The sequence below is a fragment of the Frankia sp. CpI1-P genome, assembly GCF_001421075.1.
Lineage (GTDB): Bacteria > Actinomycetota > Actinomycetes > Frankiales > Frankiaceae > Frankia > Frankia torreyi.
On sequence record NZ_LJJX01000005.1, the window covers coordinates 1 to 225,506 of the forward strand.

Here is a 225,506-nt window from a genome sequence, read left to right on the forward strand (position 1 = left end):
ACCCGGCTGACCGCACGCACCTTCGCATACGACAACGTTCCCGCCGCGAACGCCGCCCGGATCGCCGGAAGCCCCTCCAACGCATGCGCGACCGCCAGATACTGCCGGGCCGTCCGCGACCCGATCCCGCACCGCCACGACAACCAGTGCGCACACGACCGCATCCCCACCCCCGACCAGCCCTCCCGCCGATCAAACGCTGCCAGCAACATCAACCAGCCACACGTCGCCGCCGCGAGCCGCCCCGCCCACCGGCAGATCGACACCTCCAACTCCGCCACCGAACCCCCCTCCACATCCCCCCGAACAGATCCCCCTCCCAGCCCGCAACCGGCCCGCGCACCGGCACCTCCCCGACAACCGCCTCCCCCCCCGGCACCCGAATCCGCTCCGGCACCCGAGTCCGCTCCGGGAACCGCCTCTTCCCCAGAAACCGGATCCTTCTCGGGGACCAGGTCCGCAACCAGCGCGGATACAGCCGTCGGAGTTGCTACAGAACCCACCATCATGATCACCAGGCCAGGGGTGTCGAGGACCATCGGACACCGACACACTCCCACCCACCACCGACACTTTTCCGACCCCACCCATGCACCACCCGACATCAACCACACCCAGACCTGGCCTCAGCCCCACACTGAGCCGCCCACCCTGCGCCGCCCACTCCGAGCCGACCCACCCCAACCCGACCCACCCGACCCGACCCGACCAGCCTCGACCCGGCCGACCCGACCCCAGCCGTCACGGCGTTCCGCAAAACCGGAAGCCACATCCACCCCTGTCCGACGATCAGGAGGTTCCGCGGAACCAGCCCCGCCCCGACCGCAGCCCCGACCCCGACCCACGCCCCGACTCCGACAAGACAGCGCGGTCATCTCGTCCCCGCCGTTATCCCATCGCCCTGATCCGTCACCGGGGCCGCCGTGNCGCCCGCTGCGACCCCAGTACTGCTTCGGTGAGAGCGACCAGTCACTGCCTGCATCCCGACCATGCACAACTGGCACGGCCAACCCCCGGGCCCCAGCCGCCCGTCCTCGGCAGCCAGAGGCCAGCCACCATCGACCCGCCCCACCCTGCGCGCTGAAGATTGGCTCAGCCCGGCGCGACGCAGGAGTGGACGACGTGACCCGGACCGCTCATGACACGCTCCTGACCAGGGAAAATTCCGTTGGCGTCCGGCGGTGCGGTGCGGCACTCTTGACCTGTTATGACCGACCCGCCCCCGATGTACCCCGTCCCCGCCAGCGGTTCCGAGGCCCCCGCGCCCGGCGCGGTCGGAAGCGTCTACCGGCGGACCCTCGCAACCCCCGGCGCGACCCGGTTCATNGGGCCGGCGTTCGTGGGACGGCTGCCGATCGCGATGCACGCGCTCGGCACGGTGCTGTTCGTGCAGGACCGGTCCGGCTCGTACGCCGTGGGCGGGGCGGTCGCCGCCGCCGGTGCGCTCAGCGAGGCGGTGTGCGTGCCGCGGGTAGGCCGCGCCCTGGACCGTTTCGGCCAGGCCAGGGTGCTGCTCGCCGGGCTCGCCGGGCATCTGCTCGGGGTGGCGGCGCTGCTGGCGACGGTGTGGGCCGGCACCCCCCGGCCGCTGTGGTTCCTCGCCGCGATGGTCGCCGGCGGCTGCCTGCCACCCGTCGGGACCTGTGTACGGGCCCGATGGAGCGCACTGCTGGGTGGTGGCGCGCTGCTGCCCGCCGCGCTCGCGCTGGAGGCGGCGATCGACGAGCTGGTGTTCATCCTGGGGCCCACCCTGGTGACGGCGCTGGTCGCCCTCGTCGACCCCGCCGCCGGCCTGCTGGCCTCGGCGGTCCTGCTCGGCGTCGGCGCCATGGGGCTCGCGCTGCAGCACGGCACCGATCCGGGGCCCCGGCCGGCGTCGGCCGCGCCACCGGAACGGATCATGCGGCGGCCGGACACCCGCACCCTGGTCGCGATCGTGTTTGCGATCGGGATCGGCTTCGGCGGGATCGATGTGGCCATGGTCGCCTTCGCCCGCGAGCAGGGCCTGGCGGCCATCGGCGGGCTGCTGCTGGGCATGTTCGCGGCCGGCTCGGGAATCTCCGGCCTGATCACCGGCGCCCGCACGCACGACCGCCCGCTCCGGGCCCGGCTGCTGCGCTCAATCGCGCTGTTGACGGTCGGCCTCGCACTCCCCCTGGCTGGGGTCGGCGTGGCCGCGATGATCCCGCTATCCGTCCTCGCCGGCGCCACGGTGGCCCCCACGATGATCGACGCGAACGCGATGATGGAGCGGATCGTTCCGCCACACGCCCGCACCGAGGGTTTCGCCTGGCTCACGATGGCGGTGGTCGGCGGCCTCGCCGTGGGTTCCCCGCTGGCCGGCCGCCTGATCGACACCGGGGGCGCACGGCTGGGCTACCTCGTGCCGGCGGGCGCGGGTCTGCTCGCCGGCCTGACGGCCCTGCTCGGGCGCCGGTACCTGCCGGACGTCGACGCCCGTGGCCCCGCCCCGGCCGGCGTCCAGCGCCCCGCCTCCGCAGTCGATACCACCGGCGCGGCCGCCCCCGCCGACTGACCGGCCCGGTCCACGGCTTCCGGCCCCCGGCCCCCGAGACGGGGCGCGCAGCGACCCGCTCGCCCGACAACCTCTCGCCGGGCGGCGGTTCGCTGAGGACACTCAGGAGGCGGTGTCGTCGCCCGCCTTGCCTGCGGTCCCCTCCCCGGTCTCGGCGTCAGCGGGGCCGATCGTCTCGGCAGTGGGAGCCGGCGCTCCGGACGCGGCCGGCGCAGCAGTCACGGCCGGAGCAGCAGTCACGGCCGGAGCAGCAGTCGCGGCGGCCGTGGCGACAACCTCGGCGGGTCGACGACGGAGCAGTCCGCGCCGGGCCCCGCAACGGGCCGCCTCGGCGTCACCGCGCCGTTTGCGGCCCTTGCGACCCGCCGCGGCGACCACGGTCGCGTCGTCGCTCGTGCCCTCCGCTGCCTTCTCCGTGGGATCGGCGGCCTCGGCCTTCTCAGCAGGCTCGGCCTTCTCAGCAGCCCCGGCCGCATCGACAGGCTCGGCCCCGTCTGCGGCCGCAGTCCCATCGGCAGCCGCAGTCCCATCGGCAGCCGCAGTCCCATCGGCAGCCTCCGCTGCGCCGGTGGCCTGCGCTGCGTCGGCCGCCACAGTCCCGTCATCAGGCTCCGCCGCACCGGCGGGCTCGGCGGCACCGGCGTCGGCGGCCGTCTCGGCGGTGGGCGTCGAGGGCAGCACCTCGGTGGCACCGGTTTCCGTCGAGGTTGCCGGGATGGATCCCTCGATGCCGGCGGATCCCTCTATGCCGGCGGATCCCTCGGTGCCGGCGGCGTTGACGACGCTCTCGCCGGCCGCGTCTCTGCTCGTCGCCGAGCCAGCCTCCGGCTGGGCCGTGGTCGGCTCGGGCGGGGCCTCGGCCGACGGCGCGGCGACCGGCTCGACCGGCTCGGCCGCGGGCGGCGTGGCGACGACCGGGTGGGGCGTGACCGGGTCGGCGGCGGCCTTGCGACCCCTGGAGGTGGGGGCTGCGGCCGCAGCGGCCGGCGTCACGTCGAGGGCGACCGTCCGCCACCCCTCGAAGACCTCGGTGACGGTGTAGCCGTCGGCGCTCAGCGCGTCGCGGAAGCGGACGAGCTGCTGGTAGGACAGCGTCAGATCCGCTGCGGCGACGGCGGTCTCCGCGCGCTGCGCACCGTCCGGGCCGTCGGCCGGATCCGCGTCCGGGAACGTCGCGACCGTCGCCGACACCCGATAGGTGGTCGAGGCGGCGGGGTTCACCGTCCCGGTCACGGTCCACGACCGACTGGCGACCCGGCCGACGGGCGGCTCGAGTGGCGCGCTCTCGGTCTGAGCGGCCAGNAGCGTGACAATCTTCGCCCCGGCCGTCATGGGCACCGTGTCGTCACTCTTACCCCATCGCACGCGCGCACGTCCTTTCCTCACGAAGTCGGCATCGTCCGCACGCCCGTTCGGCAGCGCCGGCGTCCCCCGGCCCCGGGAACGGCCCGGCCAACAGGCCGTCGGCGTGGGCGAGACCCGCATTCTGACGGACAGACCGGATGCGCTCCGCATCGGGGTGTGTTCCGACACAGCGGCGACATATCGGCGCAAACTAGCGGGAGGTCGGACATGATTGACGCACGCCAAGGAGCGAACGATCGGTGCGGCGCAGACATCGGCACGGATCACCGCGTGCGCGGGGCCCGCCGCCCCGCCCCAGAAAGCGCCGGAGGCGTGGCGCGGATTTCCGCCGCGACAACCAGGTCATGATCACATACGGAAACTACACATAGCAGTTAAATGATTACCTAGCTGTTCCACGTCGGTGGCGACCTCACGGGCCACCCCGTTCGGGATGGCTCCGCAGACGGCGTTCCCGGCCCCCACCGAGGCGCCCGCGGCGCGGCTCGCCGCCCCGTCCGTTCCGCCAAGCCAGCCCGGGCGTTGGACCATGAGCGTTATATTCTGCTTGCCGCACGTGACATACAGCGACGGTCTTCTACGACAGCGAGGTCGGGCGGAGTCAACGGTGTCAGACGAAGTGGCGGTCGGGTCCGGTGTCGGTGACGCCGCGTCCCCACCGTCGACCACCGGAATCATCAGGGTGTTCCTTCTTGACGACCACGAGGTAGTACGGCGCGGGCTGCGGGATCTCCTCACCGAGGAACCCGACGTGGAGGTGGTCGGCGAGGCCGGCCGGGCCGACGAGGCGCTCGGCCAGATCATCGCGCTGCGACCGCAGGTCGCGGTGCTCGACGCGCGGCTGGAGGATGGCAGCGGCATCGAGGTCTGCCGCCAGGTGCGCTCGGCGGACCCCGGAATCGCCTGCCTCATCCTCACCTCCTTCGACGACGAGGAGGCGCTCTTCACCGCGATCATGGCCGGCGCCGCCGGCTACGTCCTCAAACAGATCCGGGGCACGGCTCTGGTGGACGCGGTTCGCCAGGTGGCCGCGGGCAAGTCCCTGCTCGACCCGGCGGTCACGCCGCGGGTGCTGGTACGTCTGCGGGAGGGGCCGGCCGAGGATGAGCGGCTCGCCGGTCTGACCGACCAGGAACGGCGCATCCTGCGGCTGATCGCGGAGGGGCTCACGAACCGTCAGATCGCCAGCCGGATGTTCCTCGCCGAGAAGACGGTGAAGAACTACGTGTCCAGCATGCTGGCCAAGCTCGGCCTGGAGAGCCGAACCCAGGCCGCCGTCTTCGCCACCCGCCTGAACACCTGACGCGGCTGGCCGCCGGGCGCTAGCGGGCGGTCGAGTGGTCCGCCGGCGAGTACGCGTGCAGCGCTCCCGGCGGGGTGATGAGCGGGACCAGCCAGGTCACGGTCGTGCCGATGCCGTTCTCGCCGGGGCCGAACCCCATTCGGCCGCCCAGATCCAGCGCCCGGCGGCGCAGATTCGCCAGCCCGCTGCTGCGGGAGGCCCCGCCGGGACCGCAGCCGTCGTCGCGGACCTCGACGAGGACGTCCACACTGGTCACCCGCAGCAGCACGTCGATGCGGGTGGCCCGGGCATGCCGGGCGATGTTGGACAGCGCCTCCCGCAGCGCGGCGAGCATGTGCGGGCGGATCGCCGCGGGCACCCGGCGGTCGATCGGCCCGTCCACCCGGATCGTGGGGCTGATGCCGAGCGCGCGCTCGGTCTGGGCGACGATCGACCGGATCTCGGTGCCCAGGTCGGCACCGTCGAGGTCGGCGACCGTCAGCGAGAAGATGGTCTGGCGGATGTCGGCGATGGTCTGGTCGAGCTCGTCGGCGGCGACGTGCAGCCGCCCCGCCGCCGGGCCGTCCAGGACGCGGGCGAGGCTCTGCATCTGCAGGCCCGTCGCGAACAGCCGCTGGATCACGACGTCGTGCAGGTCGCGGGCGATCCGATCGCGTTCCTCGAACACCGCGAGGCGCTCCCGGTCGCGGTGGATGCGGGCGAGTTCGAGCGACAGGGCCGCCTGACCGGCGAAGGCGGCGGCCATCTCCAGGTCGAGGCCGCTGAAGGTCTCGAACGGACCGCTCGTGCCGAGGACGAGGATGCCCAGCGCTCGGCCGCCCGCCATGAGCGGCACCACCATCCCGACCATGGCCGTCGCGTCGGGGGTCTCCGGGCCGAGCAACGGGCCGCCGGGCGCGCCGGCGCCGACGAGCACGGCCCGCCCGGTGCGCATCGCCTCGGTCATCCGCTCGTTGCCGGTGAAGACCCGGCCGCGCAGGTGCTCCTGCCCCGGCCCGTCCACCACCCCGACGACCAGACCGGCGGCGTCGGGGACGAGGATCGCCGCGAGGCGCGCGGCGGTCGCCTGCCGGGCGCGGCGCGCCACCAGCTCGAGAGCCTCCTCGGGATCGGCCACCGACAGCAGCGCCGTGGTGATCTCCGCGCTGGCGGACAGCCAGGCCTGGCGGCGCCGCGTCGCCTCGTACAGGCGGGCGTTCTCGATCGCGAAGCCGACCGCGGCGGCCAGGGCGCAGGCCAGGCTCTCGTCCTCCCGGCTGAACTCGCCGCCGCCCCGCTTGGCCCCGAGGAACAGGGTGCCGAACGCCTCTCCGCGCACCATGATCGGGACGTTGAGGAAGGTGTCGAAGCGGGGATGACCCGGGGGGAAACCGACGGCGGCCGGATGGCCCGCCACGTCGGCGACGCGCAGCGGGCGGGGATAGCGCAGGCTCTCGCCGATCAGACCGCGGCCCAGCGGCAGCCGGCCGATCGTCCCGGGCACGCCCTCGGCGAAACCGACGTGGATGAGCTCGGTGATCTCGCCGGCCTCGCCGATGACCCCGAGGGCGCCGTATTCGGCGTCGACGAGCTGGCTGGCGGCCTGCGCGATGCGGCGCAGCGTGACCGGCAGGCTCAGTTCGCGGGCGACGTCGACCACCGCGTCGAGCAGGCCCTGCATCCGCGACTGCATCGAGGCCACCTCGTCGACCTGCGCGGACAGGCGGGTGCGCAGCTCGTCGAGAGGCGAGGGATCGCCCGCGGCCGGCACCGCCCACGGGCGTCCATCGGAGGGCACAACAGTCATCGCGGGTGATTCCTCCTCGCTCCGCGCGGCTCCCAGCCGGGCCCCTCGGCGAAGAGCGGCCGCCCGAAGGTGGGATCACTCTGGCGTGCAGGATATCCACCGGGGCGATTGCGGGGAATACCCTCGGCGGCGGCCCGGGTCCCTTCCGCCGCCGGCGCCCGGGTCCGCCGCCTCCGCGCCGCCCGACGCGGCGCAACGTGGAGTGCGGACCGCAAGCAGAAGTACAGTGTGCTGCATGGCAGTGCTGCGTCCTCTCCTGCACCGCGACCGCGTGACGGACCTGGGTCGGGCCGTCAGCGCGGCGTGTACCGGGCGGGTCTGAGGCGCCTCGTCGTCGCCGGCGGATCGGCGCGCGTCCAGCCCCGTCCGCCGCCTTCCGGTCCCGCACCGCGCCGGGCCCGACCGAACGCCCCCACGCGCTCCTGCGAGCGCGCCCCGCCGCCCGGCTCGCCGCGGCCCTGCGGGGTGGACGGTCGCCCGCGCCGATCCCCGCCCCCGCCGGCCGCCCTTCTCCCGGCCGACGCGGTGGCACTCGTTCGCCTCCACCGCCCTGGGAGTTCCCCGTGCCTCTTCTGCACCCGGCGCTCGGCGCCGACCCGGCCCGTCACGCCGCGCCCTTCCTGCCGGCCCCCTTTCTGCCGGCCGCGTGCCTCAGCGACGAGCCGGGCATCATCGACCTGGCGACACTGCGGGACCTGACTGCGGCCTTCGCCGGCGTGCCGGAGATCTGGCGCCCGGTGATCCACCACCGTCCCGACCGTCGCTGGTACACGCGGCTGCTGCTTTCCGCGACGGTCGAGGTGTGGTTGATCGGGTGGTATCCGGGGCAGCAGACCGAGGTGCACGACCACGGGGGCGCGCTGGGGGCGATGACGGTCGCCGAGGGCCGCGTCGAGGAGGACCGGTACGATCGGAACTGGACGATCACGCGGGTCCGCCAGCACCTGACCGGCTCGTCTGTCGGGTTCGGCGCGGAGCACGTGCACCGGGTCGCCAACCGCGGGCAGGAGGTCGCCACGACCATCCACGCGTACTCCCCGCCGGAGCTGCCGATGCGCTTCGCGCCGACGCAGGACGGCGCCGACGTGCGCGCGGCGGCGGTCCCGGCACCGGCGCTCGCGACCCCGGCCGGGCGGGACGTCGCGGCCGTGGGCGCCGCGCGGTGACCGCCGGCGGGAGCAGGATCGACGCGATGCTCGCCGCGGCCCGCTCCCGCCTGCGGCGCCTCGAGCCCGCCGAGGCGGCGCAGGCGTTGGCCGAGGGCTCGGGCAGCGTCCTCGTCGACATCCGGCCCGCCGCCCAACGGGCCGCGGAGGGGGAGATCCCCGACGCCGTGGTCGTCGAACNCAACGTGCTCGAATGGCGCTTTGACCCGACCAGCGACGCCCGGTTGCCGATCGCGACCGGCGACGACCTTCAGATCATCGTGATCTGCTCCGAGGGCTACACCTCCAGCCTCGCCGCCGACGCGCTGCGCCAGCTCGGCCTGCGGCGGGCCACCGACGTAATCGGCGGATACCACGCCTGGGCCGCCGCGGGCCTGCCGATCCGCGGCGGTGCGTGACCGGTCCGACGCCGATCGCCCCACTCGGCGGTACGCCACCGGAACTTTCCGCGTACCCCGAACCCCACCTGCGGCGCTTGCATCAGCAAAGGCGTCGAATGTGGTTCTGCGCACATTTCACGGCCGAATCCGGCCCGGTGACGCCCCCCGGACGGGGTTCCCCCGTTCGTCACCTGCTCGCAACGCGGCCGCGCGCGGCGCCGGGTGGGCGATCGTAGTCCTCTCCGTGAGGGCTTCGGTGTCCCGTGTCGGCCACTGGACAGCGATCTCCTGGGTGCCCGTTTCCGCTGCCCACCAGCAATTCTCCCCTGACGAGCAGCCTCGTCCCGCACCCGGCCGCCACTGCCATCAAGATCATCAAGGTTGGCTCGCGCCGTTGCGGATCACCCGCACGGCGTCCCNGCGCGCGCCCTGACGGCCCGCGGAAGCACTCCGGACGTCCGCGTTCCGGAACCCTTGCTATCCGGTCGAGAGGCGTCTACGTTCCTCGGTTAACGAGACGAGACGGGATCGTTTCCGAGTGGAGCCCACCCCNGGTATGCCAGGCGAATGGCACCGTCGGTGGATTCCTCCCGGAACCCCAGGGGGCCTCTCGCCGCAACAAGGTTGACCTGCCTGTCTGGGGTGTCGCGCTACGCCGGATTTGGCGGTCTGCAAAAGCATGTGTCCGCCTTTGCAACGTCAGCAGGAGACGGTATGCCCAGTCAGCTCAGCGTGCTATCTGCCAGAAGCTCCGCCGCACCCAGCTTCCTGTTCGCCGCGTGCCACTGCGTCTGCGGTGATGCCCGATGAGCGCCGGGGTACCTGTTCTTCCCGGTCGTGACCTGCCGCCGCAGCCGTTCGGCGCCGGCTGGCCCGCCTACTGGCGCCAGGACGCGGCCTGCCGCGACGGCGATCCGGACGCGTTCTTCCCNCCGGACGGCCGTAACACCAAGGCCCGCGCCGCCGCCGAGACCCGCGCCCGCAAGATCTGCTCGGACTGCCCGGTGCAGCGTCCCTGCCTGGCCACCGCGATCTTCCGGCAGGAGGAGCACGGCGTGTGGGGTGGGCTGACCTCGGACGAGCGCGCCACCGTCGTTCCCCGCGGCCGCCTGAGCGCTGACGACGCGCTGGTGTTCGCCGACCGCCTGCTGCTGTCGGCCTCGGTCGCGAGCTGACCTCCAGTACCTGCAGACCCCCCTGGTACTGCTGACCCCCTGGCACTACAACCGCCCCAGAGACGGTACGGCGAACGGCCCGACCCCCACGCGGGGCCGGGCCGTTCGCCGTCAAGTTCCCCGGCTGGTACATTTCCGCATTCCAGAACAGCTCGACACGGCCATGCACGGGAATGCGGGTGAAGTCATGTTCTCCACGCGCGGTATCAGATCACTCGGCGGTGTCGAGTGAGGCCGCCCCGCCGGCTGCTGCTGCTGCGTCACGCCAAGTCCGACTGGGCCGACGGTTCCATCCCGGACATCGACCGGCCGCTGTCCGACGCCGGGCGCCGCGGATGCCGGCTCATCGCCCGCCATCTCGCCGACAACGGGCTGGCCCCGGACCTCATCCTGTGCTCGGCCGCCCTGCGGACCAGACAGACCGTCGAGGGCATCGCCGAGGCGCTGCCGGCGAGCGTGCCGGTGCTGGTCGAGGACCGCCTCTACCTGGCGGAGGCNCAGGCCCTGCTGGAACGGCTGCACGAGGTCGACGACGGGGTGCCGAGCGTCCTGCTCGTGGCACACAACCNCGGCATCCACACGCTCGCCGTGGCCCTGCTCGCCCCCGACGAACGCTTCCGGATCCCCACCTTCCCGACCGCCGCGCTCGCGGTCGAGGACCTTGCCGTGTCGCGGTGGGCCGAGCTCGGCCAGGATTCGACCCGGCTCGTCTCCTACGTCACTCCCCGCGCGCTGCGTGCGGCAGCCGACCCCCCGGCCGCCTCGAGCTGAGCGCGGGGCGCCGCCCGACTCGCCAGGCTCAGTACGCCTGCTCCATGATCCGGGAGGCCAGGGCGACGATGCCGCCGCCGACCAGCAGCACGGCGGTGACGATCCACAGCGGCACCGAGGCGAAGATGAGCGCGAAACTCCCGATCACGAAGCCCGCGATCAGCAGTAGCACCGCCAGCCACGAACCCGTGTTGGCCTTGTGGTGACCGGTCTCACTCGCCACGTCCACTCCTGTCCCTCTCATCCCACCGCCTGCCGGCAGCGGGATGCGCCTCGTTCCCGCTGCGAGACTACCTGCGAACACCGATGGCGGATGCCCGGGGCCGATGTGCGTTCGCCCCTTCTTCCGACCCGTCCGCGCAGGCAGGTCGGCAGGGTGGTACCCGGACCGCACCGGGCCCTTCGGCCCGCCGTCCGGGGTCCGGTCGGCTCCGTCCGGGCTCCGTCCGGGCTCCATCCGGGTTCCTCCGGGCTCAGATGAATCCGGCGATCCGGCGCAGATCGACGAGCTGGTCGTCGAGCCAGCGCCGGACGTCATGGGTGCGGACCTGTTCGGCGGCGGCGGCGAGCCGGCGGTGGCGCTCCTCCATCGGCATCGTCAGCGCCGTGTACAGGGCGTCGGCCATCTGCTGGACGTCGAACNGCTGGAGGGTCACCGCGAACTCGCCGAGCTCCTCATGGGCGCCGGCCATCTCGGACAGGGCCAGCACACCGCCGCGACGGTTGACGACCGCCACCTCCTTCGCGACGAGGTTCATCCCGTCGGCGATCGCGTTGACGATCAGCACATCGCAGATCGAGTAGGCCGCCACGGCCAGCGGGAAGTCCTCCACCATCCGCAGGTCGATCGGCTGGCGGCCCTCCTTGGTGTGCCGGGCGTTGATCTCGGCGACGACGGCGCCGATGAGCGCGATGTAGTCGGCGTACTCCGGGACGTCGGTGCGGCTGGGCTGCAGCAGGGCGAGGAAGCTGACCTTGCCGACCAGCTCGGGATGCTGGTCGAGCAGCGTGCCGAAGGCGAGGAAGCCCCGCACGACGTTCTTGCTCGGGTCGGTGCGGTCGACACGCAGGATGAGCTGACGATCGTCGTCGAGGAAGATGTAGCGCAGCATCGCGATGTGCGCCGCGACCTCCTCCGACGCCTGGGTGGCGTCGAGCGCGGCCGCGTCGACCGAGATCGGGTAGTAGCGGGCGCGGACCACCCGGTCCCCGACCGTGACGGTGAGCTGCTCCAGGTCGACGGGCAGGCCGAGGAGTTCCTGGGCGCACAGGACGAAGTTGCGGGCGTAGCGGCGGGTGTGGAAGCCGACGACATCGCTGCCGAGCAGCCCGCGCAGCAGCCGCTCGCGGATGTCGCCGGGCANAATGCGCCACTCGTCCGGGCCCGGCCAGGGGATGTGCACGAAGTGGGTGAGCACGACGTCGGGGCACTGCTCGCGCACCCAGTCGGCGACCAGGTAGAAGTGGTAGTCCTGCAGCAGGACGAGGGCCTTGCCCCCGCGGGCACGCACCTCGTCGACGACCGCGTCGGCGTAGGCGCGGTTGACCGCCGCGTAGCCGTTCTCGAAGGCGTCGTGCTCGGCCCGGGTCAGCACCGGCGCGAGCGACCGGCCGTAGAGGCCGTGCTGGATGAACCAGAGGATCGGGTTGGACCACACGCTGTAGAAGTCGGCGTAGGCGGTCGGGTCGGTGACGACGAGGCGGACCCGGATCGCCGGGCCGTCCGGCTCGCCGTCCACCACGTGGGGCTGGGGAGCGGTCTGGACGAGGATGGAGCTGCCCGCGCTCTCCGCCGCGACGGCGGCGTCCTCCTCGCCGGCGGCGCCACAGACCCAGACGGCGTCGTCGAGGTGTTCGGCGAGTCCGGACAGGGCCGACACGAGGCCCCCCGCGCCCCGGTTCACGGTGCGACCGGAGGCATCCCGGTCGAAGCTAACAGGACCGCGGTTGGACAGGAGTACGAGAGGCAGGTCGAGGGGGATGAAGTCCGACACGGCGGATGCAGCCTCCTGGTCACGGGCGGTACTCGGCGTCCGGTGCCGCTGATCGCTCGGGCGCCCGGGCGCACGGGGACAATCCGGACTGTAGTGAGCCCCGCTTTCGGATGCACCGCGTTGCAGGGCGCCTGAAGCGTTGTTACCCAGACCTTCATCTGGTCACTGTTGCCACCGGCGCGATATCCGTNCGTGACCCGCACTCCCCCCTATTGTGGGGATTCGGCCGCCCCCCGCGACATCGGGTGTGCCGACGATCACGGCAGGTGGGCTACAGGCCGTCCCGGTAGTCCCGGACCTCCTGCACGGCCGAGCCCAGGGAGGCAAGCGACATCTGCAATGTGTCACGCGTCTCGACGAGCGCGCTCGTGAGCTGCTCGACGGCACGATGCTCGCTGCCGTCGGTCGCCGCGATCACCATCGCCTGCGCCTCTTCGATCATGCTCAGCGCGCCCTCGAGCTGGCCGGCCACCTCCTCGGTGCGCCGGAACGCCTCGTCGAGCTGCGCCTTGACGTCGGCGATCGTGCCTGACACCCGTCCTCATCCCTTCCTGGAACCGCCGGCCCGCGAGCCGGACGGCGGCGCCTGCTCGGTGCCCGAGCCGAGCCCGAGGCCGAACCGGGCCGCGGCCGCGAGCGCGAGCAGCGCGGCGGCCACGTCGACCGGCGCCATCGGTGCGAGCCGGAACGTGGCGAGCACCGCCACCGCGGCGGCGCCCGCTCCCAGCATGCCTGCCCGGAACACGGCCATCACCCCACCATCGGAGCCGGCCGCCACGGCCACCAACGCCGCCGCGAGCACCGCCGCACCGATGATGCAGGGCAGCCCGGGCGCCTCGGTGAACGCCCGCAACACCCCCACGACCACGAGGCTGAGCAGGCAGGCGAGCGCGGTCATCAGCCCGGCGGAGGCCGAACCGGCCGCCTTGGAGACCGCCCGCAGCTCCGCGGCCTTGCTCATCGCCTCCAGGCAGAGGTCGTAGGCCTGGCGGGGGGCGGTGCGCGGATCGACCGGGGCAGCCGCCGTCGGCTGCCCGACGACGCCGAGCTCCCCGCGTCCCGACCGGCCCGCACGCCCCGACCGGCCCGCACGCCCCGACCCGCCCTGGCGGCCGGCAGCATGGCCGGCGTCCGACCCACCGCGCAGGTCCCGCCCGGAACTCGCCAGCGGCCGACCGGGCCGCCGCTGGGCCGGCGCGTCGGCGCCGCGGCGCGGGGCGGACTTCTTCGTGAGCGCGACCGCGGCGGCGGGCTCGGCGGCGGCCGGCCTGAGCTGATCGAGCTCGGTGAGCCCGTACTGGGCCAGCGGCTCGGCGACCTGCGCCCACACGCTCTCGACCCGGGCCCGGATGTCGGCGGCGGCCTCACGGTGCCGCCGCGCCTGCGCGCGGCCACCCTGGCGCCGCTGGTAGGCGTCCCGATCCGCGCGGGCGCGGGCGGCGTCGGAGGCGCCGAGCAGCCTCCGGTACTGCATCGCCGCCTTCAGCGGATCGTCGGGGCCGGGATCGGGATCGGCGCCCGCCGGACCGCCCGCCGGACCGCCCGGCTGACGTCCCAGCGCACCGGCGTAGGCGGCGGCCGCGCCACCGCCTGGTTCGCCCGGCACGACGACGCGATCCCCGGCGGGCGGCCCACCCGGAGCGGGGACGGCCGTGATCGCAGCCGCGTCCGGCGTCGCCGTCGCGCCCCGCTGCCACGACCCGGCGATAGACCAGGCCTCGGGGGTGTCCAACGACTCAGCTCCCGCCATCATCCCGCTCCGTCCTCCCCCGGGGCCGGCCGGCCGGGCGGGCCCCGCCTCGCGGCGGGTACCCACCCATCCGGCGCCGTCTGGATCTTCCTGCCCGATCGCCACCGCCCTACCCCCGCACCATCGGCGCGAACGGCACCACCGTGCGCGGCTCGGACTGGATGTGCCGGTCGAACAGCACCGCCCGGTTCGGCATCGTCCCGCCGGCCACCGGGCGATGGCCGGCCAGGGCGAACAGGTCGCTGCCGGGCACGCCCGCGGCCGCCCACGCCGCGATGTCGTCCCTGTTCACCGGCCCGAGGTCCTCCGCCATCCGGGACACCCCGCGCCACCAGCCGACCAGGTGGACACGGGTCGCCGGGCCGCGGCGGGTGACCGTGCGCAGATCGTCGAGGCCGGTCCGGCGCGACGCCGGATCACGCACCTCCAGGGCGGCCCGCCCGGCGTCCATCGCGAACACCACCACCAGCCGCAGGGGCGGTTCCGGGCCGCCGGCGCCGGCGAGCGCCGCCTCCTCCCGCGCCCGGGTCTCGTCCGCGGCGGCGGCGAGCACCGCGCGCAGCCCGGTGACGTCGGCGACCCGGACGGGGTGACCGGAGCGCCGCATCCGCTGGGCGAGGATCTCCGCCGCGCCGAGCGCGGTCGGCTCCGCGGCGACGATCTCCGCCACGAGGCCGCCGGCCGGTAGCTGGGCGGCGACGCTGGCCGCCGCCGCCTGCACCATGCCGACCGCCTCCCGGCGCAGCGGGCCGAGCACGGCGAGATGGCGCCCGGGCGAGGCGGCGAGGCGAATCCCGACCGCCGCCGGGGCGAGGTCGACGGGCACCCCGACCAGCGCGAGCGGGTCGCCGCCGGGCATCGCGACGGCAGGCATCGCGACGGCAGGCATCGCGGACCGGTCGGGAGCCACGGCGAGGGGCTCCGACTCGGCGGGTGCGTCCGCGCCGATCGGGGCCGGCGGTTCGTCCCCGATCGGCGCTGCGGCGGACTCGATCGCCGGCGGCGCCGGACGCCCGTCCAACGCGCGGTAGACCGGGTTGTCGTCGAGGATCGCCGGGGCGTGCCCGACGAAGACTCGCGGTCGGGGCGCCGACGGCAGGCTGCGCGCCGTGGCGGTCGCCAGCCGGTCCCGCAACTGGGCGATCACGACCGGGTCGGGGAAGGCGACCCGGACGAGCTCGTTGCCGGCCGGATGGCCGTTGCGCCGGTTCACGATCGCCTCGCCGACGCCGGACAGCGCGCCCGCGGCCTCGTTCGACGTGGACAGCAGGACCCGCGACTCCGAGATCGAGGTGCGCAGCGCCACCCTCAGCGCGAACTGGCCGAAGATCGACCCGCGCTTGCCGGCGGTGGAGTCGAGGGCGTCGATGCCGGACAGCGTCTGGCTGGCCAGCAGCAGGTGAACGCCGTAGGCGCGGCCCTGGCGGGCCAGGACCTCCAGGTGGGCGACGCCCTCGCGGGCGATGGCGTCCATCGGGGTGAGCATCACCTGGAACTCGTCCACGACGACGATGACCCGCGGCCAGGCGGAGCTGCGGTCGGCGGCCCGCAGACCGCGCAGGTCCCGCGCGCCGACGGCCCGCATCGCCACCGAGCGGCGGCGCATGTCCTCGCGGACCGCGCGCAGGACGGCGACGCCGAACTCACGGTCGCTCTCGATGCCGACGGTGTCGGCGTGCGGCAGGAAGAACGGGTCGGCGACCCCGGCGGCGAACTGGGCGAACTCCAGGCCCTCCTTGAAGTCCAGCAGGTGGAAGCGGACCTGGTCGGGGGCGTAGCGGGCGGCGATGCCGTAGACCATGTCGAGTAGCAGGGTCGACTTGCCGGCGCCGGCCTGACCGCCGACGAGGGCGTGGACGGTGTCGTCGTCGAAGGTGAGCCGCACCGGCCCGTCGGGGCCCTGAGCGACGGGCACGGTGATCCCGGCGGCGCTGTCGGACTCCCACAGGGCGCCGGGCAGCAGCTCGGCGATGCCGGGGGGGCGGGACGCCTCGCGGGCGGCCGCGTCGGCGACCTGTTTCGTGACGGCGGTGACGAGATCCGGCGGCGGCGGCGGGTCGAGCTGGACGGCCAGCAGGCCGGTCAGCGAGGTGCGCCAAAGGCCGGGCTGCGCGCCGCGCCAGTCCGGGCGATCGGCGAGCAGCTCGACGGCGGTGAACACCACCGAGTTCGGCAGCGCCTCGGCGACCGAGTCGGCCGCCTCGTCCAGACGGAGATCGTCGGAGTNGGGGTCGGGCGGGGTCACGTCGTCGAGCTCGTCTCCCCCGTCCAGGCCGCCCTGGTGGGGCTGCGGGACGAGCTGGACGATGGAGAGGACATGGACGCCGCAGGCGGGCCCCTGCGCGGCGACGGCCGCCAGCGACCGGGCACCCTCCTCGTACAGGCGCGGATCGCCGAGCAGCACCAGCAGCAGCCACGGTTCCGGCCGGCCGTGGCCGGCGTCCTCGCGTTCCCGTAGCGAGTCGAACCGGCCGGCGAGCCGCTCGACGGTGATCCGGCCCACCTCCGCGGACAGCTCGGCGAGGCGCTCCTCCAGCNGGGCCCGGGTGGTGATGGTGGCCGACGCGACGCCGGCGGCCCGCAGCGGCGCGAAGCCCGCGAGGCCGGCGCCGAGCTCGTGCGGGTCGTAGACGACGAGGTGGACCCGGCCGGCGGGCACCGCGGCCAGGATCCGGGTGAGCAGCCCGCGGACGAGATCGACCGCGGCGGCACGCCGCGCCGGGGTGGTCTCGATCCGCAGGTTGCGGCCATCGAGCAGCGGCACCGCCAGCGGCACCGTGCTGTGCGGCGTGCCTGGCTCATCCGGCGGGATGACGACCTGCCCGACCTGCCACAGGCCCGGGCGGAAGCGGCTGCGCACGCCACCCCCCGCGGCGGGGACGGCACCGAACGGGCCGTGCCGCCAGTCGGGGGCGGCCCAGGAGGCACCAGCGAAGCCACGGGCCCCGCTACGAGCGATCATCCGGGCCTGCGCCAGCTCGGCGTCGACGCCGTGCGACCCGGGCGCCGCGCCCGGCCGGCCCGGGGCGCTCGGCGCCGCCGTGGACGCGGTCGACGCTCCGCCACGTTCGAGCTCGGCCGCCTGCTCCTCCAGCCGGTCGGCGAGGGCCAGCGCCGCTCCCAGCGAGGACTGAATACCGGCCACGAGCGTGCGNGCCCGCCGGGTACCCGACATCGTCGACCTCCCCACACCATCTCCGCACCACACCGGGACCTCGGCACCACACCGAAGACCTCGGCACCACACCGGCACCTCGGCACCACACCGGCACCTCGGCACCGCACCGGGCGACCGCCGCCGCGTCGGGCACCCGGCGACGAAATTCCCCCGACGACCATGACACGTCCGAGGGAGCAAACATCCCAGAACCCGCCGACCGACCGAACCGGTGTACCCACCGGAGGGCCGCACGGGCGACGCCGTCACCGAGTGACATCGGATGCTGACCTTGGCCACGCTAACGACGGCCCGGCGCCGACGTGGCCGTTCGGACCCGGATCACACCCGCCGCCACCGCACGGACGACGCCGGGACCACCCCCGACAGCCTGCGCGGATCCGGCCGGCCGGCGGTCCACGCGCCGCGGCATGTGGGCCACCCGACACCGCGTCGAGGCGTCGAACCGGTTTCGGCGATCCATGACCATGACAGGGCCGCCGGGGCCCATGACGAGTGGGGCCCATGAGGGGATGGCGCCCACGACAGGATGACGCCCACGACGGGGTGAAAGGTGCGATGTTCGAGGCGATCCGGCAGGCAGTGCACGACCGGGACCGATATGCGGCACCGAGCGCGTGTTCAATGGCCGGGCGAGGGCAGCGTTCCCGGCGCGTCGTCGATGAGCCGGCCGGTGGGGGCGCGCAGCGTCGATGGCCACGCGGGAAGGGGATCCAGGTGACGGACGCGGCTGAAGCGGCGGGTATCGCCGGCACGGCCGACCGGACCGGCGGCACGGTGGGCGGCTCGCCGCCCGGCAGCCCGGCCGATCCCGCCGCGATGAGCGCCGGGGGTCGGGGGGGGCCGATGGTGCCGGAACAGCGGCCGCTCGCTGTCATCGACGTGGACGGGGTGGTGGCCGACGTCCGTCACCGGCTGCGGTTCCTGCGGGCCAGACCGGGCGACTGGGAGGCGTTCTTCGCCGCAGCGCCGGCGGACCCGCCGTTGGCCGAGGGGGTGGAGCTGGTCCACCGGCTCGCCCGCGACCACGAGGTGGTGTGGCTGACCGGCCGGCCCGAACGGTCGCGGGCGGCGACCTGGCGCTGGTTGGGCGAGCAGGGCCTGCCCCTGGGGGAGCTGCGGATGCGCCCCGACGACGACCGCCGCCCGGCCCGGGTGTTCAAGCGCGCCGAGCTGCGCCAGCTCGGCGCGCGACGGCAGGTCGCCGTCGTGGTCGACGACGACCCCGCCGTGGTGGACCTGCTGCGCGCCGACGGCTGGCCGGTGCTGCGGGCCGAGTGGCTCGCCTACGAGGCCACCCTGGGCAACGCCCAGGAGTCCGAGGGTCGCACCTGAACCTCGCGCCTGAACCTCAGGCCGCGGGCTCGCGCCCGACGTCGACCCTGAGCACCCGGGCTCGGCCCCTGCCAGACTCCGGCCAAGAAGCGGCGCCCCGGCCGGCCCTCGATGGCAATCCGCTAAGAACCCGCCGAAATACCGACAGAATCGGCGGCCCGGAAATCCCGGAAGCCATTCATCCAGGAAAACACGAATTCGGGCAGTGATCCGGGCCCGGAATCCTGNGGAGAACCGAGTCGCGGCGTTCCGGGGCGCTCTGCGGACCTGCGCGGCTCAGGCAGACCTGCGCGGCTCAGGCAGACCTGCGCGGCTCAGGCAGACCTGCGCGGCTCAGGCAGACCTGCGCGGCTCAGGCAGACCTGCGCGGCTCAGGCGCTGCTGCGCCGGGTGCGGCGGCTGGCGAGCTCGTCGCCCGGGTGGGTGGCGGGCGGCTGGCCGGGGCGCTCGCAGGGCAGCTCGGCGAGCTGGCCGCGCATGTCGCGCAGGGCCCGGCCGACCGCGATCGCGAACACCCCCTGGCCGCCGCGGACCAGATCGATCACCTGGTCGTCCGAGGTGCACTCATAGACGGTCGAGCCGTCGCTGATCAGGGTGAGCTGGGCCAGGTCGTCCACTCCCCGAGTGCGCAGGTGCTCCACGGCGACCCGGATGTTCTGCAGCGAGACGCCCGCTTCCAGCAGCTTGCGGACGACCCGTAGGACGAGGACGTCCCGGAAGGAGTACAGCCGCTGGCTGCCCGAACCGGACGCGCCGCGGACGCTGGGGACGACCAGGCCGGTCCGCGCCCAGTAATCGAGCTGGCGGTAGGTGATGCCCGCCGCGGCACATGCTGTCGGCCCGCGGTATCCGACGTCGTCCCCAGGAGCTTCGGGGATCTCGTCCGGAAAGAGCTGGCCCTGTTCGATCATCGTCGTACGCACTTCGCCGCCATGCCAGCCCCATCCTCCGGATCGATCCGGGTCGGTCCCGGCGGCCGGTCACCCGGTCCCGCCATCCCGGACACCCAGCCCGGTCGAGTCACTTCCACGGCCACGTCCGGATCGTCCCGACCGGACGCCACCGGACGCCACCGGCCTTCGCCCGCACACCGCCGGCCCGCGACCGCCGGCCCGTGGCTGCCGGCCGGCAGGGTCACGCCGACACCGGCAGGTCCACCGGTCGGTGCTGTCCGACCGGCACGAGACGCGCGCAGCCTACGCGCCCTGACCACCCGCGACGCGGGTCCACAGGTCCGGGCACGGCCCGCCGCCACCACCTCCCCGGCAAGGGTCAGAGCCGGAGCACGTTCGTCCGCTGACGCGTCCGCCACGGGCACGGGCGGCCACGAGCTCCGGGATCGGGTTCCTCCGACCGTAGGAGTNACGCGCGGTTCCTTCAATGATCTAAGCCGGCGTGTCTGTAGTCCAGCGGACATGGCCGGCCAGATCGGACAAAAAGGAATCGCATCGGAGCGGTCATGGCGGGACTCGTCCCACGGCGGGCCCGTCCGCCCTGAGAAGAGAGCCGCCGAAGCCCGCCAGGCCAGGGAAAGGGGCCCGCCGGCCGGGCCGGGCCGGACCACACCCGCTCCTGGGCGTGTGGGCCCGCGAACGGGGTGCGATGGGCCCGCGAACGGGGTGCGGCGCGCGCCCCCATCCCCACGACGGGGCACCCGGTTCGGGCCACGCGGGCCGCCGTGAACTCGCCGAAAGAGCAGGTAAAGGGCGTGCGGCCGAGCGGGCACCGCCGAGGACGACCGGTCGCGCGCCGACGCCGCCCCGCGACGGCTGGTCGCCGCGGGGCGGAGGCAGGCTCAGGAGCCGGGAGTGTTGAAGTCCTCGGGAGAGATCGTGTCCAGGAACTCCCGGAACTTCTCCAGCTCGCTCTCCTGTTCCTGCTCCTGCTCCTCGGGGACCGTGATCCCGGCCTCCGCCAGGACGGCCTCGACGCCGTAGACCGGCGCCCCCATCCGCATCGCCAGTGCGATCGCATCGGACGGACGGGCGGAGACCTCCACCCCGTTGCCGAACACGAGGGTGGCGAAGAAGACGCCGTCCTGCAGGTCCGTGATCGTCACCCGGGTCAGGTCCGTCTGCAGCGCCCGCAGCACGTCCCGCATCAGGTCATGGGTCATGGGTCGAGCCGTCGTGATGCCCTCCTGGGCGAAGGCGATCGCGGTCGCCTCGACGGCGCCGATCCAGATGGGCAGATACCGCTCACCGCCCACCTCCTTGAGCAGGACGATCGGCTGCTTCGACGGAAGCTCGACTCGCACGCCGACGATGTCCAGCCGATGCACCGATCTACCTCCTCGCGCAGGTGGGGCAGGGCGGGATGTTGTGACCGGAGCCAGAAAACCCCACAGGGGAGACAGTATCCCCNCATCCGCCCGGCGTCAGCGCGCCCACCGGTTCCGCTGCCCGGCAGGGCACTTCCGCCTCGGCCTCGACCACCCGGTCAGCTCGACCGACCGGCCGCCAGCCGGGACCGCAGCAGGGCCGCATGCAGCCGGACCAGCAAGGCCGCCAGCTCATCGGCGGTCTCCGCCTGCCGCCCGGCGTTGTCCGAGCCGCGCTGGCCCCGCAACGGGGCGGTGGCGGCCTCGATGAGACCAGCCTCACGATCGGCGACCGTTCGGGCGGCCCGCAGATGCCTGGCCTGGACGCCGTGCCCGGCGAGCAGCGCGACCGTGCGCGCGACGAGCAGGGCGTCGGAGTCGTAGTACCCGCCGCCCGCGATCGGGGCGACCAGGCCGTGCCGCTCCAGGTCCGCCAGTTCCTCCTCGTCGAGCCCCACGGCCGCCAGGAGCTCCCGGCGGGACATCCTGACCCTTTCCACCCCCAGGATGGCGTCCAGGCCGGTAGGAGCCGGATGCGGGGGCACCGCGCGGGGACCGGGTCGGTGTACCGGCGTCTCCTCGCGGTCGAGGGAGGCCAGCTCCTCCTTGATCACGCGAAGCGGGAGGAACCGCTCCCGCTGCGCNTGCAGGACGTAACGGAGCCGGGCCACGTCGTCGGCCGAGTACTTGCGGTAGTTCGCGCTCGTGCGAGCCGGCTCGACGAGTCCCTCCGCCTCCAGATAGCGGATCTTCGACAGCGTGATGTCGGCGAAGTCGGCCCGCAGCCGCTCCAGGACCTGGCCGATGTTGAGCACCTTCGCGCCCGAACCGGCCCGGTCCCGACCGGGCCCGTTCGGGCGCGGGGCCGGCGACGCCGCAGCGAAGCCGCTCACCGTGGGTCCCTCCCGCTCACCGCGCCGCTGACCCCCCGTAGCTCGCCCCGGTCAGGAACACCAGTCGGAACTTCCCGATCTGCACCTCGTCGCCGCTGGTCAGCTCGGCGGAGTCGATGCGCTCCCGGTTGAGGTACGTGCCGTTGAGGCTGCCGACGTCACGCACCGAGAAGCCCTTGGTGTAAGGCGAGCGGTGGAACTCCGCGTGCCGGCGCGAGACGGTGACGTCGTCGAGGAAGATGTCGCTTTCGGGATGGCGCCCGACGGTGGTCATGTCGGCGTCCAGCAGGAACCGGCTGCCGGCGTTCGGCCCGCGCTTGACGACCAGCAGCGCCGAACCCGGCGGCAGCGCGTCGACGGCGGCGACGGCGTCGCGCTCCGTCGACTCGTCGACGTGATCGCCCTCGATTCCGGAGAGCGCGGCGGCCAGATTCAACGTCGATGTCTGTTCGGCGGGCCGCTCCGGCGCCACGGGCTCACCCGGACGTACCAGAGGGGACCCGCACCGCGCGCAATACAGCGCGTCGGACGGGTTCTGCTGTCCGCACCTCGTGCAGAACACAGTCGCGTCCGCTTCCTGCCGGGACCCCGCGCGAGCGAGGTTCGCCAGCCGCCTCGGNCGCCGCCGGACAGGCGGCGGGAACGTCTCTACCAGCACTTGCGATGGTGGTAGCCAGACGTCCTCAGCCCACCCCCACCACCGGGATGATCACATGCCGACGGCTGGGCCGTCCACGACCGTGCCCCGGTGCACCCCGAGGCTAGTGCATCGGGGGCACGCTCGTGAAAAGGGTGCGACCCGTGTTGTTCGGCGTGGCGTCACCCACCGCCCGCCATCGGGACACAGCCAGTACCGTCAGTACTCCTTCACGTGCTCTGCGTACTCGCCGGCGTCCAGTAGGCCCTCGATGGAGTCCGTGTCCGTGAACGTGAACTCGACCAGCCAGCCATCCCCGTACGGATCAGAGTTGATCAGCTCGGGTGCGCTCACCAACGCCTCATTACAGGCGGTGATCTCACCGGCGGCCGGGGCGTAGATCTCCGAGACGCTCTTGGTCGACTCGACCTCGCCGAAGGGCTCCCCCGCCGCGGTGGTGGTGCCGACCTCGGGCAGCGTCACGAACACGATGTCGCCCAGCGCCTCCTGCGCGTAGGACGTGATGCCCACCCGGGCCGTGCTCCCGGTGAGCCGGATCCNCTCGTGCTCACGGGTGTACTTCAGGTCGTCCGGGTACACCGGAGATCGCCTCCCCTTGATCCGCATCGCTCCGACCAGCGCCGGCGGGAGCCGTCGTTCCAACCCCGTCGCCAGGCAACCCGCGCGGCGGCGGAGCTATCCGGCCGGGCGAGCGTAGCGGGGGCTGGGAGCGGGTCGCAGCGCACGGATCTCGAGATGCCCGAGGGTCCGGACGCTGGCCTGCGCCCCGTCCCGCGCCGCTACCGTATCGAGCACCCCACCCGGGATCCGCAGCGCCTGGTCGAGGGTGTGGGCATCACCGACCACCCGAAGGACGTAGGGCGCAGCGACCGACCTCCCGTCCACGATCAGCCCGTGCCCCGGCTCGTCGGCGACGTAGGTCGACACGACCGCCCGCACGCCGGCGATCTCGATGGCCTCCGCGCCCGCGTCGCGCAGTTCCTGCAGCGCGTCGACGAGCACCGAGGCGTCGACCGCCCGGTGCGGGTCCCGGATGGTCAGCTCCAGCCCGGGCCCGTCGACCGGCACCGTCCCGGCGAGGATCGCCAGCTCGTCGGCCCGGGCGCGCTCGGCGTCCGCCCCGCCGCCCGACTCGGCGCCCCGCCCGCCGGCCGGCCCCGACGCCCCGCCCGGTGCCGGCGACGCCCCCGGCGATCCCGCCCCGGCTGTCCCGGCCGCCTCTCGGCGCAGGCGCCCCTCCTGCGACGCGAGCGCCCGGTTCTCGGCACCGATCGCGCCGAGGCTGGCAGCGAGCTCGTCCGGGCGGGCCGTGGCCAGGGAGAACGACGGGTCCGCCGAACGCGCCGCGACGACCCCGCCGAATCCGAGCGCGGCCAGCAGGACGAGGGTCACCGCCCGGCTCAGCCGCATCCTCGGCGGCCCCGATCCCGCCCCGGGCTGCGCGGGAGTCGTCGCCCCGGCCACGTCGCCGGTGCCTGGCTCACCCGCAACGGCCTGCGCGGCTCGGGCGACCGCACCGCCGACGGCTGGCTCCCCGTCACCCTCGACCTGCTGGACGCCATCCCCCCCGTCCTCAGCGGATTGCGGATGAGCGGGCTCCGGAACAGCGGGCTCCGCTACGGCGGCCTCCGGGACGGCGGGCTCCGGGACGGCGGGCTCCGGGGGGACGAGGGGCTCCGGGACGGCGGGTTGTGGGACGTCCGGCTCGCCAGCCGTCGACGGCGCCGGGTCCGTGCCAGCGCCGGCAACCGGCTCGGCCGGGGATTCGCCGGCGGGCTCGGGCCGGGAGGGCCGCGCCGCGCTCGCCGTCATCGTCAGAGCCTGATCAGCGCGCGGCGCAGGACCGTCGCGGTCGTGAAGATCCGGATGCCCAGCACGACGACGACCGCCGTCGACAGCGCACCGCCGAGGCCGATCAGGTCGCCGAGCAGCACGAGCAGGACGGCGATCACCACGTTGGAGGCGAACGAGACGATGAACTCACGGTCGTCGAACGTCCGCTCGACGAGCGACCGCGCGGCGCCGAGGGCAGCGTCGACCGCCGCCACGACCGCGACCGGCAGGTAGGGGTCCAACCAGTCCGGAGCGCTCGGTCCCAGCAGCAGTCCGGCCACCACACCCAGCACGAGGGCCAGCAGGGGAATCATGATCCGCTCCGTCGGGCATGACGCAGCACCGGTGACGGCGCCGCGGGCAGGGTCAGGGACGCGGCGATGGACGCCGTCAGTGAGGTCACGGGGGAACCGGGACGGTGGCGCAGCCGGTCGACCACCGCCGACTGTTCCACCCGCCGCACCAGCCGAAGCGGATCACCGACAGCCTCGACCGAGTACGGCGCAAGCACGGGAACGAAATTGATCAGCACGATGTCCCCCGCCGCCCGGATCGCACTGAGCGCCGTCAGCCGCACCCCGTTGATCGCGATCGCCTCGGCCCCGGAGATCCACAGCACGTTCACCAGGTCGGCGAGGTCGTGATCCTGGATGCGCCCCGGGGCGGGTGCGCCCGAGGCGGCCGTCGGCCCGGTCTGGTGCGGGCGGGGGGTACCGGACGCCGACACCCGGGGATCCGCGGCGCCGGAGCCGCCGGCCAGCCGGTCGTTGACGATGATCCGCACGCCGGGGCCCGTCACCGCGGCCGAACCCGTCATGGGACCGAGCGCCGCGACGTCCGCGACGGCGCGAGCCTGGTCGCGCTGGGCGCGGCGGCGCTGTTCGCGGGTCACCGCGAGCTGCGACCGCAGCCGCCCGACCCGGTCCTCGGTGCCCGTCAGGGCCGTGGAGCGCTCGCCGACCTGCGCGCGCAGGATCACCGCGAGCCGGTCTCGGGCGTCGGCGGTCACTGCGGCACGCCGCGCCCCGAGCGCGATCACACCACCGAGCACGGCCAACACCAGGGCCAGGGCCAGGGCTCGCCGCCACCCCCAGCACCCCGCCACCCGGCGCACGCGAGCCGACACGTCGCGAGCCGGCACGTCGCGAGCCGGCACGTCGGTGGATCGCGGGAGTGGGCGATCGAGGAGTGCGGCGAGCTCGGCGGGCAGGGGCTCCAGTGCTCCGGGCAGGCCTCGGGCTGCGGACGTCCCGGGTCGGCCGGCGGGGCAATTCGCCCCTCGCCATGGCCATCCGGTCCGATCCCGCACATTCGGCATTCTGACCGACCGGGAGCTCACCGCCGCCGACCGCGGTGCCACCGCGCGCGCCGTGGCCGGCCGAGAAACCCGTCGACTCGCCGAGTCAGCCTCCAGTAACGGATCGATTACGCAGACGTGCCGAGGGCTGTGTACGATTTTCCAGCCGAAAACCGCGCACAGCCCTCGGCACCATTGCGTCGAATTACCCTGGGCAAGGGTACAGCAGCGCACCGTGCATGGCGGACGGGTGGGATGAGGCGCCGCCGGCACGCAGACGCGGACGGCCCGCGTGGGACGGCCGCGGGAGGCGGCCGCGTGGGAGTCGCGGGGATGGCGGGCACGGGACGACCCGCGGGAGGCGGCCGGTGTGGGAGCCGCGGGAGGCGGCCGGTGTGGAGCCGCGGGGCGGTTCTACGGTGCCTCGACCACTTCGGCCCAGTGGCGCAGGAGCTGGTGGGCCTCGTTCAGGTCGGCCCCCTCGGCCCACAGGTGCGTGACGGCCTCGCTGGGATCGGGCAGCACCAGCACCCAGGAGCCGTCGGGGGAGACGATGCGCACCCCGTCGGTGGTGTCGAGGGTCTGGTCGGCGTCCGGATCGACGGACTCCACGATGCGGCGCATGACCGTGCCCTTCGCCGCCCACGGGGTGGGCACGGAGCGGCGCAGGATGGCGATGGACGGGATCCGGGCGTCGATGGCGGACAGCGTCAGCCGGGTCCGCGCGACGAGGGTCAGCAGCTTCACGAACGCCGCGAGCCCGTCAATGGCGGGGGCGAACTCGCCGACGACGAAGCCGCCCCGGCCGTCGGCGGCAAAGACGACGCCCTCCTCGCGGGCGACGCGGGTCAGCGCCGCCGCCGACAGGGAGGTCCGGCGCACGGTCAGCCCGTGGAAGTGGGTCACCTGGTCGGCCACCCGGGTGGTGGTGACCGGCAGGGCGACCTCGGCGCCCCGGTTCTCGGCGGCCACGAGGTCGAGGAAGACCAGCAGCGCCCGGTCGTCGTCGATGAGGTCGCCGCGCTCGTCGACGATGGCGATGCGCTCGCCGACGTGGTCGAAGCGCACCCCGAAGGCCGCGCCGGAGCTGGCGACCAGGGCGCCGAGCCGGTCGGTCGCCCGCAGGTCGTCGGCGGCGCTGTGGGCCGGGATGATCTCGTCGACCCGCCCGTTGACGGTCAGCACGTCGACGCCGAGCCGGCCGAGCAGGGTGGGCAGCACGAGCGAGGCGGAGCCGCCGGAGGGATCAACGACGATCTTCAGGTCCGCCTCGGCGAGGCCGGCGGTGTCGACCCGGTCGAGCAGGTCCTGGATGTAGAGGTCCAGGGTGCGGGCGGGGAAGCGCAGGTCGCCGATCTCGCCGGGGAAGGCGCGGCGGAAGTCCTGCCGGGAGAAGACCCGGTCGAGCTTGCGCTGGGCGGCCGGGGACAGGTCGTCGCCGTCGGCGTCGAGGAAGAGGATGTCGATGCGTTCCGGGTCGCCGGGGGCGGTGCGCACCATGATCCCGCCGGCCGCGTTGGAGGAACGGACGTCGAACCGGGTGACCGGCATCGGCGACACCTCGAGGTCGCGGATGTTGATGGCCCCGGCGGTCAGCGCGCTGATGACGGCCCGCTTGAGGGCGCGGGCGGCCCGGGAACCGTCGCGCGCCGTGGTGACGGTGGCACCCTTCTTCAGGGTGGTGGCGTAGGCGCCGGCGATGCGGACGACGAGCTCGGGGGTGATCTCGGCGTTGATCAGCCCGGACACGCCGCGCGGGCCGAACAGGGAGCGCTGGCCGCGGGACTCCCAGATGACCGAGGTGTTGACGACCGCGCCGGCCTCGATCGTCTTGAACGGGTAGATCTTCACGTCGTGGGAGACGAACGCCTCCTCCCGCACGACGCACTCGTCGCCGATGACGGCGCCCTCCTCGATCCGGGCCGCNCGCAGCACGTCGGTGCTCTTGCCGATGACGCAGCCGCGCAGGTTGGTCTGCGGGCCGATCAGCGCGTTGTCCTGGACGATCGCCCGGTGCAGGAAGGCACCGCTCTTGACCAGGACGTTGCTGCCGAGCACGGTGAACTCCCGCAGCTCGGCGCCGGCCTCCACCTTGCTGTAGTCGCCGACGACGAGCGGGCCCTTGAGGATGGCGTCGGGATGGACCTCGGCGTCCTCGCCGACCCACACGCCGGGCGAGACCTCGAACCCGTCGATCTCCACGTCGACCTGCCGGTTGAGCACGTCGGCCTGGGCGCGCAGAAAGCTCGCGATGGTGCCGACGTCCTCCCAGTAGCCGGCCGCGACGTAGCCGAACACCGGCGCGCCGGCCTCGACGAGGCGGGGGAAGACGTCGCCGGACCAGTCGACCGCCTCGCCGGGCGGCACGTGCGCGAGGACCTCGGGTTCCATCACGTAGATCCCGGTGTTGACCGTGTCGGAGAAGACCTGCCCCCAGGTCGGCTTCTCCAGGAAACGCTGGATGCGCCCGTCCTCGCCGGTGATGACGATGCCGAACTCCAGCGGGTCGGGCACCGACTTGAGCGCCACGGTGACCAGGGCGCCCTGGCGACGGTGGAAGGCGACGAGGTCGGTGAGGTCGATGTCGGTCAGCGCGTCCCCGCTGATGACGAGGAACGCCTCGTCACGCAGGGCGTCCTCGGCGTTCTTCACGCTGCCGGCGGTGCCCAGCGGGGTCGTCTCCGTCGCGTACGACAGGTGCATGCCGAGCTCGTCGCCGGCGCCGAAGTAGGTGCGGATCATCGAGGCCAGGAACTGGACCGTCACGACCGTCTCATCGAAGCCGTGCCGCTTGAGCAGCCGCAGCACATGCTCCATGATCGGCCGGTTGACGACGGGCAGCAGCGGCTTGGGCAGGTTGGCGGTCAGGGGACGCAGCCGGGTGCCCTCGCCACCCGCCATGACGACGGCTCTCACCGCTTACCTCCCGCTCTCGCCGGCCCCGGGGTGGGCGCCGGTCGGGTCGTGGGCGCCGGTCGGGGGCTGGCCGCCGGTCCGGGTGTGGGCCCGGTAGCGCCGGGCGAGCTGGCCGGCCTGCACGAAGTAGAGCAGGCCGGACCACCAGTACAGGGCAGTACCCCAGATCGCGAACGCCCAGCCGAGCGGGCGGGCCGCGGTCGCCAGCCACGAGTCCCCGGCGGAGAGCAGCAACAACGGGAAGGCGTAGAGCAGGTTGAACGTCGCCGCCTTACCGAGGTAGTGCACGGGCAGGGCGACACCCACGCCGATGCGGCGCAGCAGCGGTGGCAGGGCGAGCAGCGCCACGTCCCGGGCCAGCAGCAGGACGGCGAGCCAGATCGGCACGATGTCGCGCACGGTCAGCGCGATGATCGTGGAGAGGATGTAGAGGCGGTCGGCGAGCGGGTCGAGCAGCACCCCGAGGCGGCTGGTCTGGTTGAGCGCGCGGGCGAGCTTGCCGTCGAGGTAGTCGCTGACCCCGGCGAACGCGAGGATCCCCAGCGCCGCGCCGTCCGCCTCCGGCCCGAGCACCAGCCAGAGAAACACCGGCACTCCGAGCAGCCGCAGCGCCGACAGCGCGTTGGGGATCGTCCACACCCGGTCCGGCGGCGCCGGCTCGGACGCCGTGGGCTGCGGGGTGGGCGCGGTCATGCGACGTCCCTCCTCCACCGGCGCTTCGACCGGCTCGGCGGCAGGTGCCGCGAGGTGCGGTGAGCGGCCGCCCACCGCGCCCGGTGCGCCCGCGGGTCCCGCCGCGGGCACGGCGCCGCCCGGGGCCGCCCGGTCGCGCGCGGGCGCCCGATCGGCAGTCCGGACAGGGCTGACGCTAGCGGATGGCCGTCGCCACCGGACCGTCGGACCCGGCGGCGCCGCCCGGCGCCGTCAGTGGATGCGGCCGACCTTGTAGGTGGAGCTGTAGATGGGACGCAGCGAGACGACGCCGCCGGTCTGCGGCGCGGCCCACATGTAGCCGTTCCCGGCGTAGATGCCGACATGGTAGATGTTGCCCGGGGTGCCGTAGAAGATCAGATCGCCGGGCTGCTTGCCGGACTGCGGCACCTTGGTCGAGACGTTGTACTGCCCCTGCGCGGTGCGCGGCAGGGACCGGCCGAGCTGCTTGAACACGTACTGGACCAGGCCCGAGCAGTCGAAGGAGTAGGGCCCCTCGGCGCCCCACACGTACGGCTTGCCCTTGTTCAGCGAGGCCAGGTAGACGGCCTTCTCGCCGATCGAGCTGCCCGGGATGACCGTGGGGATGGCCTGGTCGATGACCGACCCGGAGCCGGATCCACCGAGGCCGGCCGCGCCGCGCAACGGGCTGGTGATCGTCACGGTGGCGGCGCCGGCGAGAGAGGGCCGCAGCGCGTTCGATCCGTCGAAGACGGCGGTGATGGTCGTGGTGGACAGCAGCCGGGCGGTGATCTGGGCGGTCCCGTTGGCGTCGGTGTGCAGGCGCGTCGAAGTCTGCCACTGCGGCCCGTTCACGACCACGATGCGAACGTCCTGACCCGACAGGGGGGCGCCGCTGTCGGCCTCGGTGGCGCGCACCGTCAGCACGACGGGGGTGTTCGGCGCGACGGCCGACTTGTCCGCGGTGATGGAGACGTTGGTGAAGACCGGGTCGTGGTCGGCGATCGCGGTGGCCAGCGGCGCGAGGGTGCGCGCCCTGGTCAGGTCGCCGACGGCCCCGTGCCCGCCGACCATCGCGGCCTCGTGGATCGGCGTCGCGCCCGCGTCCAGGGAGGCCGCACCGTCGGTCCCGCCGGGCACGGTCGCGGCGAAGGCGGCCGTCGACGCGGCGAGCGTCCCGGTCGTGAACGCGGCGATGGTGGCGGCCCGCCGGGGCGGGGGGGTGGTACGGCGGCGGACCGCGCCGGAGCCTGAGGAGGTATGGGGCGCCGGCGGCCGCTGGCGGCTGCGGACGAACTGTTCCCAGTCCTCCGGCAGCCAGGCCATACCACGACGGGGCAAGGCGTGTCCTTCCCGTGCGCCTACGAGGTGAGCTGCCGGGATTCGGGCCGGGGAGCCCGGTGCCGGCCGCGCGGACCTATCGGCTCCACCCCTGGGAGCGGCGCCGCCTGCGGCAACCGCCTCCAGGACCATGGGTCCCCCGCGCCTGCCCCGACATACTCGGAGGGGTCGCCGAACCGGGGGCAGGACTAGGCGCATCGGTCCGACGGGTATCGCTGTTCGCATGGCACGTAACCAGCACCGCCTATTCCAGGCATCGATGAACGGCCGGAACAGAAGTGCTGTCGATGACCATAATGGACATACCAGCAGGGTCGGCAACCACCCTGAACCCAACGCTCGGACACGCCATCGGAAAGCGCCCGCCCCTCAGCAAGTCGTGCCCCCACGCTCACTTCTCGTGACGACGACCGGGTGGCGGCACCCCTCGACCCGCGCCTTCGTGACAGTCGGCTCGCCACACACAACCCTCCGCCTACCGTTCCGCGCCTCGAGTGACGCTGCGCAGGTGATCCAGCGAGCCACCCCGGGGCAGCCGGAATCGGGGTCCCCACCGGTTCCGCGAACCGCGGGAAAGGCGTCGTTCCGGGACCGGACGGGCGGCACGCCACCCCCTTGCCGGACGCCGTGCGCACAACGAAGGACGGACGTCGCCGCGCGCCGCGCGGCGCGCGGTGAAAAGCGGAACGGTCAGCCGCCGGATCGACCCGGGGGAATTCCCTGACCTACCCGCACAGCCACCACGGGGACGGCCGGCGCCGCCGGATCAGGGAATTCCCTGACCCACGCCCACACCCGCCGCGGGGACGGCCGGCGCCGCCGGGACCGCACCGCGGGTACCCGTCGGGACGGGTACCCCCGCCGCCGGCGGGGCGGCACCCGAACTCGCGCCCGGCGGCACCAACGTGCCAGCGCGCACCGTCGACGGGGGAACGGTCGAAGGGGGAACCGCGGCGGCGCGGGCGGGTGNAACGGCAGCCTGAGCAGGCGGGACGGCGGGCGCACCGGGAGCGGGACCGGCGAAGGTGTCCGCGTGCGCGTAGACCACGACGTTGTTGAGGTAGTGCTTGGTCTTGTGGTCGAAGGCGCCGCCGCAGGTGATCAGGCGCAGCTCCGGACGGGTTACCGGCCCGTAGACCCGCTGGCTCGGGAACGCCGCTTTCGACACGTCCTCCTTGCGGTCGACGATGAACGCCTGGGCGGCTCCGGTCCGCCCGGCGACCTCGATTCGGTCGCCGGGGACGAGCTGGGGCAGGCGGTAGAAGACCGCCGGCCCCGTGGTGGAGTCGTAGTGGCCGACGAGGACAGCCGGCCCGATGCCACCCGGCGCGGGACCGCGGTCGAACCAGCCGACGTCGCCCCACGCCTTCGGCACCGCGATCGAGCCGTCCGGGCTCAGACCGAGATGGGTGATCGGCGCGTCGATCCCGATCCGCCGGATACGCAGCCGGGCGGGATCGTTGATGACAATCACCGGCTGCTCGACCAGCACGGGCGGCAGGCCCGTCGTGGGGCCCGCGGGAGCCGGTGGGGGCGGCGGCGGGACGTCTGGCAGGTCGGCCACCACATCCGTCCCGGAACCGCCGCGGACGGCGTCGAGTGCCGGTTCCGCCAGGCGGAATCCGCTGCCGACAATGAGCACCAGGCCCACGAGGAGCAGCCCGCGCCACAGCAGGGGACGCCGCGCGGCGGCGGCGACGGGGACCGGTCCGATGGCAGGCTTCCGGTGGCCGTCGTTGGTCTCGCCTTCCACAGTCCCTCCCGCCCGGTCCGCGCGCCGCTGGCCGTCTACCGCTCGCGCCGCCGGTTCCGCCTGCACCCCGGCCACAACCCCTTCACTGACCGTTACTGTAGCGAGCAAGCCGACCACAATCGGTGATCCTGCATCGACAACCCGGAGGCCGGCCGCCGGCAGCGCCCGCCATCCCGGTCGAGGGCGGGACAGACCGTGAAATCCAGCCGGCCAGGCGGTTCTCGCGCCGGCCGGACCGGTCGCACCACGCCCGGCCCGCTTGACGCGCATCTCCACACGCAGTCGCTATGGTGTCACTCGCAGTGACATTTTGATCACCGTAAGTGAGAGAGGGGACCAGATGAAGAAGGGTATGGGCCGGAGCGCCGCCGTTCTCGCGATGTCGAGTGCAGCGAGCGTCGCCCTCACCTTCGGGCCCGGCCTGGCCGCCGCCCACGCCGTCGACGACAGGAACAACAACAACCGTTGCGACGACAAGAAGGACGACGGTTGGGACATCTTCGGCGACAAGGGCGGCAAGGACGGCAAGGACGGCCGCGACCACAAAGACGGCATCGACAACAAGGACGGCATCGACAACAAGGACGGCGGTAACAGGCTCGACGGCGACAGGCTGGGCCGCGCCGACAACCTCGACGGCAACCGGGACAACGGCAACCGGGACGGCCTGGACGACGGCAAGGACGGCCGGGACCAGGACAAGGACGGCCGGGACCAGGGCAAGGACGGCCGGGACGGCGACTGGTTCAACTGGGATGACAAGGACAAGGACAAGAACCGCGACTGCCCGGTCGGCGTCGGCGCCGGCGTCGTCGCCGGCGTGGGTGTCGGCGGTGTCGGCGGTGTCGGCGGCGCGGGTGTCGGCGGCGTCGGCGGCGGCCCGGGCGGTGTGGCCGCCGGTGGCGGCGGCATGGCCGACCGCGGATCCTCGCCCCTGCTCCCGCTGGCCGGTGCCACCGTCGGCGCCCTGCTGATCGGCGCGGGGGTGGCTCGGCGGCGCGCCCAGGGCGCGGCCTGACCCTTCCCTGTCGCGGCCGACAGCCGCACGGACACCCTCGTGGGTGACGGCCTCGGCCTGGTCCCACGCGGGGCCCGCACACGAGGGTCGGGGGTCGGGGGTCGGGTCGACGCTGACGCGGCCCCCGGTCACCACACCGGGTCGCCGATACGGTAATGTTGCCGTTGTACGGGACGTGGCGCAGCTTGGTAGCGCACCAGACTGGGGGTCTGGGGGTCGCAGGTTCAAATCCTGTCGTCCCGACACGGGTGAGGGGTGAGGTGTGTCTGCGGAGAGCGCAGACCGGGGCCTCACCCTTTATTCATTGCTCGGCTTCGCCTCGCGGGGCTAGGGGGAGCTTCGCTCCACCCTCGCGCTCCCCCTCCCCTGGCGGGATCGGCCGCAGACGATGGTCGGTGGCTTTGGGGGGCGCTCTGCTTCGGCTGATTCTCGGGCCGGCATGTGCGGCAGCCTCGGGGCCGCTCCGTCCCACGGCGACACAAGGCCGCTGAACATCGCCGAAAACGACAGCCCGACCCCCAGCCTGCCAGGCGTGGCACCCTCCTGTAGTCGTCCTGCGTACGACAGGTTTGCGATCAAAGTGGCTGTTTCAGGTGCGGAGTGCGTCGCGAAGGTGCGCCGCGAGGGTCTGGGCGCTGTGTCGCAGACGCGATGGGTCCGGCCCGACGGCGAGCAGCGACCGGGACGCGGAGGCGAGAACGCGATCGGGACAATCGGCGAAGCACGCCGCGACTGTCGCGGGTGTGGCGCCCTGGGCGCCGACTCCCGGTGCGAGGAACAACCCGTTCATCGCGCGGAGATCGAAGTCCGTCGGAGGTCCGTGCGTGGGGCCGAACACCGATCCGATCGGGCCGACGCGGCCAGGCGCGAGGCGGTTGTTCTCGGCGGCGATGTTGGCGACCAGGTGCTGTTCGACCGTCACGGTGTCCGCGTGGCGGGCGCTCTGGAGGGCGCGGCCCTCAGCGTTGGATGACCGGGTGACGACGAACACGCCGGCATCACTGGCCACGGCTCGATCCAGGATCGGTTGCATCGCCGCGAAACCGAGATATGGGGTGACGGTGATCGCATCCACCGGAATCCCCGCGTCAGGTCCAAGGTAGGCCTCGGCGTAGGCCTGACTGGTCGAACCGATATCTCCCCGTTTCGCGTCGAGGAGAACCAGCAGACCCGCGCCGCGGCACGACTCGACGAGGCGGGCCAGGCTACGAATTCCTCGCCAGCCATGCCGTTCGTAGAAGGCGGCCTGGGGCTTCACGACGCCCACCGCCCCCACCGAGGCATCGAGGACGATGTCGACGAAACGCTCCAGACCATCCGGAGTGTCCGGCAGACTCCACCCGGTCAACAGATCACCCGACGGGTCAAGCCCGAAGACGAGCGGTCCATACCTACCCACTGCCGTACGGACCCGATCAGCGAAAGGCGCACTGGACGACCCCGGCAGCCCGAACCCGACCGATCCCGCCTTGGACACCAACGACATGGGCACGATCGTGACCCATTCCGTCCGCACGCGCCAGAGCCGGTCCGCCGCCGTTGGGAGAAGCCCAAGCGGGTAGCCAAGCCGGCGGACAAGTGCGGGCGCCAGCGGAGCCCACGTCCAGGCCGGGCCGACGGGGCGGATGGGGCTGGACATGGGCGGACGGACCGGGCCGACCTTGCAAGGCGTTCACGGACGGCGGCGGACGAACGGTCCGGCTTTGGAGGAGAAGGCGGCCCCAGGACGGACTCTCGGCCTGCCGAGCTGGGACCAGACTGGGACCAGACTGGGACCNCACGCTCTACGCATCGGCTCACGAGGGGCTACATCACGCACGCCTGAGGGTGCACGTGCCCGCGCATATCGTGCAATACATCCGCAGACCGGGGCCTCACCCTTTATTCATTGCTCGGCTTCGCCTCGCGGGGCGAGGGGGAGCTTCGCTCCATCCTCGCGCTCCCCCTTCCCCGGGCGAGATCGGTGGGGACCCGTGGTCGGGGGCCTTCTGGTGGTCCTCGCTTCATCCCCACGGTCTCCCTCCCTGGCGGGATCGGTGGGGATAAGGACGGATGTGATCGAGTAGGTTCGGGACTTTTGGGATCTCTGCATCTGTTACTTGCGGGCCGCTGGGACTGGCGTGTGTCCGGGGTTGGGTTTCGGGACACACAGGGGGGTTCCCGTGACCGGGTCGTCGATGATCACCGACTGGATTCCGAAGACTTTCTGGACCACGTCGACTGTCACGATCTCCTGTGGCGGGCCGGCGGCGACGATCTGGCCTTCTCGCATGGCGATGAGGTGATGGGAGTAGCGGGCTGCTTGGTTCANGTCGTGGAGGACCAGGATGACCGTCCGGTTCTGCCGGTCGTTGAGCTCGCGGAGCAGGCCGAGGACCTCGAGCTGGTGCGCGATGTCCAGGAATGTGGTCGGCTCGTCGAGCAGCAGGATCGAGGTGTCCTGCGCGAGCACGAGTGCGATCCATACCCGTTGGCGTTGGCCGCCNGAGAGCTCGTCCACCGGTCGGTCGCGTAGATCGGAGGTGCGGGTGAGTCTCAGCGCCTCCTCGACCGCCTGCTCGTCGGTGACGCTCCATTGCCGACGGAACGTCTGGTGGGGATACCGGCCTCGCGAGACGAGTTCTTCGACGGTGAGGCCTTCGGGAACCGTCGGGCCCTGCGGGAGCAGTCCGAGTCGCTTGGCGATCTCTTTGGAGCGCTGCGCGTGGATCGACTTCCCGTCGAGGAGAACGGTGCCGCTCAGGGGCATCAGCAGCCTGGCGAGTCCGCGGAGCAACGTCGACTTACCGCAACCGTTGGCGCCGACGATCGAGGTGATGAGTCCCGGGGGAAACGTGGTCTGGAGGTCCGTCACGACAGGTGAGCGGCCATACCCCAACGACACATGGTCGACGCCCAGTGCGTGCTCGTTCATCATCATCCCATCCTGGATTCGCCCCTGACCAGCAGGTACAGCAGGTACGGAGCTCCCAGGACGATCGTCACGTAGCCCACGGGAAGCTGCGAGGGCTCGAGGACGCGCTGGGCTGCGTAGTCGGCNAGCAGGAGCAGTAGACCTCCGACACCCATCGCGGTCGGGATGGACGCGACGCTCGCGGTGCCGGTTATCCGACGGGCGATGTGCGGGCTCACGAAGGCCACGAAACCGATCGGACCGGTGACCGACACAGCCACCGCGGCGAGTAACGCGGCGAGGCTGACAGTGGTCAGCTGCAGCCGGCGGATCGGGACACCGAGCGCGGCACCGAGGTCCTCTCCGAGCTGGAGGGTGTTCAACTGGCGGCCGCAGGCGAGGATCGCCGGGGTCAGTAGGGCGAGTGTGCCCGCGGCGATGGCGACTTTGGGCCAGGTGGTCGCGCTCGTGCTTCCAACGAGCCACTGCTCGGCCAGGGCGAGCCGGTCCCGCTCGACNGCGTTCGCCGTCGTGATCAGGTAAGTCACGACCGCGTCGATGAGCGTGTTCAGGCCGATGCCGATGAGGATGAGCCGATACATCGAAAGATCACGCCGCACGCCGAGCACGGCGATGACGAGCAGCGCAGCCATGGCCCCTGCGAACGCCCCGACGGGCAGCATTGCCGTCGGAAGCCCGCGCAGGATCATCCACACGGCGACCACCGCCGACCCCTGGGTGACGCCGATGATGTCGGGTGCGGCCAGGGGATTGCGCGTCAGGGTCTGGAACACCGCGCCGGACAGGGCCAACGCGGCTCCGACGAGCACGCACATCAGCACGCGCGGCAGGCGATGGTCGCGGATGACCAGGATGTCGATGGAGTCGCCGCGGCCGGCAATCGCCTCCACCGTGCGGTTCAGCGGCACCATGTACTCCCCGTACGCGGTGGTGAGAATGACTGCCGCCGTGGTGGCTGCCAGCACCACGAGAAAAAGGATCACCGCACGGGTGCCGACCTGCCGGGAGAACTCCGGCCGGGTGATGCGGACCGGGACCCGCCGCATCACAGGGTCCGTATTCTGCGCCGGCTGACAAGGTAGAGAAACAGGGGGGCGCCGATGGCCGAGATCACCAGTCCGGTCTGGAACTCGGTCGGGCGCTCGATGACCCGTCCGATCACGTCGGTTCCCAGGACGAAGGCCGCTCCGGTGAGCGCGGACAGCGGCAGCAGCCATCGATAGTCGTCGCCGACGATGGTCCGCAGCGCGTTCGGCACCGCAAGGCCCACGAAGGCGATCGGCCCCGCTGCGGCCACCGACGCACCGGCCAGCAGGACAACCGCCACGATGGCCGCCACCTTCGTCACGCCGACCCGTTGTCCCAGGGTTCGCGCGACATCCTCCCCGAGCGACAGGGCATTCAGGGACCGCCCGAGCGTCAGGGCGACGGCCAACCCCAGCGCGACCATGGGCGCGGTTGNGGCGACGACCTTGATACCGCGGCCACCGACGTTCCCGATCACCCAGAACTGAAAGCCTTCCGCCACCTCGGGATTCAGGAACGTGATGATGCCCGTCACCGCGCTGCAGAGCATCGCGGTGATGACGCCGGCCAGCGTGAGGGTGACCNGAGTCGGCCGGCCGCGGGCCAGGACAGATATCACGAACGCCGTGACCGACGCGGCCAGCGCACCGGGAAACGCGAACCACACATACTCCCCGGGCCGCACCGCCCCGAACACACTGATACCGATCACGACGCTCAGCGCGGCACCGGCGTTGATGCCGAAGATACCCGGGTCGGCGAGCGGGTTGCGGGTGAGTCCCTGCACGAGGGTGNCGGCGACCGCGAAGCCGATCCCCACTTCCATGGCCACAAGTACCCGCGGCCCACGGAGGTCGCGGACGATCATGTCCTGTTGCGTGCCCGTGTAGTGAAAGAGGGCGTGGACGAACTGGTCCCAGCCGACCGGAGCGGCGCCCACCCGCAGGCTCACCACGACGGTGAACACGAGCAACACGACGCTTACGACCGCCGTGAGACGACGTCGTAGAGCGAGGTGCGTCGTCGTCACGCCGCTGCCGGTCGACCGAGGTCCAGCGACTGTCGTCATTGTGCAGCGGCTATCGTCATCGATCGATGGTGGCGGAGCCCGCGGTGGCGAGNACGTCCCGGCAGCCCCGCACCGTCGCTCGCCGCCAGCTCCGCCGAATCCCGTCCTCGCCCGGCGGCCGCTGGTGCGCGGACTCCTCGAGATGGTCCAGGCAGGCGAGCTGGGATCGGATCATGCCGGCCAGATCGGCCGAGCCGCCACGCGCGAGGGCGAGGCGCAACGGGACGACCGTCATCAGCTCGGCGACGAGCCGGGTCGGGGTGGCGAGCCATTCCTCGGCGGCCTGCCGGCCTGCTTCGGTGAGGAAGTAGCTGTGCAGGCCCGCGCCGTCGTACCGGGCGGCCCGGTCGGTCCTGGTGATCGCGCCCCGGGCCATCAGGATGTCGACCGCCTGACTGAGGACGTCGGACCGGCTCAGCTGCCCGGGGGACGGCAGCGGAAGATACCGTCCGACCATTCCGGCCGGTGCGAACGCGAACATCAGTTCCCGATACGTCCAGCCGTCGTCCGGTCTGGTCGCCAGCAGGGCCAGAACGCACGACTCGGTGGTGCTCATCGCCTGCGTCCGGTCCCAGGACATTCCCGCTGCCGGCGGCAGCGGGAGGTCCGCGGCCTGCCCCCGGAAGACCACCGCGATCCGCAGATCCGGACCGGTGTTCACCGCGGAGGAATGAACAATGTCCGGTCGGAACAGGACGGCGTCGCCCACCGCGTAGCCCGCCACGTCCCAGCCCTCGTCCGCCACCTGAACGGGTCCGACACCGTGACTGGTCCGGGGATACCGATCCGCGCGTTCCCGGTGTGAACCGGTGTGGAAGGCGAGTGATCCCTCACAGGGCCCGATGTCCGTCAGCGGCACCCAGAGATCGAAGTGATCGCCCGGCCCCCCGATTCCGGCGTCCTGCCAGCCGTCCGCATGACCGATCCATTCCGACCGGTCGGGCGAACTGGCGTCCGGGACCTTCAGGAACGCCGCGGTGTTGGCCCAGAGCAGGCTGGGGCGACCCCACAGGTCCTCGACCACCCGCCGGATATGACCGTCCTGGACCAGGGGCAGGAACACCAGCTCGTCCCGGTACCAGGTGGTCACCCCGGAACCGTTGCGATGGCGCCGGGCGTCCTCGACCCCGCCGGTCCAGCGGACCCGGTCGGCCCCCGCCGGCGACGGCTCGACCAGGCCTTCCGCCTGCAGCGCGGCCACCAGCGGCTGGCGGACCCGCCGGACCAGCTCCGCCGGGAGCACCTGCCGGCCGATCAGCCAGCCGTCGCGCTCCAGCGAACCGTCGCGATCCGGCGAGCCCATCCGCGCCGAGAAGCCGGCCTCGACGCCCGGCGCCTCGATGTTCATCCCACGACCACGGACGCCGCACCCGGTACCAGGGAGCCGGAACCGCCGACCGCGGTCAGCTTCGCGTCGGCGGGCGAGGCCATCAGCGCCTGCGCCAGCTTGGGCGCGACAGGGGCGCAGCCCGTGCTGAAGACCGTGGGCGGAGTCGTCTGGTACTCGGTCTCGGCGGGCGCGAACGTCGCCTTGTCCGCGAGCTTCACGGTGGTTCCGCCCGCGGCTATCTTGATCGTCCCATCCGGCTTGCTGGTTCCAGGGGTCGGGGACACCGACCAGCAGAGCTTGTTCGCCGCCGGATCCACCGCGAGATGGGCGCGACCGCCGCTCCCCAGCGCGGCGTGGAACTCCTTGACGTGGAACGCGTCGGCGATCTCGTCCAGGAGGAACGAGACGCCGATGGGCCCGGTGTCCGTGAACGACTTCGCGACTGACACATGCCCGCTCTTGACGGCGGGGAGGTTCGCGAACAGCGGATTCGCCTTGAACACATCCAGATCCGAGGAGCTCATGCCCGCCGACTGGACCAGCACACCGTCGACGCCGCTAAGCGCCGGCAGCGTCTCCATGCTCAGATCCGTGCTGTAGCACGGCTTCGGCTTCTTGTCGTCGAGACAGCCCGCGTCATAGTCCGNCGCGGTCGCCTGGTAGTTCTCGATGCCGAGGTCCCGGACGTAGGTCCAGGCCAACGGCAGGTACTTGTTGACCACCTCGTAGGCGCTGGTCGATTCCGTTTCCACCACCGCGAGCGACTTGCCGCGCAGCAGGCCTTTCAGGGCACCTTCCTGCAGGTCGACGGTCGCGGTGATGGCGTGCGCCTTCTCCGTCGCCCCGACCGGACTCGCGGCCGCGTGCAGCCAGTTGCGCCAGGTCGATCCCGCCGATCCGTCCGCACTGATCGGTGGATTCGGCTGAACGAACNCCACCACCTTGCCGACCTTCCCGATCGTCGTCATGACGTCGGGGTCCTCCGCGCCCATGAGGATCACGTCAGGTCGACACTTGGCCAGCGCGTCGATGTTGAAGACCGTGCCGTCGACGCGCTGTCCCAGGTCGATGATCCCGTCCAGGTACTTGGCAAGGAGCGGAACGTATTTCGGACTCGCCCACAGCGAGCAGGCCGGCTTCTCACCGACGGCGATCAGGGTTTCCATGGCGATGGGATTGTCGGTGGCGACACGCTGCTTCGGCGCGGCGGGACTGGCCGAGGCGGAGGTTGCCGGAGACCCGCCGGAACCGGAACTGCCGCACGCGGCCAGGCCGACCGCCATGCCAACGGCGAGAATCGACCATCCACGTCTCCTGAAACTGCCCACTACACGACCCTTCCTGGTGTCGACAGACATCACCTCGGCAGCGCGATGACACGGCCGGCTGTCTGCGGCCGCCGTTGAAAGCGCCACCCGCCCGGGATCCTGAACCTCACGGAAATGCTCNGGCGGCGCGCACTCCCTCCAGAGTGGCCTGATCTTTGATTTCGGGCACGGCGGTAGCCCGCGCGAACTTTGCGACGTGNCCACGGGACGAGGCGAGGCTGAACCCACCAGGATCTCCCGTGATCCTGGGTCGNCACCTGTCCGGGCAACGGAACTGTACTCCCAGCAGAGACGCGGATGCGACGGTTATCAGCAGAATTTTCCGTATCTGCGGCAGCAGTCGACAGATACGACCGTATGGAGTAGGTCTCTCACTTCAGGTCGCCGGGCAGCCAGCCATGCGTCGGACGCCGCGATCCACTACTGGGAATCGCGTCGTTACTCCACGCTCCCGGCAACCGCACTACGCACACTGGCCAGTTACCAGTCCGGCACAGAACTCGGATATGAACTCCGGTGTCCGCCGGAGGCGGAGATTCCCAGCTACACGTGGTGGACGCCCGGCCCACCGCGGTCTCTCTACGACTTTCCGTAATGCCTCGTTCACGTCCGACGCGGTGGTGTCCCGTCGCACCGGTACCGTCCGCACGAGCACGAGGTGGACGACGGGTCGACGCACGGGAGGCCGGCATGCGGTACGGGTGCCCACGGCGCGCAACCAGCCGAGGCGCGGACTCGTGGCGCGGGAACGGCTGGACGGCCAGCTCGGCGACGGCGCCCGGGCCGACAGCCAGGACATCGTGGCCAGTGGCTACGCGGCATACGCGATCGTCCAGCCCTCCTGAACCATCGGCAGCAATGGGCAGCAATGGCAGCGATGGCCGAGACGCCTGTAGAAGAGACAGGTAGCGCCGCTGCCCCGCACGCTCGGCACCGGACCCGGACCCGCTACAGGAGCCGTACCCGCCACAGGAGACAGACCTTGACCACCGGCCCCACCATCGGACTCGGGACCCGCCTCGCCGCCCGCGTCATGCGCGCGGGTTTCACCCTCGTCGGCAGCCCGTCGAAGTCCCTGCGGTTCGCCACCCAGGCGGTCGCCGACCCCGAGACCGTCACGGTGCCGACCCGGCACGGCCCCGTCCGCTGCCTGCTCTACCGGCCGCCCACGGGCACCGGGCCTCGCCCACCCGTGCACGTGCAGCTACACGGCGGCGCGTTCATCGTCCGCAGCCCCGAGCAGGACGACCATGTCTGCCGCTACCTCGCCTCCGACGTCGGCGCCGCGGTCCTCGTCCCCGACTACGACACCGCCCCCAAGGTCGCCTACCCCGTCGCCGAGCACCAGGCGTACGACGTCGCCGCCTGGGCCCACGCCCACGGTGCCGAGCAGGGCTGGGACGGCGGACGGCTGTCCGTCGGTGGCTACAGCGCCGGCGCGAAGCTCGCGATCAACGTCGTCCAGCAGGCCCGCGACGCCGGGGCGTTCCTGCCGGTCGCCCTGGCCGTCGGCTACGGCGTCACCGACGTCGGCCTCGACCCGCACGCCCGCACCTCGCCGAAGAGGCGCCCCGCCATCGGCCCGCGGCTGCTGCGGCTCGTGCAGCACGTCTACTTCCCCGACCCGGCCACCCGCGCCGAACCCCTCGCCTCGCCCGCGCTCGCCCCGGACCTCGCCGGTTTCCCGCCAACCCTGGTCACCACCGGCGGGCTCGACTCCCTCGAAGCTGACGGCCGGATCTTCGCCGAGAAGCTTCGCGCCACCGGGGCCGACGTCACCTATCACTGCTTCCCCGACGTCGACCACGGCTATACCCACAAGCGGCCGGTCGAGACGGCCCGCGAGGCGATCACCGGACTCGGCGACCACCTCGCCCGCGCCTACGCCGCAGCCAACCCGGAAAAGCCTGGCTGAGGCGCCCCGCCGAGCGGCCGACGCGTGCACCGGGCGCCTGTGCCCGCCGGATCAGCCGGATCAGCCGGATCAGCCGGCGGTGGGGCTGCGGCGGTCGCCGCGTTCGCGGACGCGGACGGAGATGGCGATGGGCGAGCCGGCGAAGCCGAAGTCCTCGCGCAGGCGGCGTTCCAGGAAACGGCGGTAGGCCGGCTCCAGGAAGCCGGTGGTGAACACCACGAAGCGCGGGGGACGCACGCCTGCCTGGGTGGCGAACAGGATCTTCGGCACCCGCCCACCGCGCGGGGGCGGCGGGGTGGCGCCGACGACCTCGCCGAGCCAGGCGTTGAGCCGGCCGGTCGGGATCCGGGTGCCCCAGGATTCCAGCGCGGTGCGCAGCGCCGGGGCCAGCCGGTCGGTGGCCCGCCCCGTGCGGGCCGAGACGTTCACCCGCGGGGCCCAGGCGATCCGGCCGAGGTCGCGGTCGATCTCCCGTTCGAGGGTGAGCCGGCGGTCCTCGTCGACGAGGTCCCACTTGTTGAAGGCGAGGACGAGCGCCCGGCCGGCCTCGATCACCATGGTGATGATCCGCTGGTCCTGCTCGGTGAGCGGCTCGTCCGCGGCGAGCAGGACGATGGCGACCTCCGCGGCCTCCAGCGCCCCCGCGGTGCGCAGCGACGAGTAGTACTCGGCGCCGGACGCCTCGCGGATCCGCCGGCGCAGCCCGGCGGTGTCGATGAACATCCACTCCTCGCCGCCGACGGTGACCAGCTCGTCCACCGGATCGCGGGTGGTGCCGGCCACGTCGTGCACGAGCGAGCGGCGGCTGCCGGCGATCTTGTTGAGCAGGCTGGACTTGCCGACGTTGGGCCGGCCGATCAGCGCGACCCGGCGTGGGCCGTCGGTCTCGGTGAAGACCTCGCGCGGTGCCTCGGGCAGCACGGCGAGCACGGCGTCGAGCAGGTCGCCGCTGCCGCGGCCGTGCAGCGCCGAGACGGGGTGGGGCTCGCCGAGCCCGAGCCCCCACAGGGCGGCGGCGTCGGCCTCGAACCGGTTGTCGTCGACCTTGTTCGCGACGAGGATCACCGGCAGGCCGCTGCGGTGCAGCACCCGGGCGACGGCCTCGTCGGCGTCGGTGGCCCCGGTGACCACGTCGACAATGAACAGCACGGCGTCGGCGGTGTCGAGCGCCGCGGCCGCCTGCTCGGAAACCTGCGCGGCGAGCCCGGAGGCGTCGGGCTCCCAACCGCCGGTGTCGACGAGGGTGAACCGGCGCCCGTTCCACACCGCGTCGTAGGCGATGCGGTCGCGGGTCACCCCGGGCACGTCCTCGACCACGGCGGCGCGGCGGCCCAGGATCCGGTTGACCAGCGTCGACTTGCCCACGTTGGGCCGCCCGACGACGGCCACGACCGGCTGGCCGGCGACCGGGCCCAGCTCGCCGGCTCCAAGATCGTCGATTCCAAGGTCGTCGGCTCGAAGGTCGTCGCCGGATGCCGCCTCGGCGCCGTCCATCGCTGCGTCCTGTCTGCTCATCACTGCCATCACTGCCACACCTGTCGTCGGGACCGGTGATCTACGATGATCACGCGGCGGATTCGCCCGGGGAGGCACGGGCGGTCTCGAGATGATCGAGCAGCCGCACCCGGATGTCCTCGGCGACGGCGGCGAGCGCCCGCCGCGAGCGCGGGTTGGCCGGCACGTCGACCTCGAACGGCTTGCCGAAGACCACCCTGACCTGCACCGAGCGACGCGGCCAGCGCGCGCCCTTGGGCAGGGCGTCGCCGGTGTTGATACAGGCTACGGGGAGCACCCGGCAGCGGCCGTGGACGGCGAGGTAGGCGATGCCGTGCTGGACCGCGGCCATCTCCCCGCTGCCCCGGGTGCCCTCCGGGAAGACGCCGATCGCGCCGCCGCGGGACAGCTCGTCGAGCGCGGTGTGCAGCGCCTCGCGGTCGGGGCGCCCCCGGTCGATCGGGATCTGCCCGCTGATCAGTAGCAGGCGGCCGACGATCCGGGTGTACATCTCCGACTTGACCAGGCAGCGCACGGTGCGCNGCGACTCGATCACCACCAGCGGGCCGTCCAGCCAGCTACTGTGGTTGCCCGCGAAGATCAGCGGCTCGTCCACGGGGACGTGCTCGAGCCCCTCCAGGGTCACCCGCATGATCAGTCGGTTGATGATCTGCCGCACCCCGGGCTTGAGCACGCGGTGCGGCAGGTCGTTGTAGACCGGCGAGGCGGCGCCCCGGTGCAGCAGCCCCGTCCCGGAGGCCGGCCGGATGGTCTCCGGCGCCGGCCGGGTGATCTCCGGGGCCGACCGGGTGGTCATCTCGTCCGCGGCCTGTTCGGGGCCCGTCACGTCGTCACGTTCGACGACTGCCCGCAGCGCCGCAGGACCTCGTCGACCACCTCGGGGACGGACAGGGCCGTCGAGTCCAGCACGATCGCCCCCTCGGGGACGGCCAGCGGGTCGGCGGCGCGGCTCGAGTCGAGCGCGTCACGCCGGTCCAGCTCGGCCAGCGTCCGCGCGACGTCGTCGACGCCCTTCTCGCCGAGCTGGCGCGACCGGCGCAGCGCCCGCACCTCCGTCGACGCGGTGAGGAACACCTTGATCTGGGCGTCCGGCGCGACGACGGAACCGATGTCGCGGCCCTCGACGACGATGCCGCCGGGCCGGGTGGCGGCGATCACCTGGCGCTGCTGGGCGACGAGGCGCGCCCGCACCGCGGGCACCGCGGCGATGGCGCTGACCGCGTTGGTGACCGCCCTGGTGCGGATCTCGGCGTCCACGCCGACCCCGTCGACGGCGATCGACGGCTCGTCCGGGTCGGTGCCGACGGAGAGCACGGCCCGCTCGGCGAGTTCCGCGACCGCCTGCGGATCCTCGATGTCGATGCGCCGCTCCAGCGCGAGCTGGGTGACGGCGCGGTACATCGCCCCGGTGTCGAGATAGCGAAGCCCGAGGCGCCGCGCGAGCTCGCGGGCCACCGTGCTCTTTCCCGATCCACCGGGGCCGTCGACCGCCACGATCAGCCCCTCGACCGGGCCGTCGGCAAGCGCGGACGCGCTCCCCTCGGACCCGAGCGGCGCGGACGTTACCTTCACCCCGTCGGCGGCACTCCCGCCCACCGACAGCGCAGACCCGTGCTCGGGCTTCACCCGATTCCTCCGTCCCGGACACCTGAGAATCGTCGGGTCGCGCCCCGCGGACCCCTTCCCGCGCCGCGTCCGCCCCGACCCTCGCCCACCGCGAGGGCGGTAGCCGGCCCGCCGGCCGCGGTCACCGGACGATGAACGTCAGACGACTCCCGGCACGCGAACCGGGCCGAAGGGCGGGCCGGTGGCGTCAACCCGTCGGTCGCACCGCGGCGGGAACCGTCGCGGGCAACCCGGATCAGGCTACTCGGTACCGCATCAGGATCGTCGGTATGCCGTCCATCCGGTGCTTGTGAGCCGGTCGACGAGACTGTCCGCGACCGCCGGATCGACGGCCAGTTCGACGATGCCGGCCGGCGCATCCAGACTGTGCTCGAACGGACCGACATCCTCGATGTTGACGTCCCACGCGCTGATGAGGCCGACGATCGCGGCGAGCTGCCCGGGCCGGTCGTCGAGCACGACGCCGACCCAGCCCCAGGACCGCGCCGTGGCGCCGGCCTTACGCGGCAGCAGCGCGCGGCCCGTGTGCCCGTCCCGCATGAGCCGGGTGACCGCCGCGGTGACCTCGTCGGCGCCGGCCGCGTCGAGGACGTCGGCCAGCGCGGTCAGCCGGGAGCCGAGGTCGCGCACCCGCCGGGCGATCGGCCCCCGGTTGCCCTCGACGATCCCCGCCCACAGCTCGGCGTCGCTGTCGGCGAGCCGGGTGGTGTCCCGGAACCCCTGACCGGCGAGCGGCACCTCCCCCGGCGAGAGCCCCACCAGCACCCCGGCGAGCGCGCTGGCGACGAGCTGGGGCACGTGCGAGACGGTCGCCATCGCCTCGTCGTGACGCTGCGGCGTGGTCCGCACGGGGGTGGCGCCGCAGGCCAGGGCCAGCGCCACGGTGGCATGCAGGGCGGCGGCGCCGGTGTGCGGGACCGGGCAGATGGCCCACACCCGCTCGGCGAACAGGTCGGCGCGCGCCGAGACCGCGCCGTGCCGCTCCCGCCCGGCGATGGGATGCGCCGGGCACCACGTCGACAGGTCGCAGCCGAGCTGGACGCCCTCGACCAGCGGGCGGACCTTGACGCTGCCGGCGTCGCTGACCGTGTCGGCGAGCCCGGCGCGGGCCAGCGCCCGGACCTCGCCCGGGATCGTCGGCAGCGGGGTGGCGACGATGGCGTGCTCGACCCGCTCCCCCGCCCAGGGGTGCCCCGCGCCCATCTTCGCGGCGATGGCGACCTGAGCCTCGTCGGCGTCGCGGAGCAGGACCTCCACGCCCTGCGCGGACAGCGCCAGCCCGATGCTGGTGCCGATGAGACCCGTGNCGACCACACCGACCCGGCGCAGCCGCGGCAACTGGGCATCGTCCCAGCCCGATCCGACCATGACCGACAGCCTATGGCGACATCTTTNGACACACTCGCCGTGCTCGGGCCTGTGGCGCTCCTTGTCGACAGCCGGCGCCGAGGTGTGTCGCTGCGAGCAGGCCCTCGGTCGGTGGCCGTGAAGATCTGGTCAGACGACCGGGGTCGCCTCGGCTCCCGGCGTGGTGCCCACTGGCCGCCCTACACGTCTGTGGCTTTCCGTAACTATCCATGCACACAATCATGCCGAGGCTTCGGTACGGTTTTTCGGAAAAACGTACCCAAGCCTCGGCACGATCTGGCCGCAATCTGGCCGGAGCCGGGCAGCCGGTAACTCTGCGGCGCCACAGGGTTGATAGAGGAGCGACCCGAGGTGACTGAGGCGGATTCCGTTACTCGGCTACAGGCCGACGTTGCGGTAGAGGGCGCCGATCTCGCCGCGGGTGAGATGGCGGGCTCGGCCGGAGCGCAGGGTGCCGAGGTAGACCGCGCCGAGCCGGGTGCGGACGAGCCGGTGCACCGGGTAACCGACGGTCTCCATCATCCGGCGGACGATGCGATTGCGACCCTCGTGCACGACGATCTCCAGCATCACCCGACCGTTCGCCTGATCGACGATCTGCACCGAGTCCGCCCGCGCCAGCCCGTCGTCGAGCTCGACGCCGGCGCGCAGCGTGCGCGGTACCTCGCGGCGCAGCGGCCCGGAGACCTCGACCAGGTAGGACTTGGGCACCTCGTAGGAGGGATGGGTCAGGCGGTGGGCGAGCTCGCCGTCGTTGGTGACCAGCAGCAGCCCCTCGCTGTCGCCGTCGAGGCGGCCGACGTGGAACAGCCCGCCGCCGAACTCGGTGAGCAGGTCGGCGATGGTGGGCCGGCCGCGGTCGTCGGACATGGCCGACAGCACCCCGCGCGGCTTGTTCAGCGCCAGGTGGACCAGGCCGGTGCGCGTGACGATCCGGTCGCCGTCGACCTCGATGATCGCGGTCTCCGGGTTGACGCGGCGGCCCTGCTCGCGCACGACGACACCGTCCACGCTGACCCGGCCGTCGGCGATGAGCTCCTCGCCACGCCGGCGGGAACCGATGCCGGCCGCGGCGAGCACCTTCTGCAGCCGAATGCCCTCGTCCGCGGCGGAAGCCGGGTCCCGCGGCGCCCGCACGGGACGCTCCTCCCGAGCCGGCCCCGCTTCCCGGGCCGGCCGAGCCTCCCCGCGGGCAGGACGCGCCTCCCCACGGACGGGGCGAGCGTCCCCACGAGCCGAACGGCCCTCCCCACGAACGGGACGGCCCTCCCCACTAACGGGCCGAGCGTCTCCCCGGACAGGCCGAGCGTCCCCACGAGCCGGACGGCCCTCCCCACGAGCCGGACGGCCCTCCCCACGAACGGGACGGCCCTCCCCACGGGCCGTCGGACGGCCCTCCCCACGAACGGGCCGAGCGTCTCCCCGGACAGGCCGAGCGTCCCCACGAGCCGGACGGCCCTCCCCACGTGCGGGACGGCCCTCCCCACGAGCCGGCCGAGCCTCCCATGTTGGCCGAGCCTCCCCACGAACGGGACGGCCCTCTCCGCGGGCGGGTCGAGCCTCCCCGCTGCTGGGCCGAACCTCCCCACGGGCAGGACGCGCCTCCCCACGGGCAGGGCGAACCTCCCCACGGGCAGGCCGAGCCTCTCGGGAGGGGCGGGCTTCCCCTCGGGCGAGGCGGGGCTCCCGGGTGGGGCGGCCGTCCGCGGGTGGGCGGCCGTCCCGGCGGGCGCGGGCGTCGCGCGGCGCGCGGGGGCGGTCAGCAGCAGCGTTCATGGGGCAACGATGTCATCCAGATCGTCGAGTCCGGGCAGCAGGGGGGCCAGAGGCGGCAGCTNGTCGAGCCCGCGCAGGCCCATCCGTTCCAGGAAGTAGTCGGTCGTTCCATACAGGATGGCACCGGTTTCGGGATCGTGCCCGATCTCCTCGACGAGCCGCCGTGCGGTCAGGGTGCGGATGACGCCATCGGCAGAGACGCCGCGCACCGCGGCGATCCGTCCGCGGCTGACGGGCTGCTGGTAGGCGACGACGGCGAGGGTCTCCAGCGCCGCCTGGGACAGCCGGGCGGACTGGCCGGCGAGCACGAAGCCCTCCACCCAGGGGGCACACTCGTCGGCGGTGTAGAACCGCCAGCCGGCGCCGACGTGACGCAGCCGGAAACCGCGGCCGTCGCGGACGTATCCCTCGGCGAGCTCGGGAAGCAGCCGTTCGATCTCACGGGCCGGGGCGCCGAGCCCGGTGGCGAGCTCCGCGACGCCGACCGGCCGCTCCGCAACCATGAGCACCGCCTCCAGCAGCGCCGCCAGCGGCGGCCGGTCCGCACCGGGCGACGCGACCGCCGCCTCACCGCCTACGCCGGCGTCCGGCTGTTCGCTCACGATGCCGCCTCCCGCGGTTCGTCGGCCGGATCCTCGTCGTACAGCCCCCGGCCGATGGACAGCAGGTCGCCGTCCGCGGCCGGGTCGACGGCGATCCAGCGCACCGTCAGCTCCCCGAGGGGAATCTCCTGGTCGAAGGAGATCCGGCCCTCGCGGAACAGCTCCAGCAGGGCCAGGAAGCGGGCGACCACCTCGATCGTCTGCTGGCAGCCCGCGCACAGCGTGCGGAAGTCCGCGGCGCCGAGCTCCCGCAGCAGCAAGATGATCGCGAGCATGTGCTCCCGGACGCTGATCCGGGGCAGGTGCACGTGGTCGGTGGCGACCAGCGGCGGCAGCGGCGGCTCACGCAGCTTCGCGGCCAGCGCCGCGAGCTCCGTAGGGCCGATGCCGATCTGCACCTCGGGCAGGGCGGCGGCGTAGCGGGGCTCCAGCGGCACGGCGCGGGGCACATGGCGGGCCTCCAGCGCCATCAGCCCGGCGAACAGCGCCGACGCCTCCTTGTACGCCCGGTACTGCAGCAGTCGGGCGAACAGCAGGTCGCGGGCCTCAAGCAGGGCGAGGTCCTCGGACTCGTCGTCGGACAGCGCGCCGGGCAGCAGCCGGGCGGCCTTGAGGTCGAGCAGGGTCGCGGCGATCACCAGGAACTCGGTCGCCTGGCCGAGGTCGAACCGGTCCCCCAGCCGGCGGATGTGCGCGACGAACTCGTCGGTGACCTGGGACAGCGCGACCTCGGTCACGTCGAGGCGGTGCTTGGCGATGAGCGAGAGCAGCAGGTCGAACGGACCGGTGAAGTTGGCCAGCTCGACGACGAAGGGCTCGGTCCGCCCCCCTCGGGCGGTCGGTGTCGCCGGCTCGGCCCCGGCGGCATCGGCTCTGGCCCGGGTCATGACGCCACGCTACGCCCCAGGCCAGCGGTCATGATCGTGCTCAAGCCAGGTGGAGACCGATCAGAGCGGCGAGCCCGCGCAGCAGCGGGCCGATGAGCTGGCCGACGACCGACGGGAACCCGACGAACAGCACCGGCAGCAACAGCAGCGCCAGCAGGATGACCAGGCCGATGTTGCCGTCGGTGAGCCGGTGGTAGGTGCTGCGCCAGCCCGACGACGTCCCGCCGAGCAGGAACACCAGCCGCCCGGCGTCCGTCGGCGGGACCGGGATGAGGCTGACGATGAACATCGAACCGAAGGTGATCGCCAGCCACAGGGTGAACTCGGCGGCGANGCTGTCCGGCACGGTCACCTCGGTCACCCGGTCACCGAGGAAGATCCTGGCCGGGTCGCCGACCACCTGGAACAGCGCGAGCGAACCGAGCGCCAGCAGCAGGTAGGCCAGCGGGCCCGCGAGCACCGCGGCCGCGANGTGGAAGCGCCGCNGCCGCCACACGTCGTTCATCGGCACCGACTCGGCCCAGCCGTGGCCGACGATNAACACGGCGAGCCCGCTGAAGGGGCTGAGCCGGTCCTTGACGCCGGTGGTGAGCCGACCGCTGCGCAGCGGGGTGGGGTCCCGGACCACCCGCGCGGTGAGGACCTGGGCGGCGTCGTGCGCGAACACCCCGATCAGGAACGCGACGACGATCCCGAGCAGCGCCGCCGGCTCGGCGAGATGGAAAAGCACGTTGCTACCTTTTCGCCCCGATCATGCAAAAGCCCGGATTCAGCCGACGAGCGGGGGCGTGTTGTGCCGGACCATCAGCNCGCGGGCCAGCCGCCGGTAGCCGGCGGCGCCGACCGAGGTGGGCGCGTACGTCGTGATCGGCTCACCGGCCACGGTCGTCTCCGGGAAACGGACCGTGCGGTTGATCACCGTGTGGAACACCTCGTCGGGGAAGCGCTCCACGACCCGGGCCAGCACCTCGCGGGCATGCAGCGTGCGGGCGTCGTACATGGTGGCGAGGATGCCGGCGAGCTCGAGGCGCGAGTTGAGCCGCTCGCGCACCTTGTCGATCGTCTGCAGCAGCAGCGCGACGCCGCGCAACGCGAAGTACTCGCATTCCAGCGGGACGATGACGGCGTCCGCCGCGGTCAGCGCGTTCACGGTCAGCAGACCGAGCGAGGGCTGGCAGTCGACGAGGATGACGTCGTAGTCGTCGAGGATGGGGGCAAGCGCGCGGGCGAGGCTGTGCTCGCGGCCGACCTCGGTGACCAGCAGCACCTCGGCGGCGGACAGGTCGATGTTGCTCGGCAGCAGGTCCAGATTGTCGACCTGGGTCTCGACGATGACGTCGCGGACGTGGGCGTCCCCGCCGAGCAGCAGGTCATGCACGGTCAGGTCGAACTGCATCGGGTTGATGCCGAGGCCGACCGACAGCGCGCCCTGCGGGTCGAAGTCGACCAGCAGCACGCGGCGGCCGTACTCGGCGAGGGCGGCGCCGAGGTTGATCGTGCTGGTGGTCTTGCCGACGCCGCCCTTCTGGTTGCACATGGCCACGATCCAGGCGGGACCGTGGGAGGTCAGCGAGGCGGGGACGGGGAACGACGGCAGCGGCCGGCCGGTGGGGCCGGGCTGGCCCACCCCTTCGTCGACGCTCTCGCCGCCGGCTTCGAGCCGCCCATCCTCGGACAACCGAGGGTCACCGACGGTCACCTCACCGTAGGTGCGGCGTTTCGGGGAATCGACGGAGGGAGCGTCGGCAAATCGGACCACGGAGGGGTTGCTCCTTCNACAAAGAGCAGAAACGGACCGGTAGGAGCGTACCGACACTCACCCGTTCCCGGCGGCGCTGGGTGGCCGTAAAGCGGCGTGTCGCGCCATCGGGGGCGGTGTGCGTTGGACGGGTCACGCCCACAGGGGTACGAAATCATGCACCAGGGGTCACCGATGCGGTTCGGTCAGGCTTGCACCGCAACGGATACGGTCCGCGAGCGTGCTCGGCGGGGTGGCCGGTGATACGGGCCGAGCCGTGCGGCGGGCCGGGCGACGACGAGGCGTTTTCCGAGTGAAGGGAGCTCTCCTATGGGCGCACAGACGGTGGAAGCGGTGGTGGCCCGACACAAGGGCGCGCCGGTCGGTCTGGAGCGGATCATCGTCCCGGACCCGGGGCCGGGCGAGGCCCGCGTGCGCGTGCGCGCCTGCGGCGTGTGCCACACCGATCTGCATTACCGCGAGGGCGCGATCAACGACGACTACCCGTTCCTGCTCGGCCACGAGGCCGCCGGCACGGTCGAGTCGGTCGGCGAGGGCGTGACGGGCCTGGCCCCCGGCGACTACGTGGTGCTGGCCTGGCGGGCGCCGTGCGGGACGTGTCGGGCCTGTCGGCGCGGGATGGCCTGGTACTGCTTCGACTCCCGCAACGCCGCCCAGCCGATGACGCTCGAGGACGGCACGCCGCTGGCGCCGGCGCTGGGCATCGGGGCGTTCACGCCGCTCACCCTGGTCGCCGCCGGCCAGTGCGTGCCCGTGGACCCGGCGGCGCGACCGGAGGCGGCCGGCCTGATCGGCTGCGGGGTGATGGCCGGCTTCGGCGCGGCGGTGAACACCGGGCGGGTCACCCGCGGGGAGACGGTGGCGGTCATCGGCTGCGGGGGCGTCGGGAACGCGGCGATCGCCGGCGCCGCCATCGCCGGCGCCCGGAAGATCATCGCGGTGGATGTCGACGAGCGCAAGCTGACCTGGGCCCGCCACTTCGGGGCCACCGACACCGTGGACGCCCGCTCGGCCGACCCCGTGCAGGCGGTCCGCGACCTCACCGACGGCTTCGGCGCCGACGTCATCATCGAGGCGGTGGGCCGCCCCGAGACGTACCGGCAGGCGTTCGACGCCCGCGACCTGGCCGGGCGGCTGGTCCTGGTGGGGGTGCCGGACCCGACGATGACCGTCGAGCTGCCACTCGCGGAGGTCTTCGGCCGCGGCGGCCACCTGTCGTCGTCCTGGTACGGGGACTGCCTGCCCAGCCGCGACTTCCCGATCCTCATCGACCTGTACCGTCGGGGCCGCCTCGACCTCGACGCCTTCGTCACCGAGACGGTCGGGATCAGCGACGTGGAGGAGGCGTTCGCCCGGATGCGCCGCGGCGACGTGCTGCGCAGCGTCGTCGTCCTCTAGAGCCCGTCGAGATCCAGAGCCCGTCAAGATCCAGGGCCCGTCAAGATCCAGGGCCCGTCGAGTGTCCCCGCGGGCGGGGACGCCGGCACCCGGACGGGGTGCCGGCGAGGGCCGCGTGCGTCGGCGGTGTCGCGCGGGCGGTGGGTCGATCCGAACCCGCGAAGCGCCCGATACGGTCGACGTGTCGGGGACCGCCGCCACCGGCGGCGCCCCGGTGCACGGCGGGCGGATCCTCCGGGTCTCCGACCCGATCGGGAATTCGGGAACAGAGGAGCGGGCGCCATGACCGGCAATGCGGGGCTTCGGGTGGACCGCGTGATCACCCGCGGCGACTTCACCCTGGACGGCCAGACGTTCACCGTCGACAACAACGTCTGGCTCGTCGGCAACGACCAGGAGGTCCTGGTCATTGATGCCGCGCACGACCCGTCGGTGATCGCGGCGGCGGTCGGCACCCGCGTCGTGACCTCGATCATCGCCACCCACGGGCACAACGACCACATCAACGCGGCGGCGGAGCTCGCCGACCTGGTGCGGGCGCCGATCGCGCTGCACCCGGCCGACGTGATGCTGTGGCGGACGATCTACCCGCACCGCGCGCCCGACCGATCGCTCGCCGACGGTCAGCTCGTCGGCCTGCCCGGCGGCGGATCGCTGCGGGTGCTGCACACCCCGGGCCACTCCCCCGGCGGGATCTGCCTGTTCGGCGAGCTGACCGGCGAACCGGTGCTGTTCAGCGGGGACACGCTGTTCCGCGGCGGGCCGGGGGCCACCGGGCGGTCCTACTCGGACTTCCCGACGATCCTCGCCTCGATCCGCACGCAACTGCTCACCCTGCCGGCGAACACCGTTGTGCACACCGGGCACGGCGACGACACGACCATCGGCGAGGAGGGCGTCGACTACGACGACTGGGTCCGCCGGGGCCGCTGACGGCCAGTCACAGCCGGCCCGCCGTATGCCGCTGATGGCGGTCGCTGCCATGGGTGTGCCGCGTCGCCCACAACGGCGCGACGACGGCGACCAGCCCGACCGCGACACCGACCTGCAGGATGTGCCGAATCCAGTCGACGCCGCCGGTATGNNGCACCCCGATTGNGCTGGCGATCACGTTGCCGACCAGCGCGCCCACGATGCCGAGAGCGACCGTCAGCCAGATCGGAATGTCCTGCCTACCCCGGAGGATCAGTCGGGCCAGCAGGCCGATCACCAGGCCGGCGAGAATAATCCAGATGATTTGAAACACCGCACACCCCCAAGAGAGAGCCTGCCCTGGTTTTCTCCGTCACCGGCCGGCCACAAACCCGTCCGACACGGCCGGACAATAGAGATAAAAAGCCCAGCTCGCCGCCGAGGCCGGGTCGCAAATACGGTCAGCGCGGCAGAATCCGGGCGTCGACCGCGTGCAGATTGACGGTCTGCAGGCCCTGCTGCATCCCGGGGACCACATCGACGAGGAAGTATCCGTGCAGCCGGTAGAAGCCCTGCGCGAAGTCGAAACTGGCCCCGCCGCCGGTCAACCCGGCCAGCCGATAGGTGGTGCCGGTGCAGCCCCGGTCGGGACCGAAGCCCGGCGTCTGCCCACCGCCCGGGGCGTCGCACGACGCGACCAGGGTGAAGTTCGGCAGCGGGTCGCCTCCGAGGTCCGGGCCGGGGAAGAAGGCCCGGGCGTTGTCCTGGCCCGGCGCGAGGACCTCCAGGAAGACGACGCCGGTGTTGTGGGCGGTGACGAAGTCGCCGAACTGCCGGCCCTGCGAGAGCTGCCCGATCACCCCACGGAACGCGGGGACCGCCGACAGGGGCACCATCTGCGCCGCGCTCAGGACGGTGACGACCGGGGACTGATCGGCCCGGGACTGAGCACCCGGGGACGGCGGGCCGCCGGGCACGTTGGCAGGTCGGCCCACGCCCGAGCGGGGTCGCAGGCCCAGTCCGGAGCCGGGGCCGGGAACACCGGAGGGAACAACCTGGATCACGCGCGGCGCCGCGGGTTGCCGGGACGGGGAGTGGTCGGACTCGTCCGCGGCGTGGGCGGCGCCCAGTGCGGCCAGGCCGGCGACCGCCNCAGCCAGCGCGGCCAGGGCCGCCGTCCGCCTGGGGTACCGGGCTGCCTGGCCGGCCCGGCCGCGCGACTCGCCGGTCCCGCCCGGCCCCTCGACGACATCCGGCCCCCCGACGTCCGCCCGCCCCCCGACGTCCGGCTCCCCCGGGCCCATCGGGGCCGCCGAGCTCGGCCCGCTCTGATCGCCGCCCGCCGCCGGCCCGGCCTGCGGCGCGGCCCACGCCTGCTCCGCAGTCCGCCCCGCCGCGCGCGCGCCAGACCGGGCCCCATTAGCCCCATTAGCCCCATCAGCCCCGGCACCGCTCGCCGGCGACCCACCTGCCTGCGTCCCGGCTCCCGCGGTCCCCGTCGCCACGACGGTCCCGTCCGGGCCGGGCAGGGCCGCCGCGTCAACCGGACAGGGCCCTGCGGTCGAGGTGCCCTCGCCCGGGCGGCCCGTCGGGCCTGGCGCCGGCTCCGCCCCGCCGGGGTGATCCCGGCCGGCCGTGAGCTCTGGACCGGCCGAACCCTCCCAACCGGCCGGGCCTCGCCAGACGAAGGAACCGTCCGAACCGGGCGGGGCAGGCGTCTGCGCGGGGAAACCGGCCCTGTTCGTCGCCGGCAGGTGACCCACGGCCCCGGCGGCGACGCCCGCCGGCGAGGACGCCGCGCCCGCGGGCGTCGGTGGGCTGGACCTCGCTCGGCGCCCCGCGCCCAACCGCGCCGGCCGGCCCGCGCGGCCAGACCTCCCGGAACCGGGGAGCTCGCCCGCACCGCCGGGCCCGCCCGAGCCGGCCGGGCGAGCCACCGGTCCCGATCCCTCCCACGCCTCGGCGCCCATCAGGTTCTCGGCGCCGGCGGTCCGCGCGCCGGCCGGCACCGGCGCCCCCGGCGACGACTCCCCCGCTTCCGTCGTGCAGCGCGGCGGCATCGGCATCGGCATCGGCGCACGTGGGTCGGCATGGTCCGGCCCACGCCCGAGCGCGGCGGCAGCCGGCGGCGCGGCGTCGCCGGACGCCGCCGCGGTCCGGTCCGGGACGCCCGGATCCGGCACCCGCCACCAGGGGACGGCCACGGCTGCGGCAGCCGCATCGGCGGGGGCCCCGCCGGATGAGTTCGGGTCGAGTCCGGTGCCGGCCGCCGCCGGATCCAGCTCCTTACGGTCCGCCGGTGCGCCGATGGGCGCCCAGGGGGTCATCGCGTTGGCCGACCCGGGATCCCGGCCCGGGGTCGGCTCGGCGGCCGCGGCCTGACGCTGACCGCCGGGCGCCGGCCCGGAGCCGTCCGCGGCGCGGGCCGCCGCCGCACGCTCGTCGGCGCCCACCCGCCGGCCGACCCCGGCGCGCCGGCCGGCCGGCGATGCCGACGTTCCCGGGGTAACCGGCACCGGCGGCCGCGTGACCTCACCGAAGACATCGGACCGCGGGGAGCCGTCCGGCCGCAGGGAGCCGTCCGGCGGCGAGGCGGGGTCAGCTGGTGTGGGAGGGCCGTCGGGCACCGACGGGAGGGCGTCCCGGGACGGCCCGCGCGGGGCAGGCGGGACCGGCGCGGACGTTCCGGTCGGCGCGGCGAAGACACCCGGCGCCCAGCCACGCAACCGGCGCACCGCACGCGCCGTGGGGCGGCTGGGCTCGGGGGTGCGCTGGGCCGGAGCGATGAAGCTGACCGAAGGCCGCGGCGAGGGCAGCCCGGCCAGCGTCTGGCTGTCGTGGAAGTCGCCGTCGCGCAGCCGGTCACCGGCGCGCGACGAGGTGGGCGACGGGGTGAGCGTGGGCACGTGGACGAACGCCGCGGGGTCGATGGGCGGCGGGTTCCAGGCCTCGCGCAGCAGCCGGCGGGTACCCGTGGCCGGATCGTCGGTGGGCCCGATCAGTCCCCGCAGCAGATCGTCGGCGCTGGGCCGCCCGGCGGGCTCCTTCACCAGCGCCGCGGTCACCGCCGGCCGCAGCTCGGCGGGGACGTCGCCGGTGTCGGCCTCGCTGTGCACGACCCGGTAGAGCAGCGCGTCGGCGCGGCCGGTGCCGAACGGGGGCCGGCCGGTCGCCGCGTAGAGCACGGTCAGGCCCCAGGCGAAGACGTCGGCCGCGGGACCGACCTCGCCGTGCCCGGTGACCTGCTCGGGCGCCATGTAGCCGGGGCTGCCGAGCAGGACCCCGGTGCGGGTGGCGACCGTGGCGTCGACCGCCGCCGCGATGCCGAAGTCGATCACCTTGGGGCCNTCGCCGCCGAGGATGACGTTGCCGGGTTTGAGGTCACGGTGGACGATCCCGGCGCCGTGGATGGCGGTCAGCGCCTCCGCGAGGCCGGCGGCGAGCGCGACGACCTCCCGCGTGTCCATGGCGCCCCGGGTGGCGATCGTCTCGGCGAGGCTCTGCCCGGGGATGAGCTCGGTGGCCATCCACGGGTCCTCGGCGTCGGGGTCGGCGTCGACCAGCCGGGCCGTGCAGGCCCCGCCGACCGCCCTGGCCGCCTCGATCTCGCGGCGGAANCGCGAGCGGAACTCCGGCTCGGCGGCGAAATCCGACCGGATCACCTTCAGCGCGACCAACTGGCCGGTGTCGTCGTCCGCGCCGAGATACACGATGCCCATCCCGCCGGAGCCGAGCCGCGCGGTCAGCGCGAACCGGGCGACCCGCTCGGGGTCACCCGAGCGCAGCGGCCTCGGCGGCACCACGCCCTCCTTACGTCGTTCTTTCCACCATCGGCGATCGTCGGCCCACCCGCCGGACGGCTAAGGTGCCGCCCGGCGCCGGCCCGCTCCCGGCGGGGCCGAAGGTCCGGTCGCCGGCATCACCCCACCGTGCCCGCGGAACCTGTGACGCACATGTGCGCCGGTCGGGCCACGCCTCCCACGCCCTCATCAGACGACTCCGGGGGCCGGGGAAGTTCCGTCGCCGGACGCGGCGCGACCAGACGTGGCACGAATCTCCGCCGGGTGACGGGACCCTCGACGCCGCCGTTAGCGCAGCTCCGCTCCGCTGTCGGTGAAGGCGCGGGCCGGAAGTCCGACTGCTCACCACCGCCAAAGCAATGGACAAAGCGCGCCGGCAGGGGGTACCGGGCCTCGGTACCTTCGCCNGAAGCGGCGCGAGGTATGCCCCCGGAGGCGGGACGGTGCGCTGCGGTGTCACAAATCGGACTGTACCGATGGAACCGCAGCTACCCGGCCATTCGACTCCCTGGACACCCACCTATCGGTTACCCCAACCGGCCACCTCTGCCGGCGGCCCCCCCGCCCTTCGGCCGAAAACACCCCCAAACCGCGACGGAGAAGCCGGTGACGCCGCCCCGGAGGCTTCTCCGCCGCGGGATCGATCAGCTTTCGGGGATGTCCCGCCGAGCCCTCACGAGAATGACTCGATCAACGAGTTCGACCCGTTCCTCGGAGACGGCGGCCACACTCGGCGACAGGTCGCGACCGTCCTCGCCGCCGGCACCGCCGCGCACGACGATGATCCTTGCATTCCGGCCGGTGGCGGCGCCCGGGACGCCCGAACCGGTGATTCCCGCACATGCGGTCCGACCCAGTCGGCGAATGGCCCTCGTTTCTGCCATGAAACCTCCCAGATCAAAGTTGCTCGAAACATTACCCGACAACAGGAGAACGATGAACGCCCACCCGGTCGACTCCGGTGAATGTGAGGAAAACAATGATCCTCCGGCGCCGACCGCGTCCCCGCTTCCCGCCGGCAGAATTCCGCTGCCACGCTCGTGCCGGCGGTAAAACGCGAGGTCCAGGGGTGCTACGACGGGCCGGGCACCCGGCCCGCACCAGGGGTCGCAACCCGGCCGGGCAGGGCACCGACAGCACCGCGGGAGCCGTTCGGGCCCCCACCGCGGTGCGGCGCACACGCAGAGCCGTTCACAAGGGTCACCCACGAAACGGGCTTGTCCACCCCACCAGAACGCCCCAGGGCTACACCTACACCCCGCCCGCCCTAGCAGGGAACATCTTGTGCCGACGAGGCGGGTGGGCCTCCGGCATCCTGCACCGATGGCCCGTAAGGGTGATCCGTGGCCGGTCCCGCCGCCCGGCCCGGCGCCTCGCGGGCCGTTAGTCCTGCCGGGTCGGAGCCGGACGACCCGGGTCACCCCGGCCGGGGGGAGGGGCAGTGGCCGCGCTCTCCGGCGCGAACGCTCCCCGGCGCGGCCGGGCGGGGCGGGCATGGGCGACGGGACCGCGCGGAAAGTCGCCGGCCTGGATTGCCACTCGATGGTCGTGCACATGCGCGTGCCGCTGCCGAAACACGGCACGTCGATGACTCATCTGCAACAGGTGCGGCCGCGTTTCGTCGGCGGACAGGAGCGGGATCTTCATCGGGTTCTCACGCTCCGCCCGGGCCCCGGTTATGCAACCTCGCGGCCGGTTGGGCGGCGGCGAGGAGACGGCAGCCGACCGGATGCCGACCGGAAGTCGACCGGAAGGAAGCCCCGTTCTTCGGCCGCGGCGGGACGGACGGCTGAGCGAGATCGGTAACCTCGGCCGGTAAGCCGGCCATCGACCCGTCGTCCCGCACGCTGGTACTGCCGCCGACAGCGGGCTCGGAGCGAAGACGGATATACCAGCGCCGACGACGCGCGGAGTGCGCGTTTTCACCCCGTCGGAGTGCCGGAGAACTCCGCGGCGAACGCGACCCTGACGATCGGCGGCGCGCGCCGCCGATCGTCAGGAATACCCGCGCGACGCCCACCGCAGCACCGACCGCCGCGCGGGAGTTCGTTTCCCTTGTTCGGCGTCCTACCGGCCGCGAGCCGCCTTGCGTAGCTGACGCAGCTCGCGGCGCAGCCGGATCTGCGGAATCACCCCGATGAGCAGGCCGATGACGAGCCCCGCGGCGGCCGCGGCGGCAAGCGCCGCGGCAACCGACATCTGCTGGGTGGAGCCGAAGAGCCAGATGCTCACCCGCGCGTCGTTCTTGACCACAAACACGACGACGGCAATCGCGATGACCAGTACCAGCACCGTGATCGCGTAGGTGGTGTAGGCGACCCCACGCCGCCGCGGCGGCCCCTCGGCCGGCGCGCCGGGCGCCGGCGGCGTCCCCGGCGCCGCCGGACCGCCTGCTGTCCCCGCCACCCCGGGAGCCCCGGCAGCCCCGGTCGGGTAGGCGGTGCCCGCCGGGTAGGGCGCAGGCACCGTGCCCGGCGAGGTGCCGCCGACCGGCGCCGCGCCCAGCGCCGGGACCGCGGGGCCGCCGGGGGGCGGCGGCGGGCTCGTGGGGCGGGTGTGGTCGATCCTCTTGCCCGGCTCGTCGGATCCCGCCATCGTCGCCCCATCCATCATGATCGCCTGCACGGCCGTGCCCCGCGCCGTCCAGTTCCGTCCCCTGTGCCCAGGGATTCTAGGCGGGCGCGTGCCCTATGCTGAAGACGCGGACGAGGTGGCCGGGCGGCCGCGTCGGCACCGGTTCACGCCGGTGCCGCCGAGGAAAGTCCGGGCTCCACAGGGCAGGGCGGTGGGTAACACCCACCCGGGGCGACCCGCGGGACAGTGCCACAGAAAACAGACCGCCGGTGCCGGTCACGGCGCCGGTAAGGGTGAAACGGTGCGGTAAGAGCGCACCAGCGCCCAGGGTGACCTGGGCGGCTCGGTAAACCCCGCCCGGAGCAAGGTCAGAAGGCCCGCGGCCGTAACCGGTCGCGAGCCGCGCAGGCGTTCGAGGGCTGCCCGCCCGAGCCTGCGGGTAGACCGCTGGAGGCTGCCGGCAACGGCAGCCCGAGAGAGATGGCCGCCACCGGCGAGCCGCAAGGCGACCCGGCCACAGGACCCGGCTTACAGGCCACCTCGTCCGCACTACCAGCACGTTCTCGCGGATCACGCGATCTACCAGGAACTTTGGTCTTTCGCGATCTCCCCCCTGTCTCCCGGCTGCGCGGGTTCGGCCCTGCGAGGCCGTGGGACGCCGCGCCCGAGGTCAGTGAGTCTCCCGCCACCGGGAGCACGCCGCCGGGAGCACGCCGCCGGGAGCACGCCGCCGGCCGGATGACCTGCTACTGGCCGCCCTCGCTCCGACACCGGTGACACCCGAGGTTGCTTCCACCTCGGCGCACTTCAGCCGCGTAGCTGTCGGTCCACCACGAAGACCACGAAGCGGTAACCCGGAGCGAACTACCGTGGTGTAGTTCGCCACCAATCCAAGTGCCAGCGACGATGCCCGGGTAGGTTCGAGTGGAGGTCGATGGATGCCACGACCGCGGCACCCGATCAAGGAGCTGGAGGCACTCCTCCGAAACGGGGAAGCCCAAGGTTGGAAAGTCACCAAGGGTAGCGGGTACTTCCGGATGTTCTGTACGTGCGGCGATGGTCACTACAAGTGGGTGCACCTAACACCGTCGAACCCGCGATACGAACGGAACCTACGGAGCTACCTGAGGAGCAGGACCTGCTGGAAGGAGGGCGGACTATGAAGTATGAAGGCCTCGTCGAGCTCACGGTGACCGGTCCCATCGGCGACTTCGAGACTCGCACCGACCAGCTCATGGATGCCCTGCTCACTCTGGAAGACCTCATCGACCCCGACATCGGCGGCAACCTCACCGAGGGCCGGATGGACATCACCATGACCATCGAGGCTGACANCATCCCTGATGCGGCCTACAAGAGCCTCTGCGCAGTGCGGACCGCGATTCACGCCGTTGGCGGGGCCACTCCGGGCTGGGAACGCCTGATCCAGAAGATGACCGCAGAGGCTCGACAGCCCGCCGACGCCTAGAGACCCGCGGCCCTTCACTGCACGCAGGCGGCGGCCATCACGCAACTCCAGGAGATGCTCGACCGGGTACGCGGCGAGCCGGTGTCCCGGACTCGGGCGCAGGTGATCGCCCGACCTGAAGGGCGTCCCGGACCCGCTGATCAGCCGTCCGTCCGCCGAGGACCCGCGGCGGCGCCCGTGGGCCGACGTCGAGGAGTGGCTGGACGGGCATCGTGGCGATGCCCTACACGGGCAGGTCGCGATCCGACAGCTCATCGATGGCGGTGGGCCACGAGCGGAGGGGTCCGATGCCGGTGAGGCCGTTGCGCGCCATCGATCCCCGGGCGGTGGGGCCGTACCGGCTGCCCGCGCGCCTGGGCAGCGGCGGCCTGGGAATGGTCTACCTCGGCGAGGACGCCGACCCGGAGGCGGAGACTCCGTGGCTTGCGACCGAGTACATCGAGGGCCCGACCCTGACGGCCGAGGTGGCGCGCAGCGGCCCGCTGTCGACCGCGGCGCTGCAGACGCTCGCGGTGGAGCTGGCGACGACCCTGGTCGCCATCCACGGCGCCGGCGTGGTGCATCGCGACCTCAAGCCCGGCAACGTGATGCTGGCCGACGACGGCGCCAAAGTGATCGACTTCGGGATCGCCACCGGGGTGCCGGGACCGTCACGGTCACCGGCGTGGTCCTCGGCAGCGTCGGCTACATGGCGCCCGAACTGCTCACCACGACCGGTTCGCCCGGACCGGCCNCCGACATCTCCTGGCCCCTGACCCTGTCGGAGGTCACTGGCACCGGCGACGGCGGCAAAGTCGGTGGGAGCCGGAGCATCCTTTCCGCCCCGCCTTCGAACAGCAATGTCGACGGCCGCGATGGCGAGCCAAGACTGCCATCTCCGCACGCAAGGCCACAAAAGAGCTACACACAGTGAACTACAGTCGTGTAGTTGCCCATGTAGCGCTGCGGCCGGCCCGGGAACCTAGGTAAGTTCATGCGGAGGTGGCGGGATGCCACGATCGAGGCACCCGATCAAGGAGCTGGAGGCGTTCCTCCGACAGGCGGAGAGTCAGAGCTGGAGAGTCGAGAAGGNCAAAAAGTACTTCAAGATCTACTGCCCGTGTGGAGAGCACAAGCACACCGTGCATCTCACTCCATCCGACCCGCGCTACGAGAAGAACCTCCGCGGACACCTGAAGAGCCGAACATGCTGGGAGGAGGCCCCGTGATGAAGTACCAGATGCTGATCGAGCTGCAGGTAGTCGNCCCGCTGGACGACCTTGACGAGGTTTCTGACCGGCTGGCCGACGCGCTGTACGAACTTCATGACGTGATCGACCCCGATCTCAGCACCAACCTGAAGACGGGCCGTCTCGACGTCACGATGATCGTGGATGTCGCGACTCTCGAAGAAGCCCTACGCAAGACGCTCGCGGCGACACGCGCGGCCGTCCACGCGACCGGTGGCTCGACCCCGGACTGGGACCAGATGTTCCGCGAGGTTGGAACGCAGGCCCGCGAACTCACCGACGCCTAGCCGGCCGGGGATCGTCGACCGGCCGGGGCTCCGCCCTCCCCGGCCAGCCAGCCGCCCGGGCCGAGATCCACGGGTCAGGGTCGGTGGATATCAAGTGGTCTACCACCCCGACGACGACTGAATATGGCCCGAAGCCCCTCGCACGCCGTCGAGTAGACGGCCAAGGCGGCAGCCTCGGCGGTCGGTCCGCCGCAGCGGGACTACTGCGTACCGCAAAGGGGACGCCCCGTAAGCTTGCATGCACGATGCGGCGAAGGGGGCGTTCGGTCGGATGAGCGGAAAGCCTGGTAAGGCGATTCCCGGGGCCGTCATCGCGGTCCAGTCCGCNCTGACCCGCGAGTTCGAGGGGCTCATCGACACAGCCGACGTCACCCACCCGGACCCAGGCGAGCGCCGCCGGAAATTCCTGTCCCGGGCGCTCGCCGCGCTGGTCGCCCGGGACCGGGCCGCGTGCGACACGGCCGACGCCGCCGAGCTGGTCATCGACGGGCGGGATGATTTCGGTATCGACGCCATCGCCGTGGCCGCGGGTGAGCCGAGGCTCTGGTTGATCCAGTCGAAGTGGAGCGACCGCGGCGAGGCCGGCCTGAACTCCGGCGAGGCCCTCAAGACCCTCGAAGGGCTCCGCCTGATCGACCAGCACGAGTTCGACCGCTTCAACGAGCGGCTCCAGGTGCTGGCCGAGCGCATACGTGCCGTGCTCAGCGACGCCAACCGGCGCATCACCTTGAGCGTGGTCCTGATGGGCAGTCAACAGCCCTCCCAGGAAGTGCGGCGGAAGTTCGACGACGCCGTGAAGAGCTTCAACGAGTAGGCCGGGGAGATCGCCCACTGGCACGCCGAGCACGGCAGCCTCCTGTTCAGCAAGAACATCCGCACCAGTCTCGGCATCACAAAGATCAACAGTGGAATCATCGAGACGCTGCTCAAGACCCCCGAGAACTTCTGGTACTACAACAACGGCGTCACCGTGCTCTGCGACGGCCTCACCTTCAACCGTTGCATGTGAGCGTCATATAGCGCTCTCATGCCGCCTCGCCTCTCGGCGAGGCACCCCCGGTCTGATCCGCTCGCGCGGTGCCGGGTTCCCGCTTCGCGGCCACCTGCCGTCGCGCCGGTACTGCTAGCGCACTGGTCTTACGGTCGGCTCCACGAGCAGTTTTAACGTCGCCGATGTACTCGCGGTCGACGAGCCGCCTGAGATTGATCGCCGCGTTCTCATCACGGTCGATCACCAGTCCGCAGCGTTTGCAGGTGAAGGTGCGGTCCGACAGGGTCAGGCTTGGGTTTCGCCAGCCACAGCCGGAACAGGTCTTGCTCGACGGGTACCATCGGTCGGCGACGTGCAGGTGCGCGCCGTGCCAGCCGGGCACGTACACATCGGTCCCGGTCTTCGGGTTGCGGACGGTCCGGCCGCACTTGTACTCCAGCTGGCGGCGCAGCTCGCCCATGCCGACGTCGAAGACCGCCTTGGCCAGATGCCGGTTGCGGACCATGCCGGTGACGTTCAGGTCCTCGATGACCACCGTGCGATGGGTTCTGGCCAGTTCGGTGGTGAGCTTGTGCAGCCCGTCGCGCCGCTGGTTGGCGGTGTGCGCGTGCTGCTTCGCGAGTTCGGCAGCGAGCTTCGCCCGGCCGTTGCTGCCCGGCTGCGACCGTGCGTAGGCCCGGGATGTCCGGCGCAGTTCCTTCTCCGCGCGGGCGGCATGCTTCGGGTTCGGGACCTTCTCGCCGGTCGAGAGCACCGCGAGGTGCTTCACGCCCAGATCGATCCCGACAACGCCGCCCCTGACCTGCCGCGCCGACGGGGTGTCCGGAATCTCCCGCTCGGTCTCGACCGTGAACGACACGAACCAGCGGCCGGCGGTCCGGGACACGGTCGCACCCCCCAGCCGTGCCCGGCCGTCCACGAGCCGGCTGGTCAGCGCCCCCATCGGCTCGTGGACCTTCACCGGGCCGATCCGGGGCAGCTTGACGTGCAGCTCCCCGCACGGTCCGTAGGACCCGGTGGTGTAGCGGAACGAGTCGCGGGCCTTGCCACGCTTCTTGAAACGCGGGAAGCCGACCTTCCCGCCTTTGCACTTGCCCTTCTTCGAGTCGGTGAAGTTCTTCAGCGCGTTGGCCAGATCCGCCAGCCCGGCGGAGAACGCCTCCTTGGAGCAGCCGGCCCACCAGGGGGCGATACCGTTCTTGATCTGGTTCCAGCGCAGACGTAGCGCGGGCAGCGTCCACGGCACCGGAGTCAGATCATCACCGGACAGCCCGTAGGACTTCTCCGCCTCCCGCTGCCCCAGCGCGGCCTTCACGAACGCCAGGCCCCAGTTGAAGGCATAGCGCCGGGCACCGGCATGCCGGTTGAGGTTCGCGGCCTGGACGTTGTTCGGGTCGAGCGCGAACCGGTACGCCTGCAGGACCCGACTCACGAGGGATCCTCGGTGGCCGCCGCGACCGCGCGGGCGGCCCGGTTCGCCGCGGCGCGCCGGCCGTAGAGCCGGGCACACATCGACGTCAGGACCTCGGNGATGTCGCGGACGAGGTCGTCGTCGACCTCGGACGGGTCGACGACCAGCAGGCGGCGTCCCTGCGCGGACATCGCGGCCTCGACGTACTCGGCGCCGAACCGAGCGAACCGGTCCCGGTGCTCGACGACGATCGTCGCCACCGTCGGGTCGCGTAGCAGCGCGAGGAACTCGCGGCGATGGCTGTCCAACGCGGAGCCGACCTCGGTCACCACTCTGCCGACGGGCAGGTTCTGTCCGGCCGCCCACGTGGTGACCCGGGCGACCTGCCGGTCAAGGTCCGGCCGCTGATCGGCGGACGACACCCGGGCGTACACCGCCGTCACACCGGACGGTGCCGGCCGCGCCTCGACGTCGCCGACGAGGATCAGCCGACCGACCCGGCGGGTCGGGACGGGGAGTGTGCCTTCGCGGTGCCAGCGGCGCGCGGACGTGTATGACACGCCCTGCGACTCGGCCCACTCCTTTAGGTTCACCTGGCCACTATACGACGCCAAAAGACGCTAGATGACGCTCGACAGACAGCAGCTTTCAACCCCCTTCAGTCTGAGTGCGCCGAACGGCGCGGCCAGGCTGACGATCGACGGGGCGAGCGTGGTCAACGGAGCGCAGACCGTCGTCGCCATCAGCGAGGNGGTGAAGAAGAACCCGGCGGCCGCCGCAGCGCGTGTCGGCGTCCGCGTCATCGTCGTGCGGGAGGAGNCCACCGGCCTCGCCACCACCATCACCCAGACGACGAACACGCAGAACGACGTCGAGCTGCGCGACTTCGTCGTCCTGGACCCGGTGCAGACCGACATCCGGGACGACTTCGCCCTCACCCTCGACAAGACCTATGTCATCAAGCGAGGGGAGATCGACCCGCCGCCCGAGGGCGGCTGTTCCGTCGTGCACGCCTCCATCGCCCTCGCCTGCGCATATCCCGATGTCGAACTGGNGGTGCGGGCGAAGAAGGACACCGCCCTGCTGTGGGAGCGCGACCCGAAGGGCGCCTACACCCTGCTGTTCGGCGGCCGCCGCCCGTCGGCACTGCGGATCTGGCGATGCGTCCAGACCCTGCGCGCGGTGCAGCAAAGCCTCCTCGACAGCCGCGACGACCGCCGCGGCCGTGCGCAGGCGGTCGCGGAGCACGGTGACCTGCTGATCGCGCACATCGTCTTCGCCAAGATCACCCTGGACGGGGTCGATGATCCTGACGTCGACTGGTCCGCCCGGCTCGCCGACGTGCCGGAGCTGGTCCGGCAGACGATCGGTTGGCTCGTCCTGCACATCGACGTCCACTTCAGCCAGACCGCCTTCATCGGCAGCACGCTGACTAGCACCGAGCGGTGCAAGACCCTGGTCGAGCTGGTGCTTCGCAACATCGCAAGCCCCCAGCCGGAGCCGACTCTGCCCGACGCCTACAGCCCGCCGAAGGCGGAACGGCGTAGCCGCCGGCCGAACTCGGTGGGGGTCCTGGTCGACGCGAACAGGATCGGAAACGGCGCACGGCTGGTGTTCTCCACCGCGAGTAAGGCCGAGGAGCGCGCGATCGGAAGCTGGTTGGCGGCCAATCCGCGGCGGGCCGAGGCGACGTGGACACCCAGTCGCTCGAGGNCGTTGGTCTGGGCGGCGGACGGCCACCAATACGCGCCGTCCGGCCTGGTCATGGAAATGTGGCGGCAGGCGGGATGGAAGCGCTCCCCCGTCTCCGTGCAGGGGCCGGCGCGGTGGTCGCTGCCGGGTGAGGGCTCGCTCGCCGAGCTGGCCGAGGCGGTGCTGCGCGCGAACGAACCCGACTGACGCATCGCCGCGCCGAGCGCACCCGCGAACGCATGACGTCGCTGCGCGGGTGCGCCGGACTCGTCAGAGGGGAAGTTCCCCGACCGCGGGTGCGTCGTCGGCCGACGCGGAGCCGTCGGGTTCCGCGGAACCGTCGCTGCGCGGACCGGCGGCGAGGGACTCGGCGATGGCGGCGAACTCGGCCAGCGCGGCTTCGAGATCCTCGACGATCTCCCGGGCGATGACGTCGGGAGGCAGCAGGCTGTCAGCGTCGTCGAGGCTCGGGTCGCGTAGCCAGGTGATGTCGAGGTTCGCCTTGTCCCGGGCGACCAGCTCGTCGTAGGTGAACGGACGGAACCGCTCGGACTCGACCCGGGTCTTCCGCGGTTCCCCAGGCCGGTAGCAGGCGACGAAGTCGTCAAGGTGCTCTCGGCGCAGCGGGTTCTGCTTGAGTGTGAAATGCTGGCCGACCCGCAGGTCGTAGACCCACATCGTCGTCGTCCACGGCGTGCCCGNCCGGGCTCGGCGCTTGTCGAAGAACAGCACGTTCGCTTTGACCCCGCCGGCGTAGAAGATGCCAGTGGGCAGGCGCAACAGGGTGTGGACGTCGTAGTCAAGCAGCAGCCGGCGGCGGACAGTCTCCCCCGCGCCGCCTTCGAACAGGACATTGTCGGGGACGACGACGGCCGCCCGACCGTTCACGTCCAGCGACGTCGCGATGTGCTGCACGAAGTTGAGCTGCTTGTTCGTCGTCGTCGTCCAGAAATCCGTTCGACTGTAGGCAATGTCGTCCCGGCCGGCGCGGCCATCTTCCCCGATCACCGTGATCGACGACTTTTTCCCGAACGGCGGGTTGGCGAGGATGACCGTCGGGTTGCCCCCGTACCGCCCGGCAAGCGCGTCCCCGACGTCGATGAGCGTGTTGCCGTTGGGCTGGCCGATGCCATGCAGGATCATGTTCATCGCGGCGAGCCGGGCGGTACCGTCGACCAGCTCCGTGCCCTTGATCGCCCCCCGGCTGAAGGCGCTGCGCTGCTCCGGCGTCATGTCGGCGCCGTGATGGCGCTGGATGTAGTCGGCGGCGGCCAGGAGGAAGCCGCCGGTGCCACACGCCGGGTCGTAGACGGTGTCGCCGGGCAGTGGCTGGAGGCAGTCGACCATGGCCGCGGTCAGCGCCCGCGGGGTGAAGTACTGCCCCGCGCCGGACTTGATGTCCTCGGCGCTTTTAGCCAGCAGCTCCTCGTAGGCATCACCCTTGACGTCGACACCGGTCGAAGACCACTGCTCCTTTTCGATCAGATCCACGATGAGCCGCTTCAGCTTGGCCGGATCCTGAATGCGGTTCTGCGCCTTCCGGAAGATCACCCCGAGCATGCCCGATTCCTTGGCAAGCTCCTCCAGTGTATGCCGGTACTCGACCTCCAGATCGTCGCCGTCGTAGTCGAGCAGCTTCTGCCACCGCGCCGCAACCGNCCTCAGAGCGATGTCCGGATTCAGCTTGCGTTCGGCCCGCTCGTGCGCCATCTTCAGAAACAACAGGTAAGTAAGCTGCTCGACGTAGTCGATCGTGGAGACACCGTCATCCCGCAGCACATCGCAGTATTTCCACAGCTTCGCAACCAACCGCCGTGCGTCCGCGCTCACCCCAGCACGTCCTTATCTTGATCTATGCCCATGTCGCCAAGNGGCAGCATCGGCACGGATGCGGCAGCGACGGAGTCCCAACCTCTGGCCGGTCGGACTGTAGCCGGNCCGGCCCCAGCCGACTTTGGAGTCCGCCGCCTTGGTGGCACCTTCNCCATACCGGCGCGCTCTCCTTGGATCTGCGCCAATAGCATCGATGCCGGCTCATCCCCCGGATCCTGCGTCACCAACCGCCCCGCAAATGCCTCCGCCAGTAATGCGCCTCGCAAGCGTCGAGACCGAGCATCAACTATAGCAGTCGAATTTTTCCAGATTTCCACCACCGACAGACAACGCTCTACTTCTCGAACAATCTCCCGTTGCACTACAATCGGCGGTATCACTACTGGAAGTGCTCTTATCGCCGAAATATTTACCCCTTTAACCGCAACCCCTCTCGCGTGGNGCGCGAAATACTGGCGGCTAAAGCGGCCCTGCAGATAGAGATGCAGATAATCGGAAGCCAGGTCGGGCAGCGGAGAAATTCGAGCAACATCGCGACTAATATTTACGCCGGTCAAATCGGAAGATATAACCGCGGAGCGTTCATATGAGCCTCTGATAGCCATCACAACATCACCGGCTCGCAACCTTGAACCCGGGAATTGGGTGNCCATCTCCTTCGACGTTCGCTTCAAAGATTCGCGAACCAAAGACCCCGCAGACAAATCCCGAACTTCGACGTATGGAACTTCTCGCACGCCGGGAGAATTTGGCTTTAGGATACCATAACGAATAGTTCTGATGGGGTCAGTTGCCGCCTCAAGACTGACAAGAGCCCATCCGCGCGGGATCGACGGGGGCGGCTCTATATTCGGAGCTACGGGAGAATTATAATTTGATCTTCGCGCCGCAGCCCAAGAAACCTCGCGTTGCCTAGCCAGCTTAGCGGCAATTTCCTCACTGGAAGATATACATGAGGTGGAGTGCTTCACGAGCCGCCCCTCCACGGCGCTTGAGATTATCGAAAGCGCAAGATCTCGGCTGCGGATGTTGACACGACCAAGCGAGTCNGCAGCCTTCGCAAGTCGCGGCAAATATTCATCGAGGACGGTAACGATGCGGCGCTGTTCGGCCAACGGTGGGACCGGTAGGGGCATACGCCGCAACTCTCCGAGACCCAGACGAGGCCGACCAACCCCTCTAATCCTGGAAGCCGCGTAGCTTCGAGACTGTGGCGCACTCAAAAAGTAGAGCAGCCAATGCGGATCGATGGAGTGGTGAGGACGAACACGAATGCAATCAGCCTTCACGATCGCCGATACATCGAACTTCGGCATAATACAAACGCGAGGAAGATTGTCGCCCAGCGAAGCGACTATGAGATCTCCTGCACACACCTCATGNGCGCGCAGAGATTCAAAATGATCATCGGCGATATAGGCTCGATCTTCGTCATTGAAGATTCCATCACCGATGTTCTGCAGTCGAATTACCCTGACACCCGAGGCAGTGTAATGGCGAGAGGCTAGATTCGAGCCAAAAGGTCCGTCAGTGATAGCCCTCGACTCCACCGCAAGAAGATCTTCGAGGCAAGCCCATTCCCAGCCGAGGGGGAGGTTGGTCATGCGGTGAGGGCGGTGCGGAGGGTGGTGAGGACGGTCTCGGCACGGTCGTTGCCGAAGGCGGCGAGGAAGCCGTCGGTGCCACCGTTCTGGGTGAAGGGCGACTCGTCGAGGTCGCTGTCGTTGAAGGTCGCCGAACTCACCACGATGTCCTTGATCCTCTCCAGCCACCATTCCTGGTCGGCCGTGAACGTCACGCCGGCCTGCCGCTGGGCGGCGAGCCAGGAGGCAAACCGCTCGTCAACCACCGCCCGATGTGGCCGCGGCTGCTCCTCGATGCCCAGCTCGTAGCGGATCAGGCCGATCAGATCCAACGTTCCGTAACTTACCCCCGGTGCCTCGGGCGCGAGCCCGAGGACCTGGTACGAGTGCCACAGGCTGAGCGGAGACCACAGGTGCGGTGGCCGGGCGATCCGCGCGGCCAGTTCTTTGAGCCGGATGTACACCGACCGCGGGTCGCCGCCGTGCTCGTAGGCCGCCTCGATCAGGGCGATCTCGTCATGGTTAGCCTTCAGGTACGCCCGCCAGGAGGTCACCTGGTCGCGGGCCAGCTCGGACCGGTCGACGCCACCCGCGGAGAGCAGGACGTCGGTGTTCACCTCGTCGATGGTGATCTCGTGGGCGCGGCGGATCTCCAGCAGCCGGGCGCGCAGATCCGGGTTCGCAGCGAGCGGGCGGACCGCGGCAACGACCAGCTTCCGTACCTCCGTCGGGCCCTTCCTCTCCGCGTCGGCGAGCAGGTCCGGATCGGCGGCCCGAACCAGGCTGCCGACCACCTCTGCGAGCGGCATTTTCGCGAGAGTCTCCAACTCCGTGCGTTCCTCCGCGGTGAGCCGCTGATCGAGACGGGCGAGACGGGAGGCGAGCGTCGCCGTCTCGTCGGCGGTGATCTCCAGGCTGCCGGCCTTGCGCAGCAGCGCCTCCAGGCTGATCTGCCGTTCGGTGTGCCGGGCCAGCGGGGCCGCGTCGACCCGTTTCGTGTCGACGACGCCGATCGCGTCGACGAGCACGAAACGATCCTTGGTTCGCGCATCCGGCGTGACACTCTGAAACTCCGCCGGGTCGATGGTCCGCGCCCCGCGACCCTTCATCTGTTCGAAGGCGACCGGGCTTTTCGGGTTGCGCAGGAACAGCAGGCATTCCAGCGGGCGCACATCCGTACCGGTGGAGATCATGTCGACGGTGACAGCGACACGCAACTCCGCCGAGTTACGGAACGATGCCAGCAGCTCGTCGGTGTTGCGCACCGAATAGGTGATCTTCACGGCGAACTCGTTGCCGCGGTTGAAGACCTCGCGGATCCGGCGGACGATCTCGTCGGCGTGGTTGTCATCGCGGGCGAACACCAGCGTCTTCGGCACCTCGGTACGCCCCGGGAAAATCTCGGTGAACAGCCGGTCCCGGAACGTCGCGAGCACCAGGTCGAGGTTCCCCTCGCTGATGACGGTCCGGCCGAGCTGGTCCGGGCTGTAGCTGAAGTCGTCGTCGAGCTCCTCGTAGCGCTGCTCCCGGGTCCGCCGGTCGCGGCGCGGCACGGTGATGCCGGCCTCGATGGTGTCGCCCTGCTCGCCGTGCTTCGTGCGGATGCGGTAGACGTCGAAGTCGACGTTCACGCCGTCCGCGACCGCCTGTTGATTGGAGTACTCGCTGACCACGTTCCGCTGGAAGTAGCCCAGGGTCTGCTTCGTCGGGGTGGCGGTCAGCCCGGTCTGGAAGGCGTCGAAGTACTCCAGCACCGCCCGCCACTTCCCGTAGATGGAGCGGTGGCACTCNTCGATGATGATGAGGTCGAACGTCTCCGGCGGTAGCGCGGCACTGTAGGTGACGGCGGCCGGCTCGACATCCTCGTCGCCCGACGCCTCCATCCCGTCGTCGAGGTCCGGGTCGTCGGTGTCGGCATCCGGCACGCTGCGGCCCGACAGCACCGCGTACAGCCGCTGCACCGTCGAGATGACGACCTGCCAGGAGTCGGCCACCCCGGAGCCGGCCAGGATCTCGGNGTTGTAGAGGTCGGTGAAGCGGCGACCATCGTCCGGGACCATGTAGCCGCCGAACTCGGTGCGCGCCTGACGGCCCAGGTTGTTGCGGTCGACGAGGAACAGCACGCGCCGGGCCCGCGCATGGCGCAGCAGGCGGGCGCTCGTCGTCACCGCCGCGTACGTCTTGCCCGCGCCGGTCGCCATCTGGATGAGCGCCCGTGGCCGACCGGTGGCCAGCGAACGCTCCAATCCGGTGACGGCGTCGACCTGAGCCGGCCGCAGGGACGCAGTGGCCAGNGGAAACGTCGCCGGCAGCGCGGCGAGCCGGGCCCGCAGGGTCGGGTGGTCCGGGTCCTCGTCAGCCTCCCGCATCCAGCGAGCCAGCGTCGCCGGCTGGTGAAAGGAAAATACGCGCCGGGATCTCGGCACGGGATCAAGGACGTTGGTGAACTGCGTCTCGATCGCCGTCGACTCGTACCGGAAGGGCAACGGGGAGCGCCAGGTAGCCATCTGCTGTTCCTTGGTCAGCGTGCCGGCGTACCGGGCGGACTGGCCCTCGACCTGTGTCAGCGTGGTGCCTTCCCGCTTCGCCTCGATCACGCCGACGAGTGCCTGATCGACGTACAGCAGGTAGTCGGCCGGGCCGGAGGCAGTGCGTCCCTCCCGGACCGCGACACCTCCACCCCCCACGAACAAGTTCAGCGCGGACACGTTCTGGACGACCCAGCCGGCGGCCTGCAGCATCCGATCGATCTCGGCCCGGACCTGCACCTCCGTACGCGGTTCGCGGGCGGCCACCCGGGCCCGCTCGATAAGCGCCTCACGCTGGTCCGCATTCGTCGACCGCGGCTGCATCCCGGGTAGCCCGATGCCCGCCTCGACGGACAGCACCTCGCGGACCGCCATCGCGTCGGCGTCGGCCGACTCGGTCGCTACGGTTGCCGGCGTCAGGGTCGTCTGCCGCGGGGAGTCCGCCACCAGCGCTGAGATGCGCCGGTGCAGCTCGGCGACGGTCTCGTGCAGCGCCTGTGCCTCCGATCGGGCGCGCTCGGCGGCCTGCTCGGCCTCGGTTCGCGCCGCCTGCTCGGCCGCCAGTTCATCCAGGCGTCCGTCGAGGCGGACCTTCGTCTGGGCGAGCCGGTCCCGATAGGCCGCCAGCTCCTCCCGCAGCTGGCGCAGCTCGTCGGCGTCGACAGCGGACGACGCCGCGGTGCCCGATTCCGGCGGGGCGGGCGGGACGAAGGCGATGACGCTGCGGTCCTCGGTGAGGAAGCGGTGGAACCACACGCCGAGCTCGAAGCAGTGGCCCACCATGGCGAGCGCTACCCGAACCTCGCCGAAGTAGCCGTGCACTGCTTCGTTGCCGGCGCGGCGAACGGCGTCGAACGCGCGCTTGATCCGACTGTCCAACAGACCGGACCTGGCCAGCGCGGCGAGGCGGTCCACCTGCCGGTCCCCGCGCACCCGCGTCTCGGTCTCTGNGACCATGCGCGCGGCCAGCGTCTCTGCGAACTGACGCGCCTTCATCAGGGACGTGTTCGGATCGGGATAGATGTAGGACTCCGCGCTCACCCCGAACAGGACGAGCAGCGGCTCGTGCTCGAGCAGGAACCCGAAGTTCTGGGACGCCTGAGCCAGCTTCACGATCTGTGCGTGCAACGCGCCGTCCACCACGCCCCCACGTGTTCAAGCCGCGAAACCGGTCCCGGAACGAGACCAGCCGCCTACCATAANGTATATCCGTCCCATCAGCAGACAAGCCCGCTCACGGACGGTTCGCGACATGCATGTGGCAGCACTGCTACTTTGGGTGGCGATGTCTATCGAGCGGCCGGCGGCGACTCCCGAGCGGTCGCCGGTACCAGACCAGTCCGGAGAGCCGCGCGTCGACCGTCCCTCGGGGCCTACCGAGCGGTCGAGAATCGAGTCGAAGCTGGATGCGCTGGAACGTCGCGCACTGTCGGATGATCGGCCGCAGCCGGCCGATCGCCGGACGGCGGTCGAGCCCGAGACCCGCCTTTCACCGCTGGAACGCAAGCTGGCACTGCTTGACGACGCTACCCGTGATGATCCGGCCGGGGACGTGGGCCGGGACGCGACAGCCAGAAAGCGGGATGGGTCGGACGGACCGGAAAGGCTCGGCTGGAAGCTGACCCGGATCTGGCGGGACAGCCTGCCGACCACCGACGGACGGGCCTTCTACGAGAAGTCCGACGTGGAGATGCGCACAACCGCTGCGGAANCTAGACCGGCCCCGGGTCAGTACACCGCCGACCTGCACGGTACCCCCTCGGAATTCCGGGTCGGCCGGACACGACTCGACGCCCGGCAGCTCAGCGCGCTCATCCGCGCGGACGAGAACTGGCGCGGCCGACCGGTGCGGCTGGTGTCCTGCGAGACTGGACAGGGCGACGACCCCGTCGCCCAGAAGGTCGCCGACGAACTCGGCGTCACCGTGACCGCACCGACCGAACTCGCCTTTAACGACGAGAGAGGTAATGTCGTCACGACGTCAAGGCGACGGAACGAGTTCGGAATCCTGGTGGCAACCCGACCACACGACGGCCATTGGATCGATTTCCACCCGACAACCAAAGGTGATGGCAATGCCCCAGATTATCGGTGATCTGAAGATGGCCAAGGTCTTCGATGGCACAGCGGACGGCACCCCCTTCATAACCGACCGCCCAGAGCTGCCCCCCGGTCGCGAACGCAGCGAGGTTCTGGCCTACCTGCGACACGCGGCAGTCATCCTACGGGCCGCCGGCCTCGACGTCGACCAGCTCGACCCGGCCCGACCGAAGCAGGTGCCCATGGCACTCCTGACGGATGGATTCTGGATCTGGGACGCCTCCGTCGCCTACTACCTGGAAGCGCACGATCTTCCACCCGAACCGGAGTTCCTCGAGTACCTCCGCGGCCGAGACTTCACGTATGTGGCGCCCACGAGAGAACAGATTACGGCAGCGGCGGACGCACTCCGATCGCAATAATCACGGGCTGGAAGCGGGACGGTGATGGGGTGGGCGCAGGGAGACGTCTGGAGGCGTCGATCGACCCGCCGCCGTGGTTCGTGACCTGGTCGTTCACCGCAGCCGACGGCGGACCGGCGCCGATCCGGGCAGAGGCGTTTCTCATCTCCGCTCAGATTCCTCCGGCCACCAGCTTCGTGTTCGACGAAGACGCGGCCGACTCCTCCTCCTGGGCCGCCTGGCCGGTCGCACTCGACCAGGACAAGCACGATCAGCCCACCGGGCCGGCACTTCTCACAGCACGCCCGCAGATAGCCGATCAGTTCCGCCCGGGACGGGTCTTCGACCATCTCCCCTCGCCCAACGAAGATCCCACCATCCGCCAGCCGGGCGNCACGCTCCTCGAGCCGGCCATCGCACCGGAATGGCTCATCCGGCGTCTCCTCGCGCGNCTCGCCACCCTCCCGTGCGACCCGACCGCCTTTCAACCCTGGGAGACTACCGTCGACCGCGCACGGGTCAGTCACGACGGACGTGAACTCCGGTTGTGCGTCGCCACGAACCGCGGCGAGATCCCGGCCGGCGTCGACGTCGCGGAATTCGGCGACCGGATCGAGGTGCGCGTCCGCGTCGGCATCGACCGGCAACAGCCACCACGACCGATCCGCATCAGGAAGGTGCCTGGTACGGCTCATGGCCGGAGCGCCCGCCACGGTGGAGTTCAACGGCGATGGTGGATCGGCGTCGCCCTCGCCCGGCCCCTCGCCGACCGCCCCGTCTTTGACGTCGGCACCCGCGATCGGGCTGCCTGGTGGGCTGCCCGCCTGGCCTGGCAGGCAGCCCACCAGCAGACCTGCGGTGACTACTCGCCGTAGGTGGTCAGGTTCACGGAGTGGTGGGTGTCGTTGAAGCCGCGCAGCACGGCGGGGCCGTCGGAGTACCAGTCGATCGTGGTCAGCGAGACCAGGTCCAGGTGCAGGCGGTACAGGACGGTCGGCTCGGCGGCCAGTGCGAGCTGGGTCAATCCCTTGATCGGCGTGACGTGCGAGACGACGAGGATCCGCTTGCCGGGCTGCTCGGCGAGCAGCCGGTCGCGGGCCCGGGTCACCCGGGTCACCGTCGAGATCAGGCTCTCCCCGCCGGGCGGCGGCACGTTCGGGTCGGCGAGCCAGGCGTTGAGCTCGTCAGGGAAGCGCTCGCGCACCTCGCCGAAGGTCATCCCCTCCCAGGCGCCGAAGCTGGTCTCCCGCAGGTCGTCGTCGACGACATAGTCGCGGCCCAGCGCCTCGGCGGTCTGCCGGGCCCGCTTCAGCGGCGAGCTGACGATCAGGTCGAACGGTTCGTCGCGCAGCCGGTCGGCGACCGCGGCGGCCTGGCTCATCCCCAGGTCGGTCAGCGACGCCTCCACCGTCCCGCTGAACCGCTTGTCCACCGACAGCGGGGTCTGGCCGTGGCGCAGCAGCACCGTCGTCGTCGGTGGGGCGGGCGGAGCCATCCAGCCGGAAAGCCGGTGGGTGGTGGGGGCGCGGTGCGGCGCCGGATCCGGTGACTGTGGGACCGACGGCTCCCAGCTCCGCCCGGCCGCGGCGGCGTCCATCGCCTCGTTGGCGAGGCGATCGGCGTCGGCGTTGCGGGCGCGGGGCACCCACTGGTAGCGCACGGCGGGGAAGGTGCGGGCGAGCGCGGTCGCCTCGTCGGCCAGGGGGCGCATCGCCGGGTGCTTGATCTTCCAGCGGCCGCTCATCTGCTCGACGACGAGCTTGGAGTCCAGCCGGGCTTCCACCTCGGCGTCCGGGGCNATCTCGGCGGCGGCCCGCAGCCCGGCGATGAGGCCCGAGTACTCGGCGACGTTGTTCGTGGCATGCCCGATCGACGCGGCCCGCTCGGCGAGCACCGTCCCGTCCGCGGCGTCACGGACCACGGCGCCGTAGCCGGCCGGGCCCGGATTGCCCCGGGATCCGCCGTCGGCCTCGACGACCAGCCTGCGCACCGTGCTCATCTGCCACTCCCCTCGCCCTGCCCGAACCGACCTGCCGCTACAGCCCCGACTCGGGGGTACGGACCAGGATGCGCCGACATTCCTCGCACCGCACGACCTCGTCGACGGGGGCCGCGGCGACCGCCCGCAGGTCGCCGCCGGAGAGTTCAAGATGGCAGCCCTGGCAGCGCCGACGCAGCAACGGCGCCGCGCCGACCCCGCCGGAGGACGCCCGGATCCGCTCGTACAACGTCACCAGCGCCTCGGGCAGCCGGGGCGCGAGGGCCTCCCGGTCCTGCCGCAGCCGGGCGGTCTCGGTGTCGATCTCGGCGTACGCCTTGTCGCGGGCGATGGTCGCGGCGTCGATTTCCGCCTGCAGGTCGGCGCGGCGCTGGCTGAGGGCCGCGAGCTGTCCCTCCAGGCCCTCGACGGCCTCCATCTTCTCCAGCGCGTCATCCTCGAGCACGCCCTGGCGGCGGGCCAGGGAGGCGAGCTCCGCCTGAAGGTTCTCCAGCTCCCGGGAGTTCGTCACCGCCCCGGACTCCAGCCGCTGGGAATCGCGGGCGGAGCGGGTCCGGACGAGCTCGATCTCNGTCTCCAGCTTGCGCTGGGCGCGGGTGACGTCCCCCAGCTCGGTGCGCACCCCGACGACCTCGTCGTCGAGGGTGCCCAGGGCCGCGGTGCGTTCGGTGATGACGGCGAGTTCGGGCAGCCCGCGGCGGCGGGCGGCCAGCCGGTCGAGGCCGGCGTCGAGGGCCTGCAGGTCGAGCAGGCGGAGCTGGATTGCTGGGTCGGCCTTCATGGACTCCTCACCGGTATGTCCTTCATCGGCGTCGGCCGCGATCGACGACGCCCTTGCCGGTACCGCGCCGCCCGGCCCGCGAGCCGGAGCGGTCGGCGGGACCGTGACGAACCCGGCCCGGCGAGCCGGGCATCCGCCTGCGACGCCGACTACCGGGACGGAACGTGCAACCGCCAGGGATCGGTCACGATAGCGGACACCGATGTGCTCACCGTACGTCCCCGGGTCCGCAGACCGGCCTCCAGACGCGCGGCGGCCTGCGTGAGCCACGGCCATTCGCTCGCCCAGTGGGCGACGTCGACGACGGCGATCGGATGCTCCCCCACCGTGTCGAGCACGTGGTGATGCCGCCCGTCCGCGGTGACCAGGACGTCCGCGCCCGCGGCCCGCGCCGCGCCGGCCAGTTCCCCGCCGGAGCCGCCGCAGACCGCGACCCGGCGCACGAGNCGATCCGCGGCCCCGGTCGCCCGAACCCCACCGGCCGTCGCGGGCAGCGCCCGGGCGACGCGGGCGCAGAAGCGGTCCAGCGGCTCGGGCTCGGGCAGCTCGCCGATGCGCCCCAGCCCCCGACACACCGTCGGCCCCGCCCCCGCGCCATCCCCGGCCGGCTGCGCGTCAGCCGGGTGCACGTCAGCCGAGTGCCCCGGGTCCAGCGGGCCGACCCGGCGCAGCCCGAGGGCTGCGGCCAGCGCGTCGCTGACCCCCGGGTCGGCGACGTCGGCGTTGGTGTGCGCCGTGTACAGCGCGACCCCGGCGCGGATGAGGGTGGCGACGACCCGCCCGCCGGGTCCGGTCTCGGCCACCCCGTGGGTCCCGCGCAGGAACAGGGGATGGTGGGTGACGAGCAACTGGGCGCCGCCCGCCGCCTCGACGGNCACCTCGACGGTGGGATCGACGGCGAACAGCACCGCGGAGACGGGAGCCTCGGGGTCACCGACCGCCAGGCCCACCGCGTCCCATGACTGCGCCCAGGCCGGCGGGAACGCCTGCTCCANCACGGCCACGCAGTCACTGACCGTCGCCACCCTAGTGCTCACCACGGTGACCCTACCCGCACGGTCGCGGGCGTCCACCAGCCGGTCACGGCGGCCGCCGAGGTACCGAGGTCCCGCACGCGACGCACCGTTCGCCCCGTAACGTCACCTCTGGCAACGCGCCTGCGCAGGGGTGGCGAGCCACGAGGAAGGGGAACTCGGCATGGCGGACGTTTCGGTGCGATTCCAGGTCGCGGGGGATTCGGAGATCGTGCTGAACCTCNCGACCCCCCAGGCCGTCCGCCTCGTTGAGGCCATCATGCGCAAGGTCGCCGATGCGATGGCCGCCTCCCCGGCGGGTGGTGCCGGGTTGGGCGGTCCCGGGACCGGCGGCGCCGGGCTGGGCGGTCCGGCGATGGGCGCGCCGGACCGATCGGCCGTCGGTTCCGGCTGGCCGGACATCAATCCCGGGCAGAACTCCTTCCCGCCCGAGCGGTGACCCCACCCGGGCGGTGACCCCACCCGGGCGGTGGACCCGGCGGACCCGCCGAAGCGTCTGACCGCACCCGAGCGGTGAACCCGCCGGTGGTCGGCCGCTCTGCCGGACACCGGCGACGCCGCAGCCACGGCCGGCTCCGGCCGTCCGCGCACGGTGGCAAGCACCCGAACCGGAACTCCGTGCGGCCGCTATGCGGATAAAACGGGTCGTATATGACGGACCGGCACTCCCGGCACTTGCTTCCGTAAAAGCCGACACAACAAAGCCGCAACACGATACAACTCCGCACAGCCATTCCTCACCGAAGGGAAAACGATCACGCATGGCGGGGGACNTACCGGTCGACGAACGCGCCCTGATCACCCCGGCCGACGCGGCGGCCAGCCGTTCGCTGTGGGCCGCTCCCGCGAGGGCTGACGCGACCGATCCGGCCACGGGCGGCAACGCGGCGACCGACGACGGCACGCCCGCCCCGCCCGCCGCCGCCGGCGCCGGTGGCGAACGGACCCTGCACCGCTACGGCCGGGTCCAGGTGCTCGGCCGGCCGCGGGACGACGCGCCCGGCGGGCCGGGGCTGCTCGCGGCCCGCGCCGGCGCGGGCCTGCTGCCCCCGGCCGACGGCAGCGTCGTGTCGACCACGGGCGTCTCCCCCGGCCTGAACCGGGCCGAGACGCTGGGTCTGGATGCCTTCCGGCTGCGCGCCAGCGCCGCCTACCGCCGGCTGAAGCAGGATCGCCCGCGCGACGGCCATCCGTGGGACATGGACCGGCCCTGCACCGACGTTCCGCCCCCGCGGGGGTCCTTCGGGCCGGACCCGGACCGCCCGACACCACGCGCCTTCGCCAACGGTCAGTCGCTCCTGCAGAGCCCGCTGATGACGCTGACCGCCACAGGCGCCGCCGCCGACAGCGGCCCCGCCACGGGCCCCGCGGCCGGCGCCGCCGGCTCTCCGACCAGCTCGAAGCTGGAGGGCTCCGTCGCCATCGGCCTGATCCTCGTCGAGGGGCCCACCGCGGACCTGCAGTTCGCGGCGGCCGAGCGGACCAAGGTCGTGGCCGAGGTGCAGAACGGGCTGTCCTGGTACGCCACCACGAACCCGGCGGCCGGTCTCACGTTCTCCTACGACATCCAGCTCGTACGCCTGTCCGTGCCGGCGGACCCGAAGGCGGCCGATCTGGAGGCCCTGTGGCGGGATCCGGCGATGAGCCGGCTTGGCCACGCGGCCACCTTCGACGGCGTCTACGACTACGTCGACGCGCTGCGCGCCCGGCTCGGCACCCGGTGGGCCTACTGCGCCTTCTTCACCAAGTACCCGCTGGGCTACTTCGCCTACTCGTCGGTCGGCGGCCCCCGGATCGTCATGTCGTACGCCAACGACGGCTGGGGCCCCGACAACATCGACCGCGTCTTCACCCACGAGACCGGGCACATCTTCGGCGCCCCGGACGAGTACGGCGGCGNGGGCTGCGACTGCGGCGGTGCGTGGGGGGCGTTCGGCGTCCCGAACGGCAACTGCGACGCCTGCGCGCCGGCGCCGGCGGACTGCCTGATGCGTTCCAACAGCTTCGCGCTGTGCCGCTACACCCCCGGCCAGATCGGGTGGGGCCACGGCGTCGGCGGCAACCCGGCGATGGTCCAGTCGAAGGGGCTCGGCCGCGCCGGCAACTTCGACGTCGTCGTGCCGTCGGCGTTCGCGGGGATCACCCACGTGTGGCGGGACAACGACGCCGCCGGCTTCCCCTGGCGCGATCCGTGGCAGACCGCGCAGTCCCTCGGCCGCGTCGACGCACTCACCATGGTCCAGAGCACCCTGGCCAACCCCGGGCCGCTGGAGGTCGCCGTCCGGGTCGGCTCGACACTGTACTTCCTGTGGCGCGACAGCACCGGGGCGTTCGCCTGGCACGACCCCAAGCAGCTCACCCAGGGCGTCGGCGGGGTACCGTCGCTCGTCCAGAGCCGACTGGGGACGAAGGGCAACTTCGAGCTGCTCATCCCGGCCGCGGACGTCGGGATCCTGCACCTGTGGCGCAACCACGACGTCTACGGCTACCCCTGGAGCGCGCCGCGGCTGTTCGGCGCGAACCTGGGCCGGGTCGACGCGGTCAGCCTCATCCACGGCACCCTCGGNGGCGGCGCGGGCATGCTCGAGGCCGTCGCCCGGGTCGGCAGCCGGCTGGTGCACCTGACCCGGGACAACTCGGCGGTGTGGCGGACCGGCCCCGTCTTCGGCGAGGGGGTCGCGGGCAACCCGTCGCTGATCCAGAGCTCCTTCGCCGACGGGGCGCGCAACTTCGAGGTGGTCGTCCCCGCCGCCGGCGGCGGGCTCATCCACTACTACCGCAACAACGGCGCGCCCACGCCGTTCTGGAGCGGGCCGCGCCCGTTCGCCGCCACCCTGGGCAACGTCGACGCCGTCTCGATGATCCAGAGCAACTTCGACGGCCACCTGGAGGTCCTCGCCCGCGTCGGCGACGAGCTGCACATGGTGTGGCGCACATCCGGAGCCGGGGCGACCTGGTCGACCCCGCGCCGCGTGTTCTAGCCGACCACGGAACCGGGCGGCGGGTCGGGGGGTGAGGCGCCGGGGGCGTCCCAGGGAAGTCCCTCGGCGGGTCGGTCCTTGGCGCTGCGGCGCGCCAGCCAACCGTCGACGAACAGGGCCTCCGCGGGGCTGAGGGTCTCCCGCAGCGCCGGGGGCACCCCGTCGACGAAGACGCCGCGCACGCCGGCGCAGGCCCCCAGCTCCGCCGCTCGCGACGCCGGCACCGCCAGCAGTGCCAGTCGCGGCGGCAGCTGCGAGGTCACCGGTCCGAACTCGGCGAGCGTGGCCAGCGGACCATCGGCGCGGCCCGCTCCTTCGAGGACGACCAGGAGCTCAGGTTCGGTTCCCCACACCGGTCCATTCTCGCCCGAATGGCGACCGAAGGAGGACCCCGGGCCCGGTGGCGCCACCCCGGGCGGACCACCCGCGGCGCCGACACGCCCTCGTTCGGCGAGAATCACAGGGGTCGGCCGATGGACACCGCGGCCGGCGCGGGACAAGGTTGGATCGAACGGCCGGCTTCGGCACGCGGATCCGCCGCGGTGCGTCACCCCGGCGGCGAAGGCCGACCGGCCGCGGCCGACCGGCGGCGGCCGGCTCGGGCGTGGGCAGGATCCGGGTGGGCCAGAAGGGGAGGGCACCGGCGATGAGCGCGCGACTCCCGCTGTTCCCGCTCGGGACCGTCCTGCTTCCCGGGCTCGTGCTGCCCCTGGAGATCTTCGAGGAACGCTACCGGGCGCTGGTCCGGGAGCTGCTCGCCCAGCCCGCCGACGAGGCGCGCAGTTTCGGGGTCGTGGCCATCCGGCGGGGCCGCGAGACGGGGCCGGCGCTGCCGGCGATCCACGAGGTCGGCTGCACGGCCGTGCTGCGCCGGGTGCAGGAGCATCCGGACGGCCGGTTCTCCCTGATCACCGTCGGCGGGCAGCGGTTCCGCATCGGCGCGGTGGATCAGCGCAGCGCGCCGTATCTGGTGGGGGACGTGGAGTTCCTGCCCGACGAGGTCGGTGACGCCGAGTCCGCCCGCGAGTCCGTCGCGCCGGTGCAGCGGCTGATGCGCGCCTACGCCGAGCGGCTGGCCGCCACCGGCACGGTGCAGATCTCCCTGCCGGACCTGCCCGACGATCCCGTCGCCCTGTCCTACGTGATCGCCGCGGCGGCCGTCACCGATCTCACCGAGCGCCAGGGCCTGCTCGCGGNGGCCGACGCAGCCACCCGACTGCGCGTCGAGCGGGCGCTGCTACACCGGGAGGTCGGCCTGCTCCAGAAGATCACCACGATCGGCTCCAGCGAGCTGCGCCGGGTGGATCCGAGCCCCAACTGAGACAGGCCCGGCCAGGGTCAGCCGGATACCCGGGGGGCGTCGGGTCCGCTAGGGGCCGGCTCGCCCGCGGCGTCCGCCGGACGCTGCGGGCCCTCCGCGCCCTTGGTGCTGGCGGCCCCGGACTCGGTGCCAGGACCGGAGAAGGGCGCGGGCGGACGCGCGCCGCGTGGGCTCCGACGGGGGCGGGAGGTCGCCCACAGGCCGATCGCGAAGACGCCCAGGGCGACCACCGGCATGACCAGGTAGAGCCCGTGCGCGCGGACCCGCAGGTCGACCAGGTCCACCAGGATCGGCGAGGCGTTGCTCGGCAGGCTGTGCAGCAGGTCCGGAGAGCGGCGAAGATGACCGATCCAGCCGACGATCAGCGCGCCGCCGAGGCCCCCCACGGCAAGCCCCAGCGGCACCAGGAAGCCGGCGTCCCGGGCCCGCCAGAACGCCACCAGGCCGCCGACGAGCCCGGCGACCCCGCAGATCAGCGCGAAGCGGGCGTCGATGTCGCTCTGGACCGCGAACGCCGACTCGTTGCCGTGCAGCGCGCCGGGGACGTCGAGATGCGGCGCGACGGCGGCCCACAGCAGGCCGAGAGGGAACCCGGCGACCGCCATCGCCGCCGCGCAGATCAGGCCGGCGATCAGGTCCGGGCGGACACCGAACGGCAGTGGCCGCCGCGAGCGGGCCGGCAGCGGGGAGGTCTCAGACGGCTCGGCTCCCGGGCTGTCCGTCGGGACCCCCCGGAACTCCGCTGAACTCTCCGTCACGTCGCCCGTCCCGCCAAGAGGTGTCCGTCTCCTCGTCCACATCACCTACGGCGGCGTCGTCGGCCACCGCGGACGGTTGACACTATCGTGCTGGGCGGTCGTCCCGGCCACACTGGTGTGACAGTGGTCCCGGGCGACGCGATCCTGGACGGTTACGCTCTGGTCAGGAGGTTCCGACGCGGCGCAGCGTCACCGCCGCGACGGCCAGCGCCGCGATCCCCACGGCGGCGCAGACGGCGAGGTCGAGGACCACCTTCGACCAGTCCACGCCCGGTTGGAAGGCGGCCGCGAGGGCGTCCACGGCGTAGCTGCTGGGCAGCACGTCCCGCGCGACCCGGCCGATCTCGGGCAGCCGGTCGGCCGGGATGACCCCGAGAAACAGCACGATGCTCATCCCGAGCTGACCGGCGATGGTCGCCAGCTCCGGGCGCGGGGCGAGCAGACCGACCACGGCCCCCAGGCCCGCCAGGCACACCCCGGAGAGCACGACGACGGGCAGGAGCAGCCACAGTCCCGTGATCGGCAGGTTGTAGAGCAGGGCGCCGAGTACGGCCGTGATGACCGTGNCGGGCGCGGCGAACGTCGCGTAGGAGGCGGCCGTGCCCAGCACGACCGCCGCCGGCGGGATCGGCAGGGNCAGGTAGTAGTCGAGCGCGCCGGCCGCCCGCAGGGCACCGAAGCGCTGGGCGAGCAGGTTCAGCGCGACGAACGCGACCACCAGCACGGTGGAACCCGCGACGACCTGGCCGGCGGCGGTGGTGTTGTCGACGTCGAGGATGCCGCGCAGCAGGACCAGGATCCCGATCGACTGGAACGACGCCACGAACAGCAACGGGATGCGGCCGACCTTCGACCGGGCGAGCTGCCCGCGGTAGACCGCGCCGAACGCCGTGNCGAACCGGGTGGCCAGCGGCATCTTCGGCGGCCCGAGCCGCGCCGGCATCGGGATCGGCAACGGCAGCGGCACCGTGGACGGCCCCGACGTCGACTCCAGAGACGACTCCAGGGACAGCCCCGACGTCGACTCCAGAGACGGCTCCAGGGACGGCTCCGACGACGGTTCCAGGGACGGCGCCGGCTGCAGTGCCGCGAGAATCGCCGGCGCGTCGCGCGCGTCCGGGACGATGGTCATCGGGGCCACGCCTGCTGGCCCGGACGACGCACGTGCACAGTCATGTCCGCTCCAGGTCTCGGGACGCCCCGCCGAGGGTGAGGTAGACGTCCTCCAGGGATGGGGTGGCGAGGCTGAAATCGTCCAGCGCGGCGAGGGCCGCGCCGGTGGTCAGCCGGCCGAGGGCCTCGCGGGCGGTCGCCGGGTCCAGGCGGACCGTCCAGCGCCGGCCGTTGGTCGTCGCGAGGCCGGCCAGCATGGCGACGGTGGGGTCGTCGGCGGGGGGTTCGTGGCGCCAGGCGAGGTCGAGCCGGACGTCGCCGGACACCGACGCCTTGAGCTGGCCGGGTGTGTCGCAGGCGATCACCCGCCCGGACTCCAGAACGGCGACCCGGTCGAGCACCGACTCCGCCTCCAGCACGTTGTGCGTGATCAGCACGACGGTGGTGCCGGCCGCGTCACGGCGGCGCTGTAACGCCCCCCACACCGCGCGCCGGGCGACCGGGTCGAGCCCGGTGGTCGGCTCGTCGAGGACGAGGACCGGCCGATCGCCGACCAGCGCCGTGGCCACGCAGGCCAGCCGCCGCTGCCCGCCGGACAGCCGGGCCAGCGGCCGGTCCGCCACCGCGGTGAGGCCGAGCTCGTCGAGGATGGCGTCGCGGACCTCCCGCACGGCCGCGCGGGGAACGCCGCGCATCCGCGCGGTGGTGGCCACCGCGGTGGCGACGGGCAGCTCCGCCAGCGCAAGATCGTCCTGACCGAGATAGCCGGCCAGCCGGGCGGGCAGGTCCGGGGCTGCGCGGACATCGCGGCCGAACATCGTGATCGTGCCGGCGTCGGGGCGCAGCAGCCCCATCAGTTGGCGGACCAGCGTGGTCTTCCCGGCGCCGTTCGGGCCGAGCACCCCGAACACCTCGCCCTGCCGGACGTCGAGATCGATCCGGTCGTTGGCGAGGACGGAGTGCCCGCCCACCCCGTGTCGTCGGGTGAGCCCGCGGACGGCGTAGCTCAGCACGTCACCCATTCTCGCAGCCGGCTGCGGGCGATGGCCCCGGGCCGTCGTCGGGACGAGTCACACTGCGCTGCTCATCCACACCACGACGTCAAGCATGCGCAGCGGGGTGACCGGCGGGCCGCTCGACGGCACCAGTGCGGCGAGCCGGCGGAACTCCTCGGCGTTCTCCCGAAGGTCGTACTGCATGGCCCGGACGAGCAACCCCATGTACTGCCGCCAGCTTCGACCGTCGCGCGGGGACGGNGGGACGCAGTCCTCGTGCTGGTAGAAGATCCGAACCTTGGAGTCGAACAGGGGGACGAGCGCGGGCCGCTTGCGGTGCAGCACCTTGGCGATCAGCGAGCCCTTGACGTCCCGATCGGAGACGTCGGGGTCGTCGAGCGGGTCGTAGAGAGCGGCGACCAGGTCGAGGGTCACCTCGTCGGCNTCGATCAGCTCGATGCCGGGCGGCAGCTTGTCCAGCGCCCGTTGCAACAGCGGCGTGAGCGCGGTCAGGGTGTGCATCCGGTCGACGTCGACGTGCACGCCGAGCAGGCTGGGCGCCAGCAGGTCGCCCGTGCACAGCAGATCCGGGTCGTCGTTGGTGACCAGTCCGTCGTAGTAGGGGTAGGCGTAACGCAGCCCGCGCTTGCGGGGACCCAGGTACTCCTCCACCAGGCTCTCCGCGTCGAAAACCTCCCGGGTGCCTTTCGCCAACTTCACCCNTGGGCTCCTTATCGTCCTGTAGTCGTCGCTGTCNTCGTCATCGTCACTGCAGTCGTCATCGTCACTGTCGTTGCCATCGTCGCCGTGGTTGCCATCGTCGCCGTGTCGTCCGGGGTGCTTGCCCGCGACACCGCGACCGGCGTCGTCCGAGCCCGGCAACCCGCGCTGACGAGGGCGTTGTGCCTCATCCTCCCTTGTGGCCGCCGCGACCGGTACGGGGGTCGACGCCGGCGGCGGCCGGCAGGCCCGCGCCTCGTCCACCGGATGGCAGTGACCCGGCCAGATGATGAGGGACGGCGCGCCCCAGGTCAGCGGCGATCCGGCGACAATGGGAGGAATCTCACGCTGGGCGGCCCGGCGCCGGGTGGCGCGGGATCGACGACCCGGACCCGGGGATCGGCCGCGAGCTGCGACAATCGCCCGGCCGGCGCCCGGACCACGGCGGCGAACAGGCACGCGCACCCGGCCCGTAGCTGCGCCTCGGCCTGGCGGTCCCGCTCCTCCGCGCCGGCCTCGCCGGCTCCCGCCTCGGCCGCGGCCCGCGTCTGCGCCTGCGTCGCCGCCGAGGCGAAGGCGGCGTGGACGTCGGCGACCGGGTCGCGCACGGTGGCCTGCTCGACCTCCCCGCCGGTCCCGGCAGTGAAGAACACCTGCACGGCCCGGTACGCGCCGAGAACCCCGAGCATCTCGTCGGGGGTGACCGGGGCGGCGAGGCTCGCGACGGCGTAGAGGTCCGCGGCGGGGGCTGCGGCGGTCAGGGACGCGAGGTTCTGCCGGCTCGCCCCGAGGTACTCGGCGACCGAGTCGTGCGCACCTGGGCCGATCGTGACCGTCGGCGTCAGGGGCTGCGCCGCCGGCGGGGAGCCGGTCGGCGCGTCGGCGGGCGCCGTCGCGTTGGACGGCCGATCCCGGTCGACGCTCTGCAGCATCGCCGCCGCCGCGCTCACCACGATCAGCACGACGAGCCCGAGAACGAGCACCCGCGCCCCCCGGTCCACCACGCCACCGGGCGCGACGCCGACCACGTCGAGCAGGGCCGGCGAGCCCTCGGCCCCGGCGTCGGCCGGCCCGTCCCGGCCCACCCGCCCGCGCCGGGCCCGTTCGGCCAGCCGGCGGGCCCGGCAGGCCTCGCGATCGGCGGTGCCGGCGAGGCGGGACCGGGCGGTGTCGAGGATGCGGAACACGGGCGGCAGCGCGGCGTCGTCGAGCCGGTCGAGCGGGTTCACCGCGGGCCGGGCCGTCACCGGCCGTGCCTCGACGGTCGCGTGGAGGACCGCCGTGGTCAGCCCGCCTGAGGCCGGCCCTCCTGAGGCCGGCATGGCGACAGGCTCGGCCTCGGCGGGCACGAGCGGCGGAACCTCGGGGGTCGGCGGAACCTCGGGGGTCGGCAGTACGTCGGGGGTCGGCAGGGACGGCTTGCCGATCGCCACCGGTTCGGTCATGCCTGCTCCCGCAGCCGTTCCACCGCCTCCGCCAGGTCGGCCGGGTCCGGGCTGGTGAACTCGACGGGGCCGCCGTGACCGGGATGGTCGAACGACAGGCGGGCCGCGTGCAGCCATTGCCGGGTCAGGCCGAGACGCTCGGCGAGGGTGGGATCGGCGCCGTAGGCGAGGTCGCCGACGCAGGGATGGCGCAGGGCCGACATGTGCACCCGGATCTGGTGGGTCCGGCCGGTCTCCAGGCGTATCGACAGCAGCGAGGCCGAGCGGAACGCCTCCACCAGGTCGTAGTGGGTCACGCTGGGTTTGCCGTCCGCGACGACGGCGAACAGGCCCGGCCGGCGCGGATGGCGGTCGGTCGGTGCGTCGACGGTGCCGCTGAGCGGGTCGGGATGGCCCTGCACGACGGCGCGGTAGCGCTTGTCCACCTGGCGCTCCCGGAAGGCCCGCTTCAACAGCGTGTAGGCACGCTCGCTCTTGGCGACGACCATGGCCCCGGAGGTGCCGACGTCGAGGCGGTGCACGACCCCCTGCCGCTCCGCGGCGCCCGAGGTGGAGATGCGGTAGCCGGCCGCGGCCAACGCCCCGATCACGGTCGGCCCGGTGAAACCGGGGGCCGGATGGGCGGCCACGCCGGGCGGCTTGTCGACCACCACGATGTCGTCGTCATCGTGCAGGATGCCGAGACCTGCCACCGGGGTGGGCTCCACGGTGACCGGGCGCGGTGGCGCGGGCAGCCGCACCTCCAGCCAGGCGCCGCCGCGGACCCGGTCGGATCGGCCGCGGACCCGACCGTCGAGGCTGGCCTGGCCGTCGTCGACGAGGGTGGCGGCCGCGGTCCGCGACAGCCCGAACATCCGCGCGATCGCGGCGTCCAGGCGGATGCCGTCGAGCCCGTCCGGGACCGGCAGCGAACGCAGGTCTCCTCCGGCACCCAGGTCTTCCCCGGCGCTCACGTCTCCCCCGGCGCGGGTCACTGGCCGCCCGGCCCGGTGCCGCCTCGGCCGGCGGCATCGGCGGGCGGGTCGGCCCGCAGCGCGCCGCCGTCCCCGACGACCGGGTCGGGATCGCCGTAGTGGGTGCCGTCCAGCCCGATGCCCCGCAGCGACAGCACGACGGCGAGGATGCCGCCGCAGACGATCGCCGAGTCGGCGGCGTTGAAGATCGGCCAGTGGTGCAGGTAGACGAAGTCGACAACGTGGCCGCGCAGCGGGCCGGGGGCACGGAAGATCCGGTCGGTCAGGTTGCCCAGCGCGCCGCCGAGCAGTGCGCCGAGCACGATCGCCCAGCCCACCGACCGCAGCCGGCGGGCGGTGAAGACCACCACCGAGATCACGGCCAGGGCGACGAGGCTGAGCACGACCGTCGCCCCGCCCGCGAGGCTGAACGCGGCCCCGGAGTTGCGGGTGAGCCGCAGGTCGAGGACGCCGGGAATGATGTTGACCGGACCACGGTCGGACAGCGTGGCCACCGCGATGTGCTTGGTCACGATGTCGAGCAGCAGGATCACCGCGGCCGCCGCCGTCAGCGTGGCCACCGGACGCCGGGCTGGGCCCCCGGCGCCGCCCGCGGCGGCCGACCCACGGTCGGCGGGATCTTCGGACACACTGCTCCCGATGGTCGTCTCCGCCCCCACCCGATCCACTCTACGGGCCAGCCCACACGGGGCGCCCCGATGGATCCCCACTGGGCACCGGCCGAGCGCCCGAGCGGTCGACTAGACTCCATCTGGTAGCGGCACGGCATCGACGGGGACGAGTAGCGGCGGGCGCAGCCCGAGCGAGCCGGGGTTGGTGGAAGCCCGGTGGCCAGCGCGTTGCGAAGATCACCCCCGAGCCGCCGGCAGAACGGGACCCCGCGGGCGCGAGCCGGCGGAGCCCCCAGTAGACCCGGCCGCCGCGAGCTTTGACGAGAGGCCGTCCCACGGCCCGCTCCGCCTCCGGCGGAGCGGTCGAGCGGGGCGCGCAAGGAGGGTGGTACCGCGGTACCCCCGGTCCCGGGCGGGACGCGGCGGCGGGCAGGCCCGCCGGCCGTCGCCACGCGCGGCCGGTGAGGCGTCGTCCCTCCGTTGGTCCGACGCCAGCCACGACCGAGGAAGACCGGGTCCGCCACGATGACCACCGCCCCGCGTACCCCCACCTTCGCCCCGCTGCCCGCGCAGGTGGACCTACCCGCCTTCGAACGCGAGACGCTCGCCCGCTGGCGCGACGCGAAGGTCTTCCACCGCTCGCTGGAGTCCACGGCGGACCGCCCGCTGTGGGTCTTCTACGAGGGGCCGCCGACCGCGAACGGCAAACCGGGCGCCCACCACGTCGAGGCGCGGGTCTTCAAGGACCTGTTCCCCCGCTACCGGACGATGAAGGGCTTCCACGTCCCCCGCCGCGCCGGCTGGGACTGCCACGGGCTGCCCGTCGAGCTCGCGGTGGAGAAGGAGCTCGGCTTCACCAGCAAGAACGACATCGAGGCCTACGGCATCGCCGAGTTCAACGCCCGCTGCCGCGAGTCGGTGCTGCGCCACGTCGCCGACTTCTCCGCGATGACGGAGCGGATGGGCTACTGGGTCGACCTCGACAGCGCCTACCGCACGATGGACACCAGCTACATCGAGAGCGTCTGGTGGTCGCTGAAACAGATCTTCGACAAGGGTCTGCTTGTCGAGGACTTCCGCGTCACCCCGTACTGCCCGCGCGACGAGACGCCGCTGAGCGACCACGAGGTCTCCCAGGGCTACGCCGACGTGGACGACCCCTCGGTCTACGTCCGTTTCCCCCTGGTCGCCGACGACCTCGGGCTCGCCGAGCGCGGCGCGGAGCTGCTGGTCTGGACGACGACGCCGTGGACACTGGTGTCGAACACCGCCGTCGCCGCCCACCCGGACGTCGACTACGCCCTGGTCCGCGCCGCCGGCGGGGAGCTGTTCGTCGTCGCCGAGCCGCTGGTCGCCGCCGCCGTCGGCGAGGACGCCGAGGTCGTCGAGCGCTTCCGCGGCACGGCGCTCGCCGGCGCCCGCTACGCCCGCCCGTTCGAGCTGCTGGCCGCCGAGCGGTTCGCCGCCGGCACCGGCACGCCGCACTCGGTCGTGCTCGCCGAGTACGTCACCACCACCGACGGCACCGGCCTGGTGCACCAGTCGCCGGCGTTCGGCGCGGAGGACCTCGCGGTCTGCCGGGCCGCCGGCCTGCCCGTGGTCAACCCGATCGGCACCGACGGCCGGTTCCTCGCCGACACCCCGCTGGTCGGCGGCGTGTTCTTCAAGGACGCCGACGCGGCGCTGACCGCCGACCTGCGCGAGCGGGGCCGGCTGTGGCGGGCCCAGACGTACACCCACAGCTACCCGCACTGCTGGCGCTGCCACACCCCGCTGATCTACTACCCGCTGCCGTCCTGGTACATCCGCACCACGGCGATCCGCGACCAGCTCCTGGCCCAGAACGCGGCGACGGACTGGCACCCGGAGCGGATCAAGAACGGCCGCTACGGCGAGTGGCTACGCGGCAACGTCGACTGGGCGCTGTCCCGCAACCGCTACTGGGGCACGCCGCTGCCGGTCTGGCGCTGCGACGACGACCCGGACCACCTGGTGTGCGTCGGTTCGATCGCGGAGCTGTCCGAGCTCGCCGGGCGCGATCTCGCCGCTCTCGACCCGCACCGGCCGTTCGTCGACGAGGTCACCATCGCCTGCCCGACCTGCGGCGCGACCGCGCACCGGGTGCCCGAGGTGATCGACGTCTGGTACGACAGCGGCGCGATGCCGTTCGCCCAGTGGGGCGCGCCGCACCAGGGCGCCGAGCAGTTCGCCCGCCAGTACCCGGCGCAGTACATCTGCGAGGCGATCGACCAGACCCGGGGCTGGTTCTACACCCTGATGGCGATCGGGACCCTGGTGTTCGACCGCTCCTCCTACGAGACGGTGCTGTGCCTCGGGCTGCTGCTCGACNCCGAGGGCCNCAAGATGAGCAAGCACGTGGGCAACGTCCTCGACCCGTTCGAGCTGTTCGAGCGGCACGGCGCGGACGCGGTCCGCTGGCTGATGCTCGCCGGCGGCTCCCCGTGGGCGGACCGCCGGGTCGGCCACGAGGCGATCGAGGACATCGTCCGCAAGGTCCTGCTGACCTACTGGAACACCGCCTCCTTCTTCGCGCTGTACGCGGGCGCGGCCGACTGGCGTCCCGGTGAGGGCCCGGCCGCGGCGGCGCCGGCCGAGCGGCACGTGCTGGACCGCTGGGCGCTGTCCGAGCTCGCGGCCACGGTGGACGAGGTGGACGAGGCGCTCGCCGGCTTCGACTCACTGCGCGCCGGGCGGCGGATCGCCCGGTTCATCGACGACCTGTCCAACTGGTACGTCCGCCGCTCCCGCCGACGGTTCTGGGCCGGCGACCCGGATGCCCTGGACACCCTGTACACCTGCCTGGACGCGCTGACCCGGGTGATGNCCCCGTTCACGCCGTTCCTGACCGACTGGCTGTGGGTCCGGCTGTTCGCCGACGCGTCGGCGAAAGCGCCCGACTCGGTGCACCTGGCCGCCTGGCCCGAGCTGCCGGCCGGCCTGCACTCCCCGCGGCTGTCCACGCAGATGGACCTCGTGCGGCGCATCGTCGAACTCGGCCGCGCCGCGCGGGCCGGCAGCGGGGTGCGCACCCGCCAGCCGCTGCCGCGAGCCGTCGTCGGCGCCGCCGCCTTCGGCGAGCTGTCCGCCGAGCTGCGCGCCCAGATCGCCGAGGAGCTCAACGTCACCGTCGTCGAGGCGGCGACCTCGGACGTCGTGGACATCACCGTGAAGCCGAACTTCCGCGCCCTGGGCCGGCGTTTCGGCAAGAACACCAAGGCGGTCGCGGCCGCCATCGCCGCCGCCGGAACGCCGGTGGACGGCCGGCTGACCGTCACCGTCGACGGCGAACCCGTCGAGCTGTCGGGCGACGAACTGATCATCACGGAGACGCCGCGGCAGGGCTGGGCCGTCACCGCCGAGTCCGGCCTGTCGGTCGCGCTCGACCTGGAGATCACCCCGGAGCTGGCCCGGGCCGGGCTCGCCCGCGACGTGGTGCGGGTGCTGCAGGACGCGCGCAAGGCCGCCGGCCTGGAGATCACCGACCGGGTGGATGTGCGCTGGTCGGCGACCCGCGAGGACACCGCGCTCGCCCTGCGCGCCCACCGCGCCACCGTGGCCGAGGAGGTGCTCGCGGTCTCCTTCACCGAGGTCACGGGTGGTGAGGCGGGTCTGCGATCGGCGGCGGAGCTGGGACTGGTGTTCAGCCTGGCGCGCCACGCTCCCGCGGCCGTTTAGGCACGCGGCCGGTCAGGCACGCGGCCGGTCGAACATGGGCGGGTGGCCGGCGTCGATCCCCGGCGCCGGCGGGCGCCGCGGCGCTCAGGAAGGCGTTCGGCGCAGCGCGCCGAGCGGAAGCAGCGCCGCGGCGATGAGTGTCAGGATCAGGGAGGCGTAGACGAAGCCGCTGCCGGCGACGATGCCGGCGATCGCCAGAACCGCACAGAGTGCGAGCAGCACACCACAGAGCGTTAGCATGGCGCGTCCCGACGAGGCGGGGATACCGGCGGCAGGCCAGGGCACCGGGCGTCACCGCGGCCGAAGGCCGGGTCGCTCTCGGCGCTGGCGGGGCGGGCCGGCGGGTCTGGCGGCACCGCGGCGGCCACGGCGGTGCTCGCCGACACCGGACTGACAGGCCAGGCCGCACGCGGCGTGGTCACGGACGACGCGGCCATGGCAGAGACGATCTCGACGGGGCGCGGTGCCGCGACGCGACGGATCAGAACTCCTGCATGCCGGGCGCGTCGCGCCGGCTGGGGTCCAGATCCGGGCGGCCGCCGTGGCCGTTGTCCCGGGCGATGGCACCGGCGGGCATGGGCGGACCGGGCGGGAACGTCGGCTGGTGGCCGGGGCTCTGCTGGCCGCCGTTCGGGCCCATTCCCACCGCCGGGGGCGGCGTCGGACCACCGGGGTTCAGGCCGGGACGAGGGGTGTTGCCCGCGCCGACTGCCGGCGGCTGGGTCGGCATGCCGTCCAGGTCCCGCAACTGCATCTCCAGGTAGGCGCGCAGCCGGGTGCGGTACTCGCGCTCGAATGCCCGCAACTGCTCGACCTGGCCCTCCAGGCGGCGCTTGTCGTCCTCCAGGCCGCCGAGCTGCTCGGCGACGTGGGCGCGGGCCTCGCCGATGATGCGGTCGGCGTCGGAGCGGGCCTCGCGGCGAGCCCGCTCGGACTCGGCGCGCGCCTCGCGCAGCGCCTCGTCGGCGGTGCGCTGGGCCAGCACGAGCGTGCGGGCAACCCGCTGCTCGATCTCGGCCTCCGAGGCCTGGCCGGAACCGGTGCGAGCCGGCACGCCGCCGCCGCCCGAGCCGACGGCGGGGATCACCGTGGTCGGTGCGCCACCCTGCGGGGCGCCAGGCGGGGGCACCTGCTGCTGTTGCTGCTGTGCGCGTTCCCGGGCGGCCTGAGCAGCCTGCGCGGCCTGCGCCTGGACCTGGGCGAGCTGGCGGCGGGTCTCCTCGACCTGGCGACGCAGCCCCTGGTTCTCCTCGAGGATCTGCGCGGGGACCCCAGGGCCGCCGCCACCGGAGCGGCGGGCCTCGTCGAGCTGCCGGCGCAGATCGCTGTTCTCGTCGAGCAGCCGGGTCAGCTCCGCCTCGACCTCGTCGAGGAAGGTGTCGACCTCATCCTCGTTGTAGCCGGTGCGGAACCTCGTCGGACTGAAGACCTTGTTCTGTACGTCCTGTGGTGTCAGAGCCACGTCNCCTCCTCGTGCGGCATCGCCGCTCCCCGAAGAGAGGGCGGTCTGCGGGCAGTCTGCCGCGCCCGCGTTCGCGGTGTGCACACAACCCCGTCACAGCCTCTGGGCATAGCTCCGCAGCACCAAGATCACCAAGAAGAGCACCAGATACCCGAGGTCAAGCGATACGCTACCCACCCTCAATGGGGGCAGGACACGCCGGATGAACCGCAACGGGGGGTCAGTCACCGTGTACACGGATTCGAAGATCAACAACAGTGGGCCGGTCGGACGGAACGATCGACCGAGGACGAGAACGAGGTCGGTGATCCACCGCGCTATCAGGAACAGGAAGTAGACCAGCAGCACCCATGAGATCAAGTCGCCTAGTGTGCTGATGGTGCTCTCTCCTGGGAACCTTGGGGACCTGGGGACGCGTCAGTGGTCCGCGTTCCCCGTCATGACTGGTTGTAGAACCCACCCTCACGGATGCGTCGCTTGTCCGTCTCGGTGACCTCGACGTTGTGCGGCGAGAGCAGGAAGACCTTGTTGGTCACCTTCTCGATGTCGCCACGCAGCCCGAAGATCAGCCCGGCGGCGAAGTCGACCAGCCGCTTGGCGTCGACATCGTCCATGTCGGTGAGGTTCATGATAACGGGGGTACCGTCCCTGAACTCCTCGCCGATCTGCCGCGCCTCATTGTAGCTACGTGGCTGAAGCGTCGTGATCCGGTAGGGGTGTGCCTCCTCGACGGGCATCACCCGCCGCATCGGCACAGGTCCGGCAGGGCGCAGTGGTTCGACCGGTGGACGTCGCGGCATGGCGACCGGCTCCTCCCGTGCGTCGATCCGACGGACCGTGCGATCCATCGGGACCGGTTCGTGCATGGCACGCCGATCGTCATGACCGACCGCACGACCGTCGTCGTAGTCGTCGTCGTCGAGATAGTCCTCGTCCTCCTCGGCCAGACCGAGGTAGACCATCGCCCTGCGCCCGAGCCCCATGGGCGCGACTCTAAGGGACACCAGGCCGTTCACCGAACAAAGCGGTCCCGATCCGAAGGTGTGTCGCGCCCTCGGCCACCGCGGCCTCAAGATCGCCCGACATGCCGGCGCTGATGACGGTGGCCTGAGGGTGGTCCACGACCAGCCGTTCGGCAACGGCCCGCAGCCGCTCAAATGCGGGACGTGCTGGTTCGCCACGAGGAGCAACCGCCATGACGCCACGCAGTGTCAGCCCGGGCGCCCCGTCGACGAGATCAGCCAGCGCCGGGAGCTCCGCCGGATCGGCGCCGCCCCGGCCCGAATCGGCGACCACGGACCCCACCCGCCTCCCGAAATCACTCCGCAAGTCCAACGATACCTGCAGACAGATCGACAGCGGGCGGCCTCGCTCAACCGCGAGCCGGGACAGGACGCCGACCAGGCCCGATCGGTCCACCGACTGAACCCAGTCCGCCCAACGCAGGACGGATCGGGCCTTGTTGCGCTGGAGTTGGCCGACGAAGTGCCAGGTGAGATCCGATCCTCCCGGCGTCCCGCCCGACGCCACGCCCGCCCCGCCGGGCCCGCCTCCGCCGCCGACCGTCGGATCGCCACGCGACTGTTCGAGCTGACGCGTGACCATAGTCACCTTCGGGCCAGCCTCCTGCTCGCGGTTCTCGGCGAACTGGCGCGCCCCGAGTGTGCGCAGCATCACGACATCCTCGGCCGGATAGGTCTTACTCACCGCGATGAGGGTTAACCCGGCCGGATCGCGGCCGGCCGCGCGGGCCGCGGCGGCGATCCGCTCCTCGATCACGGCCAGCCGGCGGGCCAGCTCCGCCCGGCGCACCGGGTCGACGCCCGCCGCCGCGGCCGGATCGGCCCCGGTGAACGGATCCGGACGCCCGATCACGCGGCCGGCCCGAGCCACGCCACCCCGGCGAACCGACCGGTACGGCCGTCCCGGCGGTAGGAGTAGAGCTCCGGGTCCTCCGCGGTGCAGCGGGCGGCGACGGCGATGTCGGTCACACCCGCCGCGACGAGCTGATGGTGGATGCCGGCCCGCAGGTCGATCGCGGCGGTCCCCCGCCGCGTCGCCGCCGCGCTGCCCGGCACCCGCCGCTCGACCTCCCGGCGCAGCTCCGCCGGCACCTCGTAGCAGCCCGCGCAGACACACGGGCCGACGGTGACCATGAGCCGATCCGCCGGGACACCGAGCCGGTCGAACGCCGCCAGCGTCGCGTCGATCACACCGTCGGCCATGCCGACCCGCCCGGCGTGCGCGACCCCCACCGCCGTCGGGGACTCGAACAGCACCGGCGCGCAGTCGGCAACCATCACCGCCAGCGCGAGGCCCGGCACATCGGTCACGAGGGCGTCCGCCTCTGGTGGCGGAGCCGGCTCGCGCGCGACGACGACCCGCGTGCCGTGCACCTGGCGCATGTACTGCACCGGCATCCGCAGCCGCTCGGCCAGCCGGCGTCGGTTGGCGGCGACGGCATCCTCGGCGTCGCCGACATGATCACCGAGATTGAGCCCGCCGAACGGCGGCGCACTGACCCCGCCCGCGCGGGAGGTGACGAGAACCGGCATGGCCGGAAGTCTGCCCGGCGCGGGTTATTTGAGGAAGTCCGGCACGTCCAGCTCGTCGTCGTCGACCACCGGCCGGACGGGGCGGCGCGGCGGCGGGTAGGNCGGCCGCGGCCCCGTCGCCCGCGGCGGATCGACCCGGTGCGGCTGGGCGTAGCCGGGGTCGGCCGCCGGCTCCACGGATTCCCGCGCGGGCGGAGCGATGCGCGACTCCACCGTCGGGATCACGGTCGACTCGCCGGGAGAGACGCGCTCGTGGGCGGCCGGCGCCCCCGGCAGCGGCTCGGGGTGGTAGTGCCCGACGTTGGACTGGCCGATCGGCGACGGCGGCGTCTGCAGGTAGCTCGGCGTCGGCGGGGCCGGCTGGACGGGCGCGGGGGTGGGCGGCGGCGGAGGGGGCGGCGGGGGCGGCGGCGCGGCCTGGGCCACGCGAGCCGAGGCACTCGGGATCGTCGGCAGCGGCGGCAGGATCGTCGTGGCCGGCGAGGCGGCCGGAGCCGGAGGCGCGCTCCCGGTGCCGCCACCGGCGGTCCCACCCTGGCCGGGGGACCGCCGCGGCTGCTGCGCATGGGACGGCCTGATCCGCCGGTCCTGCACCGTGTCGAACCCGGCGGCGATGACTGTCACCCGCACCTCGTCGCCGAGGGCGTCGTCGATCACCGCACCGAAGATGATGTTCGCCTCGGGATGGGCCGCGTCCGCGACGAGCTCCGCGGCCGCGTTGATCTCGAACAGACCGAGGTCCGAGCCGCCGGAGATGTTGAGCAGGACGCCCTGGGCGCCGTCCATGCTCGCCTCCAGCAGCGGGGAGGCGATGGCCTGTTCGGCGGCCACCGTGGCCCGGTCGTCGCCGCGGGCCCGACCGATGCCCATCAACGCGCTGCCGGCGTGCGACATGACCGTCTTCACGTCGGCGAAGTCGAGGTTGATCAGACCGGGGGTGGTGATCAGGTCGGTGATGCCCTGGACACCGGAGAGCAGGACCTGGTCGGCGCTGCGGAAGGCGTCCAGGACGCTGATGTCGCGGTCGGTCATCGCCAGCAGGCGGTCATTCGGGATGACGATGAGCGTGTCGACCTCGTTGCGCAAGGTGTCGATGCCCGTGTCCGCCTGGGTCGCGCGGCGCCTGCCCTCGAAGGTGAACGGCCGGGTCACGACACCGATGGTGAGCGCGCCGAGCGAACGGGCCACGTTCGCCACGACGGGGGCGCCACCCGTACCGGTGCCACCGCCCTCACCGGCGGTGACGAAGACCATGTCGGCCCCCTTGAGGACCTCCTCGATCTCCTCGCGGTGGTCCTCGGCGGCCTGCCGGCCCACCTCGGGATCGGCCCCGGCGCCGAGGCCCCGGGTCAGCTCGCGGCCGACGTCGAGCTTCACGTCGGCGTCGCTCATGAGCAAGGCCTGGGCATCGGTGTTGATGGCGATGAACTCGACGCCCTTGAGACCGACTTCGATCATCCGGTTGACGGCGTTGACGCCACCACCACCGATCCCGACGACCTTGATGACCGCGAGATAGTTCTGTGGGGCAGCCATGCGGTGTCGGTCCTCCAGCGGCGTCGGTGGTCGGACGGGGGGTTACCCCGCCCCTGCGGCGCCGCGGGATGGCGGATTCACGCGGCGAGCGGGGGAAACAGTCACAGTCTCAACCTTCACCGTCAGCTAGACGGTTACAGTTATGTCAACTTCCGACTGTGAATCGGACAGTNGGCACGGCTACGTCGGTGGTCAAGGAAGCTGTCGGCGCGTCACACCCCTTCCTGGCACGTCCGCTTCGTCACAGCCTTCCCCACGCATCGCCTTCGGCAATGCGCGGGGCCCCCTGGCCTACTGTGGCAGCCTCCTTCCGTCAGATCACCTCCGGCGATCTTCCTGGAACGACAGCGCCGCCTTCGGCAATGCGCGGGAACCCCTGACCTACTATGGCAGCCAACTTCCGTCAGATCACCTCCGGCGATCTTCCAGGCACGCCAGCGCTCCCCTCGGCGATTCGCGGGGGGGCCTGGACGGTTCGGGGGGCGCGATCAAGGGGGAGCGTGGTGGGGCGGGGGCGTGATGGTGTACTGCCTGCGTGACCCGTCAGNGCACCCAGCACGTCCATTTCCTCGGCATCGGCGGCGCCGGCCTGTCGCCGCTGGCCCAGATCCACCTCGCCGGCGGCGGGGGGGTCAGCGGCAGCGACGCCGAGGACTCCCCCCGCGTGGCGACCCTGCGTGCCCGCGGAGTGCCCGTCCGCGTCGGACCCGCGCCGACAGCGGAGGCGATCGCCGCCGAACTCGCCGGGGTGGATGTCGTGGTCGCCTCCAGCGCCCTCGCCGACGATCACCCGGAGATCGTCACCGCCCGGTCGCTGGGCCTGCCGGTCCGCCGCCGGTCCGAGTGGCTACCGGAGCTGACCGCGGGTTACCGGCTGGTCGCCGTGGCGGGCTCGCACGGCAAGTCGACCACCTCGGCGATGTTGACCCTGGTGCTGCGCGCGGCCGGGCTCGATCCCACCGCCGTCATCGGCGCGGAGGTCTCCCAGCTCGGCGGCAACGCCCTCGCCGGCTCCGGCGACGTGTTCGTGCTGGAATCCGACGAGTACGGCGGCGCGTTCGCCGGCCTCGAACCCGCCATCGCCGTGATCACCAACGTCGAATGGGAGCACCCGGACATCTTCCCGGACGAGGCGTCGGTCCGGGCCGCCTTCACCGCGTTCGCCCGGCGAGTGCGCCCCGACGGCCGGCTGGTGGTCTGCGGGGACGATCCGGGGGTGGCCGCCGTGCTCGCCGAGCTGCGCCGGCAGGCGCCGTCCGCGTCCGCGCCCGTGCTCGACTACGGCTTCGGCCCCGATCGTCGGTGGCGCGCCGTGGACGTCGCCACCGCGGTCGGGGACGACACGGCCCGCGCCGTCATCCTGCACGCCGGCCAGGAGATCGGCACCCTGACGCTGGCGGTCCCCGGCCGGCACTCGCTCCTCAACGCACTGGCGGTCCTCGCGGTCGCCACCGAGCTGGGTGTCGCGCCGGCGCAGACCCTCGCGACGCTCGCGACCTACACCGGCGCGGCCCGCCGCTTCGAGTTCGTCGGCTTCTGGCGCGCCGGCACGCCCGATCCCGTCACCATCCCGGCCGCCCCGAGGCCACCCGACACGACGCCAACGGCGGCCGCCGGCACAGCAGCCGGGGCCACACCGCCCGACTCCGCCCTCCCCCGGGCCGTACCCTCGGCCGCGGGCGCGCCGGCGGCGGCGACCGCGCTGGCCCCCGCGCCCGGCCTCGGCCGGTCGGCTGCCACACCGGCCCAGACCGGCACGCCCGCTGCGCGATCGCAGCTCCGGCCGGCGGCCGCCGTCGCCGACCCGGTGGGCGGTCGGAGCCTGGAGATCATCGATGACTACGCGCACCATCCGACCGAGATCCGGCTGACGCTCGCCGCGGCCCGCTCCCGGGCCCGCGGCCGGGCGGTGTGGGCGGTGCTCCAGCCGCACACCTACAGCCGGTTCGCCGCGCTGCTCGACGGCTTCGCCACCGCCTTCGCCGACGCCGATCGGGTCTACGTCACCGACATCTACGCCGCCCGGGAGACCGATGACCTCGGCCGNCACCCGACGGATCTGGTCGAGCGGCTGGCCGGGCCCGCGGCGGTCGGCTACGTGCCCTGGCCGGAGCTGGTCGACCGGCTCGCCGCGGACGTCCGTGACGCGCTCGACGGCCCCGTCCCCGCCGCCCCGGCCGGCGGCATCCTGCTGCTCACCCTGGGCGCCGGGACGATCACCACGGTCGGCCCGCGGCTGCTGGCGGCACTGGACGAGCCGCCGGCGGGCTGACGCCGACGCGGCGGCACCCGGCCTGATCCTCCCGGCCGTGACGCTGCGTCGATGGTTGACTGCCGCAACACGCCCACCGCCGGCACGGCCGGCGGCGACCGGTGAGGATCAGGTAGATGTCCGACACTCAGGACCCGCGCAGNCCCGGCTTCGACATCCGGGCGGTCAACCAGACCGTGATCGCCGAATACCGGGCCACCGGCGGAGCACTGGAGAAGACGCTGCCCGGGTCCCGACTCGTGCTGCTGACGACGACCGGCCGGCACAGTGGGCGGGAACACACCACGCCGCTCGGCTACGTCACCGACGGCGCCCCCGGCACCGCGGCGGGCGAGAACCCGGCTGGCGACGAGAACCGGGCTGGCGACGCGGGCGACGAGGACCGGGCTGGCCGAGCGGCCCAGGTGGACGGTGCGGACCAGGCCGGCGGGCGCGGGCAGGCCGGCGGGCGCGGCCGCATCATCGTGTTCGCGTCCAACATGGCGGCCTCCCGGCATCCGGATTGGTATCGGAACCTCACAGCCAACCCCAAGGTCACCGTGGAGCTCGGCACCGCCCGGTTCGCCGCGGAGGCGTCCACCGCCACCGGGGCCGAGCGGGAGCGGCTCTACCAGGCACTGGTGGAGACGATGNCGGGCATCCGCGGCCACCAGGAGCAGGTCGAACGCGAGATCCCCGTCGTCGTCCTGGCCGCCCTGCGCTGACGGATCCCCACCGCCGACGGCGGCCCTCCGCGGGAGTCGCCCCGGGGTGGTGTTCCGCGCAGCCGCGTCACGCCTCCGTCAGGAGGCGGCGTGGCGGGGCCGGGACCGGCGCCGGGTCGCCGCCGCGTCGCGGACCATGGCGACGATCGCCGCGGCGGCCTGCGGGTAACCGCTGCCCGCGCACGCCGCCGACATCTTCGCCAGCCGCTCCGCCGAGGTGAGCACCGGCAGCACGTTCGCCAGCAGCCAGTCCGCGTCGAGTTCGGCGTCGTCGACGAGCAGGCCGCCGCCGGCCTCCACCGTCGGCAGGGCGTTGCGGCGCTGCTCGCCGTTGCCGTGCGGGAGCGGCACGTAGGCCGCCGGCAGGCCCACCGCGGCGAGTTCGGCGCAGGTCATCGCACCGGAGCGGCACAGCGTCATGTCGGCGGCGGCGTACGCGGACATGATGTCGTCCAGGTAGGGCCGCAGCTCGTAGGGAGCCGGCAGGCCGTGGGGCAGCGCCGCCGCGACCTCCTCGAAGTTCTTCGGTCCGGCCGCGTGCAGCACCTGGACGCCCGCGGTGGTCAGCGGGTGCGCCGCCGCGGTCATGACCTGGTTGAGGCTGCGGGCCCCCTGGGAGCCGCCGAAGACGAGCAGGGTCGGGCGGTGCGGGTCAAGCCCGTAGCGGGCCCGCGCGGCGCGGGCGGCGGCCGGCGAGCGGTCGAGGGTGAGGATCTCCGCGCGCAGCGGGATCCCGGTGAGGGTCGCGCCGCGCAGCGGGGTGCTCGGGTACGAGGTGGCGACGAACGGGGTGAACCGGGCACCGAGCCGGTTGGCCATCCCGGGCAGCGGGTTCGCCTCGTGGACCACGATCGGGATGCCGCGGCGCCGGGCGGCGAGGTAGGCCGGCACCGACACGTATCCGCCGAAGCCGATGACGACGTCCGCCCGGACCCGGTCCAGCGTCGCGCCTGCCTGGCGCACCGCGTCGACCAGGCGGACGGGCAGCTTCAGCAGCGCCGGCGTGGGCCGGCGCGGCATCGGTACCTTCGGCACCGTCGCCAGCTCGTAGCCCCGGGCCGGCACCAGGCGCGCCTCCAGGCCGGTGGCCGTGCCCAGCAGGGTCAGCCGCGCCCGCGGCTCGGCGGCGCGCAGGGCGTCCGCCACGGCGAGCGCGGGTTCGACATGGCCGGCTGTCCCGCCGCCGGCGAGCACTACGCTTCGCAACATCGCTCAAGACGATGACACATCGGGCCGGCCCACGGACAGCCCGGTACCGGTCGCTCGCCCACCGGTGCCGGGTGCTATGTCGGGACCGTCGACGGGCACGAGCTCCAGGTCGGGTCGGCGGGCGCGGCGGGCGCGGCGGCCGGGCAGCCGCGGCCGCCGGCGCACACCGGCGCGCTCGGCCCGGGCCGCGCGGCGCTCCTCGGCCCGTCGGGCCAGGTACTTCGCCGCCGCCGGCTCCGAGCGGGCGAAGGACAGCAGCATCCCCAGGGCGGCGAGGGTGGGCAGCAGCGCGGACCCGCCGAAGGACACCAGCGGCAGGGTGACGCCGGTGATCGGCAGCAGGCCGACGACCGCCCCCATGTTCACCACCGCCTGGACGATGATCCAGGCGGTGACGCCGGCGGCGGCCAGCCGGACGAACAGGTCGTCGGAGCGGTGGGCGATGCGCAGGCCCGCGTAGCCGAGCACGCCGAACAGCCCGACCACCACGAGGCTGCCGACCAGCCCCAGCTCCTCGCCGATGATCGCGAGGATGAAGTCGGTGTGCACCGCGGGCAGCAGCTCCGGCCACTTCGCCCGGGAGGCGCCGAGCCCGTCCCCCCACCAGCCGCCCGTGGACAGCGCGTAGATGCCCTGGACGGCCTGGAAGCCGTCACCGTTGGCGTCGGCGAAGGGGTCGGTGAACGACAGCAGCCGCCGGATCCGGTAGGGCTCGACGACGGCGAGCACCGTCGCCGCGATGATCATCGAACCCATCACGGCGCCGTAGAAGCGCTTCGGGGTGCCGATCACCCACAGGATGGTCAGCGGGACGACCGTCACGCAGATCGCGCCGCCGAGATCCGGTTCGAGCAGCATCAGCAGGTCGATGAACAGGAACACCGGCACGAGCGGGACGAACAGGTGCTTCGGGTCGGACAGCCGCCGCCGCTTGCGCACCAGCAGGTCCGAGCACCACAGCACCAGCGCGATCTTCGCCAGCTCGCTGGGCTGGATGGTGATCGGGCCGACAACGATCCACTGCCGGGCACCCCCGCGCACGCTGCCGATGCCGGGGACGAGCACGGCCATGAGCAGCAGCACCGTGCCGGCCAGCAACGGGTAGGCCAGGGCGCGGAAGGCCCGCACCGGCAACCGGCTGGCCGCGACGACGATCGGCAGGCCGATGCCCACCNAGATCGCCTGCCGGATGAACAGCGTGTACGCCGAGCCGAACAGGGCGTAGGAGCGCACACTCGACGCCGAGAGCACCATGACCAGCCCGAGCAACAGCAGCAGGCCGGCCGAGGACAGCAGCAGGTAGTAGGAGGCCAACGGCCGGTCGAGCAGCGGCACCCGCAGTTCGGCGGTTTCTCTGTCCACCGGGCCGTCGTCATCGCCGGCCGGCGCCTCGCCGCGGGCGCGGCCCGGGCCGCGGGCCGACGCCCTGCCCGAGCCCCGCCCCTGCCCCCCGTCACGGCCGTCTCGAGCGTCTCGAGCGTCTCGGCCGGACCGGACGGATCGGCCGGCGATCGGCCGCACCGACAGCCCGGTAGAGGGCGACACCGGCCTTGAACCAGCCACGGCTACCCCTCTCGTGCGCGCACCGCCTCGGCGAACAGGTCTCCGCGGGCCGCATAGTCGCGGAACATGTCCATCGAGGCCGCGGCCGGCGCGAGCAGCACCGTGTCACCGGCGCGCGCGAGCGCCGCCGCGGCCTTCACCGCATCGTCCATGCCGGCGGCCCGTTCGACGGGGACATCGGGGGCGTGTCGGGCGAGCGCGACGGCTATCTCGTCGGCGCAGCGGCCGATGAGCACCGCGCCGCGCAGCACGCCGCGGGCGTCGCGGACGAGCTCGTCGAACTCGAGGCCCTTGTTCAGGCCGCCGGCGATCCACACGACCGACGGGTAGCCGGCCAGCGAGGCGGCGGCGGCGTGCGGATTGGTCGCCTTGCTGTCGTCCACCCAGCGGACGCCGTCGATCACGGCGACCTCGGCGTTGCGGTGGGCACCGGCGCGGAACTCGGCGAGCGCGGCGCCGATCGCCGCGGGGTCGACGCCCTCGGCGCGGGCGAGCGCCGCCGCGGCCAGCGCGTTGGAGATCAGGTGGGGGCCGGCGATGCGCAGGTCGCGCACGGCGACGAGCCGGCCGCCGCCGAAGGCGCGGTCGACGAGGTGACCGGCCTCGACGGTCAGCCCCGGGGNGGGGCGGGCCGCAGGGTCCCGGCCGAACAGCACGCGGCGCCCCGGCGCCTGCGCGAGCAGCCGGGTACTCGCCGCGTCGTCGGCGTTGCCGATCGCGATCGTCGCGGGATGGCGCCAGATCCGCGCCTTGGCCTCGGCGTAGGCGTCCGCGCCGCCGTGCCAGTCGAGGTGGTCCGGCGCGACGTTGAGCACGGCCGCGGCCAGCGGGGCCGCGGTGTGGGTGTAATGGAGCTGGAAGCTGGACAGCTCGACGGCGAGCGTGTCGTAGGGCGGCTCGGCGGCGACGGCCTCCACGATCGGCGTGCCGATGTTGCCGGCGGTGGTCGCGCGCCGACCCCCCGCGGCGAGCATCGCCCCGAGCATCTCGGTGGTCGTGGTCTTGCCGTTCGTGCCCGTCACGGCGAGCCAGCGGGTGGCGCCGCGCCAGCGCCAGGCGAGCTCGACCTCCCCCCACACCGGCACCCCCGCCGCCGCCGATCCGATGATCAGCGGCGCGGTCGGCGGGACGCCGGGCGACGTCACGACGAGCCCCGCCCCACCGGGATCCGCCGGCAGGCCGCCGAGCTCCACCGTCGCCCCGAGCGCCCGCAGGTCGGCGGCGGCCGCTCGGTGCCGCTCGGTGTCGCCGGCGTCGACGACCCGCACCCGGGCGCCGCGGCCGAGCAGCGCCCGGGCCGCGGCGAGCCCCGACACCCCCACCCCGACGACCAGCACGGGCAGCCCCGTCCAGGTGCGCGGCTCCGCTGCGGTCACGGGGTCAACCGCCTCCGTGGGGCCAACCGCCGTCATGGGGCTAGCCACCTCCGTGGGAGAGGAACTCGGCGTAGAACAGGCCGAGCCCGAAGGCCACCGCGAGGCCGGAGACGATCCAGAACCGGATGATCACCGTTGTCTCGGGCCATTCGGCGAGTTCGAAGTGATGGTGGATCGGCGCCATGTTGAACACGCGTTTCTTCGTCGCCTTGAAGAACGCCACCTGGATCATCACCGACAGGGTCTCGATGACGAACAGGCCGCCGAGGACGACGAGCAGCAGCTCGGTCCGGCTGACGATGGCGATGCTGGCGAACGCGCCACCGAGCGCGAGCGAGCCGGTGTCCCCCATGAAGATCTTCGCCGGGCTGGCGTTCCACCACAGGAAGCCGAAGCAGGCCCCCATCGCCGCCGCCGCGACCAGCGCCACGTCCAACGGGTCGCGCACCGCGTAGCAGCCGGCCGGCGAGTCCCCCGGCTCGCACAGGTTGCCGAACTGCCAGAACGAGATGACCACGTAGGCGCCGAAGACCATCGCCGACGTGCCGGCGGCGAGGCCGTCGAGGCCGTCGGTGAGGTTCACCGCGTTCGACGTCGCGGCGATGATGATCCACGCCAGCAGCGGGAAGGCGATGATGCCGACTGACAGGGACGTGTCGCGCACGATCGAGATGTACGTCGACCCCGGCAGCAGCCCGGCATGGTTCTTGAACCGGACCGCGAGCAGGCCGAACGCGATCGCGACCGCGGCCTGGCCGGCGAACTTCATCCGGGCGGTGAGCCCGAGGCTGCGCTGCTTGCGGATTTTGATGTAGTCGTCGAGGAAGCCCACGACGCCGAGTCCGGTCATCACCAGCAGGACGAGCAGACCGGAGGCGGTGAAGCCGATCCCGGTGACCAGGTGGGCGAGGAAGTAGCCGACCAGCGTCGCCACGATGATCACGGTGCCGCCCATGGTGGGCGTGCCGCGCTTGGTCAGGTGGCTCGACGGNCCGTCCTCGCGGATCTCCTGCCCGTACCCCTGCCGGCGGAAGAACCGGATCACCCAGGGCGTACCGAGCAACGACACGACCAACGCGACCATGGCCGCGATAAGAACGCCTCTCACGCGTGTGTCACCCGCGCGTGTCCGCCCCGGTGCACNCAGCGGTCCGTTCTCATGCCCCCTCGATCCCGGCGCCGACCACGCCGAACCTCGTCACCACGTCCTCGGCGACGCGCTCCAGTCCGTAGGACCGGCTGGCCTTGACCAGCACGACGTCGTCCGGCCGGGCGAGCGCGACCACCATCGCCACCGCCTCGTCGGCGTCCGCCACCCACCGCGACTCGCCGTCCCAGGAACCCTCCAGCGACGCCGCCAGGTGGATGCGCCGGGCCGCCGGCCCCACCGCGATCACCTGGTCGATCCCGAGCCGGACGGCGAGCCGGCCGAGCGCGTCGTGCGCGTCGTCGGCGGCGTCGCCGAGCTCTCCCATGCCCCCGAGCACCGCGATCGCCCGGCCCACCCCGCGCATGTCGACCAGGGTCGCCAGGGCGGCGCGCATCGACTCGGGGTTGGCGTTGTAGGCGTCGTTGACGACGACGACCCCGGCGGCGGTCCGGGTGACCTCCATCCGCCAGCGGCTGCGCGCCCGCGCCGCGCCGAGCGCCGCCGCGGTCCGCGTGGGGCTCAGGCCGAGGCGCAGGGCGACGGCCGCCGCGGCGAGGGCGTTGGGCACCTGGTGCGTGCCGACGAGGCCGAGGGTGACCCGGTGGCGCTCGCCGCCGGCGAGCAGGTCGAACGAGGCGTGCCCCAGCGGGTCGACGCGGACGTCGGCGCCGCGCACGTCCGCCGCGGCGTCCTCGCCGAAGGTGATGACCTCGCCACGCGCCCGCGGCGCCATCGCCGCCACCAGCNGGTCGTCGGCGTTGAGGACGACGGCGTCGCGGGCGGCCTCGGCGAGCTCACCCTTGGCCGCGGCGATGCCGAGCCGGCCGTCGGCGTACTCGCCGACGTGCGCGCTGCCGACGTTGAGCACCGCCCCGACGGACGGGCGGGCCACCGCGCACAGGGTGGCGATGTGCCCGAGGCCGCGCGCGCCCATCTCCAGCACGACGAACGCGGTGTCCGGTTCGGTGCGCAGCAGGGTCAGCGGCAGGCCGATCTCGTTGTTGAACGACCCGGGCGCGGCCACGGTCGGGCCGAGCTCGGCGAGCAGGTCCGCGAGCAGATCCTTGGTCGTGGTCTTGCCCGCCGAGCCGGTGACGGCGACGATGGTGGCGCGGGCGATGTCGCGCACGTGCGCCGCGAGGGCGGCGAGGGCGGCGGACGGGTCGGCCACGACGACCGCCGGCACGCCGAGCGGCCGGGCGGCGAGCACCGCCGGCGCCCCCGCGGCCACCGCCGCGGCGGCGAAGTCGTGCCCGTCGGAGCGGGCGCCGACCAGGGCGACGAACAGCGTGCCGGGGCCGACCTGGCGGGAGTCCACGGCAACGGCGCCGACCACGGCGGCCGGGTCGGGGACCGCGTCGAGGCGTCCGCCGGTCGCCGCGGCGACCTCGGCGAGGGTCAGCGGGATCATCCGCGCGCCGCCGCGTCCAGCGCCGCCCGCAGCACCGCCCGGTCGTCGAACGGGGTCACCAGCCCGGCCTGCTCCTGCCCGGACTCGTGCCCCTTGCCGGCGACGACGACGGCGTCCTGCGGGCCGGCGGCGGCGACGGCCGCGGCGATCGCGGCGGCCCGGTCCGGCTCGACCAGCACCCGGCCCGCCGCGCGCGCGGTGGCCGGCACCCCGGCGAGCATCGCGGCGATGATGTCCGCCGGGTCCTCCGAGCGCGGGTTGTCGTTGGTGAGGATCGCGAGGTCGGCGAGCGTGGCGGCGGCGGCGCCCATGAGCGGGCGCTTGCCGCGGTCACGATCCCCGCCGCAGCCGAGCACGATGATGATCCTGCCCTTCACCAGGGGACGGACGGTCGCCAGCAGCGTCGTGACCGCGTCCGGGGTGTGCGCGAAGTCGACCAGGGCCAGGAACGGCTGGCCGGCATCGACCCGCTCCATCCGTCCCGGCACGCCGGGCAGCGAACCGATCCCGGCGGCCGCGACGGCCGGATCCACCCCGACCGCCACGAGCAGCGCCAGCGCGCCCAGCGCGTTGGCGATGTTGAACAGCCCGGGCAGCGGGACGGACAGCTCCACCCGCTCGCCGCCCGGCCCGGCGGCCAGCAGTTCGCTGCCGGTGGGGCCGGCGGTGATGTCGCGGGCCGTCCAGTCGGCGGGGCCGTCGACGGCGAAGGTGACCGCGTCCGGGCGGCGGGCCGCCAGCCGCCGGCCCCACTCGTCGCCCACGCCGATCACCGCGGCCGCCGCCCGGCCGGGCGTGAACAGCGACGCCTTCGCCTCGAAGTAGTCCGCCATCGTGGGGTGGAAGTCGAGATGGTCCTGGCTGAGATTGGTGAACAGCGCCCCGGCGAAGTGCAGCGCGTCCGCCCGGTGCTGGGCCAGCGCGTGGCTGGAGACCTCCATGGTGGCGGCGTCCACGCCCCGTTCGACCATGGTCGCCAGCAGCGCCTGCAGGTCGCTGGCCTCCGGGGTGGTGTGGACGCTGGCCAGGCGGTCCCCGGCGATGCGGGTCTCCACCGTGCCGACCAGCCCGGTGGTGTGGCCCGCCGCGCGCAGCCCGGCGTCGAGGAGGAACGCGGTCGTCGTCTTGCCGTTGGTCCCGGTGACGCCGAGCAGGCGCAGCGCCGCCGACGGGTCGCCGTGGACGCGGGCCGCCACCGGGGCGAGGTCGCGGCGCGGGTCCGCGCTGACGAGCACCGGCAGCGCGGCCGCCGGCCCGCCCGCGGCGGCGATCCGCCGCGCGCCCTCGGCGTCGGTGAGCACCGCCACCGCGCCGCGGGCGATCGCGGCGGCGGCGAAGTCGGCCCCGTGCACGTGCGCGCCCGGCAGCGCCGCGTAGAGGTCGCCGGGCGCCACCCGGCGGGAGTCGTGGGTGACGCCGCGCACCACCGCGTCCAGGCCGGGTCCGGCGGGCGCCGCGGCGTCCGGACCAGGGCCGACGGGCGGCGGGGCCGGCGGGAGTGGGAGTTCCGCGGCCGTGAGCACCGCGCGCAGATCAGCCAGGCCGCACGCCGTCGGGGCGGCCGGTCGGGGTGCCGGTGGGGTCACGCTGACGACCTTAGTGGGAGCAAGCTCGGCCATCGGCAGGGGCGCCCGGGCTTGGCGGTGGTCCACCGAATGCCGCAGGTGGACCGGTCCCGCGCGGCTTGTCCAGCTCTCCGAGTTCCTTGTTGCGATTCCAGTGCTACTTGTCCAGATCGAGGACGAGCGGCGANGGCTTCGTCGTCGGCTGCGGCACGCCGAGGGTGGTCAGGGCGAAGCTCATCACACCCTGGAACACCGGCGCGGCGACCTGCCCGCCGAAATACCCCTTCTTCGGGTTGTCCAGGACGACCTCGACGACGACCTTCGGGTCGTCGGCCGGCGCGAAGCCGATGAACGACGAGGTGTAGCCCTCGTATCCGCCGTGCACCGGGTCCGGCCGGTACGCCGTGCCGGTCTTGCCGGCCACCCGGTAGCCGGGGACCTCGGCGAGCGGCGCGGTGCCCTCGTTCGTCGCGACCGTCTCCAGCATCCGGCTCAGCGTCGCCGCGGTCTGCGCGCTGATCACCCGCTGGCCGGGGGGATGGGGGGTGACCTGGACGGTCCCGTCCGGGCCGGTGACGGCGTCGACAAGCCGGGGGGTGACCCGCACGCCGCCGTTGGCGACGGTGGCGTAGACCGACGCCATCTGCAGCGCCGTCGCCGACATGCCCTGCCCGTAGGAGATGGTCGCGGCCTGGCTGCCNGACCAGTCCTTCGCCGGTGGCAGCAGGCCGGTGCCCTCGCCGGGAAAGCCCAGCCCCGTCTTCGCGCCGAGACCGAAGGCGCGAAGCGCCTGCTCCAACGCCGGCCGGCCGACCCGCTCGGCGATCTCCACGGTGCCGATGTTGCTGGAGCGGGCCAGGACCCCGGCGGTGGTCAGATGCTCGACGCCATGCTCCTCGGAGTCCTTGATGCGCACCCCGCCGCGGATGATGGATGGCGGGATGGTCAGCGGCGTCTCCGAGGTGATGAGCCCGCGGTCGAGCGCGGCGGCCATCGTGATCACCTTGTTGACGCTGCCGGGCTCGTAGGCGTCCCNGGTCGAGCGGTTACCCAACGCCGGCTGGTCCCGCGGAGTGATGTTGCGCGGGTCGAACTCGGGCGCGTCGGCCATCGCGAGGACGTCCCCGGTGCGGGGGTCCATCACCACGACCGTGCCGCCGTCGGCCTCGGAGGATCGCACCGCGTTGGCGATGGCCTGCTGGGCGTTCCACTGGATGTCACGGTCGAGGGTGAGCCGCAGCGCCGAGCCGGGGACGGAATCGCGTTGCCGGCCGTGTCCGGAGGGGATCTCGATGCCCTCCGGGTTGGCCTCCAGCACGCGCTGGCCGTCGGTTCCCCGCAGCACCTTGTCGTACTCGAGCTCGAGGCCGCCGGCGCCTTCCAGCACGTCCCCGTCGCCGCGCCGCATGAACCCGACGACGTTGGCCGCCAGCGGACCGGCCGGGTAGGTGCGGCCGCGTTCCTCGGTGATACCGATGCCGTGCAGCTCCAGGGCGCTGACCTTCTTCGCGACGTCGGGGTTCAGTCCGCGGGCGAGGTAGACGAACTTGATGTGCCTGGTCGGGTCCGTCAGCAGCTTCGTCAGCCTGGCCGCGCTGTCGTCGAGCACGGGGGCGAGCTTCGCGGCGGTCGCGCCGATGTCCCTGACGTTCGTCGGGTTCGCGTAGACCGCGCGCAGCTCGACGTGCTGGGCGAGGGTGTGGCCGGACCGGTCGGTGATGGCGCCGCGCACCGCGGGCAGCACGATCGTGCGCAGCCGCTCCTTCTCGGCCTGCGCCGCGTAGGTCGACGCGGAGAAGCCCTGGAGCTGGGTCAGTCGCAGCGCGAGAATGCCGAGCAGCGCGCACATGAACACGATCGTCACCCGCAGCCGCCGCCGCGGGCTGCTCAGCCGGTAGTTGCGCCGGACCGGGGGACGCGGTGGCCGGCGGCCACCGCCGGCCCGCCCGCTGCGGCCCCGGCCGGGCGCAACGGCACCGTCGTAGTCGTAGGCACCGTCGTAGTCGTAGGCACCGTCGTAGTCGACGGCCTCGTCATAGCCAGCGGCGTCGGCGTAGTCGCCAGCACCGTGGTCGCGGTAGCGGCCGTCGTGCCCGCGGGCGCCACCCGCCCGGCCTCGTCCCCGGGTGCCCCCCCGGGCCGTGCCGCTCCCGCCCCGACGCGCCCGCGGATGCTCCTGCGCACCGCGGGGCCGGGCGGCCCGCTGGCCCGACCTGCTGGGCGGGCGACCCGGATCGTCGTGATCCCGGTCGTCCGCCGGGCCCCGAGCCGTGTCATCATCGCGGCGCAACCGGCCGCCGTGCACGGAGGCCGGCGGCGGTGTCACCAGCCGTAGCCGTCCGCGCCCGCGCCGGGGTGAGCCGGAGAGGGCGGAGCTCACTGCGCGGGCCCACCCCGGTCAGCGCCGGCCGTGCCGGTCGAGGTCGCCGTGCCCGACTGCGCCCCGGCGCCCAGCCCGCTGCCGCCCGTGCCCGGGACCGGCGCGGTCCCCGAAGCCGGCTGCTGCGATCCCACTGCGGCGCCGGCCGCCGCGCCGCTCGTGCCGGCCGCGGTGGCGCCCGCGGCGCCGGGCACGGTCGTCTCCGCGCCGATGGCAGCGCCCGCGGTCCCGGTGGTGCTGGCGGCGGTGCCCGCGGCACCGGCGGTAGCCGCGCCGGTGCCGGCAACCGCCGTCGTGCCCGTCCCGGACCCGGCTGCGCCCGTCCCGGACCGGGCTGTGCCCGCGCCGGCCGGAGGCTGCTGGCCCGCCGGTGCGGGCACGATCACCAGGACCGAACCGCTGCCCGGCTCCCGGGACAGCACCCGCGCGCCCGGCGGCAGTGGGGTACCCGGCGCGAGGTACTCGGGCACCCCGCCGGGCACCATGCCGAAGCGGCTCGCCTGGGCGGCCAGCGCTGCCGGGTCGGAGAGCTGGTCGGCCCGCACCGCGAGCGACTGTTCTTCGTCCGCCAGGGCGGAAGCCCGGTTACGCAAGGTGTTCTCCTGGAACGAGTTCTCCATCAGCGCGAGGTTGAGCCCCAGCAGACCCAGCAGGCCGGCGCCGAGCATGACCAGCAGCAGGACGACGAACGGCCCCTTGCGAGCCCCCGTCGGGGCCGGGCGAACCACCGTGAGCCGCGTCCGGGCGGGGGCCCGCCGCAGCGGGGGGTCGAGGATCGGAGCCGTCGCCGCGGCGGTGCGCACCGCCGCGGCACCCGGCACCCGGGCCGCGCGGGCGCCGGGGGGCGGGCCACCGGCGCGGCCGGCGCCGCCCCGCCCCGCCCGGGAAAGCGGCTGCGCGGGAGCGGTCACGATGCACCTCCGGTGGTGGGCTGGGCACGGTCCNGGTTCGGAGCCGTGCGTTCGGCGGCCCGCAACCGCACGGACGCCGCCCGCGGGTTGTCGGCCTTCTCGACCTCGCTCGCCGGTTCCGCGCCACGGGTAAGCCAGCGCAACCGCGGCTCGGCGCCGGCCGGCACCACGGGCATGTCCGGCGGCACCAGCGTCTCCGCGTAGCCGCGCAGCTCCCGCTTGACCAGCCGGTCCTCGAGGGAGTGGTAGGACAGCACGACGAGCCGGCCGCCGACGGCCAGCGCGTCGAAGGCGGCGGGCAACGCCCGGGCGAGCACGTCCAGCTCGGAGTTGACCTCGATGCGCAGTGCCTGGAAGGTGCGCTTGGCCGGATTGCCGCCGGTGCGTCGCGCCGGCGCCGGGATGGCGTCGCGGACGAGGTCGACCAGCCGCGCCGAGGTGGTGAACGGCTCGACGGCGCGGGCCCGGACGACCGACTCCGCGATGCGGCGGGCGAACCGCTCCTCGCCGTAGTCCCGCAGGATCCGCGCCAGCTCGGCGGCGTCATAGGTGTTGAGGACCTCGGCGGCCGTCCGGCCGCGGGTGGCGTCCATCCGCATGTCCAGCGGCGCGTCCCGCGAGTAGGCGAACCCGCGCGCGTCGGTGTCGAGCTGCAGCGACGAGACCCCGAGGTCGAACAGGACCCCCTGGACCCGCGCGGATCCGAACCCGGCGAGGACCGTGCCGATCTCGTCGTAGACGGCATGGACGAGCCGCACCCGCTCGGGTGCGAGTGCTCGCAACCGCTCACCGCTGTGCGTCAGGGCGTCGAGATCGCGGTCGAGACCGACGACCCGGACCTCGGGGAAGGCGACGAGCAGGGCCGCGGCGTGCCCGCCGAGCCCCACCGTGGCGTCCACCACCACGGCTCCCGGCCTGCTCAGGGCCGGGGCCAACAGTTCCAGTACGCGGTCGGTCAGCACAGGCGTGTGCATGGCGTTCAGCGCTGAGCCTCCCTCGACCGCTCGTGGACCTCGTCTTCAGATGTGCTGACGGGCTAGTCCGGTACGGCGGCATCCCGAGCAGGACGNACGGGCACCGCCGGTGCGGCGGAATCCGCACGCGGGACCGCCGGGTGTGGCCAACCCCGTACGCTCCCCGCCGTGCCGGCCGCCGGGGAAGGGGCGGCCGGAGAGGCGGGTGCGGGCGTGGGCCGGAACACATGTTCCGGGCATCCGGATCGTGAGATCCCAGGGCAGCTCAGATAACTCCGGGCAGGACCTCCTCGGACAGCTCGGCGAAGCTCTCCTCCTGGCTTTCCAGGTAGGCCTGCCAGCGCTGGGCGTCCCAGATCTCGACCCGGGTGTTCNCCCCGTTGACGACGCAGTCGCGCGTCAGCCCCGCGTAGGTGCGCAACGGGGTGGGAATGGTGATCCGCCCCTGCCGGTCCGGCGCGTCGTCAGCAGCCGAGGAGAAGAACACCCGGCTGTAGTCACGCAGCGCCTTCGCCGTGACCGGGGCGGTGCGCAGGGACTCGCTGATCCGGGTGAACTCCGCCATCGGGAAGACGTACAGGCATCGTTCCTGCCCTTTCGTGATCACAAGCCCCCCCTCCAACTCGTCGCGGAACTTCGCGGGCAGAGTCAGNCGCCCTTTGTCATCCAGCCGTGGTGTGTGGCTGCCGAGAAACACCGGCAACCTCCCTGCCGCTGCGGGGAAGACAGCGCCAGATCACCCCGCGACGGTCAACCGTTAGCTCCTGCCCCCCACTGCGCGCCACTCTACTCCACTGCCCCCCACCCGACACCCCCTCAACACCCCGCGCCACCCCACCGAAACCACTCCGACATCAGGCGCGCGTGATGCCCAGACAAGGACTGGTATAAACCCGCAGAAATTGGTAGGAAAGTCCCCTAACTGCGAGGGTCGAACGGCTCCCCCCCCACGCGCCGACCGGGGCTCGGCGGGTGGGGGGCCCGCTACCTGGTNCCCCCNCCCGCCGGCCCGGTCTCGCGCAGGTTTCCTTGACCACGGTGGCCTGCACGGCCGCTGTGGATGTCACACTCGGGAGGGGGACGGGTTTCGTCGGGGCCGGCTCCGCGCAGCCCGAAAGCCCGACGCCCGGAGGGGGGCCAACTAGTGGTGACCGACCCAGGTCTGCTCCACTGGCGTGACCCGGTGGCCGACATCGGCCACCTTGCCGAGATCGCCGACCGGGTCCGGGCGCGCGTCGAGACGGTCATCGACGGCAAGTCCGAGGCGATCACCACGGCGCTGGTGGTCCTCCTCTCCGAGGGTCACCTGCTCATCGAGGACGTCCCCGGGGTGGGCAAGACCATGCTCGCCAAGGCCCTCGCCCGTTCCATCGACGCCCGGGTGCGGCGCATCCAGTTCACTCCCGACCTGCTGCCCAGCGACGTCACCGGCGTCAGCGTCTACAACCAGGGCACGCGGGACTTCGAGTTCCGCCCCGGCCCGGTGTTCGCCAACATCGTCGTCGGCGACGAGATCAACCGGGCCGAACCCAAGGCGCAGTCCGCCCTGCTGGAATGTATGGAGGAGCATCAGGTCACCGTCGACGNGGTCACCTATCGGCTGGAGTCGCCGTTCATGGTCATCGCGACCCAGAACCCGGTGGAGATGGAGGGCACCCGGGCGCTGCCCGAGGCGCAGCGGGACCGCTTCACCGCGCGCATCTCCATGGGCTATCCCTCCCCCGCCGCCGAGATGGCGATGCTCGACAACCACGGCAACGCCAACCCTCTGACGGGCATCACCCCGGTCACCGACGCCGCCGAGATCGCTCGACTGATCTCCCTGGTGCGCACCGTGCACGTGTCTCCCGAGGTGCGGCACTACATCGTCGACCTCGTCGGCGGGACCCGGGTGCATCCGGAGATCGCGCTCGGAGCGTCTCCCCGGGCGGCGCTGCACCTCATCCGGGCCGCGCGCGCCCGCGCCGCGCTGGACCAGCGCGCCTTCGTCCTGCCCGACGACGTGCAGGAGATGGCCATCCCGGTGATGGCGCACCGCCTGCTGCTACACCCGGAGATCATGCTCTCCGGCGAGCCCGGCACCGAGGTCGCCGCCCGGATTCTGACCGAGGTCCTGCACCGGATCCCCATTCCCCGGCCCGGCACGGCACGCCCGGCCCGGCACGGCCGTTAGAGATCCGTGTGCGGGACTTCGTCGCGGCGCTGCGCGGCCTGACGGTCCGCGGCCGGTCCTTTCTCGCCGCGGGGGCGGCCTGCGCCGTGTCCGCGATCATCCTCGGCGAGCAGGACCTGCTGCGCATCGGGCTGCTCGTCGCGAGCCTGCCGGTGCTCGCGGCGGCGGTCGTCTGCCGCACCCGCTACCGGCTGTCCTGCACGCGCCGGCTCGAACCGCGCCGGGTCACCGCGGGCGACCGGGTCAGCGTGCGCATCCAGTTGGAGAACGTCAGCCGCTCGCCGTCGTCGGTGCTGCTGGTGGAGGACACGACCGGCTCCGGTCTGGGCGGCGGCGCCCGCTTCGTGCTCGACCGGATCGAGCCCGGCGGCAGCCGTGACCTCTCCTATGCCCTGCGCGCGTCGGTCCGCGGCCGCTACCAGATCGGGCCGATGGCGATCCGGCTCGGCGATCCGTTCGGGCTCTGCGAGCTGTCCCGCAGCTTCCGCAGCATCGACGAGCTGATCGTCGCGCCCGCCGTCGAGCGGCTCCCGCCGGCCCGGCCGGGCGCCTCGGCCAGTGTGAGCGCCGAGCTGCGCCGGGCCACCGGCCTCGTCGGCGAGGACGAGACGACCACCCGGCCGTACCGGTCCGGCGACGACCTGCGCAAGGTGCACTGGAAGACGACGGCCCGCAGCGGCGAGCTGATGGTTCGACGCGAGGAGCACCCGCAGATCGGCGCCGCGGCGATCCTGCTCGACACCCGGATGCGGGCCTGGCCGGACTCCGGCCCCTCATCGGCGTTCGAATGGGCGGTCAGCGCCGTCGGCGGGATCGGGCTCCACCTGGTCCGCGGCGGCTACCGGGTCCGGCTGCTCACCGACCGGGGGCAGGTCACGACCGCGGCCGGCGCGACCGTCTCCGGACTGCTCGACGAGCTGGCCACGCTCGCCCCGGTCGACGCCGAGTCACTGCACCCGGCCCTCGCCGCGCTGCGCCGCCCCGGCGGCGACCGGGGCGGCCTGCTTGTCGCCGTGCTCGGCCACACGGAGCCTGCCCAGCTCACGACGCTGGCCGCCGCGCGCTCACACCGTGCCCCCGCCATCGCCGTCCTCGTCGACGTGACGAGCTGGCACCCCCACCCGGCGGCCACCGCCGACCTCGCGACGGCGCGGACGGCGCTGACCCGCGCCGGCTGGGCGGTCCTCGTCGCACGGCAGGGCATGAGTCTCGCCTCGGTGTGGCCGCGGGTGACGGCGCTGGCGGGCCAGCGGGGATTCGCCGGCGCCCGCCCCGCGGACGATCGTGGGGGCGGCGGGCCGGCCTCGGCGACCCGGGCCGCGGGCCAGCCCCCGCGCCGGGCGGCCCGGTGACCGTCCGCCCGGTTTCCACCGTCGTCGCCGCAGCCGCCTGCCTGCTGTCCACCAGCGCGCTGTCCCGGCTGTTCGACGGGACGCTGTGGTGGATGCGGCCCGTCGTGATCGCGGTCGTCGTCGCGGTGGCGACCGCGACGCTCGGCAGGTTGCTGCGGCTGCCGGTCGCGGCCGCCATCCTGCTCAGCCTCGCCGGGCTCGTCGGCACCGTGACCGTGCTGTGNGCCCGGGGGACGGCGCTGCTCGGGGTGGTGCCGACCGCCGGGACGGTGCGGACGCTGCGCGCGCTCATCGCCGACGGCAGTTCGGACATCTCCCGGCTGGCGGCGCCGGTGCCGCACCGGCCGGGGCTGGTGGTCCTGACCGTCGTCGGCATCTACCTCGTCGTCATGGTCGTCGATCTGATCGTGGTGACGTTGGACCGCCCGGCCCTCGGCGGGCTGCCCCTGCTGGCCCTGTACGCGGTGTCCGCGGCGATCCTGCCCGGCGGCGTCGGCACCGTTCCGTTCCTGCTGGGGGCGGCGAGCTTCGTCGCGCTGTTGCTGCTGGACGGTCGGTTGGCGTTCGGCCGGTGGGGCCGGACGGTGTCCGACGCCGGCCGGGGGCGCGGCGAGCGCGAGGCGTTCGGCGGCCGGCTCACCGTGAACGCGCTCGGGGTGGCGCTCGCCGCGCTGCTCGTCGCCGTCGCGGTGCCGCTCGGCCTGCCGTCGCTGGACGGCGAGGGGCTGGTGTCGCGCAAGGGCGGCTACGGCGCCGGAGACGGGCCGAGCTCGGCCAGCGTCGTACAGCCGATCGTCTCGGTGAGCCAGCAGTTGCACGCCAGCAAGCAGGTGCCCCTGTTCAGCGTGCGCTCGCAGACCCCGCGGTATCTGCGGCTGACGGCGTTGGAGAACTTCGACGGGCAGTTGTTCACCCTGCGGGCGCTCAACGCCACCCGGGACAACCGGGTCAGCGAGGGTCTACCGAAGCCGCGCCTCGGCGGCACCACGGCGCAGGTCAGCGCGGACATCGCCGTCACCACCCGGTTCAAGGAGCTCTACCTGCCGGTCCCGGGCATCCCCACCAAGATCAAGGGGCTTACCGGCGACTGGCGGCTGGCGGCCCCGACCGGCACGATCTTCTCCACCCGGACCTCGACCGCGGGCGTGCGCTACCAGGTCGACGCGACCGTGCCGAACCCGACCCGGGCCGAGCTGGCGGCCGCGACCGGGCCGGCCCCCGCCGAGCTGGCCGTGGACACCGCGCTGCCGGACAACCTCGACCCCCGCCTGCGCCAGCTCGTCGAATCGATCACCCACAACGCGCGCACCCCCTACGAGAAGGTGTACGCGATCCAGCAGCACCTGCGCGGGCCGCTGTTCACCTACGACCTGGCAGGCGCGCCGACCACCCAGGAAGGCGCCCTCGCCGAGTTCCTCTTCGAGTCGCACCGGGGGTACTGCGAGCAGTTCGCCTCCGCGATGACCGTCCTGGTGCGGATGCTCGGCCTCCCCGCCCGGGTCGCCATCGGTTTCGTGCCCGGCGAGCAGCAGGCGGATGGCAGCTACCTGATCACGAACCGGCAGGCGCACGCCTGGCCCGAGGTGTGGTTCCCCTCGGTCGGCTGGGTGAGCTTCGAGCCGACCCGCCGCTCGGACGGGGCGACGGCGGCGCCCTCGTACGCGCCCGCCGGCATCGACGATCCGGACGGGGCGGCCGCGCCGCCCGGCGAACAGAGCGCGTCCGGTGCCCAGCCGCTGCCCGCACCGGTGCAGGTTCCGATGCCCAGCGCCGGGGCGAACCCCGACGACCCGACCGCGACGCACCCCCCGACCGCGGGCGAGGACACCNACACCTCCCCCGGCATCCCTGCCTGGGTGATCTGGCTGTGCGCGACCGTTCCGCCCGTGGCGGCCCTGCTGGCCACCCCGGCGATCATCCGGTTCCGGCGGCGGCGGGCCCGGCTACGACACGGCCGACCCGACGACACCGCCGGCGCCGGCGCCGGCGGCGGTCCGGCCGGCCGGACCGGCGCGCAGGGCGTCGACCAGGTGCACGATGCCTGGGCGGAGCTGCTCGACGTCGCCTCCGACCTCGGCATCACGATCCGGGTCAGCGACTCGCCGCGGGCCGGGGTCGCCCGGCTGACCGCCTACCTCGACGCCGANCCCGCGTCCGCGTCCGCGCGGCAGGCCGAGCCGGCGGCCGACCGGCAGGCCGATGCCACCGCGGCGGCGCAGGCTAATTCCCAAACCGACCCGACGCCGGCCGTCCCGTCGTACCCCCAGGCCCGCGAGGCGCTGGCCCGGCTGGCGGCCGCGGAGGAGCGGGCCCGATACGCGCCCCCGGAACTCGCCGCCCCGCCGCCGCACGCCGAGGTGAGGCGGGACGTCGCCACCGCCTCCGGGACGCTCTGGTCGGTCGCCCCGCGAACCCGCCGGATCATGGCGCGCCTTGCGCCGCCGTCGGTGTTCCGCCGCCGTGAGCCGGACGAACCGGGCCGCGATCGCGCCGGCCGGATCCGCCGGTACCTGCGGCGGCACCCCACGGACACCGGACCAGGCCGCTCCGGCGGCGGGCCGCAGCCCGCGGCGGTGAACGATGCCGAGGCCCGTGTCCCGGAGCCGGCGCACAGCGGCGGATCAGCGCCGCCGGACGGCCCCTGAGATCGCCCGGACGACGGGGAGATTCCGCGCCTGCTAGGACCGGTCTTCCCAGCGGCGCCGCCAGCGTTCCTCGACCCGTTCCATGAAGGGCGCCTTCGTCCGGGATCGTCCCTTCGACCGGCCTCGGCCGCCGGGCCGGCGGCCGCCCGTGTCGCGCCCGCTGATGCGACGCAGGTCGGCGGCCCCGCGCAGCGCGGCGAACAGCATCATCAGGAACCCGAGGATGCCGAGGATGACGGTGAGCGGCACCCGGTTGAGCACCACGCCGACCACCAGGACGGCGAGCCNCAGCAGGAAGACCACCGCACTGCGGCGCACCCGGCGCAGCAGGTACGTGCGGGGGTCTGTCGACCGCACGGTGCTGGCGAACTTCGGGTCATCCTCAACGAGAGCGCGCTCGATCTGCTCCAGAAGGCGCTGCTCGTTCTCCGAGAGCGGCATCGACGCTCCTCCCACGACCTACAGGCCCGGCAGACGGAACCTGACAACCAAGAATAGGCATGCGCGGGCGGGTGCGGTAGGCAACCCGTCATGCCGGTTGGAACCGAGCCAATCACCTCACGTGTCCCGTGCCCGAAGCAGCACCGTTCATGCCGGGACACGCTGTCGTCACGGTGGGCCCGGTGAGGGCCCCTCGGGCCGGTCGAGCAGGGCCGCCGGACCCACCGCACCCGCGCCGAACCGGTCACGCGCCCGGTCGGCGACCCGGTCCAGCTCCGCCCAGCCGTCGGGCCGCTCCCCGAGCAGTAGCTGCCTGCTGCCGCCGCCCGCGTCGACGAGGTTGCCGGCCCGCACCCCCAGCAGGCGCACGGCCATGACCTCGGCGCCGGCAACCCGGCCGCCCCCGAGCAGGCCCAGATCCGTCACCAGGTCCGTCGCGGTGGAGTAGATCGCCTGGGACACGTCGGTGCCATCACGCAGCGTGCGGGCGCGGGTCACGGTCCGGAAGTCGCCGTAGCGCACCTTGACCGAGATGGTCCGGGCGCGCCGGTCCCGGTGCCGGAGCTGGCCGGCCACCCGTCCGGACAGGCGCAGCAGCTCCCGAGCGAGCGCCGCCGGCTCGGTGATGTCGGTGGCGAAGGTGCGTTCGGCGCCGACGGTGACCTCCGTGGTGGCGGGATCCACCCGCCGCTCGTCGATCCCCCACGACAGCCGGTGCAGGTGGGCTCCGGCGGTGTCCCCGAGCGCCCGGCGCAGCGTGTCCACCGGGGTGTTCGCAATGTCCCCGATCGTGCGCAGCCCCAGCCGGGTCAGGGTGGCCTCCGCCCGCGGGCCGACGCCCCACAGTGCCCCGGTCGGCAGCGGATGCAGGAAGGCGAGTACCTCGTCGGGGGCGATGACCGCCAGCCCGTCCGGCTTGCACCGGGTCGAGGCGATCTTGGCGACGAACATCGACGGCGCGACGCCGACAGAGCAGGTGAGGTCCTGCTCGGTCGCCACCCGCCGGCGGATGTCCGCGGCGATCCGCGGCGCCGACCCGAACAGCGCCCGCGCGCCGGCGACGTCGAGGAACGCCTCGTCGACCGACAGCGGCGCGACCAGCGGGGTGACGTCCCGGAAGATCTTCATGATCTCGATCGAGGCCGCCCGGTACGCGGCATGGTCGGGCGCAACCACCGCCGCGGTGGGGCACAGGCGCAGCGCCCGCGCCATCGGCATCGCGCTGCGGAGCCCGTACGCCCGGGCCTCGTAGGTCGCCGACAGCNCCNCCCCGCGCTCNCCCCCCGCCACGATCAGGGGCCGGCCACGGAGCTCGGGCCGGCGGCGCAGCTCCACCGAGGCGAAGAAGGCGTCCATGTCGACGTGCAGGATCGTGCTCTCAGCGCGCATGGGGACCCGTGCCGCCCGGGCTGCGGGCAAGGACGTGGAGCTGCGCCGCCAACGCCCGGAACGGCTCGCGCCCGGCGGCCGCAAGCTCCAGACGCAGCAGCCGCCGCGTCGCCAGGGCGTCGGGCAGGCGCTCCCCCGGCACCAGATCCGCGAAGATCCGCACCCCGTGGACGTCGAGCACCTCCGCCCCCGCGGCCTGGACCAGCGCGACGGCCTCCGCGGTGGTGAACCGCCGAGGCACCCGACCAACCGCCGGCTCCCTGGCCGCCGACGAGCTGTGATCAGCCCCGGACGGCCGGTGCGCGGGGGGCATGTCCTCGACGAGTGCCGCGAGGGCCGCTTCGAACTGCCCGGCCAGCGCACGGGCGAGGACCGCGGCGGCGAGACCGGCCACGACGACGCTGAGCGCACCACCCGGCCGCAGCACCCCCAGCGCCTGCGCGAGTGCGCTCTGCGGGTCGTCCACGATCTCCAGCACCGAATGGCACAGCAGCAGGTCGGCCTGCCCGGCGCCGACGATGCCGGTCAGGTCACGCAGGTCTCCCTGGATCGAGGTGACCCGCCCGCCGAGCCCCTGCTCGGCGACGCGCCGGCGCAGGGCGGCCAGCGCGTCGGGCGAGGGGTCCACCACGACGACCGGATAGCCGGCGGCCGCGATCGGCACGGCGAAACCGCCGCTGCCGCCGCCGGCGTCGACGACGAGCGGCCGGCGCGCCCCCACCATCGGCTCACCCGGTGCCCCCGTCCCGGCCCCCGTCCCAGCCGCCGTTGCCTGGTCGACCGGGGCCAGGGGGGCCGGGCGGGGCAGGACGGCCCACAGACCGTGCCAGATCGCGGCCTGCCGCAGATCGCCGCCGGTGACATGGTCGACCATCGACATCGCCTCCTCCTCCCGGCCGCCCGCCCTGGTTGCCCCGGTCGGGCGCGGGCGGGTCAGCGGCCCACGACGAGGCCGATGGCGACGCCGACCGCGAGCCCGCCGACCGACAGTCCCAGGATCCGTAGCACCCAGGCGTTGCGGCGGGCCACGGCGGACGGCACGACCCGGCGCGCCCCCCGGTGCGCGCCGTGGTGCCGGAGCCCGGAACCGGTGAGAGCCATCGATGATCACCTGCTTCGTCACGCGCAGCACCCCAAGAGATAACCGATAGTGAACGACGGCTACGCTGCGCGCAACAGCGGGCCGGCGGATCATCGGAAGTCCCGAGAGCGGGAGGCGACGGCGACCGGCAGCGGCCACATCCGCTCGGCGATCACGTTGGTCACCCCTTCGGCCCGTTCGAGGCGACCGTGGACGACGAGGGCCACCGCCGTGCGGGCCACCACCCGATGACGCGTCCAGACGCCGGGCGAGCAGATCACGTTCACCAGGCCCGTCTCGTCCTCCAGGTTGACGAAGGTCGTGCCGCCTGCCGTCGCAGGCCGTTGACGATGGGTGACGATCCCGGCGACCAGGACCCGCCGGCCCGCCTCGGCGTCGCGCAGACCCGATGCCGCCGTCACCCCCCGGGCGGCGAGCCGCTCCCGGAGGAACCGGGTGGGGTAGCCCTCGGTCGTGATCCCCGTCGCCCAGAGGTCGGCCACGGACTCCTCGAGATCGGCCATGTCGGCGTAAGGGCCGCCCGCCGCCCGCGTCTCGACGATGCGGCGGGCCAGGCTCTCCCCCACCCGCCGGACCCCGGACAGGCCGAGTCGGACCCGCGGTTGCGCGCCGACCAGGCTGGCCCCGACCGCGGAGGCGTTGACGTCCGGCCGCAGCACCTCGACGCCGTGGCGGCGGGCGCCGGCGACCAGGCTCTGCGGCGATTGACTTCCTCCCCCTCGTGAACGANGGGGATTCCCGGTGGCGGTCATGCCGCCTCCCCGGATGGTTGACGCTTCACCGTCCCCGGCAACCCGGAGATCTCCACGTCCATGGACGACAGTCCAGCCGCCCTGATGTTCAGACTTGCATTGATATCCGCGTTCCCCGACCAGCCACACGACGTGCACAGGAATGTTGCCTGGTCGGGGCGGGACGCCCGGTCGACGACCCCGCAGACGTGGCAGCGCTGCGACGTGTACGGCGCCGGTACCTTCACCAGCACCCCACCCTCCCAGGCCGTCTTATAGGCGAGATGCGCGCCGATGCGTCCCCATGCGGCGTTCAGAACCGACCGGTTCAGCCCGGCTTTCTGCCGCACCTGCCGCCCGGGGTTCTCGACGGCGCCCCGGGNCGAGCGGGTCATGTTCCCGACCCGTAGATCCTCGATCACGACCAGCCCGAACTCCCGACTGATCCCGGTTGTCACCTTGTGTGCCCAGTCGTCGCGGCGGCGTTTGGTTCTCGCGCGCACCCTGGCGATCTGGTCGTACGTCCTGGTCAGCCGGTTCGACGTCGCCGCGCCACGAGCCCGGGCCCGGCGCTGCCGGGCTGCTTTCCGCTCCAGGCGAAGCAGACGGCCCGCCTCACCCACGGACAGCAGCACCGGCAGATCCCGAAACGACCCATCCGACAGGGCCAGGGTCCGCGTCACCCCCCGGTCCACCCCGACCACCGGGCCGCCATGCGGCTCCGGCCGCACATCAGGGGTTTCGATCCGGAACACCACATGCCAGCCGTTCACCTCGCGGACCAGCCGGGCACCCGTCAACCGGCCCGGCACCCCACGAGACACCCCGGGAAGCGGCCGCGTCCACCGAAACCGCACCCGACCAACCCCGGGAACAGACAACACACCCCACCGGCGACTGCGTCGGATCACCTGCAGCCCACTCGCCTGCGGCACATCCACCGCCAGGCGGGCACGACGCCGAAACCTGAAACGCGGCGGACGAGCCAACCCCGCATAGCAACGCTTCCACGCAGCCTGATACTGCTTCAACACCTGCTGACACGCCTGCGCGGGCAGAAGCGAAAGCCACTCGAACCCCTCCGGCGGGCTCTTCCGCGCTTCCCGCATCTGCCGGTCGACCGCAGCCAACGGCAACGCCGAACGGCGATGCTCCCGACACATAATGTGCCATTCATGTAACAGATTCCACAGCCCCCGCGCCGCATGACCCTGCCCGTCCAGCTTCCCCACCTGACCCACCTCCGGGTATAAGCGGGCGACATGAACAAGTCGGGCCATGGCTCATTCTACCCGAATTCACGGCGATTCATCTTCCGCCTGAAGGCGGAAGCCCTCTTGCCGCCCCTGGTAGCCGGGGAAGCGGCCATCGCCGCCGCCAACCGGGCCGCGCCGGGCGCAGCGTAGTGGACGTTGCCGGTCGCCACCAGGGGCAGCCGCGCGGCGCGGGCCAGCTCGGCCAGAGCATCGTTGCGGGCCGAGTCCAGCGGATGGGCATGATCGGCGAGCTCCACCGCCACGTTCCCCCGGCCGAACAGCTCCGCCAGCTCCGCGAGGGCGGCCCCGGCGTCGGCGGGACCGGAGCGGGCCAGGGCCCGGGGAACCGTGCCCTTGCGGCATCCGGTGAGCACCTGCCAGTGCCCGCCGGCCGCCCGGGCGCAGGCCTCGGGCTCGGCCACCAGCCGGCCCTTCTCCCCGCTGGCCAGGTGGGCATCGGACAGCAGCCGGGCCAGCCGCCGGTAGCCCTCCGGATCGCGGGCGAGAACGAGCAGATGGTCGCCGCCGGGATCGGTCTCCCCCGCGCGGGGCGCCCGCGCCCCGAGCGAGATCTCCGCTCCGAACACGGTCCGCAGTCCCACCTCCCGGGCCGCCTCCGCGAAGCGGACGACGCCGTAGAGCCCGTCGTGGTCGGTGAACGCGAGCGCCGACAGCCCCAGCCGCACCGCCTCCTCCACGAGGTCCTCCGGCTGGCTCGCGCCGTCGAGAAAGCTGAACGCGGAATGACAGTGCAGCTCGGCGTAGGGGACCGTCGAGGCCGGGGCATCCCGTCCCCGGCTGCCTCCCGCCGGGCCGGCCACGGCCGGCTAACCCCGCCGCGGCGGGACGGCCGCGACTGCCACGACATCGGCGGGACCGGTGCCGGCGAGCACCGGCTGGGACGGCAGCCCCAGCGCACCCTCGACGACGCCGATGAACTGGTCGACCTGACGGATCAGATCGTCGGCCTCCCGCCGCCCCACCACGTTCAGGCCGGCCTCGGCGGCCGCCCGCCGACCGGCGCCCGCCGCGAAGAAGTCCGCCCAGTCGACGAGCTCGGGGGCCACCCGCACGAGCAGGCACCAGGCGCTGACCGGCCGGCCCCGCCGGCCCGGCCGGGGCCGCGCCCGGTCCGCCAGCACGGCGGCGGCGGCCCGCAGGGCGGCGAGATGGGCCAGGGCATACCGCTCCCCGGCCCGGGGGGCGTACTCCGCTTCTCCGAGACCGCGCCGGGCGGCGGCGAGCAGCTCGTCCCGGGAGCGGTGGGGCAGCCCCGCCGCGGGCAGGAGGGCCCGTCCGGGTGGGCTGCTGGATGCTCCGTGCCCGGCGGACGCACCCTCCACCCCGACGGCTCCGCCCGCGGGGCCCGCGCCGCTGACAGGTCGACTCACGACGGCCATGACACCCTCCCGGTGTCGAACACAGGTTCGAATACCTGGAAGGTAGCCCCCCGCCGGCCGGCCCGTCAAACACCCAGCTCTCGAACACGCGAGCGAGCCGGCACGACGGTGCTGGTCTCGAGCAGCCGCAGGAACCAGGCCAGCACGAGCAGCGCCACCACGTCGGGCACCCAGCCCAGGCGCGGGTCCGGGACATCCCCCCGATGGGTATCCCCCGGACCCGCGTCCGACGCCCGGACCACCCGGGTGACCTCCGGGGCGAGCAGGTCGGGGTGGGCCACGACGAGCGCCGTCCCGTCCAGCGCGAACCGGATGATGTTGACCTCGCGGTGCCCCACCAGGCCGCTGGCGAACGCGCCGCGGGTCGGCGTGAGCCACCGCAGCACGCAGCCGTCCGCCAGGCGCACCCGGCCGCCCGCCCGGTCGGCCGCGAAGGACGCGACCGGCACCCGCCCCATCGGCTCGACGAGCCGCACGCCCTGGCCGTCGAGATCCAGCTCCAGGACGAACGGGCGCCGGGCGGCCATCAGCTCGACCCGCCCCCGCGACGCCCAGTCGGCGAGCACCGCCTGCTCGTCGGTCTCGACCCACACCTGCCGGACCGCGCTGCACCGGCTCGCCGCGGTGACCTGGAAGACCACCTCGTGCGGCAGACCGCCGGCGCGCCGGGGAAGGGCCTCCGCCCCGGCGCCGACCTCCGGCAACGGCCGCGTGCAGGTCACGGGCTGTCCCGGCCGTCCCGACCGTCCCGCGACCGCCTCGGCCCGCGTCCCCGACGCCGCCGCCGGGGACGGCGCCCGCCCCGGCGCCCCGGGCCGTCGCGACAGGATCCTCGTCACCGCGATCGCCATGATCCCGACACCTCCTACCGTCGGCCGACTGCCGACGGTCCGTCATCCTCGGTTCTCGTCGATCCGGAGTGCACACCTGCGGTGTCAATGAGAGGTGCACGCACGGTCACCGCAGACGTTGAGCGGTCGTTGACAGATCCCGTGNGCCGCGCCGGGATCACCGCGGGTGCGGTCCTGACGCGGAACCGACAGCGCCCGCGGGGGTCCGATGGTTGCCGCCGGCTCCCCCTCGGGCGCACGCTGCGATAAACAGACATCACCCCGGGGCCATGACGAGAGGACCTGATGCCCGACCGCGACAGCCTGCAGTTCGCCATCCTGGGTCCGCTGGAGGTCACCGCGGCCGGGACACCCGTCTCGCTGGGCGGCGCCCAGCGCAAGGTCCTGATGACCGTCCTGCTGCTCGAGGCCGGCAAGGCCGTGCCGATCCCCCGGCTGATGGAGGTGATCTGGGGCGACTCGCCGCCGGAGGGGGCGCTGCGCACGCTGCGCACCCACATCAGCGAGCTGCGGCGGGTGATGGGGGACGACAAGCCGCCGCGGATGCTGCCGCGCAAGGGCGCGGGCTACCTGCTCGACGTGCGGGCGGAGCAGATCGACGTCGAGCGGGCGCGGCGGCTGCTGGCGCAGGGCCGGCGAGCGGTGGACGACGGCGACCCGGTGAGCGCGATCGCCCCGCTGCAGGAGGCCCAGTCGCTGTGGCGGGGGCCGCCGCTGGTCGACGTCGCGGACCATCCGTTCGCGCACGGCTACGCGGAGGCGCTCACCGAGCTCCAGCTCGACGTGGCCAAGACGCGGATCGCCGCCGACCTGTCCCTGGGCCGGCACCGAGAGGTCATCGGCGACCTGCGGATGCTGGTCGCCCGCCATCCGCACGACGACGGCCTGCGCCGGGAGCTGGTCGTCGCCTTCTACCGGGACGGCCGGACCGAGGACGCCGCCCGAGCCTGCCGGGACGGTCTGGAGGCCCTGCACGAGCTCGGGCTGGACTCCCCGATGCTGCGCCGGCTNCAGGAGGACGTGCTGCGCGGGGCGCCGGATCTCGCCTGGGCGCCGCCGCGCTCGCTGGGTCGCCCCGCCCAGGTCGCGCCCACCGGCTCCGGCGGCCACCAGCTCCCGCCGGACACTCCGGAGTACACCGGGCGGGACACCATCCAGGCCCGGGCGCACGCCGTGCTCACCGATCAGGTGGCCCTGGCCCGGGGCACCGTCACTGCGGCCTTCGCCGGCAAGGCGGGCGCCGGCAAGACGGCACTGGCCGTGCACATCGCGCACCGCATCCGCGCCGGGTTCACCGACGCGCTGTACGTGGACCTGCGCGGCACCAGCGAGCCGCTGGAGNCGACGCGGGTGCTCGCCCGGTTCGTCCAGGCGCTCGGGGTCAGCCGGGCCGCGGTCCCCACCGACCCGGACGACCTGGCGGAGATGTACCGGGAGCTGCTCGCCACCCGCAAGGTGCTGATCATCCTGGACAACGCGGCGGGTGAGGCACAGCTACGTCCGCTGATGCCGACGAGCCCGGGCTGCGCCGTGCTCATCACCAGCCGGTCGCGGCTGCACGGGCTCACCGTGCCGTACTGGATGGTCGACGTCCTCATCCCCAGCGACGCGGTGGAGCTGCTGGCCAAGGTGGTCGGGGCGGCGCGGATCGAGGCCGAGCCCGAGGCGGCGCGCGACATCGTCGGCCTGTGCGGGTACCTGCCGCTGGCGATCCAGATCGCCGGGCGCAAGCTGGCCGCGCACCCGCACTGGCGGCTGGCGCGCCTGGCCGGNCGGCTCGCCAACGAGCGGGACCGGTTGTCCTGGCTGGAGGTCGGCGACCTGGAGATCCGGGCCAGCTTCTCGCTGAGCTACGAAGGTCGGCCGGCCGACGAGCAGCGTGCCTTCCGGCTGCTGTCGCTGCCCGCGGTCAACGACTTCGCGCCGTGGGCCGCGGCGGCCGTGCTCGACGTCGATCTGGACGAGGCCGAGGACGTCGTCGACCGCCTCGCCGACGCGCAACTGCTGGAGCGGCGCGGCGTCGACGCGACCGGCACGGAGCGCTACCGGTTCCACGACCTGCTGCGGGTGTTCGCCCGGGAGCGGGAGACCGGCGTCGGGACGGCGATCGGCCAGCCCGCGTCGACGGCGCCGAGCGCCCACCCGGGGTCCGCGGACGGGGAGCGGGCGGGGGACGGCCACGACGCGCGGTCCCCGGCGGCCGCGCCCGAAGGTGGCGCCGCCGCCGGCGGCGGCGACGGGCACGGCGCCCTCGACGCTGCGAAACCCGATGATCCGCCGATGTTGTCCGGTGAACACCGAGCGGCGCTGAGCCGACTGTTGTACGCCTATCAGGTGATGCTGCGTGAGGCGGTCGACACCTTCAGCCCCGGGCGCGTCCGGACCCTGTCCGCCGACGGGCCGGACGCCGGCTTCGCCGCGCAGGCCGCCGCCCGGTTCGCCCGCGCGGACCTCGCCGAGGTCGTCCGCCAGCCGCTGGTCTGGTTCGGCGGGGAACGCTCGAACCTGCTGGCCCTGGTCGAGCAGGCGCAGGCGGCCGGGCTCGACCAGCCGACCTGGCTGCTCGCCGTCGAGGCGGCGGAGTTCTACGCGTTCGCTGCGCACTGGAGCGACTGGGCGCGCACCCATGTCCTGGGCCTGGCCGCCGCCCGCCGCACGGGGCACCGCCTCGCCGAGGCCGAGCTGCTCACCAGCCTCGGGGAGCGGGAGATCGTCCTGACGTTCGAGGAGGCGTTCTGGCGGTTGGACGCCGCCGGAGCCGACCCCGACGGCGAGCCCGCGGTGGCGGTCACCCAGGGTGCGCTCGAGCGCCTGGCGCTGGCCACGGAACGTTTCGCCCGGGCTCGGGAGATCTTCGCCGGCTTCGGTGCGGAGCTGGGCGAGGCGCGGGCCGTGCGCGGGCTCGCCGACGCCTGCCGCGGCCGCGGCGAGTTCGCCGCGGCACTGGCCCACTTCGAGACCTGCCTGGGGACGATGCGGCGGACCGGGGCCCGCCGCCTCGAGGCGGAGACGCTGGTCGCCCTCGCCATGACCCACGGCGACCGCAGGGAACTCGCCGACGGCATCACCTGCCTGACGATGAGCCTGTCGATCGCCCGGGAGCTCGCCAACCTGCCGCTGGAGGCGCAGGCCCAGCGGCGGCTGGGCGATCTCTACCGCTACCGGGAGCGCCCCGAACAGGCGCTGGCGGCCTACAACGAGAGCCTGCCGCTGCTGGCCGAGCTGCCCGATCCGCTGTGGGAGCCGCGCGTGCTGGTCCGCCGCGGTGACATCCTCGCTCAGCTCGACGACCATCCCGCGGCCCGGCGTTCCTGNCAGCAGGGCATCACGCTGCTACGCCAGCAGGGCTCCCCGGAGCTGGCCGCCGCCGAGGATCGGCTGACCGCACCGGTGACCACCGAGCCGACCCAGTTCACCGGCGGCCGGCTGCTCGGCGCCTTCGAACCGGCCTACTTCATCGCCCGGGTCGCCGCCTCGCGGCGCAGCGTGCGGTTACTGAACACGTGGACGGACCTGGTCGCCGCGCCGCACCGGGACGCCTTCACCGACGCGGTGCTGGCGGCGATCGACGCCGGGGCGATCGTCCAGATCCTGCTGCTCGACCCGGACTCGCCGGCCGCGGCGGCGCGGACGGCCGACCTGTCGCACCGCATCGACGTACCCGCCGAGATCCGGGCGAACCTGCTGGTCCTGGACGGGCTGCGGGAACGGCTCACCCCGGTCCTGCGTCCCCGCCTCGCCGTGCGGCTCTACGCAGAGCAGCCGCTGACGACCTACCACCGCTGGGACTCCGGCGCGCTCGTGTCGAGCTTCCCCGTCGGCTACTCCTCGGCCGCCGCGACCCAGCACGAGGCGACGATCTCCTCGACCCTCGTCCAGTTCGTCGAGCAGCACTTCGAACGGCTGTGGAGCCCGGCGGGCAGCGCCGCCCTGGACGACTACCTGCGCGTGCCGTTGCAGGTCCTCCGGTCGGACGCCGACCCGGTCGACGTGCGCGCCGAGTTCGTCCGGCTCGACGGGGCGGTGTACATCGCCTCCCCGGAGCTGGCCGCCCTGCTGCGCCGCAGCGGCCCGGACGGCCTGGTCGCGGCGGTGGCGGGCAACGGCCGGCACGCGCTGTCCGGCATCGGCCGCGGCCGGGTGGTTCCGCTGCGCGACGACGTCGGCGCCGGAGTTGTGGCGACGGCCTTCACGCAGAAGTACGGGGCCGCGCGCGACGGCCTGCTGCGACTGTCCTCGGTGCGGAGTTGAACGCGATGAGAACTGCGGTCCCGATGAACCCGGCCAACCCTGCCGCCCTGCTGGTGACCGTCGACTTCTGGCGGGTCCCCCGCCGCCGGATAGGCCACGCCCTGGCCCGGGTCGCCGCCGACCGCTCCGCGCTGCGGCACGTCCCCGGGCTGACGTTCGTCAAGCTGCTCGGCACCGGCTCGGCGAGCAGCCTCGGCCTGCGTGGCGCCGACCCCTGCCAGTGGGCGATGGTCGCCGTCTGGGAGACGCCGTCGGCGGCGCGGTCGTTCGAGCGGTCCGCACAGGTGCGGGCCTGGTCGGTGCTGGCCGAGGAACGGTGGCGCATCGACCTGCACCCGCTGTCCTCGCGCGGGCGGTGGTCGCGGCAGGAGCCGTTCGGCGACCCCACGGCCACGGCCGCGCCGACCGCCACCGCCACGGGCACGAAGGTGGCGGTGATCACCCGGGCCCGGGTCGCCCCCCGGCACACGCTCACCTTCCGCCGGGCGGTCCCACCGGTGGTCGCGGACCTCGCTCAGGCCGAGGGGCTGCTGTTCGCGGCCGGGATCGGCGAGGCACCGATCGGGCTGAAGGGGACGTTCAGCCTCTGGCAGGACGCGGCGTCGCTGCGCCGGTTCGCCTACGGCCGGCCGGCGCACAGCGAGGTCGTCCGCCGCACCCCCGAGGTCGGCTGGTACAGCGAGGAGCTGTTCGCGCGGTTCGCGGTGCTCGGCTCCCGCGGCACGCTCGGCGGACGCGATCCGCTGCTGGCCCTGCTCCCCGATCCGACGTTGGCAGGCCCCCCGACGTTGACGACTCGTTGAAGGTCCCGTGCCGGCCTGGCGCCCCGGGCCGGCAACGGATTCGGCGGTTTGACAACCCGTTGACGGACGTCCGCCACGGTGGGGAGGTCCGGCGGCGAACCGGATGAGGCAGCCCGACGAACCGGATGAAGCGAACCGCATGCCGATGCCCCGTGACCAGGCACGTGCCCAGGTGTCCGCAGGCCAGGCACCCTCCGAAGCGACACCCCGCGGTCCAGGACCGCACCCCCCGGTTGTGCGCAGGTCCACCCCCCACCGCCGGATACTGATCGCCACGGCGGTGGGCGCCCGCGTGGCGGACCTGGTCACTCGGGCCGGCAGCGCGGTCCTGCGCCCGGAGCTGGCCGCCCGCCCGGCCGAACTCGCCGACGCGCTGGTCGAGCTGCGCCCGCACACGCTGGTCGTCGGCGCGAACGCGGTCGACGCCACCACCCTGCGACGATGGGCCGCAGCGGTCCGCGCGGGCGGTCCGGTCCCCGCGGGCGGTCCGGTCCCCGCGGGCGGTCCGGTCCCCGTGGGCTCAGCGCGGTCCGACGCCGACCGCGAGCTCCTGCTCGTCCGCCGCGGCACCTCGCTGGCCGCCGTCGACACCGCCGCTGCCGCCCGGCTACGGATCGAGGTGCGCAACACCCCGGAGGTCAACGCCCGCCACGTCGCCCGGTTCATGGTCGACCGGCTGTTCGACCCCGCCGGCGGCGGGGCGGCGTCGCTCGCTCGGGAGCAACCCTCCGCTCGGGAGCAACCCTCCGCCCGAGAGCAGCCCCCTGCCCGAGCGCAGCCCCTCGCCCGAGCGCAGGAGTCACGGCGGCCGGGCATCCTCGGGCTGCTCGGCGCCGGCAACATCAACGGACGGGTGGCCCGGGACGGCGCGGCGCGGGGCTGGCGCCTGGTCGTGCACTCCCCCTCCCTCGTCGCCGATCCCGCGTCGGTAGGCGCCTGGGCGCGCCACCACCGGCTGCCCGCCGACCGGGTGCGGATCGCCCGCACCGTGGAGGAGCTCCTCGAGGCCGCCGACGTGGTCGCCGTCGCCGCGCCGCTCGTCCACGCCGGGCCGTGGGCGACCGTCGGCATGATCGACGAGCGGGAACTCAAGGCGTTCACGGGCGAACGGATCATCTCGGTCAGCGAGCCCGAGGTGTTCGCCCAGCGCGCCCTGCTCGACGCCTACGACCGGCGTGATCTCACGGTCGTCCTGGACAACGCCCCCCGGCTGCTCGCCCCGGTGCGGGAGCTGCTGGCCGCGCGGATCGACGGTGACGGCGGCGCCCTGCGCCCCGGGTTCACCCTGTGCTCCGCGGCGATGCGCTCCGACGCCTGCGACGACGACCTGGATCAGGCCATGCTCGCCGTGGTCGGCCGGGCGGACCTGGACGAGCTGACCGGCGCCGACCTGCTCGGACCACAACTCGATCATCCCGGCGCGGGCCGGGGCACCGACCGCCGAGTCGACGAGGACCCGGCACCTGACGATCCCGCCGCGGACGGCCACGGCGTGGTGGTCGTCGGCGGCGGGATCGTCGGACTCACCGTCGCGCTGTTGCTGCGGCTGCGGGGGTATCGCCGGATCCGGGTGCTCGATGCTGCGCCGGCGGATCGCGCGGATCCGGACCGGCAGGGCACGACGTTCGGGGGGGCCAACGCGCGGCACCTGTCGGCGACCGAGACCCTGCCCCCGACGGACGCGGGCCGGGCCGGCATCCTCGAGCGCGGCCCGGCGGACGGCGGCTGGCGGCTGCGCGACCCCGCCTCCCTGAGCGCGGCCGAGCTCGCCTGGTCAGAGGCGCTCGACCGGGGCACCGACCGGCCGGGCCTGCACGCGACGACCCAGGAGCTGGTGATCGCTCTCAACCGGCTGGGGCTGCGCGGCTGGGAGCGCCTGTTCGCCGTCGACGGCGCGGGCTGGCTGGCCGGCCTGCGCCGGGACGCCCGGCTGGCCCGGATCTACCTCGGTGCCGCCGACCTCGCCGCGGGCGAACGGCTTCAGCGCGCGGCCGACACCGGCGCCGTCCGCCTGCCCGGTGAGGCGCTGGCCCGGGACTGGCCGGGCCTGGGCACCTCGGTGCCGCTGCCAAGCGGCGTGCGGGAGATCGCGGGCGCGGTCGAGGTGGACGGCTACGCCGTCAACATCCACGATCTGGCGACGGCGCTGGCCAGCCGGCTCACCGACCTCGGCGTCGAGGTGCGCGCCGGCGTCCGGGTGCGCGGGCTCGACCCCGGCCGCGGCCCCGGCACGAACAGCGCCGCCTGGGCCGGGAGCGGCCCGGCCGGGCGGCCGGAACCGGCGGGGCAACCAGAACCGGCGGTGCGGCTGCGTCTCGACGACGGCTCGGTGCTGCCGGCGGATCACGTCGTGATCACCACCGGGGGCCGTGACCTGGACCGGCTGCTCGGCGCCGCCTGGCCCGGGGCCGGCGCGGTGGCGCATCTGCTCGGCCTGTCGCTGACCCTGCCGAACCCCGGGCTGCGCCGCCCAGCGAAGATCCACGCCGGCGATCCCCTCGGCGTGATCAACGTCTCCCTGTCCCCCGACGGCACGTTCATCCACGTCAGTGGCGGCTTCGGCTACCTGGGCCTGGCCGAGCGCCAGTCCGCGGCGGCGGGGATCGCGGGGCTGCGGGACGTCGCCGAACGGGCCATCGCCGGCCTGTTTCCGGCGCTGCAGCGGGCCGACGGCAGCCCTGACGTGCGCGACGTGCGCGTATGCGAACGTCCGACCACCCCCGACGGACTCCCCCTCGTCACCGCACTACCGGGCCACGCCGGCCGGGTCCTGGTGGCCGCGGGGACGAACGCGGGCGGCGCGGTGCAGGCGCCGGCCGTCGCCCTCCTGGTCGCGGACCTGCTCGACGACGCTCCCCGCTGCGCGGGCCTCGCGATGGCGGCCGACCGGATCGGCCTCCCACACATCCCGGAAAAAATGCTCTGCGCATCAGAGTAATGACGTTACGTGGCAGGCACTCCCGTCGCCCGGCGCGCCCCGCAACTGGCGCGTTATCGTCGAGCAACGTGTTGGTGTGCCCCGACCTCCTGGCTCGCCAGACCCGTTCGCGGGACCAGGTCGACGCGCCGAGGGACGGACAGGAGGCGACGCCGGTGACCGACGGGGACGGGGACGTGAGCGTGGTCCGCTGGCCGCCCAGCCGCATGCGGGCCCGGCTCGACGATGTGATCGCCGTCTACAAGGCCGCGTTCCTCGATCACCACGAGGCCGACCCCGTCCGGGCCGCCCGGGACCGGGCCCTGCACGCGCGTCGCCACTTCGACCGCCGTGACCTGCTCGCCGTCGCCGCCGTCACCCCCGACGACACCCTCGTCGGCATCACCTACGCGCTGCCCGGCCAGCCCGGCCAGTGGTGGCACGACGTCGTCGTGGACGCGCTTGCGGCGGCCTCGGCAGCCACGGCGGCGCACTGGCTCGACGACTGCCTCGAGATCGTCGAGCTGCACGTGCTGCCCTCCTACCAGGGCCGCACGATCGGCCGTCAGTTGCTGCGGGAGCTGCTGCGGGACGTCCCGCAGCGGACCGCGGCGCTGTCCGCGCTTGAACCCGCCGGCAGCCGGGCACGCCGGTTGTATGCCAGCGAGGGATTCGTCCCGCTGCTGTCGGACTTCCAGTTCCCCGGGACGCTCNCCCCCTACGCGGTGCTCGGCAAGGAGCTGCGGGGTCCGTCGGCCGCCAGCCCCGCCGGCGAGCTCGCCGGCGACGCCGACCAGCCGGAACCCGTGCGGTGACCCTCCGCGGCCCGGCGTCCACGGCGCTCGGGTCGGCCCGGCCCGTACGCCGGAGCATCCCCGGCAAACCGCCCGGGCACCGGGCACCGGTCTGGGGATGGATTCCCGCGCTGGCCACGGTGGCGGTGCAGATCCCCTACCCGCTCGTCGGCGGTGCCGGGCGCAGCGCGCTGGCCGTCGCGACGGTCCTGCTCTTCTTTGCCGCGTCGACGGCGCACGCCCTGGCCACCCGCGGTCCGCTCTGGACCGCCGGCTTCCTCGCCGTGACCGTCGGTGGGGGGCTCGCCGTGGAGACGGTCGGGGTTCACACCGGCGTCCCGTTCGGCCGCTATGACTATGCCGGCTCGCTCGGCCCCCGCCTGTGCGGCGTCGCCGTCGTGGTGCCGCTGGCCTGGGCGATGATGGCCTATCCCACCTACGTCCTGGTACGGCGGCACCGGCGCGCCCCGGTCCGCGCCGCCGTGCTCGGCGGCCTGGTGCTGGCCACCTGGGATCTGTTCCTCGACCCTCAGATGGTCACCGCCGGGCACTGGCACTGGCTCGGCGGCGGTCCGGCGCTCAACGGGATCCCGCTGACGAACTTCCTCGGCTGGCTGCTGGTCGGCACCATCATGACCGCGACCCTGCTCGCGCTGCCCGACCCGACGCGCCGTGCCCACCGCGACGAGCGCATCCCGCTGGCCCTGCTGGCCTGGACCTACCTGTCGTCGGTGCTGGCGAACCTCGTCTTCTTCGGTGAGCCCGGCGTCGCGGTCACCGGCGGGGTCGCGATGGGAGCGGTGCTGGCCGTGGCGCTGCGGCCCTGGCGCGCCGACCGCAGAGCGGACGATCCCGGGCGGTGGGGGTGGCGGTGACGGCGGTGCGAGCCGGAGCGGCGGTGCGAGCCGGAGTGGTGCGGACGGCGGCGTTGGCGTCCATGGGTATCGCGGCGCACGCGGCGGTGAACGCCCGGCTGCTGCGTGTGGCGCCGCCGGCCCGGCCGGTGCCGGAGCGGGTGTCCGTGATCCTGCCGGTCCGAGACGAGGCCGCCCGCCTGGACGGCTGTCTGGCGGCCCTGCTGGCCGCGCGGGACGTGCCCGAGCTGGAGATCGTCGTCTACGACGACGCCTCCACCGACGCCACCGGGCGGATCCTGGCCGGCTGGGCGCGGCGCGACGGGCGGATCGTCCCGCTGCGCGGCGCCGGCCCACCGCCCGGCTGGCTGGGCAAGCCGTACGCCTGCGCCGGGGCCGCGGCCGCCGCGACCGGCACCGTGCTGGTCTTCGTCGACGCCGACGTGATCATCGCCGCCGACGGGCTGGCCCGGGCCGTTGCGCTGCTGCGCGACAGCGGGCTGGACCTGGTCTCGCCGTATCCGCGCCAGGTCGCGGCGAGCCCGGCGGAGCGGCTCGTCCAGCCGCTGCTGACCTGGTCATGGCTGGCCCTGCTGCCGCTGCGCGCGGCCGAGCGGTCCCCGCGGCCGTCGCTGGCCGCGGCCGGCGGCCAGTTCCTGTGCGTGGACGCGGCGGCGTACCGCCGGGCCGGGGGGCACGCCGGGGTCCGCGACCAGATCCTCGAGGACATCGCCCTGCTGCGGGCCGTGAAGCGCTTCGGGGGGCGCGGGGTGATCGTCGACGGCACCTCCCTGGCGACCAACCGGATGTATGTCGGCTGGGCCGAGCTGCGCGACGGCTACGCCAAGTCGTTGGCCGCCGCCGGCGGCAGCCCGGCGGCCAGCGCCGCGCAGGTCGGCCTGCTGTGGTGGCTGTTCGTCCTGCCTGCCGCCGCGGCGGCGCGCGGCTCCCGCGCCGGACTGGCCGGCTACCTCGCCGGGGTCGCCGGCCGGGTGGTCGCCGCCCGGCGCACCGGGGGGCGGAGCTGGCCGGACGCCGCCGCCCATCCGGTCTCGGTCGGCCTGCTGGGATACCTGACGGCGCTGTCGTGGTGGCGGCGGCGGCGTGGCACCGCGGCCTGGAAGGGCCGACCGGTCACGGCACCCCCGCGGCGGCGCGGCCCGCGGGCCGGCTCGTAGAGTCGACGCCGTGGCCCGGGTGGTAGTGATCGGCGCCGGGGTGGGCGGGCTCGCCGCCGCGGCCCGCCTGGCCGCCGCGGGGCATGATGTCACCGTCTGCGAGCAGTCGTCGCGGATCGGCGGGAAGCTCGGCTGGTACGAGCGGGACGGCTACGGCTTCGACACCGGGCCGTCCCTGCTGACCATGCCCGCCGTGTTCGAGGATCTGTTCGCCGCGACCGGCGGGCCGTTGCGCGCCGAGCTGGACCTTCGCCGCCTCGACCCGATCGCCTCCTACCGGTTCGCCGACGGCACGACGCTGGCCGCGCACGCGGACGACGACGCCTTCGCCGCCGAGCTCGACGAACGCCTCGGCGGCGGCGCCGGCGGTGACTGGCGGCACCTGGCCGACCGGGCCGCGCGGATCTTCGACGCCGCCGAGGAGCCGTTCCTGTCCAGCCCGGTGCGCGCCGCCGGGCTCGCCCGGCTGGCCTGGGCCTCACCCGGAGACGTCGCGGCGGTCGCCCCCGGCCGCAGCCTGCGCGGCCTGGGCCGCAGCTACCTGCGCGACCCGCGCCTGCGGATGGTGCTGGACCGCTACGCGACCTACTCCGGCTCCGATCCCCGGCGCGCCCCGGCCGCCCTGGTGTCGGTGGTGCACGCCGAACGCCGCTTCGGCGGCTGGTACGTGCCGGGCGGGCTGCGCCGGCTCGGCGAGGCGATCGCGCGGCGCGCCGAGGACCGCGGGGCCCGGATCCTGGTCGACACCCGGGTGCTGAAAGTGACCCGCACGCCCGGTGGCCGGGTCGACGGGGTGCGACTCGCCGACGGCCTCCTGCTGCCCGCCGACGTCGTCGTCGCGAACGTCGACGCGGCATCGCTCTACGGCCGGCAGGCGCACGGCCTGCCGGTGGACGGCCGGCTGGTGGACGACCGGACCGGGCGGCGCCACGTCCGGCGGGCCACCCCGTCGATGTCCGGGTTCGTGCTGCTGCTGGCCCTGTCCGGCGGCACGCCGGGGCTGGGCCACCACACGGTCACCTTCCCGGCGGACTACGACGGCGAGTTCGACGCGGTGTTCGGCGGGCGCCTTGCCGACGACCCGGCGGTCTACATCGCCGCCCCGGCGGACCCGGCCTGCGCGCCGCCGGGCGGCGAGGCATGGTTCGTCCTCGTCAACGCCGCGCCGCACGCCGCAGCACACGCCCCGGCGGCGGGGCGGCCCGGCGCACGCGGGCTGGACTGGGACAAGCCCGGCCTGGCGGACGGGTATGCCCGGCACATCCTGGACATTCTCGCCGCCCGCGGGTTCGACGTGCGGTCCCGACTGCGGTGGTACGAGACGATCACCCCGGCGGACCTGGAGCGGCGCACCAGCTCGGTGGGGGGGTCGATCTACGGCGGGTCGTCGAACGGAGCCCGGGCGGCGTTCCTGCGGCCGCCGAACGCCGCCCGGGTGCCGGGGCTGTTCCTCGTCGGCGGGTCCACCCACCCGGGCGGCGGCCTGCCGCTGGTCGTACTGTCCGCCGGCATCGTCGCCGGGCTCGTCGGGCCGGCCTGACCGCCCCGACTCACCCGGCGCCCGCGGCCTACAACCCGGCGCGGACCAGCGTCACCGAAGTGACGCCGGAGACGTACCGGCCGCCCTTGGTGTCGCCGGGAGCGGTCAGCCGGGGTCCCTCCTTCGCCAGCGACACGCCGTCCTGGGTGACGGCGAGCAGCGCCTCGGTGCCGGCGAAGCCGGGGTCGATCTCGCCCCACGAGACGACCGACTCGTAGCCGTCGCTGGCGTGGACGACCGCGGCGTAGCGCAGCGCGTCGTTCTTCACGTCGCTGCGGAACGCCGGCTTCGCCGCCTGCAGGACGTCGTAGAGCAGGGGGCCGGTGTAGGTGTGGGTCTGCGGGCCCGCCCNGCTCTGGAAGGTCACCGTCTGGGTGTGCTGCGGGTACTTCGCGGCGAGGTCGGCGACGGTCAGCAGTTGCGGGTGCGCGATCCGACCGAGGAACAGCACCTGACCCGGCGGCAGAGTGGGAACGGGATGCGGGATCGCCTTGGCCGGCGCCGCAGCCGGGGTGGCAGCCGGGGTGGCAGCCGGGGTGGCAGCCTCGGCCCGCCAGGTCGGCAGCAGGCTGACGACGAGGATCGCGGCCAGGGCCAGAACGATCGCGACGACACGCGGACGGGACATTCTGCGGGCGAGGTACGACACCATTTCCCCGAATCTTTCGTGGCTACGGAGTCCGCCGGTCACGCGGCCGCGGCCCGCGGCCGATCGGCGACTGTGTGGATGGCCAGATCGTAGCGATGAATCCGCAGATCTGGGCAGAAAACCAAGAAGAATCCGCGAATGCGGATCATCTTGCCGGTTTCTCGCGCGTCCGCCTGCAGCGGTCCGGCCCTGTTCGGCCGCAGGCGGGACGGCGACCACCACCGGAAGGGACGAAGGAGCAACCCACGGTCAACCGCGACCGCCCAGATCTTCCGAGCCCCGCCGGTCGGACGACAGTCAAAACCGTCCGCACACTGAACAGATCTCCCGCATACGGTCTGCGCCCACGCGACCGCGGACTCAGGCGCCGCTCGGGCAAGAAGAAATGGACGGGGATCGGTACGGGCCGAGGAGCCGCCCGCACGCGAGGCCCAGTTCCTTAGGGATCACCATGATTGTCAGAGTCGGGACCGCACCTGGGTTAGCCGACGACTACCTGAAGTCAATGAGCGACGCGGAATCACCCGGCTAGTCACGGGGTGGGGGCGCGCCCAGCAGTGCGGCACGCAACGTCACCAGGAGCTGGCCGAGGCCGACCACGCACACCGCGAACGTCGCGCCCGCCGCCACCGTCCCGGCGAAACGGGCCAGGTCAGGGATGATGCCGGCCCCCGCCAGTCCGAACGCGGCGATGATGAGCCGCGTCGGCCGCTCGCCGACCGTCACGACGCCGATCTCTCCGAAGCCGGCGTTGCCGGCTCGCGCCCGGGTGTACTCCAGCAGCCCCAGTGCGCACCCGGCGGCGACGAGCAGACCGCCCGGCGCCCCGACGTACCACAGAGCGACCAGGTACAGCGCGTCGCCGCAGCGGTCGGCGACCGAGTCCAGCACGTAGCCCCAGGCACTCGCCCGATCGGTCAGCACGGCCACGGCTCCATCGAGGCTGTCGGCCACGCCTCCGAGCAGCATCACCACCACCGCCAGCAACGGCCAGCGGCCCCCGGCAGCGGCGGCCGGCAGCGCGAGCACCGTGACCGCCACCCCCGCCGCGGTCACCGCCGACGGCGGCACCCGGCGGGCGGCCAGCGGGCTCGCGGCCCGGTGGACCAACGTCAGCCAGGCACGCACCAGCCACAGCCCGCCCAGCGGGTCGTAGCCGCCGTGCAGGGCCGACCAGCGCGCGAGATAGGTGTCGCGGTCGGGTACCGGGGTGCGCACACCATCCATCGTGCCCGGGACATCCACCGTGCCCGGGACATCATCATGCCCGGGACGTAGAGTCGCGTGGACTGCCACCGCGGGCCACGGCCACGTCGGCCGGTGGGAGCGGACGGACGAGGCCAGGCCGGCCCCGCCAGGCGGGAGTGACGTGACCGAGCAGGTAAGCGGCGTGGTGGAGAGCCTCGACGACCTCGACCCGCGGGTGGTCTTCGCCCCCCACCGCCATCAGGTGATCCTCGCGGTGCGGATCACTCCGGTCTTCAACACCCTCGACCTCGGCCTCGTGGCGGCGGTGATCGACACCGCCAACCAGGCCGGGTTCGCGCTGGTGCGCGAGCAGACCTTCCGCGACGAATGGCTGCTGTGCGTGTTCGACGCCTACGACGACATCGAGTAGGCGCGGCCCGGCCGCCGGGCGGCACCGGCGGGGATGCGGCGCCCGCCTACCGGACCGCCTCGAAGATCTCCCGCGTGACGCTGGACCGGTTGAGGGTGATGAAGTGCAGGCCGGGCGCCCCGCCGTCGAGCAGGCGGCGGGACAGCTCCGTCGCCACCTCGAGGCCGACCGCCCGCACCGCCGCCGGGTCGTCCGCGACGGCCTGCAGTCGGGCGGCCAGCACGGGCGGGAAGGCGGCGCCGGACAACTGCGCCATCCGGACTATCTGGGCCACGTTCGTCACCGGCATGATCCCGGGAATGATCGGCTTGTCGCAGCCCAGCGCGCGGACCCGCTCGACCAGCCGGAAGTAGTCGTCGGCACCGAAGAAGAACTGGGTGATGGCGTAGTCGGCCCCGGCGTCGAACTTGCCCACCAGGTACCGGGCGTCGGTGTCGAAGTCGGGCGAGCGGGGGTGCTTGTCCGGGAAGGCCGCCACCCCGACGCAGAAGTCCCCCACCGACTTCACCAGCCGCACGAGCTCGTCGGCGTGCTCCAGGCCCTGCGGGTGGGCCGTCCAGGTGCCCTGCGGGTCGCCGGGCGGGTCGCCGCGCAGCGCGATCACGTTGCGCACGCCCGCGCCCGCATAGTTGCCGATCACCTGACGCAGCTCGGCGACGGAGTGGTTGACCGCGGTGAGGTGGGCGATCGGCGTGAGGGTGGTGTCGGTGGCGATCCGCTCGGTCACCCGGATCGTGCCCTCACGGGTCGAGCCGCCGGCGCCGTAGGTCACCGACACGAAGGAGGGGCGCAGCGCCTCGATCCGGCGCAGAGCGGTCCACAGGTGACGCTCGCCCTCGGGCGTCCGGGGCGGGAAGAACTCGAACGAGAACGAGGGACGTCCGGAGGCGAGAAACTNCCCCATCGTCGCCGGTTTCGCGCTCACACTCCGAACCGCCGTCATGCGACGAGAGTAGACCGGCGCGGACCTCGGCCGGGGACGTACCCCCGGGCCGGAAACACGCGTGACCGCCACGCGACATCAACGGACAGCATCAGGAACCTACGGGCAGCATCAGATCGGCAGCGGCCCCAGCGGGGCGGTCAGGCCGATGCGAACCCGGCCGGCGACGGTGCGGGCCACCACCCGCCGCGTGGCCCCCGGCGTCGGTGGCAGCGCCACGTCGACCGCGCTGGGATCGCCCGTCTCGACCTCCACCGCGTACCCGCCGTCGGGGAGCATGACCGTCAGAAGACCCGACTCGGTGTGCGCATGGACGGCGTCCGGCGGCTGGTCGAAGTGCAGGTTGACGTCCCCGCCCCGGCTGCGGGCGGCGACCGGGCCGGCGCCGAGCTCGCGGCCGGCGATCGTGCCGTCGCGGGTGACCAGCGACAGCTCCCCGCGCACGCCCCACAGGGTGATCTCGCCGGCGAGCACCTCGGCCCGCACCCGGGTGCCGGGCGGCACGGCCAGCCTGACCCGCACGTCGCTGCGCCGCCCGTCGACCCGCAACACCGACCCGGCGGTGGTCACCGCGGGGCTCGACCGGCCGGGCCGGCGCCGCACCGTGAGGTCGACACGCACGTCCGAGCGATCACGTTCGGCGACCTCGACCCGGCCCGCGGCCACCATGACCTCGACGGCGTCTATACCGTCGACGGTGTGAACCAGCTCGGCGGGTGGCATCCGCAACAGGGACAGACCGCCCACCGCGGCGGCCAGCAGCACGATGGCGATCACCAGGATGGCGGTGTCGAACACGGGCACACCGCACGGTACCCCGGTCACCGATGACCGATGTCCGGCCGCGGGTCTCCGCCGTGCTGCGCCGGTTCGCCGACGCTCGGGGGGCGGCGCTGCGCGACATCGACGCCGATCTCGACCCGTTCGTCCGAATCGCCGAGGACGTGCTGCTCAGCGAGGGCAAGCGGGTGCGGCCCGCGTTCTGCTACTGGGGCTGGCGGGGTGCCGGCGGGCCGGACTGCGACGAGATCGTGACGGCCGCCGCATCCCTGGAGGTGCTACACGCCTGTGCGCTGGTGCACGACGACGTGATGGACGGCTCGGAACTGCGTCGCGGTGAGCCGAGCGCCCATCGCCGCCTGACCGGGATGCACCGCCGGGCCCGGCTCGGCGGCGATCCGGAAACCTTCGGCCGCTCGGCGGCGATCCTGCTCGGCGACCTGTTCCTGACCTGGGCGGACGATCTGCTGATGGCCAGCGGGCTGACTCCCGGCGCCCTGGCGCGGGCCTGGCCGACGTACGCGCGGATGCGCGGCGAGCTCGTCGCCGGCCAGTACCTCGATCTCGCCAGCCAGGTGGGCGCCGCGACCAGCCAGGTGGGCGCCGAGAGCGCCGAGACCAGCCAGGCAGGCGCCGAGCGGCCGAGCACCGGGCCGCCGCGCGGCCTCGATCCGGCGCGGGTCGCGCGGATCGCCCGGTACAAGACCGCCGGCTACACGGTGGTCCGACCGTTGCAGCTCGGCGCCCTGCTTGCCGGGACCCGCCCCGGCCTGCTGGAGACCTACGCGGCGTTCGGTCACCCGCTTGGTGAGGCGTTCCAGCTCCGCGACGACATCCTCGGGGTGTTCGGCGACCCGGCGGTGACCGGCAAGCCCGCCGGGCAGGACCTGCGCGACGGCCGGCCCAACGGGCTGCTCGCGCTGGCCCTGCGCCAGGCGCGGCCGGCGGCGGCAGCCCGGCTGCGCGACCTCGTCGGTCGGCCGACACGACCCGGCGCGGTCGAGGAGGCGCGCGAGCTGATTGCCGCCAGCGGCGCGCCGGCCGCGGCCGAAGAGCGGATCGCCGCGCGCACCGCGCAGGCCCTGGCCGTCCTGGAACGCTTCGACCTCGACGACACCACCCGCGGCGCACTGGTGGAGCTCGCGACCGCGGCCACGGTGCGGGCACAGTGACGCGTACGACCGGGCCAGTCGTGTACGACCGGGGAGAGCTGGAGAGAGGGGGCGGGCGCCGGATGCGCACGGTGGAGGGCCCGACGGATCACGTCGTCATCGTCGGTGCGGGATTTGCGGGGCTGTCGGCCGCGCTGCGCCTGGTGGGGGCCGGGCGGCGAGTGACGGTGCTGGAGCGCGAGGCGGTGCCGGGCGGCCGGGCGGGGCTGCTCACCCTCGGCGGCTACCGGTTCGACACCGGCCCGACCGTGCTGACCATGCCCGAGCTGATCGCCGACGCGTTGGACTGCGTCGGGGAGGATCTCGACCGCTGGCTGACGCTGACCCGGCTTGACCCGATGTACCGGGGGTTCTTCGCCGACGGCTCGTCGCTGGACGTGCGCGCCGACCCGGCCGACACCGCGGCGGAGATCCGGGCGCTGTGCGGCCCGGCGGAGGCCGCCGGCTTCGAGCGGTTCGTCACCCTGGTCACGGCGATGTACCGCGCGCAGGTACGGCATTTCATCGACGCCCAGGTGGACTCGCCGCTGTCGCTGCTGCGCCCGCAGCTCGCCCGGCTCGCGGCGCTGGGCGGCTTCCGCCGGCTCGACACGGTCGTCGGCCGCCACCTGCGCGACCCGCGGACCCGGCGAATGTTCTCCTTCCAGGCGATGTACGCCGGGCTCGCCCCGCACGACGCGCTCGCCCTCTATGCCGTCATCTCGTACATGGACTCCGTCGCCGGGGTGTACCACCCGACGGGCGGCATGCACGCCGTCGCCGAGGCGATGACCGCCGCGGCGGTCAAGCACGGAGTGACCGTGCGCTACGAGACGACGGTGAGTCGGGTGGAGGTGCGCGGCGGTCGGGCGGTGGCGGTGCACACCACCGCCGGCGAGCGCATCGGCGCGGACGTGGTGGTCCTCAACCCGGACCTGCCGATCGCCTACGCCGAGCTGCTGCCGCCGGCGGCGGCGCCGGCCCGGCTGCGCCGGCTGCGCTACTCGCCGTCGTGCTTCCTGCTGCTGGCCGGCGCGCGGGTGGAGTATCCGCACGCGGCGCACCACACCATCCATTTCGGCCAGGCCTGGCGGCGGACGTTCACGGAGATCATCGACCGCGGCGAGCTGATGAGCGACCCGTCGTTTCTCGTCACCACCCCGTCACGCAGCGAACCGGCGATGGCGCCGGCCGGCGGGCACGCCTACTACGTGCTGTTCCCGACGCCGAACCTCACCGCGCCGCTGGACTGGTCGGTGCTGCGCTCGCGCTACCGCGACGAGGTCGTCGCCACCTGCGAGCGGCGTGGCTACGCCGGATTCGGCGCCGCCATCGAGGTGGAGCAGGTGACCACCCCGGCCGATTGGCGGGCCCGCGGGATGGCGGCGGGCGCGCCGTTCGCCGCCGCCCACACCTTCCGCCAGACCGGCCCGTTCCGCCCGGCGAACATGGCGCCCGGGCTGGCGAACGTGGTGTTCGCCGGCAGCGGCACCCGGCCCGGCGTCGGCGTGCCGATGGTGCTCATCTCGGGACGACTGGCGGCGGAGCGGATCCTCGGCGCCGATCGCGGTTACCGCTCGCGTGCGCTGCGCGCCGCAGCCCCGGCCTGAACCGAAAGTTCCTGAACAGGGGCTTAGAAGACGCTTGCAACCGAGCCGTGCCGAGTCCGTTGGCGCCCGATTCCGCGCCGGGGCTGGGAGAATACCGGCATGGACGATGGGCAGAGCCCGGCCGGCCTCGCCGCCCCGGACACCACCTCGGACGCGGCGCTGCTCNAGCGCGCCCTGTTCGAGATCAAAAAAGTGATCGTCGGGCAGGACCGCATGGTCGAGCGCATGCTCGTCGCGCTGCTCGCCCGCGGGCACTGCCTGCTCGAGGGCGTGCCCGGGGTGGCCAAGACGCTGGCGGTGCAGACCCTGGCCACCGTGGTCGGCGGCTCGTTCGTCCGGATCCAGTTCACCAACGACCTCGTGCCCTCGGACATCGTGGGCGCCCGCATCTACCGGGCCAGCCAGGAGGCGTTCGACGTCGAGCTCGGGCCGGTCTTCNCCAACTTCGTACTGGCCGACGAGATCAACCGCGCGCCCGCGAAGGTGCAGTCGGCGCTGCTGGAGGTCATGTCGGAGAAGCAGGTCTCGCTCGGCGGAGCCACCCACCGGCTACCCCGGCCGTTCCTGGTGCTCGCCACCCAGAACCCGATCGAGTCCGAGGGCGTCTACCCGCTGCCCGAGGCCCAGCGCGACCGGTTCCTTATGAAGGTCAACGTGCCCTACCCCAGCCCCACCGAGGAGCTGGAGATCGTCCGGCGGATGGGCGTGTCGCCGCCGGTCCCCGAGCGCGTCCTGGGCCCGAAGGTGCTGGAGCGGCTGCAGGCGCGGGCCGACAACGTGTTCGTCCACCACGCCATCACCGAGTTCGCGGTGCGGCTGGTGCTCGCCACCCGGGCGCCGGCCGAGGCGGGGCTGCCGGAACTGGCCGGCCACCTCGCCTACGGCGCCTCGCCGCGGGCCTCCCTCGGCCTGGTCGCCGCCGCCAGGGCGCTCGGCCTGCTACGCGGGCGCGACTACGTGGTGCCGGACGACGTGGTCGCCGTCGCCATGGACGTGCTGCCGCACCGGCTGGTGCTGTCCTACGAGGCGCTGGCCGAGGGGCTGACCGCGGACGCGATCGCCGCCCGCATCCTGGAGACCATCCAGCAGCCGCAGGTGGCGCCACGCCAGCAGGCCCCCTACCCCACCGGGCCCGTCGGGCCGAACACCGGCGGCTGGGGAACCAACCCGCGCTCGGGCTTCCCCGAATACCTCGACCGGGGCCCGATCTCATGACGCCGGACGCGGGCCGCCCCAGCCCGGTCGCCGCCACGCCGGCCGGCGACCCGGCGGTGGAGCGGACGCTGCGCCGCCTGGAACTCACCGTGCTGCGCCGCCTCGACGGGATGCTGCTCGGCGACCATCTGGGCCTGCTACCCGGCCAGGGCAGCGAGAAGGCGGAGAGCCGCGAGTACTCCATCGGCGACGACGTGCGCCGCATGGACTGGGCCGTCACCGCCCGCACCACCGTCCCCCACGTCCACGACCTCATCGCCGACCGGGAGCTGGAGACCTGGGCCCTCGTCGACCTCAGCGCCAGCAGCGAGTTCGGCACCGGCGCGTGGGAGAAGCGGGACCTCGCGGTCGCCGCCACCGCCGCGGTCGGTTTCCTCACCGCTCGCACCGGCAACCGGATGGGTGCGGTGGCGCTCACCCAGGCCGGCACGCGGCTCATCCCGGCCCGGCCGGGTCGCGACGGCCTGCGGGCGCTGCTGCGCACCCTGCTCACGCTGCCCCGCGCCGCACACGACCGGCCGCGCCGCCGGCCCGACCCGGCGGCTGCCACCGACCTCGCCGCCGCCGTGCAGGGCCTGCTGCGCCCGCCGCGCCGGCGCGGCCTCGCCGTCGTCATCTCCGACTTCCAGTCCACGGACCTCGGCTGGGAACGCCCGCTGCGCGTGGTCGCCGCCCGCCACCAGGTGCTCGCGATCGAGATCGTCGACCCGCTGGAGCTGGCCCTGCCCGCCGTCGGCCTGCTGCCCGTCGTCGACGCCGAGACCGGGGCGATGCTGGAGGTGCCCACCTCGTCGCGGAAGTTCCGGGAACGGTACGCCGCGGCCGCCGCGGCGCACCGCCGGGAGGTGTCGCTCGCCCTACGCCGCGTCGGCGCCGACCACCTCGTCCTGCGCACCGACTCGGACTGGCTCGTCGACATCGTCCGCTTCGCCTCCGCGAACCGGCGCGGCCGCGGCGCCGGGCGGCGCGCGCCGGTCGGCCGACCCGCCCGGGCGGGTACCCGGTGAGCTTCCTCGCCGGCCACTGGCTGTGGCTGTACCTGCTCGTCGCCGCGCTGCTCGTCGCCTACATCGTCGTCTCCGCGCGGCGGCGCGTGTACGCGGCCCGCNTGTCGTCCACCTCGGTGCTGGCATCGGTGCTGCCGCGGCGCCCGCAGTGGTGGCGCCGCCACGTCCCGGCCGCGCTGCTGCTGCTCACCCTCGCCGGCCTGGTGTTCTCGCTGGCCCGGCCGGCCCGCGCCGAGCGGGTTCCGCGGGAACGCGCGACGATCATCCTCGCCATCGACGTGTCGAACTCGATGGCCGCCACCGACATCGCCCCGAACCGGTTGGAGGCGGCCAAGCAGGGCGCCGAGGCGTTCGTCGACCAGCTCCCGCCGCGCATCAACCTGGGCCTGGTCTCCTTCGCCGGCAGCGCGACGGTGCTCGTGCCCGCCTCCACCGACCGCGAGTCGGTCCGCGCCGGCATCCGCGGCCTGCAGCTCGGCCCGGCGACGGCCATCGGTGAGGGGATCTTCGCCTCGCTGCAGGCCATCAACACCGCCGGCAAGCGATTCTCCGACGCCGGGCAGAGCCCGCCACCCGCAGCCATCGTCCTGCTCTCCGACGGCGAGACCACTCGCGGCCGGCCGAACACGCAGGCCACCGATGCCGCCCGGCAGGCGCACATCCCCGTCGACACCATCGCCTACGGCACCAGCGACGGCACGCTCGATGTCGGCGGTCAGGAGGTGCCCGTCCCGGTCAACGAGCAGGCCCTCAACGAGATCGCCGACCAGACCGAGGGCTCCTACCACCGGGCCGCCACCGGCGACGAGCTGCGCTCGGTCTACAAGGGCCTGGGCAGCTCCATCGGCTACCGCACCGAGTACCGCGAGATCACCACCTGGTTCCTGGGCCTCTCCCTCGCGCTGGGCTTCCTCGCCGCGGCGAGCTCGCTCGCCTTCGCCTCCCGTCTGCCATAACCATCCCCACCGGCCGGATTGCGGCGGGGTCGATGTGGCGGGTGGCGTGGGCGAGGGTCCCTGCCGGCTCGGGTCCGGGCAGGACCGGTGGTGCTGCGACAAGGACGCGGCCGTCGACAGTCCGCGCGGTGACGGTCCCGTCCGCGTCCCGGCCCAGGCTGATGTCGTCGTCGTGCACCGCCCGGTGATGGGTGGAACAGAGCAGNAGCAGCCGGTCGATGTCGGTACCACCCCCGCGGCCCCACCAGGTGAGGTGGTGCAGGTGCAACCAGCGGGTGTGACCGCACCCCGGGTACTGGCAGCGCCCCTGGTCACGCAGGTAGACCGCCACGCCCCGACCCCCACCCGCGCCACCCCGACCGGCTCCTCAGTCCCACCCGCGGTACCTTCCTGCGGGTCCGCCGTGTTGCTGCTGGTGGGAGTGGGTTGAGTGGTGAGGTGCACGGTCAGGGTGTGACCAGGGTGCATCAGCCCCGGGGCGGGCCGGTCGAGGAACCCGTCGGCCAGCGCGACCAGCGCGTCGGCGTCACGCCGCCGATCCCGTGCGATCACGACCTTCTCCCCGTCCGCGGGCACCCCACCCTCGTCGCCCGTGCCGGTGCCTGCTGGGAGACTGTCGCCGGCCAGGGAGGTGGTGTCCTCGAGACTGGCCCGGGCGGCGTCCAACGCGGCAATCAGCCGGGCGCCCTCGTCCGGGGACAGGACCGCACGCAGACACAGCATGCCGTCGCCGTCGAACGTCCAGGCCACTCGCCGTGCGGCCCGCCGGACCTTCGGATCACCATTGGCCTGCCGGTAGGAACGGACGAGCCGCTCCACCTGACCGGCCGAGCAGCGTCGGGCACGGGCCAGCCACAGCTCCTCAGTGGCGGGCTCGGCGACCCGGGTCACCGCCCGCACCTTCGCATACGACACCGTGCCCGCCGCGAACGCCGCCCGAAGGACCGGAAGACCCTCCAACGCCCGCGCCGTCGCCACCTGCTCCCGCGCCGTGCGCAGGCCGATACCGCACCGCCAGGCCAGCCAGTGCGCACACGACCCCATCCCGACCCCCGACCAGCCACCCCGACGGTCGAACGCCGCCACCGCCAACAGCCAGCCACAGCTCGCCGCGGCGATCCGCCCCGCCCACCGGCAGATCGCCTCCTCCACCTCCCCCAACGATGCGACCTCCACATCCACCCCGATCAGCGCGCACGCATCAGACGAGGCAGAGGGGACAGGCGGAGGGGGAGGGAATGCAGACGCTGTACTCATCAGGATCACCGGGCCAGAGGTGTCATCGATCAACGGACACGACGATCGTCCCACCCACCACCGACAAAAACCCAACACAAGATCATCCGCGGTGAGGGGCGACGCGGCCACGGCGGTGCAGCCGGAACCCCACCCGAACCCAGAATATGATCATGGTGTTCCGCGGAACAGCCCACGCGCCACCGCCCGGAGCAGAACCCCGCCCCGACCCGGCACGCGCAATCATGATGTTCGGAGATCCAGGACCAGGGGCCCAGGGCCCACCGTCAGTACCGTTAGGCTGAGCGCCGTGGGGGAGCTCGACGCGGCCGGAATCACCGATCCCCGATTGCGCGCGTCGTATGCGCGGGCCCGCGCCCTCAACGCCGCCCACGGGCGCACGTACTACCTGGCGACCCTGCTGCTGCCGCCATGGAAACGGGCGCACGTGCACGCCCTGTACGGCTTCGCCCGCCACGCCGACGACATCGTCGACGACCTCGACTCGGCGCTGACCGGCGACGAGCGGGCCATCCAACTGCAGGCCTGGAGTGCCCGGTTCCTCGCCGCGCTGCGCGACGGCGTGCCCGCCCACGCCGTCGACGCCCAGATCGCCGGTGGGACGGGTGCGGGTGGGGCTGCCGGTGAGGTGTCGGTGCTGCCGGCGGTCGTCGACACGATCCATCGCTTCGCCCTCGACCCCGGCCACTTCGCCGCGTTCCTGTCCTCGATGGCGATGGACCTGACCGTCACCGGGTACGCGACGTGGGAGGACCTGCTGGTCTACATGCACGGCTCGGCCGCGGTCATCGGCCTGCAGATGGTGCCGCTACTCGAACCGGTCGACGACAGCGCGCTGCCCTACGCACGCGACCTCGGCCTCGCCTTCCAGCACGCCAACTTCATCCGTGACGTCGGGGAGGACCTGCGCCGCGGGCGGGTGTACCTGCCGCAGACGTCGCTGGCGCTGTTCGGCGTCACCCGGGAGCACCTGGCCGCCGGGGTCGTCGACGGGCCGGTTCGCCGGCTCCTGGCGTTCGAGATCAGCCGGGCCCGGGAGCTGTTCCGCGCGGCCCAGCCCGGCATCCGGCTGCTGCACCCCACCTCGCGGGACTGCATGCGCACCGCGTTCGTGCTCTACCGGGAGATCCTCGACGAGGTGGAGCGAGCCGACTACCGGGTGCTGGAACGCCGGGTGGCCGTCGGGCTGCCGCGACGCCTCGCGGTGGCCGGGCCGGCCCTGGTCCGGGCCGCGCGGGCGCGCCGCCGCGGCGGCGCTCAGATCAGCTCGCGGCCGCCCAGGTAGGGCCGCAGCACCTCGGGGATGCGCACCGCGCCGTCCGCGGTCTGGAAGTTCTCCAGCAGCGCCGCCAGCAGCCGGGGGGTGGCCACCGCGGTGTTGTTCAGCGTGTGGGCGAAGCGGATCGTGCCGTCGGTGTCGCGGTAGCGCAGGTTCGCCCGGCGAGCCTGCCAGTCGTGCAGCGTGGAGCAGCTGTGCGTCTCCCGGAAACGGCCCAGCGACGGAAACCACGTGTTGATGTCGTTCATCCGGAACTTGCCGACGCCCATGTCCCCGGTGGCGCACTCGACGACCTCGTAGCACAGCCCGAGGTCGGACAGGATGCGCTCGGCGGTGGCGAGCAGCTCGGCGTGCCAGCGCGCCGACTCGGCCTCGTCGGCGGCGCAGAGCACGAACTGCTCGACCTTCTCGAACTGGTGCACCCGCAGCAGGCCGCGGACGTCCCGGCTGGCGCTGCCGATCTCCCGGCGGAAGCACGGCGAGATCCCGGCGTAGCGGATCGGCAGCCGGGCGGCGTCGAGGATCTCCCCCGCATGCAGGCCCACGAGGGCCACCTCGGCCGTTCCGGCCAGGTACAGGTCGTCCTCGGGGATCGCGTAGATCTCCTCCCGGGCCTTCGGCAGCATCCCCGTGCCGATCAGCGGCTCCTCGCGGACGAGCGCGGGGACCGCCACCGGGGTGAACTCCCGGCCGCGCAGCAGGTCCAGCGCGTACGAGTGCACCGCCCGTTCCAGCATCACCATGTCGCCGACGAGGGCGTAGGCCCGCTCGCCGGCGACCTTGCGGGCGCGGGCGAACTCGGCCCAGCCGCGCTTCTCGGCGAGCTCGGTGTGGTCGAGCGGGGTGAAGTCGAACTCCGGGGGCGTGCCGACGGTGCGCAGCACCACGTTGGCCGCCTCGTCCGGCCCCACCGGCGCCCCCGACCAGGGGATGTTCGGCGTCAGCAGCATCAGCTCGGCCAATCGCGCGCCCGTGCGGGCAAGCTGCTCGCGCAGGTCCCGCAGCTGGCGGTCGAACGCCTCGTGCTCGACCCGCAGCTCGGCCCGGCGTGCCTCGTCGGCCTTGGCGAACTGCTTGGCGAAGCTCTTGCGCCGGGCCTGCNCCCCGTCCACCTCGAACTGCAGCTTGCGATTGTCCTGGTCGAGTTGGAGCAGTTCGTCGACGTCCAGGTCAATACCCTTGACCGCGACCGCGTCCCTCACGGCCTGCGGATTCTCGCGGATAAAACGCTTATCGAGCATGAATCGCGTCAGCCCCTGATCGGTACCGCACCTCACCTTGCGGCAACGCTACCAGCCACCGCCGACGCTTCCGGCGCACAGCGGGCGCACAGGCGGCTTCGGCATGCTCGCCACAGGTGCGCTGCCCCAGGTGCGCTGCCCAGCCGAGCACCGCCGAACGGTTACGGTGCACAGACCACATGTGTCCGCCGCCGCGGGACGGACGGGACGCATCAGCGAAGAACCTGCCAGGTTCGGGATGTGAGGAGGCCGGCGACGGTGGCCAGTTCCAAGGAGCGACGGCAGCGCGAGCTCGCCGAGGCCCGAGCGGCCCGGCAGACGCAGCGGCGGCGGGTCGCCCACCGCCGCCGCCAGCAGCGGCTCGCGATCGTGGCCGGCTTCGTGACGATCGTGGTCGCCGCGTCGGCGATCGCCGCGATCCTGCTCACCGGTAAGGACGACAAGTCCGACGTCACCGCCGCCAACGCGGCCAGCACCGCGGCCCCCAGCGCCGCCGCGGCGGCCACCAGCAAGGTCGGCACCTGCACGTACACCGCCAACGGGGAGACCCCCCGCCCGCGGCGCCACCCTGCCGAAACCGGCCGCCACCGTCGACACCTCCCCGGCCACCATGACCATCACCACCGACGCCGGGACGCTGACGGCGAGCCTGGACGCGCAGAAGGCGCCGTGCACCGTCCACGCCCTGCGCACCCTCGCCGATGCCAAGTACTACGACAACACGCTCTGCCATCGGCAGACCGGCGGTGCTGAGGCGGGCATCTCCGTGCTGCAGTGCGGCGACCCGACAGGCACCGGCAGCGGCAGCCCCGGCTACGGATACGCCAACGAGAACACCGAGGGCGTCACCTACGACCGCGGCGTGCTCGCGATGGCGCACAGCTCCGCGCCGAACAGCAACGGCAGCCAGTTCTTCATCAACTACGCCGACCCGACGCAGCAGGGGGCGGCGGCGCTGGCCGGCGGCTACACCGTCTTCGGAAAGATCACCACGGGGCTGGACGTCCTCGACAAGCTCACCAAGCCCGGCGTGCAGGGCGGCGGTTCCGACGGCGCCCCGGCCAGCAAGGCGAAGATCCTGTCGATCGCCATCTCGCAGGGCGGCTGACGCAGCGGCTGGGCCGGCCGGGCAGCCGTCAGCCGGCCCAGCGGCGGATCGTGTCGATCCGGGCCTGCAACTGCGCGGCGCTGGCCTGCCCGCTCGGCGGGCCGCCACAGGCCCGACGCAGCTCGGCGTGGATCATCCCGTGCGGCTTGCCGGTGCGGTGGAAGTGCGCCCCGACCAGCCGGTTGAGCTCCTTGCGCAGCTCGGCGATGACCTCGTGGACCGGGCGGGTCGTCGACTGCGCGCCGTCGCGGGCCGCGGGCACCTCGGGCTGCTCGCCCGCCCGGGCAGCGGCGCCGCGCCGCGCGGCCGCCTGCGCGGCGGCCTGTTGCGCGGCCTCCCGCTGGCGCAGCAGGGTCGCGACCTGGTCCGGCTCCAGCAGACCCGGCAGGCCGAGGAAGTCCTCCTCCGCCGCCGAGCCGGGCGCCGCGGGGGTGCCGAACTCGCCGCCATCGAAGATCACCCGATCGAGATGGGCCGAGGAGCCCAGCGCCGTGAACAGCGTGTCCGGCTGGTCGGGGGTGTCCTTGCGCCGGTTGGCGTCGCGCAGCGCCTCGTCGTCGAAGGCGTCCGGGTCGCGCGGCTGCTTCTCCAGCGCGTGGTCGCGCTGGACCTCCATCTCCCCGGCGAGGGCGAGCAGGGTGGGCACACTCGGCAGGAACACCGAGGCGGTCTCGCCCCGACCCCGCCCCCGGACGAACCGGCCGACGGCCTGGGCGAAGAACAGCGGCGTCGAGGCCGAGGTCGCGTAGACCCCGACGGCGAGGCGGGGCACGTCGACGCCCTCGCTCACCATCCGCACGGCCACCATCCACCGGTCCGCGGACTGGCGGAAGTTCGCGATCTTCGCCGACGCGGTCGGGTCGTCGGACAGGATGAGCACCGGCGACGTGCCGGTGATCCGGGCAAGCAGCCCCGCGTACGCCCTCGCGGCGGCGTGGTCGGTGGCGATGACCAGCCCGGCCGCGTCAGGCATGCCGCCGGCGCGCACCTGGGACAGCCTGGTGTCCGCCGAGGCGAGCACGGCCGGCATCCAGTCTCCGCCCGGGTCCAGGGCGGTGCGCCAGGCGGCGGCGGTCTGCTCGCCGGTCAGCGGTTCGCCGAGCCGGGCCGACAGCTCGGCGCCGGCGCTGGTCCGCCAGGACATCTCGCCGGAGTAGGCGAGGAAGAGCACCGGTCGCACGACGCCGTCACGCAGGGCCTCGGCGTAGCCGTAGGAGGAGTCGGCGATGCTGCGCAGCACGCCGTCGGGTCCCGGCAGGTAGGTGACAAAAGGGATCGGGTTGACGTCGGAGCGGAACGGCGTCCCGGTCAGGGCGAGGCGCCGCGCCGCGGGGGTGAACGCCTCCCGGGTCGCCTCGCCCCAGGACAGCGCGTCGCCCGCGTGGTGGATCTCGTCGAGGATGACCAGCGTGCGCCGGGCGGCGGTCCGCGCCCGGTGCAGCGCCGGGTGGGCCGCGACCTGGGCGTAGGTCACCGCGACGCCGGTGTAGTCGGACGACGTCGCGCCGGCGGAGTTGCGGAAGTCCGGGTCGAGGTCCACCCCGACCTCGGCGGCGGCGGCCGCCCACTGCCGCTTGAGATGCTCGGTGGGCGCGACGACCGTGATCCGGCTGATCTCGCCGGTGCCCAGCAGGTCATTGGCGACCTGCAGAGCGAAGGTGGTCTTGCCGGCGCCCGGCGTCGCCACCGCGAGGAAGTCCCGGCCCCCGGACGACGAGCGGGACCGGTAGACGTCGAGGGCCGCCCGCTGCCACGCGCGCAGCGGACGGGTCGGGGCACCGGATCCGGGCGGTCGAGGACGTCGGTCGAGGGGTCCGGCTCTCACGCCCTCACTCTAGAAGGCGGCGCCCGTTAGCGGAACGCAGGCCACCCGCGCGCCGGGAAGACCACATTTTTGCCCTAGCTGGTCTCCAAGGGACCACAGTGACTATGACCGTCTTATCTCACAGAGGGTTAAGCTCCAGGAGTCAACCGATTGACTTCGGAGGCCCCGATGCAGCTCACGACCGGTCCCTCGGCAGCTTCCCGGGCACCTGCAGCCTCCGGACCATCACCTGACGTGTCGAAGCCCAACCGCGCCCCCGCGACCCGCACCCCGAACGCCCGGCTACGGCTGAGCCGGGAGGAGCGGGGCTGGTCCCAGGAACGCCTCGCCACCGAGATCCGGCGCTTCTCCGTCATCCACGAGGGCCGCGAGGCCGGGGTGACCGGAAACATGATCTGTAAGTGGGAGAAGGGCGACAAGAAACCGAGCCTGCGTTATCAGCGGCTGTTGCGAGCTCTATTCGGTCGGTCCTCGGTGGAACTGGGTTTCGTCGACGACGAGACGCTTCCCTCCGCTGCCGGAGCAATGCGAAGCGGAATGGGTCGGGGTATCACCCCGGCCGCGCCCGGCGGTCCGCAGCAGGTCGGCCACGAGGTGGTCCCCGGTGGCACGTTGGTCCTGCAGGCGGACGCCGACGTGATCGACCCGAATGGTATTTCCGTGGAACGGCGCGACTTTCTGCGGCTCTTCGCCGCGGCGGGCGGTGTCGCGGTGGTGCCGATCGCCGCGGCCTCGGACACCCCGCCCTGGGAGCGGCTGTCGGCGGCGCTGCGGCGCCGGGCGAGCGTCACCCCGGAGCTCGCCGAGGAGCTGGGGCAGCGCACCGCGGGCCTGTACGGCCTGGAGGAGCGCGTTCCCGCCCGGGTCCTCATGCAACGGGTCACCGATCACCTGGGACGGCTCACCCAGCTGCTGGAGTCGACGGGCCGCACGCCGGTGCGCCGCGACCTCACCTCCACCGCCGGCGAGACCGCGGCGCTGGCGGGCTGGCTGGCCTTCGACATGAACGACCTGCCCGCCGCGGTGGCGTACTACCGGGTGGCCATCGAGGCCGCCCGCGAGGCCGACGACAACGCGCTGTGGGCGTGCGTGCTCGGCTACGAGAGCTATCAGACCGCCAGCCAGGGCCGCCACGACCAGGCGTGCGTGCTGCTCGGCGAGGCCCAGCGACGGGCGGCGACGGGCAGCACCGTCATGACCCGGGCGTGGCTGGCCGCCCGGGAGGCCGAGGAGCAGGCTGCGCGGGGCGAGGGCCGGGCGGCGCTGGCCGCACTCGACCGCGCGCAGGAGGCCTTCGAGCGGGGCGAAAGCGACGGCGACCGGGTCTGGACCCAGTTCTTCGACCGGGGTCGGCTGGACGGGCTCAAGGTCACCACCTACACCCGGCTGCGCCGCCCGGCGGCAGCCTACGCGGCGGCCACCGAGGCCCTGCGGGNCACGGCGCCGGGTGCCACGAAGAAGCGGTCGCTGCTGATGAGCGACATCGCCGAGGTCCACATCCAGCGTCGGGAGATCGAGGCGGCCTGCCACTTCGCCGCCGAGGCGCTGTCGATCGTGGCCCAGACGGACTTCTCCCTGGGCCTGGCCCGCGTCCGGCGGACCCGCGAGCACCTACGGCCCTGGCAGCACACCCAGGCCGTACGGGACCTCGACGACCAGCTACGGGCGCTGGCCTGAGCGGGGACTCCTCCGACGACGCCGCCGGCATGACGTCCGGTCGCCGCCCCGGCCCCGCCAGAGTCGGGGCGGCGACCGGACGTCAGCTCCGCACAGCGGGCGCGGTCTCCGCACTGATCCACTGCAGATAGTCGGCGTGGCCCGCCACTATCGGCGTGGCAATGATCTCGGGATTCTCGTACGGGTGCAGGACGACCAGCCGCTCGCGTAGCTCGTCGAATCGCTCGGTGGTGGTTTTCCCTAGACAGAGCCATTCCTCGGCCTGCTCGATCTCGCCCTTCCAGCGGTAGATGCTGCTCATCGGGCCGATCACCTGGAAACAAGCGACCAGGNGAGCCTCCACGAGCGCACGGCCGATACGCTCGGCGCCTTCCCGGGAGTCGATACTCACGATGACCTGAAGGTGACCCACGCGCACTCCCATCTGGAAACGAGGGATACGCGAGATACTCTACATCGATCAGTGGCGGTCGCCGTTGAATTTACGGCGCCCGGAAGGGTGGCGGCTATTCCCTCGGCGACAATCCACCCTTATCGGCCCGGATGGGGCAGTTTTAGGCACCTTCCGTTTACCAGCGGTGGATGCGGAGGGCACTTTCCGGGGTGGAATCGCCACGCTGTGCGGCGGCGCCGATGGCGGTTCTTGCCGACCGGCCCCTTTCGGCGGTCGGACCGGCGGGTCGTGCCCGTACGGGGTTGCCCGACCCGGCGGCGGCGTGGGTCAGGTGCCAGCGCGAATCAGGTGGCGACTGCGGGTCAGGTGGCGACTGCGGGTCAGGTGGCGGCGCGGGCGGCCGGGTCGGCGGTCGGCGACGCCTGGGTCTGGCATACGCGGTAGCAGTCGTACACGCCCCCCACCCGGCGGACCGCCGAGAGCACGCTGTCGAGCTGCTCGGGCCCGGTGACCTCGATGGTGAAGCGGGCGTGGGCGACGNGGTCCTCGGAGGTGGTCGTCGACGCGGCCCGGACCGACACCGACGTCTCGGACAGGATCTCGGTGATGTCGGCCAACAGCCCGTAACGGTCGAACGCCTCGACCGCGATCTCGGCGGGGAAAATCTTGACATCGGGCGCGGACCAGGCCACCACCATGACCCGTTCCCGGTCGGCGCGCGCCTCGGTGGCGTTGCCGCACTCGCGGCGGTGGAGCGAGACCGCGCTGCCATGGGTCGTGAAGCCGACGACGGCGTCACCGGGCAGCGGCAGGCAACATCGGGCCAGCCGGACGGGCATGCTCGCGCCCGACCCGTCGTCGGCCACGGCGGCGAGGCTGGGTACGCCGCGCCGGGCCAGGTGCCGCGCCGGTGCCGCGGAGGTCCCACTCGGACCGCCCGCGATGTCCCCGGCCGAGCCGCCGTGGGCGCCGGCGCCCGTCCCGGCCGGCCGCCCCGGCTGCTCCGGTCCCTCGGACAGGCCCGGGCCGGCAGCGGCGTCACGACGCTGCCGGGCGAGCCGGCGGCGGATGCGCACGCGGGCCCGCGACGTCTTCACAAACCGCAGCCAGTCCTCCGACGGACCGGCGCCGGGCAGGTTGGAGGTCAGGATCTCGACGACGTCGCCGTTGCGCAGCCGGGTGTGCAACGGGACAAGCCGGCCGTTGACCCGGGCGCCGATCGCCCGGTGACCGATGTCGGTGTGCACGGCGTAGGCGACGTCGACGGGCGACGACCGGGGTGGCAGGGCGATCATCCGCCCCTTGGGGGTGAAGGCCAGCACCTCGTCGGAGTCCAGATCGGAGGACAGCGACTCCAGGAACTCGTCGGAGTCGATCGTGTCCTCCTGCCAGTCCAGCAGGCTGTGCAGCCAGGACAGGCCCTCCAGCCGGGCGCCGTCGGCGCCCGGGCCGACCGGGCGCGCGACGATGCCGGTCTCCGCCAGCCGGTGCATCGCCAGGGTCCGGATCTGGATGTCGATGCTGCGCCCGGAATCGTCGACGACGGTGGTGTGCAGCGACTGGTACATGTTGAACTTCGGCGTCNCCACGAAGTCCCGCAGCCGGCCCGGCACCGGGCGCCACAGCGCGTGGATCACCCCGAGGGCGGCGTAGCAGTCGGTCACCTCGTCGACGAGGACGAGGACTCGGACGATGTCGGTGTAGTCCTGCGGGGCGCGGGCCCGCTCCTGCCCCCGCTTGTAGATCGAGAACAGGTGGCTGGCGCGGACGGAGACCTCGCTGTCGATGCGGGCGCCCGCCAGGCCCGCCCGCAGCCGCGCGACCAGGCCCGCCAGCGAACCCGACGCCTGCTCCGCGGCGGTGAACTCGTCCACGATCCGGGCGGTGCGCGCGTGCTCGGCCGGATGGAGCACGGCGAACGCCCGGTCCTCCAGCTCACGCTTGATCACGCTGACGCCCAGCCGGTGGGCCAGCGGCGCCAGGATCTCCAGCGTGACCCGGGAGATCTTCACTCGTTTGGGCGGGGACATGAAGTCGAGCGTGCGCATGTTGTGCAGCCGGTCGGCGATCTTGATAACGAGCACCCGGTAGTCCCGGGCGAGCGCCACGATCAGCTTGCGCAGCGTCTCGGCCTCGNCCGCCTCACCGAAGCGCATCTTGTCCAGCTTGGTGACCCCGTCGACGAGGTTGGCGACCTCGCCGCCGAACTCCTCGGCGACCGAGTCGAGGGTGTAGCCGGTGTCCTCGACGGTGTCGTGAAGCAGGGCCGCGATCAGCGTGGTCGTGTCCACGCCGAGTTCGGCGAGCGCCTCGGTGACGGCGAGCGGGTGGCTGATGTACGGGTCGCCGCTGCGGCGCATCTGGCCGGCGTGCAACCGCTCGGCGACCCCGTAGGCGTGCACGAGCGCGCCGATGTCGGCCCGCGGGTGGTAGTCGCGGTGGGCCTCCACGATGTCCCGCAGCTCGGGGGGCACCTGCGACATGCGCGGCGTGGCCATCCGGCGGGCCAGGTGCGCCAGGCGCACGCTCGCCTGCCGCGCCGCCGACAGGGCCCGGGAGGCGTCGTCGGAGGAGTCGCCCCGCGCGTCGGCCCGGGACAGCGCCGGGGTCAGTCCGCCGCCCGCCGGCAGACCCGCACCTACGGTCTCAGCATCCACGGCGCCCCCCTTTGTCCCGCTAGACCTGTACGCCTGAGGTGACGCGAAAACAGTCGTAGACCCCGTCGATGGACCGCACGGCACTCAGGATGTGCCCGAGATGCTTGGCATCCCCCATCTCGAAGGTGAAGCGGCTGACCGCGACGGAGTCCCTGGTGGTGGCCACCGACGCGGACAGGATGTTCACGTGCCGGTCGGAGAGCACCCGGGTGACGTCCGAGAGCAGCTTGGTCCGATCCTGTGCCTCGACCTGGATCACGACGAGGAACACCGAACCCGACGACGGCGCCCACTCGACCTCGACGAGCCGGTCGTGCGGCCCGCCGCGCAGCCCGGTGAGGTTGGAGCAGTCGGTCCGGTGGACGGACACGCCCTTGCCCCGGGTGACGAAGCCGGCGATGTCGTCGCCGGGCATCGGGGTGCAGCAGCGCGCGAGCTTCGTCCACACGTCCGGCGCCCCGGTGACCAGCACACCCGGCTCCCCGGTGGAGCGGCGCAGCGTGCGGATCGGCAGCTCGGTCTCGCCGGCGTCCTCCTCGGCGCCCTCGGGGCCACCGAGCGCCACGAGCAGCTTCGAGACGACCGCCGGGGCGCTGACGTGGTTCTCCCCCACCGCCGCGTACAGCGCGGCGACGTCGGCGTAGCGCAGGTCCTTGGCCAGGTTGAGCAGCGCGTCGCCGCTCATCAGCCGGGACAGCGGCAGCCCATGGCGACGCATGGCCCGGCCGATCGCGTCGCGGCCGGCGACGATCGCGTCCTCGCGGCGCTCGCGGGCGTGCCACTGGCGGATCTTCGCCCGGGCCCGCGACGAGCGGACGAACATCAGCCAGTCCTCGCTGGGGCCCGCCGAGTGCGCCCGCGAGGTGAAGACCTCGACGGTGTCGCCGTTGTCGAGCTCGGTGTCCAACGCCGCGAGCCGGCCGTTGATCCGGGCGCCGACGCAGTGATGACCGACGTCGGTGTGCACCGCGTAGGCGAAGTCTACCGACGTCGACCCCGCGGGCAGCGGGATGACGTCGCCCTTCGGGGTGAACACGAAGACCTCGTCGGTCTCCGCGGCGAAGCGCAGGCTGTCGAGGAACTCCCCCGGGTCGGCGGTCTCGCGCTGCCAGTCCAGGACCTGGCGCAGCCAGCTCATGAGGTCCGGCTCGGGACTGCCGCGGCGCCGCGCGGACCGGCCGCCGCCGTCGACCACCCCCGCTGACGGGCGGGCCGCGACGCCGTCCTCCTTGTACTTCCAGTGCGCGGCGATGCCGTACTCGGCTCGGTTGTGCATCGCGTGCGTGCGGATCTGCAGCTCGACCGGCTTGCCCTCGGGACCGATGACCGTCGTGTGCAACGACTGGTACATGTTGAACTTGGGCATCGCGATGTAGTCCTTGAACCGGCCGGGGATCGGCTTCCAGTTCGCGTGGACGGTGCCCAGGGTGGCGTAGCAGTCGCGGACCGAGTCGACGAGGACGCGGATGCCGACCAGGTCGTAGATGTCGTCGAACGACCGGCCGCGCACGACCATCTTCTGGTAGATCGAGTAGTAGTGCTTGGGTCGGCCGGAGACGACCGCGCGGATCCGGGCGTCGCGCAGGCCGGCCTGCACCTGGCCGATCACCTCCGCGAGGTAGACGTCGCGGCTGGGCGCCCGGTCGGCGACGAGGCGGACGATCTCGTCGTAGCGCTTCGGGTACAGCGCGGCGAACGCGAGGTCCTCCAGCTCCCACTTCAGCGAGTTCATCCCGAGCCGATGGGCGAGCGGGGCGTAGACCTCCAGCGTCTCGCGTGCCTTGCGCTCCTGCTTGTGCTCGGGCAGGAAACGCAGGGTGCGCATGTTGTGCAGCCGGTCGGCGAGCTTGACGACCAGCGCCCGCGGGTCGCGGGCCATCGCGACGACCATCCGGCGGATCGTCTCCGCCTGCGCCGCCTGCGCCGCCTCGCCGACCTTGACCCGGTTGAGCTTGCTGACGGCGTCGACGATGAGGGCGATCTGGTCGCCGAAGGTCTCCCGGATCGCCTCGGCGGACAGGGAGGTCTCCTCCAACGTGTCGTGCAGCAGGGCCGCGGACAGCGTCGGGGTGTCCATCCCGAGATCGGCGAGGATGCTCGCCACGGCGATCGGGTGGGTGATGTAAGGGTGGCCGGAGAAGCGCACCTGGCCGGCGTGCGCGGCGTCGGCGACCTCGAAGGCCTGCTGGACCTGGTCGATGTCGGCCCGCGGGTGGTTCGCGAGCAGGCCGCGCAGCACCGGATCGAGGGCCGAGGAGGGGGTGGCCCGGTGCGTCGAGAGGCGCGACAGGCGCCCGCGCACCCGGCGCGGCAGGGGTGGCGACTCGTGGCCGAGCCGGGGAACGACCGGCGAGCCGTCATCCGCCGGCGCGGCCGCCGGCGGCGGCCCGGTCTGCCCGGCCGGTACCCGGGCCGGGGCCTCGGCGGCTCCCCGCGTCTCCCGGCTCGCGGGCTGCGGGCCGGCCGGCTCGCGGACGGCCTGGTCACGGGGGGTGGATCCGCGGTCCGGGCCAGACGGGGCAGGACGCGCACCATCGCCCGCCGACCGTGGCTCCCTCGAGGGAGCCACGGCGGGCGACGACGCTCCGGTGGTCACCGGCGCTGCCTCTGGCACGGGCCGCTCCTGCGTGAGGACTAGACACCGAGCCTAACGCCGCGCCGCGCGGAAGCCTTCCGCAGCCCCGGCCGAGGGGAGGTCAAATCGTCAGAAGTGGGACGACATCCAACGGAGCGACCCGTTCCCGCCCGGGCAGGAACGACAGCTCCATGAGGACCGTGAGGCCCACCACCTCGGCCCCCACGCCGGCCAGCAGCCCGTGCGCGGCAGCCGCCGTGCCGCCGGTCGCCAGCACGTCGTCGACCAGCAGCACCCGCTCGTCCGGGCGCACCGCGTCGGCGTGGATCTCGATGGTGGCGGTGCCGTACTCCAGGTCGTAGGTCGCGCTGCGGACCGGGCCCGGCAGCTTGCCCTGCTTGCGAATGGGCACCAGGCCGGCGCCGAGCCGGTCGGCGACCGGCGCGGCCAGCAGGAAGCCACGGGCCTCGATCCCCGCGATCGTGGTCGCGCCGCGCTGGCGGGCGATGTCCACCAGGGCCCCGATCACCACGCCGAACGCGGCGGGCGTGGCGAGCAGCGGGGNGATGTCCTTGAACACCACCCCGGGCTGCGGCCAGTCCTGGATGTCCCGGATGTGGCCACGCAACACGTCGGCGGCCGCGTCGCTCGTGGCGGGCCGTCCGAGTGCCGNCTCGTCGATGCTCGTCATCGTCCTGCTCATCCCACTTTCAGGGCTAGTCCGCCAGATCCGTCTCCGGGCGCCGCAGGGCACAGGTACACAGGTGTGCGCCTGACGCCCGGCTCACCGACGCTTCTTACCGCTCGGCCGCCCCCGCCGGCCGGGTTTGCGGCCTCCGGCGCGTCGCGCGGCACCCGCCGTGGGGGGTCGCCGACCGGGCCCGCCGAGGCCCGCCCCGGCGGGAACCGGTTCGCGGGCACCGGGCCCGCCCGGCCGACCGACCGGGTCGTCCGGGTCGTCCGGCCGTGCAGCCGCGCCCGCGGCGAGGGCCGCCACCTCCCCCGATGCCGTCTCCCCCGGCGCCGACGAGCCGACCGGCGCCCCCGGGCCGGCCGAGGCCGACGCGGCGGCGCGCGCGCGCTTGCCCCGTTCCCGGGCGACCCGGGCGTCGAGGGCCTGCACCGCCGACTCACCCCGCTTGAGGTCGACCAGCAGGGGCGTGGCGAAGAACAACGACGAATAGGTGCCGGAGGCGATCCCGACGAACTGGGCGAGCGCGAGGTCCTTCAGCGTGCCCGCGCCCAGCAGCCCGGCGCCGACGAACAGCAGCGACGCCACCGGGATGAGGGCGATGAGCGACGTGTTGAGCGAACGGACCAGCGTCTCGTTCAGCGCGTCGTTCGTCGCCTCGGCATAGGTGCGGCGGTGGGAGGTCGCCATCCCCGCGGTGTTCTCCCGCACCCGGTCGAACACCACCACCGTGTCATAGAGCGAGAAGCCGAGGATGGTCAGCACGGCGATCACCGTCGACGGCGTCACCTCGAACCCGACGAGGGAGTAGACGCCCATGGTGACGACGAGGTCGTGGATGAGCGCGGCCATCGCGGCNACCGCCATCTTCCACTCGAAGCGCACCGACAGGTAGATCATCACGAGCACCAGGAAGACGACCAGGCCCTGGACGGCCTTCTTGGTGATCGTCGAGCCCCACGAGGAGCCGACCGTCGACACGGCGATGTCGCGGTCCGGGTTGGCCACCGAGAAACGCTTGGCCAGCGCGTCCGTCAGCTTGTCGGTCTGGGCGTCGGACAGGGTGGGGGTCTGCACCCGGAACTGCTTGGAGGTCTCGAGCTGCTGGACCACGCCGTCCGCCGGGTCGATGCCGACGCTGGAGAGGGTCTCCTCGACCTGTTGGACGGTGCCGCCATGGCTGGGGAGCTGGAAGACCGCGCCACCGGAGAACTCGATGCCCAGGGTGAAGCCACGGAAGATCATGCTCACCGCGCAGATCGCGATGATGACGCCGGAGATCGCGTACCAGACCCGGCGGCGGCCGACGAAGTCGACGTGGAAGTCGCTGCGGTAGATCCGCCCGAGCAGTGCCATCTGTCAGCTCTCCCGCTTCTGCCCGGCCGGCGCCGGCCGCTTGGCCAGCCGCGGCCTGCTGGGGGCCGCGGCCGGTGGCCCGGCCGCGGCCCGGCCACCGATCGTCTTCGGACTCAGACCGGAGAACCGGCTGACGGAGAACAGTCTGCGCCGCACCAGCAGGGCCACCATCGGGCGGGTGAAGATGAACATGATCAGCACGTCGCTCAACGTCGACAACCCGAGGGTGAACGCGAACCCGCGCACCGAGCCGATCGAGAGGATGTAAAGCACGGCGGCGGCGAGGAACGAGACCGTGTCCGCCGAGAGCATCGTGCGCCGCGCGGCCGGCCAGGCCCGGTCGGCGGAGGCACGCACCGTCCGACCGGCCTGCACCTCGTCCTTGATCCGTTCGAAGTAGACGACGAACGAGTCCGCGGTGACGCCGATCGACACGATCAGACCGGCGATGCCGGCGAGGGTCAGCGTGAAGCCGATCGCGGCGCCCAGCAGCACCACTGAGGCATAGATGATCGCCCCGCTGACCGCCAGCGAAGCGACCACCACGATGCCCAACGCCCGGTAGTACAGGAACGAGTAGGCGACGACCAGCACCAGCCCGATGGCCCCGGCGAGCAGCCCGCCGTGCAGCGAGTCGCGGCCCAGGGTCGGCGAGATCGACTCGGCCTGGGAACGCTCGAACGCCAGCGGCAGTGCGCCGTAACGCAGAACGTTGGCGAGGTCCTCCGCCTCGGACTGGCCGAAGGACCCGGAGATCTGCGCGGTCCCGGCGATGCGCTCGTTGGTCTGCGGCGCCGACTGCACCACGCCGTCGAGCACGATCGCGACCTGCTTGCCGATCGTGTTCTCGGTGAGCTTGGTGAACTTGTTCTGGCCGGAGCCGGTGAAGTCGACGTTGACCACCCACTGGCCGGTGGTGACGCCGGTGGTNCCGCCGCCGCCCTGCAGGCCGGCGGAGGCCGTCTTCACATCGGTGCCGACGACGGAGGCCGGCTTGAGCAGGTACTTGGTCGCCCCGTCCCGATCGCAGGCGGCGGTCCAGTCCTGGGGCCGGTCGGTGCTGACCGCCGCCTTGCGCACGTCGGTGACCGCACAGGTCAGCGCGTCGTACTGGGCGACCGCGGCGGCGGGCGGCGTGTCCGCGGAGGAGGCGGCGCCCGCCGCGGGCGCCGTCGGCGCCGGCGCCGGGGACGCCGACGCGGCCGGAGCCGCGGAGGCCGCCGTGGCGGGAGAGGCCGAGACTGCGGGGGCCGCCGAGGCGGCGGTGAGGGCACCGGCGGCGGTGACCGCCTTACCCGTGCTCGCGGCAAGCGCCACCGGCTGCGCGACCAGCCCGGAGCCGTCCCCGAGCGCCACCGGCTTCGCAGCCGGCCGCGAGCCGTCGCCGAGGGCGGCCGGCCGGTTCGAAGCCGACGGGGTCGGCGCCGCAGAGGGGGCCGCCGACGGCGCCGCGGACGGCACGCTCCCGGCCGCCGGTGACGGCGTCGCGCCGGGCGCGGGGGTCGGCGCGGCCGTGCTGCCGGGGGCGGGCGAGGGGACCGTCTTCGCCGGGGTCGCCGCGGCGGCCTCGTAGACCTCGCGGAAGCGCAGCTCCGCGGTCTGCCCCACCAGGTCGACCACGTCGCCGCGGCCCCGGCCGGGAACCGAGATCTCGATCTGGTTGCCGGTGCGGTGGACCTCGGACTCGGCGACACCCAGCCCGTCGACGCGCTGACGGATGATGTCCACCGCCTGGTCGACCGCGCCGGAGTCGACGGCGCTGCCGGTGGTTGCCCGAGGTGTGAGGATCACGCTCGTGCCGCCCTGCAGGTCCAGCCCCAGCCGTGGGGTCCAGTTCCCGGTGGCGGCCATCAGGCTGTAGAGGACGACGAGCAGACCNCCGAGTACCCCCAGCCGGGTCCAGACGGAGCTTCCCGTGGATGCCCGTGCCGAGCCGCGTGCCACGTGCGAGTCCCTTCCTCACGCGCCGGATACCGGCGCTCGTTCGTCTCGCCGTTGCCCGGACCGGCGGTGCCCAACGTACCCGAACGAATGTCACCGAGGGTACGTTCCGAACCCCCGCTGGTAACGCTCCGGCGGTCCGTCGACCTGCTACAGCTCCTTGCGTGGCGGACGGGACACGCTGCCCTCGCCGTCGGAACCGTCGGTCGCGGACGGCCCCCCGGCGCCCTCCTCGCCGACGGCGGTGCCCGCGCCGGGCGGAGGCGTCTCGCCGACCGAGGTCGCGGGATCGGCCGGACCGTCGTGCGCGTCGCCGTCCGCCGACCCGTCGTCGTGCGCCTCGTCGGTGTCCGGCGAGCTGATCACCCGGGCGATGGCGCTGCGGGTGAACCGGCAGACCACGTCGGGGGCGATCTCGAGCAGGACGTCGCCGTCCTCCAGCTCCACGACGGTCGCGTAGAGTCCGGCGGTGGTGATCACGAGGGTGCCGGGCAGAATCTGGGACACCTGCTGNTGCTGAGCCTTGGCGCGGCGACGCTGCATCGAGAAGATGTAGACGACCGCCAGGACGAGAAGAAGCGGAATCAGGAAACCGCCGATGGAACTGCCGCCGTTACCGTCGGCTGCCGTCGCCGCCGTCACAAGTCCGCGCACGTCCTGCCCTCCTGATGTGTTGCGGNGATCGTACGTATCGAGCGGATGCCGCCGGTGGGCAGGGCCGTGGTGTCCGCTTTATACCGGCGCCGTGGCGTCGCGCGGTGGGCGGCGGTGGGCCGCCCGGTGGNCCGCCGCTCAGCTGCCGTCGGGGAGCATGCCGCCGTCGGGAAGCATGCCGCCGTCNGGAAGCGCGCCGCTCTCGGTGAGCAGTCCGTCGCCGGAGAGCAGTCCACCCTCGGCGAGCAGGCCGGTGTCCGGGAAGAGCGGGGCCTGGCTGCGGCCGAGCGGCTCGGCGATCGGTTCGAGCCCGAGGTGCTCGAAGGCGGCGGGGGTGGCGACCCGACCGCGGGAGGTGCGGATCAGCAGGCCGGCCCGCAGCAGGAACGGCTCGGCCACGTCCTCAACCGTCTCCGGCTCCTCCCCCACCGAGACGGCCAGCGTGGTGAGCCCGACCGGGCCGCCGCCGAAGCGACCGACGAGTGCCTCCAGCACGGCTCGGTCGAGGCGGTCGAGCCCCAGCCCGTCGACGTCGTAGATCCGCAGCGCGGCTCGGGCGACGTCCCGGGTGACCACGCCGTCGGCGCGCACCTCGGCGTAGTCGCGCACCCGGCGCAGCAGCCGGTTGGCGATGCGCGGGGTGCCTCGGGAGCGCCCGGCGACCTCGGCCGCGCCATCCTCGGTGAGGCTGACGCCGAGCAGGCCCGCCGAGCGGGTCAGCACCCGGGCGAGCTCGTCGGGGGCGTAGAAGTCCAGGTGGGCGGTGAACCCGAAGCGGTCGCGCAGCGGCCCCGTCAGCAACCCCGACCGGGTCGTGGCGCCCACCAGCGTGAACGGGGCGACGTCGAGGGGGATGGCGGTCGCGCCGGGCCCCTTGCCGAGGATCACGTCGACCCGGAAGTCCTCCATCGCGGCGTAGAGAAGCTCCTCGGCGGGACGCGCGATCCGGTGGATCTCGTCGAGAAACAGCACCTCCCCGGGGGACAGCGCGGTGAGGATCGCGACGAGGTCGCCGGCCCGTTCGATCGCCGGGCCGCTGGTCATCCGCAGCGGCACCGCCAGCTCCTCCGCAATGATCATCGCGAGGCTGGTCTTGCCCAGGCCCGGCGGGCCGGACAGCAGGACGTGGTCCGGCGGACGCCCGCGGGCCTGCGCCCCTTCCAGCATGATCGAGAGCTGCTCCCGGACCTTGCGCTGGCCGACGAACTCGGTGAGCGTGCGGGGGCGCAGCCCGGCCTCGAACGCCTGCTCCTCGGCGCTGGCGGCGGCCGAGACGAGCCCGTCGGCGCTCATGCGCCGCCCCCGTGCGTGCCGCCGGCAGCCAGCCCAGCCTCCGCCGGCGCGGTCATCGGCGCAGCACTGCCAGGCTCGCCCGCAGCAGCGTCGCCGCGTCGGGCGCGCCCTCGGCCGGCGCGGTGCCGCCTGATCGGTCCGGGCCGTCGAGGTCGTCCGGGGGCGCGGCCAGCACGGCCAGCGCGCGGGACACCGCGTCGTCGGCCTCTCGCGCCGAATAGCCCAGCCCGGTCAGCGCCTCACGCACGGTGTCCGCGACCTCGCCGGCACTGCCGACCCCGCCTGCCCCGACCCCGCCGGAGCCCCGGTCGGCGGCCGCCGACCGGGGCCCGGGCACCGCGGCCCCGCGCGGCGGGCCGAGTCGGTCGCGCAGGTCCAGGACGATCCGCTGGGCGCCCTTGCGCCCGATCCCGGGCACCTTGGTGAGCGCCGCGAGATCCTCCTCGGCGACCGCCCGGCGGACCGCGTCCGGATCGTGCACGCCGAGGACGGCCTGGNCGAGCTTCGGCCCCACCCCGGCGGCGGACTGCAGGATCTCGAAGACGTCGCGGGCGTCGGCGTCGGTGAACCCGTAGAGGGTCAGCTCCGTCTCACGCACGACGAGGGTGGTGGCGAGGCTGGCCGGCTCGCCGACGCGCAGCCGGGCCAGCGTCGCGGGGGTGCACTGGACGAGCAGGCCGACGCCGCCCACCTCGACGACGGCGGACAGCGGCCCGAGCGCCCGGACGGTGCCGGCCAACGAGGCGATCACGACGCTCCCGCCGGGCGGCGGGCGGGCGCAACGGGAGCCGCCGCGCGCAGCCGAGCCAGCGCCGGGCCCCGCCACAGGTGACACAGCGCCAGCGCCAACGCGTCGGCGGCGTCGGCCGGCCGCGGCACCTCGGTCAGCCCCAGCAACCGGGTGACCATGAACCCGACCTGGGCCTTGTCGGCCCGCCCACTGCCGGTGACCGCGGCCTTGACCTCGCTGGGCGTGTAGAGGCCTACCGGCAGGTCACGCCGCGCGGCGAGCATGATCGCTACCGCACCGGCCTGGGCCGTGCCCATGACCGTGCGCACGTTGGCCTGGCTGAAGACCTTCTCGACCGCGACCGCGTCGGGACGGGTGCGGTCCAGCCAGGCGTCGATGCCGTCGGCGACGGCCCGCAGCCGGTCGGCCACCTCGGCACCGGCCGGCGTGCGCACCACCCCCACCTCGACCAGGCGGGCGCGGGAACCCAAGGCGCCGTCGACGACCCCCAGGCCGCACCGGGTCAGCCCCGGATCGACGCCCAGTACCCGCATCCACCCTCCCGACCACTCGCCCACAGGAACGCTCGCCCGCAAGAACACTCGTTCGATNGTAGATCGGTCGGCGCAACCGGACATCCACGACACGCCCAACAGATCCCGGGCGCGGTGGCGTGCGGCTAGCTGCTGACGAGCTCCATGACGTCGTCGGAGATGTCGCCGTTGAACCACACGTTCTGGACGTCGTCGAGGTCCTCGACCGCCTCGACGAGCTTGAGCACCTTGGCCGCGAGCTCGGCGTCCAGCGGCACGCTCACGCTCGGCAGCCAGGAGATGTCCGCCGAGGTGATCTCCAGGCCGGCGTCGGTGGCCGCCACCCGCACCGCATGCAGGTCGGTCGCCTCGGAGATGACCTCGAAGACGTCGCCGAGGTCGTTGACCTCCTCGGCGCCCACGTCGAGCACGGCGAGCAGCACGTCGTCCTCGGTGAGCCCGGCGGTCTTCGTCACCAGCACGACGCCCTTGCGGTTGAACAGATACGACACCGAGCCGGGATCGGCCACCGTGCCGCCGTTGCGGGTGATCGCCACCCGGACGTCGGAGGCGGCGCGGTTGCGGTTGTCGGTCAGGCACTCGACGAGGATCGCGACGCCGTTCGGCCCGTACGCCTCGTAGGTGATGTTCTCGTAGTTCACCCCGCCGGCGAGCTCGCCGGAGCCCCGCTTGACCGCCCGCTCGATGTTGTCGTTCGGGACGGACTGCGATTTGGCCTTGGCGATGGCGTCGGCCAGCGTGGGGTTNCCCGCCGGGTCGCCGCCGCCCGTCTTGGCCGCGACCTCCACCGTCTTGACCAGCTTGGCGAACAGCTTGCCCCGCCGGGCGTCGATGACCGCCTTCTTGTGCTTTGTGGTCGCCCACTTGGAGTGACCGCTCATGTCCTGCCCCTCTTACTCGCGATCACCGACCGGATCCGGAAGATCGCACAATGTCGACGAATAGCCGGTGCATCCTGGAGTCACCGGTCAGCTCCGGATGGAACGCGGTGGCCAGCAGCGGGCCCTGACGGACCGCCACCGGCGCCTCGGCGACACGAGCCAGGACCTCGACCGTATCGCCCGCCTTTTCTACCCATGGTGCCCGGATGAAGACCGCGTGCACAGGCGGTCCCTCCACGCCGTCGACGTCGAGGTCGACCTCGAACGAGTCGACCTGCCGGCCGAAGGCGTTACGCCGGACGACCATGTCCAACCCGCCGATCAGCGGCTGGTCCGGCCGGCCGTCCACGACGTCCCGCGCAAGCAGGATCATGCCAGCACACGAGCCGAACACGGGCAGGCCCGCCACGACCGCGGCCCGCAACGGCTCCAGCAGCTCGAACACCCGCAGCAGCCGGCCGATCGTCGTGGACTCGCCGCCGGGCAGGACCAGACCGTCCACCGCGGCGAGTTCCGCCGCGCGGCGGACCTCCACCGGCCGCGCACCGACGGCGCTGAGCGCCCGAGCGTGTTCGCGCACGTCCCCCTGCAGCGCGAGGATGCCGATCCGCGGGCCGCTCACCAGCCACGGTCGGCGTAGCGGGCCGCCGACGGGAGCTCGGCGACGTTGATGCCGACCATCGCCTCGCCCAGGCCCCGCGACACCTTCACCAGCACGTCGGGGTCGTTGAACATCGTGGTGGCCTCGACGATCGCGCGGGCGCGCCGCGCCGGATCGCCGGACTTGAAGATCCCGGAGCCGACGAACACCCCGTCCGCGCCGAGCTGCATCATCAGCGCCGCGTCCGCCGGGGTGGCGATGCCGCCGGCGGTGAACAGCACGACCGGCAGCCGGCCGAGCCGGGCCACCTCGGCGACCAGCTCGACGGGGGCACGCAGCTCCTTGGCCGCGGCGTAGAGCTCCTCCGCAGGCAGCGCGGCGAGCCGGCCGATCTCGGCGCGGATGGTGCGCATGTGCACCACCGCGTTGGACACCTCGCCGGTGCCCGCCTCGCCCTTGGAGCGGATCATCGCCGCCCCCTCGGCGAGGCGGCGCAGCGCCTCGCCGAGGTTGGTCGCCCCGCAGACGAACGGCACCGTGAACGACCACTTGTCGATGTGGTGGTGCGGGTCGGCCGGGGTGAGCACCTCGGACTCGTCGACGTAGTCCACCCCGAGCGCCTGGAGCACCTGGGCCTCGACGAAGTGCCCGATCCGCGCCTTGGCCATCACCGGGATGGACACTGCCTCGATGATCTCCGAGATCATGTCCGGATCGCTCATCCGGGCGACGCCGCCCTGGGCGCGGATGTCGGCGGGCACCCGCTCCAGGGCCATCACCGCCACAGCGCCGGCGTCCTCGGCGATACGCGCCTGCTCGGCCGTGACCACATCCATGATCACACCGCCCTTGAGCATCTCCGCCATGCCGCGCTTGACGCGGGCGGTGCCGGCGTGCCGGGCGGAGTCGGTCGCCAGGCCGGTGGTGGCGGCAGTCTGGCCCTGGGACATGATGTGCCGTCTCTTTTCGCTCCAGTCGGGCGCCACGGCCGGCCGGCTCCGCCATGTCAGGAACACCTGCATGTCGGATACCCAGCCAGGTGAATCCCGTGCGGGTGGGTCGGTTCCCCATCGTACGGCGCAGCCCGCGCCGACCGGGCGGCTCAGGAGGCCAGGCCCGGCCGGTCGCCGTGCCCGAGCGACCCGTCGCGCCCCGGCCGGTCCTCGCGGGCGGGGTTGTCGCGGCCGGAGATGTCGGCGCCGTAAGCCGAACCCTCGACGAGGCGCGGCCAGGGTTCCTCGCGGACCGGCAGGGCATCGTCGATCTCGAAGTAGCCGGGCGGNGAGCGGCGGCCGGACAGGTGGAGCACCCGGACCACCCGGCGGCCCGCGAGCGCGCGTTGGTCCCGGACAGCGTCGTTGTGGAACTGGCGGGCCAGCGCCACCCGGGCCGCCCCGGAGTCGACCGCGTGCAGCTCGATGGGAAAACGTTGCCCGGCCGCCGCGACCTCCGCGGAGCGCAGCGCCCGGCTCAGCGCGTTCTCGGCCAGCTCGACCGCGGCGTCCAGGGGCGCGCCGGCGAGCAGGGCCGGGTAGGACACACGCGCGCGGGCAGCGCTGGCCGCCAGCTCGTCGAGACCGCAGCGCTCGGCGAGCTGCGCCGCGGCGTCGGCGCGGGCGACGAGCTGGGTGACCAGACCGCCGCCGGCGTCCGACACCCGAGCGGCGAGCCGGTCGAGCCGGCGGGCCAGCCAGGTCAGATAGGTCGCAATCGCCACCACCAGGGCAACCACCACCACGAGGACGGTCATCTCGCGCAGCGTAGCCAACGGGCGGATGTGACCTGGCGCCGGTACCGGCCACCGGACTCGCCGCCGCCCGCCCGGCTAGGTCGACGCGAGCGACACCCGCCGGTCCCCGGAGATCATCTCGTAGACGCCGACGATGCGCTCGGCGATGGTCCGCCAGTCGTACGTCTCGACGACCTCCCGGCCCCGCCGTACCAGCCCCGCGGCCCCGGCGGGATCGGTCAGCACGTCGGCGAGGGTGGCGGCGAGCTGCGCGGGATCGCCGACGTCGAACAGCCGCCCGGCGCGGCCGTCGTCGAGCACCCGGCGGAACGCGTCGATGTCGCTGGCCACCACGGCGGTCCCGGCCGCCATCGCCTCCAGCAGCACGATCCCGAAGCTCTCCTGGCCGGTGTTCGGGGCGCAGTACACCTGGCCAGAGGCGAACACCCGCGGCTTGTCGGCATCGGAGACGAGGCCCAGCAGGTCGACCCGGGACCGCAGCTCCGGTTCCAGGCGTGCACGCACCGCCGCGGCGTCCCCGGGCCCGGCGACGAGCAGGCGCGCGTCGTCGATGCGGGCGGCGAGCGCCGGCATCGCGGCCAGCAGCACGTCGAGGCCCTTGCGCGGCTCGTCGATGCGGCCGAGGAAGGCGACGGTGGGCCGCCCGTCGTCGTAGCCGGGCAGCGGCTGGGCGTCGACGAAGTGCTGCACCGCGACCCCGTTGGGAATCAGGATGGCGTCGGCGCCGAGATGCTCCACGAGCGTGCGCCGCGCCGCCTCGGACACGGCGATGCGGGCGCGCAGCTTCTCGAAGGACGGCTGCAGCGCGCCCTGTGCGGCGGTCAGGAACCGCGAGCGGGGATTGGCGGTGTGGAAGGTCGCCACGATCGGCCCGTCGGCGAGCATGCAGGCCAGCAGGCTGACGCTCGGCGCGCTGGGCTCGTGCACGTGCAGGACGTCGAAGTCGCGCTCGCGCAGCCAGCGGCGGACCCGAGCGGCGGAGACCGGGCCCATCAGCAGCCGGGCGACCGAGCCGTTGTAGGGCACCGGCAGCGCCCGGCCGGCGTCGACGGCATAGGACGGCAGGGTCTGCTCGTCGTCGACCGGGGTGATGACCGATACCTCGTGTCCCGCCGCGAGCAGGGCCTCGGCGAGGTCCCGCACGTGGACCTGGACCCCGCCGGGGACGTCCCAGGTGTAGGGGCAGGCCAGGCCGATCTTCACAGCGCCGCCGCGGCGCGACCGGGCGGGCTCACGCCTCGTCGCGCCAGACGCGCTGGAGCATGTGCCAGTCGGCGGGATGGGCGGCGATGCCGGCGGCGAAGGCGTCGGCGAGGTCCTGGGTCATCGTCGCGACGTCGCTGCGCGCCNCCGCGGGGTGGATCCGCGCGCTCCAGCCGTCCCGGTCGAACCAGAGCGTGACCGGCAGCAGCGTTGCCCCGGTGGCCAGCGCGAGCGCGGCGGGTCCGCCGGGCATCGTCGCCGCGGCGCCGAAGAACCGCACGGGGATGCCCGCGCGGGACAGGTCGCGGTCGGCGAGCAGGCACAGCATCCCCCCGGCCCGCAGCCGGTCGGCCAGCAGGCCGAACGGCGGGCTCTCGCCGCCCGTCAGCGGGATGACCTCCATCCCGAGCTCGGAGCGGAACGCGACGAACCGCTCGAACAGCGACTCGGGCCGCAGCCGCTCGGCGACCGTCGTGAACGGGACTCCCGTCGCCGCGAGCCAGGCGCCGGCCTGCTCCCAGTTACCCATATGCGGCAGCGCCAGGATCGTGCCGGCGCCGCGGGCATGCGAGTCACGCAGGAAGTGCTCGTCGAGGACCCGCATCCGGCCGACGATCCGCTCGGTGCCGAGCTCGCGCAGGCGGAAGACCTCGAGCCAGTAACGCGCGTAGGAGCGCATCGCCACCCGGGTGAGTCGGTCCAGGTCGGTGCCGGCCGGCGCCACCCGGCTCAGGTTGGCCCGCAGCCGGCGCACTCCGCGCCCGCCACGCCGGTAGGCCGCGTCGGCGCCCAGCCGGAACGCCGCGGCGGCCACCGGTTCCGGCAGCAGCCGCACGCCGCGCCAGCCCAGTGCGTAGCCGAGGTCGGTGAGCCGCCCCTCGGTCACGACCGCCCCTCGGTCACGACCGCCCCTCGGTCACGACCGCCCCTCGGTCACGACCGCCCCTCGGTCACGGCCGGCCCTCGGTCACGGCCGCCGCGCGGGACCGGCCGGCGCGGCCCCGGAGGGGAGGGTGGGGGCCGCGGTCGACGCGGACGGCGCCGGCGGGTCACCCGCGCGGTACCACTGCCGGTACACGTGCACCACGCGCTGCACGACGGTGAGCGAGGTCGCGCCGACGAGGAACCACAGGGCGGCGGGCAGCAGGTAGGGCACACCGAGGCCGTACAGGCCGGCGGCGACCAGCAGGATCAGCAGCCGTTCGCCGCGCTCGGCGAAGCCGACGTTGCAGGTGAAGCCGAGCCCCTCCGCGCGCGCCTTGACGTAGGAGGTGATCGAGCCCGCCACCAGGCAGACCAGCGCGGCCACGACGAGCGGCAGCGAGTCGCCGTCACCGGCGTACCAGACGACCAGCGAGCCGAAGATCGCGCTGTCGCCGACGCGGTCGGAGGTGGAGTCGAGGAAGGCCCCCCACTTGGAGGAGATACCGCGGGCTCGGGCGATCACCCCGTCGATCAGGTCCGAGAAGACGAAAAGGGTGATCACGATCGTGCCGAGGAAGAACACCCCCCGGGTGAAGAACCCCAGCGCGGCGCCCGCCACCCCGATGGTGCCGATGATCGTCACGACGTCGGGCGACACCGACGACCGGGCGGCCCACTGGCTCACCGGGTCGAGCACCTTCTGGATCTGCGGTCGTGCCTTGCTAGCGAGCATGTCCGTCCCGTCGTCCCGCGTGCACCCGGCTTCGGGCGGTCTTCACAGTACCGCCGCCACGATCCGTGCATTCCCGACCACGCCCCCCCCTCGGGCTTGTGCCCCACGTCACCTGGGAGGACTCTGCCGTTACGGACAGGATCCCACCTGCCGATCAAGGAGGCGAGGATGTCAACAGCCTCGTGCGATGTACGCAACGTCGTTCTGGTGGGGCATACCGGCGCGGGCAAGACGGCCCTGGTGGACCGGCTNCTCGCCACCGCCGGGCCGCCCGAGCGCCAGAACGGCGACTATCAGCTCGCCCACACCAGCTACGTCGGGCACGCCGACCCCGATCACCGGCCCTCCCGGTCGGTCAGTCTCTCCCTGTGCTCGGTCAGCCACCGCGGGCTCACCATCAACCTGCTCGACACCCCGGGGTACCCCGACTTCGTCGGCGAGCTGCGCGCGGGCCTGCGCGCCGCCGACGCCGCCCTGTTCGTCGTCAGCGCCGTCGACGGGGTGGACGGCGCGACCGGGCTGCTGTGGACCGAGTGCGCCGAGGTCGGCATGCCGCGCGCCATCGCGATCACCCACCTGGACCNGGCCCGGGCCGACTTCACCGCGGCGGTCGAGGAGTGCCAGCGCGCCTTCGGCACCGGTGTGCTGCCGGCCTGGCTGCCCAGCCGCGCGGCGGGCGGCGGCGTACGCATGACGGGGCTGCTGACCGGCCGGATCGTCGAGTACGGCCGCGGCGGGCGACGCACGTCCGCGGCCGAGTCGGGCCGGTCCGACGTGCGCCACGCCGCCGCCCGGGCGGCCCTCGTCGAGGGAATCATCGCCGAGAGCGAGGACGAGACGCTGCTCGACCGCTACCTGTCCGGCGCCGACCCCGATCCGAACCTGCTGCTGGCCGACCTGGAGAAGGCGGTCGCCCGCGGAACGTTCTTCCCGGTGCTGCCGATCGGCCTGCTCGCCGAGCAGGGCACGGACCACGAACGAGACAGCAACCGGCGGGACAGCAACCAACGGGACAGGGACGAACGGGGCCCGGCGCGAGCCGGCGGGTTCGGCTCGGCGGAGCTGCTCGACCTGTTCGTCCAGGGCTTCCCCGCGCCGGCGGAGCATCCCCTCCCGGCGCTGACCCGGCCCGACGGCACGGCCTGCGACCCGGGCACCGGCGATCCCGCCGGGCCGCTGGTCGCCGAGGTCGTCAAGACGACCACTGATCCGTACGTGGGCCGGATGTCCGTCGTGCGGGTCTTCAGCGGGACGCTGCGCCCGGACGATCCCGTCCACGTCAGTGGGCACGGCCGGGCGGCGGCCGGCCATGCCGACCACGACGACGACGAGCGGGTCGGCGCGCTGTCCCGGCCCTACGGCTCGGTGCTGCACAGCGTGCCGGACTGCCCGGCGGGCGGCATCTGCGTGGTGACGAAGCTCGCCACCGCCGAGACCGGCGACACCCTGTCGAGCCTCGACGATCCGCGCCACCTGCCCGCCTGGACGATGCCCGAGCCGCTGCTGCCGATCGCGATCAGGGCCCGCGGCCGTGNCGACGAGGACCGGCTGGCCACGGCGCTGTCCCGGCTGGCAATCGAGGATCCGACCCTGCGGGTGGTCCAGGATCCGGAGACCGCGCAGCTCGTCCTGTGGAGCATGGGCGAGGCCCACGCGGAGTCCGTACTGGAGCGCCTCGCCCAGCGCTACGGCGCCACCGTCGACCGGGTGCCGACCGTCATTCCGCTGCGGGAGACGCTGCGGGCACCGGCGCGGGGACTGGGCCGCCAGGTCAAACAGTCCGGAGGGCATGGCCAGTACGCCGTCTGCCAGATCGAGGTCGAGCCGCTCCCGCCGGGCAGCGGCTTCGAGTTCGTCGACGAGGTCGTCGGCGGTGCCATCCCGCGCTCGTTCATCCCTTCGGTCGAGAAGGGGGTCCGGGCGCAGATGGCCCAGGGAGTGCGGGCCGGTCATCCGCTGACCGACCTGCGGGTGCGCCTGGTCGACGGCAAGTCGCACAGCGTCGACTCCTCGGACATGGCCTTCCAGATCGCCGGCGGGCTGGCGCTGCGCGACGCCGTTCGCAGCGGCGGAGTCGTCGTGCTGGAGCCGGTGCTGGCCGTCGATGTGTCGGTGCCCGACGAGTTCGTCGGGACGGTGGTCAGCGACCTGTCGACCCGGCGNGGACGGGTTGTCGGCATGGATCCGGTGCCGCCGGCGCCGGGCAGCGCGAGCTCGTTCGCCGCGACGCGCACCATCGTGCACGCCGAGGTGCCGGAGAGCGAGATGTCCCGGTACGCGGTAGAACTGCGCTCGCTGAGCCACGGAACGGGGAGCTTCCATCGCCAACCGCACGGCTACGAGCCGATGCCACCGCGGCTCGCCGACTCGCTGCTCGGCTGATGCGGCCTACCGCGACCTACTCGGCCGCGGCCGCCCAGGCGTCGGCGAGCATCTCCCGGGTCTGCCCGAGCAGGGCGGGCAGCACCCGGGTCGCCCCCACCACCGGCATGAAGTTCGTGTCGCCGCCCCACCGGGGCACCACGTGCTGGTGCACGTGGGAGGCGATTCCGGCGCCGGCGACGTGCCCAAGGTTCATGCCCGTGTTGAAACCGTGGGCTCCGCTGGCGGTGCGCAGCGCGCGCAGGGCCCGCTGCACGAAAAATGCCATCTCGATGATTTCTTCGGATTCCATGTCGGCATAGTCGGCCACATGTCGGTAAGGCACGACGAGCAGATGCCCGGCATTGTAGGGATAGAGGTTGAGGACGGCGTAGACGGTATTCCCGCGGGCGACGACGAGCCCGTCCTCGTCCGCCATGCCGACGATGGAGCAGAAGGGGCATTCATCGTCGCGACCGCGCCCCTCACNCTTGATGTAGGCCATCCGGTGGGGCGTGTAAAGCCGCTGGAAGGCGTCCGGGCCGCCGACCCCGGCCTGCTCCTCCAGCGGAACCCCGCCAGGCGAGACCTCGGCGGTCACCGGGTGGTCACCGCGAGCTCGTCGTCCCGGCCTGGCCGGGGGAGCCCGCAGGTAGGAGCGGCCGGATGGGGCGTGGCCGACCAGGCCCGCCCCCCAGCGCCAACCCCGCCACCTGCATCGGGCGATCCCCCTCGAAGGGTGGCCATCATCCTGCCAATTTATCAGGACGTCGACCGATGAGGGGGCTCCCACAGGGGCGATGACGCCCGCGCGCAGATGCGTACCCGCAGATGAAGAGGGAGACTGACGGCGTGGGGGGGTCGCCGCCAGTCTCCCTCGAGTGGCGTATTCGGTTTTGAACCACGGCGTCCCGACTGCCGCGGCGGCGCACCCGAAGGGAACTACGGCCCGGGAGGGATCTCCCGACGCACCCCCGCGAGACACCGCACCGACAAAAGGGACCCGCTACGCCCTGCCTGATCAGCTTAGCGGGTGTTAAGCCGATCTGTACAGGGCGGGTCTCATGNCGACCGGAAATAACCGGGCGAACATCCCCGGCGCCGGACCTGAACCCGTGGGCACATCAACGATCTCACCGAAGGGGCGGGACGCACAACGATGCCGATCCACGATGGGCCAACGGCTACGTCATCGGCCACCGCAATCGGCTCGCCCCACCCCGTCACCGCCGACTCCGGCGGACGGCGGCCCCCGGGCACCTCTGCCGATCGACCGACGAGGCGCACCGTCCACCCCGGACCACCCGGGGTAGCCCACCCAGGTGAAATCGGTCGTCCGAGCCCGGACGGCTTTTCGCAATCTGGGCCACTCTTCTCGGCCGACGGAACCGAAAAGGCGGCCGCCGGTCGGTCGGCCAGACCGTCGGACCGCAGCGGTTCACCCTCGGCGATGCTCACCCTTCGTCACCGCCCGCCGGGAGACGCTCGGCGCGGTGCGGGCGCCCCGTCCGCGGGCCCGACGTCGAGCACCCCCACCGGTATGGCACCAAAGTGGGGTCGCACAGAGATTATTCCGGTCCGGCCGGCGCCCGATACAGACGCCCGGATCGCGACAAAAGCGGCATTTTCCCAGGTGGGAGGCGTGCTATCGACCAGAGAGGCGATCTTCATCTGGTCGCCCGCCGCCGGCCCGCCCCCAGCGAACTCGTCGGCGCAACGGTGCCTAGCAGCCCTGGGAACCGACACCAAAGGGGAAACCGCTGCGGATCACCGACGACCAGGACTCAAAGGCGCGAGCATGAGCACGACCCACCCGCACCGGACGCTTCCCGCGCCCCCGGCCCGTCTCCACTCAGCCCCCCGGGAGCAACCCCCGGCCCACGGCGCCGAACCCGCCGCCTCAACCCCCGGTCCGAACCGTGCCCACCGGTCGCCGCCAGGCGCCCCGAGACCATCCAGCGAGCACTCGCGCCCACCGGGCCCCGCCACCACCTNCCATAACGAGTCAAGGCGGCTGCGAGATCGACCCCAGCCCCAGCCGCCCCCACCATCAACCGGCGCAAAGACCCAACCACCAAGGGATCCCATGCGCTCAAACCAAGCCCACCCACCCCATCCACCCCAACCCCCGACCACGCGAAACGCGGGGGGTCCGGGGGGTCGCCCCCCGGGCAGACATCACGCGAGACCCCGGCAAGCCCCCAAAGGGGGCGCAGCATGACAAGCCAGATCGCGTGGGCGTACGTGGTTTCGAACCACGGACCTCTGCCGTGTGAAGGCAGCGCTCTACCACTGAGCTATACGCCCTTGCGGGTGGTAGGACCACCTTACACGGCACCGATCCGGGCCGACGCAGGGGGTCCCGGCGGACGGATACACCGATGTCCGCCGTCCCGCCCGGTGGGCGGACTGAGTCAGGTTCGCCGCGACTAGCCAAGGTTGAGAACCACCCGGACGGGGAAGGCTCAAAGTGGAACGGCCTTGGCAGGTTGGCCTGACGCTCGGGGGGACGTTCGGACGCTACGGATGGTAACCATCCGCCCGCCTGCGGTGGGGGTACATCTCGCGGCCGTCCGATCTACGATCTACCCGGGAAAGGTTCACCCTTCCGGGCCGGGCAACTCGCCNGAACTGCCGTAACGGATGTTGTCTTGGCATAATCTTGTTTCCAACGGGACTCGGAGAGGGAACTATCCCGTTACACGGGTGCTCGCCCGCACCACGCACCATGAGAGGCCGCCCGATGACTATTCGTCACGATTCGATCACCGCCGAACTCGCCCTTCGTCTCGTCGTGCCCGGCGGCGCTCCTGTGCCGGTTGCCGCGACGGTCCGGTACGAGCCGGNCGACCCCTACGCGATCAGCATCGGCTTCCGGACGGGAGCGGACGAGGTCGTGGAGTGGACCTTCGCACGCCAGCTACTGAGCGACGGCGTGCGTCGTCCCGCCGGGGACGGCGATGTGCAGGTGTGGCCGGCCGCCCAGTCCGGTGGGCGGATCGTCTGCCTGTCCCTGTCCAGTCCGTCGGGGCACGCGCTGTTCGAGATGCCGCGCTCCGAGGTGCTGGCCTTCCTGCGGCGGACGTACTCCGCCGTGCCCCTCGGTGGCGAGAGCGACATCATCGACCTTGATGCGGAGCTCGCGTTGCTGATCTGGGGCGGTCCCGAGCGGTGATCTCACCGGGGTCGGGATCGCTGCCCGACCCCGGCTAGCCGGTGCGGGCACTGTTCAACAGGGGGACCGCTTCCCCATCGCCTCCTGCATCCGAGGCAGTTGTCATCCCATGCATGCCAAGCATCCACCTGCCTGACGAGCACCCACCCGCCTGGTCGGACCCAGTCCGGCCAGGCGGGTTGTCGTCTGTGCGCGGTGCGGACCGCTCGACTCAGCCGCTCGCCAGGCCCACCAGTCGGTGGGCCTTGAGCTCGGTCTCGCGCCACTCCCCCTGCGGGTCGCTGCCCCAGGTCACGGCGGCGCCGGTGCCGAACCACAGCCGGTCCGCGCCGAACCAGAAGGTGCGGATGCCGACCGACAGCCATCCCCGGCCGCTGTCGGCATCCACCCAGCCGATGCCGCCGCAGTAGGGACCGCGCGGCCCCGGCTCCAGCTCACGAATGATCCGCAGCGCGCTCGACTTGGGCGCGCCGGAGACCGAGCCGGGCGGGCAGGCGGCTTCCAGCAGCTCCGGCCAGCCCACCCCAGGCCGCAGCCGGGCGCGCACCGTCGAGACGAGGTGAACCAGGCCGGGATGATGTTCGACGGCGCACAGGGCCGGCACGGTGACGCTGCCGGGCCGAGCCACCCGCCCAAGATCGTTGCGTACCAGGTCGACGATCATGATGTTCTCGGCGACGTCCTTGTCCCGCAGGTCGGGCACGGTCCGGCCGGTGCCCTTGATGGGGCCGGAATGGATGACGTCGCCGTCCCGGGCGAGGAACAGCTCCGGCGAGGCCCCCGCGATCCGCAGCCCGGCCTCGGGAACGTCCAGCGTGAGTGCGTACGGCGCCGGGTTGCCGGCGGCGAGGACCGCGGCGAGCGCGGCGGGGTCGGGTTCGACCGGCTCGCCGCCGGGGCCGGCCGGGGGCAGCGGCGCGGACAGCAGCCGGCAGAGGTTGACCTCGTAGACGTCACCGGCGGCGATGCGCTCCCGGATGGTGGTCGCGCCGGCCACGTAGGCGGTGCGGTCGAGGCTGGTGCTCCAGGACCGCGGGTCCGGGCCGTGCCAGGGGCCGCGGCGCAGCGCTGCGGCACCGGCGGCGGGCGCCGGACGCACGTCGGCGAACCGGACGCACCGCAGCACCCCCTCGAAATCGACGACCACGGCCCAGAAGCCGCCGCGCTCCAGCACCGCGGGATCGTCGCTGATCTCCACCACGCCCGTGGCGAGCCGGTCGCCCGCGAGCAGGTAGGACGGGGGCCTGGACCGCGGGACCGCCACGGACCCGCGGACGATCGACTCCGGAGCGCCCACGTTCGTCCGGCTCATTCCGATCACGTTACCGCCCTTCCCCGACCGGCACCGCCCTTCCCGGACCGGCACCCCCCCTTCCCGGACCGAGATCGCCTTCCCGGACCGGCACCGCCTCTCCCCATCGACACCGCCTCTCCCGCTCGGACCCGCCCGGCCGCAGATCCCCTGCCCCGCAGGCACTCGTCCACGCCCGCGCGGCGCGCCGCGACGGCTACCGCGGGCGAGCGAGCGCCCAGCGGGCCGCGGGTGGGGGCCGAACCCGAGCATCGACCGGGGCGGTGGACGTGCCGTGGGCGAAACCCGATGTTCACGTGGGACGCCTTGACCCAACGCAACATCTCCGCGACGTCTGGCGGGCCATTCGACGCGAGGGCCGTTCGTCCGCTAGAGTGCTACCTGCACCGCCAAGAACGCCCGGTGCAGCGCGGACGTGGCTCAGTTGGTAGAGCATCACCTTGCCAAGGTGAGGGTCGCGGGTTCGAATCCCGTCGTCCGCTCGGGAACAGAGGGGCTTGAGGTCCGTACCAGCGGCCTCCCGCGGCGGAGTGGCCGAGTGGTTTAGGCAAGGGCCTGCAAAGCCCTGTACGCGGGTTCGATTCCCGCCTCCGCCTCTGGATCCATCGCGGGCGATTAGCTCAGTGGGAGAGCGCTACCTTGACACGGTAGAGGTCACTGGTTCAATCCCAGTATCGCCCACCCCGCAGAACGGCGTTTTATCTGTTTCGGCCGGCCACTCCTCGGAGTGGCCGTTTTCATGTTCCCGACGCGATCGCGCGGCCGGCTCCGAAATCATTGCCCCCCACGCGGATCCGCTGCGGCACAGGCCACCCCGCTACGGCACGACCGCGACCAGCCGGGTCAGCGGGTCGGCGCCGCCGACGGTGAATCCGCTTCCAGGAGGAATGCAGTCACACCGTCGGCGAGGCCGCTCGCCGCCCGGGCCCGCCAGGCCGGATCGACGATTTCCGCGGCGTCAGTCCGGTTGCGCATGTTCCCGCATTCGAGGAACACCTTCGGGACGCGGGAGAGGTTCAGCCCCCCAAGGTCGGACCGGATCGTCATCCCCTCCTTGCCGAGGTAGTCGGCCAGCGGCTGGCCGGTGGCGCGGCCGAACGCCGACCGCAGGGTCCCGGCGAGCCGGCTGGAGGGGGCGAGGATCGCCGCGTTGGCCCGGTCGGGGCTCAGCGCGGGCGCGATCACATGGAAGCCGCGCCCCTCGGCGGGCCCGCCGTCAGCGTGGATGGAGACGACCGCGGCCGCGCCGGCGCTGTTGCCGATCTTCGCCCGCTCGTCGATGCACGGGCCCACCCCGCCGTCGTCCGGCCGGGTCAGCACGACCCGCGCGCCGCGGGAGCGCAGGATCGCGGCGGCTCGCTGGGCGAGATCGAACGTGAAGGCGTGCTCCGGGTAGCCGCCGTCGGTCTGCGCACCGACGGTGTCGCACTCCTTGTCGAAGCCCCCGGCGGGCACCGGTCGGTTGATGGCCGCGCTCGCCCGGCTGTTCCCGCCGTTGTGCCCCGGGTCGAGTACGACGGTGCGGCCGGCGAGCGCCGATGGGCCGTCGGCGACGGGCGAGACGGCGGGCGAGACGGCGGGTCTGGGGACCGGGGCACCGTGCTGGTCCGAGCCGGTCAGCGCGAACCGCAGGCCGAACCCGGCCACCAGGGCGACGGCGACCACGCCGACGATCTGGGCGAGCATCGACGGCCTGACCCACACCGGCATCGTGTCTCCCACCTACGGAGGAGTCGAGCTGCCCCGTCTGCACTCACCGTATGCGAATGCCCGAAACCCGCCCGAACGGGGCGGCGGTACGGGGGCGGTACGGCGGCGGTACGGGGTGTCGTCAGGCCGCGACGAAGTCGATCAACCGCTCCACGGCGCCCAGCAGGCCCACCTCGAGGTCGGTGTAGCTGTCGACCGAGGCAAGCACCCGGCGCCACAGGTCGCCGGGTTCGGCGACGCCCAGCGCCCGGCACACCCCCTCCTTCCACGGCTCACCGCGGGGCACCCTCGGCCAGGCCGGGATGCCGATCGACGCCGGCTTCACCGCCTGCCAGATGTCGATGTAGGGATGCCCGGTGATCAGCACGTGCTCGCCGGCGACGGCGGCCGCGATGCGGCTCTCCTTCGAGCCGGCGACGAGATGGTCGACGAGGACGCCCAACCGCCGGCCGGGCCCCGGCCGGAACGCCTCGACCACGCCCGGCAGCTCATCGACCCCGTCGAGGCTCTCCACCACCACGCCCTCGATGCGCAGGTCGTCGCCCCACACCCGCTCGACGAGGGCAGCATCGTGCACGCCCTCGACGTAGATGCGGCTGGCACGGGCGACGCGGGCCCGGTGACCGGCGACGGCAAGCGAGCCGGACGCGGTGCGCGCCGGGGCGGCGGGCATCGCCCGGCGGGGCCGCACGAGCGTGACCCGGCGCCCCTCCAGCAGGAACGCCCCGGGTTCGAGCGGGAAGACCCGGCGGGCGCCGTGCCGGTCCTCCAGCGTGACCCCGCCGTGCTCGGTGCCGACCACGGCGCCGCAGAAGCCGGTCGCGACCTCCTCGACCACCAGATCGGCTTCGAGCTCCACCTCCGGCGGCGGAGCCGGGCGGGTCCGGGCGGCGGGCGCCAGGACGTCCCGGCCATAATCGCGGCTGCGCATCCCTCGAACCTAGGCCGCCAGAACGCCATGATCAGGGATATCGACGCGGGCGTGTCGGGATGCGACAGTGGGGACATATCGCACCGGTACATGGAGCAACGGNAGGCCCGGCGATGACCGCACGCTACGGACCGGGAATCGCCCTGTTGGTCGTGGACGTCCAGAACGACTTCGCCGACCCGGNGGGCAGCCTCTACGTGGCCGGCGGCGAGGAGATCGTCGAGGGGGTGAACGCCGAGGTGGCGGCTGCGGTGGCCNCCGGATCCCCGGTGTTCTACAGCCAGGACTGGCATCCCGCGCGCACCCCGCACTTCGTCACCGACGGCGGGGTCTGGCCGCCGCACTGCGTGGCGGGAACCGCCGGCGCGAGCTTCCATCCCGATCTGGTCGTGTCGGGCGAGGTGATCCGCAAGGGGGTGGACGGGGCCGACGGCTACTCCGCCTTCTCCGTGCGCGACCCGGCCTCGGGGCACCGGTCGGCGACGGTACTCGGGGAACGGCTTGCTCGACTCGGGGTGTCGACGCTCGTCGTCGTCGGCCTGGCCGGCGACCACTGCGTCCGGGAGAGCGCGCTGGACGCGCGGCTGCTGGGTCTGACGGTGACGCTGCCGCTGGCCCGAACCAGATTCGTCAACCTGCATCCGGGCGACGAGGAGCGGGCCGTGGAGGCGATGCGGGACGCGGGCGTGCTGGTCGGCTGAGGCAGCCTCGTCACCAGCCCGGTCGGGAGCGTGGCTGATCGGTCAGTGCCTGGCCGGCCAGGTTGACGTGGTCGACGTGGCAGGTAGGTCTAGGCGTGCGGTCAGCGGGCGACACCGCCACGGCCGTGGCGTGTCGTGAGCCCACGCCAGAGGCCATGCGGTGGAACATCCGAACGCGGTTCCTCAGACCGCGCAGTCCCGGCAGATCATCCGGCGCTCGTCCACGAGCTGGCTACGGTGATGGACGAGGTAGCACTGCGTGCAGGTGAACTCGTCAGCCTGCCGCGGAAGCACCCGGACGTTCAGTTCCTCTCCGGCCAGGTCAGCACCCGGCAGGCCGAGCTCGGTCTCGAACGGGTCGACATCGTCACCNAGATCAGCCGCCGCATCCGCCCGCCGTGCCTTGAGGGCCTCGAGGCTCTGCTCGGAGGCGTCCTCTATGTCAGCCGTACGAGGTGTGTCGTAATCGGTGGCCACTGAATAACNCCCAGAATGGTTGTGCGTGGTCGTGCGCAAGCCACAACGCACGACCGCCGGGGTATGTGCCCGTCAGACCCGCGCTACCCTGGTGTGGGCTTCACCACACCCTCGCAACCATCTCCGCGCCGATGCGTCGCAGGGCTCGGACCATCCGCGCCGCGCGCCCGACCCGGTGCAGGACCGGACGCCTGCGGGCCGGTCTGCGCGGGTCTCAGCCAGTGCGCCGCAGCCAGGTGACCGGCGCCCCGTGCGCGCCCCGGCGCAGCGGCTCGAGGACGTCGTCCCACGCCGTCCCGAGCAGGCGGTGCAGGCCGCGGGCGAGGGTCTCGCGAGCCTCGCCCCGTTCCAGCAACGCCCGCAGGGCGGCTTCGCCGACCACCACGTCACCGTTGGCGGCGATCGCGGCCCGGTGCAGGCCGAGATCGGGGGTATAGGAATAGCGCTCGGCATCACACCCGGGCGAGGGCCCCTCGACGGTCTCGAAGGTGATGTGACCGAGCCGGCGCAGGGCCCCGGCAACCCGGCCCGCCGTGNCCGGGGACGCGCGCCACTCCAGCCCGGCGAACAGGAATCCGGGCATGCCGGGCTGCGCCGTCCAGGTCAGCGACACCGGCGACGACAACACGCCGGACGCGCCGAACTCCAGATGCGGGCACAGGGCTGGCGGACAGGCGAGCACCGCCAGCTTGCCCGGCACGGCGAAGGACGACGAGCCGGATGACAGCTCACGAGCTGTCGAGGACATTGCGACCACGCGGGACCTCCGTCGACGAGGGACGCCTTCCCCTGCGCCTGTCGACCCGCCCCCGTATGGCTTGCTGAAATCGTCCCATGGTCCGGCTCGGCGGACTAGCCCCACCCCCCTCCGGAAGTATGACTAATTGGGCGGAACGCCGGTTCGGGGCAACCACCATCCCCGCCTCGTGGATGGTTCATCCGGGCGGGTCAATCCGACGCGGGATACGGCCGCTGCGGCGCGGCCCCGTTGGGCCCGCCGCGGGCGGGCGCGCCGTCCTGGGCGGTGGCCGACCCGCCGGCGCCCAGCAGACCGCCGAGGCCGCCGAGCGCGCCGGTCAGCTCGCTCGGCACGATCCACAGCTTGCTCGCCTGGCCCTGGGCGATCTGCGGCAGCGTCTGCAGATACTGGTAGGCCAGCAGCTTCTGGTCGGCGTCGCCCTCGTGAATCGCCCGGAACACCGTGCCGATGGCCTTCGCCTCGCCCTCGGCGGTGAGGATCTGCGCCTCGCGCTCGCCCTCGGCCCGTAGGATCGCCGCCTGCTTCTCCCCCTCGGCCCGCAGGATCTCGCTCTGCTTCACGCCCTCGGCGGTCAGGATCGCCGCGCGGCGATCCCGCTCGGCCCGCATCTGCTTCTCCATCGAGTCCTGGATGGAACGCGGCGGGTCGATGGCCTTGAGCTCCACCCGGTTGACCCGGATGCCCCACTTGCCGGTGGCCTCGTCGAGCACGCCGCGTAGCTGACCGTTGATCTGGTCGCGAGAGGTGAGGGTGGCCTCCAGGTTCATCCCGCCGATGACGTTGCGAAGCGTGGTGACGGTGAGCTGCTCGATGGCGCGGATGACGTTGGCGATCTCGTAGGTGGCCGCCCGCGGATCGGTGACCTGGAAGTAGATCACCGTGTCGATCCCGACGACGAGGTTGTCCTCGGTGATCACCGGCTGCGGCGGGAAGCTGACCACCTGCTCACGCAGGTCGATGCGGTCGCGCACCCGGTCGACGAAGGGGACCACGATCGCGAGGCCCGGGGTGAGGGTGCGGTGGTACCGGCCGAGGCGTTCCACCACCATCGCCCGCGCCTGCGGCACGATCCGCACCGCCCGCGCCAGAAAGATCAGCACTACCGCCGCGACCACCACGGCGACGATGACACCTGCCATGACGTACCCCTCCCAGTCGGACCCGCGGGCCTTTCCGTGACCCCGCCGACGCCGGGAACGCCGGGCCGTGGGGTCAGATCTCGAATCGGTGCACGATGGCTGTCGCTCCGTCGATGCGCAGGACGTGCGCCTGGCTGCCGACCTCCAGCACGGTCGTGGTCGGGTACGACCGGGCCGACCAGACCTCCCCCTTGATCTTCACCCGGCCGCCCTCGCCACTGACCTGTTCCAGCACCAGCGCCCGCTCCCCCACGAGCGCCTCCGCGCCGGTGCGCAGTTCGGGAGCGCGTTGCAGGTGCCGGCGGGCCACCGGGCGCAGCCCGAGGCCGAAGCCACCGGCCGCCACGACGAACCCGACGATCTGCCAGGCCGCATCGACGCCCAGCAGCGCGACGGCGGCGCCCACCAGGGCCGCCAGCGAGAACATCACCAGCGTCAGGTCCAGCGTGAACAGCTCGCCGACGAGCAGGGCGCCGGCGACGACGACCCAGATCGCCCAGTCGGCCATGTCTCCATGCTAGGCCCGGCCGTCAGNAGCCGATCAATGAAACCTCAATGATCGGCGAAGCTCTGACCTCACATTTCGCGCGCCCCCGGATCAGAGCATCCGTCCTGGCCGTAGGCTTCGTTCGTATGTCGCAGGTATGGCCGGGCAGCCCTTATCCCCTGGGCGCCACATATGACGGGTCGGGGACGAATTTCGCGCTCTTCTCGGAGATCGCCGACCGGGTCCAGCTCTGCCTGTTCGACGACACGGGCAAGGAGGAGCAGGTCGATCTCAAGGAGGTCGACGCCTTCGTCTGGCACGCGTACCTGCCCACGGTCGGGCCGGGGCAGCGCTACGGCTACCGGGTCCACGGCCCCTACGACCCCGCCCACGGCACCCGGTGCAACCCGCACAAGCTGCTGCTCGACCCGTACGCGAAGGCCGTCGACGGCGAGGTCGCCTGGGACCAGGCGGTGTTCCCGTACACCTTCGGCGACCCGGACAGCGTCAACGACGCCGACTCCGGCCCGCACATGATGAAGTCGGTCGTGATCAGCCCGTTCTTCGACTGGAACGGCGACCGTCCGCCGCGCACGCCCTACAACGAGTCGGTGTTCTACGAGGCGCACGTCCGCGGGCTGACCAAGAACCATCCCGGGCTGCCCGAGGAGTACCGCGGCACCTACGCCGGCGTCGCCCACCCGCTGATGATCGACCACTACCGCAAGCTCGGCGTCACCGCGATCGAGCTGCTGCCCGTGCACCAGTTCGTCCACGACGAGCACCTNGTCAGCAAGAACCTGCGCAACTACTGGGGCTACAACTCGATCGCGTTCCTCGCCCCGCACAACGGCTACTCCGCCTCCGGCGGCCACGGCCGGCAGGTGCAGGAGTTCAAGGGCATGGTCAAGAACCTGCACGAGGCCGGGATCGAGGTGATCCTCGACGTCGTCTACAACCACACCGCCGAGGGCAACCACATGGGGCCGATGCTGTGCTTCCGCGGCATCGACAACGCCGCCTACTACCGCCTCGTGGACGACGACCCCCGCTACTACATGGACTACACGGGCACCGGCAACAGCCTGCGGGTGCGCCACCCCCACGTCCTGCAGTTGATCATGGACTCGCTGCGGTACTGGGTGACCGACATGCACGTCGACGGCTTCCGCTTCGACCTGGCCGCGACGCTGGCGCGGGAGTTCTACGACGTCGACCGGCTGTCGTCGTTCTTCGATCTGGTCCAGCAGGACCCGGTCGTCTCCCAGGTCAAGCTGATCGCCGAGCCGTGGGACCTCGGCGAGGGCGGCTACCAGGTCGGGAACTTCCCCCCGCTGTGGACGGAGTGGAACGGCAAGTACCGCGACACCGTCCGTGACTTCTGGCGTGGCCAGGACCACGGCATCGCCGAGTTCGCCTCCCGGCTCACCGGGTCCAGCGACCTGTACGAGAACAGCGGGCGGCGCCCCTGGGCGTCGATCAACTTCATCACCGCCCACGACGGGTTCACGCTGCGCGACCTCGTCTCGTACAACGAGAAGCACAACGAGGCCAACGGCGAGGNCAACCGGGACGGATCCGACGACAACCGATCCTGGAACTGCGGAGTCGAGGGGCCGAGCGACGACCCGGACGTATTGTCCCTGCGAACCGCGCAAACCCGTAACCTGCTCACGACGCTACTGCTGTCCCAGGGGGTGCCGATGCTGGTCGCCGGAGACGAGATGGGGCGCACCCAACACGGCAACAACAACGCCTACTGCCAGGACAACCCGATCTCCTGGCTGGACTGGGCGGATGCCGAGCGCAACGCGGACCTGGTCGAGTTCGTCGGCCTGCTGTCCAGGCTCCGCAAGGACCACCCGATCTTCCGCCGCCGCCGGTTCTTCCAGGGGATCTCCCTGCGCGGGCAGGGCGCCGCGGCCCGCGGCGCCGCGGGCGACGACCCGGCCGCGGGCGACGACCCGGCCAAGAAGGACATCGTCTGGCTGCGGCCGGACGGATCCGAGATGTCCGACACCGACTGGGAGTCCGGCACGGCCCGTTCCCTGGGCGTCTACCTCAACGGGGAGGGCATCCCGGACCCGGACGCGCTCGGCCAGCCGATCACTGACAACTCCTTCCTGCTCTACTTCAACGCCCACTTCGAGCCGGTCGCCTTCCGGGTGCCGGCGCCGAGCTTCGGCGCGACCTGGGAGACGGTCATCGACACCCGCAAGTCCACCGCGGAGATCGACGCCACCCTGGAGGTCATCCCCCTGGCCCACACCGCCCTGGACCCCACCGACGTGGGCAAGGTGGTCAAGGCCGGTGACCCGATCGAGATCGACGCCCGTTCGACGGTCGTGCTGCGCCGTGTCGACTGAGNCGACCGCCCCGCCGCCGGGNGGCTCCAGAGGCGAGCGAGTGGTCCCGACCTCGACCTACCGGCTCCAGCTCAACCTGGACTTCTCCCTCACCGACGCGGCCGTGGTCGTCCCCTACCTGGCCGCGCTCGGCGTGTCGCACCTGTACCTGTCGCCGGTGCTGGAGGCCGCCCCCGGCTCGACGCACGGCTACGACGTCGTCGAGCACGGCCAGATCAACCCCGAGCTCGGCGGGACGGGCGGCCTGCGCCGGCTGGCCGCCGCGTGCCGCAAGGCCGGCCTCGGGATCGTCGTCGACGTCGTCCCGAACCACATGTCCGTCACCCCGGAGGCGGCGAACGCGGCCTGGTGGTCGGTGCTGCGGGAGGGCCCCGAATCCCCCTACGCCACCTGGTTCGACATCGACTGGGCCGCCCCCGACAATCCGGGCCGGGTGCTGGTCCCGATCCTCGGCGCCGGCCTCGCGGACTGCCTGGCCGCCGGGGAGATCTCCGTCGAGCAGGACACCGAGGGCGCGTGGGTCGTCGTCTACTACGACCACGTGCTGCCGACCGCGCCCGGCACCGCCGACCCCGACGACGTCGCCGCGACCCTGGACGCCCAGTACTACCGGCTGTGCTGGTGGCGGGTCGCCGCGAGCGAACTGAACTACCGCCGCTTCTTCGACATCACCACCCTCGCCGGGCTGCGCCAGGAGGAACCCGACGTCTTCGCCGCCACCCATCGGCTGCTCATCGAGCAGGTCCGGGCGGGCACGTTCGAGGGGCTGCGGATCGACCACCCGGACGGCCTGGCCGACCCGGAGGGCTACCTGCGGCGGCTGGCCGACGCCTCCGGCGGGGTGTGGACCGTCGTCGAGAAGATCCTGGAGCACGACGAGGATCTGCCGGACACCTGGGCCTGCGACGGCACCACCGGCTACGAGGGGATCGCCCGGCTGACCCGGCTGTTCCTCGATCCCGTCGCCGGGCATCCCCTCGCCGTGCTCTACCAGGAGATCACCCGCGCCGATCCCGACTACGAGGCCGAGGCCCGGGCCGCGAAGCTCGACGTGCTCGCCGGCGTGCTGCAGCCCGAGGTCGACCGGCTGACCGCGCTCGCCCTCGGCGAGGCCCGGGAGGCCCGCGCGGACCTCACCCGCACCGGGCTGCGCGAGGCGCTGTGCGAGGTGCTGGCCGCCTTCGACGTCTACCGGGCCTACATCCGTCCGGACGGCACCCCGAGCCTGGAGGCGCGCGGCCACGTGGTGCGGGCCTGCGAGCAGGCCCGGTCCTACCTGCCCGGCCGCTCCACCGAGGTCGACCTGATCGAAGACCTGGCCCTGAGCGGTCCGCCCGAGTTCGTCATGCGCTTCCAGCAGACCTGCGGCCCGGTGATGGCCAAGGGCATCGAGGACACCGCGTTCTACCGCTACTCCCGGCTCATCGCTCTCAACGAGGTCGGCGGCGACCCGGCGCGGTTCCCGGCGTTCACCACCGGGCATCCGCGCAGCGCCGTCACCGAGTTCCACGAGGCGAACCTGACCGTGCAGCGCAGCTGGCCGCTGACGATGACCNCCCTGTCCACGCACGACACGAAGCGCTCCGAGGACGTCCGCGCCCGCCTCGCCGTCCTCTCGGAGGACCCCCGCGGCTGGGCGGAGGTGGCCGGCCGCCTGGTCCGCCTCGGCGAGCGCCACCGCGACACCGAGCAGGGCTGGCCGGACCGGTCCACCGCCTACTTCCTGCTGCAGACCCTCGTCGGCGCCTGGCCGTTGTCCACCGAGCGGGCGACCCAGTACATGCTCAAGGCCGTCCGCGAGGCGAAGGTCTACACGAGCTGGACCGACCAGGACCCCGCCTACGAGGCGGCGCTGACGAACTACATCGAGTCGGTGCTGGAGGACGAGGAGTTCCTCGCCGTGCTCACCGGCTACGTCGGCACCCTCGTCGAGCTCGGCCGGCAGAACTCGCTGGCCCAGAAGCTGCTCCAGCTCACCGTCCCCGGCGTCCCGGACGTGTACCAGGGCCAGGAGCTGTGGGATCTGTCCCTGGTCGATCCGGACAACCGCCGCCCGGTGAACTACGGCGACCGGACGAAGCTGCTCGCCGAGCTCGGCGCCGAGCCGGGCGCGGACACCGGCGCGCCGCGGCGCCCGCCGCTGCTCGACGACTCCGGCGCCGCGAAGCTGCTCGTCGTCGCCCGGACGCTACGGACCCGCCGCGAGCACCCCGAGTGGTTCGGCGACCGGGCCACCTACCGGCCGCTGTGGGCGTCCGGCTCGGCCGCGGAGAACGTGGTCGCCTTCGCCCGCTCCGAGTCGGTGNTCACCGTCGTGCCCCGCCTGGTCCTCGGCCTGCGCCGCGGCGGCGGCTGGCGCGACACGACCATCCCCCTGCCCGAGGGCCGCTGGACCGACGTGTTGACCGGCCGCAAGCACGACGGCGGCACCGCCTACGTCCTGCGCCTGCTGCGCGACTTCCCCGTCAGCCTCCTCGTCCGCTCCTGACCCGGACGCCCGCTCCTGACCCGGCGCGAACGGGCCCCTCCTCCGGATCGACCTTCGCCACCGTCGAGCGTCCGCACGGGGCGGGGCGGCGCGCGCCCCTGGACGCTGATCACGGATCTCACCTGGCGTGTCCGCTGCCATGAGACCGGTCACAGGGGGCCGTCCCGCCCGGTGAAACCGGGTCCTGCGGGCACCTTCGGTGGGGGCCGTTGTCACGGACACGGCATGTCGGCCGGCGGCGGAAGGTAGACAGGAGCTATGAGCACCTTCCGGCTGTGGGCCCCGGACGCGAAGACGGTCAGCCTGGTCGTGGCGGGTTCCGCCGGCGACGCCACCCATGAGATGTCCGCCGGGCGGCGGGGCTGGTGGTGGGTGAACGTCCCCTCCGCGAAGCACGGCACGGACTACGCGTTCGTACTCGACGGGGGCACCGAGGAGCTGCCCGATCCCCGCTCGGTCTGGCAGCCGGCGGGAGTGCACGGCCGGTCCCGGCTGGTCGACCACGCGACGTTCCACTGGTCGGACGCGAGCTGGCGGGGCATCGCGCTGGCCGGCAGCGTGCTCTACGAGCTGCACGTCGGGACGTTCACCCCGGAGGGCACCTTCGACGCCGCGATCGGCAGGCTCGACCACCTCGCCGAGCTCGGCATCGACGCCGTCGAGCTGCTGCCGGTCAACGCCTTCCCGGGGCACCACGGCTGGGGCTACGACGGGGTCGGCCTGTTCGCCGTGCACGAGCCCTACGGCGGCCCGGAGGGCCTGAAGCGGTTCGTCGACGCGGCGCACGCCCGCGGCATCGGCGTGATCATGGACGTCGTCTACAACCACCTCGGCCCGGACGGGAACTACCTGGGGCAGTTCGGGCCCTACTTCACCGACCGGTACATCACCCCGTGGGGGCCGGCGGTCAACCTCGACGCGCCCGGGTCGGACGAGGTCCGCGCCTTCATCCTCGACAGCGCGCTGTCCTGGCTGCGGGACTTCCACTGCGACGGGCTGCGCCTGGACGCCGTGCACGCCTTCCAGGACAGCCGGGCGCTGCACCTGCTCGAGGAGATCGCCGAGTCGGTGCACCGGCTCGGGGCGCAGATGCGCCGGCCGCTGTTCGTCGTCGCCGAGTCCGACCTCAACGACCCCAAACTGGTGGTGGCGCCCGAGGCCGGCGGATACGGCCTGGACGGCCAGTGGTGCGACGACGCCCACCACGCGCTGTGGGCGACGCTGTCCGGCGAACGGCAGGGCTACTACGTCGACTTCGGGTCGATCTCGACGCTCGCCCACGCGCTGACGCAGGGTTTCGTGCACGAGGGCGGCTACTCGACGTTCCGCGGCCGTTCCCACGGCCGGCCGATGCCGCCGACGACGCCGGCCTACCGGTTCGTCACCTTCCTGCAGAACCACGACCAGATCGGCAACCGAGCGGTGGGGGACCGGTCGTCGGCGCAGCTCAGCGACGGGCTGCTGCGGATCGGCGCGGCCCTGCTGCTCACCTCGGCGCTGACCCCGATGCTGTTCATGGGCGAGGAATGGGGGGCGCACACCCCCTGGCAGTACTTCACCGACCACCTCGCCCCCGGACTCGGCGACGCGGTGCGGGAGGGGCGGCGCGCCGAGTTCGCCGAGCACGGCTGGGGACCCGACGACGTCCCCGACCCGCAGGATCCGGCGACGTTCGAACGGTCGAAGCTGGACTGGTCCGAGCCGACCCGCCCGGGCCACGGCAGCCTGCTGGACTGGCACCGCCGGCTCATCGGGCTGCGCCGCAAGCTGCCGGCGCTGACGGATCCGGCCTGGGCGTCGGTCGAGTGCACCTTCGACGAGGAGGCCCGCTGGCTGGTGGTGCGGCGCGGGGACGTGGCGATCGTCGTCAACCTGGCGTCGCAGCGGCAGACGGTGCCGCTCGACGGCGTCCCGTTCGACGCGCCGGCGGCCTCGGCCCCCGGCTTCACCTACATGCCCGGCCGGGTCGAGCTCGACGGCGAGTCCGTCGTCATCACCCGCCTGCTGCCACCCGCCGGCTGAACGGCGCCGCCGTCCGCCCGCCGGTCATCGCCTGCCTGCCGGTCATCGCCTGCCTGCCGGTCATCGTCGGAGGCGGTCGCGGGACAGCAGGAAATACAGCCCGCCGAGCACTGCCAGCCCCACCAACAACACCATGACGAGCAGCACGACGTAGGTTCCCATGCGTCCATCGTCGCAGGGTCCACCGACGAGCGCGGCGGTCCGGTCCCCGATGTCCGTCCGCCCCGGCGGGCAGCCGGCTCAGGCCGAAGCTGCGGGTGGATCCGACCAGTCAGTCCAGGGGAGCGCACCGGACGCGCCGGACGCGGGCGTGCGGTCGGTGCGCCCGGTGCGCTCAGGCGGCGGCGATGAGGCGGGCGCCGTCGCGGGCGAGCGCGGCAAGGCGCGACACCGCCCGCTGGTACTTCTTGCGATGCGGCCCGGCGAGCAGCTCCGCGCCGAACAGCTCCTCCAGTCCGACGCCCGAGGCGACGACCGGAATCGACCGGTCGTAGAGCCGATCGGCGAGCACCACGACCCGCAGCGCCACGGCCTGGTCGGCGACCGGCGCCACGCCGTGCAACGCGACCAGCCGCACCCCGTCGACGAGCGCCCCGTAGCGGGACGGGTGCAGCCCGGCGAGATGCGCGCACAGCGCCGCGAACCCGTCCTCGCTGGCCCCCTCGTGGGCGGCGGCGAGCGCCGCGACCTCGCCGTCGGCGCAGGGCGGGGGCGGGGGCGGCAGTCCTCGGTGCCGATAATCGGTGCCGTCGACGCGCAGGACGTCGAAGCGGGCGGCCAGGCCCTGGATCTCGCGCAGGAAGTCGGCCGCGGCGAACCGGCCGGCGCCGAGATCCTCCGGCTGGGTGTTGCTCGTCGCGGCCAGCGCGACGCCGGCGTCGGCGAGGCGGGTCAGCAGGGTCGACACGAGCACCGTGTCGCCCGGATCGTCGAGTTCGAACTCGTCGATGGCGAGCAGCCGCATCCCGCCGAGGGCGCGCACGGTCGCCGCGAAGCCGAGCGCTCCCACCAGCGAGGTGAGTTCGACGAACGTGCCGTAGGCCTTCGGGCCCGCCACCGCGTGCCACAGCGAGGCGAGCAGGTGCGTCTTGCCGACGCCGAACCCGCCGTCGAGGTACACCCCCGGCCGGGCCACTCCCGCCCCGCGGGCCGCACCACCCGACCGGGCTCCACGGGCGCCGCGGCCGAACAGCCCCGACCAGCCGCTCCGGGCCCCGCCGACGGAGCCGCCACCCCCACCGGGGGCCGCGTTCACCCGGCCGGCGAACACGGACAGGGCGGTGACCGCGGCGCTTTGGCTCGGTTCCGCGGGGTCGGGCAGGTAGCCGGCAAAGCGGACGGCGTCGAAGCGCGGCGGTGGGACGAGCGCGGCGACCAGATCGTCGGGTCGCGGCTGCGGCTGGCGGTCGACGAGGCGCTGCACCACCACGCCAGCCTACGGAGCAGGTCGGGGCGGGCCGCCCGCCGTGCGCAGCCGGGACCGAACTCACAGTGCCCGGCCGGTCGAGACAGTGCGCACGGGGGTCGCACAGCCGCCCGTCGGGGCTATGCGCACGGGTCGCAGAGCCGCCGTGCGCACGGGTCGCAGAGCCGCCGGTCGGGGCAGTGCGAACAGGCTGGATGGCCGTATGTCGCGGGACGGGACGAGCCGGGTGACCCCTCGCCGACCGGCTACAGTCGGCTCGGTGCGACGCATCCTCCCGGTTCCCGGCCCCGCCGACAGCCCAGGCACGCCCGCGCCGGTCGCGGCGCCGACGACGCCGGAGGCCGCCGGCGCCGGAGCGGACGATCCCGCCGCCGCCGCCGGCGACGAGGTCGTGGCGAAGGCGGCCGAGGTCGATCTCGACGAGGCCTACGCCTATCCGCCCGCAGCCGGGCAGACCAGCTACGTCCGGGCGAACTTCGTCAGCTCCGTCGACGGCGCCGCGGAGGTGGGTGGGCGGTCCGGCCCGCTGGGCGGCGAGGCGGACAGGCAGGTCTTCCGGCTGCTGCGCTGGCTCAGCGACGTGGTGCTCGTCGGCGCCGGCACCGCACGCCACGAGAACTACGGGCCGGTGATCGTCCCGCCCGAACGGCGGGACCGGCGGCAGGCCGTGGGGCTCGCCGCCGTCCCCCCGATCGCCGTGGTCACCGCGACCGCGGGCCTCGATCCCGGCGCCCGGCTGTTCGACGCCGAGGTCCGGCCCATCATCCTCACCTGCGACGCTGCTCCCCCGGCCAAGCGGCAGGCGCTCGCGGCGGTCGCCGAGGTCGTCCTCTGCGGCGACACGACCGTCGACCCGGCGGCGGCCCTCGCAGCCCTGGCCGAACGGGGGATGACCCGGGTGCTCACGGAGGGCGGGCCGCTGCTGCACGCCCAGCTTGCCGGCGCCGGTCTGCTCGACGAGCTGTGCCTGACCGTGGCGCCGATGCTCGCCGGCCCCGGCCGCATGGGCATCGTGGAGGGCCCGCCATGGCCCGAGCCGGCCACGATGCGGCTGGTCCAGGTGCTCGCCGAGGACGGCAATCTCTTCCTGCGCTACCAGCGCTGAGGCCGCCCCGCGCCGGGCCCGTCCGCGCCCGGTCGAGATAGCGGGGTCGGGGTGGCACCCGCTTTATCCACAGGTCGGCGGTTCCCACAGCCGTCATCCACAGGATCCAAGGACGATCAGCGCGACCCGTCGGCGAGTTGTTAGCGTCGCCGCACCGAACCTGACCCCGACGGCGGTGGTGTGCGGATGACGATCTTCGATGGAGCCCGGACGACGGCGGCCGGTGCGGTGGCGCGCACCCGGCNGGACATCATGACCGCCCTGGACCGGGTCGCGGCCGCCGGTGCCGGCGCGTGGGACGGCCGGGCGGCGCAGCAGTGGGCCGGCCGGGTTCGGCATCTCACCGCCGAGGCGACCGCTCTGCTCGACCGCTGCCTGCTGGTCTGCGAGCAGGCCAGCTCGGGCCCGGCCGGGCCGTCGACGGCGCCCGGCGCCCCGCCACGGGCGATCGGCTGACGCCGTGCCGAGCTTCGGTGATCCCGTTCACCTCGCCGCGGGCCATTCCTCCGGGCACGGTACGGGCGGCAACCGGGTGGCCTTCGATCCCGCCCGGCTGCACACACTCGCGGCCGCGGTACGGTCCGCCGGCGAAGCCCTGCACACCGGCGCGCGGATCGTCGCCCACGCCCTGGCGCAGGTCGGCGGCCCGGCTGGCTGGGCGGCACGGCTGGCCCGGCTCGGCGACGAGCTCGACGCCGACGCCGCGATGCTGCGCCGCCGGCTCGCGCTGGCCGAGGGCGCCGACGACGCGGGGCGGTCGCTCCTGCCCTCGGCGGCCATCATCGCGCCGGCCGTGCAGCACTCCCGGTCGCTCCTGGACAACCACCCCGGCCTCGCCACCCAACCCGGTCCTGCCGCCCAACCCGTCATAGCCACGGGATCCCTCCACGGGGCCGTCATCCGTCCCGATTCCGACGCCGACGCCGACGCCGATGCCGACGATGGAGCCCGTCCCAGCGATGGGGCTGGTCCCGGGGCGGACACCGCTGCCGGTTTCGGAGCCGTCCCCGTCGCAGGCGGTGGACCGGCGGCACGCGCCGCGGGTCGGACCGCGGCCCGCTCGCTGCTGTCCGGCGGCAGCCCGGCGGGAGCGGACGACGCGGCCGGCCGTCCCGCCGGGTCGGCGGGACGTCCGGCCCGCGCCAACGGTGCCGGCGCCGGGCGGCGGCTGGGATCACCGGGCGGCCACGCGCCGGGAGGCGGCGACGCACCCGCGGCCAGCCTGCGGGAGGCGGTGAGCGCGCTGCGCACGCGAGGCCGCGACCCCGACTTCGTCGCCGGCTTCTACGACGCGCTCGGGCCGGCCGGGCTCGCGCGCCTGCTCGCCGGGGTGGCGGGACGCTCCCGCGGGCCGATGGTCAACCGGCCGGCACCACCGTCCGGGGTGAACCGGCGCGACGCCGAGGAGATTCTCGGCCGAACCTTCGCCGCCTACAGCCGCGGCCGGACGCTCGACGACTCCTGGCTGGGCCGGTTCAACACCCGGGGACGTCACGACCGTGCCGAGACCGTGCTGCTGACACCGCTGCTGACGGCCGNCCGCATCGACGGCGCGCTGCTCGACCGGCTGGGCCGGCTGGCCTTCGGCCCGGGGTCCGGGCCGGCGGTTCGGCGGGCGCCGGCGGACGGTCAGGTGGCGGGTGTGCTGCGCAACGCGACGGCGGACCGAGGCTACCGGGTCGCGTTGCTGGCGGCGATCGCCGGTGAACCGGGGCTGGCGGCCCGGTTCGCCACCCGGTACGTCAAGGCGGTTCTGGCTGGCGCCGCGGTCGCGGACCTGGATCTGCCGGTGGCGGTCGGTCTCGACGACGCGACCGCGCGAGCGTGGTCCGGGCTGCTCGCCGCGGCCGGCGGCCCGGCGGCGCGGCGGGCGGATCCGCGCGGCTCGGCGGACTTCGTCGCCCGCCTCGCCGGGGCCGTGCACGCCGCCGACGGCCCGGCCCTGCCGCCGCACCTGCGCGCTGCCTTCGTCCCCGCGCTGCACACCTACCTGGAGGAGATGTACGACGCGGTGACGGCGGTCGTCCCCGGGCCGGTCTCCCCGGCGACGACGGCATCCGCCGCCCGGCAGGTCCCGGTCGCGGCGTGGCGGGCGCTGCTGCGGGAAAGCCTGCGCGGCGGTGCGCTCGCCGGGATGCTCGGGCGGGACGCCGCGGCCTACGCGATCGGTGTCGACGAGCGGGTGGCGGGGCGCACGCGGGGCTGGAACGCCGGGGCCGGCGGCTACCCGTCGAGCCCGCGGGCACTGGGCTACCTGCGGGGTGCCCGGGCGCAGGCGTTCTTCACCGACGCCCTCGGCGACGCCGCCGACGCGGTGCTGCGCGAACACGCCGACGCCGGGTCCGCCCATCGCCGGCGGCAGGCGGTGATCCTCGACCTGCTCGGCACGGTGGTCACGTCGATCGACCCGACGGATCCGGTCGCCACGTTCACCCATCTCGGCGTCGGGATCACGGTGGACATGGTCGAGGCCCTCGTCCGGCAGCGCTACCGCGATGTGTCCACCACCCGGCCGGCGTGGATCCTCGCCCGGCTGCGGGAGGCCTCTCGGCTCGGCTCGGGGTGGGCCGCGGCCTACGAGGCGAGCGCCCGCCAGCTCTGGGCGCGCCGTGGCGAGGATCCGCTGCGGCCGATCACGGTGACCGACAGCGACGGGCGGCGGCGGGTGTACACCGGAGATCCGCGTGTCGACGGCTACATCACCGGTCCGACGACGGATTTCCTCGACGCCACCGGCGATCCCCGACCGAGCGCGGCGATGACGCCGGCNCAACGGGGCGCCTACCTCGCCTGGCTGGAAAGTCCGGCGCTGGTCGCCAACAACGACCGGCTGCCCGTCCTGGCCGGGGCGGCCGCGCTCGGCGAGACGCGGGTCCCGCCGGACGAGGCGCTGCGGCCGAGCGGATGACGATCCGAACTGCCCCATGCGCCCCGCCGGGTCGCTGCGGCGGGCCGGGTACCGCTAGAGGATCATTCCGGCACCAAGGGTGGTTCCGGTCGCCTCGTCGATGAGCAGCACGCTGCCCGTGTTGCGGTTGCGGCGGTACGGGTCGTAGCACAGCGGCGTGGTTGTCCGCAGCGCGATCCGGCCGATGTCGTTGAGGCCCAGCGTCTCGACGCTCTCGTCACGGTGCAGCGTGTCGATGTCGACGCGGTAGCAGACGTCGGTGACCATCGCCCGCACCGATCGGGTGGTGTGCTTGATCCCGACCCGGGCCCGGCGGCGCAGCGGCGCATCGACCATCCAGGACACCATCAGGTTGAGGTCCTGCCCGACCGTCGGCTGGTTGTTCGGCCGGGCGATCAGGTCCCCGCGGGAGACGTCGAGGTCGTCCTCCAGCCGGACGATGACCGACATCGGGGGAAACGCCTCCTCGACCGGCCCGTCGTAGGTGTCGATCCCGGCGACCCGCGAGGTCAGCCCGGACGGCAGCACGATGACGTCGTCGCCGGGCTTGAGCACGCCGCCGGCGACCTGCCCGGCGTAGCCGCGGTAGTCGTGCAGCTCCTCGCTGCGCGGCCGGACCACCCACTGCACCGGGAACCGCACGTCGATCAGGTTGNGGTCGGAGGCGATGTGCAGCTCCTCCAGGTGGTGCAGCAGCGAGCTGCCGTCGTACCAGGGCGTGCTCGGCGAACGGGACACCACGTTNTCACCGGTCAGTGCGGACACCGGGATCGTGGCGACGTCGACGATCTCCAGCTTCGCCGCGAAGCGCCGGAAATCCTCCTTGATCTGCTCGAAGACCTCCCGGTCGAAGTCGACGAGGTCCATCTTGTTCACGCAGAGCACAAGATGGGGCACCCGCAGCAGGGAGGCCAGGAACGCGTGCCGGCAGGTCTGTTCGACGATGCCCTTGCGTGCGTCCACGAGCAGCAACGCGAGGTCGGCGGTCGAGGCACCGGTGACCATGTTGCGGGTGTACTGCACGTGCCCCGGGGTGTCCGCGAGGATGAACGATCGCCGTGGGGTGGCGAAGTAGCGGTAGGCGACGTCGATGGTGATGCCCTGCTCCCGCTCGGCCCGCAGGCCGTCGGTGAGCAGCGCGAGGTCGACGTAGCCGTCGCCGCGCTCCCGGCTGGTCCGCTCGACGGCGGCGAGCTGGTCGGTGAACAGCGACTTCGTGTCGTAGAGGAGCCGGCCGATCAACGTCGACTTCCCGTCGTCGACCGACCCCGCGGTCGCGACGCGCAGCAGCTCGGCCATCAGAAGTACCCCTCCCGCTTCCGGTCCTCCATCGCCGCTTCGCTGACCCGGTCGTCGGCCCGGGTCGCACCCCGCTCGGTGATCCGCGTCGCCGCGACCTCGGCGATGACCTCGTCGACGGTCGCCGCGGTCGACTCGACCGCGCCGGTGCAGGTGATGTCACCAACCGTGCGGTAGCGGACCTGGCGGGGAACCACGGCCTCACCGGCGCGCGGCTGGGTCAGTGGGGTGACCGCGAGCAGCATGCCGTCACGCTCGAAGGTCTCGCGGCTGTGCGCATAGTAGATCGAGGGGATCTCCAGGCGCTCCTGGGCGATGTAGCGCCAGATGTCCAGCTCGGTCCAGTTCGACAGCGGGAAGACCCGGATGTGCTCGCCGGGGCGATGCCGGCCGTTGTACAGCGACCACAGCTCGGGGCGCTGGTTCTTGGGATCCCACTGGCCGAACTCGTCCCGGAAGGAGTACACCCGCTCCTTGGCGCGGGCCTTCTCCTCGTCGCGGCGGGCGCCACCGAACACCGCGTCGAACCGGTTGTCGGTGATCGAGTCGAGCAGCACCGGCGTCTGGAGCTGGTTGCGGGAGGCCCCGGGCCGGGTGTCCTCGGTGAGCTCACCGGCGTCGATCGCCGCCTGCACGGAGCCGACCACGAGGCGGGCGCCGAGCTCGGCCGCGCGGCGGTCCCGGAACTCCAGGACCTCGTCGAAGTTGTGGCCGGTGTCGATGTGCAACAGCGGGAAGGGCAGCTTCGCGGGCCAGAACGCCTTCTCGGCCACCCGCAGCATGACGATCGAGTCCTTCCCGCCGCTGAACAGCAGCGCGGGACGTTCGAACTCGGCCGCCACCTCACGGAAGATGTGGATGGCCTCGGCCTCGAGCATCTGCAGGTGGGTGAGCTCGTAACCCGTGACAGGCACGCGAAAACCCCTCGTCTCGCCGATGTATCAGTCCAAAGTAGCCGACCCGCCCTCCCACCGGCGGTTTCGTCGACGTTAACCGGCTCACCCGCGACCCAATTCCCCCATCGCGACACACGTGTCGCACGATGGGCACCCGACGGTCGCGGTCTGCGTCCGGCCACGCCGCCCGCAACGTCGGGCGGCCACCGGGCGTGGTCCTACCGCTGCGGATCTGCCGCCTGAATCGCCGCGAGCACCGCCGGGGCCAGGGTCGCCTCGCAGATGACCAGGTCGGGCAGCAACAGGTCGGGCTGGTTGTACCGCAGCGGGGTGCCGTCGAGGCGGCTGGTATGCAGACCCGCCGCCCGCGCGACCGCCACCGGGGCCGCCGAATCCCACTCGTACTGCCCGCCGGCGTGCAGGTAGATCTCCGCCTGGCCGCGGATGACCGCGGCGGCCTTCGCCCCGGCCGACCCCATCGGGACGATGCTGGCGCCCAGAGCTTCGGCGACCTCCCCGACGATACGGGGCGCCCTGGTGCGGCTGGCGACGATCCGCGGCGGGCGCGCCGCGGCGGGCCGGGCCGCGGCCGGGGGATCGCCGCCGGCCGACAGCGTCACGTTCAGCGCCGGCAGGGCGACCGCGCCGGCGATGAGCTCGCCGGCGCGCCACAACGCGACGTGCACCGCCCAGTCCGACCGGCCGGGTTCGGCGAACTCGCGGGTGCCGTCGAGCGGGTCGACGATCCAGACCCGCTCGGCGGACAGCCGGGCCGGGTCGTCGACGCCCTCCTCGGACAGCACCGCGTCCTGCGGACGGTGGCGGGTCAGCGCCCGGGTCAGCAGCTGATGGGAACGCGCGTCGCCGGCGTCGCGCAGGGTGGCGGGCTCCGCGAACCCGACCTCCTCCCGGATTCTGAGCAGCAGTTTGCCGGCATCCGTGGCCAGTCGCCGGGCCAGGACGTCGTCGTCGAGTTCGTCTGTCGCGATGTCGACGGGGACGGTGGCCGGCCGGCGGGTGTCGTCGGTGTTCATCGGGACGGAGTCTGTCACCCGTTACGGTCGCGGGTGTGAGTGCCACCTCTCATCCGGATCCCGATCCCGACCGCCTCCCGAAGCCGGGCGCCGTGGGCGCCGCCGGCCCGGCCCACGGGCCCGCCGCCGACGATCCCCTGCTGTCCCTGGTGACCTCGGACCGCGCCGCGGAGCTGACGACGGCCTCGCTCGGCTGGCCGTCGCTTACCCTGACGCCGCTGCAGCTCGCCGAGCTGGAGCTGCTGCTCGTCGGCGCCTTCGGCCCGAACCCCGGCTACCCGGCGGAGGACGAGCTGGCCGGCGTGCCGGTGCCGATCCTCGCCGTCTCGGCCGCCGACGCCGAGCCGCTGGCGGCGGGGGCCACCGTCGCCCTGCGCGACCCGGAGGGGGTGATGATCGCCGCCCTGCACCTGCGCACGCTGCTCCCGGCCCCGGCCGGGTCCACCGTGCGCCTGGTCGGCACGCTGGACGGGGTGCGCCTGCCGCACCACCCGGACCACCCCGCGCTGCGGCTGACCCCGGACCAGCTCCGCGCCGAGCTGCGCGCCCGCGGTTGGACCGGTCCGCAGGTGGGAGCCGGGGCGGCGTGGGCGGTCTGGGCCGACGGCCTGCTGCACACCGCGGACGTGGGGCGCATCCGGGCCCTGACCCGGCAGGGCAAGCGGTGCGTGGTGCTCGCCCCGGTGGGCGGCGCCGACCCGGCGGACGCCGGGCATCATCTGCGGGTCCGCTGCCTGCAGGCCGCGCTGGACGCCGTGGACGCGCCGCTGCGCCCGAGCGAGGCGACCCTGGCCTCCGAGGCGGTGGCCTCCGACGCCATCGCGGCGGGCGCCGCGGGCCGCCGGCACGAGCCGGCGCCCGACCCCTACCGCCGCCCGGGCGCCGACGACCACCGGCCGCGCCACCGCAGCCTGCTGGTCCTCGTCCCGGCCGTCCCCTCGTCGCTGCTGGCCACCCCCCGGGAGCCCGGGATGAGCGCGACGGTCCTGCCACCCGCCGGCGGCGCGCGCCATCCGCTGGCCCCCGGCCCGGCCGGCTTCGAACCGGCGGGCTTCGAACCGGCGGCCCTGTCCCCCGCCGGCCTGTCACCGGCGGGCATTCCGCTCGAGCCGGACAGCGGCGCCGCGGGCGGGGCGTCGCCGACGAACGGGGACGCCGAGGGGCTGGCCCGGCTCACCGCCCAGCGCGCGCACATGGCCAGCAGCTACGGCCTGTCCGGCAGCCTGATCGGCCCGGCCATCGGCGCGCCCGGCCGCCAGGAGCTGGCCTCACTGCTCGACGCCGGGGGGCCGATCCCCGCCGAGCTGACCCCGCCCGCGGTGGCCGCGGAACTCGCCCGGGCGATCCCCCCGCGGTCCCAGCGCGGGCTGACCATCTTCTTCACGGGGCTGTCCGGTTCCGGCAAGTCGACCCTGGCCGGGCTGCTGGTCTGCCGGCTGCTCGAGCAGGGCGGACGGCGGATCACCCTGCTCGACGGGGACGTCGTGCGTACCCACCTGTCCCAGGGCCTGGGCTTCTCCCGCGCCGACCGGGACACCAACGTGCGCCGCATCGGGTTCGTCGCCGCGCAGGTGGCCGGGGCGGGCGGCACCGCGGTCTGTGCGCCGATCGCCCCCTACGCGGAGGTTCGCACGCAGGTCCGCGAGATGGTCCACGCGGCCGGCGGCGGCTTCGTCCTGATCCACGTCTCGACGCCGCTCGAGGTCTGCGAGGCGCGCGACCNCAAGGGCCTGTATGCCAAGGCCCGGGCCGGCGTCATCCCCGCGTTCACCGGAGTGTCGGACCCGTACGAGGAACCGGCCGATGCCGACGTCACGGTGAACACCGCGCAGTTGTCGGGAGACGAGGCCGTCGACCGCATCCTCGATCATCTGCGCGTCGCCGGCTGGCTCGCCCCCGCGTAGCCGGTCAGGCCGGGTAGCCGGTCAGGCCGGGGTCAGTAGGCGCCTTCGCGACGCAGGNCGGCGAAGACGGTCCGCCAGAGAATAACGAAGTCCATCGCCAGCGACCAGTTCTCCACGTAGCGCAGGTCGAGGCGGACCGACTCGTCCCACTCCAGGTCCGAGCGCCCACTGATCTGCCACAGGCCGGTCAGGCCGGGCTTCACCATCAGCCGGCGGTGCACGTCGTCCTCGTAGCGGGCGACCTCCGAGGGCAGCGGCGGGCGCGGCCCGACCAGCGACATGCTGCCGTTGAGCACGTTGATCAACTGTGGCAGCTCGTCGAGCGACCACTTGCGCAGGAACTTCCCGACCCGCGTGACCCGCGGGTCGTCGCGCATCTTGAACAGCAGGCCCTCGGCCCGCTCGTTGCGCGACTCCAGCTCGGCCTTGCGCGCCTCCGCGTCCACGTACATGGACCGGAACTTGAACATCGTGAAGTGCTCGCCGCCCCGGCCGACCCGGGTCTGCTTGAACAGCGCCGGGCCGCGGCTGGTCAGTCGGACCGCGATCCCGAGGCCGAGCAGGACCGNCAGGAACAGCAGGATCACCGTGCCCGCGACGCAGCGGTCGAACACGCCCTTCATGACCCGGCGGGTCCCGCTGAGCTCCGGCTCCTCGATGTGCAGCAGGGGCAGCCCGGCCACCGGGCGGATCGAGATCCGCGGGCCGGTCACGTCGGTCAGCGCCGAGGAGACCAGCACGTCGACGTCGCTGCCCTCGAGCGTCCACAGCACCCGGCGCAAGGTCTCGCCGTCCATCTGTGGGCAGATCGCGACGGTGGTGGCATGGGTGGCGGTGATGGCGGTGTGCAAAGTCTCCGAGGTGCCCACGATCGGCACCCCGAGCAGGTCGAACCCGCTGCGCTCCGGCCGGTCGTGGCTGTGTCGGCCCGGCGAGCGGTCGAGCACGACGCCGACCACGGACCAGCCGGAGGTCGGGTCGCGCTGGGCGAGGCGGACCAGGGTGGCGGCGGACTCGCCGGCCCCGACCACGAGGACCCGGTGCAGGCAGCGCCCGGCGCGGCGCATCCGGTGCAGGATGCCGCGCCCGATGACCCGGCCGGCCACCGACAGCAGGGTCGCCGCGGGGAACGCGATGAGGACGTAGCTGCGGGCGATCTCGGCCTTGGTCGCATACGAGATGATGGCGAGCGCGGCCGTGAACCTGGCCGCGGCGTTGACCACCNGGCGGAACTCCTCCGACCCGCCGCCGAGGAACCGGGTCTCGTAGGCCCGGTTCAGCGACATGGCGAGCACCCACGCCAGCGGCAGCAGCACCGTCATCAGGATGTACGGCTTGATCGACACCGGCTTGGTCTCGAAGTCGACGAGGTCGCCGAACCGCACGAAGAACGCCAGCCCGGCGGCGACCACGCAGGCCGCCGCGTCGAACAGGATCAGCAGCCGCACGTAGCGGCGCTCCCAGCTGACCTGCGCCCGGTAGGCCACGTTCTCGAGCGCCGCGACCGAGTGTGCGCGAGCGACGCTGTGGCGGCCACCGGTCCCGGTCCAGCCGGGCTGCCCGCCCGGGGTCGGTCCGGAGGGGCTCGACGGTCCGGCGGCCCCGGGCCGGGTCTGCGGCGGGTAGGGCGCCGCGCCGGGCCGGGATCGCGAGACGAAGTTCGACCCGGCGGAGGCGCGGGCGTCCCCCGACATCGTCTCCGTCACGCGTGCCCCTCCCCAGGAGCGTGACCCGCGGGACGACGCCGCCCAGCCGGTCCGCCACAAGGACGTGGTCCGCGGGAGCGCCACGCCGTCGCCTCTATCGCGACAATTGACCGAAATATACGGATCGCCCGAATTGTACGAGTCGTCCGTCCGGGTCGGATGGTGGCGGTCATGAAGATGCCCCGCACTGCGCCGATCGTCGACCGTTCCGTGGTCGCCACAGCGCGTCGGATCTCGGGTGTGGTTCGGGTCGACCCCATCCTGTCGCGGTTCGCGGTATGCCTCGCTTGGACGGCCGAGAGCTCAACCATCGGTGATGCATCGACCGGACCTCCAGCGATCTTCCCCCGCCACTGACTGTGGGCCACCACGGACGGCGGGCCGGCTGTTCGCGCACTGCCCGGCGTTGCGCCGGGGTGCACACCGGAACGAACCGGACCGTCGGCCACCGACACGGCCGGCACTCCTGGTCACGAGCAACGTTACCGGCTCTCCTCAGCCGATCTGCCAGGGGCCCGCGGAGCAGGTGCGGGGCGGGGCCGTGACCGCCGACCGTTGCGGCGGCGTCATCCGTCCGTTTGTGGCGACTCAAGGTAGCAGAGATGACGTCGATCGCCGGTAACCCGCCGTAGCGAAATTCCCGCGTTCAATGGTGGATACCGATATTCCGGACAGCACGCGCCGGCCGCACGCTGCGTATACAGGAAGCGGCTAGACTGCTACTGTGCGTTATGGCTCTTCGGCTTCGGCCGGAGAGCCGTCGGCTGCCCGGCCCGTACGGGCGCCGTCGGGGTGGGAACTGTGCGATCCGNCTCGCGCCTGCGCGACGCTGGAGGGCACGGAAACGGGACGGCCGGCGCCTGCCGGACGGGTGGGGGCGCCCAGGCAGGCGCCGGCTGCGAGTGTCGGCCGGCTGGCGGCGCGCGCCGCGGGCCAGGTAGGCGGCAGGGCGCGCCGCGGGCCAGGTAGGCGGCAGGCCGCGCGACCGGGCTCAGCCACGGGGCCATGCGGCGCGACCAGCCGCGTGACCGTGCGGCGGGGCCATGCCGGCGGGGCCATGCGGCGCGGCTCTGTGCCGAGCCTCCGCACCGGGGGCCGTGCGGCGCGCGACCATGCAGCGGAGCCGTGCGAGCGACACAGCGCGCCCGCTACCGGTCAGGGCAGGGCGGCGACGATGTCAGCGAGGGACTTGCGGGCGCCGCTGTAGAACGGGGTCTCCAGCCGGGTGTGCCGGCGGGTGGCGCTTCCGCGCAGATGGCGGATGCAGTCGACGATGCGGTGCAGCTCGTCGGCCTCGAACGCGAGCAGCCACTCATAGTCGCCCAGGCCGAACGCGGCGACCGTGTTGGCCCGGACGTCCTCGAACTCGCGGCCCATGATCCCGTGCTCGGCGAGCAGCCCGCGCCGCTCGTAGTCCGGCAGCAGATACCACTCCAGGGACCGGTTGAACGGATAGACGCAGATGTACCCGCGCGGGTCCTCCCGGCGGACGAACGCCGGGATGTGGTTGCGGTTGAACTCCGCGGGGCGGTGCAGCCCCACCGCCGACCACACGGGCCGCAGGTGGCCGCCCAGCGCCGTCTGGCGGAACCGCTGGTAGGTCTCCTGCAGCAGGTCGGGATCCGGGCTGGTCCACCAGACCATCAGGTCCGCGTCGGCCCGGTAGCCCGAGATCTCGTACGTTCCGCGGGTGTAGACGTCCTTCGCCAGGGCCCCCTCGAGCAGGGCGTCGGCCTCGTCGATCAGAGGGGTCCGATCGGCGGGCAGCGGGCGGTCGGCGGCGAAGACCGACCACCCGGTGTAGAGGAGCTCGGCGTTGAGCTCCTGAACGGACTTCGTGGACTCCGGCATACCCGTCTCCTCCATCACCCCGCACCGACCGGACCGGTCGGCCGGGTCGTTCCTCAGACTCCCGGACCCAGCGGACCCACCGGACCCACCGGATCGGCCGGACCCACCGGATCGGCCGGACTGCCCTGGGCCGTCCGGGCGGCGCGCAGCACCGCGGCGGCGGCGGCCTCCCCGGAGCGGATGCAGGCCGGGATGCCGACGCCGTCGTAGCCGGCGCCGGCGAGCGCGAGGCCCGCGGGCAGCGCCCGGCGCACGCTGGCGATCCGGTTCAGATGGCCAGGGAGGTACTGCGGCAGCGCGCCGCCCCACCGGCTCACCCTGGTCGCGATGGGGCGCGCCGTCAGCCCCGTGATCTGGGCGATCTCCGCTGCGGCCACGCCGGCGAGCTCGGTGTCGCCGCGCTGCAGGTCGTGCTCGGCCCCGGCGCGGCCGATGCTGGCCCGGACCACCGTGAACCGGCCGGCGCGGACGTGCGGCCATTTCGTGGTCAGGAAGGTGGCCGCCTTCACCGACGTACCCGCCCGCGCCGGCACCAGGAAGCCACTGCCCGGCGGCGGGGTGATGTCCCGGTAGACCAGTGTGACCAGACCGACCGAGGCGTAGGGGACGCCGGCGAGCGGGGCCGCCGCGTGCGGGGCCAGCGGGCTCAGCAGCGTCCGCGCTGCCCCGGCGGGCACGGCGAGGATCACCGCGTCGGCCGTCAGCGGCTCGGGCGTCTCCCCACCGCCGACCCGGTCGCAGACGATCCGCCAGCCGCCGGCGGCGCGTTCCACGGCGCGCACCAGCACGCCGGTGCGCACGGTCGCGCCGGACCGTTCGGCCAGCCGCGTCGCGAACGACCCCAGGCCGCCGCGCAGGCTGGCGAACAGCGGCGTCGTCGACGCGGAGGCGGCCGGGGCGGTGCGGGCCCGCACCCGGTGGGCGCCGAGCAGCAGCGACCGGTCCTCGGTCAGGATCGGGACGAGCTGCGGCACGGTGGCCCGCAGCGACAGCGCGTCGGCCCGCCCGGCGTACACCCCGCCGAGCAGCGGGTCGACCAGCAGGTCGACGACCTCGCGCCCGACCCGGGCGCCGACGAAGCCACCCACGGTCGGGTCGTCGGGGAAGCGGGTGCGCGGCAGGGCCAGGTCGGCGGCGGCCCGCAGCAGCCCCCAGGGGGACAGCACCCCGGAGCGGACCAGGCCGAACGCGTCGGTCGGCACGCCGAGCATGGTGTTCGGCGGGATCGGCCGCAGCCGGCCCCGGATCCACAGCGACGCCGAGGTCGTCGCCGGATGCACGATGTCGTGGCCGAGGCCGATCTGCCTGGCCAGCCGCAGCCCGTCGGGGACGCGGGCGAGGAACGACTCGGCGCCCTCCTCGACGTCCATCCCCTCGATCGGGGTCGTGCGCAGCTTGCCGCCGACGCGCTCTCCCGCCTCCAGGACGGTCACCTCGGCGTGGCCGGACAGGGCATGGGCCGCGGCAAGCCCGGCGACTCCCCCACCGACGATGACAACCCGCACGTTCCTGCCGCCCTTCACGATGAGTGGTGCCGTCCAACCAGGATTCACCATCGCGTCGCGCCCGCCCGGAGGTGGGCCGCGCCCCGGCGGCGGATCACGCTGTGGTGGTGGACCGGGCCCCGATGGTGGTGGATCGGTAACCGGCCGTCGGTCGCCGGCCGGTTCACCCGGCGTGGACGAGGTCGACGATGTGCGCGAGCACTCCCGGATCGGTCTCCGGCAGGACGCCGTGGCCGAGGTTGAACACGTGCCCCTCCGCCTTGGCACCGCGGGCGAGGACGTCGCCGACCTTGGCGGCGAGCACGGGCTCGGGCGCGAACACCGCCGCCGGGTCGAGGTTGCCCTGCACGGCCCGGCCCGGCCCGATCCGGCGCGCAGCCTCGTCGAGGGGAACCCGCCAGTCGACCCCGACGACGTCGGCGCCCGCCTGGCCCATGGCGGTGAGCAGCTCGCCGGTGTTGACACCGAAGTGGATGCGCGGCACCTCCTCGGCGAAGGCGTCCAGCACCCGCGCGCTGTGCGGCGCGACGTAGCGCCGGTAGTCGTCCTCGCTGAGCGCACCGGCCCAGGAGTCGAACAGCTGCACCGCGTCGACGCCGGCGTCGACCTGGACCCGCAGGAAGGCCGTGGTGATGGTGGCCAGCCGGTCGAGCAGGTCGTGCCAGAGCTTTGGCTCCCCGTACATCATCGCCTTGGTGCGCAGGTGGTTGCGACTCGGGCCGCCCTCGACGAGGTAGCTGGCCAGAGTGAACGGCGCGCCCGCGAACCCGATCAGCGGGGTGCCGCCGAGCTCGCCGAGCAGGCTGCGGACCGCCTGCGTGACGTAGGGGACGTCGTCCGGTTCCAGCGCGCGCAGCGCCGCGAGCCCGGCGGCGTCGCGCACCGGCTCCGCGACGACCGGCCCCACCCCGGCGACGATGTCGATGTTCAGACCGATCGCCACCAGCGGCACGACGATGTCGGAGAAGAAGATCGCCGCATCCGGCCGGAAGCGGCGCACCGGCTGCAGGGTGATCTCGGTGATCATCGCGGGGTCGCGGCACGAGTCGAGCATCGGGACGTCGGCGCGCAGAGCCCGATACTCGGGCAGGACGCGACCGGCCTGGCGCATGAACCAGACGGGGGTGGTCTCGGGCTGGTCCCGCCGGCAGGCCCGCAGGAACGGGGCGGTGGTGGCGAGGCCGGGCCGGCGAGCGGCGGCGGAACGGGCGGCGGCGGCACCGGCACGGAAGGCGGCGTCGGCGGGCGGGAGGCCGGTCGACGCGGCGGGCCGGCCGGGACGATGGAGGGTGTCGCCGTCCCGCGAGGGCGCGACCCGCGCCGAGGCGACCGCGACGCCGCTCGGCGCGGTCTGGACGCTGGCCGACCCGGACCCGGGGCCGGCGTCGATGTGGACGACAGACATGCCTCGATCGTTGCATGCCCGCCGCACCTGTGCCGGTGCGACCGGGGTCACTCCGATCGGCACGGGCGGGTGATGACCGGCGTCGGCGTGGTCACGGTCCGGGCTGATCAGGTCCTCCGGCGTCAGCTATCTTCTACTTTCAGTAGAAGAAGTTGCTGGTCCAGCCGGTGCCCGCCGGTCCGGACCAGCCCGACCGGCCGGGCCGACCGGGCCGACCGCAGGCCGCTGGGATGTGACGAAATCCGCTGTCCGCCCAGGTGAGCGGCCGGCGTGTCCGGGCGGCACACCGGTCCGGCCGGGCGGTCCGGCCGGGCTGTACGAACCTCCGACCGCCACACGAACCTCCGACCGCCACACGAGCCTCCGACGGCCACCGCGAACCTCCGACGGCCACCACCGACGTCCGACAGCCACGACGATTGAGGACTTGAGATGATCGATCAGGCCCCGCACGGCGGATCCCGCGTCCTGACCGCGGCCCGCGCCGTCTCGTTCGCCGAGGCGACGTCGTTCCTCCTGCTGCTCATCGCCACGGGGATCAAGTACGGCGCCGACCATCCCCAGGGAGTGAAGATCCTCGGCCCGATCCACGGCACACTCTTCCTCGCCTACTGCGCGCTCATCGGCTACCTGGCCTTCGCCGGGCGCTGGCCCCGCCGGCGCACCGTGCTGGCCCTGATCGCCTCCGTGCTGCCGGTGGCCCCGTTCTTCGTGGAGCGGCACTGGTTGCGGGGCGACGCCGGCGCTCCGGGCCACGAGACCACGCCAGCCGGTCCGGGCACGCGGCCGGTCTCCCAGGCCGCCGCCCGCCGGAACTGACGCCCCGCTCAACGCCCCAGACTCACCTCGCGCGCACCCGCACCGCCGCGTGCACCCGCACCTCCGCGTGCACCCGCACCCCGCCGCACCTGCGCTCCGCACCCAAGCGGGGCGAGTCCCGCGACAGGGGATCTCCCACCCACACCGCATCGAGACGGGCGCACGCGACACGCCGGAGAGAATGCGCGGTCATCTGTCCGTCCCATGGCACCGTNAGTCCGGTCGGAATGAGGGCAGAGGGTGCGCGTCGTCCGCGTTCCCCCTCGGCCGGCAGTCGCGGGGGCGCAGGATCCGTGGTGCAGGCGCCCATCGCACCCGAGGGGACGCAACACGCAGCAGCCGTGCGCGGGGAGTGGTGTTCGAGTGGAACTGGTCCGGGTGGGCTCCGACGATCACATCGTTCTGACCTGCGCAGAATGCGGCGAGGAGCGGCCGTTCGAGCAGCCGCCGTGCGCCGACGGGCACGGGGCGGACTGTCCGGAGTGGGCCTGCACCGAGTGCGGTGCGGCGGTGCTCGTGGGGCCGGTCCAGCCCGGGGGGGAGGTCCCCCCGGTGGCCAGGTCGGCGGCGCACCCGCGAGCGGGCCGGGAGACCGGCGCCGGGGCGCGGGACCATCGCGGCCGCGAACGCGCCGCCGCCCGGATCCCGGCGTGAGCCTGCACAATCCCGCCGCGCGTCCCGATTACGGCGCCGCTGCGGGCCGTCCCCCCGGAAGCTACGGCGAGCCAGCCGCGACGGAGGCGGCCCCCGGGCCCCGGGAGGTTCCGGTCCTGCGGGACACGGCACACCGTTCCAGCCATCGCCTCATCGGCGCCCGTCCGCACGCAACGGGGTCGAAGCCATACGCTCCGGCGTCCACCCAGCGCGATCAAGGTCGACGCCCTAACGTTGCCGTCATGGGGGCGGCGCAGTCGTACGAGGCCAGCCCGCCGATCTTCCTCGCCAGCACCGACGCCCTGCGCGACGGAATGGCGCGGCTGCGCCCGGAGATCAGCATGCACGAGGTCGCGGCCCCGACCCGGCTCGCGCCCTACGCCTTCGCGCTCGCCGGCGGCCTGACCGGCGACGCCGCCGACCTCGCCGCCGGCCGACTGATCGTCCTGATGGATCCGGAAGGACAGCCGGCCTGGCAGGGCAGCGCCCGCATCGTCTGCTACGCCCGGGCGAGCGTCGACCCGGAGATCGCCACCGATCCCCTGCTGGCCGACGTGGCCTGGTCGTGGTTGCGAGAGTCTCTCGACGCGCACGGCGCGCAGGTCCGTGCGCTCGGCGGCGCGGTGACGACGACCTCGTCGCGGCGATTCGGTCTGCTGCGGGCGGAAGGGGACAGCTTCGATGTCGAACTGCGCTGCTCCTGGTCGCCCGACTGGGCCGAGACCGCGCTCGGTGCCGACATGGGCGCCGCGAGCCCGACCGGCCCGGAGCCGACGCGACCCGCCTGGAGTCCCGACGGGGCGGCGGCCCACGTGCTGGCCTTCGGTGACCTCCTGGCCGCCATGGCCGGCCTACCACCGGCACTGTCCGGCGTCGTGTCGCTGCCCCAGCGCCGGAGCTGAATCCGCCGGCCGCGGCCCCGCCGTGGGACCACATCCAGGGGATTTGCGGTACCCCGTTCGGATCGGGAGCCGGCCACCTTACCCGGCGATGGTGTCACGATGCGTATAATCAGCGTGATTCGCTGAACAGCGCGGCTGCCTCCGCGAGGATTCAGACGTACGATCGCCGATCGTGACGTCGACGGTTCCTGAACCAACACAGCAGGTCAGCGGGGGTGTAAGCGCAAAGGTGGAGGGAGAGCCCAGCACCAGCGCCCGTGAGCCCATCCCGCTGCTCGCTCCTGTGGACGGCGTCCCACCCGTCATCGTCGACGCCGCAGCGCTCACCGCCGCAGCCGAACGGCTCGCGGCCGGGACGGGCCCGGTCGCCTTCGATGCCGAGCGGGCGTCCGGGTACCGCTACAGCCAGCGCGCCTACCTGGTCCAGATCCGCCGCCGGGGGGCCGGTTCACTGCTGATCGACCCGGTCCCGCTGGGTGACCTCACCGTCATCCAGGAGGCGGTGGGCGACGCCGAATGGGTGTTGCACGCCGCCAGCCAGGATCTGCCCTGTCTGGCCGAGCTCGGGCTGCGGCCGGCCCTGCTGTTCGACACCGAGCTCGCCGGCCGGCTGCTGGGCTACGAGCGAGTCGGCCTCGGCATGATGGTCGAGCGGGTGCTCGGATACGGCTTGGAGAAGGGCCACTCGGCGGCGGACTGGTCGACCCGGCCGCTACCCGAGCCCTGGCTGCGCTACGCGGCGCTCGACGTCGAGCTGCTGGTCGAGCTGCGCGACGCGCTCGAGGCCGAACTCATCGAGCAGAACAAGATCGAGTTCGCCCGGCAGGAGTTCGCCGCGATCGTCGCGGCGCCGCCCCGGGAACCCCGCGCCGAACCGTGGCGGCGGACCAGCGGCATCCACCGGGCGCGGTCCCGCCGCCAGCTCGCGGCGGTGCGGGCCATGTGGACCGCCCGGGACCGGATGGCCCGGACCCGCGACGTCGCCCCCGGCCGGGTCCTGCCCGACAGCGCCATCATGGACGCGGTCCTCAACGCCCCCGCCGACACCGCGGCGCTGATCCGCCTGCCCATCTTCTCGGGTCCACGGATCCGGCGGACCGCGAGTACCTGGTTGGATGCGCTGCGCAGCGCCGCAGCGCTGCCCGACGACGAACTGCCGGCGCCGGCCGGCCCCAGCGGCGACGGCCTGCCCCCGCCGAACCGGTGGGCCGAGCGCGATCCGGTGGCCGCCGCCCGGCTGGCCCGGGTGCGGGCGAAGCTGTCCGCTCTCGCCGCCACGCACACCATGCCGGTGGAGAACCTGCTGGAACCCGCGCTGTCCCGACGGATCGCCTGGTCCCCGCCCGATCCGCTGACCGAGTCGGCGGTGGAGGAGACGCTGCGCGCCAGCGGCGCCCGCGCCTGGCAGCGGGAGCTGACCCGGGCGGCCCTGAGCTCCGCGCTCGTCGACCCGGAACCCGACCCCGCCGACGACGCCGACGACGCCGCCCCGCCCGCGCCCGAGCGCGCCGGCGGACGGCGGGCGGGCCGCGGCGGCGGGGCCGGCGGGGCGGATCGCACCCGCTCCCGCGGTGGGCGCGCCGGCGCCGGCCGGTCGGTGCGCGGGGCGGCCGGGCGGGCCACCGCCGGTTCTCCGGTCGGCGCGACGTCGTCGGACGGCGGTGGCGCCTCCTCGGTCGGCGCGGCTCCGGCCGGCGGCGGCTCCACCGACCCGGCCGCGTCGGGCGGCAGCGCGGCAAAGCCGTCCGCAGCGTCGGGCCCGGCCTCCGGCCCGACGAGTGGGGCCCCGACCGCCCCCGCCCACGACCGGTAACCAGCTCAGCGCGACACCAAGGGCAGACGGGACGAGTGTCCTACCGGCCGGTAACCGCTGCCGTAGGCTAGCCGGTGCCGGCGATGTCCGCGCCGGTGCTGACCGCCCGCGCGGTCCCGTCGGGTCGGCGCGGGCAGTCGGTGTCCCACGGCGAGGTGCCGGCGGCCGCGAGCCGCCGGTGGGGAGGCCACCGTGTTCGGTTCAGCCCGCGGTTCGGTCCGCGACGTGGTCTTCGTCGACGGCGTGCGCACGCCGTTCGGCAAGGCCAAGGGCGTGTACGCCGAGACCCGGGCCGACGACCTGATCGTCCGGGTGATCCGGGAGCTGCTGCGCCGCAACCCGTCCCTGCCGCCCGAGCGCATCGACGAGGTGGCGGTCGCGGCCACCACCCAGATCGGCGACCAGGGCCTGACGATCGGCCGGATCGCGGGCGTGCTGGCGGGACTGCCGGAATCGGTGCCCGGCTACGCCGTCGACCGGATGTGCGCCGGAGCCGTGACCGCGGTGACCACGACGGCGTCGTCGATCGCCGTGGGCGCCTACGACGTCGCCGTCGCCGGCGGGGTGGAGCACATGGGCCGCCATCCGATGGGCGAGGGCGCCGACCTCAACCCGCGGTTCGTCGCCGAGCGGCTGGTCGACCCGTCCGCGCTGGTCATGGGTTCGACGGCGGAGAACGTGCACGACCGGTTCCCGGCGATCACCCGGGAGCGGGCGGACGCCTACGCCCTGGCCTCCCAGGAGAAGGTCGCCAAGGCCTACGCGAACGGCCAGATCCAGCCCGACCTGGTCCCGATGGCCGCCCGCCACGCCGACAGCGGCTGGGAGCTGGTCACCGCCGACGAGCCGCCGCGCCCGACGACGACCCTCGACGGGCTGGCGGGACTGCGCACCCCGTTCCGGCCGCACGGCCGGGTCACGGCGGGCAACTCCGCCGGGATCAACGACGGCGCCACCGGGTGCCTGCTCGCGGCCGCGGAGGTGGCCGCCGAGCTGGGCCTGCCGGCGCGGATGACGCTGGTTGGCTACGGGTTCGCCGGGGTCGCGCCGCAGGTGATGGGCATCGGCCCCATCCCGTCGACGGAGAAGGCGCTCGCCCGCACCGGCCTGACGATCGACGACATCGGGTTGTTCGAGCTGAACGAGGCGTTCGCCGTGCAGGTCCTGGCCTTCCTCGACCATTTCGGCATCGCCGACGACGATCCCCGGGTCAACCAGTACGGCGGGGCGATCGCGCTGGGCCATCCGCTGGCCTCCAGCGGGGTGCGGCTGATGACCCAGCTCGCCCGGCAGTTCGCCGAACATCCCGAGGTGCGCTACGGCATGACGGCGATGTGCGTGGGCCTCGGCATGGGGGCCACCACGATCTGGGAGAACCCCCACCACAGCGCCGCGACCACGGCGACGAGCTGACCGGGCCCCGCGCGAGAACCCAGTCCCAGGAGAGGGCGGCATGACGATCGACGAGGTGACCCTGGACTACCCGGACGAGGTCGTCACGGCCGCGCACGTCCGGTACGTGACGCTGCCCGGGGTGGCCGGCCCGGTCGCCCTCGTCACCCTCGACAACGGCCACGATCACACCCGGCCGAGCACCTTCGGCCCGGCCGGGCTGCGCCGGCTGCTCGCCGCCGTCGACGAGATCGAGGCGCACGACCCCCCGGTCGCCGCGATCGCCGTGACCGGCAAGCCGTTCATCTTCAGCGTCGGGGCGGACCTGGGCTTCCGGTCGTCGATCACCGAGGCGGACCGGCTGCGCCCGTCGCTGGACGCGCTCGGCCGGCTCGGGCACGACGCCTTCGCCCGGCTCGGCTCCGGTCGCCTCGGCGGGCGCAACCTCGAGTCCGGGCGCAAGGTACCCACCTTCGCGCTGGTCAACGGGGCGGCGCTGGGCGGCGGCCTGGAGCTGGCGCTGCACTGCGACTACCGGGCGCTGTCCACCGGGATTCCCGCGCTNGCCTTCCCGGAGGTGTTCCTCGGCCTGGTGCCGGCCTGGGGCGGCACCCAGTTGCTGCCGAACCTGATCGGCGCCGACCGGGCGGTGTCCGTCATCGTCGACAACGCGCTCAGCCAGAACCGCACCCTGCGTGGGTCCACCGCGTTCGAGCTGGGCATCGGGGACGTGCTGCTGGCGCCGGCCGACTTCCTGGAGGAGGCGCTGGCCTGGGTGGGCCGGGTGCTGCGCGGGGAGATCGACCCGGTTGCCGAGCGTCGCCCGGTGCAGCGGGGCGACGCCTGGGCCGAGGCCGTCGCCCGCGGCCGGGCGCTCGCCGACGCCAGGCTGCACGGCGCCGCGCCGGCCGCCTACCGGGCCCTCGATCTGATCGCGCTCGCCGAGACCGCCGATCGCGACAGTGGCTTCGCCGCCGAGACGCAGGCGCTGGCCGATCTGTCGGTCAGCGGCGAACTCGCCGCCGGGCTGTATGCCTTCGACCTGGTCCAGAAGCGGGNGAAGCGGCCGGCCGGCGGCCCGGATCCGGCGCTGGCCCGCCCGGTCACCAAGGTCGGGGTCGTCGGTGCCGGGCTGATGGCCGCCCAGCTCGCGCTCGTGTTCGCGCACCGGCTGGAGGTGCCGGTGGTGCTCACCGACATCGACGCCGACCGCCTCGACGCCGGGGTCGCGAACGTCCACCGGGAGATCGACAACCTGCTGCTGCGCCACCGGATCTCCCCCGACCAGGCCAACCGCTACAAGGCGAACGTGACCGGCTCGCGCACCGTGGACGCCTTCGCCGATGCCGACCTGGTCATCGAGGCGGTCTTCGAGGACCTGGCGGTCAAGCAGGCGGTGTTCGCCGAGCTGGAGGCCGTCGTGGCGCCCACCACGGTGCTGCTGACGAACACCTCGGCGCTGTCGGTCACCGAGATGGCGGCGCGGCTGGAGCATCCCGAACGGGTCGCCGGCCTGCACTTCTTCAACCCGGTGTCCGTGCTGCCGCTCGTCGAGGTGGTCCGCGCCGCCCGCACCGACGACGCGACGGTCGCCACGACCCTGGCGGTCGCCCGGACCCTGAAGAAGGACGCCGTGCTCGTCGCGGACGCGCCGGCGTTCGTCGTGAACCGGCTGCTTACCCGCTTCCTCGGCGAGGTGCTCGGCGCCGCGGAGCAGGGCACGCCGATCGAACAGGTCGACCACGCCCTGGATCCCCTGGGGCTGCCGATGTCGCCGCTCGTCCTGCTGTCGCTGGTCGGCCCGGCGGTGGCGCTGCACGTCGCGCAGAACCTGCACGCCACCTTCCCGGACCGGTTCCGGGCGCCGACGAGCCTCGCCCGGCTGGTCGAGGCGGGCCGGGGCTCGGTCTACACCACCGGCCCGGACGGCGCCCAGATCGTCGACCCCGAGGCCGCCGCGGCGCTGCGTTCGGCCACAGGGGCGCCGCGTTCGGCCACGGGGGCGCAGCCGCCCACGGCCGCCGAGGTGCGCGAGGCCGCCCTGCGGGCGCTCGCCGAGGAGATCCACCTCATGCTCGCGGAGAAGGTCGTCGCCGAGGCCGCCGACATCGACCTGTGCATGATCCTCGGCGCCGGCTGGCCGTTCCACCTCGGCGGGATCACCCCCTACCTGGACCGCACCGGCATCAGCGAGGCCGTCACCGGCGAACGCTTCGCCCCACCCGGCATCGCCACCCCGCCCCGCTGACTCCAGCGGCTACCGCGCCGAGGTCAGCGCCGTTCGCATCCGGCTGATCCATTCCCCGATGTCAGCGCCGAGCCCGGTACTGCGGGCGAAGGCGCCCCGGTGGCGCTCCCACGCCGCCGGGAGCTTCTCGCATACCTCGGACGCGACTGCGCGCAGATCCGCCCCGGTCACCCCGAAACGGCGATCGAGCCGCGCTTCGAGCCGCGCGAAAGAGGAGAGTCGGACAGAGTCGAACCGCTTGCTGCCCCCAAGTTTGAGACCGAGATCGTCGAGGTGCCCGCCCTGCCTGCCATACACGACGGTCGAGACCAGATCGTAGGCCGGTGAGAGAGTCGGTCGGCGTTCGTCGAGGTAGATCAGCGACCAGTTTTTCAGGTGNGCGTCCCCGTTACCGATCAGCACGTTCAAGGCCAGCCGGCGACCAAATTCTTGCAGTGCCAGCAGATCGCGGCCGCGGTAGGCCAGCGCCGCCACCGTCTCGAACGTCCCCTCGTACTTCGCGTCCGGATACTTGTCTCGGACCTGGGCGAAGTCCTCAATGTGAATCGCTGTCCGATTCCCTTCGCCGCGCCGGTCGAAACGACGGACCGCGTACGCCCATTCCTCGGAGTTCAGCCACATCCGGGACGGCAGGCCTTGAANCTCGTCCCGGTGGACGAGCCGGACCTCGGGTACGTCGAGCCCCACCTCGGCCGCGAGCGACATCATCACGAACTCGTTCAGCGGGACCTCGCCGAACCGCTGATCAGGAAACTTGACCAACCAGTCACCGTGCTCACCCAGGGCGGGAGCGGTAAGACGATCACCAGCGGCCAGCATCGAGAACTTCAGCGCAACCCCAGCCAGCGAGAATCGCCACGGCGACGCTGTGGCCTCGGAAGAGGCTCCGATCGATCTGTCCAGGCGCTCAGCAGGCCACTCCAAGGCCTCCGCGGCGACCGCCATCGGGAGAACCTGGACGGCGCCGGGGAGATCATGCCCGACCTGGGCGAGCAGTTCCATCTCCCGGTCGAGCGCGACATCCCGGTCCGCCGCGATCCACTCGCGTAGCGGCCCCTCAGGCAGCAGGTTCGAGAACCACCGTGGTAGGCGCAGTGCAGCCGAATACCGACCGCGAAGATCCTCCTCGAATCGCAGACCGAGGACGGGACGGGACTCGTCGTTCAGATACTCCTCGGTGAAGGTGAACATCGTGTGGTCCCCGCGCTGCCGCAGAACCCCGACGTGCCGTCCGTGGGGTGAGTCCCACCGCGTGGTGTAGATCGGGATCGGCTGGTTGATCGTCCGGGGTGGGGTGTGTCGCTCCGGGACAAAGACGGCCACCGCGTGTAGCTCTGTGTGAACCGACCAAAGTTCCACGGAGAGGACACACGCGATGGCCTTGGATGATTCTGCCCTATCCGGTCTGCTGGAGCTGCTGCGGCATACCGATGCTGGTCAGGTGATGCGGGAGCTGCTGCGGTTCGGTCTGCAGGCGCTCGTGGACGCGGAAGCCGACGCGCACGTCGGCGCGGCCCGTTACGAACGGTCGGCAGCCCGGACCACGCAGCGCAACGGCTCCCGGGAACGGACCGTGTCGACG

At 73.2% G+C, this 225,506-nt stretch carries 139 protein-coding genes, 5 tRNA genes, 1 other RNA gene and 138 pseudogenes; 96 read left to right on the forward strand and 187 right to left on the reverse strand.

Annotation, left to right across the window (positions count from 1 at the left end; all coding sequences use genetic code 11):
- The coding region (locus FF86_RS65140; RefSeq protein WP_396229773.1) for a DUF222 domain-containing protein at positions 1 to 605 on the reverse strand (605 nt) is incomplete at its 3' end.
- Positions 606 to 1,360: 755 nt separating this feature from the next.
- On the opposite strand from FF86_RS65140, the gene FF86_RS04710 reads away from it, so the two are divergent.
- Positions 1,361 to 2,536, forward strand: a complete 1,176-nt coding sequence (locus tag FF86_RS04710) for an MFS transporter (RefSeq protein WP_242418234.1) — start codon at positions 1,361 to 1,363, stop codon at positions 2,534 to 2,536.
- A 102-nt stretch (positions 2,537 to 2,638) separates the two neighbouring features.
- Here FF86_RS04710 and FF86_RS04715 read toward each other — a convergent pair.
- Positions 2,639 to 3,838, reverse strand: a pseudogene (locus FF86_RS04715) (hypothetical protein); the annotation flags it as partial.
- A 670-nt stretch (positions 3,839 to 4,508) separates the two neighbouring features.
- Between FF86_RS04715 and FF86_RS04720 the strand changes: the two are divergent.
- Positions 4,509 to 5,204 carry a response regulator transcription factor gene (locus tag FF86_RS04720; RefSeq protein WP_082121665.1) on the forward strand — a complete coding sequence of 232 codons (696 nt, stop codon included), beginning with the start codon at positions 4,509 to 4,511 and terminating at the stop codon, positions 5,202 to 5,204.
- Between the two features lie 19 nt (positions 5,205 to 5,223).
- On the opposite strand, the gene FF86_RS04725 is transcribed toward FF86_RS04720, so the two are convergent.
- Positions 5,224 to 6,990 (reverse strand): GAF domain-containing sensor histidine kinase, encoded by a 1,767-nt coding sequence (locus tag FF86_RS04725; RefSeq protein WP_044883660.1) that lies wholly within the window; start codon positions 6,988 to 6,990, stop codon positions 5,224 to 5,226.
- A gap of 563 nt (positions 6,991 to 7,553) precedes the next feature.
- Between FF86_RS04725 and FF86_RS04730 the strand changes: the two genes are divergently transcribed.
- The 8 genes and pseudogenes from FF86_RS04730 to FF86_RS40490 form a co-directional block, all read left to right on the forward strand.
- Positions 7,554 to 8,156 (forward strand): cysteine dioxygenase family protein, encoded by a 603-nt coding sequence (locus tag FF86_RS04730; RefSeq protein ID WP_044883659.1) that lies wholly within the window; start codon positions 7,554 to 7,556, stop codon positions 8,154 to 8,156.
- A 26-nt stretch (positions 8,157 to 8,182) separates the two neighbouring features.
- Positions 8,183 to 8,336, forward strand: a pseudogene (locus tag FF86_RS40470) (rhodanese-like domain-containing protein); the annotation flags it as partial.
- 1 nt (position 8,337) lies between these two features.
- Positions 8,338 to 8,554: pseudogene (locus FF86_RS40475) on the forward strand (rhodanese-like domain-containing protein); the annotation flags it as partial.
- Between the two features lie 788 nt (positions 8,555 to 9,342).
- Positions 9,343 to 9,467, forward strand: a pseudogene (locus FF86_RS61865) (WhiB family transcriptional regulator); the annotation flags it as partial.
- A gap of 1 nt (position 9,468) precedes the next feature.
- A pseudogene (locus FF86_RS04740) lies at positions 9,469 to 9,711 on the forward strand (WhiB family transcriptional regulator); the annotation flags it as partial.
- Between the two features lie 228 nt (positions 9,712 to 9,939).
- Positions 9,940 to 10,208 (forward strand): histidine phosphatase family protein (locus FF86_RS40480; RefSeq protein WP_242418189.1); only part of this gene is annotated, 269 nt, incomplete at its 3' end.
- Position 10,209: 1 nt separating this feature from the next.
- Positions 10,210 to 10,279, forward strand: a pseudogene (locus tag FF86_RS40485) (histidine phosphatase family protein); the annotation flags it as partial.
- A gap of 1 nt (position 10,280) precedes the next feature.
- A pseudogene (locus tag FF86_RS40490) lies at positions 10,281 to 10,482 on the forward strand (histidine phosphatase family protein); the annotation flags it as partial.
- A gap of 28 nt (positions 10,483 to 10,510) precedes the next feature.
- Here the strand turns inward: FF86_RS40490 and FF86_RS04750 are convergent.
- From FF86_RS04750 to FF86_RS65145, 9 genes and pseudogenes are all read right to left on the reverse strand, one after another.
- Complete coding sequence (locus tag FF86_RS04750; RefSeq protein WP_370657157.1) at positions 10,511 to 10,705, reverse strand: hypothetical protein; 195 nt, start codon at positions 10,703 to 10,705, stop codon at positions 10,511 to 10,513.
- Between the two features lie 250 nt (positions 10,706 to 10,955).
- A pseudogene (locus FF86_RS40495) lies at positions 10,956 to 11,124 on the reverse strand (trehalose-6-phosphate synthase); the annotation flags it as partial.
- Between the two features lies 1 nt (position 11,125).
- Positions 11,126 to 11,845 (reverse strand): annotated as a pseudogene (locus FF86_RS40500) (trehalose-6-phosphate synthase); the annotation flags it as partial.
- 1 nt (position 11,846) lies between these two features.
- Positions 11,847 to 12,476, reverse strand: a pseudogene (locus tag FF86_RS40505) (trehalose-6-phosphate synthase); the annotation flags it as partial.
- Between the two features lie 271 nt (positions 12,477 to 12,747).
- Positions 12,748 to 13,011 (reverse strand): hypothetical protein, encoded by a 264-nt coding sequence (locus tag FF86_RS04760; protein ID WP_009739496.1) that lies wholly within the window; start codon positions 13,009 to 13,011, stop codon positions 12,748 to 12,750.
- 6 nt (positions 13,012 to 13,017) lie between these two features.
- Positions 13,018 to 14,226 carry a hypothetical protein gene (locus FF86_RS04765; RefSeq protein WP_242418190.1) on the reverse strand — a complete coding sequence of 403 codons (1,209 nt, stop codon included), beginning with the start codon at positions 14,224 to 14,226 and terminating at the stop codon, positions 13,018 to 13,020.
- 109 nt (positions 14,227 to 14,335) lie between these two features.
- On the reverse strand, positions 14,336 to 16,452 hold a 2,117-nt coding region (locus FF86_RS04770; protein ID WP_242418191.1), incomplete at its 5' end, for an FtsK/SpoIIIE domain-containing protein.
- A 1-nt stretch (position 16,453) separates the two neighbouring features.
- A pseudogene (locus FF86_RS40510) lies at positions 16,454 to 16,763 on the reverse strand (hypothetical protein); the annotation flags it as partial.
- 1 nt (position 16,764) lies between these two features.
- A pseudogene (locus FF86_RS65145) lies at positions 16,765 to 17,380 on the reverse strand (cell division protein FtsK); the annotation flags it as partial.
- An 843-nt stretch (positions 17,381 to 18,223) separates the two neighbouring features.
- On the opposite strand from FF86_RS65145, the gene FF86_RS04775 reads away from it, so the two are divergent.
- Positions 18,224 to 18,739, forward strand: coding sequence for a hypothetical protein (locus tag FF86_RS04775; RefSeq protein ID WP_082121672.1), 516 nt, complete (start codon positions 18,224 to 18,226; stop codon positions 18,737 to 18,739).
- A 371-nt stretch (positions 18,740 to 19,110) separates the two neighbouring features.
- On the opposite strand, the gene FF86_RS04780 is transcribed toward FF86_RS04775, so the two are convergent.
- The 15 genes and pseudogenes from FF86_RS04780 to FF86_RS04835 form a co-directional block, all read right to left on the reverse strand.
- A complete protein-coding gene (locus FF86_RS04780; RefSeq protein ID WP_044883700.1) occupies positions 19,111 to 19,650 on the reverse strand; it encodes a MerR family transcriptional regulator in 540 nt (179 codons plus the stop codon).
- Between the two features lie 884 nt (positions 19,651 to 20,534).
- Complete coding sequence (locus FF86_RS04785; protein ID WP_009739504.1) at positions 20,535 to 21,020, reverse strand: bifunctional nuclease family protein; 486 nt, start codon at positions 21,018 to 21,020, stop codon at positions 20,535 to 20,537.
- A gap of 158 nt (positions 21,021 to 21,178) precedes the next feature.
- A partial coding sequence (locus tag FF86_RS04790; protein WP_242418192.1) for a MerR family transcriptional regulator occupies positions 21,179 to 21,703 on the reverse strand: 525 nt, incomplete at its 5' end.
- Between the two features lies 1 nt (position 21,704).
- Positions 21,705 to 21,952: pseudogene (locus FF86_RS40520) on the reverse strand (MerR family transcriptional regulator); the annotation flags it as partial.
- A gap of 16 nt (positions 21,953 to 21,968) precedes the next feature.
- Entirely contained in the window at positions 21,969 to 22,514 is a 546-nt protein-coding gene (locus tag FF86_RS04795) for an FHA domain-containing protein (RefSeq protein WP_009739506.1), read from the reverse strand.
- Between the two features lie 294 nt (positions 22,515 to 22,808).
- The coding region (gene gcvH, locus FF86_RS04800) for a glycine cleavage system protein GcvH (protein ID WP_242418193.1) at positions 22,809 to 23,149 on the reverse strand (341 nt) is incomplete at its 5' end.
- Position 23,150: 1 nt separating this feature from the next.
- Positions 23,151 to 23,216, reverse strand: a pseudogene (locus FF86_RS40525) (glycine cleavage system protein H); the annotation flags it as partial.
- A gap of 69 nt (positions 23,217 to 23,285) precedes the next feature.
- Positions 23,286 to 24,422, reverse strand: coding sequence for a DUF881 domain-containing protein (locus tag FF86_RS40530; RefSeq protein WP_242418194.1), 1,137 nt, complete (start codon positions 24,420 to 24,422; stop codon positions 23,286 to 23,288).
- Between the two features lie 2 nt (positions 24,423 to 24,424).
- Positions 24,425 to 24,757 (reverse strand): DUF1290 domain-containing protein, encoded by a 333-nt coding sequence (locus FF86_RS04810; RefSeq protein WP_044883652.1) that lies wholly within the window; start codon positions 24,755 to 24,757, stop codon positions 24,425 to 24,427.
- The gene (locus FF86_RS04815; protein WP_242418195.1) at positions 24,754 to 25,599 is read right to left on the reverse strand and encodes a DUF881 domain-containing protein; all 846 of its coding nucleotides are present in this window, start codon (positions 25,597 to 25,599) and stop codon (positions 24,754 to 24,756) included. The genes FF86_RS04810 and FF86_RS04815 overlap by 4 nt, the downstream gene beginning before the upstream one ends.
- A gap of 555 nt (positions 25,600 to 26,154) precedes the next feature.
- Positions 26,155 to 27,666 (reverse strand): annotated as a pseudogene (locus FF86_RS40535) (mannose-1-phosphate guanyltransferase); the annotation flags it as partial.
- A 1-nt stretch (position 27,667) separates the two neighbouring features.
- Positions 27,668 to 28,641 (reverse strand): annotated as a pseudogene (locus tag FF86_RS40540) (sugar phosphate nucleotidyltransferase); the annotation flags it as partial.
- A gap of 18 nt (positions 28,642 to 28,659) precedes the next feature.
- Entirely contained in the window at positions 28,660 to 29,349 is a 690-nt protein-coding gene (locus tag FF86_RS04825) for a CDP-alcohol phosphatidyltransferase family protein (RefSeq protein WP_044883650.1), read from the reverse strand.
- Positions 29,350 to 29,580: 231 nt separating this feature from the next.
- A complete protein-coding gene (locus FF86_RS04830; RefSeq protein ID WP_044883649.1) occupies positions 29,581 to 30,669 on the reverse strand; it encodes an NlpC/P60 family protein in 1,089 nt (362 codons plus the stop codon).
- Between the two features lie 970 nt (positions 30,670 to 31,639).
- A pseudogene (locus FF86_RS04835) lies at positions 31,640 to 32,692 on the reverse strand (class F sortase); the annotation flags it as partial.
- 70 nt (positions 32,693 to 32,762) lie between these two features.
- On the opposite strand from FF86_RS04835, the gene FF86_RS04840 reads away from it, so the two are divergent.
- Positions 32,763 to 33,440, forward strand: a complete 678-nt coding sequence (locus FF86_RS04840) for a hypothetical protein (RefSeq protein ID WP_044883648.1) — start codon at positions 32,763 to 32,765, stop codon at positions 33,438 to 33,440.
- A gap of 169 nt (positions 33,441 to 33,609) precedes the next feature.
- Positions 33,610 to 33,683: transfer RNA gene (locus FF86_RS04845), tRNA-Pro, on the forward strand.
- A 346-nt stretch (positions 33,684 to 34,029) separates the two neighbouring features.
- Here FF86_RS04845 and pyrF read toward each other — a convergent pair.
- The 14 genes and pseudogenes from pyrF to FF86_RS65200 form a co-directional block, all read right to left on the reverse strand.
- The gene (gene pyrF, locus FF86_RS04850; protein ID WP_044883696.1) at positions 34,030 to 34,926 is read right to left on the reverse strand and encodes an orotidine-5'-phosphate decarboxylase; all 897 of its coding nucleotides are present in this window, start codon (positions 34,924 to 34,926) and stop codon (positions 34,030 to 34,032) included.
- 825 nt (positions 34,927 to 35,751) lie between these two features.
- Positions 35,752 to 35,925, reverse strand: a pseudogene (locus FF86_RS40550) (ATP-binding cassette domain-containing protein); the annotation flags it as partial.
- Position 35,926: 1 nt separating this feature from the next.
- Positions 35,927 to 36,360, reverse strand: a pseudogene (locus tag FF86_RS40555) (ABC transporter ATP-binding protein); the annotation flags it as partial.
- Positions 36,357 to 36,479: iron chelate uptake ABC transporter family permease subunit (locus tag FF86_RS65150; protein WP_396229778.1), on the reverse strand; the 123-nt coding region annotated here is incomplete at its 5' end. The pseudogene FF86_RS40555 and the gene FF86_RS65150, both read right to left, overlap by 4 nt.
- A 1-nt stretch (position 36,480) precedes the next feature.
- A pseudogene (locus tag FF86_RS65155) lies at positions 36,481 to 36,851 on the reverse strand (iron chelate uptake ABC transporter family permease subunit); the annotation flags it as partial.
- A gap of 1 nt (position 36,852) precedes the next feature.
- Positions 36,853 to 37,400: pseudogene (locus FF86_RS65160) on the reverse strand (iron chelate uptake ABC transporter family permease subunit); the annotation flags it as partial.
- Positions 37,400 to 37,815: FecCD family ABC transporter permease (locus tag FF86_RS65165; RefSeq protein ID WP_396229774.1), on the reverse strand; the 416-nt coding region annotated here is incomplete at its 5' end. The pseudogene FF86_RS65160 and the gene FF86_RS65165, both read right to left, overlap by 1 nt.
- Position 37,816: 1 nt before the next feature.
- A pseudogene (locus tag FF86_RS65170) lies at positions 37,817 to 37,964 on the reverse strand (iron chelate uptake ABC transporter family permease subunit); the annotation flags it as partial.
- A 1-nt stretch (position 37,965) separates the two neighbouring features.
- Positions 37,966 to 38,174, reverse strand: a pseudogene (locus FF86_RS65175) (iron chelate uptake ABC transporter family permease subunit); the annotation flags it as partial.
- Position 38,175: 1 nt separating this feature from the next.
- A pseudogene (locus FF86_RS65180) lies at positions 38,176 to 38,449 on the reverse strand (iron chelate uptake ABC transporter family permease subunit); the annotation flags it as partial.
- 53 nt (positions 38,450 to 38,502) lie between these two features.
- Positions 38,503 to 39,797, reverse strand: a pseudogene (locus FF86_RS65185) (phytanoyl-CoA dioxygenase family protein); the annotation flags it as partial.
- A partial coding sequence (locus FF86_RS65190) for a hypothetical protein (protein WP_396229775.1) occupies positions 39,794 to 40,425 on the reverse strand: 632 nt, incomplete at its 5' end. The pseudogene FF86_RS65185 and the gene FF86_RS65190, both read right to left, overlap by 4 nt.
- Position 40,426: 1 nt before the next feature.
- A pseudogene (locus FF86_RS65195) lies at positions 40,427 to 40,712 on the reverse strand (hypothetical protein); the annotation flags it as partial.
- Position 40,713: 1 nt separating this feature from the next.
- A pseudogene (locus tag FF86_RS65200) lies at positions 40,714 to 41,137 on the reverse strand (hypothetical protein); the annotation flags it as partial.
- A 952-nt stretch (positions 41,138 to 42,089) separates the two neighbouring features.
- Here FF86_RS65200 and FF86_RS04880 point away from each other — a divergent pair.
- On the forward strand, positions 42,090 to 43,022 hold the full coding sequence (locus FF86_RS04880; protein WP_052680939.1) for an alpha/beta hydrolase: 933 nt from the start codon (positions 42,090 to 42,092) through the stop codon (positions 43,020 to 43,022).
- A gap of 69 nt (positions 43,023 to 43,091) precedes the next feature.
- Here FF86_RS04880 and der read toward each other — a convergent pair whose 3' ends face one another.
- From der to FF86_RS04925, 12 genes and pseudogenes are all read right to left on the reverse strand, one after another.
- Positions 43,092 to 44,537, reverse strand: coding sequence for a ribosome biogenesis GTPase Der (gene der, locus FF86_RS04885; protein WP_052680938.1), 1,446 nt, complete (start codon positions 44,535 to 44,537; stop codon positions 43,092 to 43,094).
- Positions 44,538 to 44,586: 49 nt separating this feature from the next.
- A partial coding sequence (locus FF86_RS04890) for a lysophospholipid acyltransferase family protein (RefSeq protein WP_242418196.1) occupies positions 44,587 to 45,058 on the reverse strand: 472 nt, incomplete at its 5' end.
- Position 45,059: 1 nt separating this feature from the next.
- Positions 45,060 to 45,363, reverse strand: a pseudogene (locus FF86_RS40560) (1-acyl-sn-glycerol-3-phosphate acyltransferase); the annotation flags it as partial.
- Positions 45,360 to 46,163, reverse strand: a complete 804-nt coding sequence (cmk, locus tag FF86_RS04895; protein ID WP_044883641.1) for a (d)CMP kinase — start codon at positions 46,161 to 46,163, stop codon at positions 45,360 to 45,362. The pseudogene FF86_RS40560 and the gene cmk, both read right to left, overlap by 4 nt.
- A 255-nt stretch (positions 46,164 to 46,418) precedes the next feature.
- A partial coding sequence (locus tag FF86_RS04900; RefSeq protein ID WP_242418197.1) for a prephenate dehydrogenase occupies positions 46,419 to 47,469 on the reverse strand: 1,051 nt, incomplete at its 5' end.
- A 440-nt stretch (positions 47,470 to 47,909) separates the two neighbouring features.
- Positions 47,910 to 48,668, reverse strand: coding sequence for a pseudouridine synthase (locus FF86_RS04905; protein ID WP_044883639.1), 759 nt, complete (start codon positions 48,666 to 48,668; stop codon positions 47,910 to 47,912).
- Between the two features lie 701 nt (positions 48,669 to 49,369).
- A pseudogene (locus FF86_RS04910) lies at positions 49,370 to 49,909 on the reverse strand (SMC-Scp complex subunit ScpB); the annotation flags it as partial.
- On the reverse strand, positions 49,906 to 50,796 hold the full coding sequence (locus FF86_RS04915) for a ScpA family protein (RefSeq protein ID WP_044883637.1): 891 nt from the start codon (positions 50,794 to 50,796) through the stop codon (positions 49,906 to 49,908). The pseudogene FF86_RS04910 and the gene FF86_RS04915, both read right to left, overlap by 4 nt.
- A gap of 40 nt (positions 50,797 to 50,836) precedes the next feature.
- A pseudogene (locus FF86_RS40565) lies at positions 50,837 to 51,129 on the reverse strand (Zn-dependent membrane protease); the annotation flags it as partial.
- 1 nt (position 51,130) lies between these two features.
- Positions 51,131 to 51,267, reverse strand: a pseudogene (locus FF86_RS40570) (Zn-dependent membrane protease); the annotation flags it as partial.
- 68 nt (positions 51,268 to 51,335) lie between these two features.
- Positions 51,336 to 51,526: pseudogene (locus FF86_RS40575) on the reverse strand (Zn-dependent membrane protease); the annotation flags it as partial.
- Between the two features lie 80 nt (positions 51,527 to 51,606).
- Positions 51,607 to 52,555: pseudogene (locus FF86_RS04925) on the reverse strand (ParA family protein); the annotation flags it as partial.
- Positions 52,556 to 52,864: 309 nt separating this feature from the next.
- On the opposite strand from FF86_RS04925, the gene FF86_RS04930 reads away from it, so the two are divergent.
- Complete coding sequence (locus FF86_RS04930) at positions 52,865 to 53,953, forward strand: S-(hydroxymethyl)mycothiol dehydrogenase (protein ID WP_044883634.1); 1,089 nt, start codon at positions 52,865 to 52,867, stop codon at positions 53,951 to 53,953.
- Positions 53,954 to 54,235: 282 nt separating this feature from the next.
- A complete protein-coding gene (locus FF86_RS04935; protein ID WP_044883633.1) occupies positions 54,236 to 54,886 on the forward strand; it encodes an MBL fold metallo-hydrolase in 651 nt (216 codons plus the stop codon).
- A gap of 7 nt (positions 54,887 to 54,893) precedes the next feature.
- On the opposite strand, the pseudogene FF86_RS40580 reads toward FF86_RS04935, so the two are convergent.
- From FF86_RS40580 to FF86_RS04950, 6 genes and pseudogenes are all read right to left on the reverse strand, one after another.
- Positions 54,894 to 55,037, reverse strand: a pseudogene (locus FF86_RS40580) (GlsB/YeaQ/YmgE family stress response membrane protein); the annotation flags it as partial.
- Positions 55,038 to 55,052: 15 nt separating this feature from the next.
- A pseudogene (locus FF86_RS40585) lies at positions 55,053 to 55,199 on the reverse strand (GlsB/YeaQ/YmgE family stress response membrane protein); the annotation flags it as partial.
- 819 nt (positions 55,200 to 56,018) lie between these two features.
- Positions 56,019 to 58,212 (reverse strand): annotated as a pseudogene (locus tag FF86_RS65205) (hypothetical protein); the annotation flags it as partial.
- A gap of 1 nt (position 58,213) precedes the next feature.
- A pseudogene (locus tag FF86_RS65210) lies at positions 58,214 to 58,482 on the reverse strand (protein kinase); the annotation flags it as partial.
- Between the two features lies 1 nt (position 58,483).
- A pseudogene (locus FF86_RS65215) lies at positions 58,484 to 58,668 on the reverse strand (serine/threonine protein kinase); the annotation flags it as partial.
- 2,064 nt (positions 58,669 to 60,732) lie between these two features.
- Positions 60,733 to 61,260, reverse strand: coding sequence for a lipopolysaccharide assembly protein LapA domain-containing protein (locus tag FF86_RS04950; RefSeq protein WP_044883692.1), 528 nt, complete (start codon positions 61,258 to 61,260; stop codon positions 60,733 to 60,735).
- A 111-nt stretch (positions 61,261 to 61,371) separates the two neighbouring features.
- On the opposite strand from FF86_RS04950, the gene rnpB reads away from it, so the two are divergent.
- The 3 genes from rnpB to FF86_RS65220 all read left to right on the forward strand — a co-directional run bounded on the left by rnpB (position 61,372) and on the right by FF86_RS65220 (position 65,232).
- Positions 61,372 to 61,786, forward strand: an RNA gene (rnpB, locus tag FF86_RS05625) — RNase P RNA component class A.
- A 1,295-nt stretch (positions 61,787 to 63,081) separates the two neighbouring features.
- Positions 63,082 to 63,440: protein kinase domain-containing protein (locus FF86_RS04960; protein WP_242418236.1), on the forward strand; the 359-nt coding region annotated here is incomplete at its 3' end.
- A gap of 1,696 nt (positions 63,441 to 65,136) precedes the next feature.
- The gene (locus tag FF86_RS65220; RefSeq protein ID WP_370657222.1) at positions 65,137 to 65,232 is read left to right on the forward strand and encodes an AIPR family protein; all 96 of its coding nucleotides are present in this window, start codon (positions 65,137 to 65,139) and stop codon (positions 65,230 to 65,232) included.
- Between the two features lie 16 nt (positions 65,233 to 65,248).
- Here FF86_RS65220 and tnpB read toward each other — a convergent pair whose 3' ends face one another.
- The 3 genes and pseudogenes from tnpB to FF86_RS04980 form a co-directional block, all read right to left on the reverse strand.
- Positions 65,249 to 66,646 (reverse strand): IS607 family element RNA-guided endonuclease TnpB, encoded by a 1,398-nt coding sequence (tnpB, locus tag FF86_RS04975; protein WP_044883628.1) that lies wholly within the window; start codon positions 66,644 to 66,646, stop codon positions 65,249 to 65,251.
- Positions 66,643 to 66,743: pseudogene (locus FF86_RS40590) on the reverse strand (IS607 family transposase); the annotation flags it as partial. The gene tnpB and the pseudogene FF86_RS40590, both read right to left, overlap by 4 nt.
- Position 66,744: 1 nt before the next feature.
- Positions 66,745 to 67,218, reverse strand: a pseudogene (locus FF86_RS04980) (IS607 family transposase); the annotation flags it as partial.
- Positions 67,219 to 67,249: 31 nt separating this feature from the next.
- Here FF86_RS04980 and FF86_RS65225 point away from each other — a divergent pair.
- The 3 genes and pseudogenes from FF86_RS65225 to FF86_RS65235 all read left to right on the forward strand — a co-directional run.
- On the forward strand, positions 67,250 to 67,376 hold a 127-nt coding region (locus tag FF86_RS65225), incomplete at its 3' end, for a hypothetical protein (RefSeq protein ID WP_396229779.1).
- A 1-nt stretch (position 67,377) separates the two neighbouring features.
- Positions 67,378 to 67,444 (forward strand): annotated as a pseudogene (locus tag FF86_RS65230) (hypothetical protein); the annotation flags it as partial.
- 1 nt (position 67,445) lies between these two features.
- Positions 67,446 to 67,679: pseudogene (locus FF86_RS65235) on the forward strand (hypothetical protein); the annotation flags it as partial.
- A gap of 908 nt (positions 67,680 to 68,587) precedes the next feature.
- Here the strand turns inward: FF86_RS65235 and FF86_RS40595 are convergent.
- The 9 genes and pseudogenes from FF86_RS40595 to FF86_RS63960 all read right to left on the reverse strand — a co-directional run.
- A pseudogene (locus tag FF86_RS40595) lies at positions 68,588 to 69,018 on the reverse strand (SAM-dependent DNA methyltransferase); the annotation flags it as partial.
- Position 69,019: 1 nt separating this feature from the next.
- Positions 69,020 to 69,975, reverse strand: a pseudogene (locus tag FF86_RS04990) (class I SAM-dependent DNA methyltransferase); the annotation flags it as partial.
- Position 69,976: 1 nt separating this feature from the next.
- Positions 69,977 to 70,147: pseudogene (locus FF86_RS65240) on the reverse strand (type I restriction-modification system subunit M N-terminal domain-containing protein); the annotation flags it as partial.
- 1,053 nt (positions 70,148 to 71,200) lie between these two features.
- Positions 71,201 to 71,466, reverse strand: a pseudogene (locus FF86_RS65245) (restriction endonuclease subunit S); the annotation flags it as partial.
- A 284-nt stretch (positions 71,467 to 71,750) separates the two neighbouring features.
- Positions 71,751 to 73,523: type I restriction-modification enzyme R subunit C-terminal domain-containing protein (locus FF86_RS40600; RefSeq protein WP_255355707.1), on the reverse strand; the 1,773-nt coding region annotated here is incomplete at its 5' end.
- 1 nt (position 73,524) lies between these two features.
- Positions 73,525 to 73,750 (reverse strand): annotated as a pseudogene (locus FF86_RS40605) (hypothetical protein); the annotation flags it as partial.
- Between the two features lies 1 nt (position 73,751).
- Positions 73,752 to 74,027: pseudogene (locus tag FF86_RS40610) on the reverse strand (DEAD/DEAH box helicase family protein); the annotation flags it as partial.
- A gap of 1 nt (position 74,028) precedes the next feature.
- Positions 74,029 to 75,211, reverse strand: a pseudogene (locus FF86_RS40615) (restriction endonuclease); the annotation flags it as partial.
- A 1-nt stretch (position 75,212) separates the two neighbouring features.
- Positions 75,213 to 75,404 (reverse strand): annotated as a pseudogene (locus FF86_RS63960) (hypothetical protein); the annotation flags it as partial.
- A gap of 109 nt (positions 75,405 to 75,513) precedes the next feature.
- Here FF86_RS63960 and FF86_RS40625 point away from each other — a divergent pair.
- Both FF86_RS40625 and FF86_RS05005 read left to right on the forward strand, forming a co-directional pair.
- Positions 75,514 to 75,972, forward strand: a pseudogene (locus tag FF86_RS40625) (hypothetical protein); the annotation flags it as partial.
- A gap of 364 nt (positions 75,973 to 76,336) precedes the next feature.
- Positions 76,337 to 76,723 (forward strand): hypothetical protein, encoded by a 387-nt coding sequence (locus FF86_RS05005; protein ID WP_044883625.1) that lies wholly within the window; start codon positions 76,337 to 76,339, stop codon positions 76,721 to 76,723.
- A gap of 841 nt (positions 76,724 to 77,564) precedes the next feature.
- On the opposite strand, the gene FF86_RS05015 is transcribed toward FF86_RS05005, so the two are convergent.
- From FF86_RS05015 to FF86_RS40650, 7 genes and pseudogenes are all read right to left on the reverse strand, one after another.
- A partial coding sequence (locus FF86_RS05015; protein WP_242418198.1) for a bifunctional RNase H/acid phosphatase occupies positions 77,565 to 78,500 on the reverse strand: 936 nt, incomplete at its 5' end.
- A gap of 1 nt (position 78,501) precedes the next feature.
- Positions 78,502 to 78,701, reverse strand: a pseudogene (locus FF86_RS40630) (reverse transcriptase-like protein); the annotation flags it as partial.
- A gap of 37 nt (positions 78,702 to 78,738) precedes the next feature.
- Positions 78,739 to 79,272, reverse strand: a 534-nt coding sequence (locus FF86_RS05020; protein ID WP_242418199.1) for a zinc ribbon domain-containing protein, incomplete at its 5' end; no start/stop codon positions are given.
- Position 79,273: 1 nt separating this feature from the next.
- Positions 79,274 to 79,482: pseudogene (locus FF86_RS40635) on the reverse strand (hypothetical protein); the annotation flags it as partial.
- A gap of 149 nt (positions 79,483 to 79,631) precedes the next feature.
- Positions 79,632 to 79,928 (reverse strand): Nif3-like dinuclear metal center hexameric protein (locus FF86_RS40640; protein ID WP_242418200.1); only part of this gene is annotated, 297 nt, incomplete at its 5' end.
- A gap of 1 nt (position 79,929) precedes the next feature.
- Positions 79,930 to 80,356, reverse strand: a pseudogene (locus tag FF86_RS40645) (Nif3-like dinuclear metal center hexameric protein); the annotation flags it as partial.
- Position 80,357: 1 nt separating this feature from the next.
- A pseudogene (locus tag FF86_RS40650) lies at positions 80,358 to 80,476 on the reverse strand (Nif3-like dinuclear metal center hexameric protein); the annotation flags it as partial.
- 814 nt (positions 80,477 to 81,290) lie between these two features.
- Here FF86_RS40650 and FF86_RS40660 point away from each other — a divergent pair.
- The 3 pseudogenes from FF86_RS40660 to FF86_RS40670 form a co-directional block, all read left to right on the forward strand.
- Positions 81,291 to 82,415: pseudogene (locus FF86_RS40660) on the forward strand (hypothetical protein); the annotation flags it as partial.
- A gap of 1 nt (position 82,416) precedes the next feature.
- A pseudogene (locus FF86_RS40665) lies at positions 82,417 to 83,082 on the forward strand (hypothetical protein); the annotation flags it as partial.
- A 1-nt stretch (position 83,083) separates the two neighbouring features.
- A pseudogene (locus tag FF86_RS40670) lies at positions 83,084 to 83,497 on the forward strand (hypothetical protein); the annotation flags it as partial.
- Here the strand turns inward: FF86_RS40670 and FF86_RS05040 are convergent.
- Positions 83,494 to 83,850: a hypothetical protein gene (locus FF86_RS05040; RefSeq protein WP_044883618.1), complete on the reverse strand. Its 357-nt coding sequence runs from the start codon at positions 83,848 to 83,850 to the stop codon at positions 83,494 to 83,496. The pseudogene FF86_RS40670 and the gene FF86_RS05040 sit on opposite strands and share 4 nt — an antisense overlap.
- Before the next feature lie 293 nt (positions 83,851 to 84,143).
- Here FF86_RS05040 and FF86_RS05045 point away from each other — a divergent pair.
- The coding region (locus tag FF86_RS05045; protein WP_242418201.1) for an LON peptidase substrate-binding domain-containing protein at positions 84,144 to 84,693 on the forward strand (550 nt) is incomplete at its 3' end.
- A gap of 1 nt (position 84,694) precedes the next feature.
- Positions 84,695 to 84,818 (forward strand): annotated as a pseudogene (locus tag FF86_RS65250) (peptidase S16); the annotation flags it as partial.
- A 17-nt stretch (positions 84,819 to 84,835) separates the two neighbouring features.
- On the opposite strand, the gene FF86_RS05050 reads toward FF86_RS65250, so the two are convergent.
- The 11 genes and pseudogenes from FF86_RS05050 to FF86_RS05080 form a co-directional block, all read right to left on the reverse strand.
- A complete protein-coding gene (locus FF86_RS05050; RefSeq protein ID WP_044883616.1) occupies positions 84,836 to 85,576 on the reverse strand; it encodes a hypothetical protein in 741 nt (246 codons plus the stop codon).
- Positions 85,577 to 85,739: 163 nt separating this feature from the next.
- Positions 85,740 to 86,142, reverse strand: a 403-nt coding sequence (locus FF86_RS40675; protein WP_242418202.1) for an ABC transporter permease, incomplete at its 5' end; no start/stop codon positions are given.
- A gap of 1 nt (position 86,143) precedes the next feature.
- Positions 86,144 to 86,212, reverse strand: a pseudogene (locus FF86_RS40680) (hypothetical protein); the annotation flags it as partial.
- Between the two features lies 1 nt (position 86,213).
- Positions 86,214 to 86,469, reverse strand: a pseudogene (locus FF86_RS40685) (ABC transporter permease); the annotation flags it as partial.
- Positions 86,470 to 86,748: 279 nt separating this feature from the next.
- Positions 86,749 to 87,711, reverse strand: a complete 963-nt coding sequence (locus FF86_RS05060) for an ABC transporter ATP-binding protein (RefSeq protein ID WP_044883615.1) — start codon at positions 87,709 to 87,711, stop codon at positions 86,749 to 86,751.
- Positions 87,712 to 87,759: 48 nt separating this feature from the next.
- On the reverse strand, positions 87,760 to 87,945 hold a 186-nt coding region (locus FF86_RS40690), incomplete at its 5' end, for a DUF6308 family protein (protein ID WP_242418203.1).
- 1 nt (position 87,946) lies between these two features.
- Positions 87,947 to 88,128 (reverse strand): annotated as a pseudogene (locus FF86_RS40695) (DUF6308 family protein); the annotation flags it as partial.
- 1 nt (position 88,129) lies between these two features.
- A pseudogene (locus tag FF86_RS40700) lies at positions 88,130 to 88,404 on the reverse strand (DUF6308 family protein); the annotation flags it as partial.
- 311 nt (positions 88,405 to 88,715) lie between these two features.
- Positions 88,716 to 89,849, reverse strand: coding sequence for a hypothetical protein (locus tag FF86_RS05070; RefSeq protein ID WP_242418204.1), 1,134 nt, complete (start codon positions 89,847 to 89,849; stop codon positions 88,716 to 88,718).
- Complete coding sequence (locus FF86_RS05075) at positions 89,846 to 90,802, reverse strand: RluA family pseudouridine synthase (protein ID WP_242418205.1); 957 nt, start codon at positions 90,800 to 90,802, stop codon at positions 89,846 to 89,848. The genes FF86_RS05070 and FF86_RS05075 overlap by 4 nt, the downstream gene beginning before the upstream one ends.
- Positions 90,803 to 90,819: 17 nt before the next feature.
- Positions 90,820 to 91,452 (reverse strand): signal peptidase II, encoded by a 633-nt coding sequence (locus FF86_RS05080; protein ID WP_242418206.1) that lies wholly within the window; start codon positions 91,450 to 91,452, stop codon positions 90,820 to 90,822.
- Positions 91,453 to 91,959: 507 nt separating this feature from the next.
- Between FF86_RS05080 and ileS the strand changes: the two genes are divergently transcribed.
- From ileS to FF86_RS40715, 3 genes and pseudogenes are all read left to right on the forward strand, one after another.
- The coding region (gene ileS / locus FF86_RS40705; protein WP_242418207.1) for an isoleucine--tRNA ligase at positions 91,960 to 93,783 on the forward strand (1,824 nt) is incomplete at its 3' end.
- Between the two features lie 11 nt (positions 93,784 to 93,794).
- Positions 93,795 to 94,278: pseudogene (locus tag FF86_RS40710) on the forward strand (class I tRNA ligase family protein); the annotation flags it as partial.
- A gap of 1 nt (position 94,279) precedes the next feature.
- A pseudogene (locus FF86_RS40715) lies at positions 94,280 to 95,130 on the forward strand (DUF5915 domain-containing protein); the annotation flags it as partial.
- Between the two features lie 84 nt (positions 95,131 to 95,214).
- On the opposite strand, the gene FF86_RS34610 reads toward FF86_RS40715, so the two are convergent.
- The 7 genes and pseudogenes from FF86_RS34610 to ftsZ all read right to left on the reverse strand — a co-directional run.
- Positions 95,215 to 95,352: a hypothetical protein gene (locus tag FF86_RS34610; protein WP_199865326.1), complete on the reverse strand. Its 138-nt coding sequence runs from the start codon at positions 95,350 to 95,352 to the stop codon at positions 95,215 to 95,217.
- A gap of 259 nt (positions 95,353 to 95,611) precedes the next feature.
- On the reverse strand, positions 95,612 to 96,592 hold the full coding sequence (locus FF86_RS05090) for a DivIVA domain-containing protein (RefSeq protein ID WP_044883612.1): 981 nt from the start codon (positions 96,590 to 96,592) through the stop codon (positions 95,612 to 95,614).
- Positions 96,593 to 96,685: 93 nt separating this feature from the next.
- Positions 96,686 to 96,940: a YggT family protein gene (locus FF86_RS05095; protein WP_044883611.1), complete on the reverse strand. Its 255-nt coding sequence runs from the start codon at positions 96,938 to 96,940 to the stop codon at positions 96,686 to 96,688.
- Between the two features lie 89 nt (positions 96,941 to 97,029).
- On the reverse strand, positions 97,030 to 97,575 hold the full coding sequence (locus tag FF86_RS05100; RefSeq protein ID WP_044883610.1) for a cell division protein SepF: 546 nt from the start codon (positions 97,573 to 97,575) through the stop codon (positions 97,030 to 97,032).
- A 10-nt stretch (positions 97,576 to 97,585) separates the two neighbouring features.
- On the reverse strand, positions 97,586 to 98,467 hold the full coding sequence (locus FF86_RS05105; protein WP_044883683.1) for a YggS family pyridoxal phosphate enzyme: 882 nt from the start codon (positions 98,465 to 98,467) through the stop codon (positions 97,586 to 97,588).
- Positions 98,464 to 99,147, reverse strand: a complete 684-nt coding sequence (gene pgeF / locus FF86_RS05110; RefSeq protein ID WP_044883609.1) for a peptidoglycan editing factor PgeF — start codon at positions 99,145 to 99,147, stop codon at positions 98,464 to 98,466. Before pgeF ends, FF86_RS05105 begins: the two co-directional genes overlap by 4 nt.
- A gap of 102 nt (positions 99,148 to 99,249) precedes the next feature.
- Positions 99,250 to 100,683: pseudogene (ftsZ, locus tag FF86_RS05115) on the reverse strand (cell division protein FtsZ); the annotation flags it as partial.
- Between the two features lie 548 nt (positions 100,684 to 101,231).
- Between ftsZ and murC the strand changes: the two are divergent.
- The 5 pseudogenes from murC to FF86_RS40730 all read left to right on the forward strand — a co-directional run.
- Positions 101,232 to 102,121, forward strand: a pseudogene (gene murC / locus FF86_RS65255) (UDP-N-acetylmuramate--L-alanine ligase); the annotation flags it as partial.
- A gap of 372 nt (positions 102,122 to 102,493) precedes the next feature.
- Positions 102,494 to 102,729: pseudogene (locus tag FF86_RS65260) on the forward strand (glutamate ligase domain-containing protein); the annotation flags it as partial.
- A gap of 1 nt (position 102,730) precedes the next feature.
- Positions 102,731 to 102,955: pseudogene (locus tag FF86_RS65265) on the forward strand (UDP-N-acetylmuramate--L-alanine ligase); the annotation flags it as partial.
- A 143-nt stretch (positions 102,956 to 103,098) separates the two neighbouring features.
- Positions 103,099 to 103,587, forward strand: a pseudogene (locus FF86_RS05125) (nitroreductase/quinone reductase family protein); the annotation flags it as partial.
- A 1-nt stretch (position 103,588) separates the two neighbouring features.
- Positions 103,589 to 103,659: pseudogene (locus FF86_RS40730) on the forward strand (nitroreductase family deazaflavin-dependent oxidoreductase); the annotation flags it as partial.
- A gap of 78 nt (positions 103,660 to 103,737) precedes the next feature.
- Here FF86_RS40730 and murG read toward each other — a convergent pair.
- The 18 genes and pseudogenes from murG to FF86_RS61875 all read right to left on the reverse strand — a co-directional run.
- Positions 103,738 to 104,868: an undecaprenyldiphospho-muramoylpentapeptide beta-N-acetylglucosaminyltransferase gene (murG, locus tag FF86_RS05130; protein WP_044883605.1), complete on the reverse strand. Its 1,131-nt coding sequence runs from the start codon at positions 104,866 to 104,868 to the stop codon at positions 103,738 to 103,740.
- 3 nt (positions 104,869 to 104,871) lie between these two features.
- Positions 104,872 to 106,042: putative lipid II flippase FtsW (ftsW, locus tag FF86_RS05135; protein WP_242418208.1), on the reverse strand; the 1,171-nt coding region annotated here is incomplete at its 5' end.
- A gap of 1 nt (position 106,043) precedes the next feature.
- Positions 106,044 to 106,431 (reverse strand): annotated as a pseudogene (locus tag FF86_RS40735) (putative lipid II flippase FtsW); the annotation flags it as partial.
- A 2-nt stretch (positions 106,432 to 106,433) separates the two neighbouring features.
- The coding region (locus tag FF86_RS40740; protein WP_396229776.1) for a glutamate ligase domain-containing protein at positions 106,434 to 107,053 on the reverse strand (620 nt) is incomplete at its 5' end.
- A 1-nt stretch (position 107,054) separates the two neighbouring features.
- A pseudogene (gene murD, locus FF86_RS40745) lies at positions 107,055 to 107,843 on the reverse strand (UDP-N-acetylmuramoyl-L-alanine--D-glutamate ligase); the annotation flags it as partial.
- A gap of 4 nt (positions 107,844 to 107,847) precedes the next feature.
- A partial coding sequence (mraY, locus tag FF86_RS05145; RefSeq protein WP_242418209.1) for a phospho-N-acetylmuramoyl-pentapeptide-transferase occupies positions 107,848 to 108,798 on the reverse strand: 951 nt, incomplete at its 5' end.
- Between the two features lies 1 nt (position 108,799).
- Positions 108,800 to 108,915 (reverse strand): annotated as a pseudogene (locus tag FF86_RS40750) (phospho-N-acetylmuramoyl-pentapeptide-transferase); the annotation flags it as partial.
- 49 nt (positions 108,916 to 108,964) lie between these two features.
- Positions 108,965 to 109,703 (reverse strand): glutamate ligase domain-containing protein (locus tag FF86_RS40755; RefSeq protein WP_242418210.1); only part of this gene is annotated, 739 nt, incomplete at its 5' end.
- Between the two features lies 1 nt (position 109,704).
- Positions 109,705 to 110,368, reverse strand: a pseudogene (locus FF86_RS40760) (Mur ligase family protein); the annotation flags it as partial.
- Entirely contained in the window at positions 110,365 to 111,954 is a 1,590-nt protein-coding gene (locus tag FF86_RS05155; RefSeq protein WP_370657159.1) for a UDP-N-acetylmuramoyl-L-alanyl-D-glutamate--2,6-diaminopimelate ligase, read from the reverse strand. The pseudogene FF86_RS40760 and the gene FF86_RS05155, both read right to left, overlap by 4 nt.
- A gap of 167 nt (positions 111,955 to 112,121) precedes the next feature.
- Positions 112,122 to 112,633 (reverse strand): annotated as a pseudogene (locus tag FF86_RS40765) (penicillin-binding transpeptidase domain-containing protein); the annotation flags it as partial.
- Between the two features lies 1 nt (position 112,634).
- A pseudogene (locus FF86_RS40770) lies at positions 112,635 to 112,968 on the reverse strand (penicillin-binding transpeptidase domain-containing protein); the annotation flags it as partial.
- A gap of 1 nt (position 112,969) precedes the next feature.
- Positions 112,970 to 113,782 (reverse strand): annotated as a pseudogene (locus FF86_RS65270) (penicillin-binding protein 2); the annotation flags it as partial.
- Positions 113,783 to 114,309: 527 nt separating this feature from the next.
- Positions 114,310 to 115,224 carry a hypothetical protein gene (locus tag FF86_RS05165; protein WP_052680934.1) on the reverse strand — a complete coding sequence of 305 codons (915 nt, stop codon included), beginning with the start codon at positions 115,222 to 115,224 and terminating at the stop codon, positions 114,310 to 114,312.
- Between the two features lie 34 nt (positions 115,225 to 115,258).
- Positions 115,259 to 116,198 (reverse strand): annotated as a pseudogene (gene rsmH / locus FF86_RS05170) (16S rRNA (cytosine(1402)-N(4))-methyltransferase RsmH); the annotation flags it as partial.
- A gap of 265 nt (positions 116,199 to 116,463) precedes the next feature.
- Positions 116,464 to 116,572, reverse strand: a pseudogene (locus FF86_RS40780) (cell division/cell wall cluster transcriptional repressor MraZ); the annotation flags it as partial.
- A gap of 1 nt (position 116,573) precedes the next feature.
- Positions 116,574 to 116,850 (reverse strand): annotated as a pseudogene (locus FF86_RS40785) (division/cell wall cluster transcriptional repressor MraZ); the annotation flags it as partial.
- Between the two features lies 1 nt (position 116,851).
- Positions 116,852 to 116,895 (reverse strand): annotated as a pseudogene (locus FF86_RS61875) (cell division/cell wall cluster transcriptional repressor MraZ); the annotation flags it as partial.
- A gap of 447 nt (positions 116,896 to 117,342) precedes the next feature.
- On the opposite strand from FF86_RS61875, the gene FF86_RS40790 reads away from it, so the two are divergent.
- The 5 genes and pseudogenes from FF86_RS40790 to FF86_RS40805 form a co-directional block, all read left to right on the forward strand.
- On the forward strand, positions 117,343 to 117,784 hold a 442-nt coding region (locus FF86_RS40790; RefSeq protein ID WP_242418211.1), incomplete at its 3' end, for a MoxR family ATPase.
- Position 117,785: 1 nt separating this feature from the next.
- A pseudogene (locus FF86_RS40795) lies at positions 117,786 to 118,371 on the forward strand (AAA family ATPase); the annotation flags it as partial.
- A gap of 8 nt (positions 118,372 to 118,379) precedes the next feature.
- Positions 118,380 to 119,723 carry a DUF58 domain-containing protein gene (locus FF86_RS05185; protein WP_044883595.1) on the forward strand — a complete coding sequence of 448 codons (1,344 nt, stop codon included), beginning with the start codon at positions 118,380 to 118,382 and terminating at the stop codon, positions 119,721 to 119,723.
- A gap of 92 nt (positions 119,724 to 119,815) precedes the next feature.
- Positions 119,816 to 119,946 (forward strand): hypothetical protein (locus tag FF86_RS65275; protein WP_242418238.1); only part of this gene is annotated, 131 nt, incomplete at its 3' end.
- Position 119,947: 1 nt separating this feature from the next.
- Positions 119,948 to 121,552: pseudogene (locus tag FF86_RS40805) on the forward strand (transglutaminaseTgpA domain-containing protein); the annotation flags it as partial.
- Between the two features lie 849 nt (positions 121,553 to 122,401).
- Here FF86_RS40805 and FF86_RS40810 read toward each other — a convergent pair.
- The 12 genes and pseudogenes from FF86_RS40810 to FF86_RS05230 form a co-directional block, all read right to left on the reverse strand.
- Positions 122,402 to 122,655 (reverse strand): SNF family Na+-dependent transporter (locus FF86_RS40810; protein WP_242418212.1); only part of this gene is annotated, 254 nt, incomplete at its 5' end.
- A 1-nt stretch (position 122,656) separates the two neighbouring features.
- Positions 122,657 to 122,809: pseudogene (locus FF86_RS40815) on the reverse strand (DUF3040 domain-containing protein); the annotation flags it as partial.
- Positions 122,810 to 122,977: 168 nt separating this feature from the next.
- The coding region (dinB, locus tag FF86_RS05200; RefSeq protein WP_242418213.1) for a DNA polymerase IV at positions 122,978 to 124,073 on the reverse strand (1,096 nt) is incomplete at its 5' end.
- Positions 124,074 to 124,088: 15 nt separating this feature from the next.
- Positions 124,089 to 124,198 (reverse strand): annotated as a pseudogene (locus FF86_RS40820) (hypothetical protein); the annotation flags it as partial.
- Positions 124,188 to 125,078, reverse strand: a complete 891-nt coding sequence (locus FF86_RS05205) for a methyltransferase domain-containing protein (RefSeq protein ID WP_236705562.1) — start codon at positions 125,076 to 125,078, stop codon at positions 124,188 to 124,190. The pseudogene FF86_RS40820 and the gene FF86_RS05205, both read right to left, overlap by 11 nt.
- Positions 125,079 to 125,131: 53 nt before the next feature.
- A complete protein-coding gene (locus FF86_RS34130) occupies positions 125,132 to 125,299 on the reverse strand; it encodes a hypothetical protein (RefSeq protein WP_157866929.1) in 168 nt (55 codons plus the stop codon).
- Between the two features lie 90 nt (positions 125,300 to 125,389).
- Positions 125,390 to 125,959, reverse strand: coding sequence for an OB-fold nucleic acid binding domain-containing protein (locus FF86_RS05210; protein ID WP_044883592.1), 570 nt, complete (start codon positions 125,957 to 125,959; stop codon positions 125,390 to 125,392).
- An 89-nt stretch (positions 125,960 to 126,048) separates the two neighbouring features.
- Positions 126,049 to 126,413, reverse strand: a 365-nt coding sequence (locus FF86_RS65280; protein ID WP_396229777.1) for a zinc ribbon domain-containing protein, incomplete at its 5' end; no start/stop codon positions are given.
- Position 126,414: 1 nt separating this feature from the next.
- Positions 126,415 to 127,311, reverse strand: a pseudogene (locus FF86_RS65285) (RNA-guided endonuclease InsQ/TnpB family protein); the annotation flags it as partial.
- A gap of 80 nt (positions 127,312 to 127,391) precedes the next feature.
- Positions 127,392 to 128,099: pseudogene (locus tag FF86_RS40825) on the reverse strand (PHP domain-containing protein); the annotation flags it as partial.
- A 15-nt stretch (positions 128,100 to 128,114) separates the two neighbouring features.
- Positions 128,115 to 128,687 (reverse strand): SAV_6107 family HEPN domain-containing protein, encoded by a 573-nt coding sequence (locus tag FF86_RS05225; RefSeq protein ID WP_173667240.1) that lies wholly within the window; start codon positions 128,685 to 128,687, stop codon positions 128,115 to 128,117.
- A gap of 65 nt (positions 128,688 to 128,752) precedes the next feature.
- Positions 128,753 to 129,538 (reverse strand): hypothetical protein, encoded by a 786-nt coding sequence (locus FF86_RS05230; protein WP_044883588.1) that lies wholly within the window; start codon positions 129,536 to 129,538, stop codon positions 128,753 to 128,755.
- Positions 129,539 to 129,925: 387 nt separating this feature from the next.
- On the opposite strand from FF86_RS05230, the gene FF86_RS40830 reads away from it, so the two are divergent.
- The 10 genes and pseudogenes from FF86_RS40830 to FF86_RS05265 form a co-directional block, all read left to right on the forward strand.
- The coding region (locus tag FF86_RS40830) for an AfsR/SARP family transcriptional regulator (protein WP_242418239.1) at positions 129,926 to 130,548 on the forward strand (623 nt) is incomplete at its 3' end.
- Between the two features lie 250 nt (positions 130,549 to 130,798).
- The coding region (locus tag FF86_RS65290) for a hypothetical protein (protein WP_242418240.1) at positions 130,799 to 130,879 on the forward strand (81 nt) is incomplete at its 3' end.
- A gap of 1 nt (position 130,880) precedes the next feature.
- A pseudogene (locus tag FF86_RS40840) lies at positions 130,881 to 131,310 on the forward strand (NB-ARC domain-containing protein); the annotation flags it as partial.
- Between the two features lie 1,255 nt (positions 131,311 to 132,565).
- A partial coding sequence (locus tag FF86_RS40845) for a tetratricopeptide repeat protein (RefSeq protein WP_242418241.1) occupies positions 132,566 to 132,852 on the forward strand: 287 nt, incomplete at its 3' end.
- A 942-nt stretch (positions 132,853 to 133,794) separates the two neighbouring features.
- Complete coding sequence (locus tag FF86_RS05240; protein ID WP_082121658.1) at positions 133,795 to 134,592, forward strand: spheroidene monooxygenase; 798 nt, start codon at positions 133,795 to 133,797, stop codon at positions 134,590 to 134,592.
- 292 nt (positions 134,593 to 134,884) lie between these two features.
- Positions 134,885 to 137,530: an FAD-binding oxidoreductase gene (locus FF86_RS05245; RefSeq protein WP_242418214.1), complete on the forward strand. Its 2,646-nt coding sequence runs from the start codon at positions 134,885 to 134,887 to the stop codon at positions 137,528 to 137,530.
- A gap of 206 nt (positions 137,531 to 137,736) precedes the next feature.
- A partial coding sequence (locus tag FF86_RS05250; RefSeq protein ID WP_242418242.1) for a GNAT family N-acetyltransferase occupies positions 137,737 to 138,222 on the forward strand: 486 nt, incomplete at its 3' end.
- A 98-nt stretch (positions 138,223 to 138,320) separates the two neighbouring features.
- Positions 138,321 to 139,178: a bisanhydrobacterioruberin hydratase CruF gene (cruF, locus tag FF86_RS05255; protein ID WP_242418215.1), complete on the forward strand. Its 858-nt coding sequence runs from the start codon at positions 138,321 to 138,323 to the stop codon at positions 139,176 to 139,178.
- Between the two features lie 62 nt (positions 139,179 to 139,240).
- Positions 139,241 to 140,335 carry a glycosyltransferase family 2 protein gene (locus FF86_RS05260; RefSeq protein WP_044883677.1) on the forward strand — a complete coding sequence of 365 codons (1,095 nt, stop codon included), beginning with the start codon at positions 139,241 to 139,243 and terminating at the stop codon, positions 140,333 to 140,335.
- Between the two features lie 10 nt (positions 140,336 to 140,345).
- Entirely contained in the window at positions 140,346 to 141,875 is a 1,530-nt protein-coding gene (locus tag FF86_RS05265) for an NAD(P)/FAD-dependent oxidoreductase (RefSeq protein WP_044883676.1), read from the forward strand.
- A 1,177-nt stretch (positions 141,876 to 143,052) separates the two neighbouring features.
- Here the strand turns inward: FF86_RS05265 and FF86_RS05275 are convergent.
- Positions 143,053 to 143,751, reverse strand: a complete 699-nt coding sequence (locus FF86_RS05275; RefSeq protein WP_044883584.1) for a CDP-alcohol phosphatidyltransferase family protein — start codon at positions 143,749 to 143,751, stop codon at positions 143,053 to 143,055.
- Between the two features lie 142 nt (positions 143,752 to 143,893).
- On the opposite strand from FF86_RS05275, the gene FF86_RS05280 reads away from it, so the two are divergent.
- Positions 143,894 to 144,142, forward strand: a complete 249-nt coding sequence (locus tag FF86_RS05280) for a hypothetical protein (protein WP_055406563.1) — start codon at positions 143,894 to 143,896, stop codon at positions 144,140 to 144,142.
- 46 nt (positions 144,143 to 144,188) lie between these two features.
- On the opposite strand, the gene metF is transcribed toward FF86_RS05280, so the two are convergent.
- The coding region (gene metF, locus FF86_RS05285) for a methylenetetrahydrofolate reductase [NAD(P)H] (RefSeq protein ID WP_242418217.1) at positions 144,189 to 145,039 on the reverse strand (851 nt) is incomplete at its 5' end.
- A gap of 157 nt (positions 145,040 to 145,196) precedes the next feature.
- Complete coding sequence (locus FF86_RS05290; protein ID WP_044883581.1) at positions 145,197 to 145,910, reverse strand: hypothetical protein; 714 nt, start codon at positions 145,908 to 145,910, stop codon at positions 145,197 to 145,199.
- 2 nt (positions 145,911 to 145,912) lie between these two features.
- Here FF86_RS05290 and FF86_RS05295 point away from each other — a divergent pair, with 2 nt between their 5' ends.
- From FF86_RS05295 to FF86_RS05315, 7 genes and pseudogenes are all read left to right on the forward strand, one after another.
- Positions 145,913 to 147,037 (forward strand): polyprenyl synthetase family protein, encoded by a 1,125-nt coding sequence (locus FF86_RS05295; protein WP_044883580.1) that lies wholly within the window; start codon positions 145,913 to 145,915, stop codon positions 147,035 to 147,037.
- Positions 147,038 to 147,099: 62 nt separating this feature from the next.
- Positions 147,100 to 148,626, forward strand: a complete 1,527-nt coding sequence (gene crtI / locus FF86_RS05300) for a phytoene desaturase family protein (RefSeq protein ID WP_044883579.1) — start codon at positions 147,100 to 147,102, stop codon at positions 148,624 to 148,626.
- A gap of 166 nt (positions 148,627 to 148,792) precedes the next feature.
- Positions 148,793 to 149,064: pseudogene (locus FF86_RS40855) on the forward strand (AAA family ATPase); the annotation flags it as partial.
- A gap of 1 nt (position 149,065) precedes the next feature.
- Positions 149,066 to 149,841: pseudogene (locus tag FF86_RS05305) on the forward strand (AAA family ATPase); the annotation flags it as partial.
- A gap of 203 nt (positions 149,842 to 150,044) precedes the next feature.
- Positions 150,045 to 150,185: pseudogene (locus FF86_RS65295) on the forward strand (DUF58 domain-containing protein); the annotation flags it as partial.
- A 560-nt stretch (positions 150,186 to 150,745) separates the two neighbouring features.
- Positions 150,746 to 150,949 (forward strand): annotated as a pseudogene (locus FF86_RS65300) (hypothetical protein); the annotation flags it as partial.
- Position 150,950: 1 nt separating this feature from the next.
- Positions 150,951 to 151,804 (forward strand): annotated as a pseudogene (locus FF86_RS05315) (VWA domain-containing protein); the annotation flags it as partial.
- A 206-nt stretch (positions 151,805 to 152,010) separates the two neighbouring features.
- On the opposite strand, the pseudogene FF86_RS65305 reads toward FF86_RS05315, so the two are convergent.
- Positions 152,011 to 152,980: pseudogene (locus FF86_RS65305) on the reverse strand (DUF222 domain-containing protein); the annotation flags it as partial.
- 361 nt (positions 152,981 to 153,341) lie between these two features.
- Here FF86_RS65305 and FF86_RS05320 point away from each other — a divergent pair.
- Positions 153,342 to 154,346 (forward strand): phytoene/squalene synthase family protein, encoded by a 1,005-nt coding sequence (locus FF86_RS05320; RefSeq protein WP_044883674.1) that lies wholly within the window; start codon positions 153,342 to 153,344, stop codon positions 154,344 to 154,346.
- Here the strand turns inward: FF86_RS05320 and serS are convergent.
- Both serS and FF86_RS40865 read right to left on the reverse strand, forming a co-directional pair.
- Positions 154,319 to 155,441 (reverse strand): serine--tRNA ligase (serS, locus tag FF86_RS05325; protein ID WP_242418218.1); only part of this gene is annotated, 1,123 nt, incomplete at its 5' end. The genes FF86_RS05320 and serS overlap by 28 nt on opposite strands.
- 1 nt (position 155,442) lies before the next feature.
- Positions 155,443 to 155,581 (reverse strand): annotated as a pseudogene (locus FF86_RS40865) (serine--tRNA ligase); the annotation flags it as partial.
- Positions 155,582 to 155,998: 417 nt separating this feature from the next.
- Between FF86_RS40865 and FF86_RS05330 the strand changes: the two are divergent.
- Positions 155,999 to 156,689 (forward strand): annotated as a pseudogene (locus FF86_RS05330) (peptidylprolyl isomerase).
- Positions 156,690 to 156,717: 28 nt separating this feature from the next.
- On the opposite strand, the gene FF86_RS05335 reads toward FF86_RS05330, so the two are convergent.
- Positions 156,718 to 158,514 (reverse strand): DEAD/DEAH box helicase, encoded by a 1,797-nt coding sequence (locus tag FF86_RS05335; protein WP_044883573.1) that lies wholly within the window; start codon positions 158,512 to 158,514, stop codon positions 156,718 to 156,720.
- A gap of 168 nt (positions 158,515 to 158,682) precedes the next feature.
- Between FF86_RS05335 and FF86_RS40870 the strand changes: the two genes are divergently transcribed.
- Both FF86_RS40870 and FF86_RS40875 read left to right on the forward strand, forming a co-directional pair.
- Positions 158,683 to 159,949 (forward strand): helix-turn-helix transcriptional regulator (locus FF86_RS40870; RefSeq protein WP_242418219.1); only part of this gene is annotated, 1,267 nt, incomplete at its 3' end.
- Between the two features lies 1 nt (position 159,950).
- Positions 159,951 to 160,191: pseudogene (locus tag FF86_RS40875) on the forward strand (XRE family transcriptional regulator); the annotation flags it as partial.
- A gap of 82 nt (positions 160,192 to 160,273) precedes the next feature.
- Here FF86_RS40875 and cutA read toward each other — a convergent pair.
- From cutA to pgsA, 27 genes and pseudogenes are all read right to left on the reverse strand, one after another.
- A partial coding sequence (gene cutA, locus FF86_RS05345; RefSeq protein WP_242418220.1) for a divalent-cation tolerance protein CutA occupies positions 160,274 to 160,523 on the reverse strand: 250 nt, incomplete at its 5' end.
- A 1-nt stretch (position 160,524) separates the two neighbouring features.
- Positions 160,525 to 160,603 (reverse strand): annotated as a pseudogene (locus FF86_RS61890) (divalent-cation tolerance protein CutA); the annotation flags it as partial.
- Positions 160,604 to 160,965: 362 nt separating this feature from the next.
- Positions 160,966 to 161,125 (reverse strand): hypothetical protein (locus FF86_RS40880; protein WP_242418244.1); only part of this gene is annotated, 160 nt, incomplete at its 5' end.
- A gap of 1 nt (position 161,126) precedes the next feature.
- Positions 161,127 to 162,169, reverse strand: a pseudogene (locus FF86_RS40885) (TGS domain-containing protein); the annotation flags it as partial.
- A 1-nt stretch (position 162,170) separates the two neighbouring features.
- Positions 162,171 to 162,721 (reverse strand): annotated as a pseudogene (locus tag FF86_RS40890) (HD domain-containing protein); the annotation flags it as partial.
- Between the two features lies 1 nt (position 162,722).
- A pseudogene (locus FF86_RS40895) lies at positions 162,723 to 163,242 on the reverse strand (HD domain-containing protein); the annotation flags it as partial.
- 19 nt (positions 163,243 to 163,261) lie between these two features.
- Positions 163,262 to 165,856, reverse strand: a complete 2,595-nt coding sequence (locus FF86_RS05355; RefSeq protein WP_044883570.1) for a bifunctional (p)ppGpp synthetase/guanosine-3',5'-bis(diphosphate) 3'-pyrophosphohydrolase — start codon at positions 165,854 to 165,856, stop codon at positions 163,262 to 163,264.
- An 82-nt stretch (positions 165,857 to 165,938) separates the two neighbouring features.
- Positions 165,939 to 166,381 (reverse strand): adenine phosphoribosyltransferase (locus tag FF86_RS05360; RefSeq protein ID WP_242418221.1); only part of this gene is annotated, 443 nt, incomplete at its 5' end.
- A 1-nt stretch (position 166,382) separates the two neighbouring features.
- Positions 166,383 to 166,489, reverse strand: a pseudogene (locus tag FF86_RS40900) (adenine phosphoribosyltransferase); the annotation flags it as partial.
- A 112-nt stretch (positions 166,490 to 166,601) separates the two neighbouring features.
- Positions 166,602 to 167,366 (reverse strand): protein translocase subunit SecF (gene secF, locus FF86_RS40905; protein ID WP_242418222.1); only part of this gene is annotated, 765 nt, incomplete at its 5' end.
- 1 nt (position 167,367) lies between these two features.
- Positions 167,368 to 167,864 (reverse strand): annotated as a pseudogene (locus FF86_RS40910) (protein translocase subunit SecF); the annotation flags it as partial.
- A 3-nt stretch (positions 167,865 to 167,867) separates the two neighbouring features.
- On the reverse strand, positions 167,868 to 168,794 hold a 927-nt coding region (secD, locus tag FF86_RS40915), incomplete at its 5' end, for a protein translocase subunit SecD (RefSeq protein ID WP_242418223.1).
- A 1-nt stretch (position 168,795) separates the two neighbouring features.
- Positions 168,796 to 169,742, reverse strand: a pseudogene (locus tag FF86_RS40920) (protein translocase subunit SecD); the annotation flags it as partial.
- 213 nt (positions 169,743 to 169,955) lie between these two features.
- The coding region (gene yajC / locus FF86_RS05375) for a preprotein translocase subunit YajC (protein ID WP_242418224.1) at positions 169,956 to 170,318 on the reverse strand (363 nt) is incomplete at its 5' end.
- A 328-nt stretch (positions 170,319 to 170,646) separates the two neighbouring features.
- Positions 170,647 to 171,752, reverse strand: a pseudogene (gene ruvB / locus FF86_RS05380) (Holliday junction branch migration DNA helicase RuvB); the annotation flags it as partial.
- Positions 171,753 to 171,804: 52 nt separating this feature from the next.
- Positions 171,805 to 172,249: helix-hairpin-helix domain-containing protein (locus FF86_RS40930; RefSeq protein WP_242418225.1), on the reverse strand; the 445-nt coding region annotated here is incomplete at its 5' end.
- A 1-nt stretch (position 172,250) separates the two neighbouring features.
- Positions 172,251 to 172,503, reverse strand: a pseudogene (locus FF86_RS40935) (Holliday junction ATP-dependent DNA helicase RuvA); the annotation flags it as partial.
- A complete protein-coding gene (gene ruvC / locus FF86_RS05390; protein ID WP_044883564.1) occupies positions 172,500 to 173,036 on the reverse strand; it encodes a crossover junction endodeoxyribonuclease RuvC in 537 nt (178 codons plus the stop codon). The gene ruvC and the pseudogene FF86_RS40935, both read right to left, overlap by 4 nt.
- Positions 173,037 to 173,161: 125 nt before the next feature.
- A partial coding sequence (locus FF86_RS05395) for a YebC/PmpR family DNA-binding transcriptional regulator (RefSeq protein WP_242418226.1) occupies positions 173,162 to 173,782 on the reverse strand: 621 nt, incomplete at its 5' end.
- Position 173,783: 1 nt separating this feature from the next.
- Positions 173,784 to 173,917 (reverse strand): annotated as a pseudogene (locus tag FF86_RS40940) (YebC/PmpR family DNA-binding transcriptional regulator); the annotation flags it as partial.
- A 22-nt stretch (positions 173,918 to 173,939) separates the two neighbouring features.
- The gene (pdxT, locus tag FF86_RS05400; RefSeq protein WP_044883562.1) at positions 173,940 to 174,539 is read right to left on the reverse strand and encodes a pyridoxal 5'-phosphate synthase glutaminase subunit PdxT; all 600 of its coding nucleotides are present in this window, start codon (positions 174,537 to 174,539) and stop codon (positions 173,940 to 173,942) included.
- Positions 174,536 to 175,468, reverse strand: a complete 933-nt coding sequence (pdxS, locus tag FF86_RS05405) for a pyridoxal 5'-phosphate synthase lyase subunit PdxS (RefSeq protein ID WP_044883671.1) — start codon at positions 175,466 to 175,468, stop codon at positions 174,536 to 174,538. The genes pdxT and pdxS overlap by 4 nt, the downstream gene beginning before the upstream one ends.
- A 152-nt stretch (positions 175,469 to 175,620) precedes the next feature.
- Positions 175,621 to 175,800 (reverse strand): annotated as a pseudogene (locus tag FF86_RS40945) (hypothetical protein); the annotation flags it as partial.
- Between the two features lie 543 nt (positions 175,801 to 176,343).
- Complete coding sequence (locus FF86_RS05415) at positions 176,344 to 177,471, reverse strand: glycosyltransferase family 4 protein (protein WP_044883560.1); 1,128 nt, start codon at positions 177,469 to 177,471, stop codon at positions 176,344 to 176,346.
- Positions 177,472 to 177,499: 28 nt separating this feature from the next.
- Positions 177,500 to 177,617 (reverse strand): annotated as a pseudogene (locus FF86_RS40950) (phosphatidylinositol mannoside acyltransferase); the annotation flags it as partial.
- Position 177,618: 1 nt separating this feature from the next.
- Positions 177,619 to 178,357: pseudogene (locus FF86_RS05420) on the reverse strand (phosphatidylinositol mannoside acyltransferase); the annotation flags it as partial.
- Between the two features lie 81 nt (positions 178,358 to 178,438).
- On the reverse strand, positions 178,439 to 179,128 hold the full coding sequence (gene pgsA / locus FF86_RS05425) for a phosphatidylinositol phosphate synthase (RefSeq protein ID WP_055406552.1): 690 nt from the start codon (positions 179,126 to 179,128) through the stop codon (positions 178,439 to 178,441).
- 168 nt (positions 179,129 to 179,296) lie between these two features.
- On the opposite strand from pgsA, the gene FF86_RS40955 reads away from it, so the two are divergent.
- The 5 genes and pseudogenes from FF86_RS40955 to FF86_RS40975 all read left to right on the forward strand — a co-directional run.
- Positions 179,297 to 179,379: hypothetical protein (locus FF86_RS40955; RefSeq protein ID WP_242418245.1), on the forward strand; the 83-nt coding region annotated here is incomplete at its 3' end.
- Between the two features lies 1 nt (position 179,380).
- Positions 179,381 to 179,711: pseudogene (locus FF86_RS40960) on the forward strand (GTP-binding protein); the annotation flags it as partial.
- A gap of 1 nt (position 179,712) precedes the next feature.
- Positions 179,713 to 180,662 (forward strand): annotated as a pseudogene (locus FF86_RS40965) (EF-Tu/IF-2/RF-3 family GTPase); the annotation flags it as partial.
- Between the two features lies 1 nt (position 180,663).
- Positions 180,664 to 181,290 (forward strand): annotated as a pseudogene (locus FF86_RS40970) (elongation factor G-like protein EF-G2); the annotation flags it as partial.
- A gap of 1 nt (position 181,291) precedes the next feature.
- Positions 181,292 to 181,510, forward strand: a pseudogene (locus tag FF86_RS40975) (hypothetical protein); the annotation flags it as partial.
- Positions 181,511 to 181,526: 16 nt separating this feature from the next.
- Here FF86_RS40975 and FF86_RS05435 read toward each other — a convergent pair.
- Together FF86_RS05435 and FF86_RS05440 are read right to left on the reverse strand one after the other, a co-directional pair.
- On the reverse strand, positions 181,527 to 181,978 hold a 452-nt coding region (locus FF86_RS05435), incomplete at its 5' end, for an HIT domain-containing protein (protein ID WP_242418227.1).
- A 1,746-nt stretch (positions 181,979 to 183,724) separates the two neighbouring features.
- A tRNA-Val gene (locus FF86_RS05440) sits at positions 183,725 to 183,796 on the reverse strand.
- Positions 183,797 to 184,232: 436 nt separating this feature from the next.
- Between FF86_RS05440 and FF86_RS61895 the strand changes: the two are divergent.
- Together FF86_RS61895 and FF86_RS05445 are read left to right on the forward strand one after the other, a co-directional pair.
- Positions 184,233 to 184,335 (forward strand): annotated as a pseudogene (locus FF86_RS61895) (SsgA family sporulation/cell division regulator); the annotation flags it as partial.
- Position 184,336: 1 nt separating this feature from the next.
- Positions 184,337 to 184,664 (forward strand): annotated as a pseudogene (locus FF86_RS05445) (SsgA family sporulation/cell division regulator); the annotation flags it as partial.
- Positions 184,665 to 184,875: 211 nt separating this feature from the next.
- Here FF86_RS05445 and FF86_RS05450 read toward each other — a convergent pair.
- Positions 184,876 to 185,976 carry a chorismate-binding protein gene (locus FF86_RS05450; protein WP_044883555.1) on the reverse strand — a complete coding sequence of 367 codons (1,101 nt, stop codon included), beginning with the start codon at positions 185,974 to 185,976 and terminating at the stop codon, positions 184,876 to 184,878.
- 409 nt (positions 185,977 to 186,385) lie between these two features.
- Here FF86_RS05450 and FF86_RS05455 point away from each other — a divergent pair.
- The 3 genes from FF86_RS05455 (at position 186,386) to FF86_RS05465 (ending at position 186,657) form a co-directional block, all read left to right on the forward strand.
- Positions 186,386 to 186,458 (forward strand) — tRNA-Gly (locus FF86_RS05455).
- Between the two features lie 42 nt (positions 186,459 to 186,500).
- Positions 186,501 to 186,572 (forward strand) — tRNA-Cys (locus FF86_RS05460).
- Between the two features lie 13 nt (positions 186,573 to 186,585).
- A tRNA-Val gene (locus tag FF86_RS05465) sits at positions 186,586 to 186,657 on the forward strand.
- A 162-nt stretch (positions 186,658 to 186,819) separates the two neighbouring features.
- Here the strand turns inward: FF86_RS05465 and FF86_RS05470 are convergent.
- On the reverse strand, positions 186,820 to 187,686 hold the full coding sequence (locus FF86_RS05470) for an N-acetylmuramoyl-L-alanine amidase (RefSeq protein WP_044883554.1): 867 nt from the start codon (positions 187,684 to 187,686) through the stop codon (positions 186,820 to 186,822).
- Between the two features lie 121 nt (positions 187,687 to 187,807).
- Positions 187,808 to 188,617 carry a DUF3097 domain-containing protein gene (locus tag FF86_RS05475; protein WP_044883553.1) on the reverse strand — a complete coding sequence of 270 codons (810 nt, stop codon included), beginning with the start codon at positions 188,615 to 188,617 and terminating at the stop codon, positions 187,808 to 187,810.
- Positions 188,618 to 188,730: 113 nt separating this feature from the next.
- Between FF86_RS05475 and FF86_RS40985 the strand changes: the two are divergent.
- The 3 pseudogenes from FF86_RS40985 to FF86_RS05480 form a co-directional block, all read left to right on the forward strand.
- A pseudogene (locus FF86_RS40985) lies at positions 188,731 to 188,800 on the forward strand (isochorismatase); the annotation flags it as partial.
- 1 nt (position 188,801) lies between these two features.
- Positions 188,802 to 188,874 (forward strand): annotated as a pseudogene (locus FF86_RS40990) (isochorismatase); the annotation flags it as partial.
- Between the two features lies 1 nt (position 188,875).
- A pseudogene (locus FF86_RS05480) lies at positions 188,876 to 189,318 on the forward strand (isochorismatase family protein); the annotation flags it as partial.
- A gap of 183 nt (positions 189,319 to 189,501) precedes the next feature.
- Here the strand turns inward: FF86_RS05480 and FF86_RS40995 are convergent.
- The 6 genes and pseudogenes from FF86_RS40995 to FF86_RS05500 form a co-directional block, all read right to left on the reverse strand.
- Positions 189,502 to 189,690 (reverse strand): DUF4193 family protein (locus tag FF86_RS40995; RefSeq protein WP_242418228.1); only part of this gene is annotated, 189 nt, incomplete at its 5' end.
- A 1-nt stretch (position 189,691) separates the two neighbouring features.
- A pseudogene (locus tag FF86_RS41000) lies at positions 189,692 to 189,795 on the reverse strand (DUF4193 family protein); the annotation flags it as partial.
- Positions 189,796 to 190,009: 214 nt separating this feature from the next.
- A partial coding sequence (locus tag FF86_RS41005; protein ID WP_242418229.1) for a DUF3145 family protein occupies positions 190,010 to 190,331 on the reverse strand: 322 nt, incomplete at its 5' end.
- A 1-nt stretch (position 190,332) separates the two neighbouring features.
- Positions 190,333 to 190,543 (reverse strand): annotated as a pseudogene (locus FF86_RS41010) (DUF3145 family protein); the annotation flags it as partial.
- 200 nt (positions 190,544 to 190,743) lie between these two features.
- Positions 190,744 to 191,694 (reverse strand): SPFH domain-containing protein, encoded by a 951-nt coding sequence (locus tag FF86_RS05495; protein ID WP_044883549.1) that lies wholly within the window; start codon positions 191,692 to 191,694, stop codon positions 190,744 to 190,746.
- Positions 191,695 to 191,767: 73 nt separating this feature from the next.
- Positions 191,768 to 192,202: an NfeD family protein gene (locus FF86_RS05500; protein WP_044883548.1), complete on the reverse strand. Its 435-nt coding sequence runs from the start codon at positions 192,200 to 192,202 to the stop codon at positions 191,768 to 191,770.
- 125 nt (positions 192,203 to 192,327) lie between these two features.
- Between FF86_RS05500 and FF86_RS41015 the strand changes: the two are divergent.
- The 7 genes and pseudogenes from FF86_RS41015 to treZ form a co-directional block, all read left to right on the forward strand.
- A pseudogene (locus FF86_RS41015) lies at positions 192,328 to 192,968 on the forward strand (glycogen debranching enzyme); the annotation flags it as partial.
- 1 nt (position 192,969) lies between these two features.
- Positions 192,970 to 193,744 (forward strand): annotated as a pseudogene (locus FF86_RS41020) (alpha-amylase family glycosyl hydrolase); the annotation flags it as partial.
- Between the two features lies 1 nt (position 193,745).
- Positions 193,746 to 194,547: pseudogene (locus FF86_RS41025) on the forward strand (glycogen debranching enzyme); the annotation flags it as partial.
- A gap of 40 nt (positions 194,548 to 194,587) precedes the next feature.
- Positions 194,588 to 196,102 (forward strand): malto-oligosyltrehalose synthase (treY, locus tag FF86_RS41030; RefSeq protein WP_242418230.1); only part of this gene is annotated, 1,515 nt, incomplete at its 3' end.
- Between the two features lies 1 nt (position 196,103).
- Positions 196,104 to 196,852, forward strand: a pseudogene (locus tag FF86_RS41035) (malto-oligosyltrehalose synthase); the annotation flags it as partial.
- Position 196,853: 1 nt separating this feature from the next.
- Positions 196,854 to 197,035 (forward strand): annotated as a pseudogene (locus tag FF86_RS41040) (hypothetical protein); the annotation flags it as partial.
- Between the two features lie 258 nt (positions 197,036 to 197,293).
- Positions 197,294 to 199,057, forward strand: a complete 1,764-nt coding sequence (treZ, locus tag FF86_RS05515) for a malto-oligosyltrehalose trehalohydrolase (RefSeq protein ID WP_044883546.1) — start codon at positions 197,294 to 197,296, stop codon at positions 199,055 to 199,057.
- A 334-nt stretch (positions 199,058 to 199,391) separates the two neighbouring features.
- On the opposite strand, the gene zapE is transcribed toward treZ, so the two are convergent.
- Positions 199,392 to 200,483, reverse strand: coding sequence for a cell division protein ZapE (zapE, locus tag FF86_RS05520; RefSeq protein ID WP_044883669.1), 1,092 nt, complete (start codon positions 200,481 to 200,483; stop codon positions 199,392 to 199,394).
- 259 nt (positions 200,484 to 200,742) lie between these two features.
- Here zapE and FF86_RS05525 point away from each other — a divergent pair, with 259 nt between their 5' ends.
- Entirely contained in the window at positions 200,743 to 201,588 is an 846-nt protein-coding gene (locus FF86_RS05525) for a pyrimidine reductase family protein (RefSeq protein WP_044883545.1), read from the forward strand.
- A 2,962-nt stretch (positions 201,589 to 204,550) separates the two neighbouring features.
- Here the strand turns inward: FF86_RS05525 and FF86_RS41045 are convergent.
- From FF86_RS41045 to FF86_RS05550, 5 genes and pseudogenes are all read right to left on the reverse strand, one after another.
- Positions 204,551 to 205,151, reverse strand: a pseudogene (locus FF86_RS41045) (sulfate adenylyltransferase); the annotation flags it as partial.
- A gap of 1 nt (position 205,152) precedes the next feature.
- A pseudogene (locus FF86_RS41050) lies at positions 205,153 to 205,240 on the reverse strand (hypothetical protein); the annotation flags it as partial.
- 1 nt (position 205,241) lies between these two features.
- A pseudogene (locus tag FF86_RS41055) lies at positions 205,242 to 205,795 on the reverse strand (GTP-binding protein); the annotation flags it as partial.
- Positions 205,795 to 206,709 (reverse strand): sulfate adenylyltransferase subunit CysD, encoded by a 915-nt coding sequence (gene cysD / locus FF86_RS05545; RefSeq protein ID WP_011603273.1) that lies wholly within the window; start codon positions 206,707 to 206,709, stop codon positions 205,795 to 205,797. The pseudogene FF86_RS41055 and the gene cysD, both read right to left, overlap by 1 nt.
- Before the next feature lie 200 nt (positions 206,710 to 206,909).
- Positions 206,910 to 207,725 carry a 3'(2'),5'-bisphosphate nucleotidase CysQ gene (locus FF86_RS05550; protein WP_044883542.1) on the reverse strand — a complete coding sequence of 272 codons (816 nt, stop codon included), beginning with the start codon at positions 207,723 to 207,725 and terminating at the stop codon, positions 206,910 to 206,912.
- 35 nt (positions 207,726 to 207,760) lie between these two features.
- Between FF86_RS05550 and FF86_RS65310 the strand changes: the two genes are divergently transcribed.
- Positions 207,761 to 209,447: adenylyl-sulfate kinase (locus FF86_RS65310; protein WP_242418231.1), on the forward strand; the 1,687-nt coding region annotated here is incomplete at its 3' end.
- A gap of 1 nt (position 209,448) precedes the next feature.
- Positions 209,449 to 209,629: pseudogene (locus FF86_RS41060) on the forward strand (adenylyl-sulfate kinase); the annotation flags it as partial.
- A 58-nt stretch (positions 209,630 to 209,687) separates the two neighbouring features.
- Here FF86_RS41060 and FF86_RS41065 read toward each other — a convergent pair.
- From FF86_RS41065 to hemE, 6 genes and pseudogenes are all read right to left on the reverse strand, one after another.
- Positions 209,688 to 210,197 (reverse strand): annotated as a pseudogene (locus tag FF86_RS41065) (sugar transferase); the annotation flags it as partial.
- 1 nt (position 210,198) lies between these two features.
- A pseudogene (locus FF86_RS41070) lies at positions 210,199 to 210,853 on the reverse strand (nucleoside-diphosphate sugar epimerase/dehydratase); the annotation flags it as partial.
- 1 nt (position 210,854) lies between these two features.
- Positions 210,855 to 211,323, reverse strand: a pseudogene (locus tag FF86_RS41075) (sugar transferase); the annotation flags it as partial.
- A 1,167-nt stretch (positions 211,324 to 212,490) separates the two neighbouring features.
- Positions 212,491 to 213,186 carry a hydrogen peroxide-dependent heme synthase gene (hemQ, locus tag FF86_RS05570; RefSeq protein WP_044883666.1) on the reverse strand — a complete coding sequence of 232 codons (696 nt, stop codon included), beginning with the start codon at positions 213,184 to 213,186 and terminating at the stop codon, positions 212,491 to 212,493.
- A 53-nt stretch (positions 213,187 to 213,239) separates the two neighbouring features.
- Positions 213,240 to 214,691 carry a protoporphyrinogen oxidase gene (hemG, locus tag FF86_RS05575; RefSeq protein ID WP_044883665.1) on the reverse strand — a complete coding sequence of 484 codons (1,452 nt, stop codon included), beginning with the start codon at positions 214,689 to 214,691 and terminating at the stop codon, positions 213,240 to 213,242.
- 163 nt (positions 214,692 to 214,854) lie between these two features.
- Positions 214,855 to 216,096, reverse strand: coding sequence for a uroporphyrinogen decarboxylase (hemE, locus tag FF86_RS05580; protein ID WP_044883540.1), 1,242 nt, complete (start codon positions 216,094 to 216,096; stop codon positions 214,855 to 214,857).
- A 432-nt stretch (positions 216,097 to 216,528) separates the two neighbouring features.
- Here hemE and FF86_RS05585 point away from each other — a divergent pair, with 432 nt between their 5' ends.
- The 8 genes and pseudogenes from FF86_RS05585 to FF86_RS41090 form a co-directional block, all read left to right on the forward strand.
- A complete protein-coding gene (locus FF86_RS05585; RefSeq protein ID WP_044883539.1) occupies positions 216,529 to 216,915 on the forward strand; it encodes a DUF3817 domain-containing protein in 387 nt (128 codons plus the stop codon).
- Between the two features lie 363 nt (positions 216,916 to 217,278).
- Entirely contained in the window at positions 217,279 to 217,569 is a 291-nt protein-coding gene (locus FF86_RS05590) for a hypothetical protein (protein ID WP_044883538.1), read from the forward strand.
- Positions 217,570 to 217,811: 242 nt separating this feature from the next.
- Positions 217,812 to 218,471 (forward strand): DUF3000 domain-containing protein, encoded by a 660-nt coding sequence (locus tag FF86_RS05595; RefSeq protein ID WP_044883537.1) that lies wholly within the window; start codon positions 217,812 to 217,814, stop codon positions 218,469 to 218,471.
- A 229-nt stretch (positions 218,472 to 218,700) separates the two neighbouring features.
- On the forward strand, positions 218,701 to 220,284 hold the full coding sequence (locus FF86_RS05600; RefSeq protein ID WP_044883536.1) for a ribonuclease D: 1,584 nt from the start codon (positions 218,701 to 218,703) through the stop codon (positions 220,282 to 220,284).
- A gap of 192 nt (positions 220,285 to 220,476) precedes the next feature.
- The gene (locus tag FF86_RS05605) at positions 220,477 to 221,697 is read left to right on the forward strand and encodes an acetyl-CoA C-acyltransferase (RefSeq protein WP_044883535.1); all 1,221 of its coding nucleotides are present in this window, start codon (positions 220,477 to 220,479) and stop codon (positions 221,695 to 221,697) included.
- A gap of 40 nt (positions 221,698 to 221,737) precedes the next feature.
- A partial coding sequence (locus FF86_RS41080; RefSeq protein ID WP_242418232.1) for an enoyl-CoA hydratase/isomerase family protein occupies positions 221,738 to 222,240 on the forward strand: 503 nt, incomplete at its 3' end.
- Position 222,241: 1 nt separating this feature from the next.
- A pseudogene (locus tag FF86_RS41085) lies at positions 222,242 to 222,734 on the forward strand (3-hydroxyacyl-CoA dehydrogenase); the annotation flags it as partial.
- A gap of 1 nt (position 222,735) precedes the next feature.
- Positions 222,736 to 223,924: pseudogene (locus tag FF86_RS41090) on the forward strand (3-hydroxyacyl-CoA dehydrogenase family protein); the annotation flags it as partial.
- Between the two features lie 9 nt (positions 223,925 to 223,933).
- Here the strand turns inward: FF86_RS41090 and FF86_RS41095 are convergent.
- From FF86_RS41095 to FF86_RS41105, 3 genes and pseudogenes are all read right to left on the reverse strand, one after another.
- Positions 223,934 to 224,302 (reverse strand): HipA domain-containing protein (locus FF86_RS41095; RefSeq protein ID WP_242418233.1); only part of this gene is annotated, 369 nt, incomplete at its 5' end.
- A gap of 1 nt (position 224,303) precedes the next feature.
- A pseudogene (locus tag FF86_RS41100) lies at positions 224,304 to 224,565 on the reverse strand (HipA domain-containing protein); the annotation flags it as partial.
- A 1-nt stretch (position 224,566) separates the two neighbouring features.
- A pseudogene (locus FF86_RS41105) lies at positions 224,567 to 225,115 on the reverse strand (type II toxin-antitoxin system HipA family toxin); the annotation flags it as partial.
- Positions 225,116 to 225,299: 184 nt separating this feature from the next.
- Here FF86_RS41105 and FF86_RS05620 point away from each other — a divergent pair.
- Positions 225,300 to 225,506 (forward strand): transposase (locus FF86_RS05620; RefSeq protein ID WP_199865671.1); only part of this gene is annotated, 207 nt, incomplete at its 3' end.

Coding starts and splice junctions, on each gene's coding strand:
- FF86_RS04710 (WP_242418234.1), top strand. CDS start 1,361: ATGCACGCGCTCGGCACGGTGCTGTTCGTGCAGGACCGGTCCGGCTCG.
- FF86_RS04725 (WP_044883660.1), bottom strand. CDS start 6,990: ATGACTGTTGTGCCCTCCGATGGACGCCCGTGGGCGGTGCCGGCCGCG.
- FF86_RS04765 (WP_242418190.1), bottom strand. CDS start 14,226: ATGGCGGGAGCTGAGTCGTTGGACACCCCCGAGGCCTGGTCTATCGCC.
- FF86_RS04775 (WP_082121672.1), top strand. CDS start 18,224: ATGAGCGCCGGGGGTCGGGGGGGGCCGATGGTGCCGGAACAGCGGCCG.
- FF86_RS04780 (WP_044883700.1), bottom strand. CDS start 19,650: ATGATCGAACAGGGCCAGCTCTTTCCGGACGAGATCCCCGAAGCTCCT.
- FF86_RS40530 (WP_242418194.1), bottom strand. CDS start 24,422: ATGACGGCGAGCGCGGCGCGGCCCTCCCGGCCCGAGCCCGCCGGCGAA.
- FF86_RS04810 (WP_044883652.1), bottom strand. CDS start 24,757: ATGATTCCCCTGCTGGCCCTCGTGCTGGGTGTGGTGGCCGGACTGCTG.
- FF86_RS04825 (WP_044883650.1), bottom strand. CDS start 29,349: ATGACCGCGCCCACCCCGCAGCCCACGGCGTCCGAGCCGGCGCCGCCG.
- FF86_RS04840 (WP_044883648.1), top strand. CDS start 32,763: ATGAAGAAGGGTATGGGCCGGAGCGCCGCCGTTCTCGCGATGTCGAGT.
- pyrF (WP_044883696.1), bottom strand. CDS start 34,926: ATGTCGTTGGTGTCCAAGGCGGGATCGGTCGGGTTCGGGCTGCCGGGG.
- der (WP_052680938.1), bottom strand. CDS start 44,537: ATGAGCAGACAGGACGCAGCGATGGACGGCGCCGAGGCGGCATCCGGC.
- FF86_RS04915 (WP_044883637.1), bottom strand. CDS start 50,796: ATGACCCGGGCCAGAGCCGATGCCGCCGGGGCCGAGCCGGCGACACCG.
- FF86_RS04930 (WP_044883634.1), top strand. CDS start 52,865: ATGGGCGCACAGACGGTGGAAGCGGTGGTGGCCCGACACAAGGGCGCG.
- FF86_RS04935 (WP_044883633.1), top strand. CDS start 54,236: ATGACCGGCAATGCGGGGCTTCGGGTGGACCGCGTGATCACCCGCGGC.
- FF86_RS04950 (WP_044883692.1), bottom strand. CDS start 61,260: ATGGCGGGATCCGACGAGCCGGGCAAGAGGATCGACCACACCCGCCCC.
- FF86_RS05005 (WP_044883625.1), top strand. CDS start 76,337: ATGCCCCAGATTATCGGTGATCTGAAGATGGCCAAGGTCTTCGATGGC.
- FF86_RS05060 (WP_044883615.1), bottom strand. CDS start 87,711: ATGGGTGACGTGCTGAGCTACGCCGTCCGCGGGCTCACCCGACGACAC.
- FF86_RS05070 (WP_242418204.1), bottom strand. CDS start 89,849: ATGACCGAACCGGTGGCGATCGGCAAGCCGTCCCTGCCGACCCCCGAC.
- FF86_RS05100 (WP_044883610.1), bottom strand. CDS start 97,575: ATGGGGCTCGGGCGCAGGGCGATGGTCTACCTCGGTCTGGCCGAGGAG.
- pgeF (WP_044883609.1), bottom strand. CDS start 99,147: ATGCCGGTTCTCGTCACCTCCCGCGCGGGCGGGGTCAGTGCGCCGCCG.
- murG (WP_044883605.1), bottom strand. CDS start 104,868: ATGTTGCGAAGCGTAGTGCTCGCCGGCGGCGGGACAGCCGGCCATGTC.
- FF86_RS05205 (WP_236705562.1), bottom strand. CDS start 125,078: ATGTCGATGGTCGACCATGTCACCGGCGGCGATCTGCGGCAGGCCGCG.
- FF86_RS34130 (WP_157866929.1), bottom strand. CDS start 125,299: ATGGCTCTCACCGGTTCCGGGCTCCGGCACCACGGCGCGCACCGGGGG.
- FF86_RS05225 (WP_173667240.1), bottom strand. CDS start 128,687: ATGGCCGTCGTGAGTCGACCTGTCAGCGGCGCGGGCCCCGCGGGCGGA.
- FF86_RS05230 (WP_044883588.1), bottom strand. CDS start 129,538: ATGGCGATCGCGGTGACGAGGATCCTGTCGCGACGGCCCGGGGCGCCG.
- FF86_RS05240 (WP_082121658.1), top strand. CDS start 133,795: ATGAGAACTGCGGTCCCGATGAACCCGGCCAACCCTGCCGCCCTGCTG.
- FF86_RS05260 (WP_044883677.1), top strand. CDS start 139,241: ATGGGTATCGCGGCGCACGCGGCGGTGAACGCCCGGCTGCTGCGTGTG.
- FF86_RS05275 (WP_044883584.1), bottom strand. CDS start 143,751: ATGGATGGTGTGCGCACCCCGGTACCCGACCGCGACACCTATCTCGCG.
- FF86_RS05295 (WP_044883580.1), top strand. CDS start 145,913: ATGACCGATGTCCGGCCGCGGGTCTCCGCCGTGCTGCGCCGGTTCGCC.
- crtI (WP_044883579.1), top strand. CDS start 147,100: ATGCGCACGGTGGAGGGCCCGACGGATCACGTCGTCATCGTCGGTGCG.
- ruvC (WP_044883564.1), bottom strand. CDS start 173,036: ATGCGGGTACTGGGCGTCGATCCGGGGCTGACCCGGTGCGGCCTGGGG.
- pdxS (WP_044883671.1), bottom strand. CDS start 175,468: ATGTCCCAGGGCCAGACTGCCGCCACCACCGGCCTGGCGACCGACTCC.
- pgsA (WP_055406552.1), bottom strand. CDS start 179,128: ATGCTCGCTAGCAAGGCACGACCGCAGATCCAGAAGGTGCTCGACCCG.
- FF86_RS05450 (WP_044883555.1), bottom strand. CDS start 185,976: ATGAGCCGGACGAACGTGGGCGCTCCGGAGTCGATCGTCCGCGGGTCC.
- FF86_RS05470 (WP_044883554.1), bottom strand. CDS start 187,686: ATGCCGGTGTGGGTCAGGCCGTCGATGCTCGCCCAGATCGTCGGCGTG.
- FF86_RS05475 (WP_044883553.1), bottom strand. CDS start 188,617: ATGCGCAGCCGCGATTATGGCCGGGACGTCCTGGCGCCCGCCGCCCGG.
- FF86_RS05495 (WP_044883549.1), bottom strand. CDS start 191,694: ATGGCAGGTGTCATCGTCGCCGTGGTGGTCGCGGCGGTAGTGCTGATC.
- FF86_RS05500 (WP_044883548.1), bottom strand. CDS start 192,202: ATGGCCGACTGGGCGATCTGGGTCGTCGTCGCCGGCGCCCTGCTCGTC.
- treZ (WP_044883546.1), top strand. CDS start 197,294: ATGAGCACCTTCCGGCTGTGGGCCCCGGACGCGAAGACGGTCAGCCTG.
- FF86_RS05550 (WP_044883542.1), bottom strand. CDS start 207,725: ATGAACACCGACGACACCCGCCGGCCGGCCACCGTCCCCGTCGACATC.
- hemQ (WP_044883666.1), bottom strand. CDS start 213,186: ATGCCGGAGTCCACGAAGTCCGTTCAGGAGCTCAACGCCGAGCTCCTC.
- hemE (WP_044883540.1), bottom strand. CDS start 216,096: ATGTCTGTCGTCCACATCGACGCCGGCCCCGGGTCCGGGTCGGCCAGC.
- FF86_RS05585 (WP_044883539.1), top strand. CDS start 216,529: ATGATCGATCAGGCCCCGCACGGCGGATCCCGCGTCCTGACCGCGGCC.
- FF86_RS05595 (WP_044883537.1), top strand. CDS start 217,812: ATGGGGGCGGCGCAGTCGTACGAGGCCAGCCCGCCGATCTTCCTCGCC.